Genomic DNA, 230,686 nt, shown 5'->3' with positions numbered 1-230,686 from the left:
GGTTGCCGACCTTCGTCGCTAGAATGATTTCGTCACGCCGGCCTTTCAACGCCTCGCCGAGAAGCCATTCATTCCTGCCTCCATCATATAAGTCAGCTGTATCAAATAAATTGATACCTGCATGGATCGCCGCATCGACAATATTATTTACTTCCTTCACGTCATCGGGGAATGACATGCACCCGAGTCCCAGTTCGGATACATAAATTCCGCTATTTCCAATCTCCCTCTTTTTCATTGGAGCACCTCCGTAATTGTTTTCCTCTACTTAAAATAAACTGTACAATGTAGAAGGTAATAGGGAAAGTTTGTTGCTTAATTGAAAGAAAAGGAGCGTGTCACTATGAATCGTTTTGAGGAAAAGACTGTTGCATCCGAGGAAATATTTGAAGGGAAAATCATCTCCCTTCGTGTCGACGATGTCGAACTTCCTGACGGAAAGCGTGCCAAAAGGGAACTCGTCGATCATCCAGGAGCCGTCGCCGTCATCGCGATTACCGATGATGGAAAAATGGTTCTTGTCGAGCAATATCGAAAGGCATTAAACCGATCCATCATTGAAATTCCAGCCGGAAAGATCGAGCCTGGAGAAGATATTAGGGTCACCGCGCTTCGTGAACTGGAAGAAGAGACTGGCTACGGAGCTAATCAATTTGAATACCTGCAATCATTCGCAACATCTCCCGGATTTGCAAACGAAATCATTCATATTTTCGTAGCGCAAGAACTATATAAAGTAGACAAGCCTGCTGCAGGGGATGAAGACGAGTTCATAGAGCTAATGGAATGTACGATCGAAGAAGCGGAAGAGATGGTGCTGGATCAACGGATTTTCGACGCCAAAACAGCTTTCGCAATCCTTCACGCAAAAAGACTTTTTAATAATTGAGCTATTTCGGAACGGACAAGCATACGTTATAGAAACGATGCGGAGGTGAAGCCTATGGTCCGTTCCTTATCTTTTATCCATCTATTTATCGTACTAGCCGTCGGATATATCGGCGGGGCATTGTTGTTCAGGGAGATCCCAATAGAGGCATCCGAAAGGTGCATCGGCTTTTTCGATCCACGAGTCATTTCAACTTCCGATGGGTCTGCATGGAGACCCTTTATAACATTGCTGTTATTTTTTTTAGTGACATTTCTTCTATCTGTGAATAGTAAAACAAGACATGTCATATTATTTTTTGGTGCAATCAAATGTGTTTTATTCGGATTGTCATCGTCCTTTCTCCTTTATTCGGGAATGAAAATATGGCAATACGCTATTTGGTGGTTCCCATTCCAGTTTATTTCCTGTCTGCTATTCTTGATTTATTGTGTTGTTTTGAGCCCTCCTTTTTTCAACAGAGTATCGAGGAAAGCGCGGAATCTACAAGGGGTTCCTGTGTTGGCGGGAATGGCATTCTTCATTTTTTTAGTAGAGATTACGATCTTTCATTTTCTAGTTCGCTAACCGATTGGGAGTCTTCTATTTCCTTTCTGTTGTCACAAAGATCGCCTCTTTGATATAATGGTCTCAGTGTTGAGGGGGGCGTCATATGGAGAGCCGGATTGAACGGATCAAAAAGCAATTGCATGGGGCCAGCTATAAGTTGACGCCTCAGCGGGAAGCTACGGTCTTGGTCCTTCTTGAGAATGAAGAAGATCATTTAAGTGCTGAAGATGTTTTTTTACTTGTCAAAGAGAAGGCGCCGGAAATCGGCCTTGCCACTGTCTATCGGACATTGGAGTTGCTGACGGAGCTGAAGATCGTCGACAAGATTAATTTTGGTGATGGCGTCTCCCGTTATGATTTGCGGCAAGAAGGGGCATCACGTTTTCACCATCATCTCATTTGCATTGAATGTGGAAAAGTCGCTGAAATACAGGAAGATCTATTAGGCGATGTAGAGAAAATTGTCGAAAGCCGATATGGATTTAATGTAAAGGATCATTGGTTAACCTTCCACGGAGTTTGCGAAAGTTGCAAATCCGCGGGAAATGACAGTGTAAAGTGAAATGGGGATGGCGCGAAGCTGTCCCTTTTTGTCATTGCATCTAGACTTCGCTTTTGAAAGAAGGAGTGATTTGCATGGAGGATGCTAAGTTTGGGTTGGAGGATTACATTCATTTTCTGAAAGTGGAACGGCAGCTGTCTCAAAACACGGTTACTTCCTATAAACGAGACCTTTCCGATTATCTCCTTCAACTGAAAAAGGCAGGTGTCGGCTCGATTGACGACATCGATCGTTCCGCAATTCTGCATTATTTGCATAGCATCAAAGAGCAAGGGAAATCGTCAAGGACAATCGCAAGGCATATATCTTCCATACGCTCGTTTCATCAGTTCCTTCTACGGGAGAAAGTAACGACGCAGGACCCGACAGTCCATTTGGAAATGCCGAAGCTTGAACAAAAACTGCCTTCGGTCCTTTCCGTCAAAGAAGTGGACAAACTGATTTCCATGCCGGAAAGCAGCAAGCCACAGGGGATAAGGGATATTGCATTGTTGGAATTGCTTTATGGCACCGGAATGCGCGTCAGTGAGCTGATCGGTTTGGACGTGGACGATATTCACATTTCCATGGGGTTTGTCCGTGTTTTCGGAAAAGGCGGAAAGGAAAGGATTATCCCGCTGGGCGGCGGTGCGATGAAAGCCTGTACAACTTACATACATGAAGCGCGTCCTGTTTTCATCGCAAAAACGAAAGGGACAGATGCGCTATTTGTCAACATGAGAGGGAGTCGCTTGACTCGGCAAGGCTGTTGGAAAATAATTAAAGGATATGCATCCGAAGCCGGTATCCAAAAAGAACTGACCCCGCATATTTTGCGTCATTCTTTTGCGACCCATCTCATTGAGAATGGGGCGGATATACGGGCTGTCCAAGAAATGCTGGGACATGCCGACATCTCAACGACACAGATTTATACACACGTCAGCAAAGCGAGATTAAAAGATGTATACGTAAAGTTCCATCCGCGTGCTTGAAAACATGGCGGACATTTTGGGAAATATGACTACTGGAGGTTCGAATATGGAAGAAACGAAATTTAACCGCATACATTTGATTGTTCTTGATTCTGTTGGAATTGGTGAATCGCCAGACGCTCATTTATTCGGAGATCAAGGCGCAGATACGCTTGGCCATATTGGTGAAGAAATGGGCGGATTGAAAATGCCGAATATGGGGCGGCTTGGCCTTTCGAACATCAGGGAAATCAAAGGCATTGCGGTTGAAGCTAATCCGGTCGGCATTTATGGAATGATGCAGGAAGCGTCGGTAGGTAAAGACACGATGACAGGCCATTGGGAAATGATGGGCTTGAACATAACTAAGCCTTTCAAAGTCTACCCGAATGGATTCCCTCAAGAGCTTATCGATGAGCTCGAAAAACGGACAGGGAGAAAAGTGATTGGGAATAAGCCGGCTAGCGGCACAGGGATCATTGATGAGCTAGGTCCGGAACATATGGAAACAGGCGCGATCATCGTCTATACATCCGCAGATCCAGTATTGCAAATTGCAGCTCATGAAGGGATCATTCCGATTGAAGAGCAGTATCGCATTTGTGAAATTGCCCGTGAACTTACGTTGGATCCTGAATTCCTAGTTGGCCGTGTTATCGCAAGACCGTTTGTCGGAGAACCTGGAAATTTCACCCGTACGACAAATCGTCATGACTATGCATTGAAGCCATTCGGAAGAACGGTCATGACTGAACTGAAAGACGCTGGGAAAGCAGTCATTGCCGTCGGAAAAATTTCCGATATATTCAATGGTGATGGTGTAACAGAAGCAGTTCGGACAGTAAGCAATATGGACGGAGTAGACAAATTGATCGAGGTTATGAATTCCGAATTTACTGGCTTGAGCTTTACAAACCTCGTCGATTTTGATGCGTTATTTGGGCATCGGAGAGATCCGATCGGATATGGTAATGCATTGCAGGAATTCGATGCACGCTTACCGGAAATTATCAAGTCATTGAAACAGGAAGATTTGCTAATCATCACAGCAGATCATGGTAATGATCCAGTGCATAGCGGAACTGACCATACGAGGGAGTATGTACCATTGCTCATGTACTCACCAGCTTTCAAAGGTGGAGGCGAATTGCCAGTGCGAAAGACATTTTCAGATATTGGCGCAACGATTGCCGATAACTTCAACGTGAAAGCTCCAGAGTTTGGAGAAAGCTTTTTAAGTTCATTAACGGAAAAGGTGTGATGATTGTGTTCAGGATGGTTGATATCATCGAGAAAAAAAGAGATGGGGAAATGCTTTCCAAGGAGGAAATCACTTTTTTCATCAACGGCTATACAGACGGATCCATACCGGATTATCAAGCGAGCGCCCTATTGATGGCGGTTTACTTTCAAGGCATGACGCCCGAGGAACAAGGCCACCTGACAATTGCGATGGCTGAATCCGGCGACCAGATTGATCTGTCGGCGATTGAAGGGTTGAAGGTCGACAAACATTCGACCGGTGGCGTCGGCGATACGACTACATTGATCCTGGCTCCATTAGTGGCAGCTTGTGGAGTGCCGGTTGCTAAAATGAGCGGCCGCGGCCTTGGCCATACAGGAGGCACGCTCGATAAGCTTGAAGCGATCGAAGGATTCCATATCGAGCTTTCAGAAGAGCAGTTCGTCAAACAAGTGAATGAGTTGAAGGTCGCTGTCATCGGACAAAGCGGCAACTTGACGCCCGCCGATAAAAACTTGTACTCCTTACGGGACGTAACAGCAACGGTCAGCAGCATACCGCTAATCGCCAGCTCCATCATGAGTAAGAAGATAGCAGCGGGAGCTGACGCAATCGTATTGGACGTAAAAACAGGCGACGGTGCATTCATGAAGACATTGGAAGATGCCGAAGCGCTCGCTCATTCCATGGTCGCAATCGGCCGCCAAGTCGGAAGAAACACAATGGCAGTTATTTCTGACATGAGCCAACCTCTAGGTTATGCAATTGGAAACTCGCTTGAAGTAAAAGAAGCGATCGATACACTGAAAGGCGAGGGTCCTGAAGACTTAACAGAGCTTTGCCTAGTCCTAGGAAGCAAAATGATCGTTGCCGGCGAGAAGGCGGAAACCGTAGAAGAAGCACGCGCAATGCTCGAAGCAGTCATCAAAGACGGTTCCGCATTGAATCTATTCGGTAAATTGATCGAAGCGCAAGGCGGAGACGCACGGATCGTACACGATCCATCATTGCTCCCTTCTGCGAAATTCCAAATTGAAGTCCCTGCCTTGACATCAGGAACGATTTCCAAAATGGAAGCGGACGAAATCGGAGTCGCTGCAATGCTACTAGGAGCTGGAAGAGCAACAAAAGACGACGTCATCGATCTAGCTGTCGGCATCGTCCTGAAGAAAAAAATCGGGGACAAAGTAACAGCAGGCGAACCACTTGCCATTATCCACACCAACCGAGAAGACGTTGCAAAATCCCTAGAACTAATTCAAGAACACATCCACATTTCAGATCAAGCACAAGCAAAACCAACCTTGATCCACGAAATGATTAATGGCTAAGATCATTTAACATGGGGACTGCCCGGGAAGTCGATATATCGACTTTCCGTGGCAGTCTTTTTTAGGTGGAACGGCATTTTGTGGCCACTTGTTCGGGGCTTATGATCACTAGATGGGATTTCTGGATAATGGAATCTACGTTGATTGAAGCGTAGGGCGGCGACTCCTGTGGGAAAAGCGTCAGCTGAAGACCCCGCAACGAAGCGAAGCGCAGTGAGGAGGCTGAAGCGACGCCCACGGAAAGCGTCCGCCCGAAGCGAAAATCAACATTGCTGCAATTCAAAAGAGAAGTGAGCTATTTATTCCTAACATGTGTAAACTGTCCTAAAAATGGATAGACTTTTTCAGGTAGAATGCTTTGTCGAAAGATAGGAAAAACACAAAGTTACTGACTAGTTATGTCAGGTGAAAGGATTTCCCTTGCCCAATGTTGAATTTAATCCGCATGAAGGAGGGATTCAGCATGGCTGATATTAAACAAATTGATAGCATTGTGGTCGTAACATTAGCAGGGGAGTTGGACAATCTTGAAGCAAACAGGATCCGTTCCACTATCACATCTTCCATCTTCACAGGAAAAGTGAAAGGGATCATCTGGGACCTGAGCCGACTCGGATTCATGGATAGTGCAGGCATCGGGCTCATACTTGGCAGGATGCGTGATTTGGCACCGTTCAATGGAGAGACGCTCATCTTGAACCCGTCTCCGACAATGGAGAAAATCTTCAATTTTTCCGGCTTAGGTTCCAACATCAGACATGGCTCGGTCGACAGTGTAATTGGTGAAATCGGAGGGGTCTTACATGAGAAATGAAATGACATTATCATTCGTTGCAATCGAGGAAAATGAAGCACTGGCGAGGATGGCGATGACTTGTTTTATCACGCCATTGGACCCGACCCTTGAAGAAATATCGGAATTCAAGACAATCGTATCGGAAGCCGTCACCAACGCCATAATCCACGGCTATGAAAGTGATGGAAAAAGCATGGTCACAATCCATGCTGTAATTGATGAAAATAAGGTGACGATGACAGTCGAAGACAAGGGTGGAGGAATTTTTGACGTGCAGCAGGCAATGGAGCCAATGTTCACGACAAAACCGCTCATGGAACGGTCGGGAATGGGATTTACGATCATGGAAAGCTTTTCGGACCATCTCTCAGTGGAATCGTCCTTTGGAAATGGAACGGTCGTGCGGTTCGAGAAAATGTTTTCTCCGGTCACGGAAGCAAGCAGAATGAGGTGACCGATGGATACATCAGTTGAGCGACAAGATGCCCTGTTGTCACAGGAAAAAATGAGAGTGCTCATTCAACAATCCCAGGATGGCGACAAAGATGCAAGAAGAATGATGGTGGAAGGGAATACAAGGCTCGTCTGGTCAATCGTTCAACGATTTGCCTCCAGGGGAGCCGACCTTGAAGATCTGTTCCAAATCGGATGCATCGGCCTCATGAAATCGATTGATAAATTCGATCTATCGTATGAAGTGAAGTTTTCCACGTATGCCGTTCCGATGATTGTAGGGGAAATTCAACGTTTCCTTCGGGACGATGGCATGGTGAAAGTGAGCAGATCAATTCGTGAATTGAGTTTTAAAATTCGCCATGCGACGGACGACTATGTTAAAAACCACGGAAGATCGCCTTCCGTTTCTGAAATTGCCGAAGTGTTGGATGTGTCGATCGATGAAGTCATTCTCGCATCGGATGCTTTGAGAGATCCAGCTTCTCTTCATGAACAGCTTTACGAAAATGAAGGGGATAGTTTAACGTTGATGGACCAGTTGAGGGATGACCGTTCAGAGAGGTTTTTTGATCACATACCACTCCGGGATGTTGTTTCCAAGCTGAACAAACGGGACCAGACAATCATTTATATGCGGTATTATTTGGACTATACGCAAAGCGACATCGCTGAACGCATCGGCATTTCGCAAGTGCAAGTTTCTCGGTTGGAGAAGAAGATATTAGCCCAGTTGAAGACATGGATGAGTGCACAACCAGAGGAAAGCGAAGGTAAAGTGAGGACGGAATAATACATGGCTAAGCTATTTACATCTTTGGAAGACGGAGAAGAGTGGTTCCACAATAAATTCGGTGAAAATGAAACATTCGATGCTACGGCGAAAACCGTCCATTTATGGGGGATGCCTGCATTATTGCTTTACATTAATGGACTTGTGGATGGAAACATTTTGACAACGTTGCTAACGGAAATGCAAGAAGGTCTAAAACCGGAAGAGGAAAACAGGGATGATCCAGCGTGGTTTCTTACGTACTTCCCTTATTACGCCTTGTCGGATGTCGATGAGAAAGAGAAACTGCTCAACAATGTATTAAGTGGGCAGGTCGGCTTCGTGCTCCCCGATGGTTTTGTATTCATCGGGGATATTCGTAGCTACCCGGGAAGATCGCCTGAAGAGCCGGACACTGAAAAAGTCATCCGTGGATCTAGAGATGGCTTTACAGAGAACATCATTACAAATACGGCTCTTGTCAGAAGGCGGCTCAAGACGGAGGATCTTCGTTTTGAAATGCACCAAACGACTGTGAACGGCAAGACGGATGTCGCCATCACATTCATGAAAGGTGCTGCTAGTGAGGAGCACCTTTCCTACATCCGGAAAAGGCTGGATGAAATTAAACATGATGGACTGACAATGACAGATAAATCATTGGAAGAATTCCTGTTTAAGCAAAGATTCCACCCTATGCCATTCGTCCGTTTCACAGAAAGGCCGGATATTTGCGCTGCGCATCTCCTTGAAGGTCATATCGCGATTATCGTCGATACATCCCCTTCAGTCATTTTGGTTCCTGCGACCATATTTCATCATTTGCAGCATGCTGAGGAATATCGTCAAGCTCCGTTCATCGGAACGTTTGTGAGATGGGTCCGCCTGATCGGTGCGTCACTCAGTCTATTGTTGCTACCGTTTTGGTATTTACTTGCGACCTATCAGCAATACTTACCGATTTCACTTAGTTATATCGGTCCGAATGATCCGGGATCCGTCCCTCTTCTCGTTCAATTATTAATTGCGGATATCGGCATAGAGGTCTTACGGATGGCCGCTATACACACCCCATCTCCGATGACGACTGCCATGGGACTCGTTGCAGCGATTGTGATCGGCCAAGTGGCAATCGATGTCGGTCTATTTACGGGAGAAGTCATACTGTACGTTGCTGTGAGCGCTATCTTCACATTTGCGATCCCATCGTTTGAATTGAGCATTACAACGAAAGTGTTCAGGATCTTCATACTTATATTGACGGGAATTCTTGGGGCTCCTGGGTTTTTCTTGGGAATCGCTTTCCTGTTTTATTATTTGGCATCCCTCAAACCAATGGGGACACCATACTTATGGCCGGCAGTTCCGTTTTTCCCTGAGGCAATGAAGCGTGTATTGATCCGTTATCCAATGACGATGGATGCACCGAGGCCTTACATTACAAAAGCTCCTGACCGGAATAGGCTTTCGTAGATTGATTCCTGCCTTCTAGTTATGATAAAGTTTTAACAACATGACTTGGAGGGATGAAAATGCATCTATATGGAACTCAATCGGTGAACAATCAGGGCCACTTGACGATAGGCGGAGTAGATACAGTAGATCTTGCGCATATATATGGCACACCTTTACTCGTATATGATATTGCTCTTTTCAAGGAACGTGCGATTGCCTTCCAGGAAACATTTGCGAAGGCTGGAATCGTTGCGCAAGTAGCATATGCAAGCAAAGCTTTTTCTTCCATAGCCATCTATGAACTTGCCAAGCAAATGGGGCTATCATTGGATGTTGTATCAGGAGGAGAGCTTTATACGGCGGCAGCTGCAGATTTCCCACGGGAAAAGATTCACTTTCACGGAAATAACAAAAGTTATACGGAATTGCAGTTCGCTTTTGATGAAAAAATCGGATGCATCGTAGTAGATAACTTCCTGGAGATTGAAATGCTTAAGGAGATTTCAGAATCTCGCAAGGAGAAGATGAATGTTCTGCTGCGTGTTACTCCAGGTGTTGATGCTTCAACCCATGACTATATTACAACTGGTCAAGAGGATTCGAAATTCGGCTTTGACCTGAAGAATGGCCAAGCGGATGATGCTTTCCTTAAGCTTTTTAATCATCCTTACATTACTGTGCTCGGATTGCATTGCCATATCGGTTCCCAAATTTTTGAAACCGAAGCATTCCGTTTTGCAGCGGAAGCATTGATGGTGAAAATGATTGAGTGGCGGGAGAAATTCAAATTCGTATGCACAGTGCTCAATTTAGGTGGAGGGTTCGGTATTAGGTATACGGTCGAGGATACACCTCTTCATCCTTCCGCCTATGTTGAGGAAATGGAAGATGTTGTGCTATCAATGTCGCGAAAAGCTAATTATCCACTACCGGAGATTTGGATTGAACCTGGCAGATCGCTCGTCGGTGACGCGGGCACGACACTGTACACGGCAGGCAGCAGCAAGGAAGTTCCAGGTGTAAGGACTTATGTTGCAGTTGATGGAGGCATGTCTGATAATATCCGTCCAGCTCTATACCAGGCGAAGTATACAGCTGCTACGGCGAACAGAATGTTGGATCCTCATTCCGACATAGTTACAATAGCAGGTAAATGCTGTGAATCAGGTGATAAATTAATTGAGGATGCGTATATTGCAGAACCTGTGGAAGGGGACATCATTGCTGTCTTCTGTACAGGGGCTTATACATACTCCATGGCGAGCAATTATAATCGACTTCCGAAGCCGGCAATTGTGTTTTGCGAAAACGGGCAGCATCAATTGGTAGTTCGCAGGGAAACATATGAAGATGTTATTAGGCTGGACATTCCTTTACAAAGGACAGAGAAGGAAATTACAACATGAAAAAGCGCAATATGATACTTTTCCTGTTCATAGTCATTGCTGCCATCATTTGGGGTGGCGTGTACTGGTACTTTATTGCCCCATTTGCCGGACCGAATAAATGAACTTTCTTGATCATTGAAAAAGCCTAAGGTATCATGTACGATTATCATAATCCGGCATAGGTCCTCTAAATCAGGAAGGACAGTCTTATTGCCGATGCCTGAGGATTTTTTGAAAAGAAGGGATTTCAATGATGCTTTTACGATACAAAAAGGCGTATGAGAAAATTGCCATGGGCCTGCTCTCTTATATGCCCGGTGATAAGTCTGTAAAAAAATTGCAGGAAACGATTCATCAGTACGAAAATGAGGAAAATTGGCAGTTGTTCCTTTTGAAGCAAGATGAAGATATCATTGGCCTCGTCGGAATCATCTTGGACGCAGATTCGTATACCGTAATGCACCTTTCTGTCAATCCGTCGTTCCGGGGTGAAGGGATCGGCAGCAAAATAATCACGAAGCTCGGAGACCTTTTTCCTGACTTGGAATGTAAGAGTAATGAGGAAACAGAATCGTTCTTGAGAAAATGCCGTCAAAAGGAAGAAACACACCTAGACGAATGAGGAAAAGGCGCAGATCAATGTGGTCTGCGCTTTTTCTTTTCGCGTTCCTCAAGAATATCGGAACGATCCCGAAGCATATGTTTATGAATGACAGCATCACTTCCAACAGGAAGAAGTTCCATCGACGAGGCAATTTCTTCAACTGACTGTTGAAGGGTTTCTGAGCTTAAAAGTATCAGAAGCGGGGAAAAAGGATCACCATTTTTCAATTTAGTGACAGACGTTGCCGTATCCTGTACAAGCCGTCCGTAATCGATATCTTCCGTATATCGAATGTCGAACTCCTGGAAGGCTAGCATTTTATTTTCCGCTTTTACAAGTGTGCGGTAAGCTCCCTCTACATTCCCCCTCCTCCAATGGTAGAGTCCTGTGGATAAAAGGATAAAGGCAGTAAGTGGATGATTTTTCGTATAATCCGGTACGGATTTCCAATACTCTTCAAGCACTTCATGACACTCGAAGTAGTCTTGATTCCTATTAAAATAAACAATAAAATTTAAGAACAGCGGATGATGATATGGATGCACACAACCATTCCTTTCTATATGATGAAGCAATAATGCGTAAAGGAGCAATTCCTATTGACTTACAAAGTGAAATTGGAGGCTTTTGAAGGGCCCCTAGATCTATTATTACATTTAATCAACCGACTTGAAATCGATATCTATGATATTCCGATGGCAGAGCTGACAAATCAGTACATAGAGCATCTTCACGCAATGCGAGTATTGGAACTTGACGAACTAAGCGAGTACTTAGTTCTGGCAGCCACATTAATTGAAATCAAAAGTAAAATGCTATTGCCAGTACATGAAGGAGAAGCATTGGATGAAGACTCGGAATTCGACTTCGAGGAAGATCCGAGGGATGAATTGGTCGCCCGTCTCATAGAATACAAAAAGTACAAAGAAGCCGCCAATTCCTTATTGGAATCAGCAGAAGATCGGGCGGATCACTTCACGAAACTGCCTGGGGACTTATCGGAATATGGTGAGGTGGCCGTAACGATTCCAGAAGAAAAAATGAATGTTTTCGACTTGATCGGCGCGTTCCGGAAAATGCTCGAGCGAAAGAAATTGCGTGCTCCGTTGACCGCCAATATTGTAAAAACAGAGCTTTCGGTAAGTGAAAAAATGGACAACATCATGATATCGCTTGAAAGGCTGGGCGGGAGTTGTGATTTCGAAAGTTTATTTGAAAGAGAAGACATAGAAGATTTAGTCGTGACATTCCTTTCATTATTGGAATTGATGAAACGGCTTGATATTATCGTAAGGCAAGAAAATAATTTTGGCAAAATGACAGTCATAGTAGGAGGGGAAGAGACTGATGGAAACAATCGATGAACGGCTCAAAGGAATGTTGGAAAGCTTTTTATTCATAGCTGGGGATGATGGGTTGACATTAAGTCAGATTGCCTCACTTCTTCAAATAGAGACGGATGCAGCGGCTGAAATCGCAGAAAGGCTGCGTGTAAATTATGAAGAACGTCCGGATTCGGGAATTACACTCAGGCTATACGGAGGGCATTACAGGCTAGTGACGAAAGCCGAGTTCGCTGATGATATTGTTAGGATGCTCGAAAATCCGACACGCAATTCAATTACACAAGCCTCAATGGAAGTGTTGGCAATCATTGCGTACAAGCAGCCTGTCACCCGTGTTGAAATTGATGATTTACGCGGTGTGAAATCGGACGGTCCGATTCAGACACTCGTTGCAAAAGGTTTCATTTTGGAAAAAGGGCGTATGGAAGGCACGGGAAGGCCAATACTTTATGGGACGACTGATTTATTTTTGGACAGATTCGGTTTGGAATCGATTGATATGCTTCCTCCATTAGTGGAGGGGGATGATGAGGAGTCATTCGGGGATACCGATCTATTCATGACGAAATTCCAAGAGGCATTTGAGATGACAGAAGAAGGAGGACACAGTGATTGAGGCAGGCAGTAGCCATTGTACTGTTTTTATCGGTCTTATTGACTGCATTCCCGAAAGAAGCGGCGTCGGGAAGTGCATGGGTTGTAATCGATGCGGAAACAGGACGTCTATTGAGCGGATCTAATGAAAATCTTCAATTGCCGATTGCAAGTCTGACGAAAGTTTGGACAGCCTTGACATTCATTGAAAGCGGTGCAGAGGAAGGTGAAATTGTCATATCACCGGCGGCTGCCTCTGCTGAGGGCTCGTCCATTTATTTGGAACAAGGCACGCGAATCGATGCCGATGCATTGTTATATGGACTTATGCTGCGGTCCGGAAATGATGCTGCATACGCACTCGCAGAGCATGCCGGCGGCTCGGTTGACGGATTTGTCGACTTGATGAATAGTAAAGCTGAATTATATGGCTTGGAACGTACGACATTCACGAACCCGTCAGGACTTCATGATGACCGGCACTTGTCAACTGCATACGAGACGGCATTAATGCTTTATTTCGCTATGAAGAATGATAAGTTCCATAAAATTGCTTCATCGGAAAACTTCGTCTATCGAAAAGGAGATGAGGTAAGAAGCTGGCGGAATAAGCACCGTTTAATTCATACAAATGAACATGTCATCGCTGGCAAGACCGGATTTACGAAAGCGGCGGGTAGGACTCTTGCAACTTACTTCGAAAAAGACGGCAAGAAACTGATTGTCGTCACATTGAATAATGGGGACGACTGGAATACACATGAGCAATTGGCCAATGAGACATTCAGGAAATTCGAAAACGTAACCGTAGCGAAGAAAGGCAAGTACCGAATTCTTCCAGGGTTGAATGGTGAATTGAAAAAGCCGATTGTCCTCTTATTGAATGAGGATGAATTGGAGAGAGTATCCCATGTTGTCTATATTCCGCGGAAGAATGATCGGAAAGTGAAAGGGACATGGGCTGTATCACTAGATAATGAATTGCTGGTTACCGCTGAAATTGAGATTCGGAAATGAACTTTCGCCATTTGAATATGAAGCAATTAGGGAAGACTGACTGCATATAGGTCGGTCTTCTTTCCATTTGCATAGAAATATGACATAATTTTTTGAGGTAGAAAGAAGGTGACGAGTTGGAAAGATTACAAAAAGTATTAGCACAAGCGGGAGTTGCATCCCGAAGAAAAGCGGAAACACTCATCGTTGAGGGGAAAGTGAAAGTGAACGGCAAGGTTGTTACTGAATTGGGCACTAAAGTGACACGCGCAGACCGCGTGGAAGTCGAAGGTGTGGAATTGGTCAAAGAGCAATTCGTTTATTATTTGCTATATAAACCTAGAGGCTATATTTCGACGGTCAGTGATGAAAAAGGGAGAAAGACGGTTCTCGACCTCCTTCCGATGGTGGAAGAAAGGATTTTCCCTGTAGGAAGATTGGACTTTGATACATCAGGAATTATCATCATGACGAACGATGGTGACTTTTCCTATCTGATGACACATCCGAAGTTTGGCATCCAAAAGAAATATGTTGCAAAAGTGAAAGGGATACCAGACCGGGATGCATTGAAAAGATTGGAACGCGGCATCGAACTAGAGGATGGCATGACAGCCCCTGCCCGGGTGAAAATGCAGTCATTCGATAAGAAGACAGGCTCTGCACTCGTTGAAATCACAATTCATGAAGGGCGCAACCGCCAAGTCCGCAGAATGTTCGACGCGATCGGTTGCCCGGTCCAAAAGCTGAGACGGGAGTCATTTGGGATGTTGACGACGCACGGTCTAAATGCCGGTGAAGCGCGTGAATTGACGACCCATGAAGTGAAGCAATTGCGGGTTCTTGCTGAAACTGGGAAGATCGGATAACGTTTAGAGCGTAATTGTTCACAAAGCTATCAAGACTTCGCCATTATTACGATAATTGTTTTGCTATACTTAATATCGGAATCTTATTACGTTAGGGGGCTACTATCAATTGTCCAAGGCGAATAAAAAGCAATCGCGCCTCATTTTCAGGGGTGTTGTTTTACTATTGCTTGCTTCAGCCATTTTGTTTTCCATTTTCTCAAAAGACAAAGTCAAAGTTCTGGCAGTAGGTGACAAAGCCCCGGATTTTGAACTTGTCGATCTTGATGGGAACAAGCATCGGTTATCCGACTATGCAGGAGAAGGTGTCTTCCTGAACTTTTGGGGAACGTGGTGTCCACCTTGCAAACGGGAAATGCCATACATTGAAAATCAATACCAAGCTTTCAAGGAAAAAGGTGTACATGTATTGTCGGTGAATATCGCGGAGTCCAACCTGAAAGTGGATACATTCCGTGACCAATATGAACTGACGTTTCCGATCGTCATCGATAAAAACAAGGATGTTAAGGAGCTATATAACATTTTACCGCTTCCAACGACATTGCTCATCGATAAAGACGGGCGGATCACGAAGATCATCACTGCGGAAATGACGGAGAAGGAAATCATTTCGTACATGGAAAGCATCCAACCTTGATAAGGAGTTCGTACACATGAGTAAAATCAAATGCCAATGCGGTCATGACAACCCATTTGGAACGGTGCTATGTGAAAAATGCGGCCGTCCGATGACCGAGGAAGCGAAAAACAGTGAAGTCGTCGATATGCGTTATGAAGGGTCTGCCCGCAGGTCTCAGACGTATAAACGGTCAATCATCGATAAAATCTGGAACTTCTTCTCCAGTGTGAAAATTGGCGTAAGCATTATCGTAGCGGTTCTTGCCACATCAGCGATCGGTACGCTTTTTCCACAAAAGTTTTATGTGCCGGTGAATCAGGATTCACCGTCGGAGTTATTAGCATATTATGAACGTCTGTATGGATTTGTAGGTACACTCTATTACAAATTAGGCTTCTATGATATGTATAATAGCTGGTGGTTCAAAATACTGATCGGCATGCTTGGAACTTCCATTATTATTGCGAGTGTCGACAGGGTGATTCCACTTTATAAATCATTGAAGAAGCAACGGACAAAGCGGCATCCGTCATTCATGAAACGGCAACGCATCTACGGTGTTGGCCATTCCGAAAATGCCGATGAGTCACTTGCGAAAGCGGAAGAGAAATTGAAGGAATTGAAATACAACGTAAAGACGGAAAATGGTGCGATTTTGGCCGAAAAGAACCGTTTTTCTCGTTGGGGTCCATATATCAATCATACAGGACTAATTATTTTCCTATTCGGTATCCTATTGCGCGGCATCCCCGGCTTCTATGTTGATCAGACGATGTGGATACGGGAAGGTGAACTGCGTTCAATCCCTGGCGCTCCGGGCTATTATTTGGAGAACAAGGATTTCAGCATGGAGCTGTATTCGAAGGAAGAGGCTGATGAAGTTTTCGGAACAGCAATCGATCGTGTTGGCACAATTGTGAAATCATATCAGACGGAAGTCTCGTTATACAAAACGAAAGAGGACAACCTACCAGGTTCGACTGATCTGGAACACATCAAAGACTATCCGATCATCGTCAATAAGCCTTTAAAATTTGATGGGTACAACATCTTCCAAATGGATTACCGTCAAGATGAACTAAAATCAATGACAATGGAGCTGATTGAAAAGGAAACAGAGAAGTCCTATGGCCAATTTACGATTGATCTTGACAATCCGGAAGGCGTCTACGAATTGAATGACGGAGCGCGTGTCGATTTAATCGGCTATTATGCGGATTACGACGGTGTTGAAAACGGGGAGCCGGTTTCAAAGTCGCCGATTCCGAACAACCCGGCTTTCATTTTTAATATGATCACTCCAGAGAATCCGAAAGGCGAAAAAAGCTTTGTCGCCATCAGGCAAACGCTTGAGACACAAGAAAATGTCAATAAAGTGAAGTTTGTCGGTGCGGAAACAAGAGATATTTCCGGATTGACGATCCGGAAGGATAAAACGTTGTATGTTCTTCTGTTTGGCGGACTCATCTTTATGATCGGCGTTATTCAAGGGGCTTATTGGAATCATAGAAGGATTTGGATCCAGAAAGGGGAAGGCGAAGAGCTATTGGTTGCCGCCCATACGAATAAAAACTGGTTCTCGTTGAAAAAGGAATTGAATGCCGTGAAAGATGTTGCCGGCCTGCCGAAATATGAAGACAGGCAGGACAATGAGTCGTCAACTGAGGAAGAGGAAGGAGAAAAATAATTATGGGATTAGCATCGTTAAGCGCGAATCTGCTTTTAGTCTCTTTCATTGCCTATTTGGTAGCCACTCTGTTTTTTGGCGGAGCAGTGAAAGGTGCTAAGTCAGAAGCATCCTATAGAAATCATAGATGGGGCAATGTAGGGATTACGATCACTATTATCGGCTTCATCACTCATCTCGGATATTTCATAACGAGATGGATAGCTTCAGGACATGCTCCTGTTAGTAATATGTTTGAATTTACAACTGCGTTTGGCATGATGCTTGTAGGGTCTTTCATTCTACTGTTTTTCTTGTATAGAACACCATCCCTTGGATTATTTGCATTGCCGATTGCAATCATTATTATCGGTTACGCAAGCATGTTCCCACGGGAAATTACGCCACTCATACCCGCGCTCCAAAGTTACTGGCTGACAATCCACGTCATAACTGCTGCGCTTGGTGAATCAATCCTCGCAATCAGTGCGGTGGCGGGACTTATTTACTTAGTGAAAAATATTGATATGACTAAGCCTTCGAGACAGCGATTTTGGATTGAAGCGGTCATGTTCACAGTTGTCCTTGTACTTGGTTTCGTCCTATCATCGACGACATTCAAGCTGACGGGGTATGAGGCGCATTTCACGTATATCGATAAAAACCAGGCACCAGCGAAAATCGAGTACAATTATCCGCCGTTATTCGGAATGCACGAATATGAAGCCCAGACTCCTGAAGCAATGACTCCTTGGGCCGAAATGCCGGCTATCGTCAATGCAAAAACATTGACGACGTTCGTTTGGTCAATCGCTACGGGAACTGTCCTTTATCTTCTGTTACGGCTTATATTCCGTAAACCGATTGCGGCTATATTCCAGCCTTTCGCGAAGAAAGCCAATTCACAGCTCATGGATGAAATCGGCTATCGTTCGGTTCTTATCGGCTTCCCGGTCTTCACACTAGGTGCTTTAATCTTTGCGATGATCTGGGCGCATGAAGCGTGGTCAAGATTTTGGGGCTGGGATCCGAAAGAAGTATGGGCCCTTATTACGTGGCTGTTTTACGCTGCCTTCCTCCATCTTCGACTGTCAAAAGGTTGGGAAGGGAAAAAATCAGCATGGCTTGCGGTTATCGGATTTGTCATCATCATGTTCAATCTGATTGCCGTCAATTTAATCATTGCCGGTTTGCATTCATACGCGTAAACCGATTGGACTGCACAGAGCCGAAAAGGAGCTGTGCAGTTTCTTTTTTTATGTACAGCTTGTACAATGAGAACAGAAGCGTTGTTGAAAGGGGACATTGACTATGGAAGAGAACGTTAGGTTATTAGTGGTGGACGACGAGGATCGGATTCGCCGTCTTCTCAATATGTATTTATCCCGCGAAGGCTTTGAAATCGATGAGGCAGTTGATGGTGCCGAGGCGATCGAAAAGGCGCTTGCTAATCAATATGACTGTATTTTACTCGATTTGATGATGCCTGAAAAAGACGGCCTCGAAGTGCTACAAGAACTTCGTGACGAAAAGAAAATGACACCTGTCATTCTTCTAACAGCGAAGGGAGAGGAATCCGATCGGGTAGTTGGATTTGAAACAGGCGCAGACGATTACATCGTCAAACCGTTCAGTCCACGTGAAGTTGTGCTTCGTGTGAAGGCCATTCTGAGAAGATCGGTTAATTTCCCGGATGCAGCGGCCACGAACAGTTCGAAAGATCTTGTAGTCTTCCCGCAATTGACAATCGATCATGACGCACACCGGGTGACAGCTGAAGGAAAAGAAGTGAACTTGACACCGAAGGAATACGAATTGCTTTATTTCCTTGCAAAATCGCCGGATAAGGTATTTGACCGTGAGCAATTATTGAAGGAAGTTTGGCATTACGAATTTTTCGGCGATCTGCGGACAGTCGATACACATGTGAAAAGACTGCGGGAGAAACTGAGCCGTGTTTCGGAAAGTGCTGCTAAAATGATTGTTACTGTTTGGGGCGTCGGATATAAATTCGAGGTTCCGAATGAATAGAATATGGCATTCAATCGTCGGGAAGCTATGGGCAACCATATTGCTTCTCGTTTCCTTTGTACTTTTTATCGTAACCGTATTTCTCCTTGAATTTCTTGATAATTTCCATACGACGCAAGCGGAGGATTCGCTCCGCAGAGAAGCGACGACAATCGGTAAAATAGTTCTTGATCACGAAAGCGAATCAGCCATGCAACTCATTATCCAGGATATATTGGATAATGAAACGAATGCGATGATCATCGATTCGGATAAAAAGGTCTATTATTCATTTCATCGGGGGCTGAATCAGGAAAAGATAGAGCAGAAAATCTTATCGGAGCCGAAGTTTTTCTCGAATATTAAGATTAATGAAAAGGTCGTGAAGGAACAGATTCTTCCTTCTCTTGCTGAAGAGAACGCCATGGAAAAGTTTTTGGTCCTCATGTATCCATATGCCGAAGTCGATGGCGCCATGCACTCCATCGTCATGTACCAAAGCCTTGACGCTATTCATCGCACAACAAAAAGAACGACGCATATCATATTCTTATCCGCCTTCATCGCTTTTGTCTTGACAACCATTTTCGCCTTCTTCCTATCCACGAAAATTACTTCGCCATTGCGGGGAATGAAGCAAGCGGCCTTTGAATTGTCGAAAGGGAATTTTGAAACGCGTCTTCCCGTCATGCAAAATGATGAAATCGGTCAACTTGCGACAGCTTTCAATCAGATGGGCAGACAGCTGAAATACCAGATGGAATTGATCAAGCAGGATAAGGAGCAGTTATCAAGCATTCTCACATCGATGACGGATGCGGTCATCACATTCAATCGGGATTATTCGATTCTACTAAGCAATCCCCAAGCTGAGCGATTATTGCAGAAGTGGTATTTTGCTAATGGTGCGGATGACAAAGTGTTGCCGAAAGAAATCTTTCATATGCTTGAACACGTCATAACGTTTGCGGAGGAAGTGGAGGATGAGCTTGAAATCGGAGGCCAGTTTTATGGCATTTCCATCAGCCCGCTTTACAGTGAAAACAGCATCCGCGGCGCAGTAGCCGTGTTGCGTGACATGACTGAACAGCATAAGCTTGAAAAACTCAGATCCGATTTCATAGCCAATGTATCACATGAGCTAAGGACGCCCATTTCCTTACTGCAAGGTTATAGTGAGGCGATTCTCGATGATGTAATGTCAAGTGATGAGGAACGCAATGAAATGGTCCAGATTATTCATGATGAATCGAAACGAATGAGCCGTCTCGTTACAGATCTGCTTGACCTGGCGCGTATGGAGTCTGGGCATATGAGGTTATACAAATTGAATTTCCCATTAGTTCCTTTTTTAGATAGAGTTCAAAACAAATTCATGCAAATTGCGCGGGATTCGAATGTTGCACTCACGTTGGACGTTGACGATAAAGAGATTATTCTATTTGCAGATGACGACCGTCTCGAGCAAGTATTTACAAATTTGATCGATAATGCAATTCGTCATACGCCGGATGGAGGGAATGTGACGGTCGGTGTCGAAAAGAAAGGAGATATGGTCGAAATCTCCGTCTCCGATACGGGGAGCGGCATACCGCAAGAGGACCTGCCTTTCATTTTCGAACGTTTTTACAAAGCTGATAAGGCGAGGACGAGAGGGAAAGGCGGCACTGGACTCGGGCTTGCAATCGCGAAGAATATCATCGATTCCCACGGAGGCAGGATCACCGCAGAACTTGGCGAAACGTCCGGGACGATCTTCAAATGCGTATTGCCTGCCGGACCTGCAGAATTCAACGAAGAAGAGCTGTAAAAATGCATTAAAAAAATTGTGGGCTGAAACTTTTCATCTTGAATTACGACTAATGTAATGAACGGGGGGATTTCGTGGATGACTCCGTTTTCCACAGGCTATACGAGCAATATCATCAAGACGTGTTCAATTTCCTCATCTATTTGACGAGAGATCGACATTCGTCCGAGGATCTTATGCATGAAGTGTACGTCAGAGTGTTGAAAGCGTATGCGGGTTTTGAAGGAAAGAGCTCTGAAAAGACCTGGCTCTTCTCCATCGCGAAAAATGTTGCGATCGATCACTTCAGGAAGAAGAATGTGCGTCAAAAACATAACTTTGATAAATTTGACTGGGAGCAGAGTGAATTGCCCTCGACAGGAAGCACTCCAGAAGAAATTGCATCGTTGAATGAAGAGATGAGACAGTTGCTGCGGGTTTTAGATACATGCACCGGCGACCAAAAGATGGTGATCATCTTGCGGTACTTTCAAGAGCTCTCCATAGCGGAAACCGCCGACACCCTCGGCTGGACGGAAGGAAAGGTGAAGACCACCCAACACCGTGCAATCAAATCATTGCAAAAGAAATTGAATGCTCTTTCGGCAGAGGAGGGAAAATGAATGACAAATAATCAATGGGATGACGATAAGCTGGAAAGCCTTCTTCATTCAATGCCGAAAATTGAAGATAACCGTTCGAAGGAACTAGTTTTAGAGCGTCTTAAACTGGATCAACGTTTGACAAAACCACGCCGGATGAAACCGAGGAAATGGATGCATATTATTGTGGCGGCGGCTGCGCTGCTCCTTCTTAGTTTGCTTGTCCCTTCGATGCTCAAAAACAATGAAGGGGCGATCGAGGACGCAGAGACTATTTCCTTTGACATGAAACGGTCAATTGAAACTGAAAATGGGGCAGCTGAGGAATCAGCAGATACATTTAGCGTGTCCGAAGCGAAGGAATCGGCAGCGATGGAGTTTCCGACTGTTGAAAGCCACGTAGTGCTTACTGATGATTTTGAGGATGTACGAACTTTCCAAATGGGTTTGGTGGAATCGGCAAATGTCGTTCCAATCACATTTTTAATTCCTGAATCACGGATCCAATCGGATTTTCCGGAAGGGGATCCGACAACTGTTGAACTATACAATAAATATGCAGTTGAATTTCCGGAAGAGGAACTAGGTTTCGATGATTATCATCCATTTGAAGGCAAGATATACGAGGAAAATGACATTCTTCACCACCAGATTCTGTCCGACCATACGTATGACTTATCGTCCGCTACGAATGAAGTTTATTTTAAAACGATGCGTGAAACCTTTTATGAATTTGACTACTTGCAGATTGTAAATGAAAGCGGAAATCCGACATCCTTTGGAAGTATTGGAAAAAGCGATCTGCAGCCATTGAAACAACCTTTTCCTTTTTATCGCTATACGATGCCTTCCGGCAAAGTTTATTTAGCTCCTTATAATCCTCTGAATGATACGGATACAGTGGTTGAAGGGCTTCTTGAGATGAAAGTAGTGAACGGGAATGTTGTTAAGACTTTAATTCCGCGCAATGTGGAATATGAAGTTCGGGAAGAAGATAATATTGCTATCATTACGTTCAAAGAGCAATTGGATATCACTGCATTTGAGCAAAATGCAGTAAATCAAATGATTGAAGGATTCATGTTGACTGCTAAAGGTTATGACAAACAAGTTCGGCTTGAAAACGTAGTTCAAGAGAGCTTTGGCAAGTATAATCTAACGAAAGCCTTACCGATGCCGGTTGGCAGCAATCCAACATGGTTCACTCCATAATCATAGAAGAAACGTCTTGTAAACAGTAGAGTTTACAAGACGCTTTTTTTTCGGTACAATAGATTTGTAACATAATATTGATTCATCTTCGGGGCAGGGTGTAATTCCCGACCGGCGGTAATGGAAGTTCCAACTCCTAGCCCGCGAGCCTAACAGCTGATACCGGTGTGATTCCGGAGCCGACAGTATAGTCTGGATGGGAGAAGGTGAAGGTGCAGCCGTCTTTTTGTGTTGTCCACAAAAAGGGTGCTTATTTAAGTATGGGAACGTGCAAAGGGAAACTGCCTTTTTACACACACCCTTATTTGATGATGCCTTTTAAACTCTCCCTAAAGCTTAATTGCTTTAGGGATTTTATTTTGGACAATTACTAAATAGCGGTCAGACCTTTCCTCTTTTGAAGTGAATCGCAAAAGGAGAGAGGGTTAACATGAACAACAAGAAATTGCGAAGGATGATTCTCATTGCAATACTGGGAAGCATTTCAACAGTATTGATGCAGTTGAATTTCCCACTGCCTGCATTGCCTGCATTCCTGAAAATTGATTTTAGTGAAATTCCGGCCGTACTTGCAATTATGACAATGGGACCGGTCGCAGGAATCGCCGTGGAACTGCTTAAAAACGTATTGCATTGGTTTTTATCAGGCAGCCCGACAGGTGTTCCAGTAGGGGAGATTGCGAACTTTGCAACAGGAGTCCTATTCATTATGCCGATCTATTTAATCTTTAAGAAAATCCGATCGACAAAAGGCCTGACTGCTGGATTGGTTGCCGGCACGATTTCTATGGCTGTCGGAATGAGCGCATTGAATTATTTCGTATTCCTGCCGATGTATGTATACTTCATGAATATGCCAGCCTACACAGGCGATGCCATGTTCAACGTGATTGTACTAGGGATTCTACCATTCAACTTGATAAAAGGCATCATGCTGATGGTCATTTCGTTGTTACTGTATAAGAGCATGAGCAAATGGATTGACCAACAAAACCGTCAGTTGACGATGTAATAGATATAAACTATGCGAGTATGTGAACAGCTTAATGTTCGCATGCTCGTTTTTTATTCCAACCAACCAATTCACTTGAAACTACTAATATTAATAATAATAAGGTGTTATACTTGTTGTGCAAATTTGAATAGTATTAAGGGGATGAAAAGATGTTTTTCTTAACACGTGAACGACAGGAAGTGCTCGACGCAGCAAATACATATCCCTTTGGAGAAGAGTTCGATGATGAATTCGAAGAACATTTATATAAACATTTAGCCCAGTATATAGATGTCGTGCCACAAGAATTTCAATCTGAAATTACTGAACGAACATTATTTCGAAATGACATGTTAATGGATGAATTTGAAGAATGGTGCAATGTGACAATTGAGCAGTTCACAACTAAGCGTAATGCTATTTATGAAAAGCATGAATCAATTGTTAAACGCCTAGACCCATCTGCACAAACCGTTTTTTCGCAATCATTTCATGACGGTGCAATTTTAAATGCTGAGCATCAAGGAAATGAATTTACGCTTTTATTAGATATGAGAGGTGGGTTTACTGTCGAGTCCATTGTGCAATTAGTTTTTCACAATGCACAAATAGAGGGCAAGCTTGAGGGTTATTACGTGTCTGACGAGCTTATAGAAATCAAAGAAGGTTTTGCATTACGCGTTTTATCTAGTTTTGGTAGCCCATATAGGGAATGGACGATTTTTTTCAAAGAAGTCACAGCGAGTTGCTTGTATCGCCCTGCAGTGTATATTGAACCGGGAGAGATCGCTACGTGGGATGAGTACGTTTCTGCGCTCAATCCGGATGACAAATACTATATTGTAAAAGACATGCGCTTTGTTGAGATTGATTTGGCTAGTCCTTCGCAAACCGAGAATGGTATTTCCGCCGGTGGGATATCACTTGGTGATAATTTTGAGGAGGCGAGAGAGAGGATATATTGCGCTACTTATGAAGATCCATACGCTCATTTTAGTGAGCCGATTCCGACTGATGAGTTGATGTCTGCTATGTTTGATACAGACCCTACAATACGAGTACGAGCCTTCAATACAATTTTTGCACTGGGGGAGGATGTATCATATATCGTTAATGCTGCGCTACGTAAAGCCGATGTAAACGAAGAGGAAGATATGTACTTTGGAATTCTAGCAAGCCAATTCGATCAACTTGGTTGTTTAGAGGATGACGTTAAACAAAAATGGATTGGTGAATAAGACTGGTCAGCTGGTGCTGAATGAACGCCGTCGGGCTCTTTTAATGAGACCAACGGGGCGCAACGAAGGGGGCTAGTCCAACAAGCGGTGTTATTAAAAAGGAGGGAGTACAAACCTATCTCTCATTGTTGAAATAGTTGAAACTCTTTGTAATAAAGTACGTATATAAAGGTGAGAGGAGGGATTGTTGTGGTGAATAAGAAGAGAAAAACCATCAATTTATTGTTTCTAAGTTTGGTGTTACTACTTTCTGGAGTATTACTGGGTGCCTGTTCAAAAGCTGATGCAGAAGACTCGAATGTAGACGTAATCGAAAGTGTCCTTAAACTCCAATTCAATGGTCCAGATGAGACATTGATGAAGTTGCTACAAGACCCTAAATATAAGACTGTCGTGGATGGTATAGAAGTAAATGAGGAATTTGATAAGTATGTGGCAGAAGTATACGGACCTTATTTTACAGAGTTCTACCTCGGTACATTTCTTAGGATGTACGGAATACATTACCCGTCTAGTGCTCACATGTCAGGTCATAAATTAAACTTGAAAAATGTCGTCATTCAGAAGTCAGAGAATGCCTCAAACCGTTACACATTCACAGCGACAGTGAGCTATGCAAGAGACGGAGAAAATGAAAAAACGGCTAATGTGTCAGGTGTGGTTCTCATCTCCACTAAAGAAGAAGGGAAAATCGGTAAGTTTGAATATAGAGATGACAATGGGCTCTATAAAGAATTAAGTGTAAGTGAACGATAATCTTAATATAATCGGGTGTAATTCATAAAAATCAGCACCTAATGTGTAGAGATTGGTTCTATTCACCAATCATCCGAACCAGTTAATATTTAATAGGTTCGTTTTTTAAAAAAGTTGCTGTTCCTAACCTTGCAATTTTGTTGGTATGCATGATTTATCTAGTCAAAAGAAATTTATAGTTTTGTCTAATGTGGATACACCAAGGATTGTAGCGGAAGGCGGCGACTCCTGCGGGAATAGCATGAGCTGAAGACCCCGCAACGAAGCGAAGCGAAGTGAGGAGGCTGAAGCCATGCCCGCGGAAAGCGACCGCCTGTAGCGGAAATCTGTGTTTAAAAAACCAAGAGGCTATCCGGATTTTATTCCGGGCAGCCTCCTAGATTGTGCGACTCAGTCCTCATATTTTAACGGATCGCCGTCGAACGGTGCATCAGCGACTTTGATCGAATCCGTCGGACAACCGTCAAACGCGTCTTCCATATCTTCCATTAGTTCTTCTGGAACTTCTGTAACGCCCGTGTTATCATCAAGAATAACGTAGGCAATCCCCTCATCGTCATAATCATAGATGTCAGGTGCAGCAGCGCCGCAAGCACCACATGCAATACATGTATCCTGGTCAACGATGGTGTATTTTTTGCTAGTAGACATTGACGTTCTCTCCTCTTTTCTCCGCACTATCTATTTAGTTCCCTTACCATTCTAAAGCTGTTTTCATTTGTTTTCAACAATAAAACATTAATTTTAAGGGGGGCCAACCATGAATTTGTCTTCCATTCTTCTATTTGTCATAAGTAAAATGAATGGGCAACGGACTTTGAATGCCGGACTCCATCTATTACGCGGAAAAAAATCAGGCCAAACATTGACAGACGTGGAATATTTTAATGTCAAGCCTTTCTTCGCCATTCTTCCGAAATTGGAAGAAACGACTTACACAAAAGCAATTGACAAATTACTCGACTCGGGATTAATTATCCAAAACGAGAAATTCATCAAACTGACTGTAGAAGGGAATAAAAGAGTTAAAGATTTGCCCGATTTTCATTTCAGAGGATGGGACTATCGAGGACGTGAAATGATTTTCTTTGGCAGAATTGCTCTACTTGTCCAAACCTTATCCTACGTGCGGAAAGGGGAATTCTCATTCAATCCGATTCAAAAGGATCGGGATATCCAGATTTTCGTTAAAATGCTTCTTGAACGCCAACCAATTACCGATCCCGGATTTGCCAAGAAAATAGGCGAAGAGTTGAAAATGGCACTTTTGAAAAGTGGAATGAGCGATATCCAAAAATACATATTCGCTTGCCGGTTAACCGGTAGTACCGAAACGGCGAAGACATGGGATCAATTGAGTTCTGAATTGGAGATGGGCACTGATGCCTTACGTCTGCAGTTCATTGAAAGCCTCCATAGACTTTTGCCAATCGTAGAAGATTCGGCTGAATTTCCTTTTCTAAACAAAATGGCTTTCGGCATAAAAGTGCATTCCTACCTGACTGATTCGGCGATGCATACGAAAAGGCTTTTTGACCAAGGACATTCAATGGCGAGCATCGCTACGATTCGAAAATTGAAGATGAGTACAATCGAGGACCATATCATTGAGATGGCGATGAATGATAAACGATTCCCGGTTACTCATTTCGTTTCGGAAGAACTCATCCATGCTGTCGTTTCAAAATCGCAAGAGTTGGGAACGAAGCGCCTTAAGTTATTGAAAGATGAGTTTGACACATTATCCTATTTTGAGCTGAGGCTTATCCTGACTGCTTATAAGGAAGTGGATTAGATGGACTTGAAAAGAATTTTGCTGGATCGATTCGGATATGAGAACTTCCGGCCTGGACAAGAGGAAGTGATTCGTCATGTATTGGACAAGCGGGATACGATTGCCATTTTACCGACCGGAATGGGTAAGTCGCTTTGCTATCAGCTGCCAGGTTCTATGATGGAAGGATCCGTCATAATCATTTCCCCGCTCGTTTCCTTAATGGAAGACCAAGCGATGCGAATGCGGCAGAGCGGTGAAAAGAGGGTTATCGCGTTGAATTCCTTTTTGCCATATAGCGAGCGCCAGAGAATTCTTGGGCAGCTTCAAAATTACAAATTCATCTTCATTTCTCCGGAGATGCTGTCACAGGAGGCATTTGGCCGTCAATTGAACCGGATGCGGATTTCGCTCGTTGTCATAGATGAAGCTCACTGCATTTCCCAATGGGGATTTGATTTCCGCCCGGATTATTTACGGATCGGTGATTTCCTGAAACTGAAAGGGCGTCCTCCTTTATTGGCGTTAACTGCTACGGCGGATGAGAAAGTGTTGAACGATATCCAGCAATATCTGCAAATGGAAAAACCGATTGTGCAACGGCATTCATTGGATCGGCCGAATATCTCCTATTCGATCGTGGAAGTGAACTCGCCGCTTGAAAAAACAGCTTGGATCAAGAACCGGATCGCTCAAACGGTCGGTCCGGGGATCATCTATGCAGCATCAAGAAAACGGGCGGACGAATTGGCGATCGAACTTCAACTGGAAGGGGTCGCTGTACAATCGTATCATGCAGGAAAGGAGCAGGATGACCGCTCCATCATCCAGGAACAGTTCCTGAATGGCGACCTAGAATGGATTTGTGCAACAAATGCATTTGGAATGGGAGTTCATAAAGACGATATTCGGCAAGTGATACATGACCACCTCCCCCCGGCGGTAGCTGCGTATATACAAGAAGTCGGAAGGGCGGGCAGGGACGGACATCCCGCTGCTGCGTCGTTGCTGTATATGCCGACTGATGAGCAGACGACAAGTTACATCATTCAATCGGATTTGCCGCGTGAAGAGGAGATTCGCTATTACCATAGAATGCTAACAGAAGGGCATTCTCCAGGATCGGCTTCAGAGCTTGCTAGCTTGACTGAGACGGGCAAACGGGTACTTGATTATTATATGGAGCATTATCCGCTTGAAGAAATCCTGCTACGTTTACATGGACTTTCCAATGAAAAGAACGAACAGCTGCGGCAGATGGTCCAACTTGTCATAGGCGGAGCGTGCATTCGACAACGTGCATTGTCGTATTTTGGAGAAGCGGGTAGAAACAAGCCCGTTGAATGCTGTTCAATCTGTGGTCTGGACCACGTAAATTGGCTTTATGACAAATCGATTACGAAGAGTGCCGAAGAAAAAGTCAGTTGGGATGAAAGGATTACCAATCTACTTGGGTAACAGTTCTGATGTCCGTTTACTTTTACGACAATATTCGTCATAATATAAAGAAGAGCAGCACTGAATAGGAGAATATGTCGATGAAAAATAATGATTACAAAGTTGAATTCGAAGAACACCGCAGAGAGATCGGTATTGAACGAACTGATGATGTAGTCCTGCCATCGCGTGCAGAACGTCATGCGCGACGACGTAAACGGAAGAAAACGTCACGCTATACGACAATCAATTTAATCCTGGGCATTTTTACATTCATTCCGATCTTAATATTTGTCTATGTCATTTATAATTTCTACTTTGGGTCAGATAGTGGATCGGCTAAGGTCGATAATTTACAAACACCTGTTGAGTACGGAACGAATGCATCACCTGGAAAAGGTGATGGCCTTGGATCGGTTGTCATTGATTCCGACAAGGAAAAAAAGAATGAAGAACAATCGAGTGGGGATGCTGACAAGGGAACTTCATCAGTTCCGGAGAAAGATTCTAAAAAACCGCCTGTAAAAGTCAATGCTCCGGCAGTTGAGAAGGAAACTCCTAAGCAGCCAGAAACGCCTAAGCAGCCAGAAACTCCGAAAGTGGAGGAAAAACCGAAGACTGAAAAGAAGCCCGAGGAAAACACGAAAGCTAGGACTCATATTGTCGCGGCTAATGAAACACTTTATCGGATTTCGATGAATTATTACGGATCTGACACCGGAATCAATAAAATCAAAAAAGCAAATGGCCTCTCATCAAATGATATTATGGTGGGGCAAAAGCTGATAATTCCCTGATGGACACTAAAGAAATGGAAGACAAGGCAAAGTCAGCTCTTTGCCTTTTTCTTTTTATGGCAGGTGCAAAATGAAAAATGTATTAACTGGTTTAGCGTGCTTTGCAGGAATGATCGCAGGTATTCTTGCATATATGTTCACTTATGCACGTCAGAAGAATATCATCCACCATTCATTCTCCGTTCGGAAAGACGACAGGAGCGATAAAGAGTTATCTGTTTTTTTCATTTCGGACATTCACCGAAGAAGGATAGATGGGAAACTGATGAGCAGAGTGAAATCTTCTGGAAAGATTGATATCGTCATCATAGGCGGAGATCTTGCCGAAGGCGGCGTTCCTCTTTCACGCATTGACCGGAATGTGAAAAAGCTCTCGCAGCTTGCTCCATTATTTTTCATATGGGGCAATAATGACCGGGAAGTCGGGGAACTGGAGATCCGCAGTATTATTAAGAGGCATGGCGGTAGAATATTGGAGAATTCGGATGCAATTATCGAAAGTCATCCGCTTTGGGGAATTTGTGGAACGGATGATCCTTCAAGCGGAAATGTGGATATCGATGCTGCTTTGAAAAATGCGGAGGCGTACGATTATTTGATTGTCGCCACTCATACCCCATCCTTATTCCGTAAAGTGGAGAAGGTTTGCAAACCTGAGCTTATGGTGGCTGGACATATGCACGGAGGACAAATCAGACTTGGCAGATTTGCATTGCATCCTTTAGGGCAATTCAACGAAGCGGACGGAAAAGCAAGATTGATCAGTAACGGATATGGTACCTCTATAGTCCCGCTTCGTTTTGGGGCCGCTCCGGAAAGCCATGTCGTAACGATAAAATATTGAATAATGAAGCAAGTTGCGAACGATTGTAAGGAGAATGATGAAATTGATTTACAAAGATGCAATTGTGATCGGCGGAGGACCATGTGGTCTTTCTGCCGCCATCGAATTGAAGAATATCGGGTTGGACGTTTTAGTGATTGAAAAAGGGAATATCGTCAACTCGATTTATCGTTATCCGACTCACCAGACTTTTTTCAGTTCGAGTATTAAGTTATCCATTGGAGATATCCCTTTCATTACCGCGAAAGAAAAACCAAAACGGAATGACGCACTCGTCTATTATCGGACTGTAACAGAACTGAAAGATCTTTCTGTAAATAACTTTGAAACTGTTGAAACAGTCGAGAAAAAGGATGGCATTTTTACGGTGAAAACGGATGTTGCTACCTACAATGCGAAGTTTGTCATTGTCGCCACAGGTTATTATGACAACCCGAATTCTTTAGGCGTACCCGGAGATACATTACCGAAAGTATTCCATTACTTCAAGGAAGCTCATCCGTTTTATAGGAGAAAGGTGGCTGTCATAGGCGGCAAAAACTCGGCGGTAGATGCTGCCATCGAATTGGCACGCGCTGGGGCTATTGTGACAGTCATTTATAGGGGATCCGATTATTCGCCTAGCGTCAAGCCATGGATCCTTCCGGGTTTCGATAGTTTGGTTCGCAGTGGTGAAGTTGATATGCATTTCAATTCTAATGTTGTCGAAATAACAACTGATTCCATTATTTTTGAAACGGCTGGCGTGCGCCGGACGATTGAAAACGATTCTGTTTTTGCGATGATCGGTTATCACCCTGACCATGAGTTCCTAAAAAGGATGGGAATCCAAGTCGACGAGGAGAGCGGCCGACCTGCTTTCAATGAAAATACGATGGAGTCCAATGTGGATGGTCTGTATATAGCAGGAGTGATTGCTGCTGGGAATAATGCAAACGAGATTTTCATAGAAAATGGACGTTGGCATGGCGGTTTGATTGCAGAGCATATAGAGTTAATTTCAAGCGACCGCAAATGAAGGCAGTACGTTAGAATGGCAGGGAGGGGGCCGCCTGGTAATGATCATATTGGTGACAGTAGCGATTGCGCCAGGTTTGGCGCTTTTCAGCTATTTCTATTTGAGAAAACAGATTGCTAAAGAGCCTTCACGTACATTGTTTCATACATTCATATATGGTGCGATGATGACCTTTCCGATCATGTTCATACAGCACGTCTTCGAAGAGGAGAACATCATACCGAATGAGTTTTTCAGGAATGCGATTTTCACAAGTTGGATTGAAGAGTTTTTCAAATGGCTCATCCTGTTAATAGCAATTTTCAAGCATGTGGAATTCGAAGACGCATATGATGGCATCCTTTATGGTGCCAGTGTATCGCTCGGTTTTGCGACTGTGGAAAATATCCTATATCTATTCATCTTCGGAATGGACACAGCTTTTCTTAGAGCCCTCTTGCCTGTATCAAGCCATGCGTTGTTCGGTGTCGTTATGGGGTATTACTTAGGAAGGGCGAAGTTTACGACCGTCTCAAACCGTAAAGGCATGTTGTTCTTCGCCTTTTTCGCGCCCTTCATCCTCCATGTCATATACAATGGCATCTTGGGTGTGAATGATTTCTCGTTATACTTAATAATTCCATTCATGCTCTACCTCTGGTGGTTCGGATTGACACGAGTGAAATTCGCCCATACTTTCGCGATGCAGCAATTCCGAAGCAAGGCTGATAATGAAATGAAAGTTAAGAATAATAGCATATGATTAACAAGCGAGGATCTGGCCAAGAAGCCAGATCTTTTTTTTATGCAATAAGGATAATAAAAAGAATTTGTTTGGACAAACTGAGAGAAAGGAGGGCATGAATGTGAAGAAATTACTACTACGTATAATGACGGTTGCATTATTGCTTGGAACGGCTTATGCGACTTCCCCGATTGAAATTGATGCGTTCAGCTCGCGCGATATTGCAAGAGGGGCTACCGGAGATGATGTAATCGAGCTTCAGGCAAGACTTCAATACGCAGGATTCTATAACGGTAAAATCGATGGGAAGTTCGGGTATGGCACCTACTGGGCACTGCGAAATTTCCAAGACAAATACGGTTTGCCGATAGATGGCATTGCCGGCTCCCAAACGAAAAAGAAGTTGACGTCTGCTTCCAAGTACGATGAGAAATTTGTAATGGATAATTTGAAAAAAGGAAATCAGTTCACCCATTACGGTGGAACCCCTCTTTCCGCTCAAGTGAAGAAAGGCGGAGGTGGAGGCGGCGGCAATGAGAATATGAATTTGCCATCAAAATACTCACAACAAGACTTGAATCTCATGGCAAATGCCGTTTATGGGGAAGCCAGGGGAGAGCCGTATGAGGGGCAGGTTGCTGTTGCAGCCGTCATATTGAACCGAGTGGAACATCCCGATTTTCCAGATACCGTCTCAGGAGTCATCTTCCAACCGCTAGCCTTCACAGCTGTGGCTGACGGACAAATTTGGTTGACGCCGAATGAACGGGCGAAGGAAGCGGTCCTTGATGCATTGAACGGATGGGATCCTTCTGAAAACTCGATCTATTACTTCAATCCGATCACCGCTACGAGTAAATGGATTTGGTCCAGACCGCAAGTAAAGAAAATCGGCTTGCATATCTTTTGCCATTGATGGCAACGTGAAAGGTGGATTGCGAATGGCTCTGACAGGAAGGGCTATTTACAGTGACTATGAAAAAAATGATATTTGTGCTTGCCTATGCATTAGTCGTAGTTTCAGTTTTCGCCTTTACGAAGGCAGCTGAAAATAATAAATTGGCGATTTTATTAAGCAACCAATATACCCAGCAAATGGCGGACGCCTCGGACAAAATGGAGGAGCTTGATACTGCTGTAAAACAGACGCTCCTCTTCAACCATTCCGAAGGCTCTAAAAAAGCGAGAGAGGATATTTGGAGATTATCTTCGGATATTAAGCGATCTGTCGCTTCATTACCACTAGACACAGCTTTTTCGACCTCATGGATGAATTACTTGGGGAGAATTGGTAATTACGCTAAAGTGGCCGATAAATCAAGCGATCCTGGGGAATATCATAAAGTGATGTCCCAGGCTTCTAAAAACTTGGGCGTCATGCATGATGATTGGAGGCTTGCTACAGCAGGGCTCATCAAGGGACGGTATTCAATGGAAGAATGGAATAATAAGCTGAATGCCTCGAATCCTGATTTTGATTGGTCCAATTTAGGCACTAGCATTAAACAATACACAGAAGCCGACTTTCCTTTGACTGCCAGCGAGTCTGACGCCATGAAAAAGAAGGAATTGAAAAACATTGACGAGGCTAAAGTGACTCAGGCAGAGGCGGTAGAACGATTCAAGACGCTCTTTCCACAAGTGTCGAGCGATGTCGTCGGTGTGGACAGGAGCAAGCCGGGTTCTCCTTACCCTTTCTATCACATCCGTTTTACTGATGGGGAGTCCATTGGCTACATTGATATTACTGAAAAAGGTGGACATGTACTTTCCTATCTGGCGGAAAGACCATTTGGCAAGAATTCCGTTCCTTTTGATGACTTGAAAAAGTATGCGGAAGAATTCCTCAAGGCTGCAGGATATAAAGACCTTGTCTATGAAGAAGCACGGGAAAATAATACAGCATGGCATTTCGTATTCGTGAGGGAAGAACCATTCTACGGCGCAAAAGTGTTCTCCGATGTCATCCATTTAAAAATCGCTAAGGATACGGGGGATATCATCGGCTTAAATGCTATGGAATATATCCAAAAAGAGAAACTTCATCGTCAGTCCATCAAGAAAGTGGATTGGAAAGAATTCTTCCACAAAGATGTTCAGGTCGTGGAGAATGAACTTGCTTACGTGGAGAATGAAAGAATGGAACAAAGGCTTGCGCACTATTTAAAGGTGACTCGTGACGAGAATGGGCATAATGGAACGTATAATGTAGTCGTTGATACCGAAACCTCCGAAGTCATCAAAACAGAAAAGCTCGAATGATGCATATGTAGTTCTAATGGACCGAAATTTGACATTGGAATTTACACCTACCCGTGACATAATAGATGTATCTATAAAAAGGTAGGTGTGTTGCAATGCGTCTTTCAATTGGTACGAGTGTAATGATCGATAAGGATTTCACCAAAACCGGTGATAAGTATAAAAGTAAAATTGTTGACTTCAGCGACGGGTTTGTATTGATCGACTATCCTACTCATATCGACACGGGTAAGACTGCCTTCTTCATGGATGGAACGCAGCTGCTCATTTCCTTTGTGGAAAACAAAATGTCGTATGCGTTCCGTTCAGAAGTGGCAGGCAGGGTGAATAGAGGCATACCTATGTTGAAGTTGGCCTATCCCGGGGATGATCAGCTGATTAAAATACAAAGGCGTGAATTTGTTCGAGTCGAGACTGCGATTGATGTTGCGGTTGCTAGTGAAGGTGTTTTCCAACAGTTTGTTGCGGAGGACATCAGTGCTGGAGGGATAGCTCTCAATATCGGTCAGGATGACCCATTCGAAGGAACAGACTTTGTTTCGTTGACAATCGCACTTCCTTATGTCAACGATGATATTAAATACATCAGGACCGAAGCAAAAGCGGTACGTGTTTGGGAAAAGGATGATCGCCGGATCGCCTCTCTGGAGTTTTCCGAAATTAATCCTACGGATAGACAAAACATCATTCGCTTCTGCTTTGAAAGACAATTACTTGCAAGGAATGAATTGTGAAGTGTTATGCAGGGGAAAGTCCTATTGGTTCAGGACTTTTCCCTTTTCTGTTTAAAAAGCGGTAGGTGGCGGTTAACTTGTGACTCGAGCACCTGCCACCTGAAGCTAGATTGTGTTACAATGTTTTCGAATTGAATTCGGGGGTAGATGATATGTTAAAAGGAATTAGCATTGCAATTGATGGACCTGCAGCAGCGGGGAAAAGTACGATTGCAAAAAGGATTGCCCGGAAATTGCATTACACTTATATCGACACGGGTGCGATGTACCGCGCTTTGACGCATAAAGCGATCCTTTCGGACATAGATATGGATAGTGATAACGAATTGGCGGAATTACTAATGAACACGGAGATTCTATTGATTCCTGACAAAGACGGCCAAGCTGTATGGATCGATGGAGTCGATTGTTCAGACGTAATCAGGTCTCAGCAAGTGACTGGAGCTGTTTCCAAAGTGGCTACACATCCGACAGTCCGTAAAATGATGGTTGATAAGCAACGGGTGCTTGCAAACGCCTCGGGTGTCGTAATGGATGGACGCGACATCGGTACAGAAGTTCTTCCGCATGCGGATTTGAAAATCTTTATGACTGCTTCTGTGGAAGAACGGGCAGAAAGGCGCTTTCAGGAAAATGAAAAGCGCGGGATTCATTCTTCGCTTGACCAGCTGAAAACGGATATCGAAAATCGCGATCGTGCTGACAGTGAACGGGAAGTATCACCATTGAAAAAAGCGGATGATGCCATTCTTGTTGATACGACTTCTATGTCCATAGACGATGTAGTCGATAAAGTGATAGAGCTTGCGGAAGCGAGGATGGAACGATGAATCTATATCCTTTCGGAAAATTTCTTGTCAGTACGATACTCTATCCTCTTTATCGAGTCAAAGTGATTGGCGCTAAGAATTTCCCTGCTGAAGGCGGTGTGCTCCTGTGCACGAACCACATTGATAACCTGGATCCGCCAGTCGTCGGCATGACTTGCCCACGGACCGTTCACTTCATGGCGAAGGAGGAACTGTTCAATGCTCCACTTCTTAAAACCATTCTTCCTAAAGTGAACGCCTTTCCTGTTAAACGGGGCATGAGCGATCGTGAAGCTTTCAGAAAGGCTTTGAAACTACTGCGAAGCGGCCATGTAGTGGGAATGTTTCCGGAAGGGACGAGGAGCAAAACCGGAGATCTTGGAAAAGGACTTGCCGGTGCGGGCTTCTTTGCATTAAAAGGAGAAGCGGTAGTAATGCCGTGCGCAATCATAGGACCTTATAAAACTTTCCGTACGTTGCAGGTCGTCTATGGCAAGCCGATAGATATGACACCGTACCGCGAAAGCAAAGCGTCAGCGGAAGAGGTAACGGAAGTCATCATGAATGAAATCCGCATCCTTTTGGAACAGCATAAATAAATTAATAAGGGTAATTTTTTGTTTTTATGCATCGATTCGAATAATATAGAGATAGGATTCATTATGGAGGAGGACTACATATGACTGAAGAAATGAATTTGGATGAAATGAACGGATATAAGGAAGGTGACCGCGTCACTGGTAAAGTGACAAAGATCGAAGATAAATCCGTATTGGTCGAAATTATTGGAGCACCTTTTGATGGTGTCATCCCCATCAGTGAACTATCTAGTCTCCACGTTGAGAAGGCTTCCGATGCAGTACAAGTCGGAGATGAACTTGAATTGATCATCACGAAAGTGGAAGATGAGAATTATGTCCTTTCCAAGCGGAAAGTCGATGCGGAAAACGCATGGGATTCACTTGAAGAGAAATTTAATAACCAGGAAACAATTGAAACAGAAGTGAAGGATGTTGTAAAAGGCGGCCTTGTCGTAGATCTCGGCGTCCGCGGTTTTATCCCGGCATCGCTTGTTGAAGACCATTTCGTTGAATCATTTGAAGATTATAAAGGGCGTACGATGGAATTCAAAATCGTCGAAATGGACAAGGAGAAAAACCGCCTTATCCTTTCCCACCGTGCCGTCCTTCAAGAGGAAAAAGCGAGCAGGAAAGAAGAGGTCCTTGAAGATCTGAAAGAAGGCCAAGTGCTGGAAGGGACTGTGCAGCGCATTGCTTCGTTCGGAGCTTTCGTCGATATTGGCGGAGTGGACGGCCTAGTCCATATTTCACAGCTTTCCCATGAACACGTGGAAAAAGTGTCCGACGTGTTGAAAGAAGGGGAGAAAGTGAATGTGAAAGTACTCTCGGTCGACCGTGATGCGGAACGGATTTCTTTATCCATCAAAGAGACATTGCCTGGCCCGTGGGAGAACATCGAAGATAGAGCGCCGAAAGGATCCGTTTTGGAAGGCACTGTAAAGCGTCTCGTATCGTATGGCGCATTCGTTGAGGTATTCCCGGGCGTGGAAGGGCTAGTCCACATTTCCCGGATTTCCCACCAACATATCGGAACCCCTCATGAGGTGCTTGAGGAAGGGCAAAAAGTCGATGTGAAGGTTGTCGATGTTAATGCAGCGGAGAGACGGCTTTCCCTCAGCATTAAAGACCTTCTTGAAAAAGAAGAAGTCGAGTCATACGGCGATTATGAAATGAAAGAAGAGTCGGGCTTCTCCTTAAGTGATGTCATCGGAGACCAATTGAAAAAATTCACTGAGTGATATTTGACAAATTATCGAACAAACGAATGAAACGGAACTGTATGGGTGATGGTGCTTACATAGGCATCATCATCTTTTTTGTGTATAATACACAAGAGATATATTGGAAGGGTGTTTAATAAATGAGTAAACCAACCGTAGCGATTGTCGGAAGGCCGAACGTAGGGAAGTCGACAATCTTCAACCGTATCGTTGGAGAACGTATTTCGATTGTAGAGGACGTACCCGGTGTAACAAGGGACCGGATATATAGCTCGGCTGATTGGCTATCGCATGATTTTAATCTGATTGATACAGGCGGCATTGACATCGGAGATGAGCCAATCCTGGAACAGATCCGGATGCAGGCGGAGATTGCCATCGAAGAAGCCGATGTCATCATCTTTTTGACAAATGGTCGAGAAGGCGTAACTGACGCGGACGAGCATGTTGCCAAGATCCTTTATAAAACGAAGAAGCCGATAGTTTTGGCAGTGAATAAAGTTGATAATCCGGATATGCGTGATATGATCTATGATTTTTATTCGCTCGGTTTTGGCGATCCATATCCTATTTCCGGATCCCATGGGCTTGGACTCGGTGATTTGCTGGATGCTGTTGCAGCAAGCTTTCCCGAAGCAGGGGAAGAAGTCGAAGAGGATGACGTTATCCGCTTTTCATTAATTGGAAGACCGAATGTCGGTAAATCATCACTAGTAAACGCATTGCTTGGTGAAGATCGTGTCATCGTTAGCGATGTAGCCGGAACGACAACGGATGCAACCGATACACCGTATGAGTACGAAGGTCAGAAATACAAGATCATCGATACTGCAGGTATGCGCAAAAAAGGTAAAGTGTATGAGAATATGGAGAAATACAGTGTTTTACGTGCATTGAAAGCAATCGACCGATCGGATGTCGTCCTGATTGTCCTCAACGGCGAAGAAGGAATCCGTGAACAGGATAAGCGGATTGCGGGTTATGCGGAAGAAGCCGGGAAAGGCGTCATGTTTGTTGTGAATAAATGGGATGCTATCGAAAAGGACGATAAAACAATGAATCGTTTCAATGAGGATATTCGCAAAAATTTCCTCTTCCTTGACTACGCGCCGATTGCCTATGTCTCAGCAAAGACGAAGCAACGAGTCACGACATTATTCGACCAAATAAAAATGATAAGCGAAAATCACGCTTTGCGTATCCAATCAAGCGTATTGAATGAAGTGATCGAGGATGCTGTCGCACGTAATCCTGCCCCGTCCGATAAAGGTCGCAGACTGCGCATTTATTATGCGACGCAAGTTGCGGTCAAGCCACCGGTCTTCATTGTATTTGTCAATGAACCGGAACTGATGCACTTTTCCTATGAAAGATTTCTGCAAAATCGCTTAAGGGAATCTTTTGGATTTGAAGGGACGCCAATCCGGCTGATTACACGTGCGAGAAGCTGACGAACTTAAGGTTTTACTGAAAGTTAATCGTCGGATATAGTATCGTAATTACTAATGAGGTGAATGTATTGGAAAAAGTATCAGTGATCGGGGCAGGTAGCTGGGGAACCGCAATTGCATTCGTCCTCGCGGAAAACGGCCATGATTGCCTGCTATGGACGAGAAGGTCGGAACAGAGCGCCGAAATTAATGAAAAACATTCAAATGCTTCGTATTTGCCGGGCATTGCATTGCCTGAAAATCTTAAGGCGAGCTCCGATTTGAAAGAGGCCGTGCAACATGCTGATAGTATTGTCATTGCAGTTCCGACGAAAGCGATTCGGGCTCTAAGTTCCGAAATCAATCAGCTTGCAGACCAATCCAAGCTGATCATCCACGTTTCCAAAGGCATCGAGCCGGATACGTTGAAGCGAATCTCCGAAGTGATCGAGGAAGAAGTTTCTCCGGGCAAACGCAAGGCGATTGTTGCACTATCCGGTCCAAGTCATGCAGAGGAGGTCGTTCTTCGCCATCCGACGACGATCACAGCGGCATCATTCGACAAAGAGGCCGCAGAGCACGTACAAGACCTGTTCATGAATGATCAGTATTTCCGGGTATACACGAACGATGATCTGATCGGTGTGGAACTCGGAGCTGCATTGAAAAATGTCATTGCCTTAGCAGCCGGAATCACGGACGGCATCGGTTATGGAGATAATGCCAAGGCGGCGCTCATAACGCGCGGTTTGGCGGAGATCACTAGACTTGGCGTGAAGATGGGGGCGAATCCGCTGACCTTCTCAGGCTTGACGGGTCTTGGAGACTTGATTGTGACTTGCACAAGCGTCCATTCGCGAAATTGGAAGGCCGGCAATCTATTGGGCCAAGGGAAGTCATTGGATGAAATCGTTTCGGGCATGGGTATGGTCATTGAAGGGGTGCGTACAACAAAGGCCGCCTACCAACTATCGAAGCGCTATGATGTATCAATGCCATTGACGGAGGCGTTATATTCGGTCCTCTTCGACAATATTCCGCCGAAGGAAGCTGTCGATCAGCTCATGAGTCGAATGAAAAAGCAGGAAATTGAAGATATTTATTTCAAATAAGTTGTTTTTAGATACGAAAGGATGATTCACTTGTCCTCACTGGATAAAATGTGGCTGTCGTTTTACGCAATGGGTTTCATGGCTATTTCCATGGGACTCATTTATGTAAGCAGACATAAGCTTTCGAATAGATTATTGAAATTCATTTTTGCCCTTATCGCTTATTCGTTATTGATATTTTCATTTTTAGCGATGGTATACCTAGTGTTCAGTGGGCCTACTGGAGGGGGAAGATGAAGATGATGCGAAAAACATCCGTTTTGCTTCTATCCGTTATTGCCATTTCGCTTCTCCTTTCTGGATGCATGTACAAAGGTGAAGAAAAGGCTGTCAGAGAAAATCCTTATGAAGATCAATTAGAGTTGATCCAAAAAGCCGTCAATGCTTACAAGGAAAACAACGGAGGACTGCTCCCGATTAAAACGAAGGAGCAGGAAACAGATATGTACATAAAATATCCTATTGAATTTTCCAAGATAGTCCCTGCATACACTGAAAAAATCCCTTCCAATGCATACGAAACCGGAGGGATTTATCAATATGTCCTCATGGATGTCGAGGAAAATCCGACAGTGAAGCTAGTCGATTTGCGAATTGCCGAGCGGATTCGTGATTTGAATCTCAGAAGGCACATCAATGGAAAGCTTCCCTTCAAAGATCCTGTAGGGGAGAATGTGTACGAAATCGATTATGAAGCTATGGGGTTCAAGGAGCCATTAAAGGTTGAAAGCCCCTATTCTGACGCCTTGCTGCCTATTGTGGTCGGAGGGGACGGTCATTTTTACGTCGATTATTCCATCGACTTGAACAGGATTCTTCAGGAGGAAAAGCCTGACGTGCAAGAGGGGGAAGATATCCGTTATCTTCTGTCCGATTTCTACCCGATTTTGCCCGCCTATTCCTTGCCGTATACGGTGAATGAAAAAAACGAACCTGTTTTCTTGAAGAAGTGACTAACTTCATATGAGTCTATTAAAACGTTTCATGCATTTTTAGCATGAAACGTTTTTCATTTACATAAACTAATATGCGCGAAAAAAGGAGGGCTTAGTATGAAAGAGGAATTATATGAAAATCTGGCTAGAAGAACGGACGGGGATATTTATATAGGTGTGGTCGGCCCTGTTCGTGTAGGAAAATCGACTTTTGTAAAAAGGGTGATGGAGGAGGTCGTCATACCGAATATGACGGATGCAGGCGATAGGGCAAGGGCACAGGACGAATTGCCTCAAAGCTCGCCAGGTCCGATCATCATGACGTCTGAACCGAAATTCGTTCCAGCGCAAGGCACCCAGGTCTCGATCGGGGAGGGGGAGCTATCCTTTCAAATTAGACTTGCGGACTGTGTCGGTTATGTGATTGACGGAGTGAAAGGATATGAGGATGAGGATGGTCCAAAATATGTCCATACACCTTGGCATAATGAACCGATCCCGTTCGAGGAAGCTGCACGCATCGGCACGGACAAAGTGATTAGGGATCATTCTACAATCGGGATTCTTGTGACGACGGATGGGACAGTGAACAATATTCCAAGAGCTTCTGCAGAGGTGGCCGAAGAGGAGATTGTCGGAAAGCTGAAAGAAATTGGCAAACCGTTTGTTATTGTCCTGAATTCCAAGATGCCAGCTCATGAAAAGACTGTCGCCCTAAAGGAAAAGTTGCATGAAAAACATGGAGTACCTGTCATCGCGATCAGTGCCGACCAATTGAACGCGCAGGAGATCCAACTTATTTTGAAGGAAGCATTGTACGAATTTCCAATTACGGACATCGAATTGCAAAAGCCGGACTGGATGGATGTGCTTGGGTCCGAACATGAGTTGAATGCAGCAATTGATAATGTCATCAATGAAGGATTCCTCGAAGCGTCAAAAATTCGAAAAGTACAAGAACTGGCAGAGCGTCTGAAGGACGAAAAGTACGTTAGAAATGCCGAAGTGGTCGATGTGGATGCGGGGAAAGGAAAGGCCACTGTTAATATCGAGATGGATGAACAGGCATTCCGTGAAGTATGCGAAAGCCTCATGCAACAAGAAATGAAAACGAAAAAAGATTGGCTTCTCTTTGTCAAAGATGCTGTCAAAGCGAAAAAATCGTATGATATGTATGCTGAAGCGATTGAAACCGCCAAAAAGACCGGTTATGGAGTCGCATTGCCAACTATCGATGATTTTCAACCTTCTCCTCCGGAACTTATCAAGCAAGATAATTTCTATGGAGTGCGCATGAAAGCGGCAGCGCCGTCCCTTCACATCATCAGGATTGATATGGATGCGGAATTCTCCCCTTTGATCGGCTCGGAATTCCATAGCCATCACTTGCTGAAGGAGTTGAAGAATGCCTATCTTCACGACCGAGAAGCCCTTTGGCAAACTCAGCTCTTCGGTACACCATTGCATGAAGTGATGAAGGAGAGCATCCGCTTCAAAACGTCCTCCGTGCCGCCGAACGCTAGGAAGAGGCTCAGAGAAACAATCGAACAGATGGTCAATGATGGAAATAAGGGTATGATTACGTTCATCGTATAGACAGGAAGTCTTTCGTTAGGTCATTCAATTTATTACGACTATTCGAGGTTAGATAAAGCCTGATATGTCAAGTGATATAGCGGTTTTTCAGAAAAAAGATCCGTTTTTGACGGGTCTTTTATTTTTTTACTGAAATAATCCTGAAAAGCCGTATAAACGTTGTTAATATTGTTGCGTCGCGGTTTTTAGTATGTTACTCTTTTTACAGTGTTTAAAGCATTTATGCTATAACCTTTGAGAGGAGGTGAATGGTGTGAACAAAACAGAATTGATCAACTCAGTTGCCGAAGCGGCAGGTCTGACGAAAAAAGATGCTACTAAAGCGGTTGAAGCTGTATTCGATACAATCCAATCAACACTTGCAAATGGTGATAAAGTACAATTGATCGGATTCGGTAACTTCGAGGTGCGTGAGCGTGCTGCCCGTAAAGGTCGTAACCCACAATCAGGTGAAGAAATCGAAATCGCAGCAAGCAAAGTTCCTGCGTTCAAAGCAGGTAAAGCGCTTAAAGATGCTGTTAAGTAATCTTTAAGTTTACATAGGAGCCCCTCCGCCATGTCTCATCGACATAAACGCGGACGGGCTCCTTTTATATGCGCTCTCGATTTCTGCGGACGTTGCTTTAATTCTTGCTCCCTTAAGGTCGCACAAAACATTGCTCCCTTAAGGTCGCACAAAACATTGCTCGCAACGCTACGCTTGTGCTCGCAAACGCCGTTCTTCGTAACGGCTCTTGTAAAGACGTGCTCGCAACGCTGTCGCTTTTGCTCGCAAAAGCCGTTCTTCGTAACGGCTCTTGCAAAGGTGTGCTCGCAACGCTTCGCTTTTACTCGCAAACGCCGTTCTTCGTAACGGCGCTTGCAAAGATGTGCTCGTAACGCTTCGCTTTTACTCGCAAGCGCCGTTCTTCGTAACGGCGCTTGCTGTACGTATCTGTGCGAGTATGCTACTATCTTTGAAGGAATAGCATTAGATTGGGATGAGGAGGAAGTCTTTATGAGAGAAGTGGATCTCGGTAAGATAGAGAAAGCAGTTTCGATGATCCTGGAAGCAATAGGTGAGGACACCGAACGTGAAGGTTTACTCGACACCCCGAAAAGGGTCGCGAAAATGTACGCAGAAGTTTTTGAAGGACTACATAAAGATCCTAAACAATATTTCGAAACGGTGTTCCATGAGAACCACGATGAAGTGGTCCTTGTGAAGGACATTCCGTTCCATTCGATGTGTGAGCATCACCTTGTCCCATTCTTCGGGCACGCGCATATCGCATACATACCACGCGACGGAGTCGTTGCAGGACTTAGCAAATTGGCTAGGGCTGTCGAAACGACTGCCAAGCGACCGCAATTGCAGGAAAGGATCACATCTACTGTTGCAAACGCGATGATGGATATGCTTAATCCGATTGGCGTCTATGTCATTATTGAAGCGGAACATATGTGCATGACGATGAGAGGGATTAAAAAGCCTGGTGCGAAAACAGTAACGACTGTCGCAAGAGGGATTTACGAGCACGACGATGTGAAAAGAGCAGAAATTCTGTCTCTTCTGAAGTGATCTGATGCCTTTGCGGATCAATTCATTTCTATGATATGATGGAATGTATATGGATGACAGGAGATGAGAACATGTCACAACCTGATTTTATCATGATCAAAGCGCAAGAAGATGGAGTGAATGTCATCGGACTCACTAGGGGCAATGATACGAAATTCCATCACACTGAAAAATTGGATCGTGGGGAAGTGATGATTGCCCAGTTCACTGAGCATACGTCCGCCATGAAAATTCGCGGCAAAGCCGAAATCCACTCTGCGCATGGTATTGTCTACAGCGATGGAAAAGAATAGACATACGGGACCCTACTCATATGGTCTTTGAATGGAGAACCGAAGATGGACAGACAAACTATCAATCGATATATTCAAAATTATATAAGCGAAGTCGAACGTTCCATACAAGAGCCCATTCTGTACAGGGAGCTTGGGAAGACGCCACTTGACGAAGCGAAGGCGTTTTTCCTCCTCTTACCTCTGTTGAATAACGAGGAGTGGACATCTGAGATGAATATATCTGCGGTTGCGGTGGGCGCTGTACATGCTGCCTTCGATATGCATGACAGAGTGGACATCCTGGACGCAACTTCAAAGGAGCAACAACTAATGGTACTCTCCGGAGATCATTTCAGCGGCATACACTATCGTTTATTGTCATCGCTTCCAGACTTCAAGCTCATCACTTCCATGTCGGAAATGATCGGGCATATTAATGAGACAAAGACGAATCTGTTAATGGAAGATTCTGATGGAATCGAGTTGCTTATCGACTCGATGATCAGTATAGAATCTGGGTGCATCGTTGATTTTCAGAGCAGATACGGCTTAACAAGATATTCGGAAATCGCTGAAACGGCATTGGGTCTCATTTGGTTTTTCAAGAAGTTGATGAAAGATCCGACCGTCGAGCAAGTGTGGTCGGGAAATAGGATTAAAAAGACCGATGTAGAAGATGCGATTTCCATTCTAACTTCGAGGTTGCAAAACCAGCTTGCCAATGCCGGATTTTTGACCCCGTTTTTAAGACAGGAAATTCATAGGTTTGCTACACCGCTCTTAGGCAAGCCTATCTAGAGAAAGTAGGGAAGACATATGGGGACGTCCAAAGAAGAGAAAGTCCATCACGTCTTTGAGAAGATTGCGGTTGATTATGATAAGATGAATTCCGTCATAAGCTTTAACCAACATATAAAATGGCGAAATGATATTATGAAACGAATGAATGTCCATAAAGGATCCAGTGCATTGGATGTTTGCTGCGGCACAGCAGATTGGACGATTGCATTAGCAGAGGCTGTCGGGCCTGATGGACATGTGACCGGCCTCGACTTCAGTGAAAGCATGCTTGCGTCCGGAAAGCCTAAAGTTGCCAAGTACAAAAACGTCGATCTTGTTCAAGGGAACGCAATGGAGTTGCCATTCCCGGATAATAGCTTTGACTATGTGACGATTGGATTCGGTTTACGGAATGTTCCTGATTATGGACAAGTCTTGCAGGAAATGAATCGGGTCTTGAAGGCGGGCGGCATGGCTGCGTGCTTGGAGACTTCGCAAACAGAGATCCCAATATACCGGCAATTATTCCGCTTTTATTTCAAGTATATCATGCCGTTATTTGGTAAGCTTTTTGCGAAGAGCTACAGCGAATATTCTTGGCTCCAAGAATCCGCGGATGAATTTCCAGGATCGAAGCAGCTTGCCCAAATGTTCGTAGATGCCGGTTTTCAAGAAGTGTCTTATAAGAAGTATAGCGGTGGAGCTGCAGCCGGGCACATCGCGTTCAAATAATTGCAAGTAGGGGAAGGTAATCGTCTTGGAGAAATTGAAGTTAATGTCGCTTTACGCAGATTTCCGAAAGGATCTTTCATTCATCGAAAAGGAACTTGAACGATCCGTCGATTCCTCTTCCCCGGTCATTCGACAAGCCTCCCTGTTACTATTGCGGGCAGGCGGAAAAAGGATACGTCCGATATTCGTCATCCTTTCGTCCAAGTTCGGTGAATATTCGATAGAAAATGTGGCGAAAGTGGCAGTATCCTTGGAATTAATCCATATGGCTTCCCTTGTTCATGATGATGTCATCGACAATTCCGATTTTCGACGAGGCTTCGAGACAGTGAAGGCAAGGTGGAATAACAGAATTGCTATGTACACCGGCGATTATATTTTTTCGCGTGCACTTGTCTCAATCGGAGAAATTGAAATGCCTGCTGTTCATCAACTGCTTGCTGAAACGATGCTGGAGATTTGTAAAGGTGAAATCATTCAATTTGAATACCAACAAAAAACGGACCAGACATTCCGTGACTATTTGCGTCGAATTAAAAGGAAAACTGCGTTATTGCTTTCTTCCAGTTGTGAAATGGGAGCGCTTGTCTCCGACGCAAGCCCGGAAGTTGTAGGTAAGCTGAAGCGATTCGGTTATTTTGCGGGAATGGCGTTTCAAATTGTAGATGACATACTCGATATCACATCTACGGATGAAAAACTCGGAAAGCCTGCTGGCAGTGATCTGTTAAATGGACATTTGACGTTGCCGACGCTATACATAAAAGATGATCCCGAGTTCCAACCATTCCTATACCGTTCATTTGAGGGTTCGTTGACAGAAGAGGAACGGAGTCGGATGCTCACCTATATCCGTGAATCCGGCGCGATAGAAAAATCACAGCAAGTGAGCGATATGTACTTGAGGAAAGCGATTGCGGAAGTGGAATCACTGCCGGATAATGAAGCGAAGAAGTCACTGCTGCAAATTGCGGACTTCCTCGGAAAAAGAAAGTTCTGAGCAACAGCCTACCAGTTGAAAGATCGGGTCCCGAGTGGTACGATCAGTAAGGATAAAATTCCATACATACGTGAAGGAGTGTTTATAAATGGAAAAAACATTTTTAATGGTTAAACCTGATGGCGTTCAACGTAATCTAATCGGTGAAATTGTAAACCGTTTCGAAAGCAAAGGGTTCACATTGGTTGGCGCTAAATTGATGCAAATCAGCCAAGAACTTGCTGAACAGCATTATGGCGAACATAAGGAGCGTCCATTCTTTGGGGAGCTTGTTGACTTCATCACTTCTGGACCAGTTTTCGCAATGGTTTGGGAAGGTGAAAACGTTATCTCGACTGCACGCTTGATGATGGGTGCGACAAATCCGAAAGAATCTGCACCAGGAACAATCCGCGGCGACTTCGCTGTCACTGTCGGCAAAAACATCATCCACGGTTCAGATTCACCTGAATCAGCTGTTCGTGAAATCGGTCTTTTCTTTAAAGAAGAAGAACTCGTCAGCTATGACAAATCAATGGTAAGCTGGATCAACTAATCTGCAACCACACTCAAACAGCCAAGCGGTCAAACGCTTGGCTGTTTTTTTATCATTTGTTTTTATTCATTATTTAGGATATAGCTTGTTTCATTCCAAAGTATCTTTATCCAAATGAAGATACATTGGGGAATTGTCACATTTGTTACCATCTTTCCGGTATAATAGGGAAAAAGAGAACCAGGGGGACTATTCGTGTCAGATTACATCGATTTCATATCAAAAATAAAGAAGAAGACCGGAATCGACTTATCACTATACAAAGAAGCCCAAATGAAAAGAAGGCTGACATCCCTATATGAAAAGAAGGGTTTCCGCAATTTCTCTGACTATTATTTAGCCATACATAACGATCAACAGCTCCTGAGCGAATTCCTCGATAGAATGACAATCAATGTCTCGGAATTCTACCGGAACGCCCAGCGTTGGGACGTCCTCGACAAGAAAATCTTCCCCATGTTGTTAGCCCAAAGGAAAAAACTGAAAATATGGAGTGCAGCCTGTTCTACAGGGGAAGAACCATATTCCCTCGCCATGGTCCTATCATCTCACTTGCCATTGCGGGATATTTCGATTTTAGCGACAGACCTTGATGCCGGGGTATTAGAACGTGCAAAGGTCGGCCTTTATCAAGAACGGTCATTGAAAGAAGTGCCTAACCCTATCTTGGACAAGTATTTTGTCAATGAAGGACAGCACTACCAAGTGAAAGATGAAATTAAACAGACAGTCCAATTTAAACAGCAAAACCTTTTAGGGGATCCCTACGGTTCAGGTTTCGACCTTATCGTTTGCAGGAATGTGATGATCTACTTCACGGAAGAGGCAAAGGACCATATCTACACCGACTTTTCTAAAGCGCTGGCTCCCGGTGGAATTCTTTTCGTCGGAAGCACCGAACAGATTTTTAATCCATCCAAATACGGCTTCGAATCAGTCGAGACATTCTTTTACAGAAAGCTTTAATGGACAGCAGTTTATTGCAATTATCCTTTAAATCCGGAAAATATCCGGATTTTTTCATTAATACCTATAGTCAAAATTGTTTTAGTTTGATAAAGTGCTATGAAACGGATGTTTACTCCATCCTTAAGAAAAGAGATAAAGGAGGAAATGAAATGAGGTTTTTTACAGCTGGCGAGTCACATGGACCACAATTGACAGCCATTATTGAAGGGCTACCTGCTCAAATGCCTTTAACGGCAGAAATGATCAACAATGAATTGAAAAGGCGTCAAGGCGGCCATGGGCGTGGCCGTCGGATGCAAATAGAAAAAGATCAGGTGCTTATCACGTCCGGTGTACGGCATGGGAAGACGCTCGGGTCGCCTGTGACGCTGACGGTCGTCAATGATGACTGGAAGCATTGGACAAGCATCATGGGAGTCGAACCGTTGGCGGATGACGTAAATCCCGAAGACATCAAAAGACAGATCACAAGACCTCGGCCAGGACATGCGGATCTAGTCGGTGGCATGAAGTACGGACACCGCGATCTGCGTAATGTTTTGGAACGATCCTCTGCCAGAGAGACGACGATGCGTGTGGCAGTGGGCGCTGTAGCTAAACAGTTCCTTTGCCAACTAGGCATCCAGACTGTCGCTCACGTAACGGAAATCGGCGGGATTACAACTAATCCGGACACTTATTCCGGATTATCGTTGGATGAACTGCGAGCGATTGTCGAAAACGATCCAGTCTACTGCGCAGACCAGGAAGCATCAACGCGGATGGTTGCAGCCATCGATGACATTAAAGGACGCGGAGACACGCTTGGAGGAGTCGTGGAGGTCATTGTGGAAGGATGCCCGCCAGGTATAGGAAGCTACGTCCAGTTCGATCGGAAAATGGATGGGAAGCTTGCCGGAGCGATGATGAGCATCAATGCGTTCAAAGGGGTTGAATTCGGATTGGGCTTTAAAATGGCGCAAAAACCTGGCAGTGAGGTTCATGATGAAATTGCTTGGTCGGAAGAGCTCGGCTACTACCGCAAGTCAAATCGGCTCGGTGGGCTGGAAGGCGGTATGACGACAGGCATGCCGATTGTCATCCGAGGCGTCATGAAACCGATTCCGACATTGTATAAGCCGCTTGAAAGCGTGGATATCGATACGAAAGAGCCATTCGTAGCAACAATCGAAAGATCAGACCCTTGTGCGGTGCCGGCAGCTTCTGTCGTTGCGGAGCATGTCATTGCAACTGAAATGGCAAAAGCGATCATGGAGGAATTCCGTTCGGATACGATGGAAGGCTTGAAGGAAGAAATTGAACGATACCGACACTATGTAAAGGGGTTTTGATATGGGAAAATTGACCGTTCAATTGCCCGATGCGCAATATGATGTCCATATCGGTGAATATGTGTACGACTTGTTTTCTTCCGACTATAAAGGCTTATTCCAGAGCGCTGATCGGGTTGGCATCATCGCAGACGAAAATGCTGCCAATCTGCACTTGCCCATTCTACTCGAAGCTTTACAAAAAGCTGATATTGCACCTCTAGTAAAAATCGTCCCTCCAGGGGAAGAGTGTAAAACAAAGGAGGTCTTTTTTGAGTGCCACTCCTATTTAATAAACGAGAATTTCACTAGGAATTCCTTGCTTATCGCTTTCGGAGGAGGGGCATGCGGTGATTTGACAGGATTCGTCGCCGCTACATACATGAGGGGAATCAGGTTTGTTCAATGCCCTACGACAATTCTGGCACACGACAGTGCAGTAGGCGGCAAAACTGCCATCAATCTGCCGGAAGGGAAAAACATGGTCGGCTCTTTCCATCAGCCGTCAGCGGTACTCTTCAATACTACGTTGTTAACGACGTTGCCGCCGCGTGAAATTCGTTCTGGAATGGCGGAATTGATCAAACATGCATTCATTTCCGATGAGAACTGGTCAAAATCATTGCTGGAAGAAGAGACTTTTTCCAATCCGACGGAACAGTGGTTAGCAGCAGAGCTTTTAAAAGGGATTCAAGTGAAGGCGGATATCGTTGCGGAAGATGAATTCGAGCATTCCACTAGGAAATTCTTGAACTTCGGCCATACATTCGGCCATGCTGTGGAAGCCGTTTGCGGTTTTGGAGGATTGAGTCATGGGGAATGCGTCGCGATAGGCATGGCTTACAGTTTCATCCTGAGTGAACGTCATGGAACTATTGACGAAGCTTTTACGAACCGGTTCATTCGCTTCGCCAAAAAAAATGGCTACTCGTTTGATCCTGTATTGGAGCATCCATTTGGCAGTTTCCTTGTTTTCATGGAAAAAGATAAAAAAGCCGCTTTCGGCGAAATGAATTTCGTCATGTTGGAGCAGCTTGGATCACCTTTTGTGAAAAAAGTTTCAGCGGTAGAATGTGAACAGGCTTTTTTCGAATTGCGGAATAGAATCGGAATGGGGGAGCGGTCATGACGGTTAGAGGGATAAGAGGGGCAACTACCGTTGTTTCAGATCAAACTGACGGAGTACTTGAAGCTACAAGAACATTGGTAATGGAAATGGCTGAGCAAAACGGCATTGCTCCAGACGATATCGTTTCAGTCATTGTTTCAACTACACGAGACATTGAATCTGCATTTCCTGCAAAAGCGGTCAGAACACTGGATGGATGGAAGTATGTACCGGTCATGTGTACGCATGAAATGGATGTACCGGGATCAATGCCGCTATGCATAAGGATTCTCATGCACGTCAATTCTGAGACGCATCAAAAGGACGTCAAGCATATCTATCAAAACGAAGCAGTGAAGCTGCGTCCAGACTTGCAAAACTAAAATACATGCAGACCGGAGGAGTACATATGCAGTGGAAACAAGTTTTATCTACTATGCAACCTTATAAACCTGGCAGATCTAGTGAAGAAGTGAAACAGGCTTATCACTTAACGAATGTCGTTAAATTGGCTTCAAATGAAAATCCCTACGGTTGCGCTTCTACAGTAGCCGAGTTTTTAAGCAGTACCTCAATGCCGTTTGAGATCTATCCAGATGGACACGGGACAACCCTTCGTGCAAAACTGGCAGAGAAACATGGTGTTGAGGAATCCTCGATCCTTTTCGGAAATGGTTCGGATGAAATCATCTCAATCATTTCACGTGCTTTGCTTGACGAAAAAGTGCATACGATTATGCCGAGTCCATCTTTTCCGCAATACGCCCATAATGCTAAAATTGAAGGTGCGGATATAACGGAGATTCTCTTAAAGAATGAACATCATGATTTGAACGATTTTATTGAAGCGATAAATGAACGGACGGCAATTATCTGGGTGTGCAATCCGAATAATCCGACCGGAAGTCTTATTCCAACAGCCGAGCTGGAAAGCTTTTTGGAGCGGGTTCCTGAAAACATCTTAGTGGTACTTGATGAAGCTTATTTTGAATACGTAACAGATTCTGATCATGTCGATTCGATTGGACTGATAGATCGGTTTCCTAACGTTCTCGTGTTGCGTACATTTTCGAAAGCGTACGGCCTTGCGTCCTTTAGAATAGGGTATGCGGTCGGCTCATCCGATATTATTACCGAGCTGAATAAAGTGCGCAACCCATTTAATACCAATACGTTAGCTGTAGCAGTTGCAACGAAGGCTCTGGAAGATGATGCATTCATCGACATGTGCCGGGAATTAAATGAAGAACAGAGGAAACGTTATAGTTCTTTCGCTAATGAAAAAGGAATCCATATGTATGATTCGGAAACGAACTTTGTATTAATGGAAGTACCCGGAGATGCTGATGAAGCATCTGAATACCTCTTACAACACGGCTATATCATTAGAAGCGGCAATGCACTCGGTACACCAGGGTACGTTAGGATCACAATCGGAACGGAAGAGCAGAATACAGGATTACTACAGGCGTTCACTCTTTTGTTACAAGAAAAAGGTAGATAACAATGAATGAAAATGTAGCAATTATTGGCTTAGGTCTTATTGGAGGTTCCTTGGCGCTTGCATTGAAGCGCGGCGGCCGCAATTTGCATGTAACAGGATTTGACCGTTCATATTCAACCGCGGACGAAGCTTATCGCCGTGGCATCATCGATACAATTGCCCCATCCGCAAGAGCGGCATGCGAAAAAGCCGATTACATCATTTTTGCGACCCCTGTGAATACGACTATCACATTGATGGAGGAGGCTTCGGAGTGGAAATTCAAAGAAAATGTCATCCTGTCGGATACAGGAAGTACAAAAAATCCGATCATGCAAGCTGCCAAGAGACTTCAAGACAGAGGTTTGACATTCATCGGCGGACATCCGATGGCAGGTTCCCATAAAAGCGGCATCGCTGCAGCGAAAGGGCATCTGTTTGAAAATGCTTATTATGTGTTGACGCCTAGCAATTATGCGAGCTCTGAACAAGTTGATAGCCTATCCAATCTATTGACACCTACAAAAGGCAAAATCGTCATCTTGGATGCGGCCGAGCATGATCGGATGACAGCGATTGTCAGTCATTTCCCTCACATTATCGCCTCTTCGCTCGTTGGCAGGCTGGCTGACCAGGAAAAAGTTCAGCCATTCGTGAAAGATCTAGCTGCCGGCGGTTTCCGTGACCTTACCCGAATCGCTTCTGCAGATCCGACGATGTGGCGGGACATTACAATTCAGAATCGGGAAGAATTACTTGGGCAACTGGATGGCTGGTTACAGGAAATGAATTCAATCCGCTCCATGATCCTTGAAAACGATCCCGACCGAATATATGATTTCTTTTCTGATGCGAAGGAGTTCCGGGATCAATTGCCTTCCACTTTCAAAGGGGCAGTGCAAGGAGCTTTGTATATGACATTCGATTTGCATATCGATATACCGGATCATCCTGGTGTCATATCCGAAATCACAAAAATACTTGCTGATGAGCAAATCAGCATCACGAATATCCGGATTGTAGAAACACGAACAGATGTATATGGAATCCTCGTCATCAGTTTTCAGACGGCGGATGATCGGAAGGCTGCAAGGTCAGTCCTTGCGAAAAAAACGGATTATAGCATGCATATTCTCTAAAAAGGGAGGGCTCTTCATGGTGGAAACAAAAACAGTGACATTCAACAAGCCGATAGTAAAAGGTTCTGTAAAAGTGCCGGGGGACAAATCCATTTCCCATCGTGCTATCATGTTAGGGTCGATAGCGGAAGGCCGCACGAGGATAAAAGGATTCCTCGATGGAGACGATTGCTTACGGACAATCGAGATTTTCAAGCGATTAGGCGTCTCCATCGAGCGGAGTGGAACAGACGTCTTGATTACGAGTCCCGGGATTAAGAAATGGGTCACTCCCACTGAAGAGTTATATGCGGGGAATTCAGGCACAACGGCTAGACTGATGCTCGGGATATTGTCGGGCTCTGCGGTCACCTCCACATTGACAGGCGACGCTTCATTATCCAAGCGACCGATGAAAAGAGTGATCACCCCTCTGCAATCAATGGGAGCATCGATTTCAGGAGATGAGGAAGGTGATTTCCTTCCACTTACAATCGTCGGTTCAATGCTTGAAGGAATTGACTATAAGATGCCTGTGGCAAGTGCACAAGTGAAGTCTGCAATCCTTTTTGCCGGCTTGAACGCAAAAGGAGAAACGGTCGTCAGAGAATCAGCCGTTTCAAGGGATCATACGGAAAGGATGCTTCAACAATTCGGAGCTGAGCTTCTCAAGGATGGAAATACGGTACGCATCCAAGGAGGACAAGCTTTATCGGGGACGGACGTGATTGTTCCCGGTGATATTTCATCCGCGGCATTTTTCATGGCTGCTGCTGCTATGATTAAAGACAGTGAAGTTATATTTAGAAATGTCGGTTTGAATCCGACGAGAACAGGAATCATTGAAGTGCTGCGTCAAATGGGTGCGGAAGTGGAAATACTTGAACATAACGGTGAAAAAGGCGAATATTACGGAGTAGTTAAAGTGGCGCATTCCCGATTGGAAGGGATTGAGATAAGTGGAGATATCATACCGACACTTATCGATGAATTGCCGATCATTGCGTTGCTTGCAACCCAAGCGACGGGTACAACAGTCATCAAAGATGCTGCGGAACTGCGCGTCAAGGAGACGGACCGTATTGCCGCCGTCACGGATGAACTGACGAAACTCGGCGCGAAAGTGGAAGCGACGGAGGATGGGATGATCATAGAAGGACCGACACCCTTACTAGGGGGTGAAATGAAATCCTACGGCGATCACAGAATTGGGATGATGGCCGCCATTGCCGCTTTGGTGTCAGTTGGACCAATCCATATTGAAGACCCATCTTGCATCGCCATTTCCTATCCAAACTTCTTTGATCATTTATCCCAACTCGTCCAAGCACGTAGTGAAGAATAAATTTCCTAATGTATACAACATGAAGGAACAGGTGAAAATATGATGCAGTTACATGATTTTGAAAAAGCGGTACTCGATGGAGATATCGGGCTACTAAATGATTTGATTGACCGGGTGGAAAAAACAGGGGACTTTGACCTGCTATATGAAGCGGCAGGTTTATTGGTCGATTACGGATATGTCGGACAAGCCGACCATATTTATGAAATATTGATTGCCTATATGCCTGATGAACCACAGTTGAAGATTGACCGGGCCAATACATTGATGGAGCTCGGCGATGAAGATGATGCATTGCTGTTGCTGTCCGAAGTGACGCAAGATCAGGAGGAGTATACCCAGGCGCTGTTAGCTCTAGCCGATTATTATCAAATGATCGGCATGGCGGAGGCGGCTGTCGGAAAGGTGAAAGAGGCTCTTTCGCGATCACCTCATGAGCCTGTCATCCGTTTTGCATATGCTGAGCTGCTCCTGGATGCAGGAAGATATCTTGAAGCTGCAAAACTTTACACCGAACTTTACAATGAAGGCCATAATGAAATTGCTAGTATAATGATTCCGCTCAGACTGGCTGAAACGTATAGCGCCGGAGCTGCATATGAGGAAGCATTGCCTTATTACGAAAAACTTTTGAAAGATGAGCAGCTTCCCGATACGCTGTTTGGCGCAGCGTTTGCCTATTACCAGAGCAGTCAGCCGGAAAAGTCGGTCCAGTTGCTTGAACAATTGATTGAAATGGATCCCGATTACTTCTCCGCATATATGCTCGCAGGCCAGGCGCAGTCCCAATTGGGCGATGATGAACAAGCATATGGCTTATTCGAACAGGGCATCAAGCGAGACGAATTTGACAAAGAACTTCGCCTGTCCGCGGGCAAATCGGCATTGAAGCTAGGAATCCCCCTTGAAGCGGAAGAACATTTACAGCATGCGATTGCGCTGGATCCCGAATATATAGATGCAATCGTCACACTCGCATCCCTTTATAATCAGCAGGAAGAAGACGAAAAATTATTATCCTTGCTGACCGAAATGAATGAAGAGCAGATGGATATTCCACTATTGTCGGCATTCAAAGCATATGCTCTGGAAAGAGAGGAACAATATGCACATGCATACGTATCTTACAGTAAGGCATATGTTGGAATGAAGGATGATCCATCTTTTCTGGATAAATACGCAAGATTCCTTTTGGATGAAGGAAAACGTGATGAAGCTATCGAAGTAGTTAGGACGTTGGTAATCCTAGAACAACCTGAGGAATGGACCGCTTTTCTTGAAACGTTGAATGACGAGGAGGTGTGATATGACAGCCATGATTCCTGTCGCTGCCAAAAAAGACTTCGTACGGTGGTTTTTAAAGCGCTATAAATTGAAGCGCCGGGAATGTGTGTGGATTCTGAATTATCTTCTAAGCCATGAACAACTACTTCAAAACGTCCACTTTACGGATGAGGCACATTATTGTCCGAGGGCGATGGTGATTTCTACAATAAACTCGGAAAGCATCCCTTTCCGATTTTACAAAGGCAATCTGATGACGGCCGATGCGGAAAAATCATTCCATGATCTCCGACTCCATCCTGATGAAAAAATGTACATTCAGCTGAATTTTCCGAACAGCCATGCTTGTCCTCAATATGCGAGCGTACGTGAGGAAAATCCTTTCCTTCCAGCTGAGCTTCAGGTGAGTGCACGAGATCGTAAGATTGCTGAGCAACTGCTAGAAGAAAGTGCCGCCTCTATGTCCCTGGATCTGCTTATGAGGAGGGTCGATGAAGCGCTTGATGCCAATGACCGGGAACGTTTCCTCATTCTATCGGCAATGCTGAACGACATGAAAATTACAAAAGAGTAATGACTCCGTCTTTCTGACGGAGTCATTTGTATGAATACTATTAGGAGGCTGTTTAACTATGAATTGGACTGGCAAGGACATGGATACATATTTGCTTCAAAAAGAATATATCGACACATTGGTGATACCGCTTGTAAAAGTTGAAACGAAGATGGATAATATGAAGACAAGCGCTTCTTCGACAGAATTCGTCATGCATTTGGCTTCCCTCATTGAAACTCAATTCAAAGGGAGGATGATGTTTGCTCCGCCTTTCGCTTATACACCGGAAACGGATCAACAGCACATGGCGCAAACGACATTGCGGGAATTTTCCACAACAACTTTTAAACATGTTTTCTTCTTGACGACGGATCACACTTGGACAGCAATGGAATTGCCAGGACAAGTCATTTGGATGCCTTCCATCCCTCTTGAAAATATGGATGCATCTTTACGGAATTCAATTCTTGAAGATCAACTGCGCCAAGCACTCCCGAAATTCACTGAGGAATGGTCGAAACATTAATCGGTTTTTCTTCATGTTGGAATAATGATCATCGGGTGGATATGAATGGGACCTGTGTAAAATTCATGAAATGTTCACAATCTGAACATACAGCTGAAAGCATGATTGAATTTACATTAATATTGATATATCATAGATATGTCCTAGTATTACAATTAGTAAAAGTATGTCCGTTGGACGGAACTTGGAGTAAGAGGAGGGAAACTGATGAGCAGCAAAGTGTCTAGACGCCAATTCCTAAGTTATACATTAATGGGTGTCGGTGGATTCATGGTTTCAGCTACATTGATGCCGATGGTCCGCTTTGCGGTCGATCCAGTATTGCAACCAAAAGGTGAAGGTGATTTCATTCCGACTCCACAAAAAGTGGACGAGTTGACTGAGACTCCTGTACGTGTTGACTTTACTATTAAAGATCGTAAAGATGGATGGTACAAGTCCGACGTATCGAACACAGCTTGGGTCTATAAAGAAGGCGATACGGTCATCGCACTTTCTCCTGTCTGTAAACACCTTGGATGCACGGTGAACTGGGAAGGCGACGAGAAGCATAAGAACGAATTCTTCTGCCCTTGCCATAATGGACGTTATGAGAAAAACGGTAAAAACATACCGGGATCTCCACCACTCGGACCACTTGATGAATATGTGGTAGAAGTCGTGGATGGCTATGTACATCTTGGAAAGACGGTTCCAAACACATTAGTTTAATATGTAAGGGGGTACGACCGAAGTGCTGAATAAAATTTATGATTGGGTTGACGAACGGTTGGATATCACCCCGATTTGGCGTGATATCGCTGACCACGAAGTACCTGAGCACGTAAACCCTGCACATCATTTTTCTGCATTCATTTATTGTTTCGGAGGTTTGACGTTTTTCGTAACGGTCATCCAGATTCTATCAGGTATGTTCCTTACAATGTACTACACCCCGGATATTGAAAATGCATGGAAATCCGTTTACTATCTTCAAAATGAAGTTGCATTCGGTGAGATTGTGCGTGGGATGCACCACTGGGGAGCATCGCTTGTTATCGTTATGATGTTCTTGCATACACTGCGTGTATTCTTTACAGGCTCGTATAAAAAGCCTCGTGAATTGAACTGGATCGTCGGCGTATTGATCTTCGTCACGATGTTAGGTCTAGGATTCACTGGTTATTTATTGCCTTGGGATATGAAAGCGTTGTTTGCGACTAAAGTAGGTATTGAAATTGCAGCATCGGTGCCATTCATCGGTGAGCAGATTAAGATCCTTCTAGCTGGTGACTCCACTATCCTTGGAGCTCAAACATTGACACGATTCTTTGCGATTCATGTATTTTTCCTACCTGCTGCTTTGCTTGGGTTGCTTGCGGCACACTTTATCATGATCAGAAGACAAGGAATCTCCGGTCCGCTATAAGATTCACATCGGAAACGATGTTGATTGTCTGAAACTAGAATAAGGAGGGGACAAAATGCAACGCGGAAAAGGTATGAAATTTGTTGGTGACTCGCGCATCAAAGCTGAAGGCAAGATGCCGAATGTCCCTAAAGACTACTCGGAATATCCGGGTAAAACAGAAGCTTTCTGGCCGAACTTCCTCTTGAAAGAATGGATTATCGGTGCCATCTTCCTAATCGGATATTTAATCCTGACAGTTGCCCATCCGTCTCCGCTTGAACGTCAAGCAGACCCTACGGATACAACATACATACCGGTTCCAGACTGGTATTTCCTGTCCATGTACCAATTGCTTAAGTATGAATTCGCATCCGGACCATATAACGTCATCGGTGCGATCATCATGCCTGGCTTGGCTATCGGAGCTTTAATGCTAGTTCCTTTCATGGATACATCGAAAGAGCGCCGTCCATTCAAACGCCCTCTTCCAACAGCTTTCATGCTCCTTTCTTTCGCAGCTCTTTTCTATTTGACATGGGAATCCGTTGTGAACCATGACTGGGAAAAAGCGAAAGCGCAAGGTGCAATTGTTGAAGAAGTTCAATTTGATCCAGAGTCTGAAGGGTATCAGATTTACGCAGGATCTTCATGTATCGGCTGTCACGGCGATGCTTTCCAAGGTGGTCTTGGACCAGCTTTGATCAACACTGGACATACTGCTGAAGAATTTATTGACATTGCGCATAATGGTATTGGCACAATGCCTCCGAATCAGTGGGATGGCTCAGAGGAAGACTTGCAAAAACTAGCAGAGTTCCTAGAAGGCTTGAAAACAGCAGAGTAACTCACACGAAAAAAGAGTCAGGTGACTGACTCTTTTTTTTTACAAACTATTATACATAATTTATTACATACTTGTGTTTGGGGAGATGGACATGATTTCTTTAGTCGATCGAATTTGGTTCTTGTTAACACATAAATCATTCCTTTGGATTTTACTATTCATCAATCTGCTCGGCACGGTATACGGCTACGATTGGTATATGTGGCAATTGGAAATAACAGAACCGAAATTCTGGATTTTTGTTCCGGATAGCCCTACGGCAAGCCTGTTCTTTACACTTGCAATCATCGGTTGGTTGATTGGCAGGAATTTCAAAATCATTGAAGCGCTGGCACTTATTACGCTTGTCAAATATGGCTTATGGGCTGTTGTCATGAATCTGCTTACTATGTTGGAAATTGGCTCCTTAGATCCTGTCGGTTGGATGCTTATCGGTTCCCATTTCGCAATGGCCGTACAAGCAGTTCTCTATAGTCCTCTGTACCGATTCGAGTTCAGACATATCGTTATCGCGGCAATTTGGACATTGCATAATGATGTTATCGATTATGTATTCGGCCAAATGCCGATTTACCATGACTTGATGAAGCATATGCAGCAAATCGGCTACTTTACATTCTGGCTCTCCATTGCATGCATCGCCTTGGCATATGTTCTATGGAAGAACAGGAAAAAAAGGGTAAACGCTATAGTGTGATAGCAAAAAGTTGCGGTTAGTTCGGGCACATTATAAAATAGAAGTAGATAGAAAGGGAGGGGAAACATAAATGTCATTTTTGGTTTACCTGGGTATTATCATTTTGCTTCCGTTGTATGCCCAATTCAAAGTGAAAAGTACGTATAATAAATATGCGAAAGTACGCTCAACATCTGGTATGAACGGAGCGCAAGTAGCCCGTCTCATCCTTGACCGAAATGGTTTGCAAGACGTAAAAGTCATTGAAAGTAAAGGGTTTTTAAGTGACCATTATAATCCGTTGACCAAAACGGTGGCATTGTCATCCCAAAACTTCCATGAAGCTTCAGTTGCAGGCACAGCGATTGCAGCCCATGAAGTCGGCCACGCAATCCAGGACGCAGAAGCTTATGCATTCTTGCGTTTCCGCCATCGCTTGGCGCCAGTAGCTAATATTACATCGAATGCATCTTGGGGATTCATCATGATTGGAATAATCTTCTCAAGTATGAACTCTTTGCTCGGCATCGGGATTCTCTTAATGGCAGTGGGTGTTTTGTTCCAGATTGTTACACTGCCTGTGGAATTTAATGCATCGAGCCGTGCAATGAACCAAATTGTTGAACTCGGAATCATTCGGAATGAAGAAGAGCCACATGCGAAGAAGGTACTAAGCGCCGCTGCAATGACATACGTCGCTGCCACTGCAGTTGCCGTAATGGAATTGCTCCGCCTCATTCTTATTTTTCAAAGCAGAGACTAAAACTAAAACCCGACCGCTTCTGGTCGGGTTTTTCTATATTTTTCTTATCTGTAGATGAAGTATATGTGTTACTTCAGGATTGAAGCCGTGCCCGCGGAAAGCGTCCGCCTGAAGCGGAAATCCGGTTATACATAGGGTGTTTGTCAATGATCCAAAGGCCGTTTCTGGTCATCAAGTGTGAAGCCTTCGCCCAACACATCATGCACATCCGTAACCGAAACAAAAGCATGCGGATCAATCGACGTAACAATATTTTTCAAACGCATCATTTCATTTCTGCCAACAACACAATATAATATCTCACGGTCTGATTTCGTGAAATGGCCATAACCTCTGAAAACAGTAACGCCCCGATCCATTTCCAGCGTTATAATGGAAGCGATCTCGTCCTGTGCCTCCGATATGATGAAAGCCCCCTTAGCGGCGTAAGCACCTTCCTGCACAAAGTCGATAACTCTGGCGCCGACGAATAACGCGACAAGCGTATACATCATGGACCGATGATCCAAGTAGACCGCCCAAGACAGCAAAATAACGAACGCATCAAACATAAACATTGTTTTTCCCATGCTCCAGCCTATGTACTTATGCGCCAAACGTGCGATAATATCTACACCGCCAGTTGTTCCGCCATACCGGAAAATGATGCCGAGCCCAACTCCGATGAAAACTCCTGCAAACAGTGCGACGAGGAACATATCCCCCTCCAAGTGGATGTTGAACTGGTATTTCATGAATATTTTCAAGAACACCGATACCGCAACTGTGCCGATAATTGTGTAAATGAAAACTTTCCTACCGAGCAGTTTCCAACCGATGATGAACATCGGAATGTTTAACAGGAGGTTCATAATAGCAGGATCCCAGTTGAAGGCAAACAGGAGGATAAGTGTGATTCCAGTAAATCCACCTTCCGCGAGTTCGTGCTGGATATTGAAATGTACAAGGCCGAAACTGAAAATGGCGGCGCCCAAAATGATGAAAAAGATATTTTTAAATTTTATTCCACTAAGCAAAAGATGACCACCTTTCCTTGGTGCGCATTTACATTGTCGTTCATTACAGAAATTTTGACAATAGTCCTATGAATGAATACGATAACAAATGAAGGGGACGGAAGCAAATTGGAACAAGCTAAAACGATGAAAAACCTGCAAGAAGAAGTCCATTCATACATATCGGGCTTTGAAGAAGGCTATTTTCCTCCGATGGAAATGCTGGCCAGGCTAACAGAAGAGCTGGGGGAACTTTCTCGGGAAGTGCAGCATATATACGGCATGAAGAAGAAAAAGGATAGCGAAGAAATAAAATCATTGGAAGAAGAGACAGGTGACATGCTGTTTGTTCTCGTCTGTTTTGCAAATTCACAAGGCATCAGCTTAGAAGACGCACTGATGGGCGTACTGAATAAATTCAAAGAGCGCGATGCAGACCGATGGACAAAAAAGGAGGATTTTTGATGAAGATAAAAGTGGCCATCGCCGGAGCCCGGGGAAGAATGGGAACGACGGCGATAGAAGCGATAGAAGCAGCAAAAGATGCAGAAGTGGTAGCTGCACTTGATTATAAATACGATGGTTTGCATTTACATAACGGTGTTATAAATGATGAGAAACAAGGTATTCCAATCTATACATCGCTTTCACAGCTTTGTGCGGAGCTTCAACCGGCCGTACTGTTGGATGTGACTGATCCGGATGCAGTATTCAAAAATGTGAAAGATGCTTTGTCGCTAGGCGTCCATCCGGTTGTTGGGACGTCCGGCCTGTCGAAGCAGGAGCTGAAAACCATTTTCGAAATGGTGGAATCGACACATATCGGGGGAATCATTGCACCGAACTTTTCAATCGGAGCAGTGCTCATGATGAAATTTGCAGCGCAGGCGGCCCGCTATTTAGGGGATGTGGAGATACTGGAAATGCATCACGATCGGAAACTGGATGCCCCTTCAGGAACGGCTGTAAAAACAGCGGAAATGATCAAAGAAAACAGGCCGGCTCATATCCAAGGACATCCTGAAGAGCAAGTCCATTTGGAAGGGGCTCGGGGAGCCGATGTGGAAGGGATGAAAATCCACAGCATCCGGTTGCCTGGTCTGCTTGCTCATCAGCAAGTGCTTCTCGGAGGAGAAGGGGAATTATTGACGATACGACATGATTCATTTGACAGGAAGAGCTTTATGCCAGGCATCATGATGGCGATTCGGGAAGTGATCGGTCGGAAAGATCTTGTGTATGGCTTGGAGAATATTATCGATTAACGTTTGTTGGAAGAGGTGCAGTATATGAAGAAATTGAAAGTCGGTATAATATGTTATCCAACAGTGGGGGGGTCCGGTGTTGTAGCGACAGAGCTCGGATTGAAAATGGCGGAAAGGGGACATGAAATGCATTTCATCACTTCAAGTCGGCCTTTCCGTGTCCCGGATATCCAACCCAATATTTATTTCCACGAAGTGAAGATTGACGGTTATGCCGTTTTCAAATATCCGCCTTACGATATCGCACTAGCGAATCGGATTGCACGGGTGATCGAAGAGGAAGGACTTGATCTTTTGCACGTCCATTATGCAGTGCCGCATGCCATTTCAGCAGCTCTCGGCAAGGATATGGCGAATTCCGACATTGGCGTCATTACGACATTGCATGGAACGGACGTGACAATTCTAGGTCATGATCCTGCTTTGAAAAACACGGTCCGTTACGGAATCGACAAATCTGATATGACTACAGCAGTTTCTGAATCACTGCGGCAGGATACGCTTTCATTAATCGAGCCTCAAAATGAAATTCTGACAATCTATAATTTCATCGATGAAGAGAAATACCGGCCGGTCGATCCAGGTTCATTGAAGAGCGATATGGGAATCCGGGATGATGAAAAGGTCATCATCCATATTTCAAACTTCCGCAGTGTCAAAAGGATAGGGGATATTATTGACAGTTTCAAGCTTATCCGAAAGGACATTAATGCAAAATTAGTATTGGTAGGCACGGGTCCAGAAAAGCTTGAAATGATGGAGAAGGCAAGAAAAGAAGGATTGGAAAAAGATATCATCTTCACAGGGAAACGGGATGACTTACCGGAACTTCTAGCAATTAGCGATGTCATGTTCCTTTTATCTGAAAAAGAGGCGTTCGGTCTTGTGCTTCTGGAAGGATTTGCTTGCGGCGTGCCTGCGATTGCAACAAATATTGGCGGAATTCCCGAAGTGATCGAAGATGGGGCGAATGGATTCCTTATCGAGTTGGGAGACGTGGAAGCTGCGGCAATGAAAGCGAAGCTGCTCCTCGAAGATCCAATCATGCACGAAAGCTTCCGCGAAAGTGCATTTAGGACAGTCCGCGATAAATTCAATTCTGCCTCCATTGTTCTCGAATATGAAGAGCTGTACTACAGAGTGGCGGGTATAACATGACATCGGAATTTGGAACAGCGACAAGTCGGAAAGTCGTCCGTCAATTGGAGGATGCGGGATTCGAAGCGGTATTTGTAGGTGGAGCGGTCCGGGACCATTTGCTTGGCAAGGAGGCGTCCGATTTCGATATTGCCACGTCTGCGACTCCTGAAGAAGTGAAGCGGGTTTTCCCCCACACAATTGATGTGGGAATTGCCCATGGCACAGTACTCGTGCTTTTGGATGACGAACCGATCGAAGTGACGACGTACCGTACGGAAAGTACATATACGGATCATAGACGACCTGATGAAGTGAAATTCGTCAGGTCCTTGAATGAGGATTTGCAGCGCCGGGATTTTACTATGAATGCTTTGGCATTGACGCTTACAGGTAAACTGATTGATCCTTTCGGCGGCATCAAGGATCTTCAGAGCCGTCGAATCCGGGCAGTCGGCGACGCAGCAGACAGATTTCATGAGGATGCTCTGCGCATGATCCGCGCGGTCCGTTTTGCTTCTGTTTTAGGGTTTGCAATCGAGGAACATACTTTACAGGCAATTGAAGAAAATGCCGCTAGTATCGTTCATGTTTCCGTCGAACGGATCAAAGTGGAGATGGATAAGTTATGGAAGGGTGCGGATTCAGGCAAGGCACTTGAAATGATAGCGGATACCCGCCTATCGGAGCATTTACCCCTCTTTCCGGATGATGATTGTCTGTTATCCAACTGCGCCCCATATTCAACAGCGGAGCAAGGCTGGTCCGCATTGATGTTGGCTGGTCATTTTTCGGCTGGAGAGATTGCTCGGGCATATAAACTTTCCAATCGTGAGAAGGATTTTCTGGCAGACGTCCAAAATGCGTTTGCTAGGAGGCAGTCAAGTCGATTCACGATTGATGATTATTACCGCTTTACATTGGACGTGTTGATTGCAACTGAAAAAGTTTGGCAATCCATTTATCCGGCAGAACCCGGAATTTCAATCTTGGAAATGAATCAAATGAAAGAAAGCCTCCCGATCCATTCCAAAGATGACCTTCAAGTCGACGGGAAAGATCTGATGGAGTGGGCAAGCAAAAGAGGCGGCAGATGGGTTGGCGAATGGATGCGAAAAATCGAACATTCGGTGCTCCATCAAATTTATCCGAACGATGCGGAAAAGATAAAGGAATGGTTTCTAAGTGAATACGAACATCAAGAGTGAATTGTTGAAAAGACTTTTTGAAGCTCAAGGAAATCCGATTTCTGGACAGGAGTTTGCGGATGAATTCGGGTTGTCCAGAACGGCGATTTGGAAATATATTAGAGAGTTTGAAGAGGAAGGCTATGAAATCGCATCCATCCGTAAAAAAGGGTATGTGCTTATCGCTTCACCGGATCTCGTGAATGCCGCAAATATCAAAAAGTATTTACAGACAGCAACCTATGGCAGAAAAATCGATTATCATGTCAGTTGCGGATCGACCCAAATACTAGCGCATGATGCTGCACAAGCTGATGTCCCCGATGGTACCCTCATCGTTTCAGAGGAACAGACTGCCGGCAAGGGGAGACTGTCCCGTCCTTGGGATTCAGCAGCCCAAAAAGGGATTTGGATGAGTTTGATCATCAGGCCTTCCCTCATGCCCCAGCAGGCTCCGCAAATGACACTTGTGGCTGCCGTCGCAATTGTTAGAGCGATTGAAAATGTCGCCGGCATTGAAGCGACGATCAAATGGCCGAACGATATATTAATCAACAACAGGAAGGTGACGGGCATACTGACTGAACTTCAATCCGAGCCCGATCGCGTGAAAGCGATTATTCTCGGAATCGGAATGAACGTCAATCAGGATGAAGATGATTTTCCATCAGAACTGATAGAAATCGCCACATCCTTGAAGATTGCCGGAGGAAAGCCCATCGATCGCGCAAAGTTGATCGCCGAAATCCTTTTCTTTATTGAATCATATACGAAAATGTATGAGAAACATGGCTTCGGACCAATTAAATTGCTTTGGGAGGGCTATTCCAATATAGCAGGAAAGCGAATCCAAGCTGTTATGTTAAATGAAACGGTCGAAGGCACCGCCTTAGGCATTTCAGAAGAAGGGCTATTAGAGTTGCAGCTCGACAATGGAACAGTCAGAGGCATCTATTCTGCAGATGTCTTTATTAAAGATTGAACTATACAAATCTTTCTTGATTTGCTATAGTTATGGCGAAGGGCAGTATCAACCGGAATTGCACCTTCAGAGCTATATGCTTGTCAGAAAACCCAATAAGATCTGCCTTGATCTTGTAAAAGACAGGGACGGAGGAAACCAAAAATCGTTAGTACACAATCCTTCTGCCCTTTTTTAGGTCGGAAGGATTTTTAATTTTCGGTTTTCTCTACTTTGAACAGAAAAGGGAGAGGATACGGATGAAAAGCACTACTGATTTCACGAAAATGAAACGGACTGGGGAAAAAATCGTCATGGTGACCGCGTACGACCATCCTTCTGCACAATTGGCGGAGGAGGCGGGCATTGATGTAATCCTTGTAGGCGACTCGCTAGGCATGGTCGTTTTAGGTTATGAAACGACTGCTTCCGTTACAACCGATGATATGATTCATCACGGAAAAGCGGTCAGGAGGGGAGCTAAGGACACCTTCGTCGTCGTTGACATGCCTTTTGCTTCCTACCACGGTTCAGAAGATAGGACGCTGGAAGCCGCTGTCCGCATCTTCCAAGAGACGGGAGCAAACGCTTTGAAACTGGAAGGCGGGGGAAAGGTGATCGACGCCATCCATCTCTTGACGGAAACAGGGATTCCAGTTGTTGCACATCTCGGTCTCCTACCTCAATCAGCTGCAGTAGCTGGGGGTTACAAAGTGCAAGGGAAGACCGCGGAAGCAGCGGAAAAACTTATTCAGGACGCAATCGCTTGTGAAGCGGCAGGCGCCTGTATGATCGTGTTGGAGTGCATTCCCTATCAATTGGCGGAGCAGGTTTCGAAAGCGGTCGCAATCCCTACAATTGGGATAGGTGCTGGCGCAGAGACGGATGGTCAAGTGCTTGTTTTCCATGACACGGTTAAATACGGAAATCATCATATCCCTAAATTTGTCGAAGCGTACGCTGATATTGGAAGCGATATTCGCGATGGTTTAAAGAAATATGCATCAGCCGTCAAGACGGGAGAATTTCCTTCTGAAGCACATCGTTTTGCTATGAAGGAAGAAGAACTGGTCGCATTATACGGGGGAATGAACGATGTACGTTGATAGTCCTGACATCCAAGTAATAGAAACGATTGAAGAGCTCCAAAATAAACTGAACCGAAATGAACGAAAAAATACAACAGTCGGCTTTGTCCCGACAATGGGCTATTTGCATGCAGGGCACCTATCTCTTGTGAAGCAAGCAAAGGAACAAAACGACATCGTTGTCATGAGTATTTTTGTCAACCCGGCACAGTTCGGACCCGGTGAGGATTTTGAATCCTATCCGCGTAATCGGGAAAGGGATATACAGCTTGCAGAAGAAGCTGGTGTCGATATTGTTTTTATTCCGTCAGTCGAAGAAATGTATCCGACTGACGGCGGAATCCGTATATTGCCGGGCAGGCAGGCGCATGAGCTTTGCGGAGCTTCAAGGCCCGGACATTTTGACGGTGTTCTCAAAGTTGTTTTGAAACTGTTCAATATTGTCGATCCGGACCGTTCTTATTTCGGCATGAAAGATGCTCAACAACTGGCCATAATCGAAACGTTTGTACGTGACTTCAATGTACGGACAGCTATCGTGCGGGTTCCGATTGTACGGGAAGAGGACGGCTTGGCGAAAAGCTCGCGCAATGTGAACTTAACATATCTAGAGCGTTCGGAAGCGACTGCGATCTATCGGGCATTACAAATCGGTGCAGAGTTGTCCGCGCAGGGAGCCGATCCGAGCGCTATTGAGCGGCAAGTGTCGGAATACATCGTTTCAAATAGTTCAGGGAAGATTGATTATGTGAAAATGCTGGCATACCCTGGATTAGGTCCTGTAACAGTCGGGGCGCAGGAAGTGATTTTAGCTTGCGCAGTGAAGTTTTCGTCAACTAGATTGATAGATAATATTATTATGTCAACAAAGGATGGTACCTATGTTCCGAATGATGATGAACAGTAAATTGCATCGCGCAACAGTGACAGAAGCAAACTTGAATTATGTTGGAAGCATTACGATTGATAGCGACTTGTTGGAAGCGGCGGGTATGCTTCCGAATGAGAAGGTCCATATTGTCAACAATAATAATGGAGCGCGTTTTGAAACATATATTATTGCGGGCAAGCGCGGAAGCGGAGTCATTTGCGTCAACGGCGCAGCAGCCAGATTGGTCCAGAAAGGTGACATTGTCATCATCATTTCATATGTCTATGTAACAGATGAGGAGGCCACCACCCATCAACCGACCGTCCTCCTCATGGATGAAACGAATGGGATCAAAGAAGTGATTAAAGAAGTGCCGGGCGTAATTGCCTGATGGTAGTAGACGCCGGTGAAGGATTGGAATTTTCCTTCATCGGCATTTTTTACTTGTATGGATACCTAAATGCGCAATCGGACCGCGGAATATGATACAATCTGCTGTAGTATTCATTACAGGAAGTTGATGATTGAATGGATAATCGTACATATGCAGTCGTTGACTTGGAGACGACTGGACATTCCCCTTCAAGAGGGGACAGGATCATACAAATTGCAATCGTATTCATTGAAAATGGAACGATAACGCGTCAGTATGCCCGATTTGTCAATCCGGAACGTGAAATACCTCCGTTCATCCAACAATTGACCGCGATTACGGATAAAGAAGTGCTATCTGCCCCTTCCTTTGAAAAGATTGCGCAAGAAGTATCCGATATGTTGCAAGGGACGGTATTTGTCGCTCACAATACCGATTTCGATCTGTCATTTTTGCAAAGTGAATTCAAACGATGCAATGTGGCCGGTTGGTCCGGAAAGAAAATTGATACTGTTGAGTTATCCAAAATCCTTTTCCCATCCTCCTCAAGCTATCGTTTGCAGGATCTGGCAGAGGATTTGGATATTGAGCTGCCTGCCGCACATAGAGCGGATGATGATGCGAAAGCGACTGCCAATTTGTTATTGACAGCATTGTCCAAGCTGCGGACCTTGCCGGAAGAAACATTGAATTTATTGCATAGGCGATCATTCTCATTGCGCTCGGATATTTCGACACTCATCTATGAAGCGCTGAAGCATGTCCGTACATCAGTAAGCGGCGGAAAACTACCTCTATTCAGAGGGATTCCTTACCGTAACGTACCAAAGCCTACAGGTTTCGTGGCGGCTCGTTTTGCTTACCCAACGAAAGATGAGGAAAAAATAGAATTATTGAAGAAAGGCTACTCATCCTTTGAATACCGGAAATCCCAACTGTCTTTCATGGATGCTATTTGGGAAACATTATCTTCACATTCTGAAATCGTCGCCGAGGTCCCTACCGGCGTCGGGAAGACAGTAGGCTATTTATTGCCTGCAGCGATCCGTTCCTATCAAACGGGGAAGCCTGTGGTGATCAGCACGTTCACGAACCACCTTGTTGATCAGATCTTGGAGGATGAAGTGAAGCGTATCCGTAAGATTCTTGGCATCGATTGCACTGCAACTGTCCTTAAGGGCAAAGAGCAGTATATTTCGCTCGGAAAGTTCGAAGAGTTATTGAGGATTACGGATGAATCGTATGACGAAACGTTTACAATCATGCAGATTCTTGTCTGGCTGACAGATACGGAAACCGGTGACGTTAATGAATTGAATGTGTCCGGCGGGGGACAATTGTTTGTCGATCGGATCCGTAAACGGAATAATCGGCTGAGGGAAGATGAAAGAGTGGCGGACTATCATCAAAGGGTGATGGACGCTTGCAGCCATTCAAACCTCATCATTACGAACCATTCGATGCTCCTATCGGATGTCAATCGTGAACAAAAAATATTCCATGACTTTTCCGGCCTGATCATCGACGAAGCCCATCAATTTATTCATACAGCTGCTAATTCCAATGAGACGGTCTTTTCCTATATGAACTGGAAGTATGTCATGGGACAGCTAGGCTCAGACGCGGTTGGCCAGCTTCTCCATCAGATGATGAAACTTCATAGGAAATTTGGCAATTATGGAAATCAGGTGTTTGGAAAGCTAGCCCTCTCCTATGAACAATTCACAACTGTCTTTGATGACGTCGCTGCATTGTTGTCGAACCACCGCCCTCAGATGAAAGGAAGTCAACAAGGGAACAGGGTCGTTTTTGGTCTCGAGGAGTTAGTCGGGAAAGATTCCCTCTTTTCCACAATGGCCGAAAAGATGAATGGATATATTGAGAATGTACAAATAATTAGTTCCCGTCTGGAAGTGCACAGAGATAAAATGTCGCCGAAAGAGCAGGCATTCTTATCAGAATGGGAGTACTGGGTAAGGGAATTGCAAATTAAGGCTGGAGAATGGGTTGAAATATTCCTCGATGATGAAAAGAGGAATTTTACCATTTGGATTGAGAAGGATAAACGTAGTTTGCCTGGTAGTCTAACTGTCGTCAAAAGCCCAGTTGAAGGGTCGGCGATTACAAGGGAATTCATGCAAAGCCTTAAAGATGAAAAGATTGGAATCATATGGACATCTGCAACAATGACAATCAACCAGGATGAACGTTTTGTTTCCAGGCAGCTAGGAATTGCTGAAAGTGTACCCGTCTTAACATTTGAAGCTCCCGCACATTTCTATGATAACGCAGGGATATTCATCATCGATGATATGCCGTCCATCCAGCATGTGTCCCAGAGCGAATATATTGAAGCCGTGGCGGATGCAGTCGTCCAGACAGTGTTCGCGACCGGCGGAAGATTGTTCGTCCTGTTCACCTCGCAGGACATGCTTCGGAAAACGTACGAATTGATTTTGGAGAGTGAACTATTGAAAGATTACGCTCTCATTGCGCAAGGAGTGAGCTCAGGGAGCCGAATGAAACTGTTGAAATCGTTCCGTCAGTTCGAGAAATCGATTCTATTCGGCACAAACAGTTTTTGGGAAGGCGTGGATGTCCCGGGTGAGGCATTGTCTGCGGTCATCATTGTCCGTCTTCCGTTTTCATCCCCGGATGAGGTCGTCTTTAAAGCGAGGGCGGCCAGGCTTGCAGCGAGCGGATCCAACCCATTCACAGATTTGTCATTGCCGGAAGCGATATTGAGGTTCCGGCAGGGATTTGGACGATTGATCCGTTCGTCTGGAGATAGGGGCTATTTCATCATTTTGGATAGACGAATTGATACTAAATCATATGGGAAGCGGTTTTTGAATGCGTTGCCGTCTGTTCCCGTTCATAAAGTGTCATTGGAACATATGGTGAATGAGCTCGAAGATTGTTATAATAAATAGGGATACAGTAGAAGGCGGAATGCGAAAAGCTTTCCAATTTGCAGTTTGTATATAGGAAGTGAGAAGAATGATGAATTGGATCAAATTCATCGCAGCTTTCCTTCTGGCGTTATCTCTTATCATTATTGTCATCGTTTTTTATAATGCCAATACACCTTTTTCAAACGCCAAAGAACAGGCGGAAGAAGATGCATTGAAGTACGGTGCTTTGAGTTCTGTCGATCGTACTACGATCTATAATGGCGCCGTTTCGATGGTGACCGTATTCGGCAAAGATGACAAAGACAATGAGAAAGCGGTTTTCATTGAAGGAAAAACAGGAGAAATCCTTGATGAAGTAGTTTTGAAAGATGGCATCGATGCACAAGCCGCAATTGAAACGGTTAAGGCGGAGCTGCCAGTGGAGAAGATCCTCCACGTAGTGCTTGGCTTGGAGGAAGGCCATCCTGTATGGGAAGTCGCATTTAAAGGCGAAAATGGCAAATTGAATTATGTATATGTCTTTTTTGAGAACGGAGAATGGTGGAAACGGATTTTAAATCTTTAGGATTGATCCATTTACATTCGATAGATGAAGGGACAAAAGGGAGAGATTCAATTGACAAAGAAGTTAGCAGCAAGAGTAAGTACGTTATCACCATCCACAACCCTTGCCATTACGGCAAAAGCGAAAGAGATGAAAGAGTCGGGCATCGACATCATCGGACTAGGGGCGGGGGAGCCGGATTATAATACTCCCGTAAACATTTTGGAAGCGGCTTATCAATCCATGAAAGAAGGCAAGACAAAATATACGCCTTCCGGTGGCCTTCCTGCATTGAAGGATGCCGTGATTGCCAAACTGAAGACGGATCAGCAGTTGGATTACTCAAGACAGGAAATCATGATCGGCATCGGGGCCAAGCATGTTCTTTACACATTGTTCCAGGTCTTATTAGATCCGGGTGATGAAGTGATCATCCCGACACCTTATTGGGTGAGCTATCCCGAACAAGTGAAGCTGGCTGAAGGTGTTCCAGTTTTCGTTGAAGCTACATCGGAGTCCGAGTTCAAGGTGACGGCAGAACAGATCAGCAATGCTATTACATCTAAAACGAAAGCTGTCATTATCAACTCGCCAGGAAATCCGACTGGCATGATCTATTCGCAAGAGGAACTCCGCCAAATTGCAGAGGTTTGTCTAGAAAAGGATATATGGATCATTTCGGATGAAATCTATGAAAAGTTGATCTATGGAAACGAGAAGCATGTTTCGATTGCTCAGCTATCGGCGGATGCGAAAGCGCGGACATTCATCATTAACGGAGTATCTAAATCCCATTCAATGACAGGGTGGAGAATCGGATATATTGCGGGAGATGCAGAAGTGGTGAGTGCAATGACGAACTTGGCCAGCCATTCGACATCCAATCCGACAACGACTTCCCAATACGCTGCGATTGAAGCGTATAATGGTCCTCAGGAAGCAGTGGAAAGCATGCGGAAGGATTTTGAATCGAGGTTGGAACGAATCTACCCTCAGTTGGCGGCTATTCCCGGCTTTACAGTCGTCAAGCCTCAAGGTGCTTTTTATCTGTTGCCGGAAGTTACTGAAGCAATGAAAAAAACAGGCTTCTCAAATGTAGATGACTTTGCATCAGCACTTCTGACGGAAGCGAAAGTGGCTGTCATACCCGGCTCCGGTTTCGGCTCCCCTGAAACGATCCGCTTGTCTTATGCGACATCGATTGATCTGCTTGAGGAAGCGGTAAAACGAATCCGTTCATATGTTGAAGCAAACTGGAAAGAATAATAGTTCATACTCACGGAGGTACTTATGAAAACAATCATGATTCACGAAATGCCCGATCACGTAGGAGAAACAGTCCGGATCGGAGCATGGGTAGCAAATAAAAGATCGAGCGGTAAAATCGCATTTCTGCAACTTCGCGATGGATCAGGTTTTGTACAAGGGGTAGTCGTCAAAGAAGTTGTAGGTGAGGATGTTTTCGCAAAAGCAAAATCCATCCATCAGGAGTCTTCCCTTTATGTAACAGCGGAAGTGACAGAGGACGAACGTTCTTCATTCGGCGTCGAACTGCAAGTGAAAGATATTGAAATCATTCATGAAGCAATTGATTATCCAATTACTCCGAAGGAACACGGAACTGAATTTTTGATGGATAACCGTCATTTATGGCTACGCTCTCGCAAACAGCATGCCATCATGAAGATTCGTAACGAAATTATCCGCTCCACATATGAGTTTTTCCATTTGAATGGATTTGTAAAAGTGGATCCGCCTATTTTGACGGGCTCTTCGCCTGAAGGAACGACGGAACTTTTCCATACGAAATATTTCGATGAGGATGCTTACTTATCACAATCAGGACAGCTTTACCTGGAAGCTGCAGCGATGGCTCTCGGGAAAGTATTTTCATTCGGACCGACTTTCCGTGCAGAGAAGTCGAAAACACGACGTCATTTGATTGAATTCTGGATGATTGAACCTGAAATGGCATTCGTCCAACATGAGGAGAGCTTGGAAATCCAAGAGCAGTATGTTTCGCATATTGTCCAGTCCGTATTGCAAAACTGCCCATTGGAACTTGAGCGTCTTGGAAGGGATCTATCAAAACTCGAAAAAATCCAGGCTCCGTTCCCAAGGATCTCTTATGATGATGCAATTACGTTCCTTCATGAAAAAGGCTTTGACGACATTGAATGGGGCGATGACTTTGGTGCGCCGCATGAGACTGCGATTGCCGAAAGCTTTGATATGCCAGTCTTCATTACCAATTATCCAAAGGATATTAAATCGTTCTATATGCAGCCGCATCCAGATCGCGACGATGTCGTTCTATGTGCTGATTTGATCGCTCCGGAAGGTTATGGAGAAATCATCGGAGGTTCGGAACGTATTTATGATTACGAATTGATGAAGCAACGAATCAAAGAGCATAATTTGGATGAATCTGCCTACGCATGGTATTTGGAATTAAGCAAATACGGTGCGGTTCCACATTCCGGCTTCGGTCTAGGATTGGAACGGACAGTGGCGTGGATTTCAGGCGTAGAACACGTTCGGGAAACAATACCGTTCCCACGTCTGTTGAACCGTCTTTACCCTTAATTGACGCAGATTTAATACTAGTGAGGTGTTCGGCATGATAGATGAAGAACCGCTCCGTATTTGGATTGAGCAGGGGAATGTCACTATTCCCCAGCTCTTTTTTCAGCACTATAAAGCATTGGATATAAAAGATGTCGATGCGATGCTACTTTTGCATATGTGTGCGTTCCAGGCAGGCGGTTCGCAGTTTCCTACTCCAACCGACCTTGCAGCACGCATGCATCTGACTGAGAACCAAGTATCCGAAATCCTCCAACGTCTCATGCAAAGAGGATTGTTGGAAATCCGGCAGGGACAGGATGAAAACGGAGTGCTGTACGAGCAGTTTTCGATGCAGCCCTTATGGAGCAGGCTTGTAAACATTGTGGTTACAGAAAAGACTGTGGTAGAAGAAAAGAAGGACAAAGAGGAAGAAGGAGAAATCTTCACGTTGTTCGAGCAGGAATTCGGCCGTCTTTTATCTCCGATGGAATGCGAAACGATTACAATGTGGCTGGATGAAGATGGACATGCCGTCCAGATAATAAAGGCAGCCCTGAAAGAAGCCGTACTGGCCCAAAAACTCAGTTTACGCTACATTGATCGTATTCTGTTCGAGTGGAAGAAAAAAAGAGTGAGAACGTTGAATGATGTGGAGAAACAATCCAGGTCGTTCAGGACAGCAATGATACGTCCAGTTCAAAATCGGGAAACTGTCGTAAAAAAGGTTCCTTTTTATAATTGGTTGGAAGAACGGGAATAGGTGATGGAATATGTTGACGAAGAAACAATGGGAAATCTGTCTAGAAGAATTTGGTAGAATGTTTCCCGATGCTCATTGTGAGCTGGTACACGAAAATGCCTTTGAGCTACTCGTCGCCACATTGCTCTCCGCTCAATGTACGGATGTTCTTGTGAACCGCGTTACCGCGGATTTATTCAAAAAATATAAGAAACCTGAAGATTATTTGGCGGTAGAAATAGAGGAGCTTCAAAATGATATCCGCTCGATCGGCCTCTATCGGAATAAAGCAAAAAACATTCAAGCGTTGAGTGCCATTCTGATCGAGAAGTTTAATGGTGAAGTACCGGGCGATAGGGATGTGCTTACGACTTTCCCTGGCGTCGGCAGGAAAACGGCGAATGTCGTTGTTTCCAACGCGTTCGGCATCCCGGCATTGGCAGTTGACACACATGTTGAGCGTGTAGCCAAGCGTCTTGGCATGAATCGTTGGAAAGATTCACCTCTCATGGTGGAAGAAAAGATCATGCGATGGACGCCTATGGAAAAATGGACGGATACACACCATCAGATCATTTTCTTTGGACGATATCACTGCAAAGCCCAAAATCCGGCTTGCGGTGAATGTCCGCTCCTTCCTTTATGCAGGGAAGGGAAGAAACGGATGAAAGGCATTGCATAAGGCCGGAATGGACAGGAAGGCACTGCTATATTCTTGTTGGAACAATTGGCTGGACATGAAAGAAAAAATCGAGGAAGCATATAAGCAAAAGAATCCCGAAGCTGCCAACTTGATTGATATAGCAATCGGAAATTATTTGGAAATGCTAGGTTTATTTATGAACACCGAATCTTCTTCAATTGATATGTCACTGATTGAACCGTTGAATGGAATAGAACGATTGCAATACATCCGTACGAAAAGAGCGGGGCATTTTGCATACGTGCAGTTGGATGCCCTGTATTCCGAGGCGATGAAAAAAGCGGTTAGCCGATTGGCAATGATAAAATAGAAAGGTTCTTTGTCAAATGGCGTTGGGCGAAGAATAGTAGCCAACCATAATTTATTTATTGTAGGCTATCCAAGAAGTCAGTAAATCTGATTTCTCAGGATAGTCCTTTTTCATATAGTCCCCCATATACCCGTTGTTTTCCGTTCCAGATGGACGCTTTCCGCGGGCACGGCTTCAGCCTCCTCGTCGCGAAAAGCACGCTCCTGCGGGGTCTTCAGCTCGCGCTGTTCCCGCTGGAGTCGCCATCTTACACTCCAAACAACTAGTATTGCAATTGTGAATTACATAAAAATAGACAAAAGACTTCTAAGCCTGTTAAATCCTCATAAATGTTACAGCGTCAAAATGGTTCCTGCTGTTTAGCGATGGTTTTAACTTGAAGTGTATAAGAATTTGTTATCTATAGTTCTGGAAGTTTGTATATATATAGGGTACACAATTCAATACCTTGATCTTATTGCTGTTCCCTTCAATCTTCCGTTATTGTAGTGGTAAATAAAACTTTTTAATAAATAGAAGATATTTCCTCAATATATTTAATCTCGTTCTCATATAATTTGAAATTGCAGATGGAAAAGGTTTTTTAATACAAGATGATAGTGCTCTGATGTCCTAATTGGCATAGATTCCATTAATCCTCAATAAAGTTCTTCTCTTATAGTGCAGGATTATACTATAACATCTCACCTACAATACTTTGCCCTTTACGTAGTCTAAACAACGGAGAATACTTATATTTTATGCTGGATAGATCTGTTCGTATTTTTTAATAGTAGCTTCCAGTAACGCTTTAGACGACAATATTTCTTCATAATATCATCCCCATTGGACGTTCGAAGTTGGTTCATGACCTGAATACGACAATTATTTATAGATCGATTAATTAACTGAACCAGATGAAATCGGTCAATGATAATTTTAGCCCGTGAAAATAGGTTCCTTCAATTACACAATCCCCGTTAAAATTAATGTTTTGGTCTTGAATATCAAGCATAGATTTAATACTTTTGGAACATGACAATTGAATTTCCTCCTGGACATGGTTTTGGTCGACTTTTATTCTACAGGGAATCTCACTTGTTTTCTATTTATATAAAAGGATTTTATTTTACCTAGACTCTTCAGCTGGTTGAAGTGGAAAGCGGCGACTCCAGCGGGAACAGCGCGAGCTGAAGACCCTGGACTGAGCGTAGCGAGGGAAGCGGCTGAAGCCGTGCCCGCGGAAAGCGTCCGCTTGGAACTGAAACCAGCGGATTGTAGGATTACCTTATCCAGTATTTATATAAAAAATGACGTTAGTGAAAATCCTCCTCATCTCCTTTTATAGAGATGGAGATTTTCTTTTACCAACGTCATTTTTTGTACAACCAATAAAAAAGCCTGAAGTGATGATTTCCATCACTTCAGGCTTTTTTTAGTTATCCTCCACTGCCATCATCGGTTCCGTCGCCGGAGCCATCATTTCCGCCCGTTCCTGGATCGGTTGTCGCATCACCCGATGAGCCGGAACCGTCGGTCGTATTGTCAGCGTCTCCATCGTTTTCATTGTTGCCGTTGCCATTGTTTCCGTTGTTATTACCGTTATTTCCATTGTTACCACTTCCATTGTTGTTTCCATTGTTGCCGTTATTGCCGTTATTATTTTGGCCATTGTTTTCGCTGTTGGTTTCATCATCTTCTCCGTCATCTATCGAAGGGTCCTCGTCATTCTGTCCCTCTATTAGAAGGGAAGTGGAAACTGGACTGCTTTCAATTTCCCCTGAAATCGCTTTGACATAGAAGGTGTATGTGCGGCCCAGTTCAACTCCGGAGAATGTTACATCATTTACCGAAGTCGTCGTCATGTGCTGCGGCTCACTGCCATCTACTGAAACGGAGATGCTAAATTGTACTGGTTCCGGAAGCATAAGTGCATCTGGATTGTCGTACGACCAATTTAATGAGACAGAGTTCGACTCTGCAACATATTGCGCAGACAAGCCGCTTGGCGCTTCCAGTTCAGTAATTACCTCTTCATCCATTTCAGTCGGCACCGTTCCTCTAACGAACAGCTCTGTACTCTTCAAAGCATCCGGTGTCGAATTGCTTGCAAGAATTGGGGGATTAGATCCCTTGACAATGACCGCTTCTTCAACAGAACTTGGCTGCTTGAACCTCGGTGTAGTTTTTCCTGACACGAGATCAGTCATTACATTCCTGAAAAGGATTTGCGGGACATAGCGGCCTCGATCGTATGTTGAAATGGGTGTATTACGATTTTTGTAACCGCCCCAAACGGAAATCGTGTACTCCGTAGTATAACCGGTGAACCAGCTATCTGGTACGTCAGTGTTTTTCATTCCGTATTTCTTCATTGTTGCAGCATCATAGTTCGTCGTCCCTGTCTTACCGGCCATATCCAATCCAGAGACGTTAGCCGTCTTTCCGGTTCCATAGGTGATGACATCCCGTAAAATATCAGTCACCATATAGGCGGTTGAATCTTTCATGACAGTGACAGGGTCCGGTGCCAAGTTACGCTTGGAGCCATTACGGAAAATGATTTCCTTGACTGCGTGGGGCTTTGTATAAATTCCGCCGTTGCCGAACGGGGCATAAGCACCTGCCATTTGAATTGTCGAAAATTCATATTCTCCTCCGCCGATAGCAAGCGTGGAAGTCATATCATCGTATTTCAGACCAAGCTTGCCTGCAAATTCACGAGCTCGTTTCGTTCCGACTTCCTCAAACACTTTGATGGCTGGAATATTTCTTGAACGGTATAATGCTTCCCTCGCAGTAATCGGTCCCATGTATTTCCCATCTACATTTCGAATCGATATGTCGGTGCCTTTGTATTTATATGGTTCGTCTTTAACGATTTGGGCAGTGGACCAGTTTTCGTTTTCAATGATTGGGCCGTACGACAAGATCGGCTTGATAACCGAGCCGGGTTGCCTTGGGTTATCACCGGAGGCGAAGTTTAAATTGCGCCCGGTAAAGTTCCGTCCACCGCCGATTGCGACGATTTCTCCCGTCTTCGTATTCAAAACGGTCATACCTGCCTGCATCTCATCCGACTCATAGATAGGCGAATTGATCGCCTTTTCTACAGATCGTTGCGCCGACGGGTCAAGGGCCGTCTGAATGGTTACCCCTTCTGAGAGAATATCCATCATTCCGGCTGCTTCCAATTCATCTAATACGATGTCAACATATGCAAGATACTTTGAATCCTTATTTTGTTGGCGTTGATCCTCAGGAAGGAGTGTTTCCGTGACAGGAATGGCTTTTGCCTTCTCCATCTCATCCTTCGAGATTTTTCCGTGTTTGTACATAAGGCTGAGTACAGTATTCCGGCGCTTTTCAGCCCGCTCGGGATTCTTGAACGGATTATAGCGGTTGGGGGATTGAGGCATCCCCGCCAGCAACGCCATTTCATGCAATTCAAGCTCATTCAGATCTTTTCCGTAGAAATCTTTTGCAGCTGTACCAATTCCATAAATGTTGCCCGACATCAGGATTTTATTGAAATACATTTCAAAAATCTGTTCTTTTGAATACTCCTGTTCAAGCTTGAAGGCGAGCCATGCTTCCTGTGCTTTACGCTTTAATGTCTTTTCATGTGATAGAAAAGAGTTCTTAATGACTTGCTGAGTTAGCGTCGATGCTCCTTGTGACCCGAAGCCGCTTCGGAAGTTGGCAAGCACTGCACCGCCCAGCCTCCAGAAATCCATTCCATGGTGCTTGTAGAAACGGATGTCCTCGGTAGCGAGGACGGCATCTTCCATCTCTTTCGGTATATCTTTGTACGGAACGAACTCCCGCTTTTCTGCTCCGAATTTCATGAACACATTTCCATTGCGGTCGGCAATATCGGATGTGAGCGGATCTTTCAATAGATTTTCATCAAGATCCGGTGCGCTGCTTGCGTAAAATGCGAATAATCCAGCTCCACCGATTAGAACCGCTACACCAAGTGCAACGATGCTGAGAATGATTTTCTTTACTAGATTGCTGCCGTTTTTCTTCTTATTATTCTTCCCGCGCCTTTTTTCCGCTTCCATCTGCCGACGTCTGGCTGATCGAGATTTTGTTTGATCACTCATAAGTTTTCCTGCCTTTCAATTGTTTCTGTTCCAGGTTTCTGCAAAAGTGAATCCATAGCAGACAAATAGTCTAGCCGTGGGTTAAAACCTGCATGTATTTCTATGGATATATCTTCCATTTCGGAGAGTGTAATAGATTTCCTTCCTCCTGCTATCATTCTTTCCCACTTTTTTTCGAAGTACTCGTACGGGACGATAAAATAGCGGTCGAGAACGGTGAATTTCACTAACAAAAACGCGATGCCTGCTTGCTCGGTCACTCTTTTCATATGCTCGACCTGATGCTCATGGATATTTTGCAATGGAAAAGAGGACGTACTCTTTGTCTCCTTCGCTTCAAAATCAATATATTTCCCATTCCAAACTCCATTAAAGTCTGTAGTGGATGGAGATCTGAAATATGCTTCGGTAATGACAGCCGCGCTTCTGGCAGGATATTTAACGTGTACAATTTGGATAGGGACCGGCTTCTTATGGATGACGGCTTTATTGTTGGCTAAATAATATTCATTCGTTTCGTTCAACTCGTCCTCTAAGGTTTTTCCCCGGTTGCTGAACGATAGATTTTTATTATCCACTCGGGCAGAGCGTTGTACCGGAATATATTTTTTCCCGTTCGGATATCGAATTGTCATTCCTACCACCTCGCATTTCCTATCATACCATAATGATTGGACGGATTATCGTTCTAAAAGTTCCGCAAAAGTATTGTTCTGCAGGTTTCAAAGAATACACGTTCGTTTAGGTTTGGTGTCCCCACGAAGTTTTGATAGACTATAGGAAAGACTTTGGAGAGGATGGTTCACTTGTTAACTTTATTAGAAAAAACGGAACGGCTCCTTTCTGTTTGTGAAGAGTGCTTGGAAAGACTCCCAGCGATGCGGGAATTGGATCGGGAGCCTGACTTTTTTACAGAAGTAAAACCATATGCAGATACAAACCATAGATTGTTGGACGAATGGACCGAGGAAATCAGAGCGTTGATTCGGGAAGAGAGACCGAAATACATTCATCTTCATCAAATTGAATCGTTGAATGAATCAATGAAGCAATTCATCGTTCAATCTTTTTATGCGAAGACCGGAAAGAAACGTTTTGTCCTTTCCATTAATTCAGCGACGTACACATTAAGAACGGTCTTAGATGAATTGCAACAAAAAGGGAGTGAGCAAGGATGAAGAAGACAAGCGTCCGTGAAACGGTCGAACACTTCTTATCCGACCCTGAATTATCGTCCAATGTTCGCCACTATGAAAAGATTGATGGGAAACTTGCAGAATACGCTGCATTTCCAAAACAGCTTCATCCTTCCATTGTGAAAGCGTTAGCTCAGAAAGGGATAGAGCGCCTATACAGTCATCAGCGCGAAGCGTTCGATATTGCGACGTCAGGTGATTCGATAACTGCTGTGACGCCGACTGCTTCAGGGAAATCACTATGCTATCATCTGCCAGTCTTGCAAAGCATTTTGGAGGATGATTCGTCCCGTGCGCTTTATCTGTTTCCGACAAAGGCGCTTGCACAAGACCAGTTAGCGGATTTGCATGAATTGATTGAGGCGAGCGGAGAGACGATCCTTAGTTACACGTATGACGGGGATACAGCGCCTGGATTACGAACTAAAGTTCGGAAGTCGGGCCATATTGTTTTGACGAACCCCGATATGCTGCACTCTGGCATTTTGCCACACCATACAAAGTGGGTGTCCCTTTTCGAAAATTTGAAATATATCATCATAGATGAATTGCATACGTATAAAGGGGTATTCGGGAGCCATGTCGCACATGTATTGAGAAGATTGAAACGCATTTGCAATTATTACGGATGCAACCCGACGTTCATCTGCACATCGGCGACTATTGCCAATCCGAAAGAGCTTGCCGAGGCATTGACCAATACGCCGATGCGGCTCATATCCAAAAATGGCGCACCTTCTGGCGTTAAGCATTTCATCTTCTACAACCCTCCGATCGTCCATAAAACATTCGGCATCCGGCGAAGTGCCATCCTAGAAGTTCGTGATATTGCATCGTTTTTGTACAGGGAAGGTGTCCAGACGATCATCTTCGCAAAGAGCCGGGTGCGCGTTGAAATGCTTGTCACGTATATGAAGGAATTGACGAAGAAAAAACTGTTTGATCAGACGATCATGGGGTACCGTGGCGGCTATTTGCCATCTGAGCGCAGAAAAATTGAAAAAAGGCTGCGCGACGGAGATATCAAGACAGTCGTAAGTACGAATGCGCTCGAGCTCGGAATTGATATCGGGCAGTTGCAAGCATGCATCATGACCGGCTACCCGGGAAACATTGCGAGCGCCTACCAACAGGCCGGCAGAGCAGGGAGGAGGCAGGATGATGCGTTGATCATCTATGTTGCGCAATCGATGGCACTTGACCAATACATCATTCAGCATCCGGAATACTTGCTTGGCCAAACGCCGGAAGAAGCGAGGATCCATCCCGATAATATGCTTATCCTCATGGATCATTTGAAATGTGCATCATTTGAATTGCCGTTTACGATGACGGAAACATACGGGGAATTTGAAGTTCAGGAACTTCTCGCCTTTCTGGAAGGTGAAGGGGTGCTCGTCAAAACATCCGATAAATGGCATTGGATGACAGACCGGTTCCCGGCAAGTGAAGTCAGTCTACGCTCCGCCTCCCAAGAAAATGTCGTCATTATCGATAAAACGATTCCTAAAGGGACCGTCGTAATCGGTGAGATGGACCGCTACAGCGCAATGACCTTGTTGCACGAAGAGGCGATCTATATGCATCAAGGAAAGCAATACCAAGTCGAAATGCTAGATTGGGAGGAAAAGAAGGCATACGTGACAGAAGTCGATGTCGATTATTATACGGATGCTAATTTAGCTGTGGAATTGAAAGTGATCAGTGAAGATGAAAGCGAGCAACTGGGAGAAGCGAAAGTGGCGTACGGAGATATTGCTGTTTTGGCGATTCCTACGATTTTTAAGAAGATCCGTTTCGACACACATGATAATATCGGTTCCGGTCCAATCTCGCTGCCCGCAGAGGAGTTGCATACTTCATCCACGTGGTATTCATTCGATACCCCGGAAGGATGGAAAGAGTCCGATTTGACGGATGCGCTGACAGGCGCGGCGTACGCAATCCAATCATTCATACCGTTGTTTGTCCGCTGTGATCGGTCAGACATCCATGTTATCCCACAAGTGAAGGCAATCCACACGGGGAAGCCGACAGTTTTCATTTACGATAGTTATCCGGGAGGCATCGGGTTAAGCGAAAAGATCTTTGGCCGTTGGGATGAATTACTGAAAAAGGCTGCGGACCATGTGCGAGGATGTCATTGCGAGAATGGATGCCCTGTCTGTATCGGTGCACAAGAAGAGGGAATCCGGGTGAAACAGGACGTCATCGCTCTTCTGCAAGCCCTCGTTGGAGGCAAGACAAATGTCATATGAAGCAAAAATGATGGAAATGAAGAAACTTCTTAAAAAGAAAGCTCCTAAAACTGACGAAAAGCCCCAAACACAGAAACGTGAAACGCCTCCGCCGCCTCCTTATGAGAAAAGATGGCTCGCGGCAGGATTGACGAAAGAGGAAAATGAATTCGGTGTTGTGTACAAGAAAACTGTCGTTTATGATCTGCATCATCAACATGGGAAATACAAACTTTCAGGTTTATTGAACACCGTGGAAAGATGGCGCGAGTCGCAGGAAATACATCCTCTGGCTCCAGATTTCACTAGGCCGCTCGTCTTCTTCGATACAGAGACGACCGGATTGAAAGGCGCCGGAACGCTCATCTTCCTTATGGGCTTTATCGAATATACAGACGAAGCGTTCACATTGACGCAATATGTGCTGCCAGGCCCCGATCATGAAGCTGCATTCCTCTATGCTTCTGACCTCTGGAAAACGCCTATGTCGATCGTCATGTATAACGGAAAAAGCTTCGATATGCCACAAGTGCAAACGAGATGGACCATGAATAGAAATGTGTTGCCGCAGTTGCTGAAGCATACCGAAATTGATTTGCTCCATGGATCGAAAAGGATCTGGAAAAATGAAATGGACACGTTCAAATTGACCGCGGTTGAGGAAGAACAGCTCGGCTTCTTCCGGGAAGGCGATATTCCCGGCCATATGGCACCAATCATCTACCAGGATGCAGTGAAAAATGGCCGAGCCGAATTGCTGATGAAAGTCCTTCTTCATAATGAATGGGATATCCTTTCCCTCGTCACCTTATATATCCGTTCAACCGACCTCCTATTGCATGGCGATGCGATTTCCTCCGCGAATGCAAAAACGAATATCGGTAAATGGTATACCGATCTAAAATCATTTAGCCGAAGCAAAGATGTCCTTATGGATGTCATTGCAGAATACGGTACAGAAGAACCTATGGCGCATTTCCATATCGGATTCCTCATGAAGAAGGAAGGACTGCATGCAAACGCGATTGAATCATTTGCAACTGCAGCTGCCGGTCTGAAGGGAAGGGAAAAAGTCATCGCGCTTGAGGAATTAGCGAAGCTGTTCGAACATAAATTGAAGGAGCTGGAAAAGGCTCTTTATTATGCGAAGGAAGCAATCCATGCTTTACATGAAGAGCAGGACATGACGGAACGGTTTAAAGTGAGGATGGGAAATGGATTAAGGCACAGGGAAATAAGATTGAATAGAAAGCTATTTCCCGGGGAAGCGCAGTAACCGACAAAATACTGCTCTCAACCGGAAATAGAAAGACAAAGTTGTACAAAATATGCTATACTTGCGACATGTAAACATTGATGGAAGGGCGTCATTTTATGGAAATAAAGCTTGATTCTAAATCAATACTTGAAAAAGAATTTAAAACAGGTTTACGTGGATATAATCAAGAAGATGTGGATTTATTCCTGGACACAGTAATTCAGGATTATGAAGCCTTTAAAAAAACAATTTCGGAATTACGTATGGAAAATGAAAAGCTGAAGGATGAACTTGCTTCAGCAGTCAAACGTCCAGCGGCAACGAATGCCAATACAACGAACTTCGATCTGTTGAAACGGATTTCAAATTTGGAGAAGCACGTATTCGGCAGCAAATTGTACGATCACGAATAAGCAAGTGATTGGCGTAGAAGAAAAACGTTGATATTTGTCGAAAATTGCAGTATACTATTGTAACCATAGTGTGAATTCAGGTAATCGCTGCAACATCAGTTGTAGAGGAAAGTCCATGCTCGCACGGTTCTGAGATGACCGTAGTGTTCGTGCTCGGCGAAAAGATAAGCCGGGGCTTTGCGCAATGCGCATTGACGGCGGGGATAAGTCCTACGTGTGCTTGCACATATGGATGAGGTTCCCTGAAAAGTGCCACAGTGACGTAGCCGACTCGGAAACGGGTAGGATGGAACGCGGTAAACCCCACGAGCGAGAAACCCAAATTATGGTAGGGGCGCTCTTCTGAAGGAATTTAACGGATGAAGGGACAGACACTTCTTTAGACGAGTCTGTAGATAGATGATTACCACCCTAAGTACGAGGCGCAAGCCGTTTGAGTACACGGGAACAAAACATGGCTTATCGAATTTACGATGGTTCAACATAACAATCAATGCTCTCCTTTTCGATTGGAGAGCATTTCTTTGTTATTTGGGATAAAAATTGATGTAAATGACAATAGTAGGCAGACTACATATAGATACGATTAGAATTGGAGTTGGAAATGCATGACAAACTATAAATTGGTCGCCACATCCGCCATGGGGCTTGAATCGATTGTTGCAGATGAAGTGAAGGAACTAGGCTTCCACACACAAACCGAGAACGGCAAAATCTATTTCGAAGGCGATGAAACAGCAATTGCCAAAACAAACATGTGGCTACGTGTCGCGGATCGTGTCCGCATCATAGTCGGTGAATTCACTGCAACGACGTTCGATGACCTTTTTGAACAGACGAAATCCCTTCCTTGGGAACAATATTTGCCTGTAGATGCAAAATTCCCTGTCGCTGGAAAATCGGTGAAATCGACATTGTACAGTACACCTGACTGCCAGGCAATCGTGAAAAAAGCGATTGTTGAACGTTTGAAGACTGCATATAATCGGGTCGGTTTCTTAGACGAAACAGGTCCATTATTTAAACTTGAAGTATCCATTTTGAAAGATAAAGTTACATTGACAATCGACTCAAGCGGGGCCGGCTTGCATAAACGCGGATATCGTGTCGGACAGGGGGATGCTCCGCTTAAAGAGACAATGGCGGCGGCCCTCGTCAAATTGACGCGTTGGAATCCGGACAGACCGTTCGTTGACCCGTTTTGCGGATCTGGAACGATTGCAATCGAAGCGGCAATGATCGGGCAGCAGATTGCACCAGGATATAACCGTGACTTCAGCAGTGAGGAATGGCCGTGGATGGATCAGGCAATTTGGGACCGTGTCAGGGAAGAAGCGGAAGATATTGCGAAGTATGACCAGCCGTTGGATATTACAGGTTTCGACGTAGATCCCCGAATGATCAAAGTAGCACAGCAAAATGCAGTTGAAGCAGGCTTCATGGACATGATTCGCTTTGAGCAGCGTGACGTCAAGGATTTGACTGTTGAAGGTTTGAATGGCGTGCTTGTCGGCAATCCTCCTTATGGAGAACGATTAGGTGAAATCGAGGAAGCTGAGGAACTTGCCCAGATCCTCGGTCATATAATGGATAGGTATCCTTCTTGGTCCGTATACATGTTGTCCTCATTGGAAAACTTTGAAACGATGTACGGAAAAAAAGCTACGAAGAAACGAAAGCTGTTCAATGGATTCATCCGGACAGACTTTTACCAATACTGGGGCCAACGAAAATAAGCAAGCAGAGAAAACGGAAGAGGTCATGCCTCTTCCGTTTCCATGTGTGAAAAGGAAGGGGAGCGCAAATGAAAAGAAAAATGCCATTTTCATTAACAAAAGAAAAATCATTCTATGAATCCTTGAATGACTGGATTGGCGATACATTGTATGATGATTTGACCGAAAAGGGATTCGAATGCAGAGATGAACAAATCTATATGGCATTTCAAATTGAACAAGCGCTGAAAGAGAAAAAAGTCCTTCTGGCGGAAGCCGGTGTCGGAACGGGGAAGACAATCGCCTATTTATTGCCGGCTATCGCTTATGCGAGATATACGGGCAAACCCGCTCTGATTTCCTGTGCGGATGAAACATTGATTGATCAGCTTGTGAAAGAAGAGGGAGATATCCGCAAAATAAGCGATGCGTTGAAAATCGATATTGACGTCCGTCTTGCAAAAGCAAGAGATCAATATTTATGTCTGAAGAGATTGGATGAAGCAGTAGACGCATCGACAGAAGAATTTGCGGAGAATGTGCATAGCGGATTGCCGGACTTCGTAAACGGCAATGTTTCTTTGCAATCGATTTTTCCTTATGGAGAGCGATCGGAATATCCTCATTTGAATGACGAGCAATGGAAAACAATGAATTTCCATCCTATCCAACAATGTGCGGCGTGTGATGTCCGAAATCGCTGCGGACAGACAATCCACCGGAATCATTATCGTGAAGCGGCGGACTTGATCATTTGCTCGCATGACTTCTATATGGAGCATATTTGGACACAAGAATCGAGAAAGCGCCAAGGCCAAATGCCGCTGTTGCCTGATGTATCCATGATTGTTTTCGATGAAGGGCATCTACTTGAATATTCCGCTCAACGTGCACTCACGTATGAGGTTCAAAATCATACGTTACTCAATCTATTGGAACGGGTAATGGTTGACGGAGTGCGTGAAGAGACACTCCAATTAATGGAACGTTTAATTGATGTGCATGAACATTTCTTCCGTCTATTACAGTCCGCAACGGAAGAGAACGGGGATGAACGGAAAGCAATCCGAAAAACCGGGGAAATTCACTCGGCCGGTAGGGAAGCGATCTCCATCTCAACGTCACTGCTCGAAGAGTTCGTCTTTGAAGGTGAGCTATATATCATTCCGGAATATGATTTGAAAATGGTCGAGGAATACTTGGAGCAATATATTTACTCTATGGAATTATTCGTCTCCGAAAATGATGCGGTCGATTGGTTAGAACAGAATGAAAATGGGATGACGCTCATCATCATGCCACGACTTGTCACAGATATATTAAAAGAAAAGCTGTTTTCATCCAATGTTCCAATTATCTTTTCATCCGCGACGCTTTCAGTCGGACAGGATTTCAGGTATATATTAGATAGTCTTGGCATCGATGATTTCCTTTCATTTTCAGTGGAATCTCCTTTCGACTACGAAGAGAAGATGGAAGTCATTGCAGCTGATCTCAACATAGGGGAAAAGCCCGAATATGTGATGGACTTGTTGAAGGATGGACAGCAAACATTGTTGCTGTTCAAATCGGAACAATCGATGAAAAGATTTCGGGCAGAATTAATTGAAGAACAAAGAACCGGAATCGCTTTCGAAGGGGAACGGGAATTATCATCCATTATCCGCGACTTCCAGCAGAAGGAAATTTCCGTACTATGTTCGTATCATTTATGGGAAGGTCTTGATATCCCGCAAGATGCCCTTACCCGGGTCATTATTTACGACCTGCCGTTTCCTCCTCACGATCCTCTCTTTGATGCGCGCAGGAAGCATGCTGAAAACCCGTTTGCAGAAGTGGATCTGCCATTCATGCTTCTCCGTTTAAGGCAAGGTGCAGGTCGCCTGATTCGGACATCGGAAGATTCCGGAACGGTGCATATACTGTTGGAGAATAGTGAACAGGAAATGAAAGAACTGATTGCCGGCATTTTTCCGGTGGAGCTCCAAACGTTCGTCAAGAAATAAGGAATGAATAAAAGCTGTCTCATCGAGGGTGCTCGATATAGGCAGCTTTTCTTATACATAACTCCGAATACTCAATCAAAACGATCACATAAAGAAAAATGGTATAGTAGATAGAGAATGTTAGGAAGGATCGAATATTATGTTTACTAATGATATTTTAGAAAAAACAGCTATTTACGGTCATTTATTTAACAAGAATCATGACGAGGATCGTGTAAAGAAAGCAGCTTCCTTAGCACGAAAAGTAATGGATGAAGAATTTGTCATCGGATTTGCAGGCCATTTCTCTGCAGGTAAATCCTCCATGATCAATGCATTGACAGGCGAGGACTTTTTGCCGACCAGTCCAATCCCGACGAGCGCAAATATCGTCAAAGTGAAGAAGGCCGATGAAGAATTTGCAATCATCCATCGGACGGATGGCTCGCTCGTGAAGTACAAAGGTCATCGTTTCTTTGAGGCGATCAAATCCTTCAGTAAAGACGGAGAGGAAATTTCTCTTATTGAAATCGGGCATCCCGGATCCAAGTTACCTGAAGCGATAACAGTTATGGATACGCCAGGAGTTGACTCGACAGATGACGCCCATCGGTTGTCTACAGAATCGGCACTTCACCTAGCTGATCTCGTTTTCTACACGATGGATTACAATCATGTCCAGTCGGAACTGAATTTCAAGTTCACAAAAGAGTTATTGCGGTATAACACCAATGTCTATCTGATTATTAACCAAATTGACAAGCATCGGGAAAGTGAATTGCCTTTTGAGGACTTCAAAAAATCCGTTGAAGATTCTTTCAAACTATGGGGTGTCGAACCTAAAGGAATCTTCTATACATCCTTGAAATCCGATAATCTTCCTTTCAACGATTTTGAAAAAGTGAAAGACATCGTTGAAGGCTCGATTGTCAATTGGAAAGATCATTTCCTGGAGAATGCTGAACAATCGCTTTTGAAATTGAAAAAGGAGCACCTCGAATTTCTTGAAGATGAGAAATCCGAGTGCAGAGCGGCATATGCGGATATCGTTTCCGATGAAGAGTGGAATGAGTACGAAGAGCTTTCGGCAGAATTGACTGGGTTGAAGAAACGTGCTTCCCTTCTGTCGGGGGATGAGTTGTACGCAACATTTGAAAGGGAACGGAATGAATTACTTAGAAACGCATCGATCACCCCTTTTGAAACGCGCGAGCTATTGAAGGATTATTTGGAGTCGAAATCCCCTCGATTCAAGGTAGGCTTATTATTCGGTGCAAAAAAAACAGCAGAGGAAAGGGCGAGGAGAAAGGATCACTTAGCTTCCAACCTATCAAAGCTGATACATACACAAATTGAAGTGCATTTGAAAGCACTTATGAAAAAGACGCTCAAAGACGCAGGGTTGATGACGGATGAGCGGTCCATTACTATTGACGAAATGGATATGTCGGTGCCTTTCGAGGAGATTGACATAACTTTGAATGTTTCTGATGTCGTTACCGGAGATACTGTACTGAATATGGCGGAGCAGATGAAGACTGCCATCCAGCAGGTTTTCCGAAGACGGACAGAAGACTGGAAACAAGAAATGTCCGCAATTGCCGCATCCGCAGGTAATGAACAATTGGAAGCGCTCCTTCAAACAATCCACACGCTTGAGCGAAAGCTTGCGGCCATTGCACAAGTGAACGAAATCGAACATCAACAGGCCGAGTTCACTGCTAGTCTAGCAGCACCGACTGCAACCTTACAGGCTTCCGGTTATTCTTTACTCAAGAAGTGGGAAATGAGGCCGGACATTGAAACCATTGAACTCGATGAATTGGAAACAGCGGCGGCAAGCGTGACGGAAACTGAATCGGTCGAGCATAGCCAAGTAAGAACAATGGAAGTTCATTCTAAAGGTCCTGACGCGGAAAGTATCATCGATCAGGCGCTTCATATCGCTCATTCGGTGATGGATATTCCCGGATTTTCGGAGACGGCCGAGTATTTGCGGAATAAAGCGGATCGGCTTTCTAGTCAGGAGTTCACTGTCGCTTTATTCGGTGCGTTCAGCGCCGGGAAATCTTCCTTTTCCAATGCTTTGATCGGTGACCGTGTGCTGCCGGTTTCTCCTAACCCGACAACAGCCGCGATTAACAGGATCAGACCGATTGCAGCAGGGAAAGAGGATCGGACAGCGGATGTTCATTTAAAAACGAATAGCCAGATGACCGAAGACGTGGCAGTTTCATTTGAAGCGCTCGGGATGCCGATTTCAACATTGGAAGACGCGTTCCAAAAAGCCGGTGTCGTCTTAGGGAAAGAGCTGGAAAACGAAAGCTTGCACATTCACAAAACATTCATTCGTGCATTTCAGACCGGCTACCCGGTATATAAGGATAAACTCGGGACTGTCATGAATGTCCATCAAACCGAATTTACCCGATTCGTCGCGGAAGAGGAACGGAGCTGCTTCGTCGACTCAATTGATTTGTATATTGACTGTCCTTTGACGAGGCAAGGCATCACCCTTGTCGATACACCAGGGGCAGACTCCATCAATGCGCGGCATACTGACGTCGCTTTCGAATATATAAGGAATGCTGACGCAATTCTTTTCATCACTTATTATAATCATGCCTTTGCGCGAGCCGACCGTGAATTCCTAATCCAGCTTGGACGAGTGAAAGATGCATTTGAATTGGATAAGATGTTCTTCATCGTTAATGCGATTGACTTGGCGAATGATGCGGAGGAAGCGGAGACCGTCCTTTCATTCGTTGAACAGGAGTTGGCTGCTTTCGGGATCCGTCATCCACGAGTTCACGGCATTTCTAGCTTGCAGGCATTGGAAGCGAAGATCGACGGTCGTATGGATAGCTCCATGGAAGTTTTTGAACAGCATTTCAACCATTTCTTGAAGGATGACCTGAAAGGGCTTGCCGTTCAGGCATTGGACGAAGAAGCTGCTAAAGCCGTCAACAGGCTTGCAATATTAATTGAACGTGCGAAAGCAAATAAATCTCGTAAGGCCGAGCGCTTGGTGGAACTCGACCGATTTGAACAGGAGGTGCGGGCACGTTATGCACATGGTTTTGCAGAAGTGTTCCGCAAAGCTTCCAGCAATGAATTGAATGAATTGGTTTACTATATTTTACAGCGGGTATTCCTTCGTTTTGGAGACTTCTTCAAGGAAGGCTATAGTCCGTCAACGTTTGCCAATCATCCGGCTGAAAAGGCACTAACGATGGCACTTGCTGAAACGGTACACATGGTCGGTTTTGATTTGACACAAGAGTTGAAAGTGACCAATTTACGCATGCTCAATTTCATGAATAAGTTATTGAAGGAGCGGGAGCGTTCCGAAGTGCGGTTCCTTAACGGTCAGGACAGTTCCATTTCCCCTTCACCGTATGAAACGGAAAAGTCCGAAATGCTGTCGTTCACCACGCCTTTCGAAAATCCGGCCATGTATAAAGATGTCAACCGTTCATTTAAAAATCAGAAGTCATTTTTCGAAAGAGGCGAACGGCTCGTATTGAAAAACCAGCTGGAAGAACGGTTGAAACAAGATGCCGCTATCTATTTAGGTAAGGAAAAAGAACGGATCGAGTTTTGGTCGGAGCAGTGGATCGAGGCGGAAGCGGAAGGGTTGCGGCTTCATTTACTGAACCAGAGCAACAAGCAGATTGAATCCGAGCGCTCCCTCTTGCAGGATACCGAGCAATTGGAGGAATGGAGAGCAATCCATAAGAAAATTCAACTGAAGGGGATGAGTTGAAATGAGTGTAGTTTTCAAGTCGGTCAATGAATTGGATACTAAAGATGTAAAATGGATTGATGCACGTTTTTCATTGCAGGACAGTGAATTGGGGAGAAAAAAGTTTGAAGAGGGGCATATTAAAGGGGCGCTCTACTGGCATCTCGGGAATGACCTTTCCGATATGACGAAGAAAGCGGGAAGGCATCCATTGCCCGCCAAGGAGTCGTTGACATCATTATTCAGGAAGAGCGGTCTAGAACTCGATGACCGGATATTTATATATGATGACGGCGGCAGCCCTTTTGCGGCAAGGGCTTGGTGGATTCTCCAATACGGGGGATTCAAAAACTCCTTCATTTTACAGGAAGGCTTCGAGGAATTAGCGGTAATGGGGGTTCCTGTATCCAAAAGTACGGATGCGTCTGTACCTTCCAATGTCGTCCCTGTCTGGGATGAAAGTATCTTTGCCACTCGTGAATTCGTCGAAAAGACGGTAGAAGGGAAAACAGGCAATGTGCTGCTTGATGCACGTTCCGCTGAACGGTATCGCGGAGAAGTCGAACCGATCGACCCGATCGCTGGACATATTCCCGGGGCATTGAATTTCGACTGGGAGCAGTTGAAAAAAGACGGTTCTTTTAACTTGAGTGACGCTGTGGGTGAGCAGCTTTCCGTAATCGTGAAGCATGATGAAGAAATCGTCGTATACTGTGGAAGCGGTGTAACAGCCGCTCCGTTATTTGCGATGCTGAAACAAAATGGCTATGAGCACGTCAAGTTGTATGTAGGAAGTTATAGCGACTGGATTTCAAGGGAAATCGTAGAAGTGGAAAAGGGGTAAATGAAGGCGGTGGACCATGAAAATGCAATATGCAATTATAGGGGATGTTCATTCCTCAAAAGAGGATTTATCGGACGTCCTCTCCCATATTAAAGAACGGGCACCCGGAGCTGTTTTGATCGGCACCGGGGATCTGTTCGAATGTACGATCAGCAAGCGCTTTGTGAATGAACGCACGTTTGCAAGCCTTGAAGAGGTAATGCTTATACCCAAAGGGTTTGTAGAGCTGCTAACTTTCCCATCAGTAAAAGGGAATCAGGAAGAACGAATTTTGTTCATAACGGAAACGGATGACCCTTTGCTTGGATTGCTTTCCGCGATGCCTGAAAGAATTGAACTTGGCGAGGCGGAAGTGATCCACGGCCATCAATGGAAGTGGGGCGGTGAACCGTGGTCCTTATTAGAAGCGGAAGTGTCGAAAAACCTTACGTTCTATGGCCATAGTCACCGTTCACGGTTGCTGCGAAATGGAACTGAGGAAGAAGTCATCCTTTTCGATCATCCATATGAGGTGAAGGACGGCCAAACCCTCGTCAATGTCGGTGCAGTCGTTTCCGATAAGGAATGGGTGCTTTACGACAACATGCAAGACACCGTTACATTCATGAAAGCGAAGTAGGGTAAAGGATAATTGCTGGACGGGGAATGATTCTCATTACTTTTCTTCCCCGTCCTTTTTCCCTTGTTTATGGATCGCTTCCCGGGCAAGTGCGTCCGCAGCGCGATTTTCGGTATCTGGTATCCATTTGATGAAAAAGAAATCGAACGATTTGGCAATGGATAGGATTTTATTCAAATAGTCCTTATGTAATTCGTTTTTCACAAACTCATTTTCCACAGCCGAGACGACAGCTTTTGAATCGGAGCGTGCCGAAACGATTCCATTTGTCAGTTTTGCGGCTTCCTCCATTCCGCGAAGAAGGGCTATGAACTCTGCTGTATGATTGTTCGTCGGCTCAATCGGTTCGGAGAATTTGACAATCTTTCCTTCCCCTTTGATGTATATCCCGATGCCGCTCTTGCCTGGATTTCCGGCACTTGCGCCATCAACGTATAATTCGATCATGCTTCATCTCTCCTTTTCTTTGTTGCAACCTGCTGAGAAGCATATTAAAATGAATGAACGACTTTACCGGGAGGCTGCTATGAATAAATTGACAGTCATGAATGAAATCAATGAAGTGCTTGATACGTATTGTGCAGGATGTTTTGTCAAAAGGCAACAGGCGAAGGACATCGGGAAAACTGGGGCGCATCAGTTTTGCATCCAAACATGCACAATCGGGGAACAACTTCAATTTTTAGGGAATGAAATGAATAAATTGACAAAATAATATCCCGCCTGGATTTTCTAGGCGGGATATTGTACATATAATCAATCATCATTCATGTTATAGTCAAGACATTTGCCGCTTGGGGTCCGCGGTTACCTTCTATGATTTCGAAGGATACGGTCTGGCCTTCATCCAATGTCTTGAATCCTTCTGACATAATGCCAGTATAGTGGACAAACACGTCCTCACCGTTATCCGTTTCAATGAAACCATAACCTTTTTCATTGCTGAACCATTTTACTTTACCTTGGTACATGCTTATTCCTCCCTCGGCATTTCAATGTCTTCCCCATTATTAACATGGATGCATTTACTATACATGAATCGACAATTAACGTCAACGACACGCCTAAATCTTCAGTCGATTTGATCTTTATAAGAATTAAAAAAGGATGGATACTATGGAAACGATAATAAGAAATGTAACTGAGCGGGTAATCGATATTTATAGGAAATTCGATGCCAGCCATGATTATGATCATATTTTACGGGTTATGAAAAATGCGGAGGAGATTGCGCTTACAATGCCTGAAGCGGAATTGACAGTCATTAAGCTTGCTGTCCTGCTTCATGATATCGATGATCCTAAATATAAAACAAACGGCAACATGTCCACATCAGAGCTGCTCCATTTCGCAGGTGCAGATGACGAGTTGGCGATGAAGGTTCTTAAAACGATCAAAAGTGTTTCGTTCAATGGCGGCAACGAAGAAGAAATTGTTTCAATTGAAGGTGCGATTGTCAGGGATGCGGATCGCCTCGACGCAATCGGCGCAATCGGTATTGCCCGGACGTTCGCTTTTGGAGGAGCGAGGGGAAGGAAATTATACGATGCGGATGAAATCGCGAGGACAGAAATGTCCGAGGATGAGTACCGTTCCAGGAACACGGCTTCCGTCACGCATTTTTATGAGAAGCTGCTTTTATTGAAAGATTTGATGGTGACCGAGGAAGGAAAGCGTCTTGCCGAGGAGCGCCACGCCTTCATGATTGAATTCTTGGAACAATTGAAGGCGGAAACCGGTTTTGATGGAAACGGCAAATAAGCTGCCATAATGGTTTCGTGGTTTGGTTAACAATTATTTTCAAATGAAAAAGTGAGTTGAAGAGTCCCCCCCCTTTGGAGGTCCAAGGGGGGGTAAACTAATGTCGATAAGGTGATTTATAGGAGATCTAATTCAGGTGTCTTTTTGTAAATCTTTTGTTGGACCAATTAAGTTTAGCAATGTTAACTATAGGCGAATGCACAGACTGTCATACCTTACATTACATAACCTAAACTGACATCAAAAGGAGGAGAAATATTGACACGATTTGATTTCGATCGCGACAGATACGATGATGATGACTACGAATACGACAGTTACGGAAGACGTCGCAGAAGACGTCGCCCACGTTTTCAATACCCATTTTTCCCGATTTACCCATTCTACCCACCATACCCACCATACCCACCATACTCTCGCTATCCATACTATCCATACTACAACCAACCATACAACCGTCCTTACGGCTATTAATAGATAAGTTGCCTACTCTCTAAATATAAGGACCGACAGTATTTTTCAGATACTGTCGGTCACTTTTCGTTTATATTTCAATATCATATGAGAATGCGACCAATCTAGTATTGAGTAAAGATTAGAGTTACAGATCATGGAACAATTTCAAAGATGGTTCCTTTGTTATAGTCTGTCACATTCAGAGAGCCATAAACCCCTAAATAAAGCTTGGTTTGATTTAGATTCGTTCCTAAACTAACATAATGAGCTGATTGAGACCCAAAATTATAATCAGTTTGTATAACACTAAAATCATTTGGTTTACCATCTGTTCTTACTCTGGTATAAGCTAAAACTCCTCTACCCGGTTGAGATCCCTCATCCCGGGCGATATCGGTAAACACAACGCTTCCCGTTAAATCGGGTATTCCATTCCCCATGTAGGCTTGCACTCCTGTAAGCGCAGTTCCTCCAAACTTATCGGGTCGGGGATCTTGATGAAAATAACTAGTTAAAGGCTGAAGACGCTTAAATGAGGTTTTTACTGCATCATTGTAATAAGCAATTGTTTTCTCATCCAATGTCGGATTTGCAGAGCAGCCCCTTATTATCGAAGTAGGAAAAGCACCTTCCCACCCACGCCAGCCAAAGTTAATAAATCCTTCCTGGTCAGATTCAGCGTTTCTTAAAGAAGCTTGAATGAGCTGAGTAACCGGTATTGGTTTATATTGAACGTATGAAAAAATCGACTCTACTAAATCCTGTCCGACATTTCCCACATACTTGATATATTGATTGTAAAACCTTTGATATGAAATGCCTGGTATATTTCGAACCCCTTTAGCAATTACAGTTAGTGCTTCCTGAATGCTTACTGGAAGTTCATTAAAACGTGTGACTACGGGTGGATTATTGATAAATGTATTCTTAGTTACATCAATTTCAATTATTTTACCCGCAATTTCCATATCGTTCTGACTTAAGTTAAATGGATCATAGCCAGATCCACCATCTCCGGTTGTTAACACAAGTTTTCCTGTTTCAGGTGAAAAGTTTAAGCTGTTGACACCATTATGATTAAAAAATGGCCTTCTTAAATTAAGTAACGTCCGCCGTTTTTGAGGTTGACCATTTGATTGTATAATCCATTCTTCAACTGTATCAATATGATCATATTGCGTTTCCCTATTTATCCACCTTAGGTTTAAGGTACTAGGGTCACACGGATTAGGATTAAAAAATTCAGGAAGAGCATTTTGAGCTGGTCTTGCAGCTTCTGACTGAGGTAGAGCACCTGGACCTTGTGTTCCAGCTACTGAATAATGAAGATAAAACAGACCGTTATAATAAAAACTGGGATGAAACGCTAGACCAAGCAATCCCCGTTCGTCATAACCTCCACCAGCAGCACCTAGTTTTAAGACGCGCGGACGAATATCTAAAAAATTTCTTATATCCCCGTTTCCTATGTAATAGATTTCTCCTATCTGGGTTGCAATAAATAGCCTTTCAATTGTGTCCCCCGGAAGTATAGCTGTTTTCATAACAGTGGGTAAATTTATATTGTTTACAACGGGTCGTAAACCAACCTTAACTTCTCTCAACTAACTTTACACTCCTCTGATTGTTTTCTTTAGAATATGATTAGGATTGTTCTATTAGTCCAAATTAAGGGCGACGCATCTGGCAAAGTATCGCACCATTTTTTATGCGAAAAACGAAAAACATCATCTATTGAAAGATGATGTAGAACGGTAAACCTTGTTGTATAAAGGTTTTGAGTCATATGAAATCTTCTTCTGAATTAATATTCGTCATTCGACGAGGATACCCGCTTTTTTCAATGCGATTTCGGCATTGTCAATTTGATGTTGTTCGTCCGCGATGACCGTATGAAGATGGATGCCGCCTTCAGCAAGCTTGGCCAGATAAACCGCGTTCGCTTCATTTACCCGCCTCATGAATTCCTTCACTTCCAGACGATTCGCCACCATGATCGAGGCACTCAAATCTCCGTAGACGGGGTGCTCAATTTTCACATCTTTCACAGTCAGCCCATGATCGACGAGGATGTTCAACTCTTCCTCGGTCTGCTCGGGTGTATGGTGGCAGACGAGCACTTTCTCGATTTTCTCCGGTCCTGCCGATGCATGCATATAGATATACCCTTGACTTGTTGCAAGTATCGGTTCCTTCTTCGCTTTTAATAATGTTATATCTCCGACGATGACTTGGCGGCTGACATTTGTCAGTTCACCAAGCTCTTTGCCTGTCATCGGATTGTCCGCTTTCTGCAGAGTTTCCAAAATCAATTGCCGGCGTTCTTCTCCGGGCATTTTCTCAGTTCCAGTCAATGTCATCCCTCCATTTCAACCATTTTACCATATCCGTTGCCACAGTTTCGTGTATAATGAAAAAATACATAGCAGAAGGGGGATTTACGATGACCAATTCAGTAATCGAAGTTGAAAATACCTTGAATCCGAAAACGAAGCCGGCATTCGATCAGCTTTCCTTCGGGACGATATTTACCGACCATATGTTTACGATGGATTATTCGGAAGGGCAAGGTTGGCATGATCCGAAGATTGTTCCGTATGAACCGATCTTGCTCGATCCTGCGGCAATGGTATTCCATTACGGCCAAACAGTGTTCGAAGGACTGAAGGCATATGTGACGGATGATGAAGAAGTGCTCCTTTTCCGACCTGAAGAGAATATGAAAAGATTAAACCGTTCGAATGAAAGGCTTTGCATTCCGGCTTTCGATGAAGAACTCGCTCTCTCCGGTCTTCGGAAACTGATCCAAGTCGATAAAGACTGGATTCCCAATATTGAAGGGACATCTCTTTATATCCGGCCATTCATCTTTGCGACGCAACCGTATCTTGGTGTCGCTCCATCGAAAACGTACCGCTTCATGATCATTCTTTCGCCGGTCGGTGCCTATTATAAAGAAGGCATCAATCCTGTCAAGATTGCGGTCGAGTCCGAATTCGTCCGTGCGGTAACGGGTGGGACAGGCAGTGCAAAAACGGCAGGCAACTATGCCGGCGCAATGAAAGCCCAAGAAGTGGCGGAAGCGAAAGGCTATTCGCAAGTACTCTGGCTCGATGGGAAAGAACACCGATACATCGAGGAAGTCGGCGCGATGAACGTCTTCTTCAAATTGAACGGTGAAGTCGTTACACCCGAGCTCAACGGAAGCATTTTAGAAGGAATCACACGAAAATCCGTCATTGAATTGCTCCAACATTGGGACATTCCTATTACTGAACGTAAGATTTCCATGGAAGAGCTTTACGAAGCATATCAGTCGGGGATTTTGGAAGAAGCTTTCGGCACGGGAACTGCAGCGGTCATCTCTCCAATCGGTGAGCTTTATTGGAACGAAAAGAAAATCACCATCAATAACGGAGAGATCGGCGACTTGGCACAAAGAGTCTATGACACGATGACGGGCATCCAGACCGGAAGAGCGGAAGATCCGTTCGGATGGCGGATGACAGTTGACGTTGAAACAGTAAAGTAAGTACAAGCATCCTGTCGTAGCGGCAGGGTGTTTTTTACGAATTTATAAGAAAGGGGTATCGATTTTGCAAATTACCCAAGTGACAATCCGCAAGATGAAAATGAGAATGAAAGAGCCTTTTTCAACGAGTTTCGGTACGATGCAGGATAAGCATTTTCTTCTGTTGGAAGTTTGTGATGAGCTGGGGAATACAGGCTGGGGCGAATCGGTTGCATTCGACGCGCCATGGTATACGGAAGAAACGGTGGAAACGAACATACATATGCTTCGTGATTTCCTTATCCCGCTTCTGCTTGGGAAGGAAATTAGCCATCCTGATGACGTCGGCAGCCACTTTGCGCCGATCCGGGGAAACAATATGGCGAAGGCCTCTTTAGAATGCACCATTTGGGATCTGTACGCGAAACGGAAAGGCATTTCATTGGCAGAAGCGTTAGGCGGTCAACGCGAGCGGATTGAAGTCGGCATCAGTATCGGCATTCAAAAGGATTTAGCCGATTTGGTTGATAAAGTGCAAAGGTATTTGGAGGAAGGCTATAAACGGATCAAAGTGAAAATCAAGCCTGGAGCTGATGTTGACGTCCTCCGGGGATTGAGATCCGCTTTTCCGCAAGTTCCGCTCATGGCGGATGCGAATTCGGCCTATTCACTAGATGATATCGACCTGTTGAAGCGGTTTGATGAATTCGACCTTCTGATGATCGAGCAGCCGCTCGCACACGATGACATTATTGATCACGCGGTTTTGCAGAAACAGTTAAAGACGCCGATCTGTCTTGATGAAAGCATCAATTCATTTGAAGACGCAAGGAAAGCGGTCGAGCTTGGAAGCACTAAAGTCATCAATGTGAAAATCGGGAGAGTCGGCGGCTTGTCTGAGGCGAAGCGGATCCATGATTATTGCATGGAGAGAGGGATTCCCGTCTGGTGCGGCGGCATGCTGGAGGCGGGAATCGGGCGCGCCCATAATATTGCATTAACATCACTCCCGAATTTCAATCTTCCAGGCGATACGGCAGGCTCGTCCCGTTATTGGGAAAAGGATATTATTGAGCCCGAAGTGGTTGTGGAGAATGGCTATATAACTGTTCCGACTGTTCCCGGAATCGGTTTTTCACCCAATTTTCGTGCGATTGAGGAATTCATGACGGACATATGGCATTTTAAAGAAGACTGAATGGAATGACGGAATCCGCAAGAATGAGAACTCTTTCGGTTTAAACGAGAACTTTTTCAGTTTCGTGTTCCATGCAACTTCTCTTGCAGAATATCCGTCTAATGGATTGATGAAGTGCGCAGATTCCAGTAAAATGAATGTAGGTTTTGTAGAGAGGAAGTTTATTTGTGAAAAAAATTATTAATGCCCTTGCTGTCGGCTCACTCGTTCTTTTGCTGGCCGCTTGCAGCAATCCAGGAACGGCTCAAAAGAAAATGACGGCTGGAGATTTATTGGATAAATCCCAAAAAGCAATGGAAGAATCGTTGAAAGCTGTACGAGCCCATATTGTCTACGATGATTACGCAGTGACTGTGTATGACGGAGATATCGAAAATCCTGAAAAAGCTGGCGCGAAATTCGATATGACGATTGACGCTTTCCTTGATCCGATAAAAGTACGCCAGAAATCAATCATTTCCCCGCGAGGCGTGAGAAGCTGGAAGCAAGATTTATACCAAGTGGGTGACCGGACGTTTGCAAAGCCTGAAAAGGAAAATGACTGGGAAGAGCTGCCAGCCGGATCGATCGAAGAGTTGTTCGGAACGCTAGCTGCCGAATCACATCCAATGCTTGACCTGTCCAAATTCAAAGAATTCGAGGACGAGTTTGTACTCGAACCGATTGAGTATGGATATGCATTGAAATTGTCACTAGACCGCAACGATTACAAGCGGATTAAAGAACTTTTCCCAGATATCGGACCATCTCAGGATGGCTTCAACATCGTTGACAAAATTGAATTGGTTATCACATTCAATAAAAACACGTCTTACGTGACGAGCTTCAAATGGTCTTCCGACATGAGGAATTATCGCGATGGCAATTCATATCGTTCGCGTCAGAAATTGAATGCGACGTATAGCTATTTCAATGACATTGAAGACTTCAAGTTGCCGAAGGAAGTCAGTGATTTGGCAACGGAATGAAATGAAGAAGCAAGAACACCCCCAGAAGTTATAGTTAAGCTTCTGGGGTGTTTTATTATGATCTGATTGGACGCAATGCCATTTGGCAGATGCTTCACTGATCCGTTAATTTCTCTCCTGTAACGATTTCAAATAGTTCTGCTGACATACCTTTGTCTAATTTAACATATTGATTAACACCAATGAGTTCTACTTTATCTTTGTTTGGAGTTATCCATAGTTGGTATAATACGGCTTTGGCTTCAATATTAGGGTTTTTATAACGAAATGCAAATTTATAATCAGGAGGGTATGCCATTTCTGCTTTTGCATTTATCCAATTTACATCCTTTAAAATCTCTTTCAATTTTTGCACTTGCTCATTATCGGTGACCTCTCTGAAGTCTTCATAATTATTTTCATCGCCAATACGCTTTTCGATTACTATACTTTGTTCCGTGTTCTGTAAATCGTTTGAACAACCTACTAATAACATTGAAAATGTCCCAATTAAGATGAACAATTTTAAGGTTTTCAGAATTCTTTACCCCCTGTTTAATTAATTAGACGGTTATGACTTTGAAAGGTAGCGTTTAATTTCATTGTAATTCATGTAAATTGATATCACAAAAACTGGGACTTACCCTTGTAGGACTAGTCATTTTCAGTAATGTAGGTAATGAATCAACAGAGGGGGGATATAAGATGATTGACGACCTTGAGCCAATAATTGTTGAGTTTCCTTTGAGAGGTGAATGGTACTCTCCTAATACGCCGGGGACAAAAATTCCGAGTCACGGTACAAACCGATTAGGATCAAGATATGCTTATGACTTTGTTCAGGTCGATTGGGAAAGAATGGGCTGGCCCGCCTATCGCACTAGTTTGGCGCAATATCTACTTTTTGGGGTTCCCGTAGATGAATATTATTGTTGGGGACAAGAAATATTTGCTCCTTGTGAAGGAATCATTCTCCAAGCTGAGGATGGTTATAAAGAACGAGCAAGAACAAAATTGCTTTCAGATATGTCAAACGCTTATAAAAACGCTCATTATTTCGACCCCAAAAAAGACGACATACAATCAGTTGCTGGGAACTACATTATTATAGAATGTGCCGACAATGTATATGCTGGATTAGTCCATCTTCAAACGGGGTCAATTCAGGTTGCAGTTGGTCAGCATGTGCAAAAAGGTGAAATTATTGGTAGGGTTGGTCATTCTGGTAACTCCTTTGCTCCGCATTTGCATTTTCAACTTATGGATAGTAGTGACATAGCTACTGCAAACGGATTGCCTGTTGCCTTTGAAAAATATGAAATATTTAATAATGGCATATGGGAAAAAGTAAATAATGGGATTCCAACAAATAAGGATAGAATAAGATTCCATAGACTTGATGAATGGGAATAAATTAAAACTGCATAAAAGGGTACCGTCAGGAAAATGCTATTTCAGCGATATTGAAGAGTCCAAGCTGCCGGAGAAGTAATATAGTAGCGAAATAAGATGGAGGAGCGTCTATCTTTTGAGGATGGATGCTTTTTTATTTGCAGAATATAAGTCCAATAGACTATTCCACAAAAGTCCACTTTCCATTTTTCCCAATTGGCAATAAGGACCATTGAATATGAACATCTGTTCTGGGTATACTATACAGAACGGATGTTCTTTTTACTTTCGGGAGGGATATGCATGTATGAAGATTTGCCGGACCGGAAAATTGTATGTCTGGATATGCGAAGCTTCTATGCCAGTTGTGCGGCTGCAATCGAAGGGCTCGATGTTATGGATACGCCGATTGCGATTATCGGCAATAAAGAACGGAAAGGGGGCATCGTCCTGGCTGCTTCTCCCGCGTTGAAGAAGGAATTCGGTGTGCAGACCGGAATGCGGCTCTATGAAATCCCGGATGACCCATCCATCCGGTTGATTGAACCGAAAATGCAGTTTTACATCGATGTTTCGATGGAAATCGCCAAAAACTTGAACCGTTATGTGCCGAAAGAGGCGATCCACGTGTACTCCGTCGACGAAAGCTTCATTGACTTGGGAGGGACCGAGCGGCTATGGGGTGACCCTGAGGAAACGGTCGAGCGAATCCAAGACGAGCTTGTCAGCCAATACCAGCTCCGATCCGCCTGCGGCATGGGGCCGAATATGCTCATGGCGAAGCTCGCCCTCGATTTGGATGCAAAAAAGACCGGCTTCGCACGTTGGACATACGAAGATGTCCCGTCGAAGCTATGGCCGGTCGCGCCGCTTAGCCGGATGTGGGGCATCGGCAGCCGGCTTGAAAGGACGCTGAACAATATGGGGATCTTCTCAGTGGGTGATTTGGCCCGTACTCCTCTCAAACGGCTTGAAACCAAATTCGGCGTCATGGGCAATCAATTGTATCATCATGCACACGGCATCGACTTGTCCGATCTCGGTGCGCCGCTCATTGAAGGACAGATCAGCTACGGAAAGGGGCAGATTCTATACCGCGATTACACGAAGCGGGAAGACATCCTCGCTGTCATCCTCGAAATGTGTGAAGATGTCGCATTGCGGGCGAGGCAGGCAGGCAAGGCGGGTCGGACGGTCCATCTGTCCATTGGCTATTCGAAGAATTCACTTGGAGGAGGCTTCGGCCGTTCCCGTTCGATGCATGAGGCGACAAATGACACGATGGCTATTTACCGGCTTTGCACAAAGCTGCTCGACGAATTCCACGACGGCCGTCCCGTACGGCGCATCGCCATCAGCTTGGCAAATCTTGAAAACGAATATGCCATGCAGCTCAGCCTTTTCGATCAGCATAAATGGCGCAATCGCCAACTCGGGGAAGCAATGGATTCATTGCGCAAAAAATACGGCTCCACAGCTATATTGCGAGCAGTTTCCTACACAGACGCAGGAACCGCCGTTCATCGCTCCAAACTCATCGGCGGGCACTACAAGTAGACGCATATAAAAAAACCATCCAACTTGGTCAGGAGTCGGGTGTCTATTAGCCAACATCATTTAGTTTTCGTTTTAATTCAGCCAACTCACCTTCAAGTTTCTCTGCGTGTCAACAGGTATTTTTTCACCTCATCTTTGTTGGTCATTTCTTGTATTATGGAAATTTGTGGAATAATTCCCTGTGGTTATCAATTGAACTTTTAAATTAAGTATCTTCTAGGATTGGAGCGGAAGGCGGCGACTCCTGCGGGAAAAGCGTCAGCAGAAGACCCCGCAACGAAGCGGAGCGAAGTGAGGAGGCTGAAGCGACGCCCGCGGAAAGCGTCCGCCTGAAGCGGAAATCCGGTTATTAATTAGTCAAGGGAGATGATAAGATGATCCGTGATCGAGGACGTATTAAATGGACGTCGATGATGCTGCCCGAACATCTCGAACAGCTGCGCGAATGGCAAAAAGAAGACGAGCATCAACTAAGGCAACAGCCCGATGAACAGCAACTCGAACAATGGAACTATCAAATCCACGAAGCTGCAGAAAGGAATTTGCGAATTTTCATACACTATTGGGACCACGAAAAAGTAGCGGAAAGCAAAGGATACATCCAAAAAATCAACACGCTGGACGGAACGTTGCACCTCATTTCCGACAACGGCGAAACACATCGCATCCCCTTTGTCCACCTGAAAAGTATTTCAGAATCCGAATAATTTGAGTTTCGTACCTTTTCTATTGTTCGGACTTTTGATAGACTATTCAAAGATAGAGAAAAAGGGGGATTACTTTGAAAGTTTTACTGCAGCTTGGCTGGTTTTTCAAACAACGGAAGAAACAATATGGACTTGGCGTCGCAGCGCTCGTGTTCGTCTCCTTATTGCAATTGCTTCCTCCGAAAATCATCGGTTATATCGTCGATGATATTACATTGGGCACATTGACAGCTTCCGAGCTGACGAAATGGCTCATCATCTTAGCGGTTGCCGGAGTGTTAATGTATCTGTCACGCTATTATTGGCGCGTCATGATTTTCGGCTCCGCGGTGTTATTATCGCGAACGATGCGTGAGAAGTTATTCAATCATTTTACAAGAATGTCACCTTCCTTTTATCAAAAAAGAAGGGTTGGGGACTTGATGGCCCATGCGACAAATGACATTAACGCCGTTCAGCAGACGGCAGGAATGGGGATTTTGACGCTTGTCGACTCCATTTCCACGGGCGGTTTCGTCATCTTGACAATGGCATTGACCATCAACTGGAAATTGACAGTCATAGCACTTATTCCGTTCCCATTCATGATTTTCCTAACAAGCTATTACGGAAGATTGTTGCGCAAACGCTTCCGATTTGCACAAGAGGCGTTTTCCAATCTGAACGATAAAACGCAGGAAAGCATTTCTGGCATAAAAGTAATCAAAACATTCGGTCAGCAAAAGGAAGATATTGAAGATTTCACGGATTTGTCGACGGATGTCGTCGCTAAAAATATGAGAGTGGCGAAAGTGGACGCACTATTCGATCCGACCATCACTGGCATATTTGCGGTATCTTATATCCTATCTTTCTACTTCGGAACAAAATTCATCATTTCAGGGGATATGTCCATCGGTGACATGGTGGCGTTCAGTACATATCTTGGATTGCTCGTATGGCCAATGCTCGCATTCGGATTCCTGTTCAATATCGTGGAACGCGGAAATGCTTCGTATAGCCGTATTACAGAACTATTGTCCATCGCTCCGGATATTAAAGATGTCACAGGAGCAATCGATCGCCGTCCCGAGGGGGATCTCCACTTCGACATCGATGAATTCAAATTCCCTGAAGATGAAACGCCGGCACTCCACGATGTCCATTTCACTTTGAAACGCGGAGAGACGCTAGGCATTGTAGGAAAGACCGGTTCCGGAAAAACGGCAATCCTGAAATTATTGCTGAGGGAATTTGAAGGGTACAAAGGAAGCATCGTGTATGGCGGCCACCCGATCAATCAATACAAACAACAGCGTTTACGCGAGTCAATCGGCTACGTGCCACAGGATCATTTCCTATTCTCAACGACGATTGCGGAGAATATCGCGTTCACAAATCCGAAAATCGATCGGGAAAAGATTCATGAAGCAGCAAGGCTCGCTCATATCCACGATGATATTGAAGGATTCGCAGAAGGCTATGAAACAGTCGTTGGGGAACGTGGGGTTTCCTTGTCCGGAGGCCAGAAGCAACGGGTATCCATTGCACGCGCACTGATCATGCAACCCGAATTGCTCATTTTGGATGATTCGCTGTCAGCGGTTGACGCAAAAACTGAAGAAGCGATCCTCGAGTCGCTGAAGCGGACACGCACAGGCGAGACGACAGTCATTACGTCTCACCGATTAAGCGCCATCCAGCATGCCCATAAAATAATCGTCATGCATGAAGGTACGATTGTCGAGGCGGGCACACATGAAGAATTGATTGCAATGGACGGAAGATATAAGGAAATGTACGACTTGCAGCAATTGGAAGTACTTGTCGAGCAAGGAGGGGAAGAATGATGCAGTTGGAAAAACAGCCTAAATTGACAGCGAAGGATCAATGGAAAGTGTTCAAGCGGTTGATGCGCTATGTAATTCCACATAAAGTAAGCATCTCAATCGCGTTATTCTTCCTTGTTTTAACAATAGCAGGAAGCATTATCGGCCCACTCATCATCCAATCATTCATCGATAATTATTTGACGCCGCTCAACTTCCCGAAGAATGAAGTGATGACGCTTGCGCTCGTCTACATCGGGTTGCAAATATTCATTGTCGTCGTGTCCTATTTTCAGTCACTTCGTTTTCAGGACATCGCCTTAAAGGTAATTCAACAAATGAGGATCGATGTGTTCTCGAAAGTCCAAGGGCTAGGTATGCGTTACTTTGACAGGACACCTGCAGGAAGCATCGTGTCACGAGTGACGAACGACACGGAATCAATCAAAGAGATGTTTGTCAGTGTCGTTGTCACGTTCCTGCAAGCAATCTTCGTCATTATCGGTGTCTATATCGCTCTCTTTTCACTTGATGTGAAACTATCGTTTGCTTCCATGGTGCTTTTGCCGTTATTCTTGGCAATCATCATCGTTTACCGACGATACAGTGCGGATTTCTATCAGGATATCCGGGAGAGACTGAGCCAGTTGAATGCCAAGATTGCCGAATCATTATCAGGCATGGGCATGATCCAGGCTTTCCGGCAAGAGGAGCGTTTGTCTAAGGAGTTCGATGATATCAACGAGGGACACTATCGTGCAGGCATGCGGAACATTAAATTCGATAGTGTGCTGCTAGGACCATTCATCGACTTGCTATATGCATTCGCAATCGTTTGCGTCCTTGGCTATTTCGGATTCATGTCACTGGATAGTGCTGTCGAAGTAGGGATCATCTATGCATTCACAACGCTGATCGGCCGTTTATTCCAACCGGTCCAACAAGTGATGCAGCGGATGTCCATTTTCCAACAGGCGCTCGTTTCGGCGTCACGTGTATTTAAATTAATGGATGATCCTGACATGGAGCCTGCGCAACAGGAAACCGAGCATAAGGAAATCCAAGAAGGAACGATTGAATTCCGGAATGTGACGTTTTCCTACGACGGCAAGAACGATGTATTGAAAAATATCTCTTTCACTGCGAATGCCGGCGAAACCGTTGCGTTGGTCGGTCATACGGGAAGCGGAAAGAGCTCCATCATCAATCTGCTCATGAGGTTCTATGAGTACGGCCAAGGAGAAATCCTCATTGACGGTGTTTCCCTGAAGGACTTGCCGAAAGCGGAACTGAGGAAGAAGATTGGGTTAGTCCTACAGGATCCATTCCTGTTCTATGGCGATATCGAAAGCAATATACGCCTTCATAATGAAGGGATGTCCTCGGAGGAAGTACGTGCCGCAGCCGAATTTGTCCAGGCGAATGAATTTATTGAAAAGCTGCCGGATAAATATTCACAGAAAGTGACGGAACGGGGATCGACGTTCTCAAGCGGACAGCGCCAACTTGTCGCGTTCGCACGGACAATCGCGACAAATCCGAAAATCCTCGTGTTGGATGAAGCGACTGCTAATATCGACACGGAAACGGAAGTCGCCATCCAAGCGAGCCTGGAAAAAATGCGGAAGGGCCGGACCACAATTGCCATCGCCCATCGGTTGAGCACAATCCAGGATGCAGAACTGATCCTCGTCCTCCACCAAGGCGAGATTGTCGAACGTGGAAACCACCAGCAATTGCTGACGCAAAAAGGATTGTATTATATGATGTATCAGCTTCAAAATGGAATTATGGATGACGCAATATAAGATATAGATGAACCGGCTTGCTTGCATTAAAAAATGCGATGCAAGCCGTTTTTTTTTGACAAGAAATGATGTCATAAACATTTCACAGTTAAAATAAGCGAATTTCGGCTTCAGATTTGATACGATGGGAGAAGAAAAATGAAGGGGAGAGAATGATGGCAACTGATTTAAATATATTCCTAGCATTCGGCGCAGGTTTTCTCAGTTTTATTTCGCCTTGTGTCCTGCCATTGTATCCGGCATTCATATCTTATATTACCGGCATGTCGATCGACGATTTGAAAGCGGATTCGAAACGGATGAACCGCAACGGCATACTCCATACGATTTTCTTTTTACTCGGATTTTCGGTCGTTTTCGTCTTTTTAGGGTTCAGTACATCATTTGTCGGCACTTTCTTCATCCAGTATAAGGATCTGCTCAGACAAATCGGTGCCATTTTCATCGTGTTATTCGGACTTATGGTCATTGGATTGTTTACACCGAAGTTTTTAATGAAAGAACATCGGTTGCAATTCAAAAACCGTCCTGCCGGTTATTTAGGGACAGCATTGATCGGGCTCGCCTTTTCTGCGGGATGGCAACCGTGCATGGGACCGATCATCGGAGCCATAATCGGACTGGCGGCAGCAAATCCTGGTTCCAGTATGCTATACATGATGATGTATGTACTCGGTTTTGCGATTCCGTTTTTCGTCTTGTCGTTCTTCATTACACGACTTGGCTGGATTCGAAGAAACAGCAACCTAATAATGAAAGTCGGCGGTTATATTATGATTGCCTTCGGACTATTGCTGTTCTTTGACGGCATCGTTTTCCTAACAAGCTTACTAAGCCCGATATTCGGCGATTTCCAAGGTTTTTAACAATAATAGCCTCCGAGCATCTTGCTTGGAGGCGTAATTGATTTTTGAAGTGGAGGAACTGCCGATGAACGAAATCGGATCTTTTGAACAATGGCTAGATATCACCGCAAGTGAGCCGCGGCTATTATTGTTTGTCAAAACGGACCATTGCTCCGTCTGTGAAGGGCTTTATCCGCAAGTGGCCGAACTGGAAGAGGAATATCCATTCCCTTTTTATAGAGTGAATGCTGCACAAGTTCCTGAAATGGCGGGACAGCTTGCCTTATTCACCGCCCCGGTTGTCCTTCTGTTCCATCGGGGCAAGGAAACAGCCAGGTTTGCCAGATTCGTACAGATGGAACAGTTGAAGTACCGTTTGGACGAGTTGGTGGAGTGGGGGGAGGACCATGCTTGAGCTTGAGAGAATCGTTGATTTCATTTTCAATGAAATACCATCCGTCTACTTGATTGTCGGCTCAACGCTATTGTTTCTCTTTATGGGAACTATGGCGTTCATCGTCCGGACAAAGGCGGCGAAAAGACCGATTTCACCGAAAAGGATCATCTTGCCGCCACTGTTCATGTCGACAGGGGCGCTTATGTTTTTATTTGAAGAATTCAGGGTGCCCTTGCCCCAAGTCTTTGAATCGGTAATTGTCGGAATGCTATTTTCGATTGTGTTGATCAAAACAACAAATTTTGAAGTGAAGAATGAAAAGCTTTATGTCAAAAAGTCGCGAGCTTTCCTATTCATCCTATTTGGTCTGCTAATTGTACGTTTTGTCGCAAAATTGATTTTAAGCAGCACCATCGATGTCGGCGAGCTTGGAGGCATGTTCTGGATATTGGCATTCGGCATGATTGTTCCTTGGCGTATCGGGATGCTAGTGAAATTCTACAACCTAAAAAACACCATTAAAAAAACCTCCTAAATGTAAAGGAGGTTTTTTAGGTTCACGTCTAGACTCCGGTGACCAGCCCCTCGAGTCGCTTCAGTCTTGAAGCATAAGGCAAAGAACGCCTTATGTTCAAGCCTTCCAGCGCTTGTCGGGGCTAGGCGGTCACCTCCGCTTTTGTTAATCAAATAAATGCTCGTAAGGTGTGATATCGATTTCCATCGAGTCCAATTTCCTGCGTAAAAATTTATGATCTCGTTTCGGAGTAGCGATAATGTAACCGCGGATAATATGATCGAAGCTTATTGTCTTTGCACGGTCTTCCAACGCAATTTGACCGATTTTAGAGCCGATCTTCTGCTTGGCGACGTCACGGAATAATTCCGGAACGGGGCTGACGAGTTCATTCAATAAATCTTTCGCTTCCTCATTCCAGAGATGAAGGGATTCATTCACATAATGCTCTTCCCAATCAAGCGTCGATTTACCGTCCGCCTTCGGAAACACTTTCAGGAATTTGCGGAACATGAAAAAGCCGCCGATTCCAAAAAGGCCGATCAGGACGACACACCAAAAAATGATGAACCACATAAAAAAATCTTGCAACTGTCTTCACCTCTTCCATTCTATTCCCCATTATAAGAGCTTTTTCAAAAAAATACACGGACAAAGTATCCTTTCCTCCATTTCGGGTCGCATTGGAGGCCTTTTTAAATTCAATCCAGCGAAAGGCACACTGCGCTTGTTTCATTAAATGTGAAATGAACTTCACCGAAACGTCAAAGATTGGACAAGAACGATGACCCCATGCGGTTGTTTGATAAGTATGCATCTACTATGATAAAGTAAGTACTGAAAGTGGAGGAGTCCGTATATGCGCAAAAAAATATTTTTATTGTCCATTATGATGCTTATGCTAGTATTGAGTGCATGTTCAATGGGCGGGTTCAAGGCGGATCATAAATATAAGATTGACCCGTTTGAATTTACGAACCAACATAATGAGAAAGTATCCCTTGACGATTTGAAGGGGACTGTCTGGATTGCCCAGTTCGTCTTCACAAACTGTGAAACCGTCTGCCTGCCGATGATGGCGAATATGACAGATTTACAGAAAATGCTGCATGACGAAGGCGTCGTAGATTATAAAATCGTATCTTTCAGCATAGACCCTAAAAATGATACGCCTGAAGCTTTGCAGGAATACGTAGATGCATTCGAACCTGTCGATCAAAGCAAATGGGAAATGTTGACTGGATATAGCCAGGAAACGATTGAAAACTTGGCGATTGGATCTTTCAAGACGTTCGTCAGTAAGGCTCCAGGGGAAGACCAAGTTGTCCATGGAACGGCATTCAGCTTAGTCAATAAAGACGGAGTGTCTGTAAAGACTTACAGTGGTGCGGAAGAAGTTCCTTACGAGGAAATTGTGAAAGACATGAAAGCGCTCATTAAAGAAAAGCCTAAATCGTAACGAGAATGAAATGAAAAGGGTGGTACAGTGAAGAAGAAGAAAAAGGGGTTATCTATTAAAACGAAAATTTTCATGATCGTTTTACTTATCCCTATTGCTGTAACCACCTTCACCATATCGGCTATTATTTGGACAGGTATCCAAAACCCCGAGCTCATAAAAAAATCTGCAAGCACGTTGCTGGAATTCCAAGATCGTCATACCGCATTGGTCATACCGGAAGAGTATATTCCGGTCTATCAAGCGGCTGCAACGGAGTACGGCATTCCTTGGACGCTTCTCGCTGCCCATCATCGGATTGAAACACGCTTTTCGACGATGGATCCTTTATTATCTCCAGCCGGTGCGGAAGGTCATATGCAGTTCATGCCTTGCACATTTGTAGGGTGGGGATATCCGGGATGCGAAGGCCTTGGAAAAGGGAGTATACCCGATAAGGACAAGACCGATCCTGCTGTCATTAAAAAATATGGAGGATACGGAGTCGATGCTAACGGGGATGGATTTGCAGATCCTTTTGATATTGAAGATGCGATATTCAGCGCCGCACATTATTTGTCCAAAAGCGGGGCAGCCGATGGGGAGATTGAAAAGGCGGTATTCCATTACAACCATAGTGATAAATATGTAGAAGACGTCTTATGGTTCTTCAATGAGTTTGAAGCTCAAAGACTGGAAAGTAAATGAAAAGAGCGTCAAGAGAAAAATCTCTTGACGCTCTTTTTCATTTTTACATTAGGTAGCTCTGCGCATCGATTTCATGATCAAGCTCACAATAAACACGAGGATGATCGCGCCGAGTAATGCAGGTAGGATATAGAAGTCCGAAACTTTAGGACCCCATGATCCAAGCAACATACCGCCAATCCAAGCACCGATGATACCGGCAATGATATTACCTATGACTCCACCTGGAATATCTTTTCCTAAAATAAGTCCTGCGAGCCAACCGATAATTCCACCAATAATTAGAAACCAAATAAAGCTCATTTAATCCATCTCCTTTTTTAGTGATTCATAATTTCTTATGTAGTATTTGGATATCCGTTTTTTCAATACCTTAAACATCTACAGAAGAGAATCACTAAAAAAATATCGATATTAGCGGATAACTTTGGCCCCGAGTGTCTTTTCAAAATGTCGTAGTGCCCATTCATGGCCAGCAGGGTCAAAGCTCGCAACCCCTCTTTCGTGGATAACGATATCAAAGCCTCTATTATAGGCATCGACAGATGTATGAAGAATGCATATGTCCGTGCAAACGCCGACAAGATGCAATTCAGTTATTCCGCGTGCTCGAAGCTGTAATTCGAGGTCGGTTCCTGCAAAAGCGCTAAAACGCGTTTTATCCATCCAGATAATCTGATCTTGATTCTCTTCATATAAAGCGTGAAGTGCACCGTATGGATTCCGTCCCGCTGTCCCTTTAATATTGTGCGGAGGGAACATCCTTGATTCGGGATGGTAAGTGTCATTTTCTTCGTGAAGATCGACGGGCATTATGACAAGATCCCCTTCGGCCAAGAACTCCTTTGTCAGGTCAACAATATACGGTTCCAAGTCGATGCCTGGTTGACCGCATGACAATGCTCCGTCCTCTGCAACGAAATCATACGTGTAATCGATTACTAACAATGCTTTTTTCAACAATCCCACTCCCTTTTCCATATCTTCCTATCTATAATGCCACATATATAATAAAAACTCAGTAGATTTCTATTACACAGATTCAAAACTTTGCGCGAACGAGTTTTTCAGAATATACTTGACAGTGAGCTGATTCTTTATGCCTTCATACATACGGTCATCAGGTTTTCTTATGAAAGACTATAATTTTTAAGTATTTTACTTATGAACTTAGCTGTACTATGATGGAGTAGAGAAACGCTTACACAAAACCTTTTCAATAGATAAAGGAGGAATTCACAAATGGCGAAGAGTAATTTGCACAACAGCCGCAAATCTTTCGAGTTGAAGGGTAAAACATATAACTATTACCATATTAAAGCACTTGAAGATGCCGGCGTTGCGAATATTTCCAGACTACCTTATTCAGTAAAAGTGCTACTTGAGTCCGTCCTGCGCCAACATGACGGGTATGTGATCAAAGACGAACACGTTGAAAACCTGGCAAAATGGGGCAAGGATGCAGACAAGGACGCAGAAGTCCCTTTCAAACCTTCCCGCGTAATCCTACAAGACTTCACTGGAGTTCCAGTTGTCGTTGACCTAGCATCTCTGCGTTCAGCTATGGCTGAAATGGGCGGAGATCCAAACAAAATCAATCCGGAAATTCCGGTTGACCTTGTTATCGACCACTCGGTACAAGTTGACCGCTACGGCACATCAGATGCACTTCGCCTTAACATGGAACTTGAATTCGAACGTAACGCTGAACGTTATCAATTCCTGAGCTGGGCGCAAAAAGCGTACGATAACTATCGCGCTGTACCTCCTGCAACAGGTATCGTTCACCAAGTAAACCTTGAGTACCTTGCTGCGGTTGTCCATGAAGTGGAAAACGAAGATGGCACATTTGAAACGTATCCGGACACACTTGTCGGAACAGACTCCCACACAACAATGATCAACGGTATCGGAGTTCTCGGATGGGGTGTTGGTGGAATTGAAGCTGAAGCAGGAATGCTTGGACAGCCTTCATATTTCCCAATTCCAGAAGTAATCGGTGTGAAACTAGTCGGCGAACTTCCGAACGGAACGACAGCAACTGACCTTGCGCTTAAAGTGACACAAACACTCCGTGCACATGGTGTTGTTGGTAAATTCGTCGAGTTCTTCGGACCTGGCGTATCGAAATTACCTCTTGCAGACCGTGCGACAATTGCTAACATGGCTCCTGAATACGGCGCAACTTGCGGTTTCTTCCCAGTTGACGAAGAATCTCTTGATTACATGCGTTTGACAGGCCGTGATGAAGAGCATATTCAAGTCGTACAAAAATATCTTGAAGAGAACGACATGTTCTTCACTCCTGATAAAGAAGAGCCGACATATACGGAAGTAATTGAAATCGATCTTACAAAAATCGAAGCGAACCTTGCTGGACCAAAACGTCCACAAGACTTGATTCCGCTTTCCGGATTACAACGTTCGTTCAAAGATTCTGTTGTAGCTCCTGAAGGGAACCAAGGCTTCGGTCTTACTCCGAAGGAATTTGAAAAGAAAGCTACAGTCGAGTTCGCAGACGGCCGTACTGTCGGCATGACAACAGGAGACCTTGCAATTGCAGCTATCACTTCTTGTACGAACACTTCCAACCCATACGTAATGTTAGGTGCTGGACTTGTTGCGAAGAAGGCTGTCGAAAAAGGACTTACACCTCCTGCATACGTGAAAACATCACTTGCGCCAGGTTCAAAAGTCGTTACAGGCTACCTCGAAGAATCCGGCCTTTCCGATTATTTGGATCAAATCGGATTCAACACAGTCGGTTACGGGTGTACGACTTGTATCGGAAACTCCGGTCCACTTCTTCCTGAAATCGAGAAAACGATCACGGAAAACGACCTGTTAGTTTCATCTGTTCTATCCGGTAACCGTAACTTCGAAGGACGTATCCATCCGCTTGTAAAAGCGAACTACTTGGCTTCACCGCCACTTGTTGTCGCTTATGCACTTGCTGGTACTGTCGATATCGATTTTGAAAAAGATCCAATCGGTAAAGCAAAAGACGGCACAGATGTTTACTTCAAAGATATCTGGCCAACAACGGAAGAAGTGAAGGAAGTCGTCAAAGCGACAGTAACACCTGAACTATTCCGTAAAGAATATGCTCGCGTATTCACTGAAAACGAAGCATGGAATGCTATCGAGACAACTGACGATTCATTATATGATTTCGATGAAAACTCGACATATATCCAAAACCCGCCGTTCTTCGAAGGGCTTTCAAAAGAGCCTGCTGATATCGAAGCTCTAGCTGGACTTCGTGTCATCGGTAAATTCGGTGATTCAATCACGACGGACCATATTTCTCCTGCAGGTGCAATCGGTAAAGATACACCGGCTGGTAAATACTTGCGCGAACACGGCGTAGAGCCACGTTACTTCAACTCATACGGTTCCCGCCGTGGTAACCATGAAGTGATGATGCGCGGTACATTCGCGAATATCCGTATCCGTAACCAAATTGCGAAAGGCACGGAAGGCGGCTACACAACATATTGGCCGACAAAAGAAATCTGCCCGATCTATGACGCAGCTATGCGTTATCAGGAGGACGGAACAGGTCTTGTCATTCTTGCTGGTAAAGATTACGGAATGGGCTCTTCACGTGACTGGGCTGCAAAAGGTACTTCACTACTAGGTATCAGAACAGTCATCGCGGAAAGCTATGAGCGTATCCACCGTTCAAACCTAGTCATGATGGGTGTTCTTCCTCTTCAATTTATGAAGGGAGAAAGCGCTGAAACTCTTGGTCTTACTGGCGAAGAAGAAATCAGCGTGAACATCGCGGAAGGTGTAAAACCTCGCGATATCCTGAAAGTGACAGCAACTGCGAAAGACGGTTCTGTTAAAGAATTCGACGTGCTTGCACGTTTCGACTCTGATGTAGAAGTAGACTACTACCGTCACGGCGGAATCCTTCAAATGGTTCTTCGTGATAAAATGAAAAACAACTAATAGACACAACAAAGGCGTCCGATTAAATCGGGCGCCTATTCTTTATGTTCTTTTCTTCAATGGACAATCATACAATCTAAAGATGGCTATCAACCACAAAAAGAGATGTAACCTAGGAGGGTTATTTTAGTGCGATTGAAAAAACTTAGTATGATTGTAACTTCTTCCGTTTTGTCTATTGGCATGTTTTCATCGATTGCCGGTGCTTCAACCACTATGAATGGACAACCAGAAAAGGTACGGATCCAAGTCGCGGCCACTAATACGATTATCTCGAAAGACGAATTGGTCAAGAAATTTAAGAAGATGTTCCCCGATCGGTTTGATTTCCTGACGAACAGTGATTTTCAATTGAACAGTGCGCATATTTATCCTGAAGACGAAACGGTGCGTCATGATCTTTATTTCACCAAAATGATTGATGGGAAGAGAGTGCACGGGAATATAGGTTTTGTCGGGGAGGAGCTCGCTATTGAATCCTTTTCCTATCAGCCTCCAAACGTAAAAGATGCATTGTTTCCGGCAAAAGTTTCAAAAGAACAAGCAAGGAAAATCGCAGAAGATTTCATGAAAAATTTGATTGACGGAAAAGACTATCAGTTAGAAACGGATACCTTCAATTATTACCCACAGCAAATCTTAACAGAGCCGGTACGTTACTCATTTTCATTCACACGCACGGAAAATCAGGTGTCCATCGCTGATCAAAGAATGGAGATATCTGTATTAGGGAACGGTGAAGTCGTTAATTTTTACAAGATGTTTCCACAGTCTACATCATCCACTTTTGATGATGTTACACAAATAAAAGATAAGGATGCAATGGTAAAGCAAGTAAAAGATAATTTTTCCGTAGATTTGAATTACCAGATTAACTATGATTACCAGACGGGTGAACGGAGTGCAGAGCTCGTCTACCGACCAACGGCGAAATTGCAAGGTGTAGAAGCGGCAACAGGGAAATGGTTGACCGCAAATGGATATGCATCAGATTTTCCGGCGAAAACTAAAATTGAACCAATTACGGAGAAACCTCTTCCGATAAAACAAGATGGGATTACTATAGAGGATGCAAAGAAAATTGCTGAACAATTCCTTGCAATTGATTCCCAAAAAATAAAGTTAAAGATAGAGTCGATCCACGAAATGGAGAACTATAATGGTGTACCCGTCATTTATGTCCAATATATGTATCAGCATGCAAACGGCGGATCAGGATCGAGCTTGGAAATCAATAAAAACACCGGAGAAATTGTCCATTACTATAATATGAAAGACCATTTGCTAGTGGAAATTGGGGAGGAGCCAAAAACAGAGGATGCACTTTCCCGACAGGAAGCACTCAGTGAAGGTGTGAAGTTTCTAAAGAAATGGGCTCCTTCCAATTTGCATACGTATGCAATGCCTATAGATGAACCTTATTTTGATGAAAGATTGGGTACTTATTCCTTTGCGTTCCCAAGAATTATGAACGGCATTGTCGTGGTTGGAGATCAGATCAGTGTAGGAATAGCGGCGGACGGGTCATTAAACAGTCTATATGTCAATTATCAAGAGATGGAGAACTGGCCGTCAAGCGACGATGTCATTTCAGAACAAGAGGCAAAAACATTATTTGAAGAGGCGCTTACCCTGAAGCTCACGTATATGAAACATGCAAAGAAGGAAAAGGAAAGCCATTACGACCTCGTCTATTTACCTGTATTCAATGAGGATCCATTCAGTTATGTGAATGCCAATACAGGAGAATGGAGTAACATGTTGAATGGCAAAGACTCAATCACAGTGAAACATCCTTGGGCGGAAGAAGAGCTCAATTATCTCATTAACGCTAAAGTATTGGATGTGAAAGATGCAAAGAGCTTTAACGGGGATGCCGCCATATCAAAGGGTGAAGCATTAAAGGTGCTTATGAACTCACTCACTTATTTTTATTACGGCGGTTATTACTACGGACAGGAAGAACTCAATCAGACGTTTGACAATATTGACCCTAAACATCCATTATATCAGGAAATTGAACGTGCCGTTGAAGCGGGGATCATTAAAGCGGATGGTAAGAATTTCGCTGTCGATGCACCAGTCACAAGAGAAGAACTTTCCACTTGGATGATTCGAGTATTAGGGCTTGAGCAGGCCGCAAAAGATGACAGCATCTTTAAGCTTGGCTTTGTGGATGCCGATAAAGTGCAATCCGCAAATACGGGTTATGTAGCTATAGCAAACTCATTGGGCTTACTAAAAGAAGAGAAAAACCGATTCAATCCTGAACGTGAAGTGTCCTACGCAGAGTTGGCAGTATCAACCATTCGGCTAGCGCATGCAATTGCAGAAAATGGAAGAGGTTTGCGTTATTAATAATCGTTAAAGACCGCTGAGAAAACTGTAGACCGCATTCTTCCCTTCGAGGGTCGAATGCGGTTTTTTCGACTTGCTATCTAACTGACTTTACTTTACGTACTAGTTGTAAACATATATAATATACATAATTATGAAATATTTTATATATTTTGTAATTTAATTATTACCATAGTAAGTAGAAATATAGAAAATGGGGGGATGAAGGGCAAATAGGTTGTACTATTACGAAAATAGGGGGATTATTTTGGTGAAATTTAAAAAAATGGGTATGATGTTAACCTCATCAGTTTTGTCGTTCGGCATGTTTTCATCAATTGCAAACGCTTCAACTACAGTTTATGGACAACCAGAAAACACACGAATCGAAGTTGCAGCTGCTGACACTGTTGTCACGAAAGAAGAATTGATCAAGAAATTTCGGGATATGTTCCCCAAGCAGTTTAACTTTTTAACGAATAGTGATTTTCATGTGAGAAGTGCATATATTTATCCGGAAGATGAAAAACTGCGGCATGATTTAACTTTCACAAAGACCGTAAATGGGAAGCAGGTATACGGGAATGTAGGTTTTGTGGGTGAGAAACCGGAAATCGAGTATTTTTCCTATCAACCTGCAGAGGTGAAGGATGCTTTGTTTCCTGCAAAAGTTTCCAAAGAAGAAGCAAAGAAAATAGCAGAAGGTTTTATGAAAGAGATTCTTGACGGAAAAGACTATCAATTAGAAACAAACACTTTCAATTATTCTCCGCAACAAATCTTAACAGAGCCGATTCGTTATTCATTCAGTTTCGCACGGACAGTAAACCAAGTCTCCGTTGCGGATCAAAGAATAGACGTGTCTGTTCTAGGAAATGGCGAAATCGTTGGTTTCCACAAAATGTCACCATCAGTTGCATCATCCACCTATGAGGACGTCACACAAATAAAAGATATGGATGAAATGCTAACGAAAGTTAAAGAAAATCTTTCTGCAGACTTGAATTATCAAATAAACTACGATTACCAAACGAACGACCGCACTGTAGAGCTCGTCTACCGTCCAACAGCAAACATACAAGGCATTGAAGCGGCAACTGGGAAGTGGATGACTGCAAACGGCTACGCAGCAGACTTGCCAAGTAAGATGAAGATCGAAAAAATTGCAGCAAGTCCACTCCCGGCAAAACAGGATGGGATTTCAGTAGACGAAGCGAAAAAGTTTGCCGAACACCTCCTTGCGATTGATTCCGATAAAATAAAATTAACGATCGAGTCAGTTCAAGAAATAGAGAACTATAATGGTTTGCCAGTTATTTCAGTCCATTATATGTATCAATATAGAAATGGCGGAAGTGGATCAAATTTAGAAATTAATAAAAAGACAGGCGAAATTGTCAACTACCATAATATGAAGGATCACCTACTGTCGGACTTCGAAGAGGGCACTACCAACAAGGATGGACTCTCCCAACAGGAGGCACTCAGCAAAGCTGTAAACTATTTAAAGGAATGGTCCCCATCCTATCTGCATAACTACGCAATGCCAATAGGAGAACCTTATGTTGACGAACGAGTAGGCTCGTATCACTTCACATTCCCAAGAGTCGTAAATGGGATTATCGTCCATGGAGATCAGATCTACGTATCAATAGCGGCTGACGGTACATTAAACAGCCTGAATGTCGATCATCAAGAGGTGGAAAACTGGCCATCGGTCGATGATGTAATTTCTGGGCAAGAGGCAAAAACATTATTCGAAGAGGCGCTTAACCTTAAGCTCACGTATATGAAGCATGCTAAAAGTGGAAAGGAAAATCATTATGATCTCGTCTATTTGCCTATATTTAACGACGAGCCGTTTAGTTATGTGAATGCGCGTACAGGCGAATGGAATAACTTGTTTAGCGGCAATGATTCAGTGACCGTTTCTCACCCATGGGCGGAAGAGGAGCTCAATTACCTCATTGCCGCTAAAGTATTGGACGTGAAAGACGGTAAGAGCTTTAACCCCGATGCTGCCATTTCAAAAGGAGAGGCATTGAAAGTGGTTATGAATTCGCTCTCCTATTTTTATCGTGGCGGTTATTACTTCGGACAGGAAAACATGAACCAAACGTTTGATAATATCGATCCGAAACATCCGTTATATCACCAAATTGAGCGTGCGGTTGAATTGGGCATCATCAAAGCGGATGGAAATAACTTCAATCTCGATTCGCCAATTACAAGAGAAGAACTTTCCGTTTGGATGATTCGTGTGTTAGGCCTGGAGCAGGCAGCAAAAAATAACAGCATCTTTAAATTAGATTTTGCTGATGCGCAAAAGGTACAGTCTGCGAATGCAGGTTATGTAGCGTTAGCAAATTCACTAGGCTTGTTAAAAGTGGAGAAAAATGAGTTTAATCCTAATCGGGAAGTGACATATGCAGAGTTGGCAGTGTCGACGATTCGTCTAGCCCATGCAATCGCTGAAAGTGGAAGAGGTCTGCGATATTAACGAGTAGCTATTGACATAAACAAAATGCTCGCATATAATACAATAAAATTAATTATCAATAAACGAGCGTTGAGAAGGACTTGAATCATTTCGAAAGCATTGCCAGAGAACAGGACCATGGCTGGAAGTCCTGTAGCGGAAAAGATGATTAACCACCTTCGAGCTATCATAGAGGACTGCGTATGTAGAAAACTATGATCGGGAGACCGTTATCGATTGAGCGCCTTGTTTTTAACTATGGCGAAATCAGGGTGGCACCACGACCGCATTCGTCCCTTTATTGGGGAAGAATGCGGTCTTTTTTAATTTCATATTCAGCACTGAGAAGGACATGAATCATATCGGAAGCTTTACCAGAGAACAGGATCATGGCTGAAAGTCCTGTGGCGGATGAATTGATTTACCACCTTTAAGCTATCATTGGGGACTGCATCTTGCAGGAAACTATGATCGGGAGACCGTTATCATTTGAGCGCCATGTTTTTACATATGGCGAAATTTGGGTGGCACCACGACCGCATTCGTCCCTTTACGAGGGAGGAGTGCGGTATTTTATTTTTATACAAATAGGAGGAATTACAATGTCAGTACAAATGGATATTGAAAAAAGGAATCATCGTAAATTGGGCCAGGAGCTTGAATTGTTTATGTCGTCGGAGGAAGCACCAGGCATGCCGTTTTATTTGCCGAAAGGGATGATCGTACGAAATGAGTTGGAGCAGTTTTGGAAACGAAAGCATCAGGAGGCGGGATATGAGGAGATCAAAACTCCGATCATGATGAAGCAGGAACTTTGGGAGCAATCCGGCCATTGGGATCACTATCATGAAAACATGTATTTCTCCGATGTGGATGAACAGCATTATGCTTTGAAGCCAATGAATTGTCCGGGTGCCATGCTTATTTTCAACCATAAACGGAGAAGTTACCGGGAACTGCCGATCCGTTATGCAGAATTGGGATTGGTCCATCGCCACGAGTTATCTGGGTCATTAAACGGACTTTTACGTGTTCGTGCATTTACACAGGACGATGCCCATCTTTTCGTCCGAAAAGATCAAATTGAACGGGAAATTGACAGCGTGTTGAATTTAATCGATGAGATCTATTCGGAATTCGGTTTCAGCTACGAGGTCGAATTATCAACAAGGCCTGAGAATTATATGGGTTCAATCGATTTATGGAACGAAGCGGAACAATCTCTGGAAGCAGTGCTGAAACAGCGGGGAATGGACTATCGGGTAAACGAAGGTGATGGCGCGTTCTACGGTCCGAAGATTGATTTTCATATATTAGATTCGTTAGGTCGGAGCTGGCAATGCGGCACAGTTCAACTCGATTTCCAAATGCCGGAAAAGTTCAATTGCCGTTATATTAATGAACAGAATGAACTGGAGTTTCCGATCATCATTCATCGCGCTATTTTCGGTTCAGTCGAAAGATTCCTCGCAATCTTGGTTGAGCATTACGCGGGGGAGTTCCCATTATGGCTCGCACCGGAACAAGTTAGAATCATACCGATTGCCGATAAACATGTTTCCTATGCCGAAGAAGTGAAGAGGGCGCTTGCTGCAAAAGGATATCGTGTAAGAGTGGATGATCGCGCTGAAAAGATGGGGTTGAAAATTAGGGAGTCGGAGAAGCAGAAGGTTCCTTATATGATGATTGTAGGTGATCAGGAATTTGAAAAACAAATGGTATCTGTCCGGAAGCGGAAAGAAGGGGATATCGGAAAATTGAAGATAGAGGAAGTGTTCGATATGCTCAACTGACTAATCTGTGCACTGACAGTATCCACCAAGGGCTAAGCAACCAAACTGCTTAGTCCTTTCTTTATTTCTTTTCAAAATCAATAGAGTTATAATTACCTAAAGTTAGAAAATACCGTAATGTGAGGGGCTTTGATATGTGGGTGCAACGTTTTATCGAGACGTCGCGAGGGACTTTTGAAATCTTTGAAAAAGGAGAAGGAGAGCCGATAGCGGTTACTCATCTATACAGCGAATACGATGAACGAGGAAATGCGTTTGCGAATCCGTTTACGGGGCACTATCATGTCTACTTGATCAATTTGCGGGGAGCAGGGAATTCGATAGGTGCGCAATCAGATGAGCAATATAGCATGAAAGAAACTGTACTGGATTTGGAAGCAATACGGGAAGCGTTACATTTACCGAAATGGGGATTCGCAGGTCATTCGACGGGAGGTATGTTAGCTCTTGTGTATGCTGTGATGAGGGAAGAATCTTTAACGAAGATCATCGCTGGCGGCGCTGCGGCAAGCATCGAATATAGTGCGGATCCAGGCAGTATTTATTGTAAGGAAAACCCCAACTTTGAACGCATTGTTGAAATCATGAATCGAATGGATACACCAGATGTGTCTTTGGAGGAAAGACGAACTTTAGGCCGTGAATGGAATTTGATGTCTTTTCATTCAGAGGAGAAAATGGAGGCGGCTTTTCAGAAGCCGAATAGCGGCAAGACGGTCGGGAATCGATTGACGTACTTCAGAAAAGTGGACTGTAAGACATATGATGTCAGGAATGATTTGAGGCAAATTGACTTGCCGGCTTATATATATGCAGGAAAATATGATGCCCAATGCCCGTATAAATTCGGTATTGAAATAGCGGAATGCCTTCCGAACGCTAAATTCACTTCTTTCCAACATAGCAACCATTATCCGTTTTTTGAGGAAGAGGAAGAATTTGCTGAGTTTGTTAGAGGTACATTGATTCCGGGGTGAAAATGATGTTTGTAAAAGGATTAAATCATTTATTATTTTCAGTTTCCGATTTGGAACGGTCGATAAAATTTTACCAAGATGTTTTTGAGGCTAAGTTGTTGGTTAAAGGGACAACCACTGCTTATTTCGATTTGAACAGTATTTGGTTAGCTCTTAATTTGGAAAAAGACATTCCCCGTAATGAAATTAGTCAATCATACACTCACGTTGCTTTTTCAGTAGAAGAGTCAGATTTAGAAAATATATATAACCAGCTAGAAAGACTAGGTGTAAATATTTTAAGTGGTCGTCCAAGAGATAAAAGGGATAAGAAGTCGATTTATTTTACTGATCCTGATGGACATAAGTTTGAATTTCATACTGGTACTTTACAAGACAGATTAAACTACTATAAAAAAGATAAACCGCATATGGAATTTTACAAATGAACATTATATTGCTTAATTGCCCTGTAGGGTGGGAGGCGAATTAAGATAGATAATAAAATATTTGCATACCATATCGTCACGAATAAGAAAATGGAACTTGGACAGATCATCAACTTTGATGACAATCAACAAAACACATTGTATCGCTTCTTTTTCGAGCAAGAACAATTGAATTCTAAAGGAGAAGACTCTCAACGGATTCTACAGGACCACTATACAATCGATGGCTTGAATTTGAATAAGGAAGAAGCCGAAGTAGTTAGCAGGTATATGGGGCAAACGATCAGAGCTATTAGAGAAGTGATAACAGAAATGGTGAGATTAGAAGAGTATCCTGATTATCCTTCAAGATTATCTTGCTTATACGCGGCAAAGTCATATGAGGATGCATTGAAGTGGAAGGAATTGTTTGACTCCTATAATAGAAAAGTTTTACAGATTGTGAAATTACGAGTGAACGGAAGTTGTTTCGCTGGCGATGCTGCCCTTCTTCCAAAAGAAGATGGCGTACCTTTTGCTATAAAAATTGACCAAGCGAAAGAGTATTGGAAGGGGAACTCGAAAAGCGAGCTGCCTGAGCTATTGATTAATGGGGAAATTGAGGTAGTAGAAATCATTGATGATTTTTCATAAGTTAAACGGGGATCTAGAAATGATTAGATTGGACGTGAAAAGTTAATGAAGAAATTGTGCTGCTCATTTTTGTTATTAACATTTCTTTTCGTCTTAACCGCCTGCAATGCAAGTGAAGAAGAAAAAAATCCAGAGGAAGGGGCCCACACATCAAGTAATGATTACGTAAAACCGTCTGTGAAAGGTGCAGAAAATGTAGATGTGCTCAACACCCACGGAAGCATTGATGGATTGGAAAGAATGCAGAACTTCTATGCTAATTTGCAGAAGGGTATTTCATCTGATTTACGAATTGTCCATTACACAATTGAAGGAGATCCAATCGTTACAGACTTGAAGTATAAAGAAGACACTATAAATGTGACTTATGATTCAACACGTGACAACTTCGGCAGTGGTGAAATAACGACTGTTACTTGCAGCGATTTGATAGAGGAGGTCAATCCCACGAATACTAGCTATATCGCCACAGGATGCTCAGATGGCTTTTTCGGTATGGTAGAGATTATGGCTGTAGAATACAATTTGGGGAGACAAGATCTTTTCGAGTTGGAATTGAAATTCGGAAAGAAACTGGAAAATGAAGTGAATACGAAAACTAAAGAAGTTACAAAAGTCATTAACTCTAAAGAAAAAAGGACAACTAGTGACTTTCAACTATCCGCACAAGTGAAACAAGAAATCTTTAAACGGCTAGTCATGGCAAATTATTTAGGTGAACTCGATTTAAAGAATACATGTAAGTCAGTAGAGTCCAATAACTATTATCTAAAAGTATATATTAATGGAGGTGATCGTGAATATCATTGGTCCAACTGTGATCAAGGTTCGGACGGTACAAAATTTACCGAGATAGCTGAATATATTATTATGCAATCTGAAATGGAGCAAACTGAAAATCCCGAAACTGTCATTCAAGGGTATATACTTCAAGTGAATAATGACACGTTGTTAATCGGAGAAGATTTGAATATCTTGCAGTACGAATGGCTCAAAGATGAAATAAAACATACTAGCCTTGACGCGTACTATTTTAACTTTATCAGCTTGGAAGGTGTTAACACCGATGATTTCAAGATTGGCGATAAGATTGAAGCGATTATTAAAGGAAGCATAACAGGTTCAAATCCGGGAAGAGCTAATGTGGAGGAAATGAAGAAGCTACAGCTAATAGAAACACCCTAAATTAATAAAAAAACTTATATAACACCATTTGCTTGTAATGCATGCGCTCGACTACTGCGAACGCCGTTACAAAGCACGGCGTTTGCGAGCACAAGCGCAGCGTTGCGAGCAATGTTTTTTGCGACCCTAAAGGAGCAGAATGAGGATGCCTTAATTTCTGCAAAAAGCGCAGAAATACGGCAAATCGAACTCTTCGTGGTTCGATTGGCTCAAGCCATGCCCGCGGAAAGCGAGCGCCGGAACGGAAAGCAACAGCCCGTTGAGAGCATAGCCCCTTAAGTTACACAAACAGCAATATCTAGCTCTCTTTTGTATAATGGACAACAGAGGTGATGATAGTGTTTGTCAGTGAAAAAGAAGTGGAAATTAGATATGCGGAGACGGACCAGATGGGGGTCGTCTATCATGCCAATTACTTAGTCTGGATGGAAATTGGCCGAACGAGCCTTATTCAAGACTTAGGCTTTACATACGCGGGTCTCGAGGCGGAAGGATATCTGTCCCCTGTTATCGACTTATCAATTCAATACAAGGCAGCCATGAGATATGGACAGACCGCAACCGTCCGGACTTGGGTCGAGTCCCATGGGAAACTTCGCACAGTGTATGGCTACGAAATTCTACATGAAGATGGAACGGTCGCAGCAACCGCCACTTCTGAACATATCTTAGTCAAAAGTGAAAACTTCCGTCCGGTTTCGTTACGGAAAATCGATCCGGAATGGGACGCCAAGTATACCGAAATCTGCAGGGTGGCCGACTGATGGCGTTCGGTATTAATCGGACAGAATTGAAAGCGTGGAAAGAAGCGGTCCGTGCCGGGGAAATTGCATTTCTCACCCATTACTGGCTCGATGATCGTTTCCCAGGCTGTAAAACGGTAACGAAGGCGGGTTGTGCGGATCTTGATAAATTAATCGAATGGGGTAAAAGATACGGGTTGAAACCAGAATGGATCGACCATCGTGAGGATTATCCTCATTTCGACCTTTTCGGTAAAACTGAGTTGCGAGCATTGCTGGACGCCGGTCTAATGGAACAAGTGAATCGATTTAACTTACTAAGTAAGCATGAGGGATAGCCCTTCATGCTTATTTAATTTGCCTAAGGTATTATGATGAATCCGCATACAATTGAAAGAAGAGGATTGTCTTCACGGAAGGATGAAGCAATGGGGGCAATTGTGTTTATCGGATCTTCAATGTCTGGATCAAGCATGGACGCACTGGCGGCTGCTCGCCGGTTAGGCTACACTGCCATTTTGGTGACAGATCGTAAAGCATTTCTGCGAAGGCGGCTTGTAGATGTTCAACTCATTTATCTGGAGCTAATGGAAGAAGGAATTATACGTAAGCAACTTATTCAACTACTTCAATCAGGTCAAAACATTAAAGCAATCATCAGTTTTGTCGATCCATATGTCTCGATGGCAGCGAGACTTTGCAATGAGTTCTATGGATCTGTCATTTCTTCCGAAGCATTGCGATTAATGGAGGATAAAGTGGCAACTCGTATTGCATTAAAAAACCTTAGTGCATCTTGCGATTTTGAGATAATTCCTTTAGGGGAATCAAAACTATCAACTACTAAATATCCTGTTATTATGAAAAATCCGGTTTCCAACGGGTCCAAAGATGTTTATTTAATTCAAGACGAAGAGCAATTTGAGATTGCTGTAAAGCGGCTGACAAAACGTGTGGCCGGAGAGTATGTTCTCATAGAGGATTTCATAGATGGACCGCAATATATTATTGAAGTCGTTGTCGTCGATGCAATACCGATCATTGTGGCAGTCATTCAGCAGGAAATCAGCCAGGATTACACATTCATTGTCACTGCGTATGATGTTGTCACGGAAATGGATGAGACGCACTATCGGGACTTATGGGAAACTGTCACCGGCATACTACGAGAAATAGGCTTTCAGCATGGTGCGTGCCATTTTGAAATGCGATTATCTAAAAGCGGTTGGAAGCTGATTGAGCTTAATCCCAGGATTTCAGGCGGCGCTATGAACCGTATGATCGAAGAGGCTTTCGGTATCAATCTAGTGATGGAGACGATAAAGATCTATCTCGGCGAAGAGCCGGATTTGATTAGAAAGAAAAAGAAGTCCATCCATACTTCCTATATAACGCTCAATGGCACTGGTATTTTACTGGACATTGATGGAGTCGAACAGGCTGCTCTGTATCCGGGAATTGTTGATGTCCAAGTGAAGTCGTCAATCGGTGCCATAATGTTGCCGCCACTATCTATGGGTCATCGGAACGGATATGTGATGGCGATCGGAGAGGCAATGGAAGAAGCAAAGGAACGGGCAGAAAATGCTGCCAGATTGATAAAATTCTACATCGAACCGTTCTAACTTGATGGAATGTAACAAAAAGGGAGGGGAAAGAGTTGAGGAAGTGCTTTCTTTGTGAAGAAATGAAGGAATTATGGCAGGAGCAGCAATTACTCGCGGAGTTTGGAAAGGGATTCCGTTTCATTCATCTGACGGCCAAGGACACCATCCCCTTCATGCTGCAATCTACAAACCATTCCGACCCTTTCACCGCGATACTGGATGGAATTGCAACTCCATATTTCAGAGTGGAGAGAATTAACGAAGACAGCTGCATTGCTCTTTTATCTTTGCTTCAACCGGTCGATTTAAAAGGTCAGCCGGCATTAACCGATCACGAACTATATACGTTGAAAAAGACATCCCAGTCCATCCTCGTAAATCTTTGCAGCTTTTGTGCAATCACCCCGCTTTCCCACGAACTTGTCGACCGACCATTGCCATTCATCGTTTCAAAAGCATAGAGATGGAAAACTAAATCCCCTGCCTGTAAACTCTTGTCCTTATCATTTCAGATGCGTATGAATGTACTAGAGAGAACCGTCAAATAGAGTAAAGGAGAATGTTCATGACGATTATAGGCATGTTGCATCATCGGAAAGATCCGGACACTGTCATGAAAGCTTATGCATTTGCGGCTGTAGCAGAAGCGGAAGGGGCAAAGTTTTTCTATTTCTCGCCTGGAGAAGTGAATTTTTTGAATCGTACCATCAAGGGACAAGTGTATGAAAAAGGGGAATGGAAGACGAAAGTCATGCCCTTTCCACATGTCATTTATAATGCAGGAAGTCCGGAAAAATTATTGAAGTCGAATGAGACAATCGAAAAGTTAAAAAAAGAGATTCCTTTTACGACATATTCAATCGGCAATAAATGGAGCGTAAACCGTCGATTGAAAGAAGCAAAAGATTTTGCGAGCTATCTGATACCTACGGAAGTCGTGAAGAATACGGACCATTTCTTCAAATTCCTTTCAGCTTTTGAGAAAGTGGTTTTCAAACCGATTGACGGCCGAAAAGGAAAAGGGATTTTTTTTATTGTGCAAGAAAAAGGACGTTTCGTTTTAAAAGGGGAAGGAACGAACAGGATCTATGAAAAACCCCAATTAAATGGCTTCCTTAAACAGAAATTAGCCAAGGAGACATTCATCGTCCAACCTTATATCCAGTCAGTTACGAAGACGGGGCAAGTTTTCGATTTTAGGTTGCATGTTCAAAAAGACGGAGATGGCGAGTGGGTAATTACGACAATCTATCCACGGATTGCACCGCAGGGTTCCATCATTGCGAATATCAATAGTGGCGGCTACACGAATTATTTAGATCCTTTTTTGGAGCATGAATTCAAGGAAGATGCATTCAATATCCGAAAGAAACTGGAGTTCTTTTCATTATCGCTCGCCAAGCATTTGGATGAGCTTCAAATGGAGAAATTCGGCGAAGTAATTGATGAAATTGGAGTAGACGTCGGAATGGATGATCAATTGAAATTATGGATCTATGAAGTGAACTGGCGTCCAGGCTGTCCTCCGGCATTTTATTTGGAATTGGATGTTGTTAAAAATACGATCAAGTACGCGATGTATGTAGCAAAAAATCAAAAGTCCATCCAATCGAGAATAAAGGAAGTAAAACGCAAAAGGTCTGCTAATAAGCAAGCAACGCCGATTATCGCGATTACAGGAAGTGCCGGAAAAACGACGACGAAAGCTTTTCTTTCCTCGATCCTCTCAAAGAAATGGAATGTCTTCGAATCAAAGGACTACTGGAATACCACGGAACATACGAAAAAGCATGCAGCTGAAATCAATTCATCCCATCAGGCGGTTGTCCTTGAATATGGCATGGCCTATCCGGGTGTAATTACTGAGCATTGCCAGATTATCCAACCGAATATGTCGATTGTAACGAATGTCGGGTTGGCACATGTAGGGAACTTCAACGGTGATCCAAGAGGCGTTGCGAAAGCCAAGTCGGAATTGATTCATGGGATGAATCAATATGGCGTGCTCTGTCTCAATCGGGATAATGACAATTCGAGATTTTTGGAGACGCAAAGCTTCAAAGGGAAGACGATTACGATTGGCATACAGAAACCGGCAGACTATCGCGCCTATGACGTACAGTATACGGATCAAGGAATGAGCTTTAGATTGAAGCTCCAAAATGAAGAAGTCGAATTGTTCATCCCGATTTTCGGGGAGCATCATGTGTACAATGCATTGTCGGCCATTGCAATTGCAGACCAGTTAGGATTTTCACCGATGGAAATCAAGGCGGGCCTCCTATTCAAAAAGCCTCCACGACGATTGACGATCTATAATTGCAAAGATAATATCACACTGATTGACGACACCGTCCACTCCCATCCGGAAGGAGTGCGTGCGGCGATTGATGTCCTTGTGAATCTCGCAAAGCACCGGAAAATTGCCATCATAGGACAAATGAGGGAACTTGGCGATTTGCGTGATAAGGAATACCGAAAAGTGGGGGACTATATTCAACAGCAGGGGATTGATCTACTAATCACCTATGGATTCCGGACGGAGGAAATCGGCGCTCAGGCAAAAAGAAAGGGAATGGCTGCAGATAAAATCCACCATTTCACGGATCGGGATAAATTGCATGCGTTATTGCAGAAACTGATCCGCAAGGACGACACCATCCTTATTAAAGGAGCCAGCAAAACAAATATGTTTGAAACGGTCAAATATATCGACCAGAATTACAGCTGAACAAACGAGAGGACTCCTTTTTGCGGGAGCCCTCTCGTTTATTGCTTCAAGTGAAATTGAATTTTTTCCGCTGCCTTTTTCGCAAATGATTTTGCCATTTCCAACGTCGTGCCTATGGCGATGACATATGCGTACCGATGACCCATCGATAGTGGCGGCGTGAGTTGCGTCCCTTTTCGTGGCTTCACGTACACTTCGACGACCCCTGGCGATTTTCCAGCCCTCTTTTTGCCTGTCACTCTTTCCAAAATCCCTTTTTTCTCGATGATGACATATTGGGTAAAGACGAAATTCCGCTGTCTCTGAACTAATGAAGGTCTTTCACCTAAGTATAATTTTAGTGTTTCTTCGACCAAGTCAAAACCGAATGCCGCTTTCAGCATATTGTTCATTGCCCCGCCTGAAATCCTTGGATTGATCTCAATCAGCCGCCATCCGTTTTTCGTCAGACGCATTTCAAGATGCAACGCTCCATTTCGGATGTCGAATTTCGCCATGATCGCGTTCAACACTTCCAGGATGCTGTCATTCAATTGCTTTGGAACAATTGCAAGCACGCCGTAACCAGTGATGATGAATCGTTTGCCATATGTGATTTCTTGTCGGATGACACCGGCGATTTGGATTTCCCTGTCGTAGATTACCGCCTCCACTAAGTATTGGTCCCCTTCGATGAATTCCTCGATAATAATTGACTCATTCGGATCTTTCTCAGTGAATTTCCGTATATGTTGCTTCAACTGTTCCAAATTAGTTGCTTGCAAAACATCTTTCGACCCTGTGGAGGAAGATGATTTCACAATAAGGGGAAAACCAGGTAAAGGCTCTATTATTGACGGTTCGAGTTTCGTTTTCGGGTGAATTGTTATGAACCTCGGAGAAAACGGAAACTCACTTAATGAAGCCCTTGTCCTTGCTTTGTTCTCCATAATATCAACAGCGTTAGGGGAGGTGCCGTTTGGACAGAACTCTTCACACAGCTTTAAGGCACGGGCGACATTCGAGTCGACAAAACTGACAATCGTCATCACAACGTTTCCCTTGGATAGCAAAGAACGGATTTCTAACCGCATTGAGGCTAAATTAGTCGTGTCTACAAATATCATTTCGTGGACATCTGCGTACTCCTTCCGTTGCTTGATCTGTTTTTCGTTATTTGTAAATAACACGGTGAAGTAACCGATCCGTTCTGCAGCTCTGATCGCTTCCCTGCTGGAACCCGATTTATTTGTTCCGATAAAGATGATTGTTTTCAACAAGTCCAACTCCTTCATTTAGACAACTCTATATAGGTTATGAAGGAGCTGTTTATCGACATGGTTATACATCACATAGGTCAGTAACTATCGCCGATTTGGTGTACTCAGGTTTTTCGTACAGGCTCTTTACAGCGACAAGGCATACGATAGGAAAGGGGAAGGGAGTGAATCATATGAAACCTCTAACGACAGGATATATCCGGATCATCATATCCGGCAAATTAGTTCTAGGAAAAGATGACCTGCCTATACGGCATGGGGCTTATCGTCTCAAACAAGTGAGGCATCCCCATACGATCTTATTTTTAAAACGCAATATTGTCAGATGGGAGAAGTTAAAGCCATATTTTCCACTTGCAATTGTGACTGAGCGGGAGATGGATCTGAAAGGACAACAGATCGAGGATTTGACGATTATTAAAGTTGACAATCTGCAAGAAGCTTATTGGAAGTTCATAGACAACTACCGGTCTTCCATTACTATTCCAGTAATCGCCGTAACAGGTACATCCGGAAAAACTACGACAAAAGAGATGATCCGTCACCTATTATCTTTTAGTAAGAAAGTGGCGCATACGAATCGTACAAATAATTCGAGGACTGCGCATTTGACATATCTCCTCAGTATAGACGATTCGACAGAAGCTGCAGTGTTCGAAACGGCTGTCGGTGCGCCTGGCGATATTACAAATGCAGCTGCCTATTTGAAGCCGACAATTGGCATCATCACAAACATTGGCGAACATCATCTCAATTACTGCAAGACAGTGGAAGGCTATATTGCTGCAAAAGGGGAAATGTGCAACGCTCTTCAATCAGATGGAGTTCTCATTTTAAACGCAGATGACCAGAACACAAAGAAACTTGATTTGGAAAGCTTCAAGGGAACGATTATAACGGTCGGCCTCCAATCGAAAAGCGATTTTAAAGCAAGTGATGTCTGTTATTCATCCGAAGGCATGTATATGACTGTGGAACATCGGCAAATGAAGTGCAGAATGCTTGTTCCGGGTCTCGGCGAACATCAAGTTTACAATGCGCTCGCGGCAATTGCAGCGGTTCATCATATCGGTATGGGACTTGCTGACATAGCAGTTCACTTCAGGTCTTTCCCCACGCTCAATAAGCAGTTGCAAGTAGTGGAAGGGATAAATGGCGCTACAATCATCGACGACACATGGAGCATTACAACAACTTCACTTCTAGCAGCATTGAAAGTGTTGCAGGCAATAGAACCCGCTAAAAAGAAGATTGTTGTCGTCGGAACAATAACTGATCTAGGATCTTGGGGATATACAATTCATCAACGAGCTGGTGAACTACTATATCAAAGTAAAATAAATGTACTGCTCACAATTGGAGAACATGCAAAAATAATGGCGGATACAGTTTCCCAAAAAAACACCAATATAGAAGTCCACTCGTTCAACAATCATATCCTTGCGTACGAGTACTTGGATAGTATTACAACAGAAGACTCAATCGTGCTTATCAAAGGTGACATGTTGAGCGAATCGATCAAAAAGCTTGCTACTCTCTTGCGAAGAAAGTCTGACAAACAGATAGGCACTTGATGAAGTTGGCATAATGAAATAATACATTTGAAATTATTAACTACCCAAGTTGGGACAAACACCAAGCCGCCTCCTTCCATACATCAATATAGTAGAAGTAGTTCAAATAGAAAGGGGGGATATCATTATGGGTGTGGAATGTCCATGTGGTGTATTAGTTAATGCAGTGTCAAGAAGAAACAATGTCCGCTTCACTGGACAGATGGGAACTGTTAGAGGTGACTTGATGTACATGGCGAACGTATGTATAACGACTTTGGCTACGTCATCCTTGTCTCTGCAATTTACAGATACAGAGACGATGGGTGGAGTGAACAGCTTTACATTTACCGCAAACTCAATCACTTCTGTTGTGTGCAATAGGGAAGGTCAAAATTGTGAAGTGACCGTTACCGGCACTGGACTCATCAACGGAGTTCAATTTCCATTTGAGGCTGTCTTCAGAGACCAGGTTGCCTCAGCAAATGTTGATAATGTACAAAGCTTTGTCATAACCGGATTCTTCGATCAGACTGGAGCGGCGCCGGTCGCACAAGGTTCGATTGTTGCACTAGGTTGTCAGGAAGATTAATGATGTGAGAACTCCCGATTTCTTGTCGGGGGTTCTTCCTCTACTATACTGTAACTGAAGGAGGGTAATCTGTGAGGGGCATTCGGGGTCGTTATGGCCAACATAGGATTTTGGAGACGGATACCGGTTTATCAATGCATCTATTGGATACAAAACTGTTTTCAGAGTCGACGTTCTACAAGTTTCTTAAGATATATAAGTTCCTAATCATCAAACCGCTAGTGGGGCCGCAAGAAGTCCGCATTACGGTAAACGATGAAGTAATCGAATTGGCGACAAGCATTGAGGTCTTTCGATTTTCAAGCAACGAAGAAGCATATGATTTTTTGATAAAGCAAATTTGCACAGGAAAGTATTATATCGTTCAAGCTTTCCCTACAAACCCATCAATCCTCCATTATTACCGTTTCACCCTTCACAGAAAATCCCCGAAAGCCACTTGGAAAATCGTCCAAAGCGCATCTCTAGATGAAAACAACGTTTCTCGTTCTGTACAACATCATGTATGGAAGCTTAACAGTTCGGTAATATCAGCAGCTAAAAAATTGGGTACCGCTTTTCCAGATTGCCATACAATCGTAGTAGAGGTCGTTAAAGTCGGATCCGGAAATTTCTGGATTACTGACACAATTTTGCATGAACGCAATAGTAAATGGAGCCAATATCATTCACTTCATCAAAAGAGGTCTTTACGTCCATTCCTGCCAGCTACGGATTTGTGTACAAAAAAGACATTGCTTGCATTTTTGAATACCTATCCAGAGGTGATCATCAAGCCGTGCGTAGGACAACAGGGAAGAGGAATTGTAAAAATATCAATAACTGGTGATTTGACTTTTGAAGTGCATGAAAAGCAAAACAGAAAAGTCCTAGATGATTTTGAGCAGCTTTTCAGTTATGTATGGAACCACTATCTTTCAAAAAAAGACTATATTGTTCAGCAAAGAATATTTCTAATAGAGATTGATGAGAAACCTTGCGATGTGCGGGTGATCACCCAGATCGATGAAGGCAGCTGGATTATGACAGGGCAGGTTGTTAAAGTTGCTGCAAAGGATTATTTCGTTTCAAACAGGGCTAGTAAATTACTCACATTTGAAAACGCACTATCAGCTCAAGCTAATGAAATATCATTTGAGCGCTGTGCAAAATGGATTGAAAAGGTTTGCAAAAAATCTTCAAAAAGATTATTTAAAAATAATGGAAAACTTTCAATCATCGGATTTGACATTGGAGTTGATAAAGATGGGATGGTATGGGTGATTGAAGGAAATTATGCACCCTCTCTCTCCATGTTTTACATGTTCGACAACAATGAAATCCACAAACAGATTTCTTACTATATCAAGAAACATAAAAAGGGTGACTGATCGAAGTAGGTTGGAAGGGAGGAAATGCAATGAAGCCGATAGCTGTCAACGACATCAAAAAAATAATCGGAGGAAAAATCATCACCGGACCGGTAAATTGGAATGTGGAAAATGCTATCTACTACACACGACATGACCACACGAGGCGTAATTCCCTTCTTTTTGCGAGCAGGGGAGAAGCGATTAATTGGATGGAGATCGATAGGAAAGGCCCTTCCCTTGTCATTACCGATAAGTCCTCAATTAACGTAGAAGATGTATTGCCGAATACGACGGTCATGCAAGTGACGAGCCTCGTCCAGTCCTATTGGAAGTTCATAGATTATTATCGGAATCAGTTTCAACTACCAGTTGTGACGATAACAGGAACTTGCGGCAAGACAACAACGAAAGATATGATCAAACATATGCTCTCAGAAAAATGGAATGTTCATGCGTCGGTCAGCAGCAAGAATGAACCGAGACGTTCATTTCCTTATTTGATGGGGATCGATGAGCACACGGATGCTGCAGTTTTCGAACATGGCCTCGGCAATTCAGGCAATATTAAGCACCAGTGCATGATTTATCAGCCGACAATCGGGATCATCACAAATATTGGGGTTCACCATTTGGACGGGTGTGTAAATCTGGAAGGCTACATTAAAGCGAAAGAAGAGATCATCGGCGGCATCAAGGATGGCGGCACGCTGATCATAAATGCAGATGATCAGAATAGTAAAAAGCTGAAAATTCACCGGTTCAAAGGTAAAATCATTTATTTTGGAACGGAAGGAAAGTCGGATTTCAGAGCTTCGCGGATCACTTACGCAGAGGGCGGCATGGATTTCATTTTGCATGTGGATCGCATGGAGTATAACGCCTATGTTCCCGGTTATGGGGAACATCAAGTGAGCAATGCGCTTGCTGCGCTTGCTGCTGTTCACGAAATGGGAATGGAGTTGAATGCTGCAATCTCCCGTTTGAAAACGTATAAGAATATGGGCAGGCATTTGGAATTCTCGAATGGGAAAAATGGCTGCACAATCATCGATGATACTTGGACGAACAATCCAACATCAGTTGAAGCGGCACTGAAGGTGCTTGACTCAATTGGAAGAGGGAAAAAGGTCATCCTCATATTAGGGGATATAAACCGTCTTGGGAATTTCGAAAAGAAATACCACCGTGAAATCGGCAGCATGGTCGCGGTGCGGAACATCCACGCATTAATTACAATTGGTAAAAAGGCGGAAGAAATTGCGAGGCAAGCAATGCGGGATGGAAGCACCGCTACTATAAGGATATTCAAAGATGTAAGCGATATCGGAAATCGGTTGGATCATTTATTTGACGATCAATCGATTGTGCTGATTAAAGGACCGATGTCCAGTCGTGGCATGATTGAATTTGCCAGGTCGTTGAAGAAATGAATAAAAAAGAAGCACTGATGTCTACATCAGTGCTCCTTTTCTAGTTTTAGTTTGAAAGTACACGGGCCGCTTTCACAAAGTTCTGCGTTGCCCATGTAGAAGACAAGTTTTGAGTTTCAACTTTTCCAGTAGTGGAGAGGCTAATGAATTGGTTCCCACCAATATAAATGCCAGTTTGGTTGATGCGTGTTCTTTTATTATCCAAAGAGAAGAAGAGAAGATCCCCTTTTTGAAGATTGGATTTCAAGACAGCAGCACCGACTTGTGATTGTTGGCTAGCCAATTTGCTTTTCAAATCGATTCCTTGCTGTTTATATACATAATAAGTGAAACCTGCACCTGTGAATGTCAATGTACTTTCATTATATCCATATCCGAATTTCGCTTTGTTTGTTAGGCTTTTTGCGAAATTGACTAGCTTGTCCGCAGAAGTCGTTGTTGTAGTTGACGGCTTGGACACTGGTGGTATAGATGGTGTAGGCTTCGAAACGGAAGGCGTTGAAGCCGTATTGTCCGTGAAGACTCTCTTCGCCGTAATATATCGATCATTATAGTAATCTACGAGTTGAACTCTTGTAATGACTGCGCCAGTAGTAGGGATGATCAGACGATGATCACCTGCATAAATGGCAACTAGAACTGGAGTAGTTGAGCCTTTCGAGCTCCCGAAGAAGACTAGATCGCCTTTCTTTAAGTTGGAACGGGAAACGGTCGTACCTTTGCTTTGAAGGGCTTTTATGCTAGATGCATTCAACGTGACTCCGTTGTTTTTATAAACATAGTTGACGAAACCGGTGCTTGTGAACTTTTTAGTGCCTTCATTGTTTACAGAACCGATTGTCGCTTCATCTTTTAAGTCATAAGCAAGATCGACGATGTTATCGCCTTTCGTTGCCGGATTGGATGACATCAAGCTTGGGAGTACACGGCGTGCGCCGATATAGCTCTCTGTATAGTATGGTTTGCTACTGAGGTCGGAAATGACGATATTCTGTTTTGGATCTGCCATATGAATGACCTTGTTATCACCGATATACATGGCTACATGATCCGGTATCTTCGATGCCTTACTACTGAAGAAGAGGAGATCTCCTTTTTTCCATTGACCTTTTGCAACCGGAGTGCCTTGCTGCATCATATAGTCTTCATTGTATGTCGCCAGGTCCACGCCATTTTTCTCGAAAATGTACATGAGGAAAGTAGCGCATGAAAACTTATACGGATATGTAGGCTTATAGACTGCCGTACTGTATGTAGATTTTCCGATCAAGCTTTTTGCCGTCTGGATCAATTGTTCAGCTTTAGCTGCCACAGCCTGTTGCGATGTTTGAGATGTTATCGTGGCGGCAGAGACTGTTTGAGATTGATCGTATGAGGGTATAGCCAAAGAGCTAACGCTGACACACGTAATTAATGCTGCTGAAAGAAGTTTGCGTTTCATGTTTTGCCTCCTGAGATTAGTTATTTCGTACCTGAGAATGATCGTAGCACGGAATAACAGGATAGATTTGAGGCAATTTTTACCTTTCGAAAATGAGGTTTGCGAGATTGCATGCCAGCAGTTGACTGAACGGACTTCTTTACAAATAGATTACAACGAAAAATTGGTAAATCGAGGAATAAAAAAGCGTGAGGCTAAGCCATCACGCTTTTTCATACGTATAAACGAGTTCATTTAATTTCGGATTAACATCTACATGTAGGTCATGTTCATCGAAAAACCAGTAATCCCTATGTTCAATATAAAAATGCACTCCGTCCCTTTCCATCTCGACCGCCAATTCGTCAGGCTGTTCTTTCATGATGCCGAGCGAGAATCCATCGTGCAACGGACTGGACCCGCCATAACGAGCGAAAAATTTTATATAATCGCCTGTATGAGCTTCCATTTCCTCTTCAAACCATCTACGTGCATCATCCGATAAAACGATTTTCATTTCAGTATCCCGCCTTTCGGTTGCTGCTTCCATTGTATTACAACCACTTCACTTTAGGCTCGGTACCCGCCTTGATCCTCGCGATGTTCGCTCGGTGCCTGTAGAAGATGAATACACCCATCAAACCGACGATAATCATTAAATAGAAATCGCCAGTCCATAAATAGAAGGCGATACAGTAAATGAAACCGACAACCGCCACGATCATGGACGAAAGAGATACCATTTTAGTTATCTTTAGTGTAATAAGGAAGGTAAGAAGGACGATGATGAATATCGGCCAGTTATATCCGAGCAAAACACCGCCCGAAGTGGCAACGGCCTTTCCGCCTTTGAATTTCGCAAAGACAGGGAACATATGGCCGATTACCGCGACAACCCCGAGTAGAAGTGGATGAATACCTGCTGTCGTGAAATAAGGAAGTAAGGGAAGCAAAACAGCAGCCGTCCCTTTCAAAATATCTAGAATTGTGACGAGTAGGCCTGCAGTTTTTCCAAGAACCCTGAATGTATTTGTGGCACCGAGGTTTCCGCTGCCGTGCTGCCTGACATCCGTATTGTAGAACAACTTGCCGATCCATAATGCAGATGGAATGGAGCCGAATACATAAGCGATTAGTATAAGAATTAAAATTTCCATGACGCTCCCCTTTACCATTATTGAATAGTTATGTGTTTCAAGTTTAGCAGAACAGATGAATGCCGACAATGGAATGAATGAAGTTCCGGAGATAAGCGTATTGTCTAGATTTTCCTCATCTCATTGCAATCATCCGGTTTATTCTATACAATTAATTGAGCAAGCTTCTTGAAACGTTGATTTGACAAGCTTTACAGGAAGCGATACGATAGTATACAAAGAGAAAGAGAACATTCGTTTGATGGGGGTTGCAATTTGACGAAGAAAGAAGAAATGTACACATATGATGATGATTCGATACAAGTGCTGGAAGGTCTTGATGCAGTAAGGAAACGCCCAGGGATGTATATCGGGTCCACTGATTCCAGGGGACTTCATCATCTAGTCTATGAGATCGTCGATAACGCAGTAGATGAAGCGTTAGCCGGACACGGTTCGGAAATTGACGTTACGATCCACAAAGATGGCAGCATAGGTGTACGCGACTACGGACGCGGTATGCCGACGGGGATGCATAAGACAGGAAAGCCGACGACGGAAGTAATTTTGACCGTCCTTCACGCTGGCGGAAAGTTTGGGCAGGGTGGCTATAAGACGAGTGGGGGTCTACATGGCGTAGGCGCATCTGTCGTCAATGCCCTTTCCGAGTGGCTGGAAGTGACGATTTTTCGCGATGGAAAAAAATTCAGGCAACGGTTCGAAAATGGCGGAAAGCCTGTCACTACATTAGAAGAAATCGGTTCGACACGTGAGAAAGGGACATTGATCCATTTCAAACCCGATCCGACGATTTTCTCAACGATTAAATATCAATATGAATTATTGTCGGAACGTCTACGAGAATCCGCATTCCTCCTGAAAGGCTTAAAAATCGACCTTAAGGAAGAAGGAACTGAAAAGCATGATGTTTTCCATTACGAAACCGGAATCGAAGCATTCATCTCCTATTTGAATGAAGAGAAGGACGTTCTTCACGATGTCGCATACCTTGAAGGGGTATCTGAAGAAATTGAAGTAGAATTTGCATTTCAATTCACTGATGGCTATTCCGAAACAATCCTTTCCTTCGTCAATAATGTGAGGACGAAGGACGGCGGGACACATGAAACAGGTGCGAAAACCGCAATGACCCGTGTATTCAATGAGTATGCGAGGAAAACCGGCATTTTGAAGGAAAAAGACAAGAATCTCGATGGCTCCGATATTCGGGAAGGGATTTCCGCAATTATATCAGTCAGGATTCCTGAAGAGATCCTCCAATTCGAAGGTCAGACAAAGGGGAAACTGGGGACGAGTGAAGCTAGAGCTGCAACTGATGCAATTATCTCACAGCAACTCCTTTACTTTTTGGAGGAGAATGCGGAGCTCAGCGGTAACCTGATCCGAAAAGCAATCCGTGCCCAACAGGCAAGGGAGGCTGCCCGGAAGGCCAGGGAAGATGCTCGTTCCGGTAAAAAACGCCGCCGTTCGGATACTCTGCTTACAGGAAAGCTGACACCGGCACAGTCAAGGAATGCTGCAAAAAATGAGCTGTACCTAGTCGAAGGGGATTCTGCCGGAGGCTCAGCCAAGCAAGGCAGGGACAGGACGTTTCAGGCAATTTTGCCCCTTCGCGGTAAAGTGATCAATACCGAAAAGGCCAAATTGGAAGATATAATGAAGAACGAAGAGATCAATACGATTATCCATGCAATCGGCGGAGGAGTCGGCGCTGATTTTCAAGTCGATGATATCGCTTACGACAAAGTAATCATCATGACAGACGCAGATACTGATGGGGCGCATATCCAAGTGCTTCTCCTGACGTTCTTCTATCGATATATGAAGCCATTGATCGAGGCAGGAAAAGTGTTTATTGCACTACCGCCACTTTACAAAGTCTCAAAAGGGGCTGGCAAGAAGGAGCAAGTAGAGTACGCATGGACGGAAGCCAATCTTGACGATGCGATAAAAAAAATCGGTCGAGGCTATATGTTACAGCGCTACAAAGGACTCGGTGAGATGAATGCCGATCAATTATGGGATACGACGATGAATCCGGAAACCCGTACACTCATCCGCGTGACCATCGAGGATGGTGCGCAATCGGAAAGACGTGTCACCACACTTATGGGGGACAAGGTCGAGCCGCGAAGAAAATGGATCGAGTCAAATGTCGATTTCGGTACCGAAGACCATAATATTTTAGAAAATGAATTTTTGCATGTTGAGGGGGACTTTGAATGACTTCAACTGAGCGATTTCAAGACTTGCCGTTGGAAGAAGTGATCGGCGACCGTTTTGGACGTTATAGTAAATACATCATTCAGGACAGGGCACTTCCGGACGCAAGGGATGGATTGAAACCTGTTCAAAGAAGGATTCTTTACGCCATGTTCCATGAAGGCAACACTCATGATAAAGCATTTAGGAAATCCGCAAAGACAGTCGGAAACGTCATCGGGAACTATCATCCCCATGGCGATACTTCCGTGTATGATGCGATGGTCAGAATGAGCCAGGAATGGAAACTTCGCCATCTAATGATTGAAATGCATGGGAACAATGGATCGGTTGACGGGGACCCGGCAGCTGCAATGCGGTATACAGAAGCGCGGCTTTCTGCAATTGCATCGGAAATGCTCCGTGACATCGGGAAGGACACGGTTGAATTCATTCCGAACTTTGATGATACCGAACCCGAGCCGACCGTATTGCCTTCCCGATTCCCGAATTTACTCGTCAATGGGTCAACAGGGATCTCTGCGGGATATGCGACGGATATTCCTCCGCATGCTTTACATGAAGTCATCGATGCAGTCCTGATGAGAATGGACGAGCCGGACGTGTCAGTCGAACAATTGATGACAGTCTTGAAAGGGCCTGATTTTCCTACGGGTGCAATCATTCAAGGGACGGAAGGAATCAAGACGGCCTACGAAACGGGGAGAGGCCGCTTCATCATCCGCGCTAAATCCGAAATCGAACCGTTGAAAGCCGGTAAATCACAAATTGTCATCACCGAAATTCCTTACGATGTAAACAAGGCGAATTTGGTGAAGAAGATGGATGAACTCCGGTTAGATAGAAAGCTCGATGGAATTGCTGATGTGCGCGACGAATCTGACCGTACAGGACTTCGGATTGTCGTGGAGTTGAAGAAAGATATGGATGGCAATGCCATTTTGCAATATTTATTAAAAAATACCGATCTTCAAGTGACGTATAATTTCAATATGGTAGCCATTTCAAATAGAAGACCGACTCTCATGTCGCTTCCGATGTTATTGGATGCTTACATCGACCATCAAAAGGACGTCGTTACGAGAAGATCGAAGTATGACATCCAGAAAGCGAAAGATCGGCTTCATATCGTGGAAGGTCTTATGAAAGCTTTATCAATTCTCGACGAAGTGATTAAGGCGATTCGTGCATCGAAAGACAAACGCGACGCAAAAAATAATATCATTGCGAAATTCGGTTTTACGGAAATTCAAGCCGAAGCAATCGTTTCCCTCCAACTATACAGATTGACGAATACCGATATTACTGAGCTGAGAAAAGAGGATGCTGACTTACGGAAGCTGATCGAACAGCTGGACGCTATTCTCAAGAGCGACAAAAAGCTTTCCGCGGTCATTAAGAAGGAATTATTGGAGATCCGCAAGCAGTTTTCCGAACAAAGAAGATCAGTCATCGAGGAGAAAATCGAAAACATCAAAGTCGATCTCGATATCCTTGTACCAAGCGAAGAAGTCGTCGTATCGGTTACAAAAGACGGCTACGTGAAGCGGACGAGCATCCGTTCGTATAGTGCGTCAAACGGCACCGGACAAGAGATGAAGGAATCTGATTACAGTCTCATGGAGACAGTCATGAATACCCAGCATCATCTCCTGTTGTTCACATCGCTTGGCAACTACTTGTATCAACCAGTGCATGAGTTGCCTGACATCCGTTGGCGTGATCTAGGTCAACATATATCAAGCATCGTCTCATTGGAACCGAATGAGGAGATCATATCAGCAATTGGTATCGAAAGCTTCGATGACCAAACATCCGTTCTGACCGCTGCAGATAACGGGAATGTCAAAATTTCCAAGCTCTCCGATTTCCAAGTACAACGATATTCCCGGACGTTCAAGGCAATGAACTTGAAAAAAGGCGACCGTATGGTTGATGTGCAGCTCGTGTCGGGGGAAGAAGATATAATCCTATTCAGCGAACAGGCGTACGCACTTCGATTCTCGCTCACTGAATTGTCGGTTACAGGCGTACGAACAGCCGGAGTACGAGGTATCAATCTAAGGACAGAAGATAAACTTGTATCAATACTAGTTGTCCGCGATGAAGCAGAATCAGTATTGATTGCCACACAAAGAGGATCCGTCAAGAGAATGGCTTTGAAGGAATTGGAGAGTGCGGCTAGGGCGCAACGTGGTGTTGTTGTGTTGAAAGAATTGAAAACAAACCCGCACCGGATCGTTGGTACGCAATTAGTCAAACCAAGCGAAATTGTTATCCTTTCGACTAGCAAAGATAATAAAATCACTCTCGAGACGGGATCATTGAGGCTTGTCGATCGCTATTCGAATGGGAGCTCACTGGTGGACGAAAACAAAAATGGAAGAATAACTGCAATCTATAAAGAACTGAAAGCTGAAACGAAAGCATGATGAAGAGCGTCCGCTGGCAAGGATGAATTCCTGCCAGTGGACGTTTTTTTGCATTGCATCTGAAGTATAAAATATTCGTGACAATAGGAAGATTTTGACGTATAATAATTCGAAAGTCGAAATATATAATAAATTAATTACTAATGGGGATTGGTGAACGTGAATGTGGAAAAACCGTAATGTTTGGATCATTTTATCTGGTGAAATGATTGCCGGGCTCGGTTTATGGACTGGAATTATTGGAAACCTTGAATTTTTACAAGAAAAGATCCCATCGGACTTCGTAAAGGCGATGATCTTATCAATCGGTTTATTGGCTGGTATTATAGCAGGTCCTACAGCTGGGCGGATCATTGATCAGTCGAGAAAGAAGACCGTATTAATTGTAGCGGGGCTAGGAAGGCTGATCAGCGTCATATTCATGTTGCTGGCCATTGCAACAGGATCTGTCTGGTGGATGGTCGCATTCATCATTTCCATTCAATTATCGGCAACTTTCTATTTTCCAGCGTTGCAGTCGGCAATCCCTCTTGTCGTAAAAGACGAGGATTTGCTGACGATGAACGGAATGCATATGAACGTCGCTACGATATCGCGTGTCCTCGGTACTGCACTCGCAGGTGTCATGCTCGTTTACTGGTCGTTGTCATCATTATATTGGGTTTCAATGATTGCGTACGCGGCACTGTTGGGCTTCACAATGATGCTCAAGATTGATGAAGGGAAGGGGAGTGAGCGCTCCCTGAGGATAGATGGGGACAAAGGCGGTTTCATGGAAGTGTTTCCTGTCTTAAAAGAGTTTCCAGCAGTCGGCATGACATTAATTATGACGATGATCCCCTTATTATTTATCGGGTCATTCAACCTGATTGTCATTAATATTAGTGAAATCCAGGATTCCGCATCGATTAAAGGATTGATCTATACGTTTGAAGGGATTGCCTTCATGATCGGATCATTTGCAGTAAAGCTCATTACAAGAAAATGGAAGACTACGGTCATTTTATTCTTCTTCGCGACAATGGTGGCTGTTGCTGAATTCATGCTATTTTTTGCACATAATATAATTGTCACATTGGCTTCATTTGCAGTATTAGGCTTCGCGTTAGGATGTTTTTTTCCGACAGCAATGGTTATTTTTCAGAAACAGATGCCGAAAGCGTACCATGGACGATTTTTCTCATTCCGCAATATGTTGGAGCGGGTCATGTTCCAAGTAGTATTGTTGAGCGCTGGCGCATTTTTGGATATTGTCGGACTACAGATGATGGTGATTATTTTCGGGATGGTCAGTCTAAGTTTGACGTTGTTGTTTTTTATTCAAATGAAACGAAGGAATATCGTATTAGAAGAGAAACTAACAGATCCTGCAGCGGAAGTCATTTTATGATCCGTTGCAGGTTTTTCATCTCAAAAATTCGGTTTCGTCTCACTGTTTCAAGTATACTTTAATGTGATATTTAGTGTCCGCTAATATATATTATGACGGGGGCGTTCTTTGAGAATTAAATTGTTTACTTCTCTATTCTATATCTATAGTTCCTGCTCTTACTTTCTTCTATATTTATGAATTGCACGCTATGTTCAATTAGATCATTGATGAATATATTGTGATCCTTTGCCTTCTTCTTTATTTCTTCTAATAACTCTTTGTCGTATGTTGTTTTATATTGTACTCGATCTTTCGGTCTTAAGTCTTTATTGAACGCAATTACATCTAGCTTTAATACATGCAGCAAACCACTTTCTAATAAATAGTTCGTATGGGTATCATTTTCCTCTGCTAGTTTGTTTAAATCATTTAGTATCTCTTTGCTAATGTTTGTTCTAAATTTTACTCGATCTGTATCCGAAGTTTGTTGCAACTTACCATTTACTAATTTCCACATATTATTCACTCCAATTGCAAAATTGTTTGTTCCGATATAATGGCATGTTGAATCATTCTTAACCTTTTATTTTCGTTAAACAGTTCACCAGCTTCCTCGTAAAGAATATTAGCGAGTTTAGGAAGGTCATGTTTTCCTTTTACCCAAATACGATAGATGGTCTTCTTGGATTGAGTTAGTTCAATTGTTATTTCCGAACGTAAATTCCAATCTTGTAATACTGACAAAAGCCCATTCGCAAACAATTCGCTTGCTGTAGTCACATTCATTACATATCCGCGATTCTGCACCCAACCATCTCCATCAATAACGCCTCTGACAAACGCGGGTAAAAATTCTTCTGGTACATTCGGAAAGGCCACTGAATATGATTTGTTCGGTGTGACACCAAACCGCTCAAGATCCTGCTTAATAATTTTTGAGTTAATAATCAACATTGGAGTTGTTCTCGTACCGGTACCTTGTGCAATTGTCGGATTCGCATCCATAAGCTTGGCTACTTTTCTCAATAAATCTTCATCTTTTTGGGCTAAATACACAGAATGGACTTTCTTATTCACATGGCCATCCGTAATGAATAATCCCAATACCCAAGCCATCTCATGAGACCATGTTTTGAAGAAGTCTTCATTTACTTTATGGATTCTTCGACGGCCAATCGGATTCAATGCAACCCCATTCTTTGTCAATACATTACGGATTGCACGATCCGACAATCCAATTATGTTACAAAGTTTGTCATAAGACAATCCGCTCTTATACAATTCAATGATCTTTTCGTCTGTCATTCCCGGATTTCGAGGCATTTCATTCAATCCCCCTCTTAATCCATTATACAAACTAACGTTCTCATTTTCAACTAATTAACTGAATATAAATGCAAATAGGCCACTCTGTATGAAAGTGGCCATCTCATTCCTACTTTATATAGCGTACTCTATCACTCGCTTGCAATTCCGCCAATGTAGATGCACCGACACCGAACATGGCCATTCGCAGCTCGAGTTCTTTCGTTTCCATCACTCTTATGACATCTTCTGGAGACTGAGTCGCCTCTTTCAAGATAGATCTTCCGAAACCGACGACATCCGCGCCTAAAGCGATTGTTTTCGCAGCGTCCAGTCCAGTCGACATGCCGCCACTTGCAACAATCGTTTGCGTATCAATCTTTTCACGGACAGACACAACACATTCGACCGTGGGAATGCCCCATACGCTGAACGTTTCAGCAGCGGCTTGCTTTACCGGATCGGTTGAACGGTATTTCTCCACTTGGCTCCAAGATGTTCCGCCTGCTCCCGCTACGTCAATAAAAGATACACCGATATCACATAGCTTTTTGGCTGTCTCCCCGTCGATTCCCCAACCGACTTCTTTCACACCTATAGGAACTTCCAATGCATTCGTCAATTCTTCGATTTTCACTAATAAATCCTTGAAATTCAGATCTCCGTTAGGTTGAATAACTTCCTGAAGACTGTTCAGATGCAATACCAAAGCATCCGCATCCGTCATTTCGATGATTTGTCGGCATTGATCGACGCCAAATCCGTAATTCAATTGAACCGCGCCTAAATTGGCGATGATCGGAACAGTTGGCGCGTATTGTCTAACTTGGAAGGATGCCCGATGCTCTTCACTTTCAATTAATGCACGCATCGATCCCAAAGCCAATATCCACCCTTTTTCTTCAGCAGCAAGCGCTAAATTACGGTTGATTGCTTCAGCGAATGCAGCGCCGCCAGTCATGGAGCTGATCATAAAAGGCGTTGGGCGCATTTGGTCCACAAATTTACTTTCGATGGAGATATCACTAAAGTCAATTTCAGGTAGTGCGTTATGAATGAAGTGAACCCTTTCCAATCCGGTTGTAATATGGTTCCCTGTCACTTTTTCATTGAGCGTGATGTCGATATGCTCCGCTTTCCGTTGATGAATCGAACCAGTCATTATCCAACATCCCTCTTCCCTTAACATTAAAATACATAACTCACTCGATTATAAACCATTTTCAGTTACTAATTCACGCCGTTCTTAAGGTTCATTTTTCAATAAAGTATTTTGACCCATCTTTTTTAAATAAATTCATAAAAACCTATGCTCTTCCTCATGGAATCCCTATTTATCTTATCATTGAATCACGCAGATGACGAATAATCTCATATTCATTGTACGCTCAGTAACTTGGCAACTGTTTCAAATGTATGTTAAATTTGAATCGGTCAAATCAAAACGAAACTTCGGGGCAAGGTGAAATTCCTTACCGGCGGTGATCAAGCGCTATGCTTGTCAGTCCGTGACCCGTTCTTCCCTACGGAAGACGGTGGAGCTGGTGAAACTCCGGCACCGACAGTTAAAGTCTGGATGGGAGAAGTTGCTCGTGTTTGATGGCCATGCCCAACTCTATCCGCCCTTTCCAAAATGAAAGGGGGAATTCGATGGACCACACCGATTACATGGAGTCATCTCTGTTGGAAAACTTGAAGCAGGTGTGTGTACAGACACAATCAATGCAAGCGGCAGTCGCCGTTTCTTCAACGCGTCCATTAATCCGAATTCTTCTTTCACTTGTAGAGGGATTAGGCTTCTTCAGGATGCCGGAATTGAAGCAATCATGATTTTTTGTAAAAAAGAGGCGGATTTCAGCAACCGGGCATTTTCATATCTAAAGTTCCAAAAAACTACGTCAATTATCTTCCAGAAAACCCTTTCCTCACCACCCGTTTGCCCCATGGTGGAAAGAACCCTATACGAATTATTTTAGATAGATGTCTAAGGCATCTTAAGCTTCAAGCACTTTTCAGATTGGAGGTGTACGCTGATTGTTTACAGGAATTGTTGAAGAAATTGGAACCGTTCATGCGATAAAGAAAGGTTCTTCTTCGATGCAATTGTTAATTAAGTGCAGCCATGTACTTTCTGACGTAAAAAAAGGAGATAGTATTTCAGTTAACGGAGTATGTCTTACCGTATCGGATTTCTCAACAACGCAATTTGCAGCGGACGTTATGCCTGAGACGTTCCTGGCAACGACGCTATTCACATTAAAATCCGGCAGCCGTGTAAATCTGGAACGTGCAATGGCCGCGAAAGGCCGGTTTGGCGGCCATTTTGTGACAGGTCATGTCGATGGCATCGGTGAAATTACTGCGGTCAGACCGGTCGAAAATGCGATCTATATGGACATTCAATTGGCTTCTGAGTTTCAGTCGCATCTTGTTCCGAAAGGTTCCATAACGGTTGACGGCACATCATTAACTATTTTCGGCATTTCAGATCAAGGGTTTACGATATCCCTTATCCCCGTAACTCAAGCTGATTCAATCATTGGTCATAAACGTGCTGGGGATTTAGTGAACGTAGAATGTGACATCCTTGCAAAGTATTTAGAGCGGATCGTATCCAGGAAAGAAACTAGACCGTCCGGTGGATTGACGATGGATGCACTCGCCAAAAGCGGATTTTTAGATTGAGAGGTGAAGACGATGTTTGCAACGGTTGAAAAAGCGATCGAAGAATTAAAAAAAGGGAAAGCGATCATTGTCGTGGATGATGAAAGTCGTGAAAATGAAGGTGACTTTGTTGCACTCGCTGATTATGCGACTCCGGATATGATCAATTTCATGGCTAAAGAAGGCCGCGGCTTAATTTGCACCCCCATTGAACAACAGATGGCGGACCGATTAGGATTGGCGCCAATGACCAATACGAATACCGATGTACATGGGACAGCATTCACGGTCAGTATTGACCATTCATCTTGCCATACAGGTATTTCAGCATTTGAACGCTCGGAAACGATCTTAAAAATGCTGGATAGAGAGTCAAAGTCTTCTGACTTCAGAAGGCCGGGCCATATTTTCCCGTTAGTCGCGAAATCGGGCGGCGTTTTGGAGCGCCCGGGACATACGGAAGCTGCAGTCGACTTGGCCCGTCTTGCAGGGACGACTCCAGCGGGTGTAATTTGTGAAATTATGAATGATGATGGAACAATGGCCCGAGGACAAGAGCTATTGGAAATTGCAAAGCAACACGAACTCGTCATTTTAACAATCGAACAATTGACAGCATACCGGAAGCGAAATGAAACGCTTGTCGAAAAGGTCGTCTCGATACATTTACCTACTTCGTATGGAGATTTCACAGCGACAACATACGTAGAAAAATTGACTGGACGTGAACATATCGCTTTAGTGAAAGGCGATCTTAATGAAAACGAGTCCCCTCTCGTCAGAATCCATTCGGAATGCCTGACAGGTGACGTATTCGGGTCATGCCGATGTGACTGTGGACCACAGCTGCAGGCAGCGCTTGCCCAGATTGAGGAAGCCGGGACAGGGGTCCTTGTCTATATGCGCCAGGAGGGCCGCGGAATCGGTCTTGTCAATAAAATGAAAGCTTATAAACTTCAGGAACAAGGATATGATACAGTCGAGGCAAATGCACACTTAGGTTTCGGGGATGATTTACGGGAGTATTTCATTAGCGCGCAAATGCTTTCTGATCTAGGATGCACCCGAATACAATTGCTGACGAATAATCCACGTAAAATCGAAGGCCTATCAGAACATGGCATTACGATAGAGAATCGGATCCCTATCGAACTTCCTGCTAAAGATAGCAATCGATTCTATATGGAGACGAAAAAGACGAAACTAGGGCATTTATTGCATAACTGAGGAGGAAATACGAATGAGTATGACATACGAAGGACATTTAATTGGTACAGGACTTAAAATCGGCATCGTCGTATCCCGGTTTAATGATTTCATTTCGGGGAAGCTGCTTGGTGGAGCTGAGGATGCATTGCGCCGCCACGGAGTTGACACCGATGATATCGAAATCGCATGGGTCCCTGGCGCTTTTGAAATTCCGATCATCGCAAAACGGATGGCGGCTTCAAAGAAATATGATGCCGTCATTACATTAGGCACTGTCATTAGAGGGTCTACCCCCCACTTCGACTATGTATGTAATGAAGTCGCAAAAGGAGTTGCCGCCATCAATATGACAGAAGGGATACCAGTCATTTTTGGCGTATTGACGACAGACTCAATTGAACAAGCGATTGAACGTGCCGGGACGAAAGCAGGAAATAAAGGATGGGACGTAGGAGTCTCCGCGATTGAAATGGCAAATCTCATGAAACAGTTATAAGAAAAGAAAAAAGCAAGTCCCTTGTTGGGATTTGCTTTTTTTATCGTATTGATTAGACACCCATTTTTCGGCTCGATTGTGTTACTTTCTTCGACTGTTGGCTCTTCATTTTCGGTGTTTGTTGAATTGGATTACCATTTGCTTTCGCTGACTGCGTCTTATTTTTCTTTGCCTCAAGCTGTTGTTTGACTGCATCTTTCAAGCTGATTTTCCCTTTTTCCCCCGATTGTTTGTTCGTTTCCATTTTGGTCATCTCCCTCCCCTATTGTCGGTTAGTAAATTTTAGCACTCCTGATGAATGATTGTCTATATAGAAAATACGCTGGATCGTCAAAGTTAAAGTACTGCCTTGCTTCCCCTTCTTCGCAGTAATAGCCAAATGACCGAAAAAATGATGAAAGCCACCGCTTCCAGTGACAATATATACCATGGGTAAGGACCTAGAAAATCAAGCAAGCTGCCATTGTGGGGTTTCATTCGAAGAAACATATAATTCCCATCAAAGAGCCAGTTTACAGCTAGAATAAACGGTACAATCGTATTGATGATCAACATTGTTTTCATGACACCTTTAAACGTAGGTTCATACCCTTTCACCCATACGAAATATAGCCCCGTTACGATAATTCCCGCATGTGTATAGAAAAAATGGAAAAAGCGGAAATGAGGAAAATCCTTATCAAGAACAGGTGTTGCCATTGCTTGGAGAGCGCCACCGATGCCAGCGAAAATGACAAAATCGATCAAGTGCCGATTACCGGTCAATAGCAGCACAATTGAGACAAATAAAGAGATGCTACATAATTCTAGCGGCAGTGAGTCATCCAATCCCCAACGTCCAGTCGAAATGAGCCATATATGATACGAGATATCCATCGCCAATAAAGACAGCGCAAAATAACGTTCAGCCATCTTCAATCCCTGAACATTCTCTTGCAATCTCTTCCGTTGCATATAAAGAAGAATAACCATTATAGCGATTAATGAAAGAACCGATAGATGTACAAAAGAAAACATAACGAACTGAGAATCTATTCCACCGCCGCCCATTGCCATTCCTCATTCCTACGTACAATGATTACTCCAAATTATAACATTGGTTAATAAGAATAAGTAGAATGCGGTGAATCGGTATAAGGAGATTTCCTCTCATCGATGATTTTTCCATGATCTAGAAATAATATTCGATCCCCTAATTTTTCGGCTTCTTCCCTATCATGCGTTACAATAATGAACGGAATCTTCCACATTTCATGAAGGCGGATCAGTTCATTTTGGCAATCAATGCGTGTTTGTTTATCCAAAGCGGAAAGAGGCTCATCCAATAACAGGATGGATGGCTCGGATGCCAATGCTCGCGCAAGAGCCACTCGTTGTTTTTCACCGCCGGATATTTGGTGGGGGTATTTCACTAAAAGTTGATGAATGCCCAACACTTGCAGGAGTTGACCAATGACAAAAGAACGGTGCTCGTCCTTCCTCTTCATACCATACTGAATGTTCTGCTCAACCGTCATATGCGGGAACAAAGCATAATCTTGGAATAACATGCCTACGTTCCTTGCCTGGACTGACATGGAATCTTTTTTGCCACTGTAAAACGCCTTATCCCCCAATTTGATCGTTCCTTCGTCTGGCTTTGTCAATCCCACAATCGTATGTAAAATCGTCGTTTTGCCGGAACCGGATGGCCCGAACAGGACAAGGATTTCATCTCCCATACTGAAATCGACTTCAAGATTATAATGGGATAACCGCTTTTTTATATCCACTTCCAACATCGTATCACCTACTTCGGTTTTCATTCGCATAGCGCAGCATGTTTCGTCGGCTCCACCAATTGAGCCACAAGATTGTACTGAAGCCCAATGCGACGATGATGACAACCCAAAACACAGCTTTCTCCATTTGTCCCGATTCAACAGCGAAATAGATTGACATCGGAATCGTATCGGTCTTTCCAGGTATATAGCCTGCAATCATAAGGGTGGCTCCGAATTCTCCGAGCCCCCTTGCAAATGACAAGACTAGACCGGCGAGCAGGCCTGGCCATGCCAACGGGAAACTAATGGTCCTGAATACACGCCATTCTGATGCTCCCAATGTTCGGGCGGCATTTTCGATACGGTCGTCCATGCTGTTGAATGCCGCTGCAGCACTTTGGTACATCAATGGGAAGGAGACGACAATGGAAGCGATGACTGCGCCAAGCCAAGTGAAAACAATTTGGACATCGAACCACTCGAGAAGCCACTTTCCGATCCAACCATGCTTGCCGAATAGAAGCAGCAAGGCGAAGCCAACCACAGTAGGCGGTAAGACGAGAGGCAATATGAAGATGGCCTCGATCACCGATTTACCGAAGAATTGTTTTCTTGCAAAAGCGCGTGCGAAAAAGACACCGGAAATGAATACGACCGTAGTGGAAATTGCCGCCACTTTTAAGGAAAGCATTAAGGGTGAATAATCCATGCCCGTCGCCCCCTCCTCTTCTACTTATTTAAAGCCATGCTTATTTGAAGCCATACTTCTGCAATACCGCGCTTCCCTTTTTCCCTGATAGGAGATCCAGGAAATCCTGTGCCTCGGCTGGATAATTGGAATCGCTCACAACTGCTCCCGGATAGATGATGTTTGAATGCCAAGAGGAATCTGCTACCGCCACGACAGTCACTTTATCTGAGCTCCATGCATCACTTGCATATACAATGCCATAATCTGCATTCCCCATTTCAACATGCGTCAACACTTGCCTTACGTCCGACCCCATGACAAGTTTGTCTTGTAGAGGCGTCCATAATTGCAGATGCTCCAGAACTTCCTTCGCATATCTTCCTGACGGGACAGTATCCGGCTCCCCCATGGAAATATGATCGGACTTAGCGCTACCAAGCTGTTCGTATGATGAAACGGGAATCTGAACTACATTATTCGTGATTAACACTAGAGAGTTTTCTGTGAAATCCACGATTGTCGACTCATTGATTAGCCCCTGCTCCTTCAACCTCTCCATGTCATCCAAACTAGCTGAAAGAAAAATATCAGCGGTGGCGCCTTGCTCAATCTGAGTTGCAAGCTTCCGGGAACTTCCGAAATTCAAAGTGATGAAAACGTCATCGTGCTCGTCTTCATATACATTTTTCAATTCGGTCAAAGCATCCGTTAAACTGGCGGCTGCTGAAATTGCTATCTCCTTTTTCTTCATACCCTCCTCTCCTTTATTTGCACACCCTAATGGAATGGCAGCAATAGCGAGAAGTAGCATCGTTTTTATAAACTTTTTCACATTACTCCTCCTTTCCACTCGTTACTACTAGATATATTCATATATAACACAATATAACAGGATATATCTACTTATAACTAACTATATCTTCATATTATTGTTTATATCTATTTATATCTGAATATATTGCTATTTTATTCGATATAAGAGAAAATAGAAATAAGAATCTGACAGGAGGTTACTTATGACTGGAAATAAGGAAGCGTCGTATACGACCGAGGAAATCGCGGATCTTTTGAAAGTCTCTAAACTGACCGTCTATGATCTTATAAAAAAAGGAGATATTCGCGCATACCGGGTAGGACGGCAAATGCGTGTCGATTCAGAAGACCTGGAAGCTTACAAGGATAAATCGAAAAGTGGTGGGATTGTTGTCAAACAGGAAAAAACGGCTTCCCAGACAACACCTGAACTACCGATTCAAAGGACTGAACCAAATCCGCCACCCCAACCGTATCAGCCAGCATCACAAAGGAAACTGATCATAAGCGGACAGGACATCAGCCTGGACCTGCTTGCAAATGCGATTGGAAGAAGCGGTGCTGGTTACCGTCCACTCCGTTCGTACACAGGCAGTTTGAACAGCTTGATTGCAATGTATGAAGGGGAAGCAGACATTGTCAGTACCCATCTATTCGATGGGGATACGGGAATGTATAATATCCCCTATATTAAAAGAATTCTTACCGGTCATGAATTCGTAGTCATCAATTTGCTATCGAGGTCGGCTGGCCTATTCGTACAAAAGAACAATCCGAAAAATATACGGACGTGGGCGGATTTCAGCAATCCCTCCATCAAAATGGTCAATCGGGAAATAGGGTCAGGCGCGAGAGTGTTGTTAGATGAAAAGTTGCGGTTGGAAGGCATACTTCCCCGATACGTCGAAGGTTATCATATAGAGGAACTGAACCATATCTCCGTCGCCAGCAAAGTGGCATCCGGAATTGCGGATGTCGGTGTTGGGATTGAAAAAGCTGCGGCAATGGTAGGCGTAGACTTCATCCCGCTCGTCCAGGAACGGTACGACCTCGTCATGTACAAGACTCCCGAGAATGAATTCTTACGTAATTCTATCTTATCCATCCTTCACTCACCCGCATTTCAAAATGAAATCGGAGCGTTAGGAGGCTACGATCTTTCATTAACCGGGACAATCATGTATGAGACGGATTAGGTTAAGGGCACATCGATGTAGAATCGGGTGCCTTTATCAATTAAATACAAGTTTACGTAATAATATTATCGAACAAAAAATGAACGCCCGATAGCGGACGTTCGTTTCGTTTATTCTTGTACATCTTCATAATGCATAGCGCGATCCGGCTCGTACTTGTTATACCTGATCTTCAGCAACTTGAACATATGCGTTAAAACAACCTTCAATAATGCGTATCCAGGTATACCTAGAACGACTCCCGCAACCCCGAATAAAGACCCCGCAGTCAGTAAAACGAAAATGATCGTAATCGGATGGATTTTCAATGATTTGCCCATTATTTGCGGGGATATGAATTTCCCGTCGACCAATTGAACAATCGTCCAGACGGCGGCTAGCTTCACAAGCATTAGTGGCGAAGTGACGATGGCAATGATGACTGCTGGCGTAATCGCAATAAGTGGACCCAAGTACGGAACGACGCTTGTGAACATCGCGAGTGCGCCTAATAGCAGTGCATATTTCATGCCAATGATTTGAAAACCGATCGATACCATTATTCCAATGCTTATGGCAACAAGAATTTGACCTTGGATATAAGCACTGATCTGATGATCTGCATCATCGAGAATCACTTCCGCATCATCCCGAAGGCGTGGCGGAAGCATTTTTTTAATCATCTGTGGAAGCTTATCCCCATCCTTCAATAGATAAAAAAGGATGAATGGAACGGTCACAATCGCAAGAATGAAACCCGTCAATGCTGAAATGAATGAGGTGATCCCGGAAGCGATTCCGCCGACTGCATCTGTTATGAATTCACCAATGTTCCCTTTCCCGTTGTCGAGAAAACTGTTGATGTTTATATCCATTTCTTTATAATACGTTGAAAAAATCGAGGTCCGCAAAAATGTGTCTACATTAATGAGCATTTGATTGAAATACGTAGGAAACTCTTCAATCAAGTTTGCGAATTGCATCTTTAGAAAAGGAAAAACGAGAAAAACCAATAAAGTAATCAAACCGATGAGACCGACAAATATGATGAAAATCCCCCATACTCTCGGAATCTTTATCCGTTCAAAGAAACGGAGTATGGGCCGCAACAAATAATAGGCGATTGTTGCTAGGATTATTGGCAGTACGACAGTTGAAAAGAATACTCTTATCGGGTAAAAGACGAAATCCACTTTGCTGAATACTAAAATAATCAGGCCAATCAACAAGATTGATAGGAGCACGAACATTGTGGCTCGTCCTCCTAGGAAACGGATAATTCGCGGTGTGCCATCATTCAGTTCTTTGCGCGCTGTCGACCTAATTTCTTCGTAATCCATTGACTCCCCCACTTTCCATCACTCAAGTTCTAAATCAAGAAAGGCTGCAAGTGCCTCTTTATTCTTTTCAACATCAAGCTCGATAACCGACCCAGCATGTGCATAAGAGTTGAAGCGATACGTACCTTCAACAGGAATCGTCATCGTTTCCAAATCGGCTTTGCCCTTCACCAAAAGGGTGAACGCTTTTGAAATTTCGTCTTTTGTCGTTAAATCGGTCTCAATGAAGCCGGATAATGCACCGGATAATTTCGGAACATGAAGAAGCATTCCAGGACTCATCGCCTCATCTTTAACTGCGTTCATTACTTCCTGCTGCCTTGCCACCCTGCCGAAATCTCCCTGTGCGTCGGCGCGGAAGCGGGCATATCCAAGCAGTTCCTTACCATTCAAGCGCTGTTCGCCGGGCATGAGCGTGACGCCGATCTTTTCGGACATCTCTTTTTGGACATTAATTTTTATTCCACCTGGAAACGCAATATCGATGATCGACTCGAAATTGTCAAAATCCACAATGGCATAATGGTGAATCGGGATGCCGAACATGCCTGTAATTGTATCCTTAACGGTCTGTACCCCGTTCAAGTAATAGGCTGTATTGAGTTTATAGGATTGATATCCAGGAATATCTGCATAAATATCCCGCATGAACGAAACAATGCGGATCGACCCTTCTTGTTTATTCCAAGAAAGGACCATCATTGTGTCCGTGCGCGACTTTCCGCTCCCATCATCGTCAATGCCTAATAACAGGTAATTCTCGACGGATGGGTTCTGGGGATCGATTACATCACCATGGAAAGGGCCTGGGTCAATGATATTCCCTTTCGCCAATGACTTCCCTTCCTTATATTGAAAGTATGAATAAAGCCCTGTCGCGATGAAAACGATGAATAGGATCGTGAAGAATAACCTGCCTATCCGTAGCTTTCTTCTCCTTCTTCTTCTCGGCACCGGGCCTTCGTACTGGTCTTCGTTCAAGGTTAATTCCTCCAAATTGTAAAGTCACGTATAGGACGATTGTTGAATGCCAATGGTTGCGTATGTATATGGATAGTATACCATGCGAGGACTCTTAGATAATGCTACGGAATCTGGTCATTTCCCCATACAAGTAGTGAAGCGAAGCATAGTCTATATTGAAGGTGGTGGTATATATGGGTCGTGAATACGGGGGCGGAAGCGGTTACGGTTCTTCCTTTGCTTTGATTGTTGTGCTTTTTATCCTGTTAATCATTATTGGCGCAAGCTTTGTCTATTAATTCATAATACAATAAAGCACAACCACTCATTGGCACTTCGAGAGAAGGTTGCATTCCGGTCTTGGATGACCCGTATGCAGCCTTTCTTTCGTGTGCTACAATTTAGAGTATACATTGAAAGGGGTTGTAGACGATGACAAGTGAAGGAATCGAAAAAGCGGTATTCGCCGGAGGTTGTTTTTGGTGCATGGTGAAGCCATTTAAGGAATGGGATGGCATTGTTGACGTTGTGTCGGGCTATATGGGTGGGCACGTTGAAAACCCTACTTATGAAGACGTGAAAAAAGGGGACTCGGGACACTTGGAAGTCGTCGAGATCACATATGATCCTTCTATATTTACATATGAAAAACTTCTGGAGTTGTATTGGCCCCAGATCGATCCGACAGACGCGGGCGGACAGTTCCACGACCGTGGACATTCCTATACGACAGCCATCTTTTATTATAACGAGGAACAAAGGAAAGCTGCGGAGAAGTCGAAAGAAGAGCTCGCCAATAGCGGCAGGTTCGCGAAGCCGATCGTGACAGATATCCGTCCAGCGGAGACATTCTACCGTGCCGAAGAATATCACCAGGACTACCATGAGAAAGAGCAGCAACATTATGAAGAGGACCGTGCCAAATCAGGACGGGACGAATTCATATCAGAATACTGGAAATGACTGATTCAAAAAACAGGTGAAGGATTTAATCCTTCACCTGTTTTTAATTCCTATTCCATTTTCTGCTCACGGTCACCAATCATAAACGTCAAGATCATCATAGTTACAAACAATCCCATGAAAATCATCAATGTATATTGATGCTCGCCAGTCCAGTCGTAGATCAATGCAATCAATAACGGCAAAAAGCCTGCAATTAGATAGCCGCCCGTCTGCATCATTGCGGTCCATTCATTTGTATCCTCCGCTGTTTCGGTCGCATCCAATGGAAATAACAACGCAATCGGGAATAGTCCAGCCAGAGGAATCGCCATGAGAATGGAACTCACCCACATTAGCGTGCGATCTCCCGTCCAAAACAAAATGAATGCAAGTAATCCCATTGTTAAAAACACAAACAACCAGAATCTCCTTTTCGGAAAACGTTCATAAACGATTGGAAAGAGGAGATTCAAAAAGATTTGCAACGTCATCATTACACTTAATAGAGTGCTCGCTTGCACGAGTGACATACCGGCATCTGTCGCAAGCGGAACAATCCACGTAATGATGCCAAAGAAACTTGACGCTTGTAAGCCGAAAAAGAGCAAGTACAGCCATGCTTTTCTCTGTCGCCATGGTGACAAGGCGTCCACTTTCCTCTTTTCCCCCTTCTCCCTTACCTCCTGATGAAGATTACTATCCCCTTTTACTGAGAGTCTCCAGAAGAAAATTGCCGCAACCGATAGAACAGCCCAGATGCCAAGTGCAAACGGGTACGAACCGGTGGATTCGAAAAATAGCGCGGTAAGTCCTGCTCCTAATGAAGAACCGACTCCCATACCGAATGAATAGACACCGATTACACTCGTGGCCCGTTCCGGAAAACTCTGTTTGATCATCGCAGAGAGAAGTGGACCCATGACGGCAATTGCAATCCCGATAATTATTGCAGATAGGAGCAACGAAGCATAATTAGAATATAATCCCCTCATCGCTGTCATTAAACCAATGACAAACAGCATGAGATACATTGAACGTGTTAGCCCTAGCTTGCGATTCAGAAGAGGTGCCAAAGACGCAAACAGGCCCATGCAAAATACCGGTAAAGCCGTCAAGAGACTCACTTTTGCGTTTGTCAAAGATAGATCATCCCGAATGATATCGAGCATCGGACCAATTGATGTTATGGCTGGCCTCATATTGACCGCAACGATAAAAATCGTAATGATAAGTAAGATGGTGTTATGTTTCAAAGAACGTTGTGACATTACAAAACTCCTTATACTATGTTGATTGCGAACTTGTGTTCCTTCCCTTTTTCGACTATACTAAGTAGTGAAAGGAAAGATGTACCATGAAACTTCTCCATTGGGAATATACTCGGAAGTATCAAGTAAAATGTAGATTTGATGAGTTTCCCCACACTGTTTTTATTTTCCGCAAAGTGAAGGACTATTATTTTCTGTTCTCCATGTCCGGATTGGATAAGCATGCCGTTGCAACAAAAAAGGATTATGTGCGAATGGAATATTTATTGAATAAAGAGCTATGTTTATTGGACGCATATCGGCAACGAAGCGTATTCAAATGTTGATCCCCTAATATGGGGGTTTTTTTTGTGGAATTGGATCGGAGGTAGAATAGAAACAGGCGATGCAGAAAACATACAGTACAATCATACACGAGATGAACTGAAAAAGTGTGAAAAGCGGATCGAACCCGTACCACTCGATGAAGAATCCGTGTTATAATAGGAGCATTGTGAATTTAGGAGGATTTTTTATGATAGCAGTTAGTAATGTTAGTCTTCAATTCGGTGACCGTAAACTGTTTGAAGATGTGAATATACAGTTCAACCCTGGTCATTGTTACGGATTGATCGGTGCAAACGGAGCCGGAAAATCAACATTCCTTAAAATTTTGTCAGGCGAACTTGAACCTCAAACAGGCAACGTCATCATGAACAAGGATGAGCGTTTGGCAGTCCTTAAGCAGAACCATTTCGAATATGAGGAAAACGAAGTGCTTGATACGGTCATCAGAGGACATCAACGTCTTTATGATATTATGACCGAGAAAAATGCCATTTACATGAAAGAGGATTTTTCAGATGAAGATGGCATGCGCGCAGCTGAACTTGAAGGTGAATTCGCTGAATTGAATGGTTGGGAGGCGGAATCGGAAGCCGCAATCCTTCTTCAAGGTTTGGGCATTCCTGAAAGTCTCCATCATGTTAAATTGGCTGAGCTGAGCGGTTCGGAAAAGGTTAAAGTACTTCTTGCACAAGCGTTATTCGGTAAACCGGATGTCTTGCTGCTGGATGAGCCGACGAACCACTTGGACTTGAAAGCCATACAATGGCTGGAAGAATTCCTGATTAACTTTGAGAACACTGTCATCGTTGTTTCCCATGACCGTCATTTCCTGAATAAGGTTTGTACTCAAATCGCGGACCTCGACTTCTCGAAAATCCAACTGTACCCAGGAAACTATGATTTCTGGTACGAGTCCAGCCAATTAGCACTAAGAATGGCACAAGACCAGAACAAGAAAAAAGAAGAAAAAATTAAAGAATTGCAAGCGTTCGTCGCCCGTTTCAGTGCGAATGCGTCAAAATCGAAACAAGCTACATCCCGTAAAAAAGCACTTGAAAAGATTGAATTGGATGATATCAAACCTTCATCACGCAGATACCCATTCGTCAACTTCACAATTGGACGTGAAATCGGCAATGATGTGCTAAGCGTAAAAGATCTGTCCAAAACACAAGACGGCAAAGTCATGCTGAAAGATGTTACATTTACGATGAATAAAGAGGATAAGATTATCCTTTTAGGCAATCCACTAGCTAAAACGGCATTGTTGGAAATTCTGGCCGAAGAAGCTCAACCAGACGCAGGGACTTTCAAATGGGGCGTAACGACTTCCCGTTCCTACTTCCCTCTTGATAATAACGAGTACTTCCAAGGATCTGAAACATCATTAGTTGAATGGCTGCGCCAATATTCACCTGAAGATCAGACGGAAACGTTTTTACGCGGATTCCTTGGCCGGATGCTTTTCTCCGGTGAAGAAGTTAAAAAGAAACCATCCGTATTATCAGGGGGAGAAAAGGTCCGTTGCATGCTTTCCAAAATGATGTTGAATAATGCTAACGTCCTTCTGCTTGATGAGCCGATGAACCACTTGGATTTGGAGTCGATTCAGGCATTGAATAACGGCTTGATCGCTTTTAAAGGCGCTATGATCTTTACTTCCCATGACCAGCAATTCATTCAGACTGTAGCGAATCGAATTATTGAAATCCGTGAAGACGGAACGATTCTCGATAAAATGATGCAGTATGATGAATATTTGGAGTGGAGAGACCAGCAATCTGTCTCCAACTAATACGGAAACCGTTTTCCTTTTATGGAAAACGGTTTTTTAGTTTTGAAAATCGGGCATCGGTAATGGATATATATAAGGATATTCATCATCTTATCGGCAATACTACCGGAAAGGAGTGTGCAGCAGATGAAGAGAAAATCCATAATATTACACGTCTTACTTTTTGCGTTGATCGCTTCCGGTTGTACGAACAAAACTACGAGCTTGAACAATTCGGGAAATAGTGGGGAAACAACAAAACCGAACGAACAACCAGGGAATACTGAGGAGTCTGACACAAAACCGAATCAAAACGACCAATCATTACTTGACTTCTTCCTTCCGGCAGGATCAACTGCGCGGTATAAAGGGGAAGGAAATGAATTTGCAAAGTTGGATATTGATTTTGCCCATCCGTATGAAGATTATGTAATTCTTCATGAAAATAATGGTGGCGCAGTAATCAGGCGCATTTACAAAATTGAGAAAGAACAGATCTTGAAAATTGAAGAAAAACCAGTGGATTTACATGAGGACTTCCCTTCCCTGCAAGATATTAATGCGATGGAACCAATCGGCATTTACCTCAAGAAGCCTTTGAATGTCGGCACGGTATTCGGCAATTGGAAGATTGTCGAAAAGGATGTAACAGTTGAAACACCTTATCAGACATTCGATCATGCTTTTGTCATTGAAGAAAAAGGCGAGGATTTCGTCAACCGCAAATATTTTGTGGAAGGATTCGGAGAAGTGAAGCGCGAGTCAATTATGAAATCGGTTGATGAGGAGTATATCGTCACTTCAACTTTGGAATCTGTTACCAAACCTGAATAGAATACGTCTAGCTTCAGCGGCCAGATGCGACAGGCCGCCTCCGCTTTTGTACGTAAAAAAGAGGCACCTCTAGAGGCGCCTCTTTTGTCTGACGAATTATAGTTTAACTACGTTAGCAGCTTGAAGACCACGATTGCCTTCTACGACTTCGAACTCGACTTGTTGTCCTTCGTCCAAAGATTTAAATCCGTCTCCCTGAATTGCAGAGAAGTGTACGAATACATCGTCTTCCCCTTCAACTTCGATAAATCCGAAGCCTTTTTCAGCGTTGAACCATTTTACAGTACCTTGTTTCATTTGTGTCTACCTCCAAATAATTGTTCTTGCTAATATATGAAAAAAATTCACATATTACAAAAAGCACCGACAACGCCGATCACCTTTTGTAATACGTGAATACGTCTGCTTCGGTAAATCGCTTTATCTTACTGCTACTATACCATACCCAAATTAATTGTCAATATAACATTATCAAATATTCGAATTATTCATCATCATAAGTGAAGCTGGCTTGCCGTTCGTCAAGGAAATGATTCCATGAAAAATTTGCAAATCCTCATCGCAACCATCACAGAAGATGCGTTCACTATCTGACCAGTATGCGAAAAAACAATTTTTCCGCTCTTCTCGGTATTTATATTTTGACCCGAATTCCTTGTTTACCTCACGTAAGTATTCCAACGCCTCTTGAGCGGATTCAAATGCCTGCCTTGATTGGATTTTCTTTTCCCAGTCTTCAAACATCCACCAGGGCTCGTAATCCGCTTTCATATAGACAACTTCATATTTCATTAACGTTCCCCCCTAACTAAAAGCCGTGAGTGGATTCATTCTAACAAATCCCGATTAACTATCCAAGTAAATGAATTCATACGCCCATTACAATGTATTTCCGTAAGGATTCAGGTATAATTGGACTAAGGGGATGAAACTTTTGGTCATTTCAAACGTAGTAAAGGATAGAGAAAAAAGGAGGCCTGTAGACGATGCAAGAAGTTAAGCAGTTTTTCCAACGGCACTTAATAGCGGCGCCAATCAGCTTCGGCTCTTGGTTAACGATGATCCTTGCTGCAGGCATGAATCCAGTTGCCGCAACCGGTCTGATGATCGCAATATACTTAGGTGGTAATTTCACGATTAAACAAATACAGCTTTCGTCAAATGTCAAGGAGCTGGGCATGTCAAGATCGGAATATAAGCATATTAAAACACAGATCACTGAAGCTAAATCAAAAATAAATAAATTGAACGGGTTATATGGTCAAGTCCGCTCTGTCCAGGCATTTAAACAAGTATACGAGATGAATAACTTGGCAAAGAGGATTCTTACCATAGTACGCAAAAACCCTAAGAAATTCTATCATGTCGAGAAATTTTTCTATTCACATCTCGATTCTGCTGTCGAGTTGACTTCCAAATATGCAATGCTGGTCAATCAACCATTGAATGACCAGGAAATCAGGGTTGCCCTCCAACATACAAGAGAAACACTTACAGAAGTGAATAAACAATTGGAGCAGGATTTACGAGGCGCCTTGGCAACAGACATTGAACAGTTGCAACTTGAACTGGACTACGTGGATGTGACGATGAAAAAGAACAAACCGTTGCTTGAGATGAAAGGAGAAATGCGTAATGACAGAAAATAACGTGACGAATTCTGAGGTAAAAACAATGGATGACCTTTTGGACAATCCATTTACTATGAATGAACCGCTTTTACCGAAAGAAATGCAGACGGAGCAAACGAAGGGCCAAGTGGCTGTAAAACTGATGGATCGCCTGACACCCGAAGAACAGGAAAAAGCGAGACAACTAGCCGAACAGATACCTGTAGGTAATTATGAAGCGATTATCACTTATGGTGCAAATGCACAAAATGAATTATCACGTTTCTCCCATAAAATGTTGGACCACGTACAAAGCAAGGATATTGGTCCTGTTGGAGATGTATTAAGCGATTTAATGGGCAAGTTGTCGGAAATTGATCCCGAGGACCTGTCCGAAAAGAAAAAAACCGGACTGAGCCGCCTGTTCAGCAAAGCTACTCGATCAATCCAGGAAATGATGACAAAGTATCAGAAGCTGAGCACACAAATCGATCGCATCGGTGTCCAATTAGAGCATTCCAAACGGGGCCTGCTTGAGGATGTCCAAATGCTTGACAGCCTTTACGAACAAAACAAGACATACTTCCAGGCATTGAATGTCTATATTGCTGCGGCAGAACTGAAACGAGACGAAATTGCAAACGTCATTATTCCTGAAATGCAAAGGAAAGCTGAACTTTCGAATGACCAAATGGCGTTCCAAGAAGTGAACGACATGGGTCAATTCCTAGATCGGTTGGAAAAACGACTGTACGATCTACAGCTTTCAAGACAGATTACGATTCAAAGCGCTCCGCAAATCAGGATGATTCAACAGACGAATCAGACGCTTGCCGAGAAGATCCAATCTTCCATCATGACTTCCATTCCGTTATGGAAGAACCAGATCGCTATCGCGTTAACATTGAATAGACAGCGGAAAGCCGTAGAATCCCAGCGTCTAGTGACAAAAACAACGAACGACCTTCTTTTGAAGAACTCTGAAATGTTGAAAGTGAACTCAATTGAAACTGCGAAAGAAAATGAACGCGGCATCATTGAGATCGACACATTGAAGAAAACGCAGGAAAACTTGATTCAGACAATCGAAGAAACGCTAGTCATCCAAGCGGATGGGCGTGCGAAGCGAAAGCAGGCAGAAGTGGAAATTGCCCGTATGGAAGAAGAATTAAAACAACGCCTCCTTGCCGTACACGAAAAAACACAGTCCCCAAATCGACCACTATAACATTCAAAAAACCGCCCTCTTGGCGGTTTTTTCCTTCTCTCAACCCACTACAATTGCTAACAGTTTCCTTAAAATTCTCAATGTCTGGTCCGTAAAATGGTCAACAGATTGCGATGCTGCCGATTTACTTCCGAACATCATTGAGAACAGTGCACGCTGATCATCTGTCGGCTCCTCTGATGCTAAGAACAAATGGATGACAGAGACCCCCATTTTCTCTGCCTCCAATACAGATTCCCTCGTATCCAGAATTCCATTCCGATCATAACCAAAGGCAGATGGCTCACCGTCCGAAAATACGAGAAGGAATTTATGCTTCTCCGGTATTCCTAGCAACCTGCGCGTCATCCATCTAATCGCAAAACCGTCCCGATTATCCTCATTCGTCTCAAATGAGAGAATAGTCAATCCGTCATCTTTCCACTTATCTTCAAATGTATGCATCATTCCAAACACATTAGGCTGAACATCCTTCGAAGCATAGTTGGCATCTTCGTAATAGGAGGATATTTCATGTTGGACGGATAGCTCCCTTAATACATCGTGGAATAGCAAAACAGCTTTCTTCGTTTCATCCAACTTATCCATCATTGATGCAGAGCCATCTACTAGCAAACCGAATACCGCGTCCAGATTTTCCGAAGGAACGTTTTTCCGATAAAAAGGACGAGGGCGTTCATCCACTAGCAACGTCGTCAATTTCGTCGACAACCTGCCCTTCATCAACCGGTTCCTTTTTGCATCCGCTTTCAACTCGATCCGCTTTCTCATTTCCTCTGCAAATGAACGGACGTGCGGTTTTTGCTCTTCGCGCCATGTTAGCAGCTTAGTCAGATTCGCATCATCGCGCACTGCTTGAACTGCCTGCTCTTCATATACGACATTGATGTGCTCCTTGCCGAAGTCATGACCTGCAGTTTTCCGCTTTGACTTCTTCCTAGAACCGCTCCGTTCTTCATCAGACCATTTGCTGCTTTCATTTCCCTCTGAGTGTCCAGTTCCTGTTTCTTGGACATCGGCATTTTCATTGCCTTCGGTCGAGTTTTCGCCTTCCCCCCTGCCCGCTCGGCCATGCTCCAGCTCGTATTCAAGGTGAACGCCCGATTCGCTCTCACTTTCACGATGCCACGTACGGAAGATTTCCTCAATCGTTTCCTTCGGTTCCAGTTCCCCTTGTTCTGCATCCGTCATTCCTTCGTGATAATGAAATACGGCTGTCTCTTCCGAGATGGCGTCTCCGACAACATAATATTGATGAATAAGGTCATTTTCGATGATTTCCTCGACCATGAAGATGATACGCTCTGCCAATTTGGACACTTCTTCAGTTGATTTCGCGTCTGTTGCATACATTGCAATCATCATAATCTGGCTGATCGGCAAATTCCCATCTACCTGCGATTCGGTCAACAACCCTTCATGCAATGTGATGTACAGCTGATTCAGTAAAGCATCAGCCAAGAACGCCTTATTGGTATTGGATAGGAGCCGATCCTTGTGGAAGTTTAGCATAAGTTGCCGTCTGATTGAAAATGCCTTGGACGTTCCCGGTCTCTTCTTTTCAACGACATCCATCAGCCTGAATTCTTCCAACATGAGCAGCAACTCTTCAGCAAGCTTCCGTAATGGGTGGCTTTTGTACTTATTTCTGAAACGGATCCAATCTGAAACGGAAAAATGCTTCCAAAAACCCGCTGTCAATAAATAAATATCTGATAACCGGCCGGCATGCGTCACTTCTTCGGCACGATGCCTCCAAAACACACTAATTGAAATGGTACCTTCCTTCGGCTGGAATTCGAATAGTTTACGCTCTGTCAATTCAAGGAATTCCGCATCCGCAAGCGCTCGCCCTAACCTTTCGTAAAGCAATAGCAAATTCGCATCAATCATTTCATCATTGAATTGTATGAACCGATTTATTTTGACCATTGTTTCCGCCTCACTTCACCCATGTTTCCACTAATTCCATGACGAGATCCCTATCCATCCTGTCTTCCAGTTTTTCCGCAATGGCGTACCCGATGGCGCGTCTTACCGGTATGTGCTCCGCCAGCGCTATTGCATCCAATAAACTCCTGACTGAAGCAGCTTCCTCAGACAATAAACCATTGACCACTTGCTTTCTAAGATCTTCATTGATGTTCATCATCGTATCGACTAAAAATGCATCTGCTTGAGGATAAAGATCCTGAATGATTTCCCGTAATTGTTCCCCCGTCAAATAAGGGATTGAAAATGAAATGAATCGGTTTTTCAGCGCCTCGTTCATTGGTGAAGTTCCGACGTATCCTTCGTTTATAGCAGCAATTACAGTAAAATCAGGATGAGCATGAATGACTTCACTTGTAAAAGGATTTGTAAGCATTCGCCTATGGTCAAGGACGCTGTGTAAAATGGGGAGGGTCTCCGGTTTCGCCATATTAATTTCATCTATATAGAGGATATGCCCCTCTTTCATCGCCTGAACAACCGGGCCCTCAACAAATTCGATGATGGATTGCCCACTGCTCACATTAATCGTCTTGAAACCTAAAAGAGATTCAGCGTCCAAGTCCACAGAGCAGTTCACACTATGCATCGGCTGATTGAAAAAATGAGAAACGCTCTGTGCTAGCTTTGTCTTACCGGAGCCGGATGGGCCTTTTAAAAGTACAGGCTTCTTCAATACGACGCCAACTAGAATATCCTCCCATAGATTTGGGATAGGGGAAATATAGCCCCCTTCCTGTATTAAATCTGTATATTTCCTTTCGTAATCTCTGCCATGCCGAACTGACCTTTCATTTGCAATAAATGGATCCATGAATTGCTCATCCTCCTAAAAAATGCCCGGTACCGAAAAGTGGGCACCGGGCGTAAAAATTCATTCAAAATATGTTTTATAATAGCCGCCGACTTTCCCGGTATTATCCACGATGAAAATGAATTCCTCTGTTTCGTTTTTTACATCATATTCTTTCCCGGGTGTTAAACAATCGTTCACGACATACTTAGCCGCATCCGCATGCTTACACATGACTTTACGAAGTGTCGGGGCAGTCGTCCACTCTTTAAAAGACATTTAGTTCACCATCCAATTTCAGTAATTTGAAAAAGCCCGAGAAACTCGGGCTTTTCAGTTAAGCAGAGATCAAGATCCAAGAAGCAGATCTTCTGGGTTCTCAATCAATTCTTTGACCATCTTAAGGAATCCGACTGAGTCTTTTCCATCGATCACACGGTGATCATAAGACAATGCAATGTACATCATCGGACGAATCTCCACATTATCGCCAACAGCTACAGGACGTTTTTGAATTGTGTGCATTCCTAGGATACCCACTTGAGTCCCGTTTAAAATCGGTGTCGAGAACAAAGATCCGAATACACCGCCGTTTGTGATTGTGAATGAGCCGCCTGACATATCCGCAATCGTCAATTTATTGTCTCTCGCTTTTCCAGCAAGCTCTCCGATTGTAGATTCAATCTCAGCAAAATTCTTGCGATCAGCATCACGGACGATTGGAACAACCAATCCGCCTTCAGTTGAAACTGCGATTCCTACATCGTAATAGTGTTTCAAGATAATTTCATCGCCATCAATTTCCGAGTTGACGTATGGGTACTTTTTAAGAGCAGCGACAACCGCTTTTGTGAAGAAAGACATGAATCCAAGACGTACATCATTCTTGTCATAGAAATCGTCTTTTTTACGTGAACGGAGTTCCATAACAGCAGTCATGTCGATTTCATTGAAAGTTGTCAGCATTGCAGTCGATTGTCTCACTTCCAATAGACGTTTCGCAATCGTTTGGCGGCGACGCGTCATTTTTTCACGCGTTTCACGGCCATCTTGTACCGGTGCTGCAGCAGCTTTCGCTGGAGCTGCAGGCGCAGCCGGGGCTTTAGGAGCTGAGCCATGTGCTGATACGTCTTGCGCACGAACGCGGCCCATTGGATCTACTGGTGATACGTCAGCAAGGTTGATGCCCTTTTCCCGTGCAAGCTTTCGAGCTGCCGGGCTTGCGATTGTACGATCGGAAGAAGACTGTTCAGTTGTTTGTGCAGCTGCCGCCTCTTGTGGTGCCGGTGCTGTTGCAGGAACCTCTTCCGCTTTAGGTGCAGGTGCAGATGGTTGTGCCGCTGGTGCTCCGGAACCTTCGCCTACGACTGCGATGACTTGACCGACTTCTACTGTGTCACCTTCTGCAGCAAGAAGTTCTTGGATGACTCCGGCTTCCTCGGAGATGACTTCCACGTTTACTTTATCCGTTTCCAATTCTACGATGAACTCGCCTTTGTCAACACTTTCACCGGGTTGTTTCAACCACTTTGCAATCGTTCCTTCAGTAATCGATTCTGCAAGCTCAGGTACTTTGATTTCAGCCACAATAAATTCCTCCTCTGTTCTACCGTTTCAACGGTGGCAACAAATATCTTTAATTAATGTGAAATTATTTTTTCAAAGCTTCTTCGATGATGCGTTGTTGCTCTGCTTTGTGCGCTTCCCCATTACCTTCGGAAGGGCTCGCGCGATGAATACGGCCTACGTAGGAAACTGATTTCTCATCTCCGGCGATTTCAAGCATGTATTCCAAAGCAAATGACCAAGATCCCATATTTTTAGGCTCTTCTTGGACCCAGACGAGCTCCTTCGTTTTTGGATAGCGCGCTGCAATTTCCGCAATTTTATCGGATGGGAATGGATAAAGCTGTTCCACGCGGACAATATGCAAGTGGTCGAAGCCTTCTCCATCCTTCACTTTCTCAGCAAGATCGATTGCCATTTTACCGCTTGCGAATAGAATCTTTTTCACTTTGTCAGGATTTTGGCCTGTTCCAGGCTGCTCAAGAACAGTTTGGAAATGTCCGCCTGCCAGATCGCTCACTTCGGCGCCGACGAGCGGATGACGAAGAAGTGATTTCGGCGACACGATGACAAGTGGACGTTCCACGTCAGTTCCAAGCATCATTGCCTGTCTGCGCAAGACGTGGAAATAGTTCGCCGCGCTTGAAATGTTCGCAACCGTCCAGTTATTCTCCGCGCTTAGCTGTAAATATCTTTCTAGACGTGCACTTGAGTGTTCCGGTCCCTGACCTTCGTATGCATGTGGCAGTAGAATGACCATACCGGACTGTTGGCCCCATTTCGAATGACTGGAAGAAATGAATTGGTCAAACATCACTTGTGCCATATTTGCAAAATCCCCATATTGGGCTTCCCAAATTGACAACGCCTGGTCTTTCTCCAAGTTATAACCGAATTCATAACCGACAACAGCAGTTTCAGTTAATGGACTATTGTAAGCGACAAATGAAGCGTTCGAGTCACTAATATGATGGAGTGGTACAAACTCTTCCCCAGTCTTTTCGTCGTGCAACACAAGATGGCGATGCGCGAAAGTACCTCGCTGGACGTCTTGCCCAGTAATGCGAATCGGTTTACCGTCTTGCAGAATGGAACCGAAAGCCAATTGTTCGGCATGTGCCCAGTCCACTTTTCCTTTTCCTTTGAAAGGCTCTTCACGACGCTTCAATATCCGATCCAACTTGCTGAATACTGTGAAGTCATCCGGATACGAAAGCAGCTCTTCATTCATCCGTTGCAATCTGTCGTGATCTACACCAGTTTCAAGATCCCTTGGGTATCCCGCCATGACAGAATCAGGCGTTGCATTAGATCGTTCTTTCGCTTTCGTGGAATCCTCTTTCACTTTGTCGTATGCGGCTTGCATCACCGCAAAGACGTCAGCATCCATCTTTTCGACATCCTCAGCTTTCAAGATGTTCGCTTCTACAAGTTTGGAACCGTAGATTTGGCGTGCAGTTGGGTGCTTATGGATCGAGTGGTACATGACAGGGTTCGTCACTAACGGCTCATCCATTTCGTTGTGCCCGTATCGGCGATATCCGATTAAATCTATTAAAATATCCTTGCCAAACTTTTGACGATACTCGAACGCAAACGACGCCGCCGCAATGACATCTTCCGGACTGTCAGCATTGACATGCAATACCGGAACTTCAAAGCCTTTTGCAGGGTCTGACGAATAATGAGTCGATCTCGAATCGTAAAACTCAGTTGTAAAACCAATCGTATTATTGGCGATAATATGGATTGAACCGCCAGTCTTATATCCGCGTACACGGCTATAGTTGAATGTTTCAGGTACAATTCCCTGGCCTGGGAAAGCTGCATCCCCATGGATCATGATGGCATACGCAGCTTTCATATCCTGTTTAGGCTGGCCTTCCTGATTTGTCGATTCCTGTGCAGCACGGGTTTGCCCGGCAACAATCGGATTGACGACCTCCAAGTGGGAAGGGTTGTAAGCTAAGAAGCGTTCAGTTCCTGAAGGAGCTTTATATAGAGCTCCCATATGGTATTTTACATCACCGAACCAGCCATGTGTCGTCGCAAGTGAACCATCTTCAGGTAGAAATGGCTCGGATGGGACGCCGGCAAATTCAGCGAACATCATTTCATAAGGTTTATTCAAAATATGGGTCAATACATTCAAACGTCCACGGTGTGCCATGCCAATCAGTATCTTCTTCACTCTGTCAGCCTCGGAACGGCGAACCAACTCATCAATGAGGACGACTAGAGAGTCAAGTCCTTCAATGGAAAAACGCTTTGCCCCGACAAATGTGCGGTGAATGAATTTTTCAAAGCCTTCGACCTTTGTAAGCCGTTCAAGTAAAGCCTTTTTATCATCCTCAGAAAGCTGCACGGAGATTTCTCCGTTTTCAATTTTCGATTGGATCCAAGTTCGCTCTTCTTCATCAATTACATGTGAGAATTCATAAGCAATCTTCCCAGTGTATAATGATTTCAAATAGTTTACTGCATCCAGTCCGCTTTCTACATGGGCGGGCGGATTTTTCACAAACAAGGAGGCTGGCATCGACTGCAAATCACTCTCGGATAAACCATAATACGAAAGTTCCAGTCGCGTTGCATCTTTAGGTCTATCGTTCAGCGGATATATATCCGAGGCAAGATGCCCGTATGTGCGGATAGCGTCGATTAGCGTGTAGGCGGCCAGAACTTTTCCAAAATTACTTTCTGGCACAGCTGACATTGCTGTATTTTGATCTGCCCCCTCTATAGAAGGCGCACCGTAGCTTCTGAACATTTCAGCAAGTTCGGGATCCACCGATTCGGGTGACACTTTAAACTGATCATACATTTCCATTACATACCCAAGGTTCGGACCAGCGAATACCGAATAAGGGGAACGTTGGGTACCAACATTGTTCGACATGTAAAATGACCTCCACATTTTGCCTATTGGCATGTTGTGTTTCTATTTTTTATCCGTATCCATATTACCACGCAAATAATAGAACGGGAAGGGATTAGTACTATTTTATTGACATATTAGCATTCAACAAAAATAGATTCCTGTTTATTTATTTGCAACTCTCTTTTTTCATTTTTCAGCTGCAAAAATCTATTCCAGCTAATTTTTGTATGAAAGAATTAAATCCACCATTGTTTCTGGAGATTTCGTGTGTGAGACTTTTCTCATATTGGATACTAGAGTATCCCCATCTTCCCTGAGTGAATTGAAAAGTTCAGCCATGGAGTTTTCACTCAATTCCTCTTCTTGCATCACTTTTGCAATGCCAAGGGCTTCGAAAAGGGATGCATTCAATAGCTGATCCCCTCTGCTTTGAGAAGCGGATAAAGGAATAAGCAACATCGGTTTTAAGACGGACAACAATTCAAATATGGCATTCGACCCCGCTCGAGATACAGCATAATCGGATGCCGCCAATAAATGCGGCAGCCCTTCGGTCACATATTCAAACTGTGTGTAGCCCTTCATCTGTTCTAAAGACTCATCAATATTCCCTTTGCCGCAAAGATGGATAATTTCAAAACGATCGAGCACAGCATCCAATTCTTTTCGCACGGCGTTATTAAGCAATGCTGATCCTTGGCTGCCCCCCATGACGATAACTATCGGTTTCTCTCCTGTCAAACCTGCGATCCGCAGCCCTTCTTTCCTGGCGCCTTGGAATATTTCAGGTCTGATGACAGCCCCTACACAAGTTGCTTTTCCGGCAGGTACATAGTCAAGCGTCTGTTCGAAGACCGTAAAGATATGTTTGGAAAACGGCAGAGCGAGCTTGTTCGCAAGTCCAGGTGTAACGTCCGATTCATGTACGACAACTGGAATTTTTGCAAGCTTCGCGGCTAAAACGACAGGTACTGATACAAATCCGCCCTTCGAAAAAATGATTTCCGGCTGTACCTTGCGCAAAATGGAATATGCCTGCAAGACCCCGGCTCCTACCCGGAATGGATCGGAAAAATTCTTCATGGAAAAATACCGTCTTAACTTGCCGCTTTGGATTGCATGGTAGGTCACTTCTCGATGACCATCCTTTATCAATTCTTTTTCAATTCCGTCGTGGGAACCGATATAATGGATTTCATATCCTTTATCAATGAATTCGGGTATCAGTGCTTCATTTACCGACACATGACCTGCAGTGCCGCCCCCGGTTAGTAATACAACAGGCCGTTTCATGGCCATTCACCTCATCTATTCTCAAATATATGAATTCATCTTATTTGAACTCCATAGTCATTATAGCAAACGAACCATGGTACAATGGGGGTAATTTTGGATTAAAGGATGATTTACTTGCAAACTACCGTTCCATTTAATAAAAAGCCGTTAAAACTGGCGACAATTGTTATGCCAATTCTTATTACGCAGGTTGCCCTGTACATGATTACCTTCTTCGACATTCTTATGACTGGGCGATATGATACATACCATCTTGCAGGTGTAACAATCGGTTCTTCGTTTTGGGTGCCTGTCTATACCGGTCTAGCCGGCATCTTGATGGGGTTGACACCCATAATCGCCCAGCTAATAGGTTCCCGCCGGAACGGAGAAGTGAAATTTACTGTTCAGCAAGGTCTCTATGTGTCAATCGCCCTCGCTAGTGTCGTTTTCATGATCATTCGATATGGAGTTTCACCCATCCTCGAATCAATGCCGCTCGAAGAGGAGGTCCGGATTGTAGCTGCCGACTACTTGGAAGCTATGAGCTTAGGGCTGTTTCCGCTTTTCGCATACACCGTATTACGTTGTTTCTTCGATGCACTCGGCGCTACACGCGTCTCAATGGCTATCATTCTGTTATCAGCGCCACTTACGATTTTTACGAACTATCTTCTTATTTACGGAAACTGGGGTTTTCCTGAATTAGGTGGTGTCGGAGCAGGTTATGCAGCTGCGATCACCTATTGGCTCATTTTTTTCATTGCCTATGGTGTCGCTTGGAAACACAGATCGTTCAGCGAATACCAGCTATTCAATAAATGGGGCAAGCTTTCATTTGTAAGGTGGAAGGAGATATTATTCATCGGCGTGCCGATCGGAATTTCGATATTTGTCGAAACGAGCATATTTTCCGCGGTTACATTGATGATGAGTAACTATTCGACCATTGTTATTTCGGCACATCAGGTTGCCCTGAATTTCTCGTCTCTTCTCTATATGATTCCGTTGAGCATTTCGATGGGCGCAACAATTCTAGTCGGACAGTCTGTCGGCGCTGGGCAATTCCGTGATGCGAAGCAATACAGTTTCTTGGCTGTCGGTCTTGCAATTGCATTCAGTGCCATAGCCATCATCATCCTCCTCATCTTCCGGGAACAAATCGCCTCTCTCTATACGACAGACGTGCGCATTATCGGAATTGCGGCCCAGTTCCTCATCTATGCAGCGCTCTTTCAATTATCGGATGCAATCCAAGCACCCGTCCAAGGCGCGTTACGCGGATATAAAGATGTCAATATGACGTTTTTAATGGCGATTATGTCTTATTGGGTGCTGGGTTTGCCCATCGGCTATCTTTTGGCGACGTTTAGCGATTTGGGTCCATTCGGTTACTGGGTCGGCCTCATTTCAGGTCTGACGGTCGGAGCACTCGCGTTGTCACTACGTCTACTCCATATTCAGAAAAGAAAATTCAGGTAATAAGAAACCCGCGATACTAAATACTAGCTCGCGGGTTTTAATTTAATTTATTATACCGGTTCTCGTAATTTCAACATCGACTTTTACATTGATGTCGAGTTCAGAAAATGTATCTTGCCATTTCCCTTTTTTCCATAAGTGAGGATGGAACGCACGTACTGTTCTACCAAAGCCCACAGGGTCACTTTTCGCTTCCTGTAATTTCTTGATCACCTCATTAAAATCATTCGTCAGTTCTTTAGAGAGAAACCCCTCCAACTCTTTCCTTTTCTTCTCTTCATCTAAATGATTATAAGCAAATTCATTAACCTGGACTTTCATTTTATAGGCAGCATTGATCTTGCTATCCTTTATGTTCCACTTCTTATTGTACTTGACTAGTCCCACGGTAACCGGATACTTTTTACCTTCTTTTTCCCACTCGAATGTGAACATCGTCTCGTCCCCAGGCTTCTTTTTAAGAATTTGAATGATGGTTGACTCCTTTGTATCTAACGTGTGACCCGAAAAAACTTTGTCACTGAACAATGCGACTCCCGCCACTTCAGGTGTGCCTGTCGTTTCCGACATTTTCACGTAAGGTAATTGAAGGTCAATCCCTTCGTCTAATAGTAATCTGACAGCTAACTGGATATCTTCGTCAGGAATAATAGAAGCAAATATAGCAGTGTTTAAAGTTTCATCATAGTAATCGGGGACCTCTTTACCCATTTTTTCTGTCTTTTCCATAAAAGGAGCTAAATCCCCTTCCACTACGACAAAGCGACTGCTTAACCGGGTACGCGGCATTCTATAAGCGATATCGAAAGTCTCCAAGAGATCCGTCTTTACTGCTTTTGTAGAGAGAAGTACGACTAGAACTTGCGTAGGATCAAGTGATTCACTCGTCTTCCGATTTGCATCGAGCCGGGCTTCCTCTATGGAAACGCCGCTTCCTTCAACAGTCGAAAAGCTAATGCTATCAGGATTAGCCACTACAGCATGTGTAAAGTAGCCTGTCCATTTCCCGGGTTCTCCATCATAGCCCATTAGCGGGACGATGGTAATATCCTTGTATAGTCGTTCATCCCAACAACCTGCTAGTAGAAGTGAACAGGCGATAGAAACGAGTAAGATTTTCTTCATTTCCGCTTCCTCCGATTCGTAATTATAACGGTGACCGGAACGAGTAAGCCAAAAACAAGATACACATAAATGATCAAATCATTCAGTTGTTCCATAGATTGTTTGGACAAAAAGAGCATAGGCAACAAGACGAGGAGTATGTGCCAAATGATTGTATCCCTTTTGTCATGCTTAGTACTATGAAGCCGGTGAACATACAATGCAGCAAAGGAGATTATCGTTACGGTGACAATGGTCCATACCGTCCAAATGTATAAAAAAAACAAATCGAGGCGCTCAACAAAAGTAACTTCCTGTGCTTTTAATAGAAATAATAGCGGTTCGGGAATCCTTTCCAATCCCTTGGGAGTGAAATATAAGAGTATTATGACGACAGAGAAGAAAAAGAATAAGAACCACACCAGTTGATAGACAAATAACGGTCGACCTTTTATTTTCTGTTTCTTGTCAACATGCTTTCTGAAAAACAAATACAGTTCAATACCTATGAAAGCGAGCTGTGCTTTTAGTAGCCCTTTCGTCCATTCCACACTCGTCGACTCACCCACCGGAAAAAGATTCGTCCACACTAAATCTTTCCAAGCGAACTGTAGGAATACTAAAAATAATAATATTAGTGGAATTAACAAGACAGACAAGTTTATTACCGTTTCCGCCCTGCTTAAATTAGCATACAGAGATACACTGACTAGAACTGCGATAACAATGAATTGTGGTGTTTTCGGGAACCCCCATACCGCTAATGTATAATCGACATAGGCAAGATATACGATGGATACAAAAAGCCAATAACCTTTATACAACCATCCGACAATTTGACCAATCTTAAAATGTTTGTAATTTTGTTCATAGAAGAGCAACATCACATAGTGGAACGCCCCTGCAACGAGGAAGATAAGCCATGCATCCCTCCCTGCTGCATTGATAAAAGGAGACGGGAAGGAGAAAAATGATGATCCTGACTGGACTATAAAAAGAAGAAGAAAAAACTGACCTCTAGATATATTGAAGTTCAATTTCTATCCCCCTTCTTCCGCTTTCCTCCGCCGTGTTTAAATGTTTGTTGTTGCTTATGATTCTTATAATAAGGAAGCCTGAAGAAAATATTTTTAAAACGGGAAGGGTCAAATGGGACAACCGGTGATAGATAGGGTTGGTTCAGTGAAGATCTATTCAGTAAATGGATAAACAAGATGAGTGCTAAAATAGCGATGCCGAAAAAACCAAAAAATGTGGCAGCAAGCATGAATGGAAACCGGATTATCCGTATTGTCGTGTTCATTTCGACGCTCGGCACGACAAAGCTTGAAATTGCAGTCATTGCCACGACAACCACCATTAAATTCGACACGAGACCCGCATTGACAATTGCGTCTCCGATTACGAGACCACCGACTATCCCGATTGTTGGACCAATCGGCGCTGGTAGCCGGATTGTCGCTTCCCGGATGATTTCTATGAAAAGTTCCACAATTAGTGCTTCAATTATTGGACGATATGGGATAAATTCCACAGCTAATTTCACTTTTCTACTTAGGTCGAATGGCAAGATTTCCGAATGGAAGCCGACGACAGCAATGTAAAATGCGGGCAGGAAAACGGCGATCAGGAAACTGAATAATCGAAGCATCCGAAAGAATGATCCGACGATGACACGTCCATTAAAATCGTCCGGTGACTCATAAAACGAAAAAAAAGTGACCGGTGCAATGAGTGCTGAAGGAGACTGGTCCGTGAAAATGACAATTTTCCCTTCCAATAAATTCGCCACGGCACGATCCGGTCTTTCTGTGTTCAAAAACTGGGGGAAAGGAGACCAAACCGAATCCTCCAAATAATCCTCGATTTGTCCAATGCTGTATATTTTGGAACGATCAATATTTTTAAGTCGTGTTTTAACTTCGTTTACGACATTTTTATCAGCGATGGACTCGATGTACACATACGTAACTTTCGTATTCGTATCTGTTCCAATCAGTATATCCTTCCTAACTAAATCTGGAATGGGTAGATGCTTCCGGATAAGCGAAATGTTTTTGTCGATGCTTTCCACGAAACCTTCATGGGGACCGCGAATGACGAATTCATTAGTCGGCTCGGTCGTTGAACGTACTTCAAATGAGGGGATTGTAATGGTCATTAACAGATTCGTTGCAGGGAAAAAAATTGCAACAAATCCATTGGTAACACTATTGACCAATTTCGGTACTGAAAATGCTTCTACACTCGAGGTTGCGGTTCCCGCCCAATTTGGAAGTTCAGCAATTGAACGAAGTCGAAGAATCTCAATCTGCTTATTCACTTCGCTGCTTTCCGTCATTGTAGAGAAGAAACAGATAATCCCATCTCCATCTTTCCAAGTGATTTTCCGCACAATAAGATCTGCGGAATCATGGAAAAGGTTTTGTATATATAAAATCAAACTGTCATTCGATTTTACGTCATCCATGATATTCACCTCTTGGAAAAGTATGTGCCCAGCAAAAATGTTTTAAACGTTTTGTAATGGCTCATATATGGGAATCACCTGAATTGCATCAAAAAAGTCACCCTCTGTACCATGGCGGCACAAAGGATGACTCTTCAATTGCAATTATTTTTGAATGAACTGTTGTGTCCAATAGTTCCCGTTTGCATCGTAACCAATGCCGATATGAGTAAAGTTCGGTGTCATAATGTTTTGTCTGTGACCCGGGGACTCCATCCAAGCTTTCACAACTTCTTCAGCAGAACGCTGACCCATTGCGATGTTTTCAGCAGCAGAACGGTATGTAACGCCGTTCGCTTTCATTTGATCAAAAGGAGAGCCATATGTCGGGCTCGTATGTGAGAAGTAATTATTTCTCGACATATCTGTTGATTTTTGACGAGCAGAGTTCATTAAATTTTTATCGATTTGCAAAGGCTGCAATCCCGCCTTTTGTCTTTCGACGTTGGTCAAATCAAGTACCGCTTTTTCAATAGCGGAGATGTTTTCATTTTGCACAGTGTTTTTAACCGGTTTTTCCTCCAAAACAGGCTCTGCCTTTTCTACAGGTTTTGCTTGTTCAATCGGTTGAGGCTGTTGAACCGGTTTTGGTTGTTCTGCTGGTTTTGGTTGTTCTGCTGGTTTAGCCTGCTCCATAGGTTTTTCCTCTACAGGCTTTCTAACCGGAATTTCAGGTTGTTGTAGAGAAACCTCTATGTTTTTACCAAAATACTTTTCAAGTTCATTCAAGTACGTATTTATATACTGAGTAACCTCTTTTGAATTGTACGCAGAATAGTTCCCTTCATATACATAGTACTGAACGTTTTGCACTTTCAAGTCGTTATTGCTGTAAGAAGCTTCAGCATTGTTTGTGTTCGACAATAAGAACGCCGAACCGAGCAAGATGACTGCCATCGATTTTTTCATCTTATAACTCCTCCCTTCGCAAACTATCATAACGCATGGGAGAAGTAGAGAATCGGAATGAATTTCCAAAGGGACCAGTTAATTTCTGAACACGATGGCAAAGGCGGTTCTACAATAAGTGAATTGGATGGTTTTGGCTGATTCTACTATTATTTCATTTAATACGGGGTTGACAGTCACGCCACTGCTATTATTCCTTATACTCTATATCTTTGATTCCCTCTCCGATGATTACAAGTTTCGGTTCCATTTTTATATACTCCGGTAGCCAATTGACCATTCCGTATGCATACTGGAAAAGGTAGGGGTTTGTTATTCCTTTAACCGGCACGTAGCCTTTCATCCGATAAACTGTATCTGGTAGTGATTTGACCCACTCTTCGAATTCCTCTTTATCAACCGGCTCATCAAACGTTATCAACTTGGATGTCAAAGGTAGGTTCCGACCAGAAACGATGGAATCCCGTGTCGGTTTTGGAGCCTCACTGAGCATTTCTTCGATGAAGGAGAAAGAGATTTCTGCATTCGTAGTCTGGATAACGGGCGCAGCATTATTGAAATTGGAAAGTTCCATTGAAACGGTTGCTAATTCCGATTCTGACAATAAATCAGTTTTATTAGCCAAGAGAACATGCGCATGGCGAATCTGTTCCATGAATAATGATCGGATCTGAGGCGACATCTTATTCCTTTCCAGCCATCGTTTTGCGTCTGCCACAGTTACAATTCCTTTGAAATGCAGCCTTTCTGCGAAAATAGGCGAGAAAACAGCGTCTAACGCTTCTACAGGATGAGCTGCACCCGTCGTCTCAATCAATATGACATCGATGTCATCATTCTCTTCCAACAGTCCTTGCAGCTGCGCCTCCGTCTTTTCAGAACCGGTACAACAAATGCATCCATTTAAGAGTTCTTTCAATGGAATGTCTTTTTCCTTTCCGACTGTATCGGAGTCGATTGAAATAGATCCGAATTCGTTCATGAAAATCGCCGGTTTTTTTCCTTGTTCTTTCAGTTGGGAAATCAAATTCAGTAATAATGATGTTTTACCGCTTCCTAAAAAACCGCTTAACAAATATACGTCAATCATCTGTACCCCTCTTTTATACATGAAAAGCGCCCAACCGCGAGGAGTGGACGCTTTTCAATCATTTTTTGATCTGTTCCAATAAGACTTCTTTCGCTTTTAGCAACTGCGGATCTTCTTCATGGATTTTATTTCTCAGTTCATTCATCAAACCATATGTCGTATCGCCAACTAAAATGCCATCCGCTTTTAACGACAATGCTTTTTGGAGTTCTGTGACCGCTGTCTGCGTCGTTTGATCGAACAGACCATCGATCTCTCCCGGATCATATCCGACAGCGCTCAGCATTTCCTCAGCTGTCTTGATTGCAGGTGATACCATTCCCTCTTTCATTTCCATTGACGGATCAAGGAATGGGAGCGTGGCGTAAGATGGGTACGGGACTTCGATGTCAGGCTCGATTCCTTTTTCATGTATCCAGTTGCCATTCGGTGTCAACCATTTGGCTGTTGTCAGTTTCAAGTTGGAGCCGTCCGGCAAATCTTTTGGTGTCTGGACAGTTCCTTTCCCATATGTCTTAATGCCGATAAGAGGTACATTTGCAGATTCTTTTAAAGCGCCTGCCAAAATTTCAGATGCAGAGGCACTGCCGTCATCGATGATTAGTGTCACAGGGACCTCTACTTTTTTACCGTCGGATGCAACATATACTTCGGGATTATTTCCTTTGCCTTCATATTGGAAGAGGTTTTTATCCTTTTCAACGAATAGGTCAGAAATATCGATTGCCGTGTTCAGCATACCGCCTGGATTTTGACGGACATCCACTATAAGGCCGGCCATTCCTTTGTTTTCCATTTCATCCAACGCAGCCAATAATTCATCATACGTATGTTCAGAAAAGCTTGTTATATGAATATGTGCAATGTTGTTATCAAGCATTTCAGCATATACAGTTTCAATCGGAATGACGTCTCTTTCTATTTTCACGTCAAATGGCTCTCCAATTTCGCCTCGTCGGACGGAAAGAGTGACCGTTGTTCCCTTTTTCCCTCTAATTAGAAGGACAGCTTCTGATGAGGACATACCTTGGATGCTTTTGCCGTCTACTGCGATGATTAAATCATTCGGCAAGATGCCTGCGCGTTCCGCGGGCGAATTCTTTATAGGTGAAACGACATTAATATACCCGTTCAATTCCTGAATTTCTGCACCGATTCCTTCAAAACTCGAAGAAATACTTTCAGTTAATTGACGTGCTTCCTTCTCATTCAAATAGTCCGAAAAAGGATCGCCTAGCGCTTCAATCATCCCATTGATTGCACCATCGATAACTGCCGATTCATCAATTTCGTTATAATAGGTTTTTTTCATTTCATCATAAGCTTCATAAAGCTTTTTAAATTCCTTACGCTCTGCCGCCGGATTTTGAGGACTGACCACTTCAACGACCTTATCCTCCCCCGTCGTCAACGCAAAAAAAGTCACCGCGGCTGTCGCAAGAACAAGGCCGAATATGAGCATGACTAACGAGAACGGTTTCATTCGTATATAACGTTTTGCCGGTGGTTCGTAGTTCGTTTCAGCTTCAGGACCACCATTTTTCTCTTTTTCGTCCATCCCATTCCCCACTTTCATTCCCGTTATAACGGTTCATTCAAAAAAAGACCGCCGTTGATGCAGCGAGCGGTCCTCCGTTGCCTTATTATTGAATTGCAGCTTCAAGTGCAACAACAATCATGTCATTAAATGTCGTTTGGCGTTCTTCGGCAGTTGTGACTTCACCTGTAAGGATATGGTCGCTTACCGTCAATACTGCTAATGCCTGTCTTCCGAATTTTGCAGCCAATGTGTAGAGGGCAGCCGCTTCCATTTCGACAGCTAACACACCGTATTGCGCCAGTTTTTCATGCTCTGCATGCTCATTGTAGAAGAAGTCTTCTGTGAAGATGTTACCAACTTTCAACTTTAGACCCTTTTCCAGACCTGCATTATAAGCCTTGAGCAATAAATCGAAATCTGCTGTCGGTGCATAATCGACACCGTTGAAAAACGTCCGGTTGATTGGTGAATTCGTTGTCGCACTTTGTGCTAAAATAACGTCGCGCACATGCACGTCTTTTTGTATTGCGCCACAAGTTCCCACGCGGATCAATTTTTGTACATCATATTCTTGCATCAACTCATTAATGTAAATGGAAATTGACGGAACGCCCATACCTGTCCCTTGCACAGATATGCGCTTCCCTTTATATGTTCCTGTGTATCCGAACATATTCCTCACTTCATTATACTGTGTTACATCTTCCAAGAATGTTTCTGCGATATATTTTGCACGCAATGGGTCTCCCGGAAGGAGAATCGTATCTGCAATATCGCCTTTTTTCGCATTAATATGTATGCTCAATGTACACGCCTCACTTTCAAATTTCTTTTCTAATCATACAGTTAATCCTCATTTTATGCAATGAAGATGATGCTCCGGCCCTACTGGAACCGCTCTTTGTACAATGTATACAATTCATCGAAAACTATGCTTGGCATTTCGGGATCCGCTTTTTCCTCCAAGTAGCGGGAGAGAGGGTCGAAGCCTTTTTCATCTTTAGGAAAACTGTGATCATTGAACACCGCTTCTGCAAAAGTGGATTTTTCGTCGTCTTTCTTTCCGCCCCGAAAAGATAAGACAAATTGATAAAAAGAACGATCCATCTTACCCCTCCTTTCCGTCAGTAAATAAACGGGAATATTTCCCGTACCCTTCTTCTTCAAGCTCGTCTTTAGGAATAAATCGTAATGCTGCCGAATTGATGCAATATCGAAGACCTGCAGGCCCGGGACCATCAGGGAAAACATGTCCTAAATGGGAATCTGCTGTTCGGCTACGCACTTCCGTCCTCCGCATTCCATGGGTTGCATCGAAGTGCTCTGTCACTTCCTCGCTCTCAATCGGTTTCGTGAAGCTCGGCCAACCGCATCCTGCATCATATTTATCGTTGGAGCTGAAAAGCGGTTTTCCCGAGACGATATCTACGTAGATGCCCTCTTCATAGTGGCTATCGAATTCATTATTGAATGGCGGTTCCGTTCCATTTTCCTGTGTCACATAGTATTGCATATCGGTCAGTTTCATTTTAAGATCTTCCTTCATGATTGATCACCCCAATGTTCAGTTTTGAATTGCTCCCGTCCCGATCCGATAGAGTACCGTTTGTAGTGAGTAGGGTTTTTCGCATAATAGTTCTGGTGTCCTTCTTCCGCAGGATAAAATGGTTTTGCTTTTAAAATTTCAGTTTTGATCGGCTTGTCGAACTTACCGGAAGACGCAAGCTCCTGTTTCGATTTCATGGCTAGCTCTTCTTGTTCAGTTGAGTGGGTGAAAATCGTTGTTTGATATGATTCCCCTCGATCGAAAAACTGCCCCCCTGCATCTGTCGGATCAATCTGACGCCAAAAGATAGCAAGCAGCTCCTCATATGAAATTACAGAATCATCAAAGGTGATTTGAACTGCCTCACGATGTCCCGTCGAATTTGTGCAGACGAGTTCATATGAAGGGTTTTCAACATCTCCACCCGTATATCCGGAGATGACAGATAAGACGCCCTCATACCGATCGAAAGGCTTTACCATGCACCAAAAACAACCTCCGGCGAACGTCGCTTTTTGAATTGCCAATACTATCACTCCTCAATCATTGGGTATTGTCACTTCAAGTTCAATATTATCATTCACAAGATCGACCGATTTAGCCCGAACTTGTAAATTCCCTGCGATTTCCAGTTCCGATAAGTGGATGAATATTTCTTCCTCTTTAGGTCTGACGATCATCCATGGAGGCAACTTGAACGAATCGCGCAATACGCTTAAAACGGTCGACGGAGGAAGATTCAATGGGCCGATTTCCATAGAAGTCTGTTTCAGCATTAAATTTCCGTCTTTAAGAACAACCGGGTCAAAATGCATCATGAGGGGAAAAGTCATCCCAAATGCGGTCAATTCGGAATGGAGCATGACATCATCCTGCACTTCCATTGTTACAGGAAGCTTTTCACCCTTCATCGCTTTTCGGATATAATTATTCGCGAGCGCCTCCAAGTCATTACGGGTAGCCTTGACGCTCAATACACTGCCCTTTGGCGAATATTGATTCAACGGTGGAAGCGGATCCGAATCTCCTGGACCTTCAAGTAAAATCACTAATGCAATAATACCGGACACGATTATGCCGGCTAGCACGAAAAATGCTATTTTCCAAAGATTCACCAACGGTCACCTCTACATATCCAATTTTCCATCCGACAATTCCGTCAAACCGCATTGATCGATCTTTTCGATAAAGCGATTTGCCATCGATTCATATCCTTTTGCATTTGGATGAAAGAAATCGGAGTGGTATACCATGTTTTCATTGCTAACAAACAAGTCAACGACAGGCACGAAACAGGCCTTTCCGTCCATGATCGCCTGAATTTCAATTGCCTCATTCCAATCTTCGATGACCGTTTCAAATTCATTCGCTTCATCGGTGACGATGGATAACGGATTATATAAGCCGGCAACGACTATGACTGCATCACCATTTAATCCGCGTATCATCTTGAATATTTCATCGAGGCGATTTTCAAACTTGCCCAATTCGACATAAAACGGTTTTGCGGTCAAATTGAAAAGGTTCGCCTTGACGATTTTCATCATGTCATTTCCGCCGATTGTCATATAGATGACATCTGCCTTCTTAATTTGCGCCTGGATGTCTTCCTCTTCCAGTTGATCGATCAATTGGTCGCTTCGCCTTCCTCTTTTGGCCAAGTTTATTGAATCGATCTCTTCAACACCTTTCCAGTCATTCATTGCCAGTGCTACACGACCGAAATATCCGCTTCTCTTCAACTCATCTCCCACCCCTTGGGTAAGTGAATCCCCAAGCCCTATGACAGTAACCGGTTCGGGAATGAAATAGTCTGGTATGCGATAGTCCGATAGTGCCAAGCCTTCCCTTTCGGAAAATGAAGTTGTCTTATATATGGCATTTTCCTGGCATCCTGTTAAAACGAATGAGAAGACGATCAATAAGAAAATTCTTCTCATAAACACAGTTCCCCTTTTATTAAAATTTGAACCGCCTGCCAAGTGATCAGTCGGTATAATACATGAATCCAATCGCTCCTTCTCCCGTATGTGTGCTGATGATTGGCGAAGTGAAGGAGAACTTGACATCGTTCCATCCTGATTCTTCCATTAGCTGCATTAGCGGCTCAGCCATTGCCATTCCATTCGCATGGGAGATGCCGATTGAACGGATTATTTTGCCTGCCGTCTCTTCTTTGAAGGCTTTGAAAAGTTGCGCTACAACCTGCTTATGGCTGCGTGCTTTGCCTACTGGTGTATAGACGCCGTCTTGCAAAGTTGCAATCGGCTTTATATTCAAAAGAGAACCGATCAACGCCTTCCCTTTGCCGATACGTCCACCTTTAACGAGATTGTCTAACATATCGACGACAACGAATAGCGTCGTATTTTTACGTACATCAGCCAACCTCTTTACAATCTCGTCCACACTTCTCCCTTCACTGGCCATTCTGGCAGCTTCCACGACTTGAAACGTCAAAGCATGTGAAATAAACATGGAGTCAATGACAGTCACTTTCGAATCGGTCATTTCAGCAGCGGCTTCGGCAGATTTTACAGTTCCGCTCATTCCGCCCGTCATATGGATGGATATGATTTCACTGCCATCTTGGCCAAGGCGGTCGTATAGTTGTTTGAAAACGCCGGCGGCAGGCTGTGAACTCTTAGGAAGCTCATTGCTCCCTTTCATCTTTTCTATGAATGATTCTGGCTGTAAATCGACTCCATCGGTATACGTATTGCCGTCAATATGGATTGTGAGCGGAACAACATGGATATCATATTGGTCAATATAGTTTTCTATTAAATCCGCTGTCGAGTCTGTGACGATATGAATTTTTTTCAAGTATAGCACTTCCTTTATTATATTGGCGGCAGTCATAGTATGTTAGGATTGTAACTGCAAGGAGGTTTTATTATGTCCGAAGCATTTGATTATAAAAATCCAAGAGAGGAACTTTGGAATGCGATCACACACGGTATTGGATTTGCATTGAGCATTCCAGCACTTGTATTGCTCGTAATTGCAGGAATAAAACATGGCAGTGCAACCGCTATAGTCAGTTACACTATTTTCGGAGTGTCCATGGTGCTCTTGTTCCTAATGAGCACACTCCTACACAGTATGCCTGTAAAACTGAAACAATTGTTTTCCATTTTTGATCATTCCGCGATTTATATCCTAATCGCAGGCACATACACGCCATTTCTACTAGTCACGATCAAAGGAGCCCTCGGATGGTCACTTTTCGGAGTCATCTGGGGACTTGCCATTGCAGGAATACTATTCAAAGTGTTTTTCATCCATAAATACGAAGCTGTTTCACTCGTATTCTATATTGTGATGGGCTGGTTGATCGTTTCAGCCATTAAACCTTTATATATCAATTTGCCGATTGAAGGCTTCGTATTATTAGTGATCGGCGGAATCCTCTACACATTCGGTTCGATCTTCTATGCATGGAGGAAAATCCCTTTCAATCACGCAATCTGGCATATCTTTGTCATCGCCGGCAGTGCTTCCATGTTTTTTAGCGTCCTCCTTTATGTATGAGGACGCTTTTTTATTTATTTCTGCGTCTTATCATATATCAAATACGAATACGGTATCCCATCTTCAGTAAATTGGTCGGCCGATTGAGAAACAAGCTTCCAGCTATCGTCGATTTCAGGGAAAAACGTATCCCCATCAAACTCTTTGCGGATGACCGTTATGTATAAACGATCAGCAATATCCATCGTTAACTTGAAGATTTCAGCACCCCCGATAATAACAACTTCATCGGAGTACGATTTCCCTCGTTCAATTGCTTTGTGAAGATCATGGAACACTTCTGTTCCCTGGGCTGCATAATCTTTGTTGCGTGTAACAATAATATTCAATCGCCCTGGCAACGGTCGACCGATTGATTCAAACGTTTTTCTTCCCATAACCATGGCCTTGCCCATCGTTACTTTTTTAAAGTACTTCAACTCTTCCGGGATATGCCACGGCATTTTATTATCAATGCCGATCACCCGGTTAAGATCATAAGCTACAAGTAAAGAAATCATAGTATCATCCTCTTTCTAAGTTAAACCGCAATCGGCGCTTTAATTCTCGGATATGGATCATAGCCTTCAACTGCAATATCATCAATGGTCAATTCAAAAATGGATTTACCGTCCGTATTCAATTTCAATGTAGGCAGTTTTTTCGGTGTCCTTGATAATTGTTCCTTAACTTGTTCCATATGGTTCAGATAAATATGTGCGTCACCAAGCGTATGGATGAATTCTCCGACTTCCAAATTACATTCATGCGCGATCAGATGAACAAGCAATGCGTATGATGCAATGTTGAATGGCACACCAAGGAATACATCCCCGCTTCTTTGATAGAGTTGGCAGGAAAGTTTGCCGTTCGCAACGTAAAACTGAAATAGTGCATGGCAAGGAGGCAAAGCCATATCATTCACTTCGGATGGATTCCAGGCAGTGACAATATGTCTGCGCGAATCAGGATTTCGTTTTATCCCATCAATCAACTGATCAATCTGATCGATGACTCCCTCTCCCGCATTCCAAGATCTCCATTGCTTTCCGTATATCGGCCCGAGATCTCCATATTTTGCTGCAAATTCATCATCTTCAAGAATCCGTTTCTTATAAGCGGCCATTTCCTCTTTATATGTATTTGCGAACTCCTCGTCTTGAAGACTGCGCCTCCCGAAATCAGTCATATCCGGCCCTTCGTATTCCGAGCTTTCCACCCATTTTTCGAAACCCCACTCATCCCAAATCGGATTTCGGTCATTAATTAACGTTCGAAGAGTTGTGTCACCTTTTAAAAACCATAACAATTCTGAGGCAATCAGGCGGAATGCTGTTTTTTTTGTCGTCATCAAAGGGAATCCTTCTTGCAGGTCGAATCTCATCTGATAGCCGAACACGCTAATTGTCCCTGTTCCCGTTCTATCCTCTTTCACAGTCCCTTTTTCAAGGATATGGGAGCATAACTCTAAGTATTGTTTCATTGTTTTAACCCTCCTTGTGCTTACTTGACAGTATATCAAAAATCATAACCAATATCGCCTAGGCGGCATTGCATCAGGAGTTTTTATTGAACGTGGTCGATAAACCTCCTAGAAACCATTACCTTATAAACTGAACAACACCGGAACTCCTATCATTTAAACACCCTATCCGGGTTGCAATGTTCCAAAATAATTCTTGCTGCCGTTGCATATAGTAGGATTGAATACGATTAGGGGATGTGGTTACCATTATAGAAAGGGCACTGCTTTTTATCATTATTTTAAGAGTAATTTCAGGAAGCATAGAAATAACAGCTGCCGCATTTATGTTTAAGTTCAATGATTTGGAAAAAGCCTTTTATATTAATTCGCTGCTTGCTTTAGTAGGTCCATGTATTTTAATTGTTACAACTGGACTAGCCTTACATGGTTTGGCTGATAAAATTTCATTAACAAGAATGGTTTGCCTTTTCGCCGGAATTTCCCTCATTCTTTTTAGTTTGAAATCAAATTAAACGCTCATTATTTACATATCAGCATTATAAAAAGGACCCTTACAGCTCAACATTGCTGTTAGGTCCTTATTTTTTATTCCCCAGAAATGGACAGTAAAACCTTCACTGATTGAAGAATCGCTTTATGTTACTTTATTCGATTCTTCAATTTCATTGACTTTAATGAACTTAACAACAATGAACGTTAGGATAACACCGAGTACACCTGCGATAATATAACTTCCTTTAAGAAAATCTTTCATGGCTAGTGACATAATAGGAGGACCTGCTGCAACACCGATAAATCTTGCTGAACTATAAAAAGAAGAAACGGTACCCCTTAACTCCTTTTTTATATTTTCCGTAATAATTGCGTCAAGTGCAGGCAATAAAGCGCCAATTGCGATGCCCACTGCACTCGTGACGACTAACAGAAGGATAAGCTTTTTGCTCGTAAACCCAACGAAAATGACACTAGCTGACATTGCGATCAAGCAAGCAATCATTACTTTTTTAATGGTCGGTAGATTCCCTTTAATTTTTCGACCGGAAACAAAAGAAGCAACACAAAAAAATAAAAGCGGAATTGCAAGGACGAAACCTTTCTTAATGCCCTTTATATCATGGACTTTTTCCAGGTTTTCCGATAAGAAAAATAACATACTGAATAAAACCAGCATCACAAGAACCCCATTAAGAAATACGGTATACAGCCATTTGCCTTCTGTTTTAAATATTTTTTTTGTGTCACCTAAAAACTTTTTAAACTTTACTGGTTCATCTTTTTCTTTCGGAACTTTAACAAAGAAAAATATGAGTACAATTGAAATTAAACTGAGCGCTGAAATGGAGAAGAACGGCAGGAACCATAATATAGCGGCAAATACTGAACCTAAGATGGGGGCTAACACTTTTCCAAACGCGTTCGACGTTTCTATAATACCTAAACAAGAACTCGTTTTTTCGCTGTCATCTTGATATAGGTCTCCAACGAGTGGCAATACAATCGGCATGGCTCCAGCCGTCCCTATCCCCTGTAAAACCCGGCCGATAATAATAACCGAGTAAGGGTCCTCCATCTTCCACGAAGCAAAGCCAGCTACCAGACCTCCGATTAAAGAAACGATTAAACTAGGTAATATCACCATTTTTCGCCCAAAGCGATCTGATAAATAACCTGCTACTGGTATAAGGAAAATAGCCGCAACTGAATAGCTCGTAATGATCATACTCGATTGAAATGATGAAATTCCAACTTTGTCTTCCATTATAGGAAGCACGGGAATAAGCATGGAATTTCCTAGCGTCATGATGAGAGGAATTGAAGCCAAACTTACAATACACCAAACACTCACTTTATCAACACTTTTTCCCAAAACCACACCTCGTCCAATCAAAATTTTTGCTGATTAAAGGTATGGTTTCCTTACGTGTTTAATTTATGCGCTAAACCACTTTATACCTAATCCCTTCCCCATATCAAATCAATAATCACTCTTTTTCTCGGGACACGTACAATATATAAACGTCTAACAATCGTTGTAGATAACCATTGGCAAATCAATGCTTGAATGATAATTTCCCATACAATGACGTAACCAGTTATAACAAAGATGATGCCATTGATCCAAAATAGGGACTTTCCTGGATTGATTTTCTTGTACTTGGCAATAATCAACGCGATAACTCCTACGCCACCATTCGATACACCCTGTCTTAGAAGAATGGCAATTCCAGTACCCAAAAAAACAGATCCGAATAATAGGTCGAGCGAAACAGTTGAGAACGGGGAATCCATAGACACTTCAAACAGATTAACGGAGATTGAGGTGACGGTAATTCCAAAGAGGGTGCCAACTGTACTTTTGCCGCCGAGATAATGTAAGGCGAATAATAACATCGAAGCATTCATGATCCAAAGAGCCAGACTTAAAGGAATTCCGAACCAATAGTTCAACAATACTGTAAAGCCGCCCGCTCCACCTGAGGGAATATAGTTTGGAAACAGAAACACGCCCATTGCGAAGCCTTGGATAACGGCCCCTATTGTCACAAGAATATATTTTCTTAAGAAACTGCGAATGTTTTTAGCGGGTTGTCTATGAGTTCTTCTTTTCACTTGGCATCATCCTAATTAGGTATAGCACAATGGTTAGTGCTGCTTTAAGTCTATGCTTTGACAAAAGAATGGATACCATCATTTTGCCGGGACATTCGTCAATCGATTGTCCCGGCAAGTTTTTATAGGACGGCTTTAGGTACTGATCTGAGCTGATAACTAATCTCTTCCGACCTGTTTGGTTCGCTAGGATTCGGCTCATGAAGGATCTGCTTTAAGATTTGGTTGACAGTAGAAGTGAAGGTGGTATGGTCTCGTTGTCTTGGCCTCGGAAGTGGAATCGCCACATCTTGTGCAATCATTCCGTCTTGGAGCAGGATGACTCGATCTGCCAAAGATACCGCTTCTTCCACATCATGCGTAACAAGTAACGCCGTAAACCCGTGTTCCTGCCATATATTTTCGATTAGACTCTGCATCTCCAGACGGGTGAACGCATCGAGTGCTCCGAGCGGTTCATCGAGCAGCAACAGACTAGGCTTATGGATGAGTGCCCTCGCTAATGCAACCCGCTGTTTCTGACCTCCAGATAGTTTGGCGGGCCATTCATGGATTCGATGTTCGAGACCGACATGTTTTAAAACTGTCATAGCCTCATCCCGGTGAGATCCTTTCAATCCTAACGCTACATTATCCAAAACCCTCTTCCATGGCAAAAGGCGTCCATCTTGGAACATCATGCACGATTGCCGATTGATCGACATCAATTGTTCTTGTTCAATCAGGATCTGTCCGTCCGAGGGTTTTTCCAAACCGGAGAGTAACCGAAGCAACGTGCTTTTTCCACAGCCGCTCTTTCCGACAATCGCAACAAATTCCCCTTTACGAATGTTTAGGGATAACTCATCAAGTACCTTTGTGCCGTTATATGATTTCTGTAAATCCCTAAGCTGTACGTGAAATTTTTCTTCTTTCATGCTATCCTCCATCCCTAAAGTTGTTTCGCATATCCTGGATGCCATTTGAGCCATCGTTGTTCAAGGAAGCGTGCAATTATATCAGATAGTTTACCGAGGAAGGCATACAGTAAGATACTCAGGATAATGATATCCATTTGCATGAATTCCCGGGCATTCATCGCCATATAGCCGATTCCGGCTGTGGAGGAGATGGTTTCAGCAACAATGAGGGTAATCCACATAATTCCGAGTGAAAAGCGGATTCCGACTAAGATGGAGGAGAGGGCTCCCGGGAAGATCACATTGAGAAATAGGGAGACTTCATTCAAGCCATAAATCTTTCCCATCTCAATTAGCCCTAAGTCGACAGATTTAATGCCGTGGTACGTATTAATGTATATTGGGAAGAGTACCCCTGACGCAACGAGGAAGATTTTCGCTTCTTCCCCGATTCCGAACCATAGAATGACGAGTGGAATTAACGCCAGATGTGGAATATTCCGTAGCATCTGTACGGATGTATCAAATAACAGTTCAGATGTACGGAATAATCCGTTCACGAGCCCTAAAATGAACCCGATACTTCCTCCAATCAAGAAGCCGATTACAGCCCTCCCAAGGCTCACCCGAACGTGGCGGAACAGTTCTCCGGATTGTGTAAGCTCAACTCCTGCCATGAGGACATCCGATGGCGCAGATAGTGTTTTAGCGGATAGGATTCCTGTCATACTTGTTAGTTGCCATATGATCAGGAGCAGAAAGGGTACGACCCAAGGGAGTGTTTTGTAAAGGGTCTTCGTAAATGCGGGTCTCATTTCCCCCCATCCTTTTCAAATGAAAATACCCTTTCCTTTATGTTGATTTTTGTCGGGATGATTCCTAATTCAAAGAAAGTGTCTGCGATTGACTGCTGTTCAGCTATGATTTCTTCGGAAATCTCTTTCTCTACTCCATGTACCCGTCTTTCTACCGCTAATTTCATAGATGCTTCATCAATCCCTAATATTTCTGAGAGCATCTTTGTTAGTTCTTCAGGATTTTCATTGGCCCAGTTACTGGAGTTCTGGATTTCTTCGATGACTTCCTTCAAGATGTCGCTATGTTCAGCGGCAAAGTCTGACGAAGAGAGAAAGAAATCCCGGTCCGTAGTTAACCCTTCACCGTTTACTAAAAGTCGCGCACCTGTTGATACTTCTGTGTCAGCCGTATATGGATCCCAAACGACCCAAGCGTCTATGTCTCCTTGTTCGAACGCAACGCGAGCATCTCCCGGCGATAGAAATGCCGGTGTAATATCCTCATATTTTAGATTAGCCTTCTCCAAGGCTTTCACAAGTAAAAAGTGGGAGCTTGAACCTTTAGCAAAACCGATTGTTTTTCCTTTCAAATCCTCAAGTTCTTGGATGGGTGAGTCATCCTTCACCAAAATCCCTGAACCTTTGAACTTCGAGAATGCCACTGCTATATATTGCAGTGAAGAACCCGAGGACTGCGCAAAAACCGGAGGAGAATTACCCGTTCTTCCGAAATCGACACTCCCCGCATTTAAAGCTTCAAGAAGAGCTGGACCTGCTTGAAATTCATTCCACTCAACTTTATATCCTAGCGGTTCTAACCGTTTCTCTAACGTTCCTAAGTTCTTTAAAATGAACAACGGACCATTTTTCTGATAACCGATCCGAATCTTTTGGTCTGCAGTGGTTTGTGGTTTTGCATCTTCAGTGGTGCCGCAAGCGCTCAAGACCAATCCCATAACTAAAAGCAGGCTACCCAATAATGCTAACTTATGTTTGAATCTCTTTACGATCAACAGTGGTACACATCCCCTCAATATTTCAGCCATTTGATTGTAGTTGGGCAAATAGCTGGTTCATACAAAGTATGCATTGAGATGAATAAGGGCTTAGGCGTGTTCCCTGTAAGCAAGAAAACCGACCTCCCCTGAATAGGAAAAATCGGTTTTGTTAGTTCGTGCAAAATGCGTTTGTCTCTCTGCTTGAAAAGTTGATTTGCGCTCCAGGCGGACGCTTTCCGCGGGCACGGCATCAGCCAATCGAACAACGTAGGGTTCGATTTGCCTTAATTTCTGCGTTCTTTGCAGAAATTAAGGCAGCCTCCACATCCTGCTCGCAACGCTTCGCTTGTGCTCGCAAAAGCCGTTCTTCGTCACGGCTTTCGCAGGAGTCGCCGCCTTACGCTCCAATCAACGAATCTCTTCTAAATCAAAAGAGCAGATGCGCAGTGGTGTCCGGCTACCTAGAGCCATTGCGATCGATGAGGCGATACAGATGCCGGCACGTATCAACTGATCATTGGGAGTGCAGATAGACACGAACCTCTGGACATCTTACTCTAAGGATTATCCTGGAGGACAGAGTACAGTACTTACCCTGCTTCTTTAAAAAGGCACCATTTCGTTCTTTCTTTGAACGAAATGGTGCCTATTTCTTTGATATTTCTTACTGTGTTTCTCTCATTAAGGTTATTATTCGCTTTCAGTTGGTATTCGGGGAATGATCGCGCGATTTTCACATTTGTATTTATGCAGGTTAATCCCGTTGATTGGAGTGTAGAGCGGCGAAGAAAGATGCTCCTAACGCTTTGCTTTTACTCGCAAAAGCCGTTCTTTGTTACGGCTTTTCCTGTGGGATTAGCGGGACAGGTGAGACCCCGCAGGAGCGAAGCGACGAGGAGGCTCACCGCCCGCCCCACGGAAAGCGTCCGCTCGGAACGTAAATCAACAGTTATAGAATAAGCCCTCTTAAGCGGACTTATTATGATAACCATTTTGGCGGTGTGTTCTTGGACCAATATATATCACCAAGAGAATGATGCACTGTAAAACCGTCTTCTGCGGTATGGTAGTGGAAGTTATAGTAATAACCGTCTAGGGGCCGTTTCTCGGTCCGTACATGAAAGCGTATAAGATCTTTATTGTCATCTTTGTTAGAAACATGAAACATTTTCTCTGCGTAATCACCGGAAGGAGTCTCAGTAATGGAGAGCATACTATTCTCCAGCCCTCCAGCAGACGCAACCGTCTGTTGAATAACCTCTTCAATCTTCGGGAGAATTATGCTATCAAATTCATTTTGAATGACTGGACCTATTCTAGATCCAAACTTCAAGTATGCCAATTCCTTGGCGGGATGCATAAGAGCATCTTCAATTGATAGAGTATGTCCAAATGATTCTCGCCCGAAAATGGAATCCTCTAACCCTAACTGTAAGTCATGTTTGGAGGTAGTCGGAATGCCGGCTTGCCTCGAGTCGTCTTTTGGTTGCAGATTCGTCCATATCTCATGGTTTGGAGAAATAACGCCAAGCGTAAGGACCGCGACGAGTGCGATGATAAGGTTTTGCAAATGTTTTTTCATCAGGTCACCTGCTTCTTATTATGTATTTCAAAATTTCTAATTACTTAATTGCTAGTAATACTAACTCTCAATGTTTCATTGCCTCACTCATATTACGAAATGGGCTTGAAAAGGTTTCATATTTCTTAAATTCATTGTACAATAAAAATGAAGATAATTGTGAGGTTTTATGAAGGAGGTTTTTATAAATGAACGTAGAATTACTTATGGGAATCGGAATGCTCGCACTCGTCCTTTATTTAAGCTCATTGAACTTTACAAATTGATACAAAAAGCCGTCCAAACTTTAAATGTATGGACGGCTTTTTTCATCTGGACAAGTACCCGAAATGGAACTTGGTGTTCGGTCTAATTTTACGTTGCATGGCATATTGGCTGAATACGTTTGAATCGAACCTGTCTTTCACGACAACGCGTCGGTTGCATACTCGGAAAGCTTCCTCCATCCACTTTTCAGTCAAGGAAGTATGTACGCCTGCTTGCCGAAGAGGTTTGAAATTCGACGATTCTTCGATTGGAGTTTGAAACATCGGATCGATGTAGACAACATCCCACGAACGATTGGGCTGATTTTCCAAGAACTGAATAGCTTCAGAATGAACGACTTCAACCTTCTGCATGGCTGTCTCCAAAGCTTCGAAAGTGGCAGGAAATCTCCGAAGACCTGTTTTTACTAGAAAAGCAACTGTCGGATCCGCTTCCAATCCTAGGCATTTCCCTTCCGCCCCTATTATATAGGAAGCAACAACGCTATCAGACGCCAATCCTAGCGTACAGTCAAGGAATGTATCCCCTTCCGATAACTCTCCAGCCTCTATAAGTGGATCCGTTTCACCTTTCAATATGCGCTTAAGTCGGAAAGCCGCCGAATTCGGATGGAAAAAAAGCGGTTTTTCCATCCCTTCACAGAATAGTTCATAACGGTCTTTACCTGCGACTAGTACATCGGCTTCGTATTCACGCTGCATGCGTAAAACGGACCGTTTCTCTCTTTCGATAATCGGGAAACCAAGTTCCGAACTAGCAATTTCAGCTAATTTATACGTATTCGAATCTGGTCTCCCGGCCGTCGTGATGATTGTTTTACTTCGCACAAACTTGTTCGAGAACGCCGCTCAGATGATCTTTGATCTGTTCCATTTCAAAATTCTCGATCTGCTCCCTTGGAATGAAGTAGGAAAGCGCTCCGTCTTTCCATACAGCGATAGAAGGTGAGCTTGGAGGTACTTCAGGGAAATAGCTTCTCATTGTCTCTGTCGCTTCTTTGTCCTGGCCGGCAAACACTGTAAATAGATGATCTGGTTTATTTTCCACCGTAAGCAGCGACTCTCTCACCGCTGGACGGGCTAATCCTGCTGCACATCCGCAAACGGAATTGATGACAACCAATGCAGTGCCTTCTAGAGTTTTCATTGTATCTTCCACCTCTTGGGCTGTTGTCAGCTCAGTGAAGCCCGTTTGAACGAGTTCTTCCCTCATTGGTTTAACAATACTCTTCATATATTCATCGTACGCATTCATGGTCTATTCCCCTTTCGACAAGTCAATACTCTCAGTATCATTCTACAATGAATACAAAGCAATTTCATGTTTTCATTATTTACTGTACGTGTATACAGCTTTAGTTGTTTACATAATATTATTATGTGTGTTAATTTCGGTCATCTGCTTCCAGATGGATCCTTTCGCCTCTTCACCTTCAGTAATTCTTGCAATGGCCATCCTCACTTGCAGCTTCACTTCGAATTCCGTGTCGTTTTCTGACTCATGCAATGCGGGTAAAGATTTTTCGGTCCCGGATTCGTATAGGAACATCGCAGCACGCCATCTGACAAGCTTGTTCTTATCTTTCAACGCCTTCATTGCAGCATCCTCAAAACCGGCAAACCCTAAATCACTCATGCAATCGCCTGCCGTTCTGCGGACTGCCCAACTCTTATCTTTCAACGCCTTTTCTACATATGGGATGACAGACTCGTCCTCGATCATGCCGAGATAGACCGTTGCAAGGCGGCGAATCGACATCTTTTCGTCTTCCAATGCCCGATCAAGTAATGGAAGATCCGAAACATTCGGATCCGGCATCTGGTCAATCAGCTGGAAACGTTTTTCCCATTCTGGCACGTTGAAATCTGATAACGTTACTTTTCGCTTCCGTTCTTCCACATTGCTTTTTCCCTGTGCAAATTGACGAATAATTTCATGCAATCGGTCATCAGGATAGGCGGCTTCAACTTCCAGAACGACAGTTTCACCTATTTCCTGCATCTCACCATACCGGATGCCATAGTCAGACCACTTCCGAAGGAGAATATAGTTTTCCACCTCGGTGCTATGGACTTTTTCCATCGCATCCTGAAAACGTTCACTTAGACCAAATCTCAGTTCGGAATCGCTATCGAAAACTTTCACTTGAAGGGGAATATCCTTATACGTTTGGACGTGGACATACACTTCTCCGTAATGATCATCAGGTGTCTGTTCAGAATCTCTATTAACAAGTACAGATTCATCATTGAAAACAGCTTGCACTTCCGACAGGATATCTTCCCAAGCGATATTGCCTATTCGTTCAACCGCCATGAAATCCATGACGTGGTAGATTCCTTTGACCCCTTTGATTTCAAGTATTTTCGATACTGGGTGAGGTGCACCATCGGCATCTTCTTTCTTATAGTTATGGCTGACACCCATAGGCAGTGTTTCGTCCAATACAATCTTCATTGAATTCGGACTTGGTGTCGGTTCTATCGTAACAATATTCATATCGTAAACTCCTCTCCTTAGAATCGGGATAGTTCCTGTAAATATTCCCATCGTTCGAATAAACGCTCATATTCAGCATTCAAGTCATCCAGCTGCTTCGTTAATTCACTCAAACGGTCGTAGTCTGATCCCGATGCGACCATTTGTGCTTCTGTCGACGCAATCTTCGCTTCTACATCGGCAATGTTTGATTCGATGGATTCCCATTCCTTCTTCTCAGTGTAGGTCATCCGTTTTTTAGGGGCAGCTGGTTCCGGCTTATGTTCAACTTGGGATGGTTTTATGGATACGGCATCATTTTTTCTGGCATTCTCCATTTCCAAATAGTCCGAGTACACGCCATAAAGGGTTTCGATCGTACCTGAGCCGTCCAGCACCCAAAGCTTTGTTGAAGTCCGATCAAGGAAAAAGCGATCATGTGAAATAGTCAACACAACACCTGGAAAGGAATCAATAAATGATTCAAGCACAGAGAGAGTTTCGATATCGAGATCGTTCGTCGGTTCATCGAGCAGCAGTACATTCGGCTGCTCCATGAGCAGTTTCAACAAATACAGCCGCTTCCTTTCACCACCGGACAGCTTGCCGATCGGGGTACCATGGGAAGAAGAAGGGAACAGGAAACGTTCCAGCATTTGAGTCGCCGATATCCGCACTCCGCTGCCGTCTTCAATATCATTTGAAGTTTCCCTAATATATTCGATGATCCTCTTGTTTTCGTCCATTTTCGGAAGATGTTGATGAAAATGGGCAATCTTCACGGTTGACCCCATCTCAATGGAACCGTTGTCCGGCTGAAGATCTTTCGCGAACAGTTTCATAAGCGTCGATTTTCCAGCTCCGTTCGGACCGACAATAGCTATACGGTCACCCGATTGCAAAATACAGCTGAAGCGATCGATGACTTTTTTCTCGCCGTAAGCTTTTGTGATCGCATCTGCTTCGATCACTTTCTTGCCCAAACGGGAAGTTTTCAAGGACACGTCCATGTCAACCGCAGGTCCCTCTTTCTTTAAATTCTCCTGAAGTTCTTCAAAGCGTCCAATCCGCGCCTTCTGTTTCGTTGATCTGGCTTTGGCTCCTCGCCTGATCCACTTCAATTCCGTTCGGTATCGATTGCGCATTTTCGAGTCGGTCGCTTCCGCCATTTCTTCCCGAAGTGCCTTTGATTCCAAATAATCGGCAAAATTCCCCGTATGGGTGTAGAGTTTGCGGTCGGCCAATTCATAAATATGCGTGGCCACTTCGTCCAGGAAGTATCGGTCGTGGGTGATGAACATGACAGCGCCTTGCTCACCCTTCAAGTATTCCTGGAGCCAAGTGATCGAATCGACATCTAAATGGTTCGTCGGCTCATCCAGAAGCAAAAGATCTGTCGGTTCGATGATCACTTTCGCTAAAGCTACACGCTTCTGTTGCCCACCGGATAGCTCGCCCATCTTTTTATCGAATGAATCAATCCCCAATTTCGTTAGGACCATCCTTGCCTTGGTATTCAAGTCCCACGCCGATCTAGCATCCATCTCGTTTTGCAGCCGTGAGAAATGTGCCTGATTTTCAGCTGAAGAAGAATCGTTTGCAAGTTGCGCTAATGCATGCTCGTATTCCAAATTCAATTTAATAATCGGCGCATCAGACATAAAAACTGTTTCCATAACTGATTTATCCGGGTCGAGCTTAGGTGATTGAGGTAAATAAGAAATGCTATATTTATTCGGATGCTCTTTCGTGATCGCGTCCGCGTCCTCTAAACCCGCTATAATTGAGAGGAGCGTAGACTTCCCTGTTCCATTTATCCCAATCAAGCCTACCTTATCGCCACTCAAGATCGTGAAGGAAATATCACGGAACAACGTTTTTTCCCCAACACTTTTTGTTAGATTTTCAACAATCAATTGGCTCATAACAACACTTCCATTTCTACTAACTGCATATCTACATGATAGCTCATATTCAAACATTTTTGAACGCAGACGAACCGTTCTTCAAAAAACAGGTCCTACAGAAAAATATTCCAACAGATATTTCAATATAAATTTAATTTTAAAAATAATGGAGGTGTCAGAAAACATTATATTATCACGGTAAAAACAAATTTAAAATTGTCTATTTTTATTTTGACAATATAATTAATTTGTCTATATAATAATGAAATACTAAAGGAGGCAACATTTCAAATGTCACAAATTACGAAAGAGCAAATTGTTGAAAGCGTTCCCCAAAAAGGATTCTTCGGTCATCCAAAAGGTCTTTTCACTTTGTTTTTTACAGAATTTTGGGAACGCTTTTCCTATTACGGCATGAGGGCAATCCTCCTCTTCTACATGTACTACGAGGTTACCAAAGGCGGACTCGGAATTAGTGAGACGACGGCACTTTCCATCATGTCCATTTATGGTGCACTCGTCTATATGTCCGGCATAATCGGAGGATGGCTCGCAGACCGTCTGTTCGGAACGTCGAAAGCCGTTTTCTACGGCGGAATTCTGATCATGTTTGGCCATATTGTCCTTGCAATGCCAGGAGGAGCGACAGCGCTCTTCATCTCAATGGGATTGATTGTTCTTGGGACAGGTCTATTGAAACCGAACGTTTCGAGCATCGTCGGAGATATGTATGACATTAACGATATTCGCCGTGATTCTGGCTTCAGTATTTTCTATATGGGCATTAATATGGGTGGCTTCCTCTCTCCTTTGATTGTAGGAGAGATCGGATTGAAATATAACTTCCATCTTGGATTCAGCATCGCTGCAATCGGGATGTTCTTCGGACTTGTCATATTCATGTTGACGAAAAAGAAAAACTTGGGTCTAGCCGGTACGCAAGTCCCGAATCCATTGAAGCCTGAAGAACGCAAACGCTTCATGTTGACTACTTTGGGGGCTGTTGTTATCTTAGTCATCCTTATGGTCATTTCCATTCCTAGAGGATGGCTCACATTCGACTCATTCATCGGCTTAGTAGGGATCCTTGGATTCTTAATTCCTTTCTGTTATTTTGTCGTCATGTATCGAAGCAAAAAGACGAATTCAGATGAAAAATCAAGAATTCTTGCCTACATTCCATTGTTTTTGGCTTCTGTCATGTTTTGGTCGATTGCAGAACAAGGTTCAACCATTCTGGCGCTCTATGCAGACAAGCGTACGAATTTGGATGTATTCGGCTTCCATATCTCACCTGCGTGGTTCCAATCGTTTAATCCATTATTCATCATTGTGTTAGCACCGGTCTTTGCGTGGTTGTGGATTAAAATGGGCAATCGCCAACCGACGATTCCACAAAAATTCTCATTCGGAATTCTTTTTGCCGGGCTTTCGTTCATTGTCATTCTGTTGCCGGCCTATTTCGGTGGAGCGAATACGCTTGTGAATCCACTTTGGCTTGTCCTTAGTATATTCATTGCAGTATTAGGGGAACTTTGCCTATCGCCAGTGGGATTGTCCGCAACGACAAAACTGGCACCGACGGCCTTCTCCGCGCAGACGATGAGTTTATGGTTCCTGTCGAACGCAGCGGCTCAAGCACTAAATGCACAACTTGTGAAGTTTTACTCTGTTGAAACTGAAATGATGTATTTTGGTGTCATTGGCGGTGTGGCGATCGCTTTAAGCTTAATCCTTTTCGCCATCTCCCCAGTTATCTCGAGGTTTATGAAGGGTGTTCATTAATTATTGTAAAAAGCAATGCCATCGCTGGCATTGCTTTTTTATTTTCAATAGATTGTTCTCCTCTGAATATCAAAATGATATGATAGAATTGAAAGTTAATTCCGTTACAGAGATGGGGAATGATTATGATTTTGGGATTGTCGATCATCTTGGCTTTGGTTTTGTTCTTACCCTTTACCATCCCGTTCGTCGAACGCAATCTGGAAGTGTTCCTCTTCGTTATGGGCATCGCAGCGGTCGTAGTCAGCGGAGTTTTGAATAAGGATTTAGTGTTGAAAGCGCTGGAAGATCCAATACATATTACGATTGCCGTCATAGTAGCTGGCCTCATTTTCAAATGGTTGCAGAAGCCTTTTGAAAAAATGATCAAAGGAGTAAGTCGGATATTACCATTCAGACTATTTCTAGCGCTGGTCATTATTATTCTCGGGATTGTTTCAAGTGTCATCACGGCAATCATCGCAGCTCTAGTTTTAGTTGCGATCGTCAGTGTTTTGGAACTGGATCGCAAATCGGAAGTCCGTTTTGTCATACTCGCCTGTTATTCGATTGGAATGGGGGCTGTATTGACTCCAATCGGCGAACCGCTATCCACAATCGCAACAAGTAAATTGGATGAAAATTTCTTTTATCTTTTAAGACTTATTGGACCTGATGTCATCCCTGGAGTTTTCGCTTTCGGCTTATTGGCAATTATATTAATCCGACCCGTCAAAAAGTACGGGGGCTTAAAGGCGAAACAAGGGAAAGAATCGTTGTTGGATATCCTGATCAGAGGCTTTAAAGTTTATCTATTTGTCATGGCGTTGACACTATTGGGTGCAGGCTTCGAACCGTTCATAAAAAGATTCCTACTGGACTTGAACCCATATGTCCTCTACTGGATCAATATGATTTCTGCGGTACTGGATAATGCAACGCTTGCAGCCGCAGAAATCAGCAGTGAAATGGACGAACCTACAATTAAGGCAATCCTGCTAGGTCTACTCATCAGTGGGGGGATGCTAATCCCTGGGAATATCCCGAATATTATCGCTGCTGGGAAATTGAATATTAAAAGTGTCGAGTGGGCAAGATTCGGAGTTCCAATCGGTTTGATTGCAATGGTCATCTATTTCATTGTAATTGTCATATTCGGATAAAAAACGGCCAGTCACTGGATTATGAACCAGTGGCCGGCCGTTATTTTTATTTCTTTTTCGTAAGACGTCCCAGAAGGAATGCACCGGCAGCTAGGCCGATCATTGTATTTGTTTTCTTTGTAAACACCTGTTTTACGACTAGGTTCATATTTTGAGGCCTTTCAGCAAGGCGACGCATGAAATATCCGTACCAGTCTTGGCCAAACGGAACGTATGTACAGAAGTTATACCCTTCTTTCGCCAATTCCAATTGCATGTCCTTCCTGAAACCATATAACATTTGAAATTCAAACTTGTCGTTCGGTATATTGTTGTCTTTGACGAATTCCTTCACATGGTTAATGACATTATGATCATGTGTCGCAATGGATGTGAATTTACCGTTCAGCAAATGCCATTCAATCAATTTGATATAATTCTTATCGATCTCCTGCTTGTCTTGGTATGCGACTTCCGCAGGCTCTTTATATGCCCCTTTGACGATTCGGAGCCGGTAGTCTTTATGCTTGTGCAAGTCTTCCTCAGCGCGGAAAAAGTAAGCTTGGATGACCGTTCCGATATTGTCGTACTTAGTTGAAAGTTCGTCCAATAGATTGAATGATGGCTGGAGTCGGGCATGGTCTTCCATGTCGAAATTGACAAAAATCCTGTATTCATTTGCCGCAGCTACGATTTCCTCAATATTTTCCTTACAGAAATCATAGTCGATATCGAGGCCAAGTTGGGAAGGTTTTAATGAGATATGCGCATCCACTTCATTTTCATGGATAGCTTCAATGACTGCAAGTATTTGTTCTTTGGCAGTAATCGCTTCCTCTTTCTCATAGACGAACTCGCCCAGATTGTCGACAGTGCAAGAGATGCCATGTTTGTTCAATTCCTTAATGCTTTCAATCGTTTCAGCAATGTTTGTTCCTGCTACAACGTTTTGCGCACCCATTTGTAAACCGTATTTTTTTGCAGCATTATTCAGAAATTGGTTTTTGGATAGGCCGATAAAGAAATCTTTTAACATTTCCATTACTCCTCATTAATAATTTACTTTTCACAAATGCATTATATCATAGCATCCACTTTTCACCATCAAAACTTTCATTATTTATTAATATATCAATAAACAGGCAGACGATAGAAAACGGATCATATACCCTCGTCTGCCTGTTTATCTACATATATATTTAATCCACTCTCGAGTAACCTCCAAATTCCCTCTCAAGAAAAGAACCGAGCGAAAAGATGGCATCCTCATTTCCGTTTTTGCCGATGATTTGCAGACCGATCGGCATTCCATCACGATCTTTTCCGATCGGGACTGTCAGAGCGGGAAGCCCCCATGTGTTCGCATATGCGGTAAACGGCATGTAATTTAGGAATGTCTTTCTAATTGAAAAAATCTCTTTATAAACAATTCCATGCGGTGGGGCTGAGGTATGATACACCGGCATGACAACCATTCGTTTAGTTAAATAATCTGCCAAGAATTCATCGCCCTGATTTAGTAGATTCCCAATTTCCTCTTGTCGTTTACGCGATGGTTTGAACAGGGATGCACCGATTAAAGCCCATGAAAGATAACGGTGAATATCAGAAGTCCCACTTGTCCTTTCTTTTAAATAGGCTGTAAGCGGACTTCCCTTTCCATTCCGGAATGCTGTCTTTCTGGTCGACTCTCCTCCGTCTATTGACATGATCTCCTGCCAAATAAGTGCTGATTCTTTTAAGTATGGCAAGGGTTCCCTTTCTGTCGTATACGTATTTTTCAAGGACAGATATACGTTGTTCAATAATTTTACCGTCTCATCGGAAATCGGTAGTTCGGTCGTTCGGAATACATTTATCGAAAAATCCGCGATGTCCCGTTCTTCAATATGGTGTTCCGCGATAATCGAATAGATGAGTTTTGCATCCCTTACTGTTTTGGCAATCGGTCCGATTCCAAGCATCCTTTGCTGCAATGGATCTTCTACAAACGGGAAGCTGCCTACTTGTGATACTTGCCCTTTTCCGGATTTGAAGCCTATCACTCCATTAAAATGACTAGGAAAACGGATGGACCCGCCTATATCGGAGCCAAGCCCGGCAGCCGCTGCACCTATGGCTATTGCTGCCCCTTCCCCACCGCTAGATCCGCCCGCTGTTCGCTCCGTATTCCATGGATTATTTGTCCTGCCATACAATTTGTTATCCGTCTCCTGGCAAAAACATAATTCTGGCGTATTTGTCTTGCCGATGATGATTGCCCCTTCGGCTTTCAACTTCCTTACAACAACGGAATCTTCTTTCTGCACTGACCCTCTTCTGCCGAGCAGCCCGCCCGTCGTTTGCATTCCAACGACATCAAATGACTCTTTCATGCTCATGGGAACGCCGAACAATGCTCCTTTTGCATTTCCGTTCGATAATACAGCATCCGCCTGTCCAGCTTGCTCCATTGCTGCGTCGAAACGTTCTTCCGCTAGAAAATTCACCGATGGATTTTTATCCTTCATCCGATCAATGAATATGGAAGTCACATCGGAAACAGACATCCCCCTATTCAAGACCATTTCCCTAATTTCCATAGCATCTGCGTTCAAAATCAATTCTATATTCTCCATTACTATCCCCCACCTTCCGAAATGAACTACTATTCTATCTATTCATTATAAAGAGAAACCCATTTTTAAACAAATGAATAAAGCCTCTCTCCTATTTGGAAAGAAGCTTTTTGGAATTACATAAGATTTGTGAAGATGACAATGAGTATGATAAGGAACGAGACACCTAGCGCGGCCCATTGACCGGAATCAGGCTTGTCTGGTCTACTATCCCACTTTTGCATAACATCCTCTCCTTTACTTTGTACCTCCCTTTACAGATTTCCCGACTTCGAGAATCCCTAAACGGACAATTCGAAATTCGATTAATTAATTAGTTCGAATATGCTAAACTAGTAAGTAGAAATGGGGTAGTAAGATGTATGTATTTATCATCAATCCGACATCTGGAAAAGGGGCGGCATTAAAGATCTGGCGGGAAATCGAATTGACGCTTATCGCAAGGAAAGTCCAATATGAAACACATATATGCGTTTCCCCGGAGATGACACGAACTTTTATGATGGAAATGGGTTCATCACAGTCACTTAAGGCTTTCATCGTAGTCGGCGGGGACGGAACAGTGAGCTCCGTTCTACAACAATTGGCCGTTATGAACATTCCTTTGGCTGTTTTTCCAGCAGGCTCAGGAAATGATGTCGCTGGAAACTTCGGTTTGGTCGCCGAATCGGAGCAATTTGTCGAGATGCTGATTGCCGATGAAAAGATATCCGTGGATCTATTATATGTAAATGGAACCTACGGAATGACGGTAGCCGGAATCGGAATGGATGCGGAAATCGGAATAAGGGCTGATCGATCTTTTTATAAAAGATGGCTCAATAAATTCAACCGTGGTTCCGTTGCTTATACAATTGCCGCAATCATTGAACTGCTGATATTCAAGCCTTTTCGAGGGAAAATTTTCGTTGATGGGAGCCTAATTCTTCAGACTGACCTATGGCTCTTTGCAGGCGGCAACTTAAAAATGTATGGGGGCGGCTTGACAATTTGTCCTTATGCAGATTATAGCGATGGATTAATAGATGCAACCATTTTACATAATGCCAAACGTTGGAAAGTTTTATCAAGACTTTTTCCCGACCTACTGAAAGGAGAACCTGTAATTGCTAAAGAAGTCACCTATTTGAAGGGCAAGGAATTTATTATTGAGGGTAATCGTATATTACCGTATGTCATAGATGGGGAAATCTTTCACGCTGATAGAGTTCATCTCTCAATCCGAACTAAAGCACTGAAACTGGTCGATACATCTAAAAGTTGATTTTCTCATAAAGAAAACGCTTACATAGTTATCCGAATAATCCATTTTGATGAATCCGTTTAAATTCATTGTCAATTATGAACATTCTTATGTTCTTCTTCGACGTTTCATGGTAATATAATAAAATATTCATTTATGATACCGGAGGGAAAGAGCATATGACGAAAATGGCTAAAAGTGAAACGAATACCGTACAAGTGGAAGATATCCTAATCGCCAATCAATTGCTCAAAGATGTTGTGAACCATACACCTTTGCAAAAAAACGAGAGGCTATCGGAGAAATATGGCTGCAATGTTTATATTAAGCGGGAAGATTTACAATATGTACGTTCTTTCAAATTACGCGGCGCTTACTATAAAATCAAACGGATTGAAAAAGACGCACGCGAAAAGGGCATTGTCTGTGTAAGTGCAGGAAATCATGCGCAAGGCGTCGCCTATGCATGTGCACATCTGCAAATTAGCGGCAAAATCTTTATGCCACAAACAACGCCTAAACAGAAAGTCAACCAAGTGAAAATGTTCGGGAAAGAATTCGTTGAAATCATCCTTGTCGGCGATACGTTTGATGACTCTTCCATTCATGCAGTTAATTGTGCGGAACAGGAAGATCGGATTTTCATCCATCCTTTCGATGACAAAGATATCATCGCAGGTCAAGGGACAGTCGCTGTCGAAGTGATGAATGATATCGAAGAGCCAATCGATTATGTATTTGCAAGCATCGGCGGCGGCGGTCTCATGGCAGGGATCAGCACTTATATCAAAAACCTTTCCCCTATGACAAAGATGATCGGTGTTGAACCGGAGGGAGCAAGCAGTATGAATGCCGCCATTCAGAACGGCGCCATCATAGCATTGGATAATATCGATAAATTCGTCGACGGCGCTGCTGTCAAATGCGTCGGTGCCCAAACGTATGAAATTTGCCGGAAGTATGTCGATGCTATTTTGAGTGTTCCAGAAGGGAAAGTCTGCACATCTATTTTAAATCTATATAATGAACATGCCATCATCGCCGAACCTGCAGGCGCTTTACCAATAGCTGCACTTGACTTCTATAGAGAAGAAATTAAAGGGAAATCTGTCGTTTGCATCATTAGTGGCGGGAATAACGATATCGGCCGAATGCAGGAAATCAAGGAGAAATCCCTATTGCATGAAGGTCTGCTCTATTATTTCATCATCAACTTCCCACAGCGTGCGGGAGCATTACGGCAGTTACTTGACTCAGTGCTAGGACCGGACGATGATATTACAACCTTTGAATATACGAAGAAGCATAACAAGGAAAATGGACCTGGGCTTGTCGGCATTGAATTAAAACGGAAGGAAGATTATGCCGGTCTCTTGCTCCGAATGGAACAGAACGGTTTTCCATTCACCGAAGTGAATAAAGATAGCACATTATTTGAGCTTCTTATCTAATAAAAAAACCGCAAAACGGCGATACAGAGCCGTCTTGCGGTTTTACTTAGTTGTCGTAGTAATGATTGTCGCTATCCGATCAATTGCCGGGAGTGCAGTTGTTTTTTGGCCTTGGGTCAGAATGCTGAATATCAACGTTTCCCCATCTCTTGTTTCAGCATAGCCCGCCAATGAATTGACACGGTTCAAGCTACCCGTCTTGGCTACTACTTTCCCTTTTACAGCTGAGCCCGTTAATCTGTTTTTCAACGTTCCGCCGACGAAGCGGTCATTCATGCCTGACACTGGCAAGCCTTGCACGAAACTGCCATACCAAGGTGCTTGTCGCGCAGCAAACAGCAATTCTGTCATTTGTGCTGATGTCACTTTATTCTTATGGGACATGCCTGATGCATCCTCAAAATTCCATTCAGTTGAACGTAACCCTACGGATTGTCCAAATTCACGCATGACCCGCAGACCTGCATTCCAGCTTCCATCCCCATAAACTTGTTTTCCCATCGTCTTCGCCAATATTTCGGCATGTGTATTATTACTTAATTTCATAAAAGGTCTCATCAAACTTTTTAAAGGCATCGACTGCCTGGAAGTGATCACTGTTGCGCTTTGAGGAACTTCCCTTCTACCCACTTTCGATGATTTGGTGAATTTGATTCCTTTTGCTAAGAGCGACTTTTTAAATACGTCAAGCGTATACGCTGTCGGATTGGAGACGGTCACCCATTCTTTTTTCCCTGCGCTTCCAAGAGGTACATTACCCGCAATGATAATAGTATTCGTTCCATGTTGTCGCTTTATGGATAAGGTGTTTTTATTACCTTTCGGAACAGTGTTGCTTTTGTTGACGACTGTAATGATGCCCGTATCAGGCGTCATTGTCACTTTGGCTTTATACCCTTTTTTCGTTGGGCTGGCATTGACGATAACAGTGCCGGCATCATAATCGGAATTCGGGGATAAAGTCAATCCGGAAATTTGTGCGGCATAGTAATACGTTTCATCACTTTTATCAATTCCGGGCGATAGACGTACAGAGTCAAACCAACTGTCATCTCCTACAATGTCGCCATTAATTGTCTTTACCCCTTGCTTTGCCAATGTGGCGGCAAATTGATCCAAATCTTTTTTCGTCAGAGTCGGATCCCCCTGCCCCCGCAAATATAGATTGCCATTCAGTACTCCTTTTGCTATTGAACCATCTGTTAGCAGATCTGTCGTGAAACGGTATTCCTCGCCAAGCGTTTCCAATGCAGCAGCAGATGTAAGAAGCTTTAATGTGGAAGCAGGTGTCACTTTGCCATCCGCATTAGCTTCGTAAATTATTTCACCCGTTGAAGCCTTACGCACTGTCACGCTGCTGACGACAGATTTCTTTGAGGCGTCCGCTATGATCGCATTAATATTTCTTTCCAGTTTTCCGTATTGACTTGAAGCTTGTACATGTGTTTGACCCGGAGTTACCGTGAACACAGCAATAAACGACATAACAACGGCCATAATGAGCATGGCTGTTCTTTTGAGAACCAAATCATTTCCCCCTCTTCTTTGATGTCAATTTCATTTTACCATTTTTATCAAGTGAAATAAATAGACTTTGAGATAAATTGAGTTTTATTAATCAAGTCTGAAAATCCTAATAATGTTCTATTTTTGATAGACATAAAATAATAATGACAAAAAAAGACATTCATTTTACATGAATGCCTCTTCCACTCTTTATAATCCTACTGAAATATATTTGATTTCAATATATTCATCCAAGCCATGATGGCCACCTTCGCGACCGAGGCCGCTTTGCTTGAACCCTCCGAATGGTGCTTGGGGGGTTGATGGAAGTCCATCATTCAATCCGACAATCCCGTATTCCAATTTTTCGCTCATCCGAATGCCCCTTGAAAGATTCTCTGTAAATACATAAGCGGCCAATCCATAAATCGAATCATTCGCCCTACTTAGCACTTCTTCTTCTGATGAAAAAGTTGTTATGGGAGCGACAGGTCCAAACGTCTCTTCTTTCATGCAAACCATATCATCATTGACATTAAGTAAAATGGTCGGTTCGTAAAACAGGCCATCCTTCCTTGAGCCGCCGACAGCTATTTTTGCGCCTTTTGAAAGTGCGTCATCAACGTGTGATTGAACTTTACGGATTGCTTCTTCATCAATAAGCGGACCGATGGCAACCCCTTCATCCATTCCGCTTCCGACTTTCAATTGTTTCACCCGTTCAACCAACTTCAGTGAAAATTCCTCTGCAATCGTTTCCTGAACGTAAATGCGATTCGCGCATACGCATGTTTGGCCGGCATTTCTGAACTTGGCGGCCACGACTCCTTCAACGGCTTTATCGATATCACAATCTTCCATGACGATTGCCGGGGCATGGCCTCCGAGTTCCAGTGAAATTTTCTTCACCGTATCCGCAGCCCCCCGCATAAGTAATTTCCCTACCTCGGTTGAACCGGTGAATGTCAGCTTACGGACACGAGTATCCTTCAGCCAAGCATCGCCGATTGCACTCGCCTCCCCTGTGAGGACGTTGATGACACCAGCGGGAATACCTGCTTCTAATGCTAGCTGTGCCAATCGAATTGCGGTAATCGGTGTCTGTTCGGCTGGTTTGATGACAACTGTACATCCTGCGGCGAGGGCCGGACCTACTTTTCTTGTAATCATCGCCGCTGGGAAATTCCAAGGCGTGATGACAGCCGTTACACCTACCGGCTGTTTATGGATGAAAATCCGTTTACCTATATGACTTGAAGGAATCGTTTCACCATAAATGCGCTTCGCTTCCTCTGCATACCAAGAAATGAATCCGTTCGCATACTTTATTTCACCCTTTGCCTCTAATAGGGGTTTCCCTTGCTCCTCTGTCATCGTGTGCGCAAGGTCTTCCATATGCATATCAATCAACTCATGCCATTTCACCAACAATGAACTCCGATCATATGCGGAAAGACCGGACCATTTGTGAAATGCATCATATGCGGCATCCACGGCTAACGTGGCTTCTTTCGCCCCTCCATCAGGAACTGTTGCAATCGATTTTCCAGTTGCAGGATTAATGACATCAATTGTCTTAAGTTCTTTGCCGACTTCTTTTCCGTCGATAATCATCGAGAAAGCATTCATCTCTCATCCTCCTTCTCTCTTCAAATAAATGTTGAAAGTCTTTTCCCTGTACTATTCAACTCCGCGCCGTTCATTCCAAAGATAGAATTGTTCAATTATGATTGCAATGATTGTGCCGATAATGAGACCGTTTGATAAAACGGCCGCAAGGGCATTCGGCAGATCTGACATGCTTTCCTGCGGGATGAACATGATACCTACGCCGATCATTAGTCCAACGGCTGTCACCTTATAGGCACGTTCCTGTTTCGGCTCGGCTGCAAGTTCGCGGAATGCCATTTCCACCATTTTCGTAAAGATCGCAAATGTGACTGCATATGCAACCGATGAAGGCAAAACAGCAAAAACCGACATGATAGATGGAATGAGCGTTATCAGTACAACGATAACACTGCCAGTAATGAACGGTTTAAGTGTAGCCATCCTTGTCGCTCCTACAAATCCTGCTGCACCGGAAATCGGAACAGGTCCAATGGCCGAAAAAAATCCCGCGAATAGATGATTGATCCCGGAAGCGATTGCCCCCTGCTTCATTCGATCCGGCGGAGTGATCGAAAAAGATTGCTTAAGTAAACTTTCCATCACCCGGATGGACGCCATCATATTCGCAATCAGCAAAAGTGTGATAAAACCTGCAGTGATGAACATGCCGCTATCCCAAACCGGCTTCCCGTACACAAATAGATCAGGAAAACTTATCCATTGTCCAACCTCAAGCTTTACACTATCTGCCTTACCGATAAGAAGAAAAAGAATCCACCCCAAGCCGATTGACAATAGAACGGAATATCTGGAGACCCAAGAATATTTATTGTTCATTGTCATGAACGTTACAAGTAAGACTGCAAAACTCCCAAGGAATAAAAGACCGTCGATCTTATCCCCTACGCTGTCAACACCTACCATCCCTTTAAGGAAAGTACCGCTTAACTGCAAAGTGAGAAGCATTAAATATGTAAATGTAACTGACGGCGTGAAAAGATTTTTCATTTTCGTTATCAATCCACTAATCGCCAATATAATAAAAAGGAAGCCGCTGACTAGCATTCCACTTTGCAATGCTTGCAGGGCGTCCCGGGCCGTAGGATATGCAATGCTTATCATTCCTGCGTAGACTACGAAAATACCCCACCATAATCCTGCTGGCCCTTCATTGATCGGCAGTCGATGCCCTATAAAGGCTTGAATGAGACATGCAATTCCAAGTACAAAAATCGTACGCTGGATGAAAAGCGCGGTTTCGGCAGTATCCATTCCAAACATATGGGCAATCGCAATAGGAGCCGCAATAGAGGATGCGATTAAAAAAACCGCCCATTGCATCCCTCCGATAACTGTTCTCATAACTGCACCTCTTATCAGAAATCCATCTGGTCCAACTTCGAATAGTTATTATAATCGTCAGCTTGGCTGATGTCCATTCAACTCTATAGTATCAGCAAATCCTTTAATGTAGAACCCATCAGTTTCTGACCATTCACAATAAAGTATGTCAGCCACATGATCATATCCTTTCGCACCGATCCCTTCCTGCAGCCATTCGCTGGATTTACCAATGGCGTTCAGAACTTCCGATTTCACTTCACCATTATCGATGAGCAACACACTCGGCTCCTCTTCCTTCTTTTCGATTCCCAAATCATCGGCTACGACCGACTTATATTTTGCGAACGTATTAATAGAAACTTGGCCTCCTGGTTCAATGTACATATCACGGACTTCCCTCAAGGAAAATATCCCTTGTTGACGAAGCATTGTTCGTACCTGCTCCATTTCCAATTGATTTTTCTTAAACGCTTTCCGATGGATTTTTCCATTTGAAATTAATTGATCGGGCTCCCCTTTTAGAAGAATGCGCAATCGATTGAATTTGAGCACCAACTTTTCAACTGTGAATATAGCTGCAGCCCATACAGTAACTGCAAAAAGAAACATCCATATCGAGATTTTTTCGTCATATAAAGTTTCTTCAAGTAGACCACCAAACATTATTAAATAGATGATGTCATACGGAGTCATCTCGGCCAAATGCTTCTTGCCTAACAGCCGAATGACAGCCATTAAAGCTATCAATCCTATAATAAGCTTCATTCCATTTAGTAGATAATCCATACCTCTCCCTCCTATTACTCCTGTTAGTTACCCGATTAGCTATGTTTTAAATCTATAAAAGTGCTGTTAAAACCTTCATGTTTGAAAATGATAGGTTCGGGTATTTCCTAGAATAGCAATTCGCTAGAACAATATTATTTTCAGGAGGAGTTTTTAAATGGTACAACGACATGTAGTAGGTTATTATGACAACGAATCGGAAGCTGTTGCTGCAATTGAAGAATTGAAACGACAAGGTTACACTTCAAATGATATTTCCATCCTTAGTAAGGACAGAGATCATGTAGATTACATTGAGGAACAAACAGGAACGCATGCTGCAGATGGTGCAGCTACAGGTGCAGCAACTGGCGGCTTGCTCGGTGGACTAGGTGGAGTTTTAGCAGGTATCGGAGCGCTTGCAATTCCTGGTATCGGTCCCATCATTGCGGCCGGTCCGATTGTGGCGGGAATTACCGGTGCTGCCGCAGGAGCGGGAGTCGGCGGACTTGCTGGCGCATTGATCGGGATGGGCATTCCGGAAGAGGAAGCGCATCGCTATAATGATTATTTCAATGAAGGTAAGATTCTTGTGTTAGTGGATGGTGAGTATAGAGATACACGTTTGGACTATCCAGATCGACCACTCATTTAAACGTTAGAAAAGGCTGTTCCCTAGTAATGGGAGCAGCCTTTTTACATGTTAATAATATGGAGAAATCAGAATATAAACGAGAACACCAGTAAAGCTGACGTACAACCATATCGGCATCGTCCAACGCACTATTTTACGATGACGCTCATACTCCCTGTTCCAAGCCCTTGCCACACTCGTTAATGCGAGTGGAACAATTGCAGCAGCTAAAATGATATGGGTAATGAGTACAAAATAATAGATCCCTGCTAATATGCCGCTCCCGCCATATGGAGTGGATGGCGCCAAATAATGAAAAGCGACATATGTGACGAGGAATAAAGCAGTCGTACAAAATGCGGCATAGATGAATTTCCGATGGACACCCACATTCCTTTTCTTTATGGCAATGAGAGCCCCGACTAAGAATAGGAAAGTGAAGCTATTTAATATGGCATTTATCAAAGGAAGGATGGTAACATCAAACGCATCGAAATCCTCCACCCCTTGCCTGCCTGATAAAAGTCCGATTACGCCTATTAAAACAATTGATAAAATGATGATAGCCGGCCGGTAATTTCTTTTTTTGAACGGCTTTTCTTCAGTGGATTGAATCATTAAAACATCTCCTTAATCACTACATTTCTATCCGTAGTGTACCATAATTATCGCACTATGAACCCTACTTCACATTGTTGTCGAAATGTAAAAAAACAGCCGGGCTACTTTCCCGACTGTTTCGTGGAACCGGCTGTTCATTTGGACAGTGTACGATATAAAAATGCTTTTGTCCTTTCCATTTGTGGATTACTTAATAAGTCCACGGGACTTCCAGATTCGACGATTTCCCCTTTATCCATGAAGATTGCTTTGTTAGCAACTTCCTTTGCAAATTCCATTTCATGTGTGACAACAACCATTGTCATATCCTCTTGAGCAAGGTCCTTCATGACACGAAGCACTTCCCCCGTCAATTCCGGATCAAGAGCCGATGTTGGTTCATCGAATAGGAGAACTTCAGGCTTCCTCATTAAGGCACGGGCAATGGCCACCCTTTGTTTCTGGCCTCCCGAAAGCTTGGACGGCAATACATCAGCCTTATCTGACAGCCCGACTTTCGACAACAACTCCATGCTCAATTCACGGGTTTGTTCCGCGCTACCCTTTTTCAAAAGCTTTGGTGCCAGTTCAAGGTTCTCCACGACAGTCAAGTGCGGAAACAGATTGAAATGCTGAAACACCATCCCCATTTCAGAAGTAATCTCTTTCAATTGTTGAGGTTTTGAATAAATGCCATCCTTAACAATATAGTTTCCATTAACTGAAATACTTCCTCCATCCAACTCCTCTAAATGGACAAGACTTCTGAGCATCGTACTTTTCCCCGATCCGGATGGACCGATGACAGCGATGACATCGTTTTTATTCACTTCAAAACTAATCTGCTTAAGCACTTCAAGCGGACCAAATGATTTTTTTATATTTTCCACTTTAAGTATTGGCATACTATACACTCCTCATTTAAATCACGAATAATTTCAGATGGATAGGTTTAAATTAATCAAACCGTAAACGTCTCTCCAACCATTTGAAGAACAGAGTCAAACACAATGTAATTATTAAATAGATGACTCCTGCCAGTAGAAATGGTGTTATTGTGAAGTCACGGTTGACTGCTGTTTGTGCAAAATGCAACAGTTCAGGGACCGCTACTGCATAGAGTAAAGCCGTATCCTTCACCAAAGTGACAGACTCATTCGCCACTGCGGGCAACGCGATGCGGAACATTTGAGGGAATACAACTTTTCGCATTGTCTGCCATCTATTCAATCCGAGCACTTTCGCCGCTTCGAACTGGCCTTTGTCGATAGCAAGGAGACCGCCGCGGAAAATTTCCGCGAAATAAGCTGCGTAATTCAAAATGAATCCTAAACATGCTGCGGTAAACCGGTCAAGAACCAGATATTCCCCGATCACCGGAATAAGCGGCAAACCGAAAACAATGAACAGGAGCTGCAGCAAGAGCGGCGTTCCCCGCATCAAATAAATATATGTATTCGCTAAATAAGCTAACGGTTTAATGGAACTTCTGACAATCAAAGTAAGTAGGAAGCCAAGCGGGATTGAGACGATGATGGCTATTAGGAATAATAGGACTGTCGCTCGGGCTCCTTCGAGCATTGGTATTAAAATGGAAATAAAATAGTCTATAGACATACGTAATGACTCCTTCTAAAAAGCAAAACAGGTTTTCATATCGAAAACCCGGCATGCTTGATTCATTATTTAAGTACTTTATTCTCCCCGAACCATTTCGTGGAGATTTCAGCTGCACTGCCGTCTTCATTCATTTTATCAAGAGCGTTTTGAAGCTTCTCAAGCAATTCTTCGTTGCCTTTTTTCACACCTACACCATATTCCTCAGGCGCTAAGGACTCGTCCAACACTTTAAACGCACCTTCTTGCTTGGACATGTAATAATCAATAACCACTTCGTCAATGATGACTGCATCAACACGGCCAGATTTCAAGTCGGATAGTGCTAGAACATTATCCGCATATTCGGAGACAGACTTGATTTCAGAACGGATCGGATTGGCGTTCAAAGCGTCTGCTGCTGAGGAAAGACCTTGAAGTCCCACTTTTTTACCAGATAGATCTTTTAGTGATGCAATATCGGAATTTGCTAACGTTGCTACAACTTGCGCGTTTTCCAAATATGGTTTTGTAAAAAGAACTTTTCCTTTTCGTTCATCCGTGATTGTATACCCATTCCAGATCAAATCAATTCGTCCACTGCTTAATTCCGTTTCTTTTGTTTTCCAATCAATCGGCTGGAATCTCACTTCCATACCCATATGTTCCGCTGCTGCTTCAGCATATTCAATATCGAAACCAGTGAGATTATTGTTTTCATCCCGGAAACCCATTGGAGCGAATTTATCGTCCACACCGATGACAAGAACATCTTTCCCGCCTGACTTTCCGGTTGTTTTGGAATTCCCGCAACCTGTTACGACGAGCAATGCAATTATTGATAGGATGAATAGCGTCAAATACCTCTTCATTGATCTCTCTCCTTTTAGTAAACTCGCTTTAACACTTTAGTCTGTTAACGTATTGATAATATATCATGCTTTACCAATAAAGAAAACCCTTTTATTAATTTGCAGAATTATCTTGTTAACTCATTTACCATTAGTATATGAATAAGAAACGTTTTAATTCTGTCCAAAAAGGCAATTGAACAATATAGAACAACGTTAAAAATAATAAAGGAGGATGTTCTTGATGGAGAAAGATTATATGGATGAAAAACAGCGGAGAGATAATGAAGAGCCTGAATTTAAAAACGAATATGTGGAAAACAGCATGCGGAATGAAGCGAGCCTAGACCAACTGCCTTCCGCTGGGCTTAATGAAAGTTATGAGTCGGATAAGGAGCCAAATGGAATTGACCCTGAAACCATTTTTGAAAAAGGGTACTCATTTCAGGAAACGCCTGAGGAGATTCGTTCACAAAAGATGAATCGTTTCGGGAAAGAACCGAATGGCATTAATCCTGATGAAAGATAGTAAAAATGAATAACGGCTGCCTGGATTAGCAGTGGAAAATGGCCCACCGGACATATTGTGAAATAGTAAGCGAACCTATTCTTTCTAATGGTTTATACATCAAAAAAGCTTGGAAGAGAACTCTACCAGGCTTTTTCTTTAAACTATCAATTATCTTCTCGCTATTAAGACTTGCAACGGTTAACTTTAGCTTGGTTCCTAACCTCAGCTATTGCAGCATGAATTTGTTTTGATTTGGCTGATTATCTTCATTACTAGAGGCAGAAATTAATAATCTCTTAATGAACTTTTCTAAGTGACTGAATTGCTTATATCCGGATGGGAGTTGAGAGCACTTCGACTTCAACTGCATAAAAATTAAACCGCCGGTGATGCAAACATATCGACTCCCAACAGTGGCTGTCCCGCTGCTGACAATTGACCGATAAGGAGTTATTCATTTTAATAAGCATTTCATTACTTATCAGGTGGAAATGGAATTGTACCCTCTTCTACGTATCCTTCAGAAAAAACATCATCAATATATACATGTTTTTCATACGTGAATGTACCGTCGTCATTCGCTTTAATAGACATAATTTCTTCTTTGTCTGTTAGATCTTCAAATACTGGAATTACGGTATTATCCTCTACGTTCATTTCATAAAGCCGACCGCCTTTTGTCACGGTACCATGTGCGAAACCAACAATCACAAATAGGCGGTTTTCGTCAATCCATTCTACATATTTAGGCGTATTTTGAGCATCAATGTTATCTTTGAGCTTATATATGGTCGATTTGTTCGTTTTCAGGTTTTCAATAATTAATAACGCTTCCCCTTCTTCAATTGCATTTTCGCCTTTTCCATCAATGGTTGCCCGTTGTAAACCATCAGGAGATGTTTTCCAGCCTGAATGGGAATTAGCATTTGCTATATCATAGTTGGCCCCTACTTTTATTTCAAAAAGTTCATTGGATACACGATCATATTCTCTGTTCTGTACTTCAGATATTAAGCTGGAAATCGTTTCATATTGTTGAGTAGAGATTTCATTAAAGTTTTCTCCAATTATCAACTTATCACTCGTTATGGAAATTGCTCCAGACGGATAATAACCCTTATTTTGTATATAAATATTATAATAAACTGGTGAATTATCCTCTAGCTTCTGCTGAGGCTTAGAAGATACTTCGTTTAACCAATCGGCTATGAATCCTATTGTTTCTCTATCTTCAATCGTAATCGATTCACTTGCAATATCAATAACCATCAATTCAACTTCAGATTCATTAATCATTATTTCAGCTTTTGTCTCTTCAACAAACATCGTTGAATTGTTGATGACCTGAGGATTCTCTATTGAATCCCATAATAGAACTGCACCAACTATACAAAAAACAGCGGCAGCCATTGACGTTGAAAAATACGTCCAATTAATTGATTTTTTCATGGGTTCCGTTATTTTTTGACGAGTATTCAACATAATTCTTTTTTTGTTTTCCACTGTATTTTGTAGCCGTTTCATTCGGTAATTAGTCATGCAACAATACCTCCCACTCGATATGTTCTAAACTCAATCTCAATGTCTCTTTACCGCTCCTCAACCTTGACTTCACGGTATTTTCAGAAATAGATAAAAGTGAAGCGATTTCTTTAATCGACATATTTTCAAGATAATAATAAATAATCGCCTCCCGTTTTTTGATAGGGAGTGATAGGATTGCTTCATCAAGCATATTTTTTTCATCCGTTTTAACTAGGACGTCTTTCTCTGAATAGTGTTTTTGTGCAAACTTTTTTTGTACGATTATTTTACGATAAGACCAACTTCTTAAATAATCTTTACAACGATTAATGGTCATTTTTGATAAATAAGCCTTTAGGTTTCCTTGTTCTTCATAATGAGATGAATGGTAATATTTTACGAATGTATCTTGTACGATATCTTCAGACACTTGTATATCTTTCGTATAGTAATAAGCAATTCGAAATAATAGATCTGTGTAATGGTCCATTATTTCTTCTAACAATTGTTCTTTATTCACAAGTCATTCCCCCTTTCATAAGTATAAACGAGGCTCATAGATCAAAGGTTCATTTCTCGAAATAAATATTCAGTTGCAACTATTTTCGTTCTTTCTTTTTCATGTCTGATATTCAAAGAGCCGGGTTAATTAGATAAAGTTGATTTTGTATAACAAATTAATTTATTCAAACAATGTTCCTTCTTTAACCCAGTGCTTTTCAGCATGCGCTTTGAAGATTATCTTTTGTTTCGTATTCTCTCTGAATCTCATCCCAGGTAGGCACTTCACATCACCATCCGCCTCCTTTATTTTCAAGTACAAAAAAACACTCCCGATCTAGAGAGTGTTTACTTTACTGCAATAGGATAGTTGGACTTTACTTTAAAGTTTTTCTATTTCCATAGTCGGGAAGTAACCGCCGTACTCATTTGATTCTTTTTCCGTGCGATTCATGAAGGAGAAAAGTGAAGCGCTTATTCAACAATTTCGCCCGACTGGTGAATTGAGTTAAATTACTTCTTGTCGCCTAAACGTAGATGTAGGTTTAACTCATTCAAATTAATTGGGATTTGAGTTGCAACTGAGTAATAGTTTTGGATTCCCATTAGAGTGACAGTCTGTGATGCACCGTGGTCGTTGGAGTCAGACTAACGGATGGGCTCAATGGCACCATAGTTGATCGACCTTCTTCGCCAGCCATACAAATCTATACCCGTTCTGAAATTTTTGTGGAAGTTTAAGTACATTTATTCACATATCCATAAAATCACTTTATTCTTAAGGCTGTTTGTATCCTTAATTCACTGTTAATATTTCTCTATCTTTATTTTCACCTTTATTTTTTCTTCGCTAGTTGTTACTGTTACTGTTTCAGAAATATTTTTAATAGAATCTTCAACTATTTGTTGAATCAACTTATCATCAATTTTTGCATCCAATCTCCTGTATACTCGCACCCTCACGCCACAACTGGCGAAAATGCATCAATTCGCCTTCTGTCCATTTCCAATTGACCGTGACATCATCAAACAACAAACGAAACACCTAATGCTTTACGGCGCTACCTATGCACGCCGCCGATCTATTGGACCAACTCCGGATTCATCTGAACACAATCACTTTCAATTGAATAGAAGCAAAAAAACTTGAATGAATATATAAAATAAATTTAGTTAGAAGCAATAATATACAAATACAAGAAATACTTAAATATCAACAACAAGAAGGTGTTTATTGCATAGAAAAGTAACAATCCGCATACAATATCAGCAAGAAAGGAAATAAATGAAAATGAGCGAAAACATTGTTATTGTAGTTGCACATCTTGTCGTAGTCCTTGCTCTTATCGATATCACCGAAAGAAGGTAAGGTAAAAGCTTTATTGTCCTTTAGAGGATGGTAAAGCTATGCAGTATAAATAGTAATAAACAAACTGATTTACATCGTTCCCCCCATTCCTCAACCTACATATTTCAAATAATGCAGCACATACCCCTTATCACTTTTCACACGATCGCACTCCATAAGGAAAGCCCGATGCGGTATCGACTTCCTTTCGCCTTTCTTTGCATCCTCCCAATTTCTGGCGTTTTGAATGCTAGAAGGTATATTTTTCATCCAACTTGGTGAAAGAACCAAGCAGGAATGCCTGGGCGCATTTTTGGTGCCATGATTTCAGTAGTTCGTATTGATGCTCGAAATGTTATTAAGCGAGAAGCTCGTCCGGCTTGATGTTTTCTTGGCGTCAAATACTATTACCCTTCCGTCATGAACACCCGAATAGTCCACCCATACCGCTTTTTGCGTGTACCCCGTCACCTTGCCCAGCCCCGTTGCTTTGTATCTGCACTGGCGTAGGCACCTCTCGGATGTCCGCGTCAACAGTACGGTACCCCGCTCGCGCTGGCTATTGTGGGCTTATCCGTCAAATATATCGGTTAAGTCCGTAACGAACACTAAACCCTTTCTCGGTTTTTCAACACAAAAAACCTCCTAATGAAAGTAGTTAGAAGGAGTCTGTAATTCAGAATTTGACAGCTCATAGACTCCTCTAAAAACTTCGCTAGAAGGCTTGATATATTTCGGTTTGAACCACATGTAGCTACGACCCAGGAGGACGTATATATATGCCGAGAAACGTTGTTGTTACAGCATTTACAACTATCTTGTGTTGTATTTGTGTTGCGTTTAAACGAATCGGATCCTATACTGAACTTCTTCTATGCTTAGTAACCATAAAAAACTTCAACTAATTATCGTTCTTCTCCAACCAGTCATTCAGCCAATCCGTCTCTTCTTTTGATAATTCCGTGACATCTTCAGCTCTATATAAAACATTATGCCAGTTAGCATCTTCTCACTCTAAGTAATTTTCCCATTCACGGATAGTTTTTTTCGCCTTCTCCGTTTCAATCTGTTGCTTTGTCTTAAAAGGAATTATCTTACCCAATGCAAACACCCCATCACAGCTTTTATATTCCTTCCATTTTATTATAGTGCACCTAGAGTAGCAAAAACTTAATGATCCTCAACTAAAGCACCCGTTGAACAATACCCAATCCCACATTAGTTAGAGAGTATTCTTACATACATTCCTCTTGTGGCTTTCTCATATGCTTTAGTATTCATATCTCTAATTTTCTCCGATAATTTCGACGCTGGTGTTAATTCTTCACCCTTAAAAATGGAAGTATCAATCATACGAAGTTTGTTTTTTCTATATATATCGTAGTTTTCTCTATCTTCTTTCACTTGTACATTAGGATTGATTTTTCTTAACAGATCGAGTAACTCCTTATCTTCTGACGATTTAATTTTACTTAATAATTCGTCATCTTTACCAAGGAAATCTTTTAGGTTTAATATTTTTTTTTCTAATGAAAGTTTCAGAGTCTTGGCTAACATATCATATCCATAGATATTTAACGGGTTCATAAAAAAATCAATAACCTCCTTGTAATATGTTTTGACGAACCATTCCGCTACCTCAATGTTTTGAAGATACATTCTCCCTTCGAAAACAATTAAGTCATGCAAAAAACGATTCACTTGCTCTAACGAAATATTCCCATAACCATACATATCACGAAGAGTGGAATCTACCCTATCCGCACATAATTCAGGTGCAGGTTGTTCCAATAATGTCCACTTTGAATCATCAAACAGAATTTCCTCATAGTTGTAATCGAATTTAGATAAAATTACTGGGATTTCAGATTTTTTAACGACAGAGCTAAATATCTTTTCATGATAGTTTTCTTCTTCATTTTCAAACACGAAATCAATTACATGAGAAAAGGCTGTGTGGGAAACATCATGCAACAACCCTGCAATCTGCTCTTCTAATGAGCCCCCAAGTTTTCTTATTAGCAACATTACACCTATTGAGTGGTCATAACGTGTTTCATTCCATTTCTGATTAACCAAATAACTTGCTCCACCTTGGTGAATTCCCTTTAACCTTTGAACAGGTCCACTTAATATTAACTCTTCTAGTACTTTATCTACTACGAACTCACCGTACAATTTGTCATGAATAATCATTAACATTCTCTCCTTAAACTACACTGGTAAAACAGAAAAAACTTTTTAACTAACATGCCTTGCCAGCAAAATAAGCTGTTGATCATATTTAACTAATGTACCCATAAGTTGAAGAAGAAAAAAGAGACGTTTATTAAACAATTGCGTCAGATTGCGGAATATCGTTTATTTTGTTCAAAGATTCCCTATGTTAGGGAGTTTTCAATCTGTTTTATAGTTGAAGTCCTTGCCTATTCATTGAAGGAATATTCCAAAAGTTTTCGTTTTACTACTTCAAAGCAAATTGTTTGGTATGGGGTACTAGATAGAAATATAAATAAACAGCTAATATAAGTCCAAACGAAGAAAAGATCACTGCTAGCATTTGCAAAGGAAACCACTTAGCAAGAATGCCTAAGGCAAACGTAAAGATGATTTGCGCAATGCTTTGCAGAAGATCAAGTGAACTACCAAAGCGCCCCATCAATCCAGGGGGGATTGTTTTTTGATACATCGTTGCGTATCCTGTATTACTAAATGCCATACAAAATCCAAGGGCTATAAAGCTTATGATTGCTAACCATAGTACGTTAGAGGCGTAAAAGATTAAATAGCTGAGCATCGTTAAAGAAAAGCCAGCACCAATATACGTTTGTACAGAGAGCTTTTTCACCAATGCAGTCGCACATAATCCGCCTAAAATCGCACCGATTCCAGCAACACTTACAACGATTCCATATGTCGTATCCGTTGTATGTAAGACATCTTTTAAAAAAGTCATCTCTTGAGAATCAAGTGCAAAGGCGAACATCAAGGCAGTAATATACACAACAAAAAAAGTAAGTAGTTTCGGTTTTTTTCGTATATAGTCCCATACTTGTGAAAAATCTTCACGAATGACGCTGAATGTTAAACGTCTAAGATTGTCGGTTTCTTCATTCTCAATGTTCGGTAATGAAGCAATTGCCCATGCACAGACGAAGAATGTAAGAGCATTCACCCACATTGCCACACCTGTATTACTAATTGCGATAATTCCTCCAGCAAGTGCCGGCCCAATCATAAACGAACCATAACTAAGTGTACTATTCAACGCATTAAATCTTAGTTTGTCTTCATCCTTTACGAGCTTTGTAATTACGTATGTGCTGCTCGGCCCAAAGAAACTACTTGCAATATTTGCAAGGAAGATAAGACCATAGATAACCCAAATCGTCGATGAAAACGGCATGATGCCAACGATGATTCCTCGAATAATATCACTATAAACCATCAACCATTTTTTATCATAGCGATCAATCAATGAACCTACAAAGAAATTACTAAAAATGCGGGCGACTGGGCCTACAATATAAATTCCTGCCACCGCTGCAGGTGAATGTGTTAAATGCCAAACCAGCAAATTCAATGCAATTAAATAAATCCAATTACCCAAATTGGAAAAGCCTAGCCCCCCTAATATCAAACCGTATTTCCTGAACATCTTCATCCCATTTCCCCCTAATTGCTACCCATACGCCGGCGTATTTCCTCACTCGCAGCAAATGCATGTTTGAAGCAAATGCTAGCTTGCTTATAAGCATGTAGTTTTTCATAAAATGCTGCCCATAATGGTGCATAATACAATGTTAATGAATAATACTCTTGCTGCATAAAATGCGGGAAGGCTCGCTCTTCTATTTCTTTCAACTTAGTAAGAGTGAATTTTCGTTCACTTGCATATTTCAATAAATCCCATTGATATTGATGATGAAGTACAACAAACCGTTCCCTGGGGTACTGTTCAAACAGATTTTTCAGTGTTTCCTCATCTTCATTCTGATAACTCGCCCTCATCCAATTAATAACTGTATGTAAATCATCTTTATATTTATTGGATCTCCCATAAAGTGTCATCGCATCAACGAATAAGCCTTGACATTCATAGCAGTAGGCAATGTTATTATAAAGAGAACTCCACTGCCTCGGAGTTTGTATTGATGGAACATTTTTCAACAAATCTATTCCTGCCTTAAATTCCATTATTGCGTCTTGGAATCTATGTAAATCATTCAAGATAACCCCCTTCATCGAATATAGCTTCAATTGGAATAAAGGTTTATAGTGGTGAGAGAACGCTTTTGTCGCCTTATTTATGTAATGCAGTGCTTGCTGGAATGAATAATAGCGGTGGTGCGCAAAAGCTAAGTGATAATAATAATTCGCTTGTTCGAATCGGCTAGCAAAATTCATAAAATTGCTAACATGCTGTTGTTCTTCCCTTACAATGATGTCCCGGAACTCTAAAAAAGATAAATGAGCATTCGTTGTGATTGCAATATACAATTGTGTTCCTCTGTCTTGATACCAAGTGATAAACGGCTCAATTTTCACAAGCAGCTCGCGAGCTTCAATCGGTTTATCAATAGATATTAAATACCGACTATAAATCAGTCCAGCTATCAAATCGACTTCTTGCTGGAACATTTCTGTTTGAAATGACTCCAACCTTTCAATTTCGTTTTTTGTAAGAATTTCATTTGATAATAATTTTGCGTAGACGGCTTCAAGAAATGAAAGTTTTATCTCCAACTTATTCTTTTCTTGAGCCAAATCGATGTTTAGGCGTGCTAACAACATTTCGTATACAATTTGTTCAGCAATGACAACACCATTTTCAATACGACTTAAGTAAGAAGGTGTACAAATTCCCACTGCAACATCATCTTGCTTTAATCCTTGTTGCTGACGATGATATTTTATCAGCAGGCCCCAATTCTTTGCCTCATTATCTGTCACAGCAATCAACCCCTCCAGTTTTACTTTAGCAAATTCTCTAATTCTTTTATTGTGTATATCTCGATAAACAACTGGGTTCATCTTTCTATTTACAGTGTACTTACACAAATTGAAAAAACCATTGTTTTTTATGATAGCTTGAACAAAACAACAATGGATTTCACCTAAAAGGGGTCGCATCAAGAAAACGTGGATTTACAACGGTAAGCAAATTATGGAATAGAAAAATCGGTTCCTTTACAACGTTTAGGAACCGATTTTTTAATTTGACTTCTAAAACTAAAGCGACCAATTGAAGAATCGAAGAGTTAGGTATTACAGTACTTTGAGTATATAAATTCCCCATATAAGTAACCCGAAAAGTACTATCAGAAACAGAATATCCTTGATTTTCTTGCCTCCATTATAAAAGAAAAACTTACTGACAGTATAAATAATACCACCAATAATACCAATTGCTATCCAAGTCCGTTAGGTTAATGAGATATGAGCCAAAGCAGCTCAATGATCTGCAATAAAAGCACCCGTAAGCTGAAGAAGAGCTAAGTTGTTATTTTTTTACTGAAGTTATCTTTATAAGGAAAAAAGAAATTGCTAAGGAAATGAACCCAAATATAAAGACATTTAGCCAAGATATTTCTAGATTGAAAGGAGATATTTCCTCCATATTATAAGTATATAAAGACCACCATTCATCCCCTGCCAGAAAGACAGAAGCAAACAACCAAACACCAAATAACATAACAGCATTTACAAGCCAAAGGATTATTTTCATGTTTCATTCCTTAATTCATTTTATTATTCTTGTTAAACTAAACTGCCGCGTTAGTTCAATAAGAAAAAAAGCTTTACTCCTTCTTGAAGTAAAGCACCCGTTAGTTTCCATGTACTTTCATAGCACGAAGTACATTTTGATATAATGCTTCAAATCCTTCTCTGGATTGATGTACGGCAAAAGCTTTCTCAAGTACACGTCCGCGTTCATCTACGAAGCATGCGTAATGAGTACTCTTAGCGATATCCATGCCGACAATTAATGTGTTTTCCGTTACTTGATTTAGCTTTTCATTCCACTTAGAATACATAGTGTAGTCCTCCTGTTTGATGATGGGTCAATTCCACGTTGACACTCAGCATCATACAAGAGGGCTCTTTTTCTTTCAAGATGGTGCAAATCCTTCAAACAGGAATGCTGCTCCGTTAGTTCAATAAGAGATGAGCCCCTGAGCAGCTCAACGATCTGTAAGTAAAATACTCGTTAGTATAAATGAAAAATGTTACATTTTTAACTGTTTGCTCAAATACTCTCTCTTTAAAACCCCCATGATAATTATGTCATGCCATTTTCCATTTCTATATAAACTTTCACGCACTACTCCCTCTTTTATAAAACCAAGTTTATTATAAATATGTAT

General features: G+C 43.3%; 226 protein-coding genes, 1 other RNA gene, 2 pseudogenes and 2 riboswitches (1 of these 231 cut by a window edge). Of the genes and pseudogenes, 147 read left to right on the top strand and 82 right to left on the bottom strand.

Annotated elements, in window-relative coordinates; all coding sequences use genetic code 11:
• Positions 1-238, bottom strand: partial view of an aldo/keto reductase gene (locus M3191_RS04640; protein ID WP_251698502.1) — the beginning only. 665 nt of this gene lie to the left of the window's left edge; only the first 238 of its 903 coding nucleotides appear in the window; it begins with the start codon at positions 236-238; its stop codon lies beyond the left edge, outside the window.
• A 105-nt stretch (positions 239-343) separates the two neighbouring features.
• Here M3191_RS04640 and M3191_RS04635 point away from each other — a divergent pair, with 105 nt between their 5' ends.
• The 13 genes from M3191_RS04635 (at position 344) to M3191_RS04575 (ending at position 11,013) form a co-directional block, all read left to right on the top strand.
• Positions 344-889, top strand: coding sequence for an NUDIX hydrolase (locus M3191_RS04635; RefSeq protein ID WP_251698500.1), 546 nt, complete (start codon positions 344-346; stop codon positions 887-889).
• A gap of 54 nt (positions 890-943) precedes the next feature.
• A complete protein-coding gene (locus M3191_RS04630; protein ID WP_251698498.1) occupies positions 944-1,456 on the top strand; it encodes a hypothetical protein in 513 nt (170 codons plus the stop codon).
• An 85-nt stretch (positions 1,457-1,541) separates the two neighbouring features.
• Positions 1,542-2,000 (top strand): Fur family transcriptional regulator, encoded by a 459-nt coding sequence (locus tag M3191_RS04625; RefSeq protein WP_251698496.1) that lies wholly within the window; start codon positions 1,542-1,544, stop codon positions 1,998-2,000.
• A 74-nt stretch (positions 2,001-2,074) separates the two neighbouring features.
• Positions 2,075-2,974, top strand: coding sequence for a site-specific tyrosine recombinase XerD (gene xerD / locus M3191_RS04620; RefSeq protein WP_251698494.1), 900 nt, complete (start codon positions 2,075-2,077; stop codon positions 2,972-2,974).
• Between the two features lie 46 nt (positions 2,975-3,020).
• Positions 3,021-4,214, top strand: coding sequence for a phosphopentomutase (gene deoB, locus M3191_RS04615; protein ID WP_251698492.1), 1,194 nt, complete (start codon positions 3,021-3,023; stop codon positions 4,212-4,214).
• Positions 4,215-4,228: 14 nt separating this feature from the next.
• Positions 4,229-5,527 carry a pyrimidine-nucleoside phosphorylase gene (locus tag M3191_RS04610; protein WP_251699298.1) on the top strand — a complete coding sequence of 433 codons (1,299 nt, stop codon included), beginning with the start codon at positions 4,229-4,231 and terminating at the stop codon, positions 5,525-5,527.
• Positions 5,528-5,990: 463 nt separating this feature from the next.
• Positions 5,991-6,341 (top strand): anti-sigma factor antagonist, encoded by a 351-nt coding sequence (locus tag M3191_RS04605; protein WP_251698484.1) that lies wholly within the window; start codon positions 5,991-5,993, stop codon positions 6,339-6,341.
• On the top strand, positions 6,331-6,777 hold the full coding sequence (gene spoIIAB, locus M3191_RS04600) for an anti-sigma F factor (protein ID WP_251698482.1): 447 nt from the start codon (positions 6,331-6,333) through the stop codon (positions 6,775-6,777). The genes M3191_RS04605 and spoIIAB overlap by 11 nt, the downstream gene beginning before the upstream one ends.
• 3 nt (positions 6,778-6,780) lie before the next feature.
• Positions 6,781-7,569: a SigF/SigG family RNA polymerase sporulation sigma factor gene (locus M3191_RS04595; RefSeq protein WP_251698480.1), complete on the top strand. Its 789-nt coding sequence runs from the start codon at positions 6,781-6,783 to the stop codon at positions 7,567-7,569.
• Positions 7,570-7,572: 3 nt separating this feature from the next.
• The gene (locus M3191_RS04590) at positions 7,573-9,021 is read left to right on the top strand and encodes a spore germination protein (protein WP_251698479.1); all 1,449 of its coding nucleotides are present in this window, start codon (positions 7,573-7,575) and stop codon (positions 9,019-9,021) included.
• A 59-nt stretch (positions 9,022-9,080) separates the two neighbouring features.
• A complete protein-coding gene (gene lysA / locus M3191_RS04585; protein WP_251698477.1) occupies positions 9,081-10,409 on the top strand; it encodes a diaminopimelate decarboxylase in 1,329 nt (442 codons plus the stop codon).
• Positions 10,406-10,513 (top strand): YdgA family protein, encoded by a 108-nt coding sequence (locus M3191_RS04580; RefSeq protein WP_251698475.1) that lies wholly within the window; start codon positions 10,406-10,408, stop codon positions 10,511-10,513. The genes lysA and M3191_RS04580 overlap by 4 nt, the downstream gene beginning before the upstream one ends.
• Positions 10,514-10,644: 131 nt before the next feature.
• Entirely contained in the window at positions 10,645-11,013 is a 369-nt protein-coding gene (locus M3191_RS04575) for a GNAT family N-acetyltransferase (RefSeq protein ID WP_251699295.1), read from the top strand.
• Positions 11,014-11,027: 14 nt separating this feature from the next.
• Here the strand turns inward: M3191_RS04575 and M3191_RS04570 are convergent, their stop codons facing one another.
• The gene (locus tag M3191_RS04570) at positions 11,028-11,540 is read right to left on the bottom strand and encodes a DUF309 domain-containing protein (protein ID WP_353056505.1); all 513 of its coding nucleotides are present in this window, start codon (positions 11,538-11,540) and stop codon (positions 11,028-11,030) included.
• 54 nt (positions 11,541-11,594) lie between these two features.
• Here M3191_RS04570 and M3191_RS04565 point away from each other — a divergent pair, with 54 nt between their 5' ends.
• The 14 genes from M3191_RS04565 to M3191_RS04500 all read left to right on the top strand — a co-directional run bounded on the left by M3191_RS04565 (position 11,595) and on the right by M3191_RS04500 (position 25,689).
• Positions 11,595-12,359: a segregation/condensation protein A gene (locus M3191_RS04565; protein ID WP_251698471.1), complete on the top strand. Its 765-nt coding sequence runs from the start codon at positions 11,595-11,597 to the stop codon at positions 12,357-12,359.
• Positions 12,343-12,957, top strand: a complete 615-nt coding sequence (gene scpB, locus M3191_RS04560) for an SMC-Scp complex subunit ScpB (protein ID WP_251698469.1) — start codon at positions 12,343-12,345, stop codon at positions 12,955-12,957. The genes M3191_RS04565 and scpB overlap by 17 nt, the downstream gene beginning before the upstream one ends.
• The gene (locus tag M3191_RS04555; protein ID WP_251698467.1) at positions 12,954-13,952 is read left to right on the top strand and encodes a D-alanyl-D-alanine carboxypeptidase family protein; all 999 of its coding nucleotides are present in this window, start codon (positions 12,954-12,956) and stop codon (positions 13,950-13,952) included. The genes scpB and M3191_RS04555 overlap by 4 nt, the downstream gene beginning before the upstream one ends.
• A gap of 116 nt (positions 13,953-14,068) precedes the next feature.
• The gene (locus M3191_RS04550; RefSeq protein WP_251698465.1) at positions 14,069-14,800 is read left to right on the top strand and encodes a pseudouridine synthase; all 732 of its coding nucleotides are present in this window, start codon (positions 14,069-14,071) and stop codon (positions 14,798-14,800) included.
• A gap of 109 nt (positions 14,801-14,909) precedes the next feature.
• Positions 14,910-15,440 (top strand): thiol-disulfide oxidoreductase ResA, encoded by a 531-nt coding sequence (gene resA, locus M3191_RS04545; protein WP_251698463.1) that lies wholly within the window; start codon positions 14,910-14,912, stop codon positions 15,438-15,440.
• A gap of 16 nt (positions 15,441-15,456) precedes the next feature.
• Positions 15,457-17,109 carry a cytochrome c biogenesis protein ResB gene (gene resB / locus M3191_RS04540; protein WP_251698461.1) on the top strand — a complete coding sequence of 551 codons (1,653 nt, stop codon included), beginning with the start codon at positions 15,457-15,459 and terminating at the stop codon, positions 17,107-17,109.
• Positions 17,110-17,111: 2 nt separating this feature from the next.
• The gene (gene ccsB, locus M3191_RS04535; protein WP_251698459.1) at positions 17,112-18,296 is read left to right on the top strand and encodes a c-type cytochrome biogenesis protein CcsB; all 1,185 of its coding nucleotides are present in this window, start codon (positions 17,112-17,114) and stop codon (positions 18,294-18,296) included.
• Positions 18,297-18,399: 103 nt separating this feature from the next.
• On the top strand, positions 18,400-19,119 hold the full coding sequence (locus tag M3191_RS04530; RefSeq protein ID WP_251698457.1) for a response regulator transcription factor: 720 nt from the start codon (positions 18,400-18,402) through the stop codon (positions 19,117-19,119).
• Entirely contained in the window at positions 19,112-20,908 is a 1,797-nt protein-coding gene (locus M3191_RS04525) for an ATP-binding protein (protein WP_251698455.1), read from the top strand. Before M3191_RS04530 ends, M3191_RS04525 begins: the two co-directional genes overlap by 8 nt.
• A 74-nt stretch (positions 20,909-20,982) precedes the next feature.
• Entirely contained in the window at positions 20,983-21,510 is a 528-nt protein-coding gene (gene sigX, locus M3191_RS04520; RefSeq protein ID WP_251698453.1) for an RNA polymerase sigma factor SigX, read from the top strand.
• Positions 21,511-22,701 carry a hypothetical protein gene (locus M3191_RS04515; RefSeq protein ID WP_251698451.1) on the top strand — a complete coding sequence of 397 codons (1,191 nt, stop codon included), beginning with the start codon at positions 21,511-21,513 and terminating at the stop codon, positions 22,699-22,701.
• An 80-nt stretch (positions 22,702-22,781) separates the two neighbouring features.
• Positions 22,782-22,913, top strand: a riboswitch (FMN riboswitch).
• A gap of 218 nt (positions 22,914-23,131) precedes the next feature.
• Positions 23,132-23,713: an ECF transporter S component gene (locus M3191_RS04510; protein WP_251698449.1), complete on the top strand. Its 582-nt coding sequence runs from the start codon at positions 23,132-23,134 to the stop codon at positions 23,711-23,713.
• A 152-nt stretch (positions 23,714-23,865) separates the two neighbouring features.
• Positions 23,866-24,933, top strand: coding sequence for a DUF4085 family protein (locus M3191_RS04505; protein WP_251698447.1), 1,068 nt, complete (start codon positions 23,866-23,868; stop codon positions 24,931-24,933).
• 189 nt (positions 24,934-25,122) lie between these two features.
• The gene (locus M3191_RS04500) at positions 25,123-25,689 is read left to right on the top strand and encodes a hypothetical protein (RefSeq protein WP_251698446.1); all 567 of its coding nucleotides are present in this window, start codon (positions 25,123-25,125) and stop codon (positions 25,687-25,689) included.
• Between the two features lie 390 nt (positions 25,690-26,079).
• Here M3191_RS04500 and M3191_RS04495 read toward each other — a convergent pair whose 3' ends face one another.
• The gene (locus M3191_RS04495; RefSeq protein ID WP_251624204.1) at positions 26,080-26,340 is read right to left on the bottom strand and encodes a ferredoxin; all 261 of its coding nucleotides are present in this window, start codon (positions 26,338-26,340) and stop codon (positions 26,080-26,082) included.
• Positions 26,341-26,449: 109 nt separating this feature from the next.
• Between M3191_RS04495 and M3191_RS04490 the strand changes: the two genes are divergently transcribed.
• The 39 genes from M3191_RS04490 to M3191_RS04300 all read left to right on the top strand — a co-directional run bounded on the left by M3191_RS04490 (position 26,450) and on the right by M3191_RS04300 (position 61,217).
• Positions 26,450-27,484, top strand: coding sequence for a helix-turn-helix domain-containing protein (locus M3191_RS04490; protein ID WP_251698444.1), 1,035 nt, complete (start codon positions 26,450-26,452; stop codon positions 27,482-27,484).
• A complete protein-coding gene (locus M3191_RS04485; protein WP_251698442.1) occupies positions 27,485-28,921 on the top strand; it encodes a RecQ family ATP-dependent DNA helicase in 1,437 nt (478 codons plus the stop codon).
• Between the two features lie 80 nt (positions 28,922-29,001).
• A complete protein-coding gene (locus tag M3191_RS04480) occupies positions 29,002-29,697 on the top strand; it encodes a LysM peptidoglycan-binding domain-containing protein (RefSeq protein ID WP_251698440.1) in 696 nt (231 codons plus the stop codon).
• Between the two features lie 70 nt (positions 29,698-29,767).
• Complete coding sequence (locus M3191_RS04475; protein WP_251698438.1) at positions 29,768-30,541, top strand: metallophosphoesterase; 774 nt, start codon at positions 29,768-29,770, stop codon at positions 30,539-30,541.
• 34 nt (positions 30,542-30,575) lie between these two features.
• Positions 30,576-31,559 (top strand): YpdA family putative bacillithiol disulfide reductase, encoded by a 984-nt coding sequence (locus M3191_RS04470; RefSeq protein WP_251698436.1) that lies wholly within the window; start codon positions 30,576-30,578, stop codon positions 31,557-31,559.
• 40 nt (positions 31,560-31,599) lie between these two features.
• On the top strand, positions 31,600-32,301 hold the full coding sequence (gene prsW / locus M3191_RS04465) for a glutamic-type intramembrane protease PrsW (protein WP_251698434.1): 702 nt from the start codon (positions 31,600-31,602) through the stop codon (positions 32,299-32,301).
• A 127-nt stretch (positions 32,302-32,428) separates the two neighbouring features.
• On the top strand, positions 32,429-33,199 hold the full coding sequence (gene sleB / locus M3191_RS04460; protein WP_251699293.1) for a spore cortex-lytic enzyme: 771 nt from the start codon (positions 32,429-32,431) through the stop codon (positions 33,197-33,199).
• A 59-nt stretch (positions 33,200-33,258) separates the two neighbouring features.
• Positions 33,259-34,545 carry a PepSY1/2 domain-containing protein gene (locus M3191_RS04455; RefSeq protein WP_251699292.1) on the top strand — a complete coding sequence of 429 codons (1,287 nt, stop codon included), beginning with the start codon at positions 33,259-33,261 and terminating at the stop codon, positions 34,543-34,545.
• Positions 34,546-34,640: 95 nt separating this feature from the next.
• Positions 34,641-35,279 (top strand): flagellar brake protein, encoded by a 639-nt coding sequence (locus M3191_RS04450; protein ID WP_251698431.1) that lies wholly within the window; start codon positions 34,641-34,643, stop codon positions 35,277-35,279.
• Positions 35,280-35,431: 152 nt separating this feature from the next.
• Positions 35,432-36,109 (top strand): (d)CMP kinase, encoded by a 678-nt coding sequence (cmk, locus tag M3191_RS04445; RefSeq protein WP_251698429.1) that lies wholly within the window; start codon positions 35,432-35,434, stop codon positions 36,107-36,109.
• Positions 36,106-36,687, top strand: a complete 582-nt coding sequence (locus M3191_RS04440) for a lysophospholipid acyltransferase family protein (RefSeq protein WP_251698427.1) — start codon at positions 36,106-36,108, stop codon at positions 36,685-36,687. The genes cmk and M3191_RS04440 overlap by 4 nt, the downstream gene beginning before the upstream one ends.
• An 80-nt stretch (positions 36,688-36,767) precedes the next feature.
• Positions 36,768-37,907, top strand: coding sequence for a 30S ribosomal protein S1 (rpsA, locus tag M3191_RS04435; protein ID WP_251698425.1), 1,140 nt, complete (start codon positions 36,768-36,770; stop codon positions 37,905-37,907).
• A gap of 122 nt (positions 37,908-38,029) precedes the next feature.
• Positions 38,030-39,340 carry a ribosome biogenesis GTPase Der gene (gene der, locus M3191_RS04430; RefSeq protein ID WP_251698424.1) on the top strand — a complete coding sequence of 437 codons (1,311 nt, stop codon included), beginning with the start codon at positions 38,030-38,032 and terminating at the stop codon, positions 39,338-39,340.
• A 68-nt stretch (positions 39,341-39,408) separates the two neighbouring features.
• Positions 39,409-40,431, top strand: a complete 1,023-nt coding sequence (locus M3191_RS04425) for an NAD(P)H-dependent glycerol-3-phosphate dehydrogenase (protein WP_251698422.1) — start codon at positions 39,409-39,411, stop codon at positions 40,429-40,431.
• A 21-nt stretch (positions 40,432-40,452) separates the two neighbouring features.
• The gene (locus M3191_RS04420) at positions 40,453-40,668 is read left to right on the top strand and encodes a DUF2768 domain-containing protein (RefSeq protein ID WP_435368138.1); all 216 of its coding nucleotides are present in this window, start codon (positions 40,453-40,455) and stop codon (positions 40,666-40,668) included.
• Positions 40,669-40,670: 2 nt separating this feature from the next.
• The gene (locus M3191_RS04415) at positions 40,671-41,384 is read left to right on the top strand and encodes a hypothetical protein (protein ID WP_353056504.1); all 714 of its coding nucleotides are present in this window, start codon (positions 40,671-40,673) and stop codon (positions 41,382-41,384) included.
• A gap of 99 nt (positions 41,385-41,483) precedes the next feature.
• Positions 41,484-42,962, top strand: a complete 1,479-nt coding sequence (spoIVA, locus tag M3191_RS04410; RefSeq protein WP_251698420.1) for a stage IV sporulation protein A — start codon at positions 41,484-41,486, stop codon at positions 42,960-42,962.
• A gap of 253 nt (positions 42,963-43,215) precedes the next feature.
• Positions 43,216-43,488 (top strand): HU family DNA-binding protein, encoded by a 273-nt coding sequence (locus M3191_RS04405; protein ID WP_037561579.1) that lies wholly within the window; start codon positions 43,216-43,218, stop codon positions 43,486-43,488.
• 471 nt (positions 43,489-43,959) lie between these two features.
• Positions 43,960-44,523, top strand: coding sequence for a GTP cyclohydrolase I FolE (gene folE / locus M3191_RS04400; protein WP_251698418.1), 564 nt, complete (start codon positions 43,960-43,962; stop codon positions 44,521-44,523).
• Positions 44,524-44,594: 71 nt separating this feature from the next.
• Positions 44,595-44,816 (top strand): trp RNA-binding attenuation protein MtrB, encoded by a 222-nt coding sequence (mtrB, locus tag M3191_RS04395; RefSeq protein WP_060205214.1) that lies wholly within the window; start codon positions 44,595-44,597, stop codon positions 44,814-44,816.
• A gap of 45 nt (positions 44,817-44,861) precedes the next feature.
• A complete protein-coding gene (locus M3191_RS04390; RefSeq protein ID WP_251698416.1) occupies positions 44,862-45,596 on the top strand; it encodes a heptaprenyl diphosphate synthase component 1 in 735 nt (244 codons plus the stop codon).
• Between the two features lie 18 nt (positions 45,597-45,614).
• Positions 45,615-46,310 (top strand): demethylmenaquinone methyltransferase, encoded by a 696-nt coding sequence (locus M3191_RS04385; protein WP_251698412.1) that lies wholly within the window; start codon positions 45,615-45,617, stop codon positions 46,308-46,310.
• Between the two features lie 25 nt (positions 46,311-46,335).
• A complete protein-coding gene (locus M3191_RS04380; protein WP_251698409.1) occupies positions 46,336-47,310 on the top strand; it encodes a polyprenyl synthetase family protein in 975 nt (324 codons plus the stop codon).
• Between the two features lie 88 nt (positions 47,311-47,398).
• Positions 47,399-47,845 carry a nucleoside-diphosphate kinase gene (gene ndk / locus M3191_RS04375; protein WP_251698407.1) on the top strand — a complete coding sequence of 149 codons (447 nt, stop codon included), beginning with the start codon at positions 47,399-47,401 and terminating at the stop codon, positions 47,843-47,845.
• Between the two features lie 195 nt (positions 47,846-48,040).
• Complete coding sequence (locus tag M3191_RS04370; RefSeq protein ID WP_251698406.1) at positions 48,041-48,811, top strand: CheR family methyltransferase; 771 nt, start codon at positions 48,041-48,043, stop codon at positions 48,809-48,811.
• 152 nt (positions 48,812-48,963) lie between these two features.
• On the top strand, positions 48,964-50,145 hold the full coding sequence (aroC, locus tag M3191_RS04365) for a chorismate synthase (RefSeq protein ID WP_251698404.1): 1,182 nt from the start codon (positions 48,964-48,966) through the stop codon (positions 50,143-50,145).
• Between the two features lies 1 nt (position 50,146).
• Complete coding sequence (aroB, locus tag M3191_RS04360; RefSeq protein ID WP_251698402.1) at positions 50,147-51,253, top strand: 3-dehydroquinate synthase; 1,107 nt, start codon at positions 50,147-50,149, stop codon at positions 51,251-51,253.
• A complete protein-coding gene (aroH, locus tag M3191_RS04355) occupies positions 51,250-51,615 on the top strand; it encodes a chorismate mutase (RefSeq protein ID WP_251698400.1) in 366 nt (121 codons plus the stop codon). Before aroB ends, aroH begins: the two co-directional genes overlap by 4 nt.
• 26 nt (positions 51,616-51,641) lie before the next feature.
• Positions 51,642-52,736, top strand: coding sequence for a histidinol-phosphate transaminase (hisC, locus tag M3191_RS04350; protein WP_251698398.1), 1,095 nt, complete (start codon positions 51,642-51,644; stop codon positions 52,734-52,736).
• Between the two features lie 2 nt (positions 52,737-52,738).
• Positions 52,739-53,854, top strand: a complete 1,116-nt coding sequence (locus M3191_RS04345) for a prephenate dehydrogenase (protein ID WP_251698395.1) — start codon at positions 52,739-52,741, stop codon at positions 53,852-53,854.
• 16 nt (positions 53,855-53,870) lie between these two features.
• Positions 53,871-55,178, top strand: a complete 1,308-nt coding sequence (gene aroA / locus M3191_RS04340) for a 3-phosphoshikimate 1-carboxyvinyltransferase (RefSeq protein ID WP_251698393.1) — start codon at positions 53,871-53,873, stop codon at positions 55,176-55,178.
• Between the two features lie 42 nt (positions 55,179-55,220).
• Positions 55,221-56,483: a tetratricopeptide repeat protein gene (locus tag M3191_RS04335; RefSeq protein ID WP_251698391.1), complete on the top strand. Its 1,263-nt coding sequence runs from the start codon at positions 55,221-55,223 to the stop codon at positions 56,481-56,483.
• Position 56,484: 1 nt separating this feature from the next.
• Positions 56,485-57,036, top strand: a complete 552-nt coding sequence (locus M3191_RS04330; RefSeq protein WP_251624233.1) for a ReoY family proteolytic degradation factor — start codon at positions 56,485-56,487, stop codon at positions 57,034-57,036.
• Positions 57,037-57,094: 58 nt separating this feature from the next.
• Positions 57,095-57,544, top strand: coding sequence for a DUF2487 family protein (locus M3191_RS04325; RefSeq protein ID WP_251698389.1), 450 nt, complete (start codon positions 57,095-57,097; stop codon positions 57,542-57,544).
• 204 nt (positions 57,545-57,748) lie between these two features.
• Positions 57,749-58,255 carry a ubiquinol-cytochrome c reductase iron-sulfur subunit gene (locus M3191_RS04320; protein WP_285853230.1) on the top strand — a complete coding sequence of 169 codons (507 nt, stop codon included), beginning with the start codon at positions 57,749-57,751 and terminating at the stop codon, positions 58,253-58,255.
• A gap of 22 nt (positions 58,256-58,277) precedes the next feature.
• Complete coding sequence (gene qcrB, locus M3191_RS04315; RefSeq protein ID WP_060208191.1) at positions 58,278-58,952, top strand: menaquinol-cytochrome c reductase cytochrome b subunit; 675 nt, start codon at positions 58,278-58,280, stop codon at positions 58,950-58,952.
• 55 nt (positions 58,953-59,007) lie between these two features.
• Complete coding sequence (locus M3191_RS04310) at positions 59,008-59,778, top strand: menaquinol-cytochrome c reductase cytochrome b/c subunit (RefSeq protein ID WP_251698385.1); 771 nt, start codon at positions 59,008-59,010, stop codon at positions 59,776-59,778.
• A gap of 91 nt (positions 59,779-59,869) precedes the next feature.
• On the top strand, positions 59,870-60,475 hold the full coding sequence (locus M3191_RS04305; protein ID WP_251698383.1) for a DUF1405 domain-containing protein: 606 nt from the start codon (positions 59,870-59,872) through the stop codon (positions 60,473-60,475).
• A 70-nt stretch (positions 60,476-60,545) separates the two neighbouring features.
• Positions 60,546-61,217 (top strand): zinc metallopeptidase, encoded by a 672-nt coding sequence (locus M3191_RS04300; RefSeq protein WP_251698381.1) that lies wholly within the window; start codon positions 60,546-60,548, stop codon positions 61,215-61,217.
• A gap of 143 nt (positions 61,218-61,360) precedes the next feature.
• Here M3191_RS04300 and M3191_RS04295 read toward each other — a convergent pair whose 3' ends face one another.
• Positions 61,361-62,233, bottom strand: a complete 873-nt coding sequence (locus M3191_RS04295) for a YitT family protein (protein WP_251698379.1) — start codon at positions 62,231-62,233, stop codon at positions 61,361-61,363.
• Between the two features lie 72 nt (positions 62,234-62,305).
• Here M3191_RS04295 and M3191_RS04290 point away from each other — a divergent pair, with 72 nt between their 5' ends.
• From M3191_RS04290 to M3191_RS04220, 15 genes are all read left to right on the top strand, one after another.
• Positions 62,306-62,677, top strand: a complete 372-nt coding sequence (locus M3191_RS04290) for a nucleotide pyrophosphohydrolase (RefSeq protein WP_435368137.1) — start codon at positions 62,306-62,308, stop codon at positions 62,675-62,677.
• Complete coding sequence (dapB, locus tag M3191_RS04285; RefSeq protein ID WP_251698375.1) at positions 62,677-63,477, top strand: 4-hydroxy-tetrahydrodipicolinate reductase; 801 nt, start codon at positions 62,677-62,679, stop codon at positions 63,475-63,477. Before M3191_RS04290 ends, dapB begins: the two co-directional genes overlap by 1 nt.
• Before the next feature lie 24 nt (positions 63,478-63,501).
• Positions 63,502-64,635 carry an N-acetyl-alpha-D-glucosaminyl L-malate synthase BshA gene (gene bshA / locus M3191_RS04280; protein ID WP_251698373.1) on the top strand — a complete coding sequence of 378 codons (1,134 nt, stop codon included), beginning with the start codon at positions 63,502-63,504 and terminating at the stop codon, positions 64,633-64,635.
• Positions 64,632-65,822, top strand: a complete 1,191-nt coding sequence (locus tag M3191_RS04275) for a CCA tRNA nucleotidyltransferase (RefSeq protein ID WP_251698371.1) — start codon at positions 64,632-64,634, stop codon at positions 65,820-65,822. The genes bshA and M3191_RS04275 overlap by 4 nt, the downstream gene beginning before the upstream one ends.
• Entirely contained in the window at positions 65,800-66,783 is a 984-nt protein-coding gene (locus tag M3191_RS04270; RefSeq protein WP_251698369.1) for a biotin--[acetyl-CoA-carboxylase] ligase, read from the top strand. The genes M3191_RS04275 and M3191_RS04270 overlap by 23 nt, the downstream gene beginning before the upstream one ends.
• A gap of 239 nt (positions 66,784-67,022) precedes the next feature.
• Positions 67,023-67,868 carry a 3-methyl-2-oxobutanoate hydroxymethyltransferase gene (gene panB / locus M3191_RS04265; RefSeq protein WP_251698367.1) on the top strand — a complete coding sequence of 282 codons (846 nt, stop codon included), beginning with the start codon at positions 67,023-67,025 and terminating at the stop codon, positions 67,866-67,868.
• Positions 67,858-68,757, top strand: coding sequence for a pantoate--beta-alanine ligase (gene panC, locus M3191_RS04260; RefSeq protein ID WP_251698365.1), 900 nt, complete (start codon positions 67,858-67,860; stop codon positions 68,755-68,757). Before panB ends, panC begins: the two co-directional genes overlap by 11 nt.
• Positions 68,732-69,112, top strand: a complete 381-nt coding sequence (gene panD / locus M3191_RS04255) for an aspartate 1-decarboxylase (protein ID WP_251698363.1) — start codon at positions 68,732-68,734, stop codon at positions 69,110-69,112. Before panC ends, panD begins: the two co-directional genes overlap by 26 nt.
• 137 nt (positions 69,113-69,249) lie before the next feature.
• Positions 69,250-72,027 (top strand): ATP-dependent DNA helicase DinG, encoded by a 2,778-nt coding sequence (gene dinG / locus M3191_RS04250; RefSeq protein WP_251698361.1) that lies wholly within the window; start codon positions 69,250-69,252, stop codon positions 72,025-72,027.
• Between the two features lie 67 nt (positions 72,028-72,094).
• Positions 72,095-72,574, top strand: a complete 480-nt coding sequence (locus tag M3191_RS04245; RefSeq protein ID WP_251698359.1) for a DUF5590 domain-containing protein — start codon at positions 72,095-72,097, stop codon at positions 72,572-72,574.
• A 24-nt stretch (positions 72,575-72,598) separates the two neighbouring features.
• On the top strand, positions 72,599-73,819 hold the full coding sequence (locus M3191_RS04240) for a pyridoxal phosphate-dependent aminotransferase (protein ID WP_251698357.1): 1,221 nt from the start codon (positions 72,599-72,601) through the stop codon (positions 73,817-73,819).
• A gap of 24 nt (positions 73,820-73,843) precedes the next feature.
• A complete protein-coding gene (gene asnS, locus M3191_RS04235; protein ID WP_251698355.1) occupies positions 73,844-75,139 on the top strand; it encodes an asparagine--tRNA ligase in 1,296 nt (431 codons plus the stop codon).
• 34 nt (positions 75,140-75,173) lie between these two features.
• Entirely contained in the window at positions 75,174-75,881 is a 708-nt protein-coding gene (locus tag M3191_RS04230; protein WP_251698354.1) for a DnaD domain-containing protein, read from the top strand.
• 10 nt (positions 75,882-75,891) lie between these two features.
• Positions 75,892-76,542: an endonuclease III gene (gene nth / locus M3191_RS04225; protein ID WP_251698352.1), complete on the top strand. Its 651-nt coding sequence runs from the start codon at positions 75,892-75,894 to the stop codon at positions 76,540-76,542.
• On the top strand, positions 76,535-76,873 hold the full coding sequence (locus M3191_RS04220) for a YpoC family protein (RefSeq protein WP_251698350.1): 339 nt from the start codon (positions 76,535-76,537) through the stop codon (positions 76,871-76,873). The genes nth and M3191_RS04220 overlap by 8 nt, the downstream gene beginning before the upstream one ends.
• Positions 76,874-77,637: 764 nt before the next feature.
• On the opposite strand, the pseudogene M3191_RS04215 reads toward M3191_RS04220, so the two are convergent.
• The 3 genes and pseudogenes from M3191_RS04215 to recU form a co-directional block, all read right to left on the bottom strand.
• Positions 77,638-77,814, bottom strand: a pseudogene (locus M3191_RS04215) (transposase); the annotation flags it as partial.
• Positions 77,815-78,291: 477 nt separating this feature from the next.
• A complete protein-coding gene (locus tag M3191_RS04210) occupies positions 78,292-80,961 on the bottom strand; it encodes a penicillin-binding protein 1A (RefSeq protein ID WP_251698341.1) in 2,670 nt (889 codons plus the stop codon).
• Positions 80,958-81,596 carry a Holliday junction resolvase RecU gene (recU, locus tag M3191_RS04205; protein ID WP_251698339.1) on the bottom strand — a complete coding sequence of 213 codons (639 nt, stop codon included), beginning with the start codon at positions 81,594-81,596 and terminating at the stop codon, positions 80,958-80,960. The genes M3191_RS04210 and recU overlap by 4 nt, the downstream gene beginning before the upstream one ends.
• Before the next feature lie 162 nt (positions 81,597-81,758).
• Between recU and M3191_RS04200 the strand changes: the two genes are divergently transcribed.
• The 10 genes from M3191_RS04200 to M3191_RS04155 all read left to right on the top strand — a co-directional run bounded on the left by M3191_RS04200 (position 81,759) and on the right by M3191_RS04155 (position 94,973).
• Positions 81,759-82,139 carry a YppE family protein gene (locus M3191_RS04200; RefSeq protein WP_251698337.1) on the top strand — a complete coding sequence of 127 codons (381 nt, stop codon included), beginning with the start codon at positions 81,759-81,761 and terminating at the stop codon, positions 82,137-82,139.
• Positions 82,136-84,415, top strand: a complete 2,280-nt coding sequence (locus tag M3191_RS04195; RefSeq protein WP_251698335.1) for a DEAD/DEAH box helicase — start codon at positions 82,136-82,138, stop codon at positions 84,413-84,415. Before M3191_RS04200 ends, M3191_RS04195 begins: the two co-directional genes overlap by 4 nt.
• Positions 84,405-85,670 carry a ribonuclease H-like domain-containing protein gene (locus tag M3191_RS04190; protein ID WP_251698333.1) on the top strand — a complete coding sequence of 422 codons (1,266 nt, stop codon included), beginning with the start codon at positions 84,405-84,407 and terminating at the stop codon, positions 85,668-85,670. Before M3191_RS04195 ends, M3191_RS04190 begins: the two co-directional genes overlap by 11 nt.
• 98 nt (positions 85,671-85,768) lie before the next feature.
• On the top strand, positions 85,769-86,065 hold the full coding sequence (gene gpsB, locus M3191_RS04185; RefSeq protein ID WP_251694620.1) for a cell division regulator GpsB: 297 nt from the start codon (positions 85,769-85,771) through the stop codon (positions 86,063-86,065).
• 72 nt (positions 86,066-86,137) lie between these two features.
• An RNA gene (rnpB, locus tag M3191_RS04180) (RNase P RNA component class B) lies at positions 86,138-86,532 on the top strand.
• A 141-nt stretch (positions 86,533-86,673) separates the two neighbouring features.
• Positions 86,674-87,801 carry a THUMP domain-containing class I SAM-dependent RNA methyltransferase gene (locus M3191_RS04175; RefSeq protein WP_251698331.1) on the top strand — a complete coding sequence of 376 codons (1,128 nt, stop codon included), beginning with the start codon at positions 86,674-86,676 and terminating at the stop codon, positions 87,799-87,801.
• 68 nt (positions 87,802-87,869) lie between these two features.
• Positions 87,870-89,786: an ATP-dependent DNA helicase gene (locus M3191_RS04170; RefSeq protein WP_251698329.1), complete on the top strand. Its 1,917-nt coding sequence runs from the start codon at positions 87,870-87,872 to the stop codon at positions 89,784-89,786.
• A 139-nt stretch (positions 89,787-89,925) separates the two neighbouring features.
• The gene (locus M3191_RS04165; protein WP_251698327.1) at positions 89,926-93,531 is read left to right on the top strand and encodes a dynamin family protein; all 3,606 of its coding nucleotides are present in this window, start codon (positions 89,926-89,928) and stop codon (positions 93,529-93,531) included.
• Position 93,532: 1 nt separating this feature from the next.
• On the top strand, positions 93,533-94,354 hold the full coding sequence (locus tag M3191_RS04160) for a sulfurtransferase (RefSeq protein WP_251698324.1): 822 nt from the start codon (positions 93,533-93,535) through the stop codon (positions 94,352-94,354).
• Positions 94,355-94,370: 16 nt separating this feature from the next.
• A complete protein-coding gene (locus M3191_RS04155) occupies positions 94,371-94,973 on the top strand; it encodes a metallophosphoesterase family protein (RefSeq protein WP_251698321.1) in 603 nt (200 codons plus the stop codon).
• Positions 94,974-95,009: 36 nt separating this feature from the next.
• Here M3191_RS04155 and M3191_RS04150 read toward each other — a convergent pair whose 3' ends face one another.
• Positions 95,010-95,420 carry a ribonuclease HI family protein gene (locus tag M3191_RS04150; RefSeq protein ID WP_251698319.1) on the bottom strand — a complete coding sequence of 137 codons (411 nt, stop codon included), beginning with the start codon at positions 95,418-95,420 and terminating at the stop codon, positions 95,010-95,012.
• A gap of 79 nt (positions 95,421-95,499) precedes the next feature.
• On the opposite strand from M3191_RS04150, the gene M3191_RS04145 reads away from it, so the two are divergent.
• A complete protein-coding gene (locus M3191_RS04145) occupies positions 95,500-95,688 on the top strand; it encodes a zinc-finger domain-containing protein (RefSeq protein ID WP_251698317.1) in 189 nt (62 codons plus the stop codon).
• A gap of 52 nt (positions 95,689-95,740) precedes the next feature.
• On the opposite strand, the gene M3191_RS04140 is transcribed toward M3191_RS04145, so the two are convergent.
• Positions 95,741-95,944 carry a cold-shock protein gene (locus M3191_RS04140; RefSeq protein WP_060208284.1) on the bottom strand — a complete coding sequence of 68 codons (204 nt, stop codon included), beginning with the start codon at positions 95,942-95,944 and terminating at the stop codon, positions 95,741-95,743.
• Positions 95,945-96,089: 145 nt separating this feature from the next.
• Here M3191_RS04140 and M3191_RS04135 point away from each other — a divergent pair, with 145 nt between their 5' ends.
• Entirely contained in the window at positions 96,090-96,734 is a 645-nt protein-coding gene (locus M3191_RS04135) for an HD domain-containing protein (RefSeq protein ID WP_435368136.1), read from the top strand.
• A 240-nt stretch (positions 96,735-96,974) separates the two neighbouring features.
• Here M3191_RS04135 and M3191_RS04130 read toward each other — a convergent pair whose 3' ends face one another.
• The 3 genes from M3191_RS04130 to M3191_RS04120 form a co-directional block, all read right to left on the bottom strand.
• The gene (locus M3191_RS04130; protein ID WP_251698312.1) at positions 96,975-97,181 is read right to left on the bottom strand and encodes a hypothetical protein; all 207 of its coding nucleotides are present in this window, start codon (positions 97,179-97,181) and stop codon (positions 96,975-96,977) included.
• Positions 97,182-97,342: 161 nt separating this feature from the next.
• Positions 97,343-98,794, bottom strand: coding sequence for a PQQ-dependent sugar dehydrogenase (locus M3191_RS04125; RefSeq protein ID WP_251698310.1), 1,452 nt, complete (start codon positions 98,792-98,794; stop codon positions 97,343-97,345).
• Between the two features lie 210 nt (positions 98,795-99,004).
• Positions 99,005-99,544: a transcription repressor NadR gene (locus tag M3191_RS04120; protein WP_251698308.1), complete on the bottom strand. Its 540-nt coding sequence runs from the start codon at positions 99,542-99,544 to the stop codon at positions 99,005-99,007.
• Between the two features lie 89 nt (positions 99,545-99,633).
• On the opposite strand from M3191_RS04120, the gene M3191_RS04115 reads away from it, so the two are divergent.
• From M3191_RS04115 to M3191_RS04105, 3 genes are all read left to right on the top strand, one after another.
• Positions 99,634-100,722, top strand: coding sequence for a branched-chain amino acid aminotransferase (locus M3191_RS04115; RefSeq protein ID WP_251698306.1), 1,089 nt, complete (start codon positions 99,634-99,636; stop codon positions 100,720-100,722).
• Positions 100,723-100,786: 64 nt separating this feature from the next.
• Entirely contained in the window at positions 100,787-101,899 is a 1,113-nt protein-coding gene (gene menC, locus M3191_RS04110; protein ID WP_251698304.1) for an o-succinylbenzoate synthase, read from the top strand.
• Between the two features lie 167 nt (positions 101,900-102,066).
• Positions 102,067-102,867, top strand: a complete 801-nt coding sequence (locus M3191_RS04105; RefSeq protein ID WP_251698302.1) for a DUF6612 family protein — start codon at positions 102,067-102,069, stop codon at positions 102,865-102,867.
• A 94-nt stretch (positions 102,868-102,961) separates the two neighbouring features.
• Here M3191_RS04105 and M3191_RS04100 read toward each other — a convergent pair whose 3' ends face one another.
• Positions 102,962-103,342, bottom strand: coding sequence for a hypothetical protein (locus M3191_RS04100; protein WP_251698300.1), 381 nt, complete (start codon positions 103,340-103,342; stop codon positions 102,962-102,964).
• Positions 103,343-103,551: 209 nt separating this feature from the next.
• On the opposite strand from M3191_RS04100, the gene M3191_RS04095 reads away from it, so the two are divergent.
• From M3191_RS04095 to M3191_RS04060, 8 genes are all read left to right on the top strand, one after another.
• Positions 103,552-104,259 carry a M23 family metallopeptidase gene (locus tag M3191_RS04095; protein ID WP_251698298.1) on the top strand — a complete coding sequence of 236 codons (708 nt, stop codon included), beginning with the start codon at positions 103,552-103,554 and terminating at the stop codon, positions 104,257-104,259.
• 282 nt (positions 104,260-104,541) lie between these two features.
• Positions 104,542-105,795 (top strand): DinB/UmuC family translesion DNA polymerase, encoded by a 1,254-nt coding sequence (locus M3191_RS04090; protein WP_251698297.1) that lies wholly within the window; start codon positions 104,542-104,544, stop codon positions 105,793-105,795.
• Between the two features lie 374 nt (positions 105,796-106,169).
• Positions 106,170-106,502: a YolD-like family protein gene (locus tag M3191_RS04085; protein ID WP_251698295.1), complete on the top strand. Its 333-nt coding sequence runs from the start codon at positions 106,170-106,172 to the stop codon at positions 106,500-106,502.
• Positions 106,503-106,576: 74 nt separating this feature from the next.
• The gene (locus tag M3191_RS04080) at positions 106,577-108,331 is read left to right on the top strand and encodes an ABC transporter ATP-binding protein (protein ID WP_251698293.1); all 1,755 of its coding nucleotides are present in this window, start codon (positions 106,577-106,579) and stop codon (positions 108,329-108,331) included.
• Positions 108,331-110,118, top strand: a complete 1,788-nt coding sequence (locus tag M3191_RS04075; RefSeq protein ID WP_251699288.1) for an ABC transporter ATP-binding protein — start codon at positions 108,331-108,333, stop codon at positions 110,116-110,118. Before M3191_RS04080 ends, M3191_RS04075 begins: the two co-directional genes overlap by 1 nt.
• A gap of 155 nt (positions 110,119-110,273) precedes the next feature.
• Entirely contained in the window at positions 110,274-110,984 is a 711-nt protein-coding gene (locus tag M3191_RS04070; RefSeq protein ID WP_251694601.1) for a cytochrome c biogenesis CcdA family protein, read from the top strand.
• A gap of 37 nt (positions 110,985-111,021) precedes the next feature.
• Positions 111,022-111,378 (top strand): thioredoxin family protein, encoded by a 357-nt coding sequence (locus M3191_RS04065; RefSeq protein WP_435368135.1) that lies wholly within the window; start codon positions 111,022-111,024, stop codon positions 111,376-111,378.
• Between the two features lie 22 nt (positions 111,379-111,400).
• Positions 111,401-111,895 carry a CcdC family protein gene (locus tag M3191_RS04060; protein WP_251699284.1) on the top strand — a complete coding sequence of 165 codons (495 nt, stop codon included), beginning with the start codon at positions 111,401-111,403 and terminating at the stop codon, positions 111,893-111,895.
• Between the two features lie 144 nt (positions 111,896-112,039).
• On the opposite strand, the gene M3191_RS04055 is transcribed toward M3191_RS04060, so the two are convergent.
• Positions 112,040-112,450 carry a DUF2621 domain-containing protein gene (locus tag M3191_RS04055; RefSeq protein WP_251699282.1) on the bottom strand — a complete coding sequence of 137 codons (411 nt, stop codon included), beginning with the start codon at positions 112,448-112,450 and terminating at the stop codon, positions 112,040-112,042.
• Positions 112,451-112,733: 283 nt separating this feature from the next.
• On the opposite strand from M3191_RS04055, the gene M3191_RS04050 reads away from it, so the two are divergent.
• Together M3191_RS04050 and M3191_RS04045 are read left to right on the top strand one after the other, a co-directional pair.
• Complete coding sequence (locus tag M3191_RS04050; protein WP_251698292.1) at positions 112,734-113,333, top strand: SCO family protein; 600 nt, start codon at positions 112,734-112,736, stop codon at positions 113,331-113,333.
• Between the two features lie 27 nt (positions 113,334-113,360).
• Entirely contained in the window at positions 113,361-114,020 is a 660-nt protein-coding gene (locus tag M3191_RS04045; protein WP_251698290.1) for a lytic transglycosylase domain-containing protein, read from the top strand.
• A 48-nt stretch (positions 114,021-114,068) separates the two neighbouring features.
• Here M3191_RS04045 and M3191_RS04040 read toward each other — a convergent pair whose 3' ends face one another.
• The gene (locus M3191_RS04040; RefSeq protein ID WP_251624282.1) at positions 114,069-114,323 is read right to left on the bottom strand and encodes a GlsB/YeaQ/YmgE family stress response membrane protein; all 255 of its coding nucleotides are present in this window, start codon (positions 114,321-114,323) and stop codon (positions 114,069-114,071) included.
• Positions 114,324-114,434: 111 nt separating this feature from the next.
• Positions 114,435-114,980, bottom strand: a complete 546-nt coding sequence (locus M3191_RS04035; protein WP_251698288.1) for a cysteine hydrolase family protein — start codon at positions 114,978-114,980, stop codon at positions 114,435-114,437.
• 282 nt (positions 114,981-115,262) lie between these two features.
• On the opposite strand from M3191_RS04035, the gene acnA reads away from it, so the two are divergent.
• From acnA to M3191_RS03970, 13 genes are all read left to right on the top strand, one after another.
• Positions 115,263-117,977 (top strand): aconitate hydratase AcnA, encoded by a 2,715-nt coding sequence (gene acnA / locus M3191_RS04030; RefSeq protein WP_251698286.1) that lies wholly within the window; start codon positions 115,263-115,265, stop codon positions 117,975-117,977.
• 129 nt (positions 117,978-118,106) lie between these two features.
• Positions 118,107-120,335, top strand: a complete 2,229-nt coding sequence (locus tag M3191_RS04025; protein WP_251698284.1) for an S-layer homology domain-containing protein — start codon at positions 118,107-118,109, stop codon at positions 120,333-120,335.
• A 250-nt stretch (positions 120,336-120,585) separates the two neighbouring features.
• Positions 120,586-122,814 carry a PepSY1/2 domain-containing protein gene (locus M3191_RS18650; protein WP_251698282.1) on the top strand — a complete coding sequence of 743 codons (2,229 nt, stop codon included), beginning with the start codon at positions 120,586-120,588 and terminating at the stop codon, positions 122,812-122,814.
• Between the two features lie 581 nt (positions 122,815-123,395).
• Entirely contained in the window at positions 123,396-124,586 is a 1,191-nt protein-coding gene (gene thrS / locus M3191_RS04015) for a threonine--tRNA ligase (protein WP_251698280.1), read from the top strand.
• Between the two features lie 134 nt (positions 124,587-124,720).
• Positions 124,721-125,563, top strand: coding sequence for an alpha/beta fold hydrolase (locus M3191_RS04010; RefSeq protein ID WP_251698278.1), 843 nt, complete (start codon positions 124,721-124,723; stop codon positions 125,561-125,563).
• 5 nt (positions 125,564-125,568) lie between these two features.
• The gene (gene fosM, locus M3191_RS04005) at positions 125,569-125,991 is read left to right on the top strand and encodes a FosM family fosfomycin resistance protein (protein WP_251698276.1); all 423 of its coding nucleotides are present in this window, start codon (positions 125,569-125,571) and stop codon (positions 125,989-125,991) included.
• Between the two features lie 90 nt (positions 125,992-126,081).
• Positions 126,082-126,624 (top strand): DUF2441 domain-containing protein, encoded by a 543-nt coding sequence (locus tag M3191_RS04000; protein WP_251698274.1) that lies wholly within the window; start codon positions 126,082-126,084, stop codon positions 126,622-126,624.
• 45 nt (positions 126,625-126,669) lie between these two features.
• Entirely contained in the window at positions 126,670-127,809 is a 1,140-nt protein-coding gene (locus M3191_RS03995; protein WP_251698272.1) for a DUF4362 domain-containing protein, read from the top strand.
• Positions 127,810-128,147: 338 nt separating this feature from the next.
• Positions 128,148-128,573, top strand: coding sequence for an acyl-CoA thioesterase (locus M3191_RS03990; protein WP_251698270.1), 426 nt, complete (start codon positions 128,148-128,150; stop codon positions 128,571-128,573).
• Complete coding sequence (locus M3191_RS03985; RefSeq protein ID WP_251698268.1) at positions 128,573-128,890, top strand: hypothetical protein; 318 nt, start codon at positions 128,573-128,575, stop codon at positions 128,888-128,890. The genes M3191_RS03990 and M3191_RS03985 overlap by 1 nt, the downstream gene beginning before the upstream one ends.
• A gap of 36 nt (positions 128,891-128,926) precedes the next feature.
• Positions 128,927-130,177 carry an ATP-grasp domain-containing protein gene (locus M3191_RS03980; protein WP_251698266.1) on the top strand — a complete coding sequence of 417 codons (1,251 nt, stop codon included), beginning with the start codon at positions 128,927-128,929 and terminating at the stop codon, positions 130,175-130,177.
• Positions 130,178-130,212: 35 nt separating this feature from the next.
• Entirely contained in the window at positions 130,213-130,620 is a 408-nt protein-coding gene (locus M3191_RS03975) for a CotY/CotZ family spore coat protein (RefSeq protein WP_251698264.1), read from the top strand.
• Positions 130,621-130,724: 104 nt separating this feature from the next.
• Positions 130,725-132,890: a YheC/YheD family protein gene (locus tag M3191_RS03970; protein ID WP_251698262.1), complete on the top strand. Its 2,166-nt coding sequence runs from the start codon at positions 130,725-130,727 to the stop codon at positions 132,888-132,890.
• Between the two features lie 38 nt (positions 132,891-132,928).
• On the opposite strand, the gene M3191_RS03965 is transcribed toward M3191_RS03970, so the two are convergent.
• Positions 132,929-134,146, bottom strand: a complete 1,218-nt coding sequence (locus M3191_RS03965; RefSeq protein WP_251698260.1) for an ATP-grasp domain-containing protein — start codon at positions 134,144-134,146, stop codon at positions 132,929-132,931.
• Positions 134,147-134,322: 176 nt separating this feature from the next.
• Here M3191_RS03965 and M3191_RS03960 point away from each other — a divergent pair, with 176 nt between their 5' ends.
• The 4 genes from M3191_RS03960 to M3191_RS03945 all read left to right on the top strand — a co-directional run bounded on the left by M3191_RS03960 (position 134,323) and on the right by M3191_RS03945 (position 139,076).
• A complete protein-coding gene (locus M3191_RS03960) occupies positions 134,323-135,723 on the top strand; it encodes a Mur ligase family protein (protein ID WP_251698258.1) in 1,401 nt (466 codons plus the stop codon).
• Positions 135,724-135,850: 127 nt separating this feature from the next.
• A complete protein-coding gene (locus tag M3191_RS03955; RefSeq protein WP_251698256.1) occupies positions 135,851-136,294 on the top strand; it encodes a hypothetical protein in 444 nt (147 codons plus the stop codon).
• A gap of 269 nt (positions 136,295-136,563) precedes the next feature.
• A complete protein-coding gene (locus tag M3191_RS03950; protein WP_251698254.1) occupies positions 136,564-137,664 on the top strand; it encodes a YheC/YheD family protein in 1,101 nt (366 codons plus the stop codon).
• A 29-nt stretch (positions 137,665-137,693) separates the two neighbouring features.
• On the top strand, positions 137,694-139,076 hold the full coding sequence (locus M3191_RS03945; RefSeq protein ID WP_251698252.1) for a UDP-N-acetylmuramoyl-tripeptide--D-alanyl-D-alanine ligase: 1,383 nt from the start codon (positions 137,694-137,696) through the stop codon (positions 139,074-139,076).
• Positions 139,077-139,122: 46 nt separating this feature from the next.
• Here the strand turns inward: M3191_RS03945 and M3191_RS03940 are convergent, their stop codons facing one another.
• The 3 genes from M3191_RS03940 to plsY all read right to left on the bottom strand — a co-directional run bounded on the left by M3191_RS03940 (position 139,123) and on the right by plsY (position 141,653).
• Entirely contained in the window at positions 139,123-140,517 is a 1,395-nt protein-coding gene (locus tag M3191_RS03940) for a C40 family peptidase (RefSeq protein WP_251698250.1), read from the bottom strand.
• Positions 140,518-140,719: 202 nt separating this feature from the next.
• Positions 140,720-141,013, bottom strand: a complete 294-nt coding sequence (locus M3191_RS03935; RefSeq protein WP_251698248.1) for a HesB/YadR/YfhF family protein — start codon at positions 141,011-141,013, stop codon at positions 140,720-140,722.
• A 37-nt stretch (positions 141,014-141,050) separates the two neighbouring features.
• Positions 141,051-141,653 (bottom strand): glycerol-3-phosphate 1-O-acyltransferase PlsY, encoded by a 603-nt coding sequence (gene plsY, locus M3191_RS03930; protein WP_251698246.1) that lies wholly within the window; start codon positions 141,651-141,653, stop codon positions 141,051-141,053.
• Positions 141,654-141,926: 273 nt separating this feature from the next.
• Between plsY and parE the strand changes: the two genes are divergently transcribed.
• The 3 genes from parE to M3191_RS03915 all read left to right on the top strand — a co-directional run bounded on the left by parE (position 141,927) and on the right by M3191_RS03915 (position 147,698).
• Positions 141,927-143,879 carry a DNA topoisomerase IV subunit B gene (gene parE / locus M3191_RS03925; RefSeq protein ID WP_251699280.1) on the top strand — a complete coding sequence of 651 codons (1,953 nt, stop codon included), beginning with the start codon at positions 141,927-141,929 and terminating at the stop codon, positions 143,877-143,879.
• Entirely contained in the window at positions 143,876-146,308 is a 2,433-nt protein-coding gene (parC, locus tag M3191_RS03920) for a DNA topoisomerase IV subunit A (RefSeq protein WP_251698244.1), read from the top strand. The genes parE and parC overlap by 4 nt, the downstream gene beginning before the upstream one ends.
• Positions 146,309-146,471: 163 nt before the next feature.
• Positions 146,472-147,698 (top strand): MFS transporter, encoded by a 1,227-nt coding sequence (locus M3191_RS03915; protein ID WP_251698242.1) that lies wholly within the window; start codon positions 146,472-146,474, stop codon positions 147,696-147,698.
• 124 nt (positions 147,699-147,822) lie between these two features.
• Here M3191_RS03915 and M3191_RS03910 read toward each other — a convergent pair whose 3' ends face one another.
• From M3191_RS03910 to fni, 3 genes are all read right to left on the bottom strand, one after another.
• On the bottom strand, positions 147,823-148,197 hold the full coding sequence (locus M3191_RS03910; protein ID WP_251624302.1) for an rRNA methyltransferase: 375 nt from the start codon (positions 148,195-148,197) through the stop codon (positions 147,823-147,825).
• 5 nt (positions 148,198-148,202) lie between these two features.
• Entirely contained in the window at positions 148,203-149,003 is an 801-nt protein-coding gene (locus M3191_RS03905) for an LAGLIDADG family homing endonuclease (RefSeq protein WP_251698240.1), read from the bottom strand.
• A 112-nt stretch (positions 149,004-149,115) separates the two neighbouring features.
• Complete coding sequence (fni, locus tag M3191_RS03900) at positions 149,116-150,147, bottom strand: type 2 isopentenyl-diphosphate Delta-isomerase (protein ID WP_251698238.1); 1,032 nt, start codon at positions 150,145-150,147, stop codon at positions 149,116-149,118.
• Between the two features lie 282 nt (positions 150,148-150,429).
• A riboswitch (FMN riboswitch) is annotated at positions 150,430-150,577 on the top strand.
• 58 nt (positions 150,578-150,635) lie between these two features.
• Between fni and M3191_RS03895 the strand changes: the two genes are divergently transcribed.
• From M3191_RS03895 to ribH, 4 genes are all read left to right on the top strand, one after another.
• A complete protein-coding gene (locus tag M3191_RS03895; RefSeq protein WP_251698236.1) occupies positions 150,636-150,815 on the top strand; it encodes a hypothetical protein in 180 nt (59 codons plus the stop codon).
• Positions 150,816-151,019: 204 nt separating this feature from the next.
• Positions 151,020-151,670, top strand: a complete 651-nt coding sequence (gene ribE / locus M3191_RS03890; RefSeq protein WP_251698234.1) for a riboflavin synthase — start codon at positions 151,020-151,022, stop codon at positions 151,668-151,670.
• Positions 151,671-151,682: 12 nt separating this feature from the next.
• Positions 151,683-152,876, top strand: a complete 1,194-nt coding sequence (locus M3191_RS03885) for a bifunctional 3,4-dihydroxy-2-butanone-4-phosphate synthase/GTP cyclohydrolase II (RefSeq protein ID WP_251698232.1) — start codon at positions 151,683-151,685, stop codon at positions 152,874-152,876.
• A 13-nt stretch (positions 152,877-152,889) separates the two neighbouring features.
• A complete protein-coding gene (gene ribH, locus M3191_RS03880) occupies positions 152,890-153,354 on the top strand; it encodes a 6,7-dimethyl-8-ribityllumazine synthase (protein ID WP_285846986.1) in 465 nt (154 codons plus the stop codon).
• A gap of 52 nt (positions 153,355-153,406) precedes the next feature.
• Here ribH and M3191_RS03875 read toward each other — a convergent pair whose 3' ends face one another.
• The 5 genes from M3191_RS03875 to modA all read right to left on the bottom strand — a co-directional run bounded on the left by M3191_RS03875 (position 153,407) and on the right by modA (position 156,640).
• Positions 153,407-153,598: a hypothetical protein gene (locus tag M3191_RS03875; RefSeq protein WP_251698230.1), complete on the bottom strand. Its 192-nt coding sequence runs from the start codon at positions 153,596-153,598 to the stop codon at positions 153,407-153,409.
• Positions 153,599-153,690: 92 nt separating this feature from the next.
• On the bottom strand, positions 153,691-154,404 hold the full coding sequence (locus M3191_RS03870) for a YwaF family protein (protein ID WP_251698229.1): 714 nt from the start codon (positions 154,402-154,404) through the stop codon (positions 153,691-153,693).
• Positions 154,405-154,454: 50 nt separating this feature from the next.
• The gene (locus M3191_RS03865; RefSeq protein ID WP_251698227.1) at positions 154,455-155,135 is read right to left on the bottom strand and encodes an ABC transporter ATP-binding protein; all 681 of its coding nucleotides are present in this window, start codon (positions 155,133-155,135) and stop codon (positions 154,455-154,457) included.
• Positions 155,136-155,139: 4 nt separating this feature from the next.
• Positions 155,140-155,826, bottom strand: a complete 687-nt coding sequence (gene modB / locus M3191_RS03860; RefSeq protein ID WP_251698225.1) for a molybdate ABC transporter permease subunit — start codon at positions 155,824-155,826, stop codon at positions 155,140-155,142.
• A gap of 40 nt (positions 155,827-155,866) precedes the next feature.
• Positions 155,867-156,640, bottom strand: coding sequence for a molybdate ABC transporter substrate-binding protein (modA, locus tag M3191_RS03855; protein ID WP_251698217.1), 774 nt, complete (start codon positions 156,638-156,640; stop codon positions 155,867-155,869).
• Positions 156,641-156,824: 184 nt separating this feature from the next.
• Between modA and M3191_RS03850 the strand changes: the two genes are divergently transcribed.
• On the top strand, positions 156,825-157,817 hold the full coding sequence (locus M3191_RS03850) for a helix-turn-helix transcriptional regulator (protein WP_251698215.1): 993 nt from the start codon (positions 156,825-156,827) through the stop codon (positions 157,815-157,817).
• 110 nt (positions 157,818-157,927) lie between these two features.
• Here M3191_RS03850 and M3191_RS03845 read toward each other — a convergent pair whose 3' ends face one another.
• Entirely contained in the window at positions 157,928-159,136 is a 1,209-nt protein-coding gene (locus tag M3191_RS03845; protein WP_251698213.1) for an AI-2E family transporter, read from the bottom strand.
• Between the two features lie 18 nt (positions 159,137-159,154).
• Positions 159,155-160,117 carry an LCP family protein gene (locus M3191_RS03840; protein ID WP_251698212.1) on the bottom strand — a complete coding sequence of 321 codons (963 nt, stop codon included), beginning with the start codon at positions 160,115-160,117 and terminating at the stop codon, positions 159,155-159,157.
• A gap of 176 nt (positions 160,118-160,293) precedes the next feature.
• Between M3191_RS03840 and M3191_RS03835 the strand changes: the two genes are divergently transcribed.
• Together M3191_RS03835 and msrA (M3191_RS03830) are read left to right on the top strand one after the other, a co-directional pair.
• Complete coding sequence (locus tag M3191_RS03835; RefSeq protein ID WP_251624321.1) at positions 160,294-160,398, top strand: YjcZ family sporulation protein; 105 nt, start codon at positions 160,294-160,296, stop codon at positions 160,396-160,398.
• 133 nt (positions 160,399-160,531) lie between these two features.
• A complete protein-coding gene (gene msrA, locus M3191_RS03830; RefSeq protein WP_251698210.1) occupies positions 160,532-161,062 on the top strand; it encodes a peptide-methionine (S)-S-oxide reductase MsrA in 531 nt (176 codons plus the stop codon).
• A gap of 50 nt (positions 161,063-161,112) precedes the next feature.
• Here the strand turns inward: msrA (M3191_RS03830) and M3191_RS03825 are convergent, their stop codons facing one another.
• Positions 161,113-162,312, bottom strand: a complete 1,200-nt coding sequence (locus tag M3191_RS03825; RefSeq protein ID WP_251698208.1) for an MFS transporter — start codon at positions 162,310-162,312, stop codon at positions 161,113-161,115.
• A 348-nt stretch (positions 162,313-162,660) separates the two neighbouring features.
• On the opposite strand from M3191_RS03825, the gene M3191_RS18510 reads away from it, so the two are divergent.
• The 3 genes from M3191_RS18510 to M3191_RS03815 all read left to right on the top strand — a co-directional run bounded on the left by M3191_RS18510 (position 162,661) and on the right by M3191_RS03815 (position 165,247).
• The gene (locus M3191_RS18510) at positions 162,661-162,795 is read left to right on the top strand and encodes a hypothetical protein (RefSeq protein ID WP_285853182.1); all 135 of its coding nucleotides are present in this window, start codon (positions 162,661-162,663) and stop codon (positions 162,793-162,795) included.
• Between the two features lie 31 nt (positions 162,796-162,826).
• Complete coding sequence (locus M3191_RS03820; protein WP_251698206.1) at positions 162,827-164,434, top strand: ABC-F family ATP-binding cassette domain-containing protein; 1,608 nt, start codon at positions 162,827-162,829, stop codon at positions 164,432-164,434.
• 126 nt (positions 164,435-164,560) lie between these two features.
• The gene (locus tag M3191_RS03815) at positions 164,561-165,247 is read left to right on the top strand and encodes a hypothetical protein (RefSeq protein ID WP_251698204.1); all 687 of its coding nucleotides are present in this window, start codon (positions 164,561-164,563) and stop codon (positions 165,245-165,247) included.
• 96 nt (positions 165,248-165,343) lie between these two features.
• Here M3191_RS03815 and M3191_RS03810 read toward each other — a convergent pair whose 3' ends face one another.
• Both M3191_RS03810 and M3191_RS03805 read right to left on the bottom strand, forming a co-directional pair.
• Complete coding sequence (locus M3191_RS03810) at positions 165,344-165,544, bottom strand: cold-shock protein (protein ID WP_147055882.1); 201 nt, start codon at positions 165,542-165,544, stop codon at positions 165,344-165,346.
• 174 nt (positions 165,545-165,718) lie between these two features.
• Positions 165,719-166,039: a DUF1033 family protein gene (locus tag M3191_RS03805; RefSeq protein WP_251698202.1), complete on the bottom strand. Its 321-nt coding sequence runs from the start codon at positions 166,037-166,039 to the stop codon at positions 165,719-165,721.
• A gap of 194 nt (positions 166,040-166,233) precedes the next feature.
• Between M3191_RS03805 and M3191_RS03800 the strand changes: the two genes are divergently transcribed.
• Positions 166,234-166,896: a 5-bromo-4-chloroindolyl phosphate hydrolysis family protein gene (locus tag M3191_RS03800; protein WP_251698200.1), complete on the top strand. Its 663-nt coding sequence runs from the start codon at positions 166,234-166,236 to the stop codon at positions 166,894-166,896.
• On the top strand, positions 166,883-168,085 hold the full coding sequence (locus M3191_RS03795) for a toxic anion resistance protein (protein WP_251698198.1): 1,203 nt from the start codon (positions 166,883-166,885) through the stop codon (positions 168,083-168,085). The genes M3191_RS03800 and M3191_RS03795 overlap by 14 nt, the downstream gene beginning before the upstream one ends.
• A gap of 39 nt (positions 168,086-168,124) precedes the next feature.
• On the opposite strand, the gene M3191_RS03790 is transcribed toward M3191_RS03795, so the two are convergent.
• The 6 genes from M3191_RS03790 to M3191_RS03765 form a co-directional block, all read right to left on the bottom strand.
• Positions 168,125-170,017, bottom strand: coding sequence for a vWA domain-containing protein (locus tag M3191_RS03790; protein WP_251698196.1), 1,893 nt, complete (start codon positions 170,015-170,017; stop codon positions 168,125-168,127).
• A 10-nt stretch (positions 170,018-170,027) separates the two neighbouring features.
• A complete protein-coding gene (locus M3191_RS03785) occupies positions 170,028-170,891 on the bottom strand; it encodes an ATP-binding protein (protein WP_251698194.1) in 864 nt (287 codons plus the stop codon).
• 60 nt (positions 170,892-170,951) lie between these two features.
• Complete coding sequence (locus tag M3191_RS03780; RefSeq protein WP_251698192.1) at positions 170,952-171,149, bottom strand: DUF6501 family protein; 198 nt, start codon at positions 171,147-171,149, stop codon at positions 170,952-170,954.
• A 69-nt stretch (positions 171,150-171,218) separates the two neighbouring features.
• A complete protein-coding gene (gene odhB / locus M3191_RS03775; RefSeq protein ID WP_251698191.1) occupies positions 171,219-172,457 on the bottom strand; it encodes a 2-oxoglutarate dehydrogenase complex dihydrolipoyllysine-residue succinyltransferase in 1,239 nt (412 codons plus the stop codon).
• A gap of 64 nt (positions 172,458-172,521) precedes the next feature.
• Positions 172,522-175,335, bottom strand: a complete 2,814-nt coding sequence (locus M3191_RS03770) for a 2-oxoglutarate dehydrogenase E1 component (protein WP_251698189.1) — start codon at positions 175,333-175,335, stop codon at positions 172,522-172,524.
• 198 nt (positions 175,336-175,533) lie between these two features.
• The gene (locus M3191_RS03765; protein WP_251698187.1) at positions 175,534-176,610 is read right to left on the bottom strand and encodes an undecaprenyldiphospho-muramoylpentapeptide beta-N-acetylglucosaminyltransferase; all 1,077 of its coding nucleotides are present in this window, start codon (positions 176,608-176,610) and stop codon (positions 175,534-175,536) included.
• Positions 176,611-176,727: 117 nt separating this feature from the next.
• Between M3191_RS03765 and M3191_RS03760 the strand changes: the two genes are divergently transcribed.
• A complete protein-coding gene (locus tag M3191_RS03760) occupies positions 176,728-178,074 on the top strand; it encodes an MATE family efflux transporter (RefSeq protein WP_435368134.1) in 1,347 nt (448 codons plus the stop codon).
• A 42-nt stretch (positions 178,075-178,116) separates the two neighbouring features.
• Here the strand turns inward: M3191_RS03760 and M3191_RS03755 are convergent, their stop codons facing one another.
• The 13 genes from M3191_RS03755 to M3191_RS03695 all read right to left on the bottom strand — a co-directional run bounded on the left by M3191_RS03755 (position 178,117) and on the right by M3191_RS03695 (position 189,598).
• The gene (locus M3191_RS03755) at positions 178,117-179,199 is read right to left on the bottom strand and encodes a Ger(x)C family spore germination protein (RefSeq protein WP_251698185.1); all 1,083 of its coding nucleotides are present in this window, start codon (positions 179,197-179,199) and stop codon (positions 178,117-178,119) included.
• Positions 179,196-180,215, bottom strand: coding sequence for a GerAB/ArcD/ProY family transporter (locus tag M3191_RS03750; protein WP_251698183.1), 1,020 nt, complete (start codon positions 180,213-180,215; stop codon positions 179,196-179,198). Before M3191_RS03750 ends, M3191_RS03755 begins: the two co-directional genes overlap by 4 nt.
• Positions 180,212-181,648 (bottom strand): spore germination protein, encoded by a 1,437-nt coding sequence (locus M3191_RS03745; protein ID WP_251698181.1) that lies wholly within the window; start codon positions 181,646-181,648, stop codon positions 180,212-180,214. Before M3191_RS03745 ends, M3191_RS03750 begins: the two co-directional genes overlap by 4 nt.
• Positions 181,649-181,792: 144 nt before the next feature.
• Complete coding sequence (locus M3191_RS03740) at positions 181,793-182,596, bottom strand: CAP domain-containing protein (RefSeq protein WP_251698179.1); 804 nt, start codon at positions 182,594-182,596, stop codon at positions 181,793-181,795.
• Positions 182,597-182,786: 190 nt separating this feature from the next.
• On the bottom strand, positions 182,787-183,686 hold the full coding sequence (locus M3191_RS03735) for a CobW family GTP-binding protein (RefSeq protein WP_251698177.1): 900 nt from the start codon (positions 183,684-183,686) through the stop codon (positions 182,787-182,789).
• Between the two features lie 58 nt (positions 183,687-183,744).
• Positions 183,745-185,244, bottom strand: a complete 1,500-nt coding sequence (locus M3191_RS03730; RefSeq protein WP_251698175.1) for a S41 family peptidase — start codon at positions 185,242-185,244, stop codon at positions 183,745-183,747.
• Between the two features lie 85 nt (positions 185,245-185,329).
• Positions 185,330-186,031: a purine-nucleoside phosphorylase gene (gene deoD / locus M3191_RS03725; RefSeq protein WP_251698173.1), complete on the bottom strand. Its 702-nt coding sequence runs from the start codon at positions 186,029-186,031 to the stop codon at positions 185,330-185,332.
• Positions 186,032-186,111: 80 nt separating this feature from the next.
• Complete coding sequence (locus M3191_RS03720) at positions 186,112-186,333, bottom strand: YozE family protein (RefSeq protein ID WP_251698171.1); 222 nt, start codon at positions 186,331-186,333, stop codon at positions 186,112-186,114.
• Between the two features lies 1 nt (position 186,334).
• Complete coding sequence (gene msrB, locus M3191_RS03715; protein ID WP_251698169.1) at positions 186,335-186,772, bottom strand: peptide-methionine (R)-S-oxide reductase MsrB; 438 nt, start codon at positions 186,770-186,772, stop codon at positions 186,335-186,337.
• Positions 186,769-187,299 (bottom strand): peptide-methionine (S)-S-oxide reductase MsrA, encoded by a 531-nt coding sequence (msrA, locus tag M3191_RS03710; RefSeq protein WP_251698167.1) that lies wholly within the window; start codon positions 187,297-187,299, stop codon positions 186,769-186,771. The genes msrB and msrA (M3191_RS03710) overlap by 4 nt, the downstream gene beginning before the upstream one ends.
• A 12-nt stretch (positions 187,300-187,311) precedes the next feature.
• A complete protein-coding gene (locus tag M3191_RS03705) occupies positions 187,312-187,887 on the bottom strand; it encodes a YpmS family protein (RefSeq protein WP_251698165.1) in 576 nt (191 codons plus the stop codon).
• A 12-nt stretch (positions 187,888-187,899) separates the two neighbouring features.
• The gene (locus M3191_RS03700) at positions 187,900-188,712 is read right to left on the bottom strand and encodes a GDSL-type esterase/lipase family protein (RefSeq protein ID WP_251698163.1); all 813 of its coding nucleotides are present in this window, start codon (positions 188,710-188,712) and stop codon (positions 187,900-187,902) included.
• A gap of 46 nt (positions 188,713-188,758) precedes the next feature.
• Complete coding sequence (locus tag M3191_RS03695) at positions 188,759-189,598, bottom strand: DegV family protein (protein ID WP_251698161.1); 840 nt, start codon at positions 189,596-189,598, stop codon at positions 188,759-188,761.
• 72 nt (positions 189,599-189,670) lie between these two features.
• Here M3191_RS03695 and trhA point away from each other — a divergent pair, with 72 nt between their 5' ends.
• A complete protein-coding gene (gene trhA, locus M3191_RS03690; RefSeq protein ID WP_251698159.1) occupies positions 189,671-190,306 on the top strand; it encodes a PAQR family membrane homeostasis protein TrhA in 636 nt (211 codons plus the stop codon).
• A gap of 14 nt (positions 190,307-190,320) precedes the next feature.
• Here the strand turns inward: trhA and M3191_RS03685 are convergent, their stop codons facing one another.
• Both M3191_RS03685 and M3191_RS03680 read right to left on the bottom strand, forming a co-directional pair.
• Positions 190,321-190,806, bottom strand: a complete 486-nt coding sequence (locus M3191_RS03685; protein ID WP_251698157.1) for a dihydrofolate reductase — start codon at positions 190,804-190,806, stop codon at positions 190,321-190,323.
• A 20-nt stretch (positions 190,807-190,826) separates the two neighbouring features.
• Entirely contained in the window at positions 190,827-191,768 is a 942-nt protein-coding gene (locus M3191_RS03680; protein WP_251698155.1) for a thymidylate synthase, read from the bottom strand.
• Positions 191,769-192,007: 239 nt separating this feature from the next.
• Here M3191_RS03680 and M3191_RS03675 point away from each other — a divergent pair, with 239 nt between their 5' ends.
• On the top strand, positions 192,008-192,283 hold the full coding sequence (locus M3191_RS03675; RefSeq protein WP_251694532.1) for a YqhV family protein: 276 nt from the start codon (positions 192,008-192,010) through the stop codon (positions 192,281-192,283).
• A 122-nt stretch (positions 192,284-192,405) separates the two neighbouring features.
• Here M3191_RS03675 and M3191_RS03670 read toward each other — a convergent pair whose 3' ends face one another.
• The 10 genes from M3191_RS03670 to M3191_RS03625 all read right to left on the bottom strand — a co-directional run bounded on the left by M3191_RS03670 (position 192,406) and on the right by M3191_RS03625 (position 203,327).
• Positions 192,406-193,572, bottom strand: coding sequence for an MFS transporter (locus M3191_RS03670; protein ID WP_435368145.1), 1,167 nt, complete (start codon positions 193,570-193,572; stop codon positions 192,406-192,408).
• Positions 193,573-193,724: 152 nt separating this feature from the next.
• Positions 193,725-194,381: a YitT family protein gene (locus M3191_RS03665; protein WP_251698150.1), complete on the bottom strand. Its 657-nt coding sequence runs from the start codon at positions 194,379-194,381 to the stop codon at positions 193,725-193,727.
• Between the two features lie 122 nt (positions 194,382-194,503).
• Entirely contained in the window at positions 194,504-195,298 is a 795-nt protein-coding gene (locus M3191_RS03660) for an ATP-binding cassette domain-containing protein (RefSeq protein ID WP_251698149.1), read from the bottom strand.
• 14 nt (positions 195,299-195,312) lie between these two features.
• Entirely contained in the window at positions 195,313-196,095 is a 783-nt protein-coding gene (ssuC, locus tag M3191_RS03655) for an aliphatic sulfonate ABC transporter permease SsuC (RefSeq protein ID WP_251698147.1), read from the bottom strand.
• Positions 196,092-197,090 carry a sulfonate ABC transporter substrate-binding protein gene (locus tag M3191_RS03650; protein WP_251698145.1) on the bottom strand — a complete coding sequence of 333 codons (999 nt, stop codon included), beginning with the start codon at positions 197,088-197,090 and terminating at the stop codon, positions 196,092-196,094. The genes ssuC and M3191_RS03650 overlap by 4 nt, the downstream gene beginning before the upstream one ends.
• Before the next feature lie 964 nt (positions 197,091-198,054).
• Entirely contained in the window at positions 198,055-198,657 is a 603-nt protein-coding gene (locus M3191_RS03645; RefSeq protein WP_251698144.1) for a YpjP family protein, read from the bottom strand.
• Between the two features lie 308 nt (positions 198,658-198,965).
• Positions 198,966-199,751: a class I SAM-dependent methyltransferase gene (locus M3191_RS03640; protein WP_251698143.1), complete on the bottom strand. Its 786-nt coding sequence runs from the start codon at positions 199,749-199,751 to the stop codon at positions 198,966-198,968.
• The gene (locus M3191_RS03635) at positions 199,741-200,178 is read right to left on the bottom strand and encodes a BrxA/BrxB family bacilliredoxin (protein WP_251698141.1); all 438 of its coding nucleotides are present in this window, start codon (positions 200,176-200,178) and stop codon (positions 199,741-199,743) included. Before M3191_RS03635 ends, M3191_RS03640 begins: the two co-directional genes overlap by 11 nt.
• Before the next feature lie 108 nt (positions 200,179-200,286).
• Complete coding sequence (locus M3191_RS03630) at positions 200,287-201,423, bottom strand: conserved virulence factor C family protein (protein ID WP_251698139.1); 1,137 nt, start codon at positions 201,421-201,423, stop codon at positions 200,287-200,289.
• Positions 201,424-201,440: 17 nt separating this feature from the next.
• The gene (locus tag M3191_RS03625; protein WP_251698137.1) at positions 201,441-203,327 is read right to left on the bottom strand and encodes an ABC-F family ATP-binding cassette domain-containing protein; all 1,887 of its coding nucleotides are present in this window, start codon (positions 203,325-203,327) and stop codon (positions 201,441-201,443) included.
• Between the two features lie 273 nt (positions 203,328-203,600).
• Here M3191_RS03625 and M3191_RS03620 point away from each other — a divergent pair, with 273 nt between their 5' ends.
• Both M3191_RS03620 and M3191_RS03615 read left to right on the top strand, forming a co-directional pair.
• A complete protein-coding gene (locus tag M3191_RS03620; RefSeq protein WP_251698135.1) occupies positions 203,601-205,094 on the top strand; it encodes a peptide MFS transporter in 1,494 nt (497 codons plus the stop codon).
• A 125-nt stretch (positions 205,095-205,219) separates the two neighbouring features.
• On the top strand, positions 205,220-206,236 hold the full coding sequence (locus M3191_RS03615) for a DUF1646 family protein (RefSeq protein WP_251698133.1): 1,017 nt from the start codon (positions 205,220-205,222) through the stop codon (positions 206,234-206,236).
• 46 nt (positions 206,237-206,282) lie between these two features.
• On the opposite strand, the gene M3191_RS03610 is transcribed toward M3191_RS03615, so the two are convergent.
• Both M3191_RS03610 and M3191_RS03605 read right to left on the bottom strand, forming a co-directional pair.
• Positions 206,283-207,251 carry a proline dehydrogenase family protein gene (locus M3191_RS03610; RefSeq protein WP_251698131.1) on the bottom strand — a complete coding sequence of 323 codons (969 nt, stop codon included), beginning with the start codon at positions 207,249-207,251 and terminating at the stop codon, positions 206,283-206,285.
• A gap of 163 nt (positions 207,252-207,414) precedes the next feature.
• Positions 207,415-208,833 carry an amidase gene (locus M3191_RS03605; RefSeq protein ID WP_251698130.1) on the bottom strand — a complete coding sequence of 473 codons (1,419 nt, stop codon included), beginning with the start codon at positions 208,831-208,833 and terminating at the stop codon, positions 207,415-207,417.
• 358 nt (positions 208,834-209,191) lie between these two features.
• Here M3191_RS03605 and M3191_RS03600 point away from each other — a divergent pair, with 358 nt between their 5' ends.
• Together M3191_RS03600 and ilvA are read left to right on the top strand one after the other, a co-directional pair.
• Positions 209,192-210,097 carry a diacylglycerol/lipid kinase family protein gene (locus M3191_RS03600; protein WP_251698128.1) on the top strand — a complete coding sequence of 302 codons (906 nt, stop codon included), beginning with the start codon at positions 209,192-209,194 and terminating at the stop codon, positions 210,095-210,097.
• Between the two features lie 167 nt (positions 210,098-210,264).
• On the top strand, positions 210,265-211,527 hold the full coding sequence (ilvA, locus tag M3191_RS03595) for a threonine ammonia-lyase IlvA (protein ID WP_251699276.1): 1,263 nt from the start codon (positions 210,265-210,267) through the stop codon (positions 211,525-211,527).
• A 42-nt stretch (positions 211,528-211,569) separates the two neighbouring features.
• On the opposite strand, the gene dacB is transcribed toward ilvA, so the two are convergent.
• From dacB to M3191_RS03575, 4 genes are all read right to left on the bottom strand, one after another.
• A complete protein-coding gene (dacB, locus tag M3191_RS03590) occupies positions 211,570-213,054 on the bottom strand; it encodes a D-alanyl-D-alanine carboxypeptidase/D-alanyl-D-alanine endopeptidase (RefSeq protein WP_251698126.1) in 1,485 nt (494 codons plus the stop codon).
• Positions 213,055-213,243: 189 nt separating this feature from the next.
• Positions 213,244-214,662, bottom strand: a complete 1,419-nt coding sequence (locus M3191_RS03585; RefSeq protein WP_251698124.1) for an NAD-dependent succinate-semialdehyde dehydrogenase — start codon at positions 214,660-214,662, stop codon at positions 213,244-213,246.
• Positions 214,663-214,713: 51 nt separating this feature from the next.
• A complete protein-coding gene (locus M3191_RS03580; protein ID WP_251698122.1) occupies positions 214,714-216,006 on the bottom strand; it encodes a purine/pyrimidine permease in 1,293 nt (430 codons plus the stop codon).
• 57 nt (positions 216,007-216,063) lie between these two features.
• Positions 216,064-216,774, bottom strand: a complete 711-nt coding sequence (locus M3191_RS03575) for a DUF421 domain-containing protein (protein ID WP_251698120.1) — start codon at positions 216,772-216,774, stop codon at positions 216,064-216,066.
• Positions 216,775-216,931: 157 nt separating this feature from the next.
• Here M3191_RS03575 and M3191_RS03570 point away from each other — a divergent pair, with 157 nt between their 5' ends.
• The gene (locus M3191_RS03570; RefSeq protein ID WP_251624365.1) at positions 216,932-217,408 is read left to right on the top strand and encodes a general stress protein; all 477 of its coding nucleotides are present in this window, start codon (positions 216,932-216,934) and stop codon (positions 217,406-217,408) included.
• A gap of 48 nt (positions 217,409-217,456) precedes the next feature.
• Here M3191_RS03570 and M3191_RS03565 read toward each other — a convergent pair whose 3' ends face one another.
• The 4 genes from M3191_RS03565 to M3191_RS03550 form a co-directional block, all read right to left on the bottom strand.
• On the bottom strand, positions 217,457-218,005 hold the full coding sequence (locus tag M3191_RS03565) for a DUF420 domain-containing protein (protein ID WP_251698118.1): 549 nt from the start codon (positions 218,003-218,005) through the stop codon (positions 217,457-217,459).
• Between the two features lie 137 nt (positions 218,006-218,142).
• Positions 218,143-218,892, bottom strand: coding sequence for an amino acid ABC transporter ATP-binding protein (locus M3191_RS03560; RefSeq protein WP_285853168.1), 750 nt, complete (start codon positions 218,890-218,892; stop codon positions 218,143-218,145).
• 52 nt (positions 218,893-218,944) lie between these two features.
• On the bottom strand, positions 218,945-219,604 hold the full coding sequence (locus M3191_RS03555) for an amino acid ABC transporter permease (protein ID WP_251698117.1): 660 nt from the start codon (positions 219,602-219,604) through the stop codon (positions 218,945-218,947).
• Positions 219,605-219,669: 65 nt separating this feature from the next.
• A complete protein-coding gene (locus tag M3191_RS03550) occupies positions 219,670-220,455 on the bottom strand; it encodes an amino acid ABC transporter substrate-binding protein (protein WP_251698115.1) in 786 nt (261 codons plus the stop codon).
• 223 nt (positions 220,456-220,678) lie between these two features.
• On the opposite strand from M3191_RS03550, the gene M3191_RS03545 reads away from it, so the two are divergent.
• Positions 220,679-220,963 (top strand): hypothetical protein, encoded by a 285-nt coding sequence (locus M3191_RS03545; protein WP_251698113.1) that lies wholly within the window; start codon positions 220,679-220,681, stop codon positions 220,961-220,963.
• 456 nt (positions 220,964-221,419) lie between these two features.
• On the opposite strand, the gene M3191_RS03540 is transcribed toward M3191_RS03545, so the two are convergent.
• The 8 genes and pseudogenes from M3191_RS03540 to M3191_RS03510 all read right to left on the bottom strand — a co-directional run.
• Positions 221,420-222,484 (bottom strand): DUF4652 domain-containing protein, encoded by a 1,065-nt coding sequence (locus tag M3191_RS03540; RefSeq protein WP_251698111.1) that lies wholly within the window; start codon positions 222,482-222,484, stop codon positions 221,420-221,422.
• On the bottom strand, positions 222,477-222,989 hold the full coding sequence (locus tag M3191_RS03535; RefSeq protein ID WP_251698109.1) for a sigma-70 family RNA polymerase sigma factor: 513 nt from the start codon (positions 222,987-222,989) through the stop codon (positions 222,477-222,479). Before M3191_RS03535 ends, M3191_RS03540 begins: the two co-directional genes overlap by 8 nt.
• A gap of 788 nt (positions 222,990-223,777) precedes the next feature.
• A complete protein-coding gene (locus tag M3191_RS18505) occupies positions 223,778-223,909 on the bottom strand; it encodes a hypothetical protein (RefSeq protein ID WP_285853166.1) in 132 nt (43 codons plus the stop codon).
• Between the two features lie 736 nt (positions 223,910-224,645).
• A complete protein-coding gene (locus tag M3191_RS18500; protein ID WP_353056503.1) occupies positions 224,646-224,789 on the bottom strand; it encodes a Holliday junction resolvase RecU in 144 nt (47 codons plus the stop codon).
• 747 nt (positions 224,790-225,536) lie between these two features.
• A complete protein-coding gene (locus M3191_RS03525) occupies positions 225,537-226,514 on the bottom strand; it encodes an HD domain-containing protein (protein ID WP_251698107.1) in 978 nt (325 codons plus the stop codon).
• Positions 226,515-226,782: 268 nt separating this feature from the next.
• A complete protein-coding gene (locus tag M3191_RS03520; RefSeq protein WP_251698105.1) occupies positions 226,783-227,982 on the bottom strand; it encodes an MFS transporter in 1,200 nt (399 codons plus the stop codon).
• Positions 227,983-227,993: 11 nt separating this feature from the next.
• Entirely contained in the window at positions 227,994-229,271 is a 1,278-nt protein-coding gene (locus M3191_RS03515) for a helix-turn-helix domain-containing protein (protein WP_251698102.1), read from the bottom strand.
• 881 nt (positions 229,272-230,152) lie between these two features.
• Positions 230,153-230,356: pseudogene (locus M3191_RS03510) on the bottom strand (IS110 family transposase); the annotation flags it as partial.
• Positions 230,357-230,686 lie beyond the last annotated feature (330 nt).

The organism is Sporosarcina luteola, from assembly GCF_023715535.1.
In the GTDB taxonomy this organism is placed as follows: Bacteria; Bacillota; Bacilli; order Bacillales_A; family Planococcaceae; genus Sporosarcina; species Sporosarcina luteola_B.
This window is presented reverse-complemented; position numbering and strand designations above follow the sequence as displayed.

What these genes read in the sequence shown, in the direction of transcription:
- M3191_RS04275 (WP_251698371.1), top strand. Translation starts at nt 64,632, where the DNA reads ATGACATCGGAATTTGGAACAGCGACAAGTCGGAAAGTCGTCCGTCAA.
- asnS (WP_251698355.1), top strand. Translation starts at nt 73,844, where the DNA reads ATGAAAACAATCATGATTCACGAAATGCCCGATCACGTAGGAGAAACA.
- parE (WP_251699280.1), top strand. Translation starts at nt 141,927, where the DNA reads ATGTACACATATGATGATGATTCGATACAAGTGCTGGAAGGTCTTGAT.
- M3191_RS03540 (WP_251698111.1), bottom strand. Translation starts at nt 222,484, where the DNA reads ATGACTAATTACCGAATGAAACGGCTACAAAATACAGTGGAAAACAAA.
- M3191_RS03945 (WP_251698252.1), top strand. Translation starts at nt 137,694, where the DNA reads ATGAAGCCGATAGCTGTCAACGACATCAAAAAAATAATCGGAGGAAAA.
- hisC (WP_251698398.1), top strand. Translation starts at nt 51,642, where the DNA reads ATGCAGTGGAAACAAGTTTTATCTACTATGCAACCTTATAAACCTGGC.
- lysA (WP_251698477.1), top strand. Translation starts at nt 9,081, where the DNA reads ATGCATCTATATGGAACTCAATCGGTGAACAATCAGGGCCACTTGACG.
- fosM (WP_251698276.1), top strand. Translation starts at nt 125,569, where the DNA reads ATGTTTGTAAAAGGATTAAATCATTTATTATTTTCAGTTTCCGATTTG.
- M3191_RS04050 (WP_251698292.1), top strand. Translation starts at nt 112,734, where the DNA reads ATGCGCAAAAAAATATTTTTATTGTCCATTATGATGCTTATGCTAGTA.
- M3191_RS04090 (WP_251698297.1), top strand. Translation starts at nt 104,542, where the DNA reads ATGTATGAAGATTTGCCGGACCGGAAAATTGTATGTCTGGATATGCGA.
- ssuC (WP_251698147.1), bottom strand. Translation starts at nt 196,095, where the DNA reads ATGAGACCCGCATTTACGAAGACCCTTTACAAAACACTCCCTTGGGTC.
- M3191_RS04345 (WP_251698395.1), top strand. Translation starts at nt 52,739, where the DNA reads ATGAATGAAAATGTAGCAATTATTGGCTTAGGTCTTATTGGAGGTTCC.
- M3191_RS04135 (WP_435368136.1), top strand. Translation starts at nt 96,090, where the DNA reads ATGGAAACGATAATAAGAAATGTAACTGAGCGGGTAATCGATATTTAT.
- M3191_RS04385 (WP_251698412.1), top strand. Translation starts at nt 45,615, where the DNA reads ATGGGGACGTCCAAAGAAGAGAAAGTCCATCACGTCTTTGAGAAGATT.
- M3191_RS04140 (WP_060208284.1), bottom strand. Translation starts at nt 95,944, where the DNA reads ATGTACCAAGGTAAAGTAAAATGGTTCAGCAATGAAAAAGGTTATGGT.
- M3191_RS03870 (WP_251698229.1), bottom strand. Translation starts at nt 154,404, where the DNA reads ATGGGCGGCGGTGGAATAGATTCTCAGTTCGTTATGTTTTCTTTTGTA.
- M3191_RS04440 (WP_251698427.1), top strand. Translation starts at nt 36,106, where the DNA reads ATGAATCTATATCCTTTCGGAAAATTTCTTGTCAGTACGATACTCTAT.
- M3191_RS04525 (WP_251698455.1), top strand. Translation starts at nt 19,112, where the DNA reads ATGAATAGAATATGGCATTCAATCGTCGGGAAGCTATGGGCAACCATA.
- M3191_RS04455 (WP_251699292.1), top strand. Translation starts at nt 33,259, where the DNA reads ATGAAAAAAATGATATTTGTGCTTGCCTATGCATTAGTCGTAGTTTCA.
- M3191_RS04630 (WP_251698498.1), top strand. Translation starts at nt 944, where the DNA reads ATGGTCCGTTCCTTATCTTTTATCCATCTATTTATCGTACTAGCCGTC.
- M3191_RS03720 (WP_251698171.1), bottom strand. Translation starts at nt 186,333, where the DNA reads ATGGATCGTTCTTTTTATCAATTTGTCTTATCTTTTCGGGGCGGAAAG.
- M3191_RS03620 (WP_251698135.1), top strand. Translation starts at nt 203,601, where the DNA reads ATGTCACAAATTACGAAAGAGCAAATTGTTGAAAGCGTTCCCCAAAAA.
- M3191_RS04330 (WP_251624233.1), top strand. Translation starts at nt 56,485, where the DNA reads ATGACAGCCATGATTCCTGTCGCTGCCAAAAAAGACTTCGTACGGTGG.
- M3191_RS03560 (WP_285853168.1), bottom strand. Translation starts at nt 218,892, where the DNA reads ATGCCAATACTTAAAGTGGAAAATATAAAAAAATCATTTGGTCCGCTT.
- nth (WP_251698352.1), top strand. Translation starts at nt 75,892, where the DNA reads ATGTTGACGAAGAAACAATGGGAAATCTGTCTAGAAGAATTTGGTAGA.
- M3191_RS04470 (WP_251698436.1), top strand. Translation starts at nt 30,576, where the DNA reads ATGATGAAATTGATTTACAAAGATGCAATTGTGATCGGCGGAGGACCA.
- M3191_RS03810 (WP_147055882.1), bottom strand. Translation starts at nt 165,544, where the DNA reads ATGAAACAAGGTACTGTAAAATGGTTCAACGCTGAAAAAGGCTTCGGA.
- M3191_RS03610 (WP_251698131.1), bottom strand. Translation starts at nt 207,251, where the DNA reads ATGTTAAAAGATTTCTTTATCGGCCTATCCAAAAACCAATTTCTGAAT.
- M3191_RS03740 (WP_251698179.1), bottom strand. Translation starts at nt 182,596, where the DNA reads ATGAAAAAATCGATGGCAGTCATCTTGCTCGGTTCGGCGTTCTTATTG.
- aroA (WP_251698393.1), top strand. Translation starts at nt 53,871, where the DNA reads ATGGTGGAAACAAAAACAGTGACATTCAACAAGCCGATAGTAAAAGGT.
- M3191_RS04305 (WP_251698383.1), top strand. Translation starts at nt 59,870, where the DNA reads ATGATTTCTTTAGTCGATCGAATTTGGTTCTTGTTAACACATAAATCA.
- M3191_RS03680 (WP_251698155.1), bottom strand. Translation starts at nt 191,768, where the DNA reads ATGAAACAATACTTAGAGTTATGCTCCCATATCCTTGAAAAAGGGACT.
- dapB (WP_251698375.1), top strand. Translation starts at nt 62,677, where the DNA reads ATGAAGATAAAAGTGGCCATCGCCGGAGCCCGGGGAAGAATGGGAACG.
- M3191_RS04450 (WP_251698431.1), top strand. Translation starts at nt 34,641, where the DNA reads ATGCGTCTTTCAATTGGTACGAGTGTAATGATCGATAAGGATTTCACC.
- aroB (WP_251698402.1), top strand. Translation starts at nt 50,147, where the DNA reads ATGGGAAAATTGACCGTTCAATTGCCCGATGCGCAATATGATGTCCAT.
- gpsB (WP_251694620.1), top strand. Translation starts at nt 85,769, where the DNA reads ATGGAAATAAAGCTTGATTCTAAATCAATACTTGAAAAAGAATTTAAA.
- M3191_RS04300 (WP_251698381.1), top strand. Translation starts at nt 60,546, where the DNA reads ATGTCATTTTTGGTTTACCTGGGTATTATCATTTTGCTTCCGTTGTAT.
- rpsA (WP_251698425.1), top strand. Translation starts at nt 36,768, where the DNA reads ATGACTGAAGAAATGAATTTGGATGAAATGAACGGATATAAGGAAGGT.
- msrB (WP_251698169.1), bottom strand. Translation starts at nt 186,772, where the DNA reads ATGAAGGAAGATCTTAAAATGAAACTGACCGATATGCAATACTATGTG.
- modB (WP_251698225.1), bottom strand. Translation starts at nt 155,826, where the DNA reads ATGGATTATTCACCCTTAATGCTTTCCTTAAAAGTGGCGGCAATTTCC.
- ndk (WP_251698407.1), top strand. Translation starts at nt 47,399, where the DNA reads ATGGAAAAAACATTTTTAATGGTTAAACCTGATGGCGTTCAACGTAAT.
- M3191_RS03865 (WP_251698227.1), bottom strand. Translation starts at nt 155,135, where the DNA reads ATGTTGGAAGTGGATATAAAAAAGCGGTTATCCCATTATAATCTTGAA.
- M3191_RS04635 (WP_251698500.1), top strand. Translation starts at nt 344, where the DNA reads ATGAATCGTTTTGAGGAAAAGACTGTTGCATCCGAGGAAATATTTGAA.
- M3191_RS03935 (WP_251698248.1), bottom strand. Translation starts at nt 141,013, where the DNA reads ATGAAAATCGTTTTATCGGATGATGCACGTAGATGGTTTGAAGAGGAA.
- M3191_RS03755 (WP_251698185.1), bottom strand. Translation starts at nt 179,199, where the DNA reads ATGAAGAAAATCTTACTCGTTTCTATCGCCTGTTCACTTCTACTAGCA.
- M3191_RS03670 (WP_435368145.1), bottom strand. Translation starts at nt 193,572, where the DNA reads ATGACGCTAGGAAATTCCATGCTTATTCCCGTGCTTCCTATAATGGAA.
- M3191_RS04590 (WP_251698479.1), top strand. Translation starts at nt 7,573, where the DNA reads ATGGCTAAGCTATTTACATCTTTGGAAGACGGAGAAGAGTGGTTCCAC.
- M3191_RS03955 (WP_251698256.1), top strand. Translation starts at nt 135,851, where the DNA reads ATGGGTGTGGAATGTCCATGTGGTGTATTAGTTAATGCAGTGTCAAGA.
- mtrB (WP_060205214.1), top strand. Translation starts at nt 44,595, where the DNA reads ATGTCACAACCTGATTTTATCATGATCAAAGCGCAAGAAGATGGAGTG.
- bshA (WP_251698373.1), top strand. Translation starts at nt 63,502, where the DNA reads ATGAAGAAATTGAAAGTCGGTATAATATGTTATCCAACAGTGGGGGGG.
- scpB (WP_251698469.1), top strand. Translation starts at nt 12,343, where the DNA reads ATGGAAACAATCGATGAACGGCTCAAAGGAATGTTGGAAAGCTTTTTA.
- M3191_RS03525 (WP_251698107.1), bottom strand. Translation starts at nt 226,514, where the DNA reads ATGATTATTCATGACAAATTGTACGGTGAGTTCGTAGTAGATAAAGTA.
- M3191_RS03875 (WP_251698230.1), bottom strand. Translation starts at nt 153,598, where the DNA reads ATGGAAACGAACAAACAATCGGGGGAAAAAGGGAAAATCAGCTTGAAA.
- M3191_RS03580 (WP_251698122.1), bottom strand. Translation starts at nt 216,006, where the DNA reads ATGAGAACAGTTATCGGAGGGATGCAATGGGCGGTTTTTTTAATCGCA.
- M3191_RS03825 (WP_251698208.1), bottom strand. Translation starts at nt 162,312, where the DNA reads ATGTCACAACGTTCTTTGAAACATAACACCATCTTACTTATCATTACG.
- M3191_RS03625 (WP_251698137.1), bottom strand. Translation starts at nt 203,327, where the DNA reads ATGAGCCAATTGATTGTTGAAAATCTAACAAAAAGTGTTGGGGAAAAA.
- M3191_RS04000 (WP_251698274.1), top strand. Translation starts at nt 126,082, where the DNA reads ATGGAACTTGGACAGATCATCAACTTTGATGACAATCAACAAAACACA.
- deoB (WP_251698492.1), top strand. Translation starts at nt 3,021, where the DNA reads ATGGAAGAAACGAAATTTAACCGCATACATTTGATTGTTCTTGATTCT.
- M3191_RS03730 (WP_251698175.1), bottom strand. Translation starts at nt 185,244, where the DNA reads ATGGACGAAAAAGAGAAAAATGGTGGTCCTGAAGCTGAAACGAACTAC.
- M3191_RS03995 (WP_251698272.1), top strand. Translation starts at nt 126,670, where the DNA reads ATGAAGAAATTGTGCTGCTCATTTTTGTTATTAACATTTCTTTTCGTC.
- M3191_RS04490 (WP_251698444.1), top strand. Translation starts at nt 26,450, where the DNA reads ATGAATTTGTCTTCCATTCTTCTATTTGTCATAAGTAAAATGAATGGG.
- M3191_RS03545 (WP_251698113.1), top strand. Translation starts at nt 220,679, where the DNA reads ATGGAGAAAGATTATATGGATGAAAAACAGCGGAGAGATAATGAAGAG.
- M3191_RS03700 (WP_251698163.1), bottom strand. Translation starts at nt 188,712, where the DNA reads ATGAGAAGAATTTTCTTATTGATCGTCTTCTCATTCGTTTTAACAGGA.
- M3191_RS04175 (WP_251698331.1), top strand. Translation starts at nt 86,674, where the DNA reads ATGACAAACTATAAATTGGTCGCCACATCCGCCATGGGGCTTGAATCG.
- M3191_RS04310 (WP_251698385.1), top strand. Translation starts at nt 59,008, where the DNA reads ATGCAACGCGGAAAAGGTATGAAATTTGTTGGTGACTCGCGCATCAAA.
- folE (WP_251698418.1), top strand. Translation starts at nt 43,960, where the DNA reads ATGAGAGAAGTGGATCTCGGTAAGATAGAGAAAGCAGTTTCGATGATC.
- recU (WP_251698339.1), bottom strand. Translation starts at nt 81,596, where the DNA reads ATGACAATTCGATATCCGAACGGGAAAAAATATATTCCGGTACAACGC.
- M3191_RS03985 (WP_251698268.1), top strand. Translation starts at nt 128,573, where the DNA reads ATGGCGTTCGGTATTAATCGGACAGAATTGAAAGCGTGGAAAGAAGCG.
- M3191_RS03835 (WP_251624321.1), top strand. Translation starts at nt 160,294, where the DNA reads ATGGGTCGTGAATACGGGGGCGGAAGCGGTTACGGTTCTTCCTTTGCT.
- M3191_RS04595 (WP_251698480.1), top strand. Translation starts at nt 6,781, where the DNA reads ATGGATACATCAGTTGAGCGACAAGATGCCCTGTTGTCACAGGAAAAA.
- M3191_RS03910 (WP_251624302.1), bottom strand. Translation starts at nt 148,197, where the DNA reads ATGTGGAAATTAGTAAATGGTAAGTTGCAACAAACTTCGGATACAGAT.
- ribH (WP_285846986.1), top strand. Translation starts at nt 152,890, where the DNA reads ATGAGTATGACATACGAAGGACATTTAATTGGTACAGGACTTAAAATC.
- M3191_RS03575 (WP_251698120.1), bottom strand. Translation starts at nt 216,774, where the DNA reads ATGGATTATCTACTAAATGGAATGAAGCTTATTATAGGATTGATAGCT.
- M3191_RS03790 (WP_251698196.1), bottom strand. Translation starts at nt 170,017, where the DNA reads ATGGTCAAAATAAATCGGTTCATACAATTCAATGATGAAATGATTGAT.
- panD (WP_251698363.1), top strand. Translation starts at nt 68,732, where the DNA reads ATGTTCCGAATGATGATGAACAGTAAATTGCATCGCGCAACAGTGACA.
- M3191_RS04070 (WP_251694601.1), top strand. Translation starts at nt 110,274, where the DNA reads ATGGCAACTGATTTAAATATATTCCTAGCATTCGGCGCAGGTTTTCTC.
- M3191_RS04040 (WP_251624282.1), bottom strand. Translation starts at nt 114,323, where the DNA reads ATGAGCTTTATTTGGTTTCTAATTATTGGTGGAATTATCGGTTGGCTC.
- M3191_RS03685 (WP_251698157.1), bottom strand. Translation starts at nt 190,806, where the DNA reads ATGATTTCTTTACTTGTAGCTTATGATCTTAACCGGGTGATCGGCATT.
- M3191_RS03980 (WP_251698266.1), top strand. Translation starts at nt 128,927, where the DNA reads ATGAATCCGCATACAATTGAAAGAAGAGGATTGTCTTCACGGAAGGAT.
- spoIIAB (WP_251698482.1), top strand. Translation starts at nt 6,331, where the DNA reads ATGAGAAATGAAATGACATTATCATTCGTTGCAATCGAGGAAAATGAA.
- M3191_RS04515 (WP_251698451.1), top strand. Translation starts at nt 21,511, where the DNA reads ATGACAAATAATCAATGGGATGACGATAAGCTGGAAAGCCTTCTTCAT.
- M3191_RS03565 (WP_251698118.1), bottom strand. Translation starts at nt 218,005, where the DNA reads ATGATTCAATCCACTGAAGAAAAGCCGTTCAAAAAAAGAAATTACCGG.
- M3191_RS04580 (WP_251698475.1), top strand. Translation starts at nt 10,406, where the DNA reads ATGAAAAAGCGCAATATGATACTTTTCCTGTTCATAGTCATTGCTGCC.
- sleB (WP_251699293.1), top strand. Translation starts at nt 32,429, where the DNA reads ATGACGGTTGCATTATTGCTTGGAACGGCTTATGCGACTTCCCCGATT.
- M3191_RS04325 (WP_251698389.1), top strand. Translation starts at nt 57,095, where the DNA reads ATGAATTGGACTGGCAAGGACATGGATACATATTTGCTTCAAAAAGAA.
- plsY (WP_251698246.1), bottom strand. Translation starts at nt 141,653, where the DNA reads ATGGAAATTTTAATTCTTATACTAATCGCTTATGTATTCGGCTCCATT.
- M3191_RS03520 (WP_251698105.1), bottom strand. Translation starts at nt 227,982, where the DNA reads ATGAAGATGTTCAGGAAATACGGTTTGATATTAGGGGGGCTAGGCTTT.
- M3191_RS03615 (WP_251698133.1), top strand. Translation starts at nt 205,220, where the DNA reads ATGATTTTGGGATTGTCGATCATCTTGGCTTTGGTTTTGTTCTTACCC.
- M3191_RS04605 (WP_251698484.1), top strand. Translation starts at nt 5,991, where the DNA reads ATGGCTGATATTAAACAAATTGATAGCATTGTGGTCGTAACATTAGCA.
- M3191_RS04420 (WP_435368138.1), top strand. Translation starts at nt 40,453, where the DNA reads ATGATTCACTTGTCCTCACTGGATAAAATGTGGCTGTCGTTTTACGCA.
- M3191_RS03805 (WP_251698202.1), bottom strand. Translation starts at nt 166,039, where the DNA reads ATGAAATATGAAGTTGTCTATATGAAAGCGGATTACGAGCCCTGGTGG.
- M3191_RS04160 (WP_251698324.1), top strand. Translation starts at nt 93,533, where the DNA reads ATGAGTGTAGTTTTCAAGTCGGTCAATGAATTGGATACTAAAGATGTA.
- aroH (WP_251698400.1), top strand. Translation starts at nt 51,250, where the DNA reads ATGACGGTTAGAGGGATAAGAGGGGCAACTACCGTTGTTTCAGATCAA.
- M3191_RS04510 (WP_251698449.1), top strand. Translation starts at nt 23,132, where the DNA reads ATGAACAACAAGAAATTGCGAAGGATGATTCTCATTGCAATACTGGGA.
- msrA (WP_251698210.1), top strand. Translation starts at nt 160,532, where the DNA reads ATGACAAGTGAAGGAATCGAAAAAGCGGTATTCGCCGGAGGTTGTTTT.
- M3191_RS04230 (WP_251698354.1), top strand. Translation starts at nt 75,174, where the DNA reads ATGATAGATGAAGAACCGCTCCGTATTTGGATTGAGCAGGGGAATGTC.
- M3191_RS04610 (WP_251699298.1), top strand. Translation starts at nt 4,229, where the DNA reads ATGGTTGATATCATCGAGAAAAAAAGAGATGGGGAAATGCTTTCCAAG.
- M3191_RS04530 (WP_251698457.1), top strand. Translation starts at nt 18,400, where the DNA reads ATGGAAGAGAACGTTAGGTTATTAGTGGTGGACGACGAGGATCGGATT.
- M3191_RS04245 (WP_251698359.1), top strand. Translation starts at nt 72,095, where the DNA reads ATGATGAATTGGATCAAATTCATCGCAGCTTTCCTTCTGGCGTTATCT.
- M3191_RS03940 (WP_251698250.1), bottom strand. Translation starts at nt 140,517, where the DNA reads ATGAAACGCAAACTTCTTTCAGCAGCATTAATTACGTGTGTCAGCGTT.
- M3191_RS03585 (WP_251698124.1), bottom strand. Translation starts at nt 214,662, where the DNA reads ATGAATGCTTTCTCGATGATTATCGACGGAAAAGAAGTCGGCAAAGAA.
- fni (WP_251698238.1), bottom strand. Translation starts at nt 150,147, where the DNA reads ATGACTGGTTCGATTCATCAACGGAAAGCGGAGCATATCGACATCACG.
- M3191_RS03960 (WP_251698258.1), top strand. Translation starts at nt 134,323, where the DNA reads ATGAAACCTCTAACGACAGGATATATCCGGATCATCATATCCGGCAAA.
- M3191_RS04290 (WP_435368137.1), top strand. Translation starts at nt 62,306, where the DNA reads ATGAATACGATAACAAATGAAGGGGACGGAAGCAAATTGGAACAAGCT.
- M3191_RS04085 (WP_251698295.1), top strand. Translation starts at nt 106,170, where the DNA reads ATGATCCGTGATCGAGGACGTATTAAATGGACGTCGATGATGCTGCCC.
- der (WP_251698424.1), top strand. Translation starts at nt 38,030, where the DNA reads ATGAGTAAACCAACCGTAGCGATTGTCGGAAGGCCGAACGTAGGGAAG.
- M3191_RS03785 (WP_251698194.1), bottom strand. Translation starts at nt 170,891, where the DNA reads ATGGATCCATTTATTGCAAATGAAAGGTCAGTTCGGCATGGCAGAGAT.
- M3191_RS04150 (WP_251698319.1), bottom strand. Translation starts at nt 95,420, where the DNA reads ATGATCGAATTATACGTTGATGGCGCAAGTGCCGGAAATCCAGGCAAG.
- M3191_RS04075 (WP_251699288.1), top strand. Translation starts at nt 108,331, where the DNA reads ATGCAGTTGGAAAAACAGCCTAAATTGACAGCGAAGGATCAATGGAAA.
- M3191_RS03770 (WP_251698189.1), bottom strand. Translation starts at nt 175,335, where the DNA reads ATGTCGAACAATGTTGGTACCCAACGTTCCCCTTATTCGGTATTCGCT.
- M3191_RS04165 (WP_251698327.1), top strand. Translation starts at nt 89,926, where the DNA reads ATGTTTACTAATGATATTTTAGAAAAAACAGCTATTTACGGTCATTTA.
- M3191_RS03765 (WP_251698187.1), bottom strand. Translation starts at nt 176,610, where the DNA reads ATGAAACGGCCTGTTGTATTACTAACCGGGGGCGGCACTGCAGGTCAT.
- M3191_RS03780 (WP_251698192.1), bottom strand. Translation starts at nt 171,149, where the DNA reads ATGTCTTTTAAAGAGTGGACGACTGCCCCGACACTTCGTAAAGTCATG.
- M3191_RS03895 (WP_251698236.1), top strand. Translation starts at nt 150,636, where the DNA reads ATGGACCACACCGATTACATGGAGTCATCTCTGTTGGAAAACTTGAAG.
- M3191_RS03795 (WP_251698198.1), top strand. Translation starts at nt 166,883, where the DNA reads ATGACAGAAAATAACGTGACGAATTCTGAGGTAAAAACAATGGATGAC.
- M3191_RS03630 (WP_251698139.1), bottom strand. Translation starts at nt 201,423, where the DNA reads ATGAATATTGTTACGATAGAACCGACACCAAGTCCGAATTCAATGAAG.
- M3191_RS04505 (WP_251698447.1), top strand. Translation starts at nt 23,866, where the DNA reads ATGTTTTTCTTAACACGTGAACGACAGGAAGTGCTCGACGCAGCAAAT.
- M3191_RS04190 (WP_251698333.1), top strand. Translation starts at nt 84,405, where the DNA reads ATGTCATATGAAGCAAAAATGATGGAAATGAAGAAACTTCTTAAAAAG.
- M3191_RS04335 (WP_251698391.1), top strand. Translation starts at nt 55,221, where the DNA reads ATGCAGTTACATGATTTTGAAAAAGCGGTACTCGATGGAGATATCGGG.
- M3191_RS04485 (WP_251698442.1), top strand. Translation starts at nt 27,485, where the DNA reads ATGGACTTGAAAAGAATTTTGCTGGATCGATTCGGATATGAGAACTTC.
- M3191_RS04480 (WP_251698440.1), top strand. Translation starts at nt 29,002, where the DNA reads ATGAAAAATAATGATTACAAAGTTGAATTCGAAGAACACCGCAGAGAG.
- ccsB (WP_251698459.1), top strand. Translation starts at nt 17,112, where the DNA reads ATGGGATTAGCATCGTTAAGCGCGAATCTGCTTTTAGTCTCTTTCATT.
- M3191_RS03815 (WP_251698204.1), top strand. Translation starts at nt 164,561, where the DNA reads ATGAAGAGAAAATCCATAATATTACACGTCTTACTTTTTGCGTTGATC.
- M3191_RS03845 (WP_251698213.1), bottom strand. Translation starts at nt 159,136, where the DNA reads ATGGATTACGAAGAAATTAGGTCGACAGCGCGCAAAGAACTGAATGAT.
- M3191_RS04095 (WP_251698298.1), top strand. Translation starts at nt 103,552, where the DNA reads ATGATTGACGACCTTGAGCCAATAATTGTTGAGTTTCCTTTGAGAGGT.
- thrS (WP_251698280.1), top strand. Translation starts at nt 123,396, where the DNA reads ATGTCAGTACAAATGGATATTGAAAAAAGGAATCATCGTAAATTGGGC.
- M3191_RS04575 (WP_251699295.1), top strand. Translation starts at nt 10,645, where the DNA reads ATGCTTTTACGATACAAAAAGGCGTATGAGAAAATTGCCATGGGCCTG.
- aroC (WP_251698404.1), top strand. Translation starts at nt 48,964, where the DNA reads ATGAGGTTTTTTACAGCTGGCGAGTCACATGGACCACAATTGACAGCC.
- M3191_RS04475 (WP_251698438.1), top strand. Translation starts at nt 29,768, where the DNA reads ATGAAAAATGTATTAACTGGTTTAGCGTGCTTTGCAGGAATGATCGCA.
- spoIVA (WP_251698420.1), top strand. Translation starts at nt 41,484, where the DNA reads ATGAAAGAGGAATTATATGAAAATCTGGCTAGAAGAACGGACGGGGAT.
- M3191_RS03820 (WP_251698206.1), top strand. Translation starts at nt 162,827, where the DNA reads ATGATAGCAGTTAGTAATGTTAGTCTTCAATTCGGTGACCGTAAACTG.
- dinG (WP_251698361.1), top strand. Translation starts at nt 69,250, where the DNA reads ATGGATAATCGTACATATGCAGTCGTTGACTTGGAGACGACTGGACAT.
- xerD (WP_251698494.1), top strand. Translation starts at nt 2,075, where the DNA reads ATGGAGGATGCTAAGTTTGGGTTGGAGGATTACATTCATTTTCTGAAA.
- M3191_RS04100 (WP_251698300.1), bottom strand. Translation starts at nt 103,342, where the DNA reads ATGTTATTAGTAGGTTGTTCAAACGATTTACAGAACACGGAACAAAGT.
- M3191_RS04115 (WP_251698306.1), top strand. Translation starts at nt 99,634, where the DNA reads ATGACCAATTCAGTAATCGAAGTTGAAAATACCTTGAATCCGAAAACG.
- resB (WP_251698461.1), top strand. Translation starts at nt 15,457, where the DNA reads ATGAGTAAAATCAAATGCCAATGCGGTCATGACAACCCATTTGGAACG.
- M3191_RS03915 (WP_251698242.1), top strand. Translation starts at nt 146,472, where the DNA reads ATGTGGAAAAACCGTAATGTTTGGATCATTTTATCTGGTGAAATGATT.
- panB (WP_251698367.1), top strand. Translation starts at nt 67,023, where the DNA reads ATGAAAAGCACTACTGATTTCACGAAAATGAAACGGACTGGGGAAAAA.
- M3191_RS04210 (WP_251698341.1), bottom strand. Translation starts at nt 80,961, where the DNA reads ATGAGTGATCAAACAAAATCTCGATCAGCCAGACGTCGGCAGATGGAA.
- M3191_RS04055 (WP_251699282.1), bottom strand. Translation starts at nt 112,450, where the DNA reads ATGTGGTTCATCATTTTTTGGTGTGTCGTCCTGATCGGCCTTTTTGGA.
- trhA (WP_251698159.1), top strand. Translation starts at nt 189,671, where the DNA reads ATGTCCGAAGCATTTGATTATAAAAATCCAAGAGAGGAACTTTGGAAT.
- M3191_RS03885 (WP_251698232.1), top strand. Translation starts at nt 151,683, where the DNA reads ATGTTTGCAACGGTTGAAAAAGCGATCGAAGAATTAAAAAAAGGGAAA.
- M3191_RS04625 (WP_251698496.1), top strand. Translation starts at nt 1,542, where the DNA reads ATGGAGAGCCGGATTGAACGGATCAAAAAGCAATTGCATGGGGCCAGC.
- M3191_RS03635 (WP_251698141.1), bottom strand. Translation starts at nt 200,178, where the DNA reads ATGAATGCGTACGATGAATATATGAAGAGTATTGTTAAACCAATGAGG.
- acnA (WP_251698286.1), top strand. Translation starts at nt 115,263, where the DNA reads ATGGCGAAGAGTAATTTGCACAACAGCCGCAAATCTTTCGAGTTGAAG.
- M3191_RS03745 (WP_251698181.1), bottom strand. Translation starts at nt 181,648, where the DNA reads ATGGATGACGTAAAATCGAATGACAGTTTGATTTTATATATACAAAAC.
- M3191_RS03555 (WP_251698117.1), bottom strand. Translation starts at nt 219,604, where the DNA reads ATGTCTATAGACTATTTTATTTCCATTTTAATACCAATGCTCGAAGGA.
- M3191_RS04200 (WP_251698337.1), top strand. Translation starts at nt 81,759, where the DNA reads ATGGTTCACTTGTTAACTTTATTAGAAAAAACGGAACGGCTCCTTTCT.
- M3191_RS03605 (WP_251698130.1), bottom strand. Translation starts at nt 208,833, where the DNA reads ATGGAGAATATAGAATTGATTTTGAACGCAGATGCTATGGAAATTAGG.
- M3191_RS03570 (WP_251624365.1), top strand. Translation starts at nt 216,932, where the DNA reads ATGGTACAACGACATGTAGTAGGTTATTATGACAACGAATCGGAAGCT.
- prsW (WP_251698434.1), top strand. Translation starts at nt 31,600, where the DNA reads ATGATCATATTGGTGACAGTAGCGATTGCGCCAGGTTTGGCGCTTTTC.
- M3191_RS03800 (WP_251698200.1), top strand. Translation starts at nt 166,234, where the DNA reads ATGCAAGAAGTTAAGCAGTTTTTCCAACGGCACTTAATAGCGGCGCCA.
- M3191_RS03850 (WP_251698215.1), top strand. Translation starts at nt 156,825, where the DNA reads ATGACTGGAAATAAGGAAGCGTCGTATACGACCGAGGAAATCGCGGAT.
- ilvA (WP_251699276.1), top strand. Translation starts at nt 210,265, where the DNA reads ATGGCTAAAAGTGAAACGAATACCGTACAAGTGGAAGATATCCTAATC.
- M3191_RS03645 (WP_251698144.1), bottom strand. Translation starts at nt 198,657, where the DNA reads ATGAAAAAACATTTGCAAAACCTTATCATCGCACTCGTCGCGGTCCTT.
- M3191_RS03970 (WP_251698262.1), top strand. Translation starts at nt 130,725, where the DNA reads ATGACGATTATAGGCATGTTGCATCATCGGAAAGATCCGGACACTGTC.
- M3191_RS04415 (WP_353056504.1), top strand. Translation starts at nt 40,671, where the DNA reads ATGATGCGAAAAACATCCGTTTTGCTTCTATCCGTTATTGCCATTTCG.
- cmk (WP_251698429.1), top strand. Translation starts at nt 35,432, where the DNA reads ATGTTAAAAGGAATTAGCATTGCAATTGATGGACCTGCAGCAGCGGGG.
- M3191_RS03600 (WP_251698128.1), top strand. Translation starts at nt 209,192, where the DNA reads ATGTATGTATTTATCATCAATCCGACATCTGGAAAAGGGGCGGCATTA.
- M3191_RS03735 (WP_251698177.1), bottom strand. Translation starts at nt 183,686, where the DNA reads ATGATTGACGTATATTTGTTAAGCGGTTTTTTAGGAAGCGGTAAAACA.
- parC (WP_251698244.1), top strand. Translation starts at nt 143,876, where the DNA reads ATGACTTCAACTGAGCGATTTCAAGACTTGCCGTTGGAAGAAGTGATC.
- M3191_RS03550 (WP_251698115.1), bottom strand. Translation starts at nt 220,455, where the DNA reads ATGAAGAGGTATTTGACGCTATTCATCCTATCAATAATTGCATTGCTC.
- M3191_RS04010 (WP_251698278.1), top strand. Translation starts at nt 124,721, where the DNA reads ATGTGGGTGCAACGTTTTATCGAGACGTCGCGAGGGACTTTTGAAATC.
- M3191_RS04240 (WP_251698357.1), top strand. Translation starts at nt 72,599, where the DNA reads ATGAAGGGACAAAAGGGAGAGATTCAATTGACAAAGAAGTTAGCAGCA.
- M3191_RS03660 (WP_251698149.1), bottom strand. Translation starts at nt 195,298, where the DNA reads ATGAAAGAAGAAAAATTTCACGTACAGCTTAGGGATTTACAGAAATCA.
- M3191_RS04495 (WP_251624204.1), bottom strand. Translation starts at nt 26,340, where the DNA reads ATGTCTACTAGCAAAAAATACACCATCGTTGACCAGGATACATGTATT.
- M3191_RS04390 (WP_251698416.1), top strand. Translation starts at nt 44,862, where the DNA reads ATGGACAGACAAACTATCAATCGATATATTCAAAATTATATAAGCGAA.
- M3191_RS04155 (WP_251698321.1), top strand. Translation starts at nt 94,371, where the DNA reads ATGAAAATGCAATATGCAATTATAGGGGATGTTCATTCCTCAAAAGAG.
- M3191_RS04195 (WP_251698335.1), top strand. Translation starts at nt 82,136, where the DNA reads ATGAAGAAGACAAGCGTCCGTGAAACGGTCGAACACTTCTTATCCGAC.
- M3191_RS04170 (WP_251698329.1), top strand. Translation starts at nt 87,870, where the DNA reads ATGAAAAGAAAAATGCCATTTTCATTAACAAAAGAAAAATCATTCTAT.
- M3191_RS03905 (WP_251698240.1), bottom strand. Translation starts at nt 149,003, where the DNA reads ATGCCTCGAAATCCGGGAATGACAGACGAAAAGATCATTGAATTGTAT.
- panC (WP_251698365.1), top strand. Translation starts at nt 67,858, where the DNA reads ATGTACGTTGATAGTCCTGACATCCAAGTAATAGAAACGATTGAAGAG.
- M3191_RS04145 (WP_251698317.1), top strand. Translation starts at nt 95,500, where the DNA reads ATGAATAAATTGACAGTCATGAATGAAATCAATGAAGTGCTTGATACG.